The sequence below is a fragment of the Sorangium sp. So ce381 genome, from assembly GCF_051473845.1.
Lineage (GTDB): Bacteria > Myxococcota_A > Polyangia > Polyangiales > Polyangiaceae > Sorangium > Sorangium atrum.
Window position 1 is genome coordinate 1,037,386 of sequence record NZ_CP150336.1, and the last position, 230,686, is coordinate 1,268,071.

A 230,686-nucleotide genomic window follows, 5' to 3' on the forward strand; every position below is an offset into this window, starting at 1 on the left:
CGCGCGGGCTGGGCGTCGAGGCGCGCATCGGCGTGCTCAAGGCGCTCGCGGACGCGTCGCGGCTCCAGGTGGTGAACGCCCTGATCGAGCGGCCGCACTGCGCCGAGGAGCTGGCCGAGCGGCTTGGGCGCGCGCCGTCCACGGTCTCCTTCCACCTCCGGAAGCTCGACGAGGCCGGGCTGGTGACGAAGCGCAAGACCCAGTATTACCTGGTCTATGCGCTGCGCGACGATCTGCTCCGCCTCACGCTGAAGGAGCTCGTCTCGCTGCCCTCCGCCGCCGACGGCGCTGCGCGGCGGCGCGCGGAGCGGGCCCGGAGCCAGGTGATGCGCGCCTTCTTCCGCGGGGGCGTGCTGGTCCAGATGCCGAAGCAATGGCGCAAGCGGCGCATCGTGCTCGAGCAGTTCCTTGGCAAGTTCCAGGCGGGCCGGCGCTACCGCGAGCAGGAGGTGAACGAGATCATCAAGACCCTGTATCCCGACCACTGCACGATCCGGCGCATGCTCGTCGACGAGGGATACATGGCGCGCGACGGACAGCACTACGAGCTGATCGCGGCAGAGGCCAGGACACCCGAGGCGAAGGACACGACACCCGAGACGGAGAGCAGGACGCCCGGATCAGGGGCGGAGCACGCAGGAGCGAGCACGATGGAAACGCGCAAGGAGATGAAGCGGAAGTATCTCGAGACCCCGAAGCAGGCGGGCATCTTCCAGGTCAAGAACACGGTGAACGGCAAGGTGCTGCTCGGCAGCAGCACGAACCTCCATGGGCCGCTCAACAAGCACCGTTTCATGCTGTCCATAGGCGGGCACCAGAACCAGGCTCTCCAGCGGGACTGGCAGCAGCACGGCGCCGACGCCTTCACGTTCGAGGTGCTCGAGGTCGTGCAGCAGAAGGACGAGCCCGGGTTCTCCGTGGCCGACGAGCTGACGCTCCTCGAGCAGATCTGGCTGGAGAGGCTCTCGCCCCTCGCGCCGCGCGGCTACAACATGGATACGCGGCTGCGCGAGTGAGACGGAGTCGCCGCGCCCCTTCTCGGGCGATCACGCTCTGCCGTACAGCGCCGCCGCGTTCGCCCGTTTCCTGGCCGCCGGGGCGGCTCAAGGCCGGCGGCGCCTGCGCCGCGAGCGGCGTGTCCCGGTGGCAAAAGCGGTGGATTTCATCCACCATGGCGCTGCATGCGGCCAGCCGGCATACGGACGAAATCTTCAGATGTCGTCGAGCCCTCGTCCGATGGCAGCGTCCTGGACGCGAGCGCCGGGGACTGCCTCGACGGGGGCGGCGAGATGAGCGCCCTGATGCGCTCGATCGACTGGGCGAAGAAGACGAAGCTCGGCCCCATCGCCGCGTGGCCGATAGGCCTGAAGACCGTGGTCGGCCTCGTGCTCTGCAATCGGTTCCCGATGCTCATGTTGCTCGGGCCGGAGATGCTGCAGATCTACAACAATGCCTATCTGCCTATCCTGGGCATGAAGCACCCTGCGTCGATGGGCGCTCCGGCGTCCGAGGTGTGGGCCGAGATCTGGGACGTCGTCGGCCCGATGACGCAGAGCGTGCTCGACGGGGGGCCCGCGACGTGGAGCGAGCACCTCATGCTCCCGGTGATCCGGCGGGGCTTCGTCGAAGAGGCGTACTTCACGTTCTCCTTCAGCCCGATACCCGGCGTTACCGAGCGGGTCGCCGGCGTCCTCGTCACGGTGAAGGAGACCACGGAGCAAGTCCTCGACGCGCGCCAGCTCCGGATGCTGCGCGATCTCGCGACGCGCTCCGCCCACGCGAAGTCGGCGGAGGAGGCGTGCCGCACAGCCGTGGAGATCTTCGCGGCGAACGACGCCGATCTGCCGTTCTCGCTGCTCTACCTCCTGGACGGCGACACGGGCGACGCGCGCCTCGCCGGCGCGAGCGGGCTCGACGACTACGAGGGCGCGGTGAAGCCGGCGCGCGTCCCCCTCCACGAGCGAGGCGGCGAGGCCTCGACCTGGCCGCTGGCGGAGGCCGCGCGGGTCGGCGAGATCCTCGTGGGCGATCTCGCGGCCCGCTTCGGCGCCTTGCCGGGCGGCCGCTGGGGCAGCGCGCCGGAGCAGGCGATCGTCCTGCCCCTCTCGCGGCCGGGCCAACCCCGTCCGTATGGCTTCCTCGTCGGCGGCGTGAGCCCGCGCCGCCTGCTCGACGAGCCGTATCGCGGGCTGTTCCGGCTGATCACCGATCAGGTGGTGACCGCCATCGCGAACGCGCGCGCTTACGAGGAGGAGCGCAGGCGCGCCGAGGAGCTCGCCGCGATCGATCGCGCGAAGACGCTGTTCTTCAGCAACGTCAGCCACGAGTTCCGGACGCCGCTGACGCTGATGCTCGGCCCCATGGAGGACGCGCTCGCGGCGCCCGGGCGCGCGCTGTCCGGCGAGCACCTGGCGCTCGCCCACCGGAACGCGCTGCGCCTGCTCAAGCTGGTCAACGCGCTGCTCGACTTCTCGCGCCTCGAGATGGGCCGCGCGCAGGCGTCCTACGAGCCGACGGACCTCGCCGGCCTCACCGTCGATCTCGCGAGCGCGTTCCGCTCCGCGATCGAGCGAGCGGGGCTCGCGTTCAAGGTGGACTGCCCGAAGCTCCCGGAGCCCGCCTTCGTCGACAGGGACATGTGGGAGAAGATCGTGCTGAACCTGCTGTCCAACGCCGTGAAATTCACGTTCGACGGCGAGATCTTCCTGTCGCTCTGCGCGCGGGGGGACCACGTCGAGCTCGCGGTGCGCGACACGGGCACCGGCATACCCGGGCACGAGCTGCCGCACCTCTTCGATCGCTTCCACCGCGTCCAGGGGGTGCGCGCGCGCACGCACGAGGGCTCCGGGATCGGGCTCGCGCTGGTGCACGAGCTGGTGCGCCTGCACGGCGGCAGCGTCCGGGCGGAGAGCCGCCCGGGCGAGGGGACCGCGTTCACGATCGCGATCCCGCGCGGGTCCGCGCACCTGCCGGCGGAGCGCATCCGCGCGGAGCAGACGCTCGCGTCGACGGCGACCGGCGCCGCCCCCTACGTCGAGGAGGCGCTGCGGTGGCAGCTCGCCGGGGCGCCCGCCCCGGCCGATCACGTCGAGCCCGACCACGCCGCGGCCCCCTTCGACCCGAGCGCGCGCATCCTCCTCGCCGACGACAACGCCGATATGCGCATGTACGTGCGGCGCATCCTCGATGAGCGGTGGACCGTCGAGGCCGTGTGCGACGGCGCCGCCGCGCTCGAGAGCGCCCGGCGGTCGCCGCCGGATCTCGTCATCGCCGACGTGATGATGCCGGTCCTCGACGGCTTCGGCCTGCTCCGGGCGCTGCGCGCCGATCCGGCGACGCGGGGCGTGTCGGTCATCATGCTCTCGGCGCGCGCGGGCGAGGAGTGCCGCGTCGAGGGGCTCGCGGCCGGCGCCGACGATTACCTCGTGAAGCCGTTCTCGGCGCGCGAGCTCGTCGCTCGCGTCGCGACCCACCTCCAGCTCGCGGCGCACCGGCGGGCCGTGGAGTGGGAGCGCGGGAGGATGTACGCGCTGTTCGAGCACGCCCCCGTCGGGATCGCCGTCTACCGTGGCCCCGAGCTCGTCGTCGAGATGGCGAACCCGCACTTCGTGGCCATGGTGGGCCATCGTGACGTGATCGGACGCAAGTTGCAGCAAGCCTTCCCGGAGATCGTCGGCTCGTCGCTCCTCGACGTCTTCCGCCGGGTCTACGCGACGGCCGAGCCGTTCGTCACCTACGACTGCCGGTTCGACCTCGATCGCGGGCGCGGCGTGCTGGAAGAGTCGTACTGGAGCTTCAACCTGCACCCGATGCGTGACGCTGGCGCCGCCGTCACCCGGATCCTGGTCGTCGCGCTCGACGTCACCGAGTCCGTGCGGACGCGAAAGAAGCTCGAGGCGGCGGCGCGGGAGCGCGAGGAGCTGCTGCGCCGCGCGGAGGACGCGCGGCGGGACGCGGAGCGGGCGAACCGCGCGAAGGACGAGTTCCTGGCGATGCTCGGCCACGAGCTGCGCAACCCGCTCGCCCCGATCGTTACGGCGCTCCACCTGATGCGCCTCCGCGCCGGAGGGCACGCCGAGCGCGAGCGGCTCGTCATCGAGCGCCAGATCAAGCACCTGACGGCGCTCGTCGACGACCTGCTCGACGTCTCCCGCATCACGCGGGGCAAGGTCGAGCTGAAGAAGCAGCGGATCGAGCTCGCGGAGGTCGTGGCCAAGGCGGTCGAGCTGGCGAGCCCGCTGCTCGAGCAGCGCCGGCACCACCTCACCGTCACGGTCCCCTCGAGCGGCCTCGCCGTGGACGGCGACGTCACGAGGCTCGCCCAGGTGGTCTCGAACCTGCTCACGAACGCCGCGAAATACACCGAGAGCGGCGGCGAGATCGCGGTCCGGGCCGAGCGCGCGGGGGGCGAGGTCGTCCTGTCCGTGCGCGACAATGGCATCGGCATCGCCCCCGAGATGCTGGCGAGCATCTTCGAGCGCTTCGTGCAGGAGCGCCAGGCGCTCGACCGATCCCAGGGCGGCCTGGGCCTTGGCCTGGCCATCGTCCACAACCTGATCGCGATGCACGGCGGCCGCGTGTGCGCGCACAGCGAGGGCCGCGGGCGCGGAAGCGAGTTCACCCTCCGGCTGCCGGCCGCGGCGGCCGTGCGCTCGTTCGAGGCCGCACCGGCGCGCCCGCCGGCCGGCATGCAGGGGACCCCGGCTCCCGCCGACCGGCGTCGCATCCTGCTGGTGGACGACAACCTCGATGCGGTCGAGCTCCTGGCCGAGTCGCTGGGCGCGATGGGGCACACGACGCGCGTCGCCGCCGACGGCCCGTCCGCGCTCCGGATCGCGGAAGAGTTCGTGCCCGACGTCGCGCTGCTCGACATCGGGCTGCCGGTGATGGACGGCTACGAGCTCGCGCGCCGCCTCCGCGAGCAGCCGGCGGGTGAGCGCGTTCGCCTGATCGCGATCACCGGTTACGGCCAGGAGGCGGATCTCCGGCGCTCGAAGGGGGCGGGGTTCGAGACGCACCTCGTCAAGCCCATCCAGATCGATCGATTGACGTCGCTCATCGAGGAGCCTCCGGCCCCCAGGGCCGAGTGATCCACGTCAGAGATCCTCGACGACGACACGGCGTGACCGCGCCCGGAGCGCCCTGGCGGCGCGCGCCGCGGCGAGACCGGGGCAGCTTCTGACGGGAGAAGGAACCATGGATACGCGACGCATGCGAAGTGCGAGGATGGGTGTTCTGGTCGTGGGATTCGCCGCGACCGCGGGATGCACGCTGGTCTCGGGGGTAGGAACGCTCGAGTTCGACGGTGAGGCCGCCGGAGGCGCTGGCGGAAGCGGTGACGCCGGTGGCGGCGGCGCCGGAGCGGGAGGCGGCGAGGCGGGCGGCGCCGGCGGTGCCGGAGGCGAAGCGGGAGGCGGCGAGGCGGGCGGCGCCGGCGGCGGCGCGGGCGGCGGCGCGACGGGCGGCGACGTAATGATCCAACAATGCGTGCCCGGCGAGGGGGTCGCCGTGGGCGCCCGCGTCTGGGGTGACGCGTGGCTCAACGGGTTCGTCCTTCATTGCGCCGACTTTCAGAGCGACGGCCACACGGGGGACGGATACGATGCCGGCTCCGTGACCGGCAGCATGACGGGCTCGCACGTCTCCAAATTCTGCGACTACCCCAGGAATGTCGTGGCGTTCAGGTATACGTACGACGCGGAGCACGTGTACCAGGTCCAGTTTGGTTGTTCGACGCCCGAGGTATGGAAATCGTCGACGCCCAGCGTCGAACAATGGCTCGATCCCATCGGCGGGACGACGGCTGGTCCGCAAGAGTACGGAGCGCAATGTGAGGAGGGTTCCGCCTACAGCTACTTCACGCTCAACGTCAGCGAAGATGGTCAATCCATACGAAGCTTCGAAGGGCCTCGCTACTGCTTGGGAATGCCCTGATCCCTCGCAAGGCCGTCTCCGGAGGCGCCGCTCCTCGGCGAGGTGATCTCCTCTACAAGGCGGCAGCGACCGGGACCCCAGCGCCGCGGGAGGCGAGCGTCAGGCCTCCGGGCGAGGTCGAGCGCCGAGATGGCCTGGTCCGTTATAAGAGAAATTTCGTCCGTTATAATGGACATCGACGCTGCCCCGTGGTACTGGGCATCCAACGGACGGTATAGCGATGCACTATCGACAGCTGGGTGACAGCGAGCTCCGTGTCTCGGAGCTCTGCCTTGGGACGATGACGTTCGGCGAGCAGAACACGCTCGAGGACGCCAGAGCGCAGCTCGACTACGCGTTCGACGCGGGCATCAACTTCGTCGACGCGGCCGAGATGTACCCCGTGCCGACCCGCGCCGAGACGCAGGGGCGCACGGAGAGCTACGTGGGCGAGTGGCTGAGCCAGCGGCCGCGCGACAAGGTGATCGTCGCGACGAAGATCGCGGGGCCGGGCCGCCCGATCCCGTGGGTCCGCGGCGGCTCCCTCGCGATCAACCGCGCCAACGTCCGGCGCGCGGTCGAGGACAGCCTGCGGCGCCTCAGGACCGATTACATCGATCTCTACCAGATCCACTGGCCCGATCGGTACGTGCCGCAGTTCGGCGCGAGCGCCTACGATCCGGCGAACGAGCGGTCGAGCACGCCGATCGCCGAGCAGCTCGCGGCGTTCGCGGAGGTGATCCGCGACGGCAAGGTCCGGTATTTCGGGCTCAGCAACGAGACCGCCTGGGGGGTGGCGCAGTGGAGCCGCGTCGCGGCGCAGCTCGGGCTCCCCAGGCCGGTGTCGATCCAGAACGCCTACAGCCTCGTCAACCGCACGTTCGACTCCGCGCTCGCGGAGGCCTCGCGCCGCGAGGACGTGCCGCTGCTCGCCTATAGCCCGCTCGCGTTCGGCCTGCTCACGGGCAAGCACCTGGGCGGGCCGCCGCCGGGCTCGCGCTTCGCCCGGTTCGAGTCCTTCGGCCAGCGCTACAGGAAGCCCAACGTGGACGAGGCGGTGCAGGCCTACGTCAAGCTCGCGCGCGCCCACGGCCTGAGCCCGGCGTCGCTCGCGCTCGCCTTCGTGCGCAGCCGCTGGTTCGTGGCGAGCACCATCCTCGGGGCGACCACGCTCGAGCAGCTCGAGGAGAACGTGAAGAGCGCAGGCGTGGTGCTCGACGCGGCGGTGCTCGGCGAGATCGACCAGATCCACGCCCGGTACCCGAACCCGGCGCCCTGATCTCGCCGGCCCCGGCGGCCCCGCTCGCCCGGGGCGGCCCGGTCCGACCCCTCTGTTCGCGGGAGCGCAGCGCTCCCGGCCGAGCGATGCTGCGGCGCCGGCGGGCAGCCGCCGCGCCGGCACGGAGGGGGATCAGATGATGACCAAGCTACCCAGGCGGAGCCTGCTCGCAGGCCTGCTGGCGATGGGCGCCGCGGGCTGCGCGAGCTCGGGGGGGATGACGAGCGCGAGCGCCCGCCGGAAGGCGCCGGCCGATCCGTGGCAGGGCGTCCGGGGCGAGTTCAACCTGTCGCCGGCGTGGATCCACATGACGGGCTTCCTGCTGGCCTCGCACCCGCGGCCCGTCCGCGAGGCGATCGAGAGGCTGCGGAGGGAGCTCGACGAGAACCCGGTGGACGCGCTCCACGCGCACGAAGACCTGGCGCCGGTGCGGGCGGCGGCCGCGGCGTACATGGGCGTCGGGGCCGAGGAGATCGCGCTCACGGACAGCACGACGATGGGGCTCGCGTCGATGTACCTCGGCCTGCCGCTCGAGGCCGGCGACGAGGTGCTCACGACGGAGCACGATCACTACTCCACGCACGAGTCGCTCCGGCTCGCCGCGGAGAGGACCGGCGCGGTGGTGCGGAAGATCGCGCTCTATGCGAGGGGCAGCGCGGCGACGGCGACGGAGATGGCGGGGGCGATCGAAGCGGCGCTCACCCCGGCCACGCGGGTCGTGGCGATCACGTGGGTCCACTCGAGCTCGGGCGTGAAGACGCCGGTGCGCGCCATCGCCGAGGTCGTCGCCAGGGCGAACCAGGGCCGGGCCCCGGGGGAGCGCGTCGTCTGCTGTGTGGACGGCGTGCACGGCTTCGGGGTCGAGGACGTGACGATGGCCGATCTCGGCTGCGACTTCTTCGCCGCGGGCTGTCACAAATGGATGTTCGGGCCGCGGGGCACCGGCGTGCTCTGGGGCAGGCGGGAGCACTGGCCGATGCTGCGCCCGAGCATCCCGTCCTTCGGAAAGGCAGCATACGAAGCCTGGCTCCGGCAGCAGCCGCCGCCGCCCACGACCGCGGACATGATGTCTCCCGGAGGGTTCCACTCCTTCGAGCACCGGTGGGCGCTGCCCGCGGCGTTCGCGTTCCACCGTGGCATCGGCAAGGCCAGGGTCGCGGCCCGGATCCACGCCTTGAACCGGCAGTGCAAGGAAGGGCTCAAGGGGATGGGCCACGTCACCCTGCACACGCCGCTCGACGACGCCGTCTCCGCGGGGATCGTGTGCTTCGAGGTGGCGGGGATGACGCCGGAGGCCGTCGTGGCGAGGCTCCGCGAGAGGAAGATCATCGCGTCGACGTCGCCGTACGCGACCTCGTATGTCCGCGTCGCGCCGAGCCTGCTCAACTCCGAGGCGGACGTCGAGGCGGTGCTGCGCGCGATCCGCGCGCTGGCGTGAGGGGCGCGGTCCGGCGAGCCCTCGCCGGACCTCGGGCGGGCGGGAGGAGGGCGCCTATCGGGCGGCCTCCTCGATTCGCGCGATGTCGATCTTCTTCATCTGCATCATCGCCTGCATGACCCGCCCCGCCTTGGCCGGGTCCGGGTGCTGGATCAGCCGGATCAAGGCGGACGGGACGATCTGCCAGGACACGCCGAACCTGTCCCTGAGCCACCCGCACTGGCTCTCGGCGCCGCCGTCGGCCGTGAGCTTGCTCCAGAGCTCGTCGACCTCCTCCTGCGTCTCGCAGGTGACGACGAGCGAGAACGTCTCGTTGAACTTCTGGTTGGCGCCGTTCAGGGCCATGAGCCGCTGGCCGTTCAGCTCGAACTCGGCCATCACGAGCGAGCCCTTGGGCCCCGGACCCGCGTCTCCCGAGCGGAGCTCCGAGAGGATCCGTGAGCCCTTGAAGATGGACAGGTAGTACTTCACGGCCTCCTCGGCGTTGTTGCTGAACCAGAGGCACGTCTTGATCTTCTGCGTGGTGGTCATGATCGGGGCTCCTGGCCGGGGTCGGGCCCGGCGGTGAGGTGAGGACGGCGTGGTCATCGCGACCGCGCTCTGCCTGGATGTCGGAGCACGGTGCGCCGGCTCGACATGGAGCCGACGATTTTTTTCCGGCCCACCGGGGCGGCCGGGCTCCAGGGTCGCCGGGGCGGCCGGCGGGGGCGGGGCGGCAGGCCGCCGTGCGGCCGCCGTGGTGCGCCGGCGGCCGCTGCGGGGCGGCGACGGGCGAGGATGAGCTCGCGGGCGGGGTGGAACGTCGCGGCGATCCGTGAGAGAGCACGCGCATGAGACACATCCTCGATGGGTCGATGGGGGTCATCCTGGCCGCGGGGCTCTGCGGCGCCGGGTGCAGGGCGTCCGCGCATGAGCCTTCCGGCACGAACGCGCCGCCCGGCACGAACGCGCCGCCCGGCACGAACGTGCTTCCCGGCACGAACGCATCTCCCGGTACGAACATCCCTCCGACGGAAGAGCCCGCCACGCCGCCGGCAGCCGCCCCGATGGGCGAGCGGATCGTCGTGGGCAGCGATCCGTGCAAGAGCGACGCAGACTGTGTGCCCGTGTGCGCGTGCCACGCGGCCGCGTGCATCGCGAAGGCCACCGCGCCGACGTGTGATCGAGGCCTGATGTGCACGCAGGAGTGCCGGCCCGGAACGATGGATTGCGGCGGAGGCTGCCTCTGCCAGGGCGGCAGGTGCGCGGCCCGCCTGATCAATGTGCCCCCGCCCTGAGCCCCTTTGTTAACGTGGTCGTGGTCGTTAACGTGGTCGTAGACGTTAACGTGGTCGTAGACGTTAACGTGGTCGTGGTCGTGGTCGTCAACGACAAGCCGTGAACGACCACGACCACGACCACGACCACGACCACGACCACGTTAACGATAACGTAAACGTAAACGTAAACGTAAACGTAAACGTTATCGTTCGCGCTGGTGACCGGGCGCCCAGCTCAGTCCTCAGTATTTGTAAACATCGGCGAAGATCGAGCGACGCATGATCTCGTTCGTCGTCGTCTCGCGCACCCACGCGGCGATCCCGGTCCCGTTCGGACCGAAGCCCACCGTCGGCTCCCAGTGTTCCGCGGCGTTGTCGTCCTCCAGCGGGTGGGCCTCCGTCCACCCCTGCGCGGGCGACAGCTCGCTGGCAAAGATCGACCGGAGTGCGGCGGCTTTCTGGGTCCACACGGCGAGCCCTCGCCCGGCCCCATCCACGGCGATCTCGGGGCCGCTCACGCTATCTTCGTCGGCCGAGAGCTTGTCGGCTGGCTGGAACGTCGTCCCCGAGAAGCGCCGTGCCCAGATCGCGCAGCCGGCACCGCACTGACGGAACACCACGCCCCCGTCACCCTCCGCGTTCATCGTGACGGAGTACTCACTCGCCCTCTGGCCCGCGGTGTCCACGCCGGTCGCTCCGGCCCACACGCCCCCTGAATAGGAATTGGCGATCACGTGCGACACCGAGGAGGTCGAGTCGCGCTGGAGGAAGACGACCATCGCGTTCCCGTTGCCGTCCATCACGACGCGTGGGCTCAGGTGGTCGAGCGTGTCGTCAGCCTCCAGCGGCTTCGGGCCTTCCGCACTGCCCTTGTGCGTCGTCAGATCGTAGCTGACCACATTGCCCAGCACGTTGAGACGCCCACCGTCCGACTGGTACCACGCGGCCACCGCGCGCAGCGTCGTGCCCACGGTCGAGACGCCGACAGCCGTGCCGTTGCAGCTGGTCGTGCTCCCCGACACCTTCACCGGTGCTTGCCAGCCCTGCCCGTCCTCGTAAATGGCCAGGTACCCCTCACGCGCCGAGGTGTCGACGGTGTTCACGTCGATCCCCACGGCGATATGGCCGGCGGGGGTCATCGCGACCGTCGTCGAATGTTTCGAGACCCCCGAGGTGCCCTCGGCGATCGTCTCGACCGTGCCCCACCCGGCGGGCCATCCGAGCGATGCCGTGAACCGCTTGCCGAACACGGCGCCGCCCACCGAGGCCGAATACCAGACGACAACCCCGTTGCCATCGGCGTCGATGGCAACCCTGGCGTTCACGCCTCTCGTGGCCGCGTCGTTGACCTGCCGCAGCGGGTCCCAGCTGTCGCTCTTCTTGACATAGCGACGCGCCCAGACGGTGTCCTGATCATAAAACACGACCAGCGCGTCGCCGTTGGCCGAGACCGCGACCTGCGGAAGGAAATTCGAGATCTGGTTGGCGAGATCGTCATGACCGACGCGCTCGAACGTATCCCAGTGGGGCGGGGGGGCTTCGCCCCCGGTCCCGTCACCGCCCACCCCGTCGCCGCCTGTCGCGCCGCCGCCTGCTCCGTCCCCGCCGGTCCCATCACCGCCTGTCGCGCTGCCGACGCTGTCCGGACGACCGCCGCCTCCGCCGCTGCCCACGTCGCTGGAGCTCGACGACGACTCGAATGTTCGCACCTTCTGTCCGCAGGCCGCGACGAAGAGGAGCCCCAGAATGAAACCCAGCTTGGGCCTGGCGCACGAGCGCCCGCCGTGTCCGCATTTTTCGCGCATCATGCGCGAGGATGAGATCCGAACGCCTCGGAGATGTCAATCCCCGACCGCGCGACATGTCCCGGCCTGTCGGGGCACATTCGACCTCTCCGCCGCAGCGGCAGGACAGGGTAGCAGCGCGCCCACGAGCTCACCTGCGTTGCCGCACGCTCCTCACGCGCTCGATCCTCGATCGTCGATGTCCCTGGCGACATCGAGGGACACGGGGCCTCGGAACACCGTGACTTGCCGGAGCTGCACCGGCCGAACGGCACGCGAGGCGGCGCAGGGCGGTCAGCGCGTCAGAAGTCTCCCTCCTTCACGTAAGGGTAGCTCCACAGCGTCACCTGCAGCAGGCAGGATTTGACCCACGCCGCGTGCATCCTCTCGACCTCCTCGGCGGAGTGGCCCTTCCTGGCGAGGAACGGCTTCAGGGTGAACGTCACAGGGAAGATGAGCGCGAAGAGGTTGCGAAACGGCACCAGGTCGGTCGACGGCGCCCCGTCCGTCTTGTTCTTCTTGATGCGGTGATGGCGGAGGCCGATCTCGTGCTGGTAGTCGAGCCACCTCTGGTCGTACTCAGCGCGTGCCGTGTCGAGGATCCACTGGCCGAAGCGCCTGCGGACCCCGCCGAGGTAGTCGCCGAGCGGCTTGCCGTCGGCCTTGCCGGTGAAGGACGCGAGGAGGTGCGGGTTCGCGCCGACGAAGCCGTACCAGACGTCGAGGATCTGCTCGACCTGATCCTTCACGATGTCGTGCGAGAGGCGCAGGTACTTCACGTCCTCTTCGCCGAAGAGGGCGCTCTTCTTCATGTCCTCGAAGTCGGCTGGCAGAACCGGGGACTTCGCGACGGCGCTTGTTCCATACGTATATCCATGGACGGTCATGATCGTTCACTCCTTCTGCGGGCAATACCCCGCGCTCACCCCGAGCGACGCGCTCCGGGCGTTGAAACGGTCGTCGCGACGGCGACTGGCCGGTAACAGGCCTCGAAGAGGCTATCGTATGTAGAGCGGCGCTCTGGAGCACCGCTCACGTTGATCAGCCGAGAAATGAACCGCCAAGGCACCAAGGCGCCAAGAGATCGAGAAAATCACAATGATCTTGGCGTCTTCTGGCGTCTTGGCGGCTTTTTCTCCTGATCCGGAGCAACCTCCCGCAGCGGTGCCAGCCGCCTGCCCGGCGGCTGAGCCCGCATCCCGCGAGCAGGAGCACCGCTCTACTCGGGCTGGCTGAAGCGCCTCCACGCGTCTTCGCGCTGCGCCTCTTCAGCCTGCTCGTGTTCGCCGCAATCGATCCTCAGGTGTCGGCCCGCCATCGGCGCGTCGACGAAAGCACAGTGGTGGGGCAGCGCCCCTTCATGCGCGTTCGGCCGGAAGTACTTGCAGGTGACGCACATGCGGCTCACCGGGATATGCCCGCTGAGCTGCAAGGAACGGATGATCTTCACGACCCCAGCCAGGAAGGCCTCTTGCTCCAGCGTCGAGAGCGCGCCCACCGCGGACACGATGACGTCGGGCAGCGTCGTCACCTTCTGCGCGAGCGCGCGCCCCTGCGGCGTGAGCTCGATCAGGCTCGCCCGCGGGTGGCGCGGGTCCGGGCGCTTGACGACAGCTCCCTTGTCCACGAGCGCTCGGACCGATTCGCTGATGGTCGCCAGGGTGACGCCCAGGCGCTGCGAGAGCTCGCTCCCGCTGAGCGGCCCCTCCAGCGAGAGGGTCGCGAGGATCTGCCCCTGCGTCGGCGACAGGCCCTCGTGGTTCGCCTGCTCCCACGCCTGCAGCTTCATGGCGAGCCCCAGCTTCCGAAGCCCTACCGCGATGCGCCGATCGATCGGCTCGGAGTTCTCCTCGAAGAAGAGCGGGAGCGAGCGACCCATGACCCTCATTTAACTTAGGAGTCCTAAGTTGTCAAGGGAGGCCCGCGGTGATCCGCGCCGGGTCGCCGAGGACCGGGCGAACGCTCGTCCAGCACGAGGTCGAAGGCCACGCCCCCCGAACTGGACCCATCGCCTCGCACGGCCGCGCGACTTCCCCCTGTGGACCCGATCGACCGCTGGAAGCGAGCATGGAGGAGCGCGCGCTCCTGCTGCAGCCTGCCGGGGTCATCCAGCGTGGTCGTCGGAGATCGGAGGCGGCGCGCGGCACGCCGCCCGACGTGCGCTCATCCAACGAGCTCATGGCAGGACCGGAGCCAGCGAAGCCGTTCAGGGGAGCCATCCGGACCTCGGTGTCGACATCGACGGACGGGCTGGTCGCAGGACAGGAGTTCTCCCTCTTCGTCACGGTGCAGAACCCGTTCGAGGCGCCGCTCTCGCTGTGCCGCGTGAGCACGAGCCTGCCCGCCGAGCTCATCGATGTCGACCGGCAGTGGACAGAGCAGCGGATCGCGAGGCTCGAGGACCGACTCGCCGTGATCGAGGGCGCCGCGCGGGCGCTCGCGCCGGGCGGCGACTCCCTCGGCTCGCGGCTGCGCCGCGCCGTCCGGCGGCTGCTGCGGCGCCGCCCGCACGGGCGCGGCGAGGCGCCGAGAGCGCCAGCGATCGCGCGCGATCTCCGCGGAGCAGGCGGCGAGGCCGCGCTCGCTGCGCTCCACCCGTCGCTCCGGCACAGCGCGGGCCTCCGGGGCCGGGGACCCACGGCGGGCGCGTCGAACGAGGACGGCGAGGAGGGGAGCACCGCGCCCGAGGGGCTCCTCGGCGACGACGCAGGCGCGCTCCGGGGCGCCATCCTGTCGTCGGGGGCCCCGGATCCTCCCACGGTGCTCCAGGCCGGGAACTCGACGGCGCGGAGCTTCACCGTGCGATCGCTGCGCACGCTGTGGTTTCGCACCGCGTCGTACCGGCTGCTCATCGAGGTCGAGTACGAGATCGACGGCGCGAGCAACGTCGACACCATCGAGCACGTCCTCAAGGTGAGCTCGTCGCTGGCGAGCATGATCTGCGGCGCCGTGCTCGGGGGCGTCGGGGGCTGGTTCGCCGCGCGGGGCGGCGCCGCGCCGCTCGACGTGGAGGCCGGCTTGAGCCTCGCCGTGTCGCTCGTCCTGGTCGTGATGGCGGTCGTCCTGCTCGCGCGCAAGAGGGACGTGCAGCCCATCGTCGCGATCGAGGATTTCTGGGGCGGTGTCGCCGTCGGGTTCTTGATCGCCTATTCAGGACCGAGGCTCTTCGCAGGGCTCTTCGGGCTGCCCGCGCCGGCGCAGCCCGCGTCGAGCGCCCTCATCTGACAGCGATGCTGCCGAGCTCGCGCGACGCCGGGAGAGTCGGGAGAAGGGAAGCGCAGGCTTTACATCCCGCCCTGCGCCGTTAAGCACACATGGAGAGGAGGGGCCGTGTCCACTCTGCGTGCCAGGGCGACCGCCGAGCTCCAGTGTCACGATGTCGTTGGAATAGACGAATCGAAACAGCCTGTCCCCGAAGAGCTCTTCGGCCCTGGCAGCGAAGCCCGCGTCGCCGATCATCGGCTGCCCGAACGTGTAGACCCCGCGGGGCCGCTGCCGGATCTCCCCGTACTTGCTGTCCGTGAACAGGCGCGCGGCGATGTGGGCCGCCATCGCTGCGCCCAGGCTGTGACCGGTGATGAAGAGCGCCTCCAGCTTGCCCTGGGCCGGGCGCATGCCCGGCAGCAGGCGTCGACGCGACGCTGGGGCGCGGGGATACCTCGGTGCCCGGGAGGACATCACGGATGTGCTCCCCGCGGAGTGCCGCGCCGAGGTGCTTGTCGATGATCGCAGAATTTGAACCGCCAAGGCGCCAAGGATGCCAAGATAGAGTTCTGTTCTTGGCGTCCTTGGCGCCTTGGCGGTTCATTTCACGCTCGAACAACGTGATCGGTGTTCTAGTAGGATCGAAAGCGCACCACCGCGGCTGTTCGCGCGAGCCACTCCATGGGATCTCTCGCGTGGTAGGGGTGCTCCGACGGCTCGATGTCGTCGAGGAACTTGCGGTAGATGGTCGCCTGGCGGGCCGCGGCGACGGGCGCGAGCAGCTCGGCGGCGCGCTCGGGGTCGGAGCCCGGAATCGCGGCGCGCCACGCGCGGCTCCAGGAGCTCCGGATCGGCTCGACGGCGCCGGGCGGGGCCCCGTCGAGGAACGCTGGCTGATCGAGCAGCGGATGCCCGACGCCGCTGTCGCCCCAGTCCAGCAGGACGGCCGACGTCGCGTCGCCTCGGGCGTTGCCGACGTGGAAGTCGCCGTGAACCAGCGTGTCGGGAAGCCCGGCCTCGGCGAGGCGAGCGAATCGCTCGGGCAGGCCATCGACGAAGCTGTCGAGGGTCGCCCGATCGCCGGCGGACAGCTCGGGCGTCCGACCCACCACGTCCGCGACGAGCCGGATCAGGGCCGGCCCACGCCAGTCCGGCAGCCCCAGCGAAAGGAGCTCGTCGACCTTCCGGCTCGCGTCGCGCTGCAGCCCGACAAGCAGCGAGACCAACCTCTCCCGGACGGGCAGCTCGGCCTCGTAGAGATCCTCGCCAGGGATCTCCAGCATCAGGATCCGCCGGCCGTCGTGGCCGAGGAGGGCCGGCACGGGTCCGCCCGAGAGACGCGCGATCACGGCCCCCTCGTGCCCGAGGAAGGGAGGGACGTGCTTCAGCCAGACCGTCTGGCCGCCAGCACGGAGGCGCCACAGGCTCGACAGGTTCCACGACCGCACCTGCTCGGCGGGCGCCGTCCGCGCGAGGCCCCGATCCCGCAGGACGGCGTCCGCCCACGCGAGGTCGTCTGCAGGCCCGCCCGGCCGCGCCCACGGCTGCCGGAGCGGGTGGTCGTCGAGCGCCCCGCGCCAGGGCTCGACGCCGGGCGGCGGCGCGTCGATCTCCGCCTCCGCGAGGTAGGTGACCGCCCCGCCGTGGGGGGCCGGGAGCTCGGCGGCGAGCATCCGGAGGACCGTCACCTGGAGGCCGAAGCGCTCGCGGGCACCCTGGACGACCGCTTGCGCGTCCTGCCACCACGGCGTCGCGACCGGATAGGGCGGCAGCGCGCCAAGGAGCTCACCCCTCGCCGTGAGGAGGACGAGCCGAACGACGCGCGGGGGGTGGGGAAGCATCGAGCGATGATAGCGAACCCCCGGCGTCGCTCGCGCGCGAGCGCTCGGCCCCGCAGCGAACGGCCGGCGTCGCTCGCGCGCGAGCGCAGCGCTCGGCCCCGCGGCTTCAGAGCCGCTCCGCCGCGACGGCGGCCCTGACGGCGCGCTCCAGCGCCTCGCCGTCCTCGGGCGAGAGGGCGCGCATCGCGCCGGGGAACGCCGCCTCCAGGTCCACGAGCACGTCGAGGGCCGCCTCCTCGTCGACGGCGGCCCGATCGTGGCGCCCCACCTTCGACGCAGCGGACGAGAGGCGCGGGCCGTTCACGAGCCGCTCCCCCCAGCGGATCAGCGTGGCGAGGTCGACCGGGCGCTCCGGGTCCCACGGCGCGCTCTCGTCGAAGCGGTCCTCGCGCATCTCGGCGATCTTGCGCTTCAAGGCCATGTAGGCCCCGGCCGGCATGCGGACGTCGGGCTTGGCCACCAGCCCCTCCGCGAGGTTCTCCGGGCCGAGCGGCGGCAGCCCCAGGGCGGACGCGACGCGCGACGGGAAGCGCTCGGGCACGGCGGCGATCTCCGCCTTGCGCCCCCGGGCGAGCAGCGGGGGCATCGTGAGCCCCGCCGCGGCGGCGACCGGGGCCACCTCGCTCCAGGCCAGGAAGGCGTCCTCGCCGGCATCGACCGCGCGCAGCTCGAAGGGCGCCCACCGCAGGTCGGGCGCGTACCAGACCCCGGTCTGCACGGGGTTCACGCCGCCCGAGGGCACGTCCGGATGCGGGTAGCCGCCGCCGAAGAGCTCGCCGTAGAGGACGAGCCGCGCCGCGCCGACCGCGGCGTACGCCGCGCGGGCAGCGTCCCGGAGCGACGCGCGGAGCAGCTGCCACCCGAAGAAGGGGTCCTCGTCCCGGAGCCACTCCTTGCGCTTGCCGAAATGGACGCCGCCCGCGTCCACGCCGATCACGAGCTGCGCGCCGTGGATCTTCTCGAGCGCGACCCACGTCGGGGCCTCGCTCGCGCCGAGGCACGGCATCTTCGGGAAGGGGAGGAACTCCATTTCCGGCGACGATAGCGCCGACGGCGCGGCTTCCAGCGGCGATAGCGCCGACGGCGCAGCCGCTCCTCGGACGCCGGGGTACCGGTCAAACTTTGACGGGGAGACGGGGAGGCAGGGAGAAAAAACCTAGTAAATCTCCCCGCCTCCCCGTCTCCCTGTGATCTTTCTCGGGCAAAATTGACCACCACCGACGCCGGGATGGTGCGTCGCGTCGTCCACCGCGGAGGAGCACGCCAATCCCCGCTCCGCCCGTGCTGCGATCCGCTGGCGCGGCCAGCGCGCGAGGCGCTTGACTTCCGGGAAAGCGTAGGAGTTCCTTAGCCGTCAGGGGGTCACCATGTCCGCTGAACCCAGCCGGGCGCCGCCTGCGCCTCGCTTTCGCCTCCTGCTGATCGAGGACAGCGCCATCGCGGCCTCGGTCGTGCAAAGCCACCTCGACGCCGTGCCGTGGCAGCGCGCCGAGCTCGCGCACGCGGAGACGCTCGCCGCCGGGCTCGCGCGCGTGAACGAGGGGTGGGATGTCGTCCTCCTCGACCTGTCCTTGCCCGATGGGGAAGGCATCGAGGTGGTCGAGCGGGTGCGGGCGGTGGACCCCCATGTGCCCATCGTGGTGCTGACGGGCCACGACGACGTCCGCCTCGCGGAGCGCGCGCTCGGCGCCTCGGTGCAGGATTACCTCGTGAAGCGGGGCCTCGACGCGGATTCATTGTGGCGAGCCATCCGCTATGCGGTCAGCCGCCAGCAGCTCCTGACGCAGCTCGCGCGGGCGATGGCGGAGGCCCGGGAGAACGAGGCCAACCTGCACCAGCTCATCGCCCGGAGCGCCGATGGGGTGATCGTGCTCGATCCCTCCGGGACGGTGCTCTTCGCGAACCCCGCTGCAGAGTCGCTGCTGGGCGACGGGCGCCCCGTCGCCGGGCGGGGCTGTCCGGCGGCGCTCTGCGCCGGCGAGACGAGCCTGGAGATCGGAGGGCAGCAGGTCGTCATCGACGTTCGCTGGGTCGACGTGGACTGGCAGGGGCGCCCCTCGCGCATGGCGCTGCTGCGCGACGTGACCGGGCGGCGCCGGGCCGAGGAGCTGCGGTCACGGCTCGAGCGCAGCGAGCGGCTCGCCGCGGTCGGCCAGCTGGCGGCGGGCGTGGCCCACGAGATCAACAATCCTCTCGCGTACGTGGTGGCCAACCTCGAGCTGCTCGCCCGCGAGGTGCGGCGGCTGGCCGACAAGGGCGTCGCCGCCGAGCACCTCGCCCAGCCGCTCGCGGACGCCCGCCACGGCGCGGCGCGCGTGATGGACATCGTCGGGGATCTCAGGGTGTTCGCGCGCGCGGAGGCGAACGAGGCGATCGGGCCGACCGACGTCAACGCGGTGATCGAGAGCGCGCTCAACATCGTGCATTCCCAGATGAAGCACCGCGCGCGGGTCGTGCGCGAGCTCGCCTCGGTGGCTCCCGTGAGCGGCGCGGAGGGGCGCCTGACGCAGGTGTTCGTCAACCTGCTCATCAACGCGGCGCAGTCGATCGAGGAGGGGCGCGTCGCCGACAACGTCGTCGAGGTGCGGACCCGCGATCAGGGCCGGGAGGTCGTCGCGGAGATCGTGGACTCCGGCTGCGGCGTGCCCGAAGAGCACATGCACAGGCTGTTCGAGCCGTTCTTCACCACGAAGCGCGCGGGGGAGGGGACGGGGCTCGGACTCGCGATCTGCCGCAGCATCGTCGAGTCGTGCGGCGGCACGATCGGCGTCAGCAGCAAGGCCGGCGTGGGCACCTGCGTCCGCGTCCGGCTGCCCGCCTGGGCGAGCGCCGAGCGCACCCCTCGTCGCGCGCCGCCTGCGCCCGCGCGGGATGACGAGCCGACGCGGCGCGCCCGGATCCTGATCGTGGACGACGAGCCCCTCCTCCTGCGCGCGCTGCGCGGGCTCCTCGAGGCGTCGCACGAGGTCGTCTGCGTGCGCTCGGGCCGAGAGGCCCAGAGGACGCTCCGGCTGGACTCGGCCTTCGATGTCGTGCTCTGCGACATCGTGATGCAGGAGGGCACGGGGATAGAGCTCCACGAGTGGATCGAGGCGGAGCTGCCGGCGCTCGTCGACCGGGTGCTGTTCATGACCGGAGGGGGCACGAGCGAGGTGAGCAGGCGGTTCCTCTCGGCCCGCGCGGGGCGTGTGCTGCCGAAGCCGATCAACCCGGCGGAGCTGCTCCGGCGGATCGAGGCGCTGCTGCAGGCGAGAGCGGCAGAGCCCGAGAGGATGTAGCGGCGAGCCCGGGGGCGGGAAGGTGGGAATCGGGGCCGGCCGGGAAGGGGGGAGTCGGACCCCGCCCCCCGGCGCGCCGTCGGCCGCGCGCCGCGCGGCGCGGGCTCATATCCCGCCGCAGGCCTCGTACTCCGCCTTGCACGCGTCCGCGCCCGCCTGCTGCACGCACGCCCTGCAGTCCGCCGCGATGCCCCGGCCGGCGCACTCCGTCTCGCACTCCTCGGCGCACACGCCCGTCGCGCAGACGCAGGCGATGAGCGCGTCCGTCTCGGCATCTTGCAGGGGATCCGTGTTCGGATCGCAGCCTTGCACGCACGCGCAGCAGATGCCGTCGCCAGGGCAGCAGCCGTCGCTGCGCCCGAGGGGACAGCGGCAGGCGCCGCCGCCTTGCTCCATGCACGGCCCGTAGCCGCTGCCGTCGGCGAGGCACGTGGCGACGCCCGGCGCGCTGACGGCGTGACAGGTGCAGGACATGGTCTCGCCAGGAACGCAGGTCGCGCCCGTGGCCGAGCTGGAGGTCGTCGAGCTTTCGCTGGTCGAGCTGGAGGCCGTCGAGCTTTCGCTGGTCGAGCTGGCGGTCGACCCGCCGCTCCCGGTCGGGTCGGGGTCGGTCGTCGTGGAGCCGCATCCGGTCGCGAGCGCAGCCGTGAACAAGCAGAGGAAAAGGATGTTCCGCATCGGCGCCCCCTATAGCGCGCCGCCCTCGCGGCCGTCGAGGGCCATCACGGCGCGCTCCCGTCCCGCGCCCTCCCCGGCACCGAGCCGCTCGCCGCGGCATCCCCTCATGGAGTCTGGTTCGTCAATGCCCTTTACATTACTTCACGAGCGCGTCATGACGCGGAGCGCCCGGCGGGCGTGTCCTCAGCGCTGGAGTCCGTGGATCCCGGCGAACGGGCGCGTGCTCGGGCGCCCGGGTGGTCGCGGGCGGCCCCGCGTGAGAGAGCGTGCTTGCCTGACGAGCAGGATGCCCTATGTTCGCGCCTGCTCGCGTCCCCGCCGGGGGGTGCGTCGGCGCCGCGCCGCGTGCGCCGTGCGGGGAACGCGCTGCCTGAACCGTGCGATAGCAAGGAGATGAGAAGATGACGATCTCGATGTATCAAGCCTCGGTCCCGGTGCTCGTCAGGATGCTCGGCAACCTCTCGGCGATCCTCACCAAGGCCGCCGCGTATGCCGAGGCGAAGAAGATCGAGCCTCGCGTCCTGCTCGACGCGCGCCTCGCCCCGGACATGCTCTCGCTCACGCGCCAGGTGCAGATCGCCACCGACTCGGCCAAGGGCTGTGGAGCGCGGCTGGCGGCCGTGGACCTGCCGAAGTACGAGGACAACGAGGCCAGCTTCGATGAGCTACAGGCCCGCATCGCCAAGACCGTCGCGTTCCTGAAAAGCCTCCGGCCCGAGCAGATCGACGGCTCCGAGGACCGCGATGTCTCCATCCCGGCGCGCGACCAGACGCTGCAGTTCAAGGGCCTAGTTTACCTGCTGAATTTCGTGCTGCCCAACTTCTATTTCCACGTGACGACCGCCTACGCGATCTTGCGCCACAACGGGCTCGACATCGGCAAGATGGACTTCCTGGGCGCCCGCTAATCCGAGCGGCAGTCACCCGAGCGGCGGGCACCCGCTGCGGATACGGGCCCACCTCGACGTTTTCGGTGCTCAGCGCACTGAAGTGCGCTTCCGCGCCGAAAACGCCGATCTGGGCCCGTCTCCTGTGCGGGTGACCGCCGCTCTTCGTCGCTTCGGGGGCGGATTCAGAAGAGACGGGGATTTCTTTTCTTGCGGGCATGCCCTGACGCCGTGGCTGTCAGGGGGCTGACTACCGCGCGCGCCTTCGATCGTGTTGATGCGCTGGAAGCGGGCCGAGCCGCGTCGTGTCGACGAGGAGCGAGACGACGAGCGAGAAGAAGCGGCGGCGCGTCTCGAAGCTCGGGCTCAGGTCGGGGAGCAGGGCGCCTATCCGCCCCGCGCCGGCGTCGTGGAGGACGCGCTTGGCCATGTCGAGCGGCTCGATGTGGGCGGGGTAGAGGTCGTCCCCGGAGAGCTTTCTGATGAGGCCCACGTACTCGCCCACGAGCGGCGCGACGTCCGCCCGCGCGAGGGCGAGCGCGTCCACCGGGAGGGAGCTCGCCGTGAAGACGAAGTGGAGGTCCCTGTCGTCGCAACCGGCGACGAGGGTGCAGGGCTCGCGCGAGGGCCAGGGCGGCTCGCCGGAGACGATATCGGCCGTGATCGTGCGCCACTCCTGCCTGCGGAGCGGCGACGCGCTCGACCAGAGGCGCTCTTCGATTCGGATGGCATGGACGGGCATAGGGGCTGAGCTCATTGTAGCGCTCACGCGTCACGATTGTAACGGCTCACGGTCGGCGACCGAGAAGTCGACAAAACTCCATAATCTACGCATTGTCCACATTTGGCCCGGTGCGCGATCGCCGTCGAGACCCTCGAACGCCCTGGATAGAATTCCGTAGCAATCTCTGCTTCGTCATCCCCAACCACCGACGCGCGGCCGCTTGCTTCAACAGCTTCTTGGGCGGCGACGTCACGCCAGGACGCGCTTTGTGCACAGGTCGAGCGCTTCGGGGAACGACGACAAGGTCTGTTCGAGAGAATGACTCCGGGCGATGCACTCAAACGTCTCGTCGTGGAAGGCACCAGCCGCCCCGTATCGACGCCGCCCGAAGCGGTCACCGCCGAGCCTGATGGGTCGAACGACTGATTCCCATCTCTCGCTTCCCCGTCTCCCCGTGTCCCCGTCTCCCTGTGAATCTTTCCTTCGTTCTCTCCGCCCGACGAGTCAACGACTGGTCAAGCGAGGCCGCCGGACCCCATCTGTCGATTCAGGCGCTCTGGGCGACCTCATGCACAGAAGGTCTCACGGAACGGCCCTGCGCCGCGAGGCCGGCGTGTCGTCCAGCGCCGCAGGGCAGGTTCATCCAACGCCGGCGGCCTTTCCGGGGTGCCGTGGGCGCGGTGGGGCCGCGGTGGACCGCGCCCACGCGGTGGTGGTAGGAGGAGATATGGCGACGAGGCGTGCAGCATGGATGTGCGCGGCGTGGATGCTCACAGCCGGTGGATGCACCACGCTCGTGGGGCTGGACGATAGCTACCACCTGGGAGGAGCGGGCGGCGAGGCCGGCGCGGGCGCTGGCGGCGAGGCCGGTACGGGCGGCGAGGCCGGCGCGGGCGGGGGCGAGGTCGTCGTCCCCACGGACGTCGAGCTGATCGACGACATGGAAGACGGCGACAGCGCCATCGATGAGGCCGGTGGAAGGGTCGGCTACTGGTACAGCTTCAATGATGGGACGGGCACGCAGACTCCCCCGGTCTACTCGGAAGAGAATCCCGTCGGGTTCATCCCGGAGACGCTCGCGGAGCCGCGCGGCGAGAGCACGAGGGCGATGCACACGTTCGGATCCGGCTTCACCGAGTGGGGCGCCGGGTTCGGCTTCGCGCTGAACGGCCCCGACGGGGGCCGGCTCGCCTACGACGCGTCGGCGTACAGCGGTATCGTGTTCTGGGCCAAGCGCGGCGACGCGGGCGCGGCGACGACGATGAAGGTCAACATCACGGACAAGACCTCGGACCCCGCGGGCGGGATCTGCGATGAATCGGGAGAGGACGTGGCCAATCCGTGCTTCGACGACTTGTCAACCACCACGCACCTCGGCGCGGAGTGGGCCCCGGTCGTTATCCCCTTCGAGGAGTTCGCGCGCGGTGGTGAAGGCGCCGAGCCCATCGACCTCACAGGGCTCTTCGCGATCGAGTTTGGGTTCACGCAAGGGGAGGATTTCGACGTCTATATCGACGACGTCGGCTTCTACCCATGATCGCGTGATGTGGGCCTCTCGGCGGCGTGCCCCTGCGATCGCGGGCGCTCAGCGAAATGCGTCGAGGTGATCCCGGACCCATGCCGCGAAGGGCCGCGGCGGGCGGCCGAGGACCGCGGCGACGTCGTCCGTCGGCGCCGACGCGCGCCCGTCGCGCAGGAACGTGAGGCCCTGGACGACCGCCGCGACGAACGCTTCCGGGGCGCCGGCCGCCCGCATCTTCGCCGTCGCATGCTCGACGGTGACGTCCTCGGCGGCGATCGGGCGCCCGAGCGCCTCGGCGAGGATCGCGATCTGCTCGTGCGCGTCGAGGCCGGCGGGCCCGGTGAGCGTATACGCCCGCCCGTCGTGATCGTTCGACGTGAGCGCCCGGGCGGCGACGGCCGCGACGTCGCGCGGGTCGACGATCGCGTGCTTCCCTGTGCCGGTCGAGATCTCGATCGGGGCGCCGGCGCGCACGCTGGGGGTCCACGCGAGCGCGTTCGAGTGGAATCCCGCCGGCCGGAGCAGCGTGAAGCGGCGCCCCGTCGCGATCACCGCTTCTTCTCCGGCCCGATGCCAGCTGGACGCGATGAGGTCCTCTTGCTCGGCGCCGTAAGCCGAGAGCTTGACGATCTGCTCGACCCGCGAGCGCATCACCGCCGCGGCCATCGCGCGGTCGTGATCGGCCACCGTCGGCCCCGGCGCCGTGAGCAAGAAGACGCGGTCGGCGCCGTCGAGCGAGCGCGCGAGCGACGGCGCATCCGTGAAATCTCCGCAGGCCACCTCGACGTCGCTCCCCCAGAGCGCACGCGCGCGGGCGGGATCGCGGGTGAGCACCCGCACGTCGGCCCGGGCGGCGAGCAGCTGTGGGATCAGCGCGCGACCGATGGTGCCTGTCGCACCGGCAACAAGGATCATGAACACCTCCGTTTCGAGAGCGAAGCCTGGTGTCCCGGCGAGGCCGCCTCTTGGAGATTCCGGCACGAAGGTCGAGCGCTTCGGCGCGCGACGGCCGAGGCGCCCGAGGCCGGGCGCGCTACACTGCTGCCGTGCTTGCGCCGTTGCTCCCGCCCTCCCGCTCGGAGCGCCGCGACCTCTCGCCGCGCGCGCCGCTCCGTTCCTGGGTCTCCGACGTCCACGTGATGAGCGCCGTCCCCTCGCCGCCTGCGGGGTGGACGCGGCTGCCGAGCGGGACCACGTCGCTCGTCGCGTGCTGGACCGGCGGCGAGCCGGTCGTGGCCGCCGTGGGGCCGCTCCAGCGCGCCACGTTCAAGCCCTCGGGCGCGGTGCCTCTCTATGCGCGCCTCTCGTTCCACCCCGGGGGGCGCGCGGCCCGCCCTCGGCGTCGCCGCCCACGAGCTCGTCGATCGCGTCGTCCCGCTCGACGACCTCTGGGGCGCACGCGCGCGCGAGCTCCGCCAAGCGCTCGCGCGCGCCGGCGGGGACCCGGCCGCGGCGGTGCGCCTGCTCGAGGACGCCCTCTGCCGCGCGGTCGACGCGAGCGCCGACGCCCCGGCGCGCCGGGCGCTCCTGCGCCGCGCCGTCGATGCCCTCGACGCCTCCGCGCAGGCACCCGACCCGGAGGCCTCCATCCCCGCGCTCGCGCGGCGCCTCCGCGTCGCCGAGCGTACGCTGCGCGCGCTCTTCCACGAGGAGATCGGCATCTCCCCGAAGCGCTACGCCCGCATCGCGCGCATCCGTCGCGCCGCCGAGCGCCTCGCCACGACGAGCCTCGCGCGGCTCGCCCTCGAGACCGGCTTCTACGACCAGGCCCACCTCACGGCCGAGTTCCGGTCGCTGCTCGGGGTGACGCCGCGGGCCTACCTCGCGGGCGCGCGTACGTCCGCGAGGCCCGGGTGCGGCGGCGCGACGGCGCGCGGGTGACCTCCGCGCCGGCAGGCGCGCTTCTTTTCCGCAAGCGCGGCGCATCCCGGGGCCGCGCGCCCTCCGGGATCATTCGAGGAGGTTGTCCCGCACCGGCATCCCCTTGCGGTGCTCTTCCTTGTCCACGTGCGGTGCGCGGGGCTTCACGCCGGCGTCAGGCTTGCCGCTCGGGACCATCGCCCCGCCGGCGCCGGCGTCCGCGGGGGCGCCGGCGTCGCGGACCAGGATGGCCTGGCCAGCCTCCCCGTCCGCTGGCGCCGCGGCATCCAACTCCTCGCCGGCGTCGGAGGCGCCCTCGCTCACGGAGCCGCTGGTCTGGGCGGGCGCGCTCTGGCCGCTGCTCCCTCCGGCCGCCCCCCGCCGGTCAGGGCCCGTCCGCGCGTCGGGGCCGCTCGGCGACGCGCCCGGGTCGCTCGCGCCGCCCTTGCAGGCAAGGAACGCCCCTGCGGCCATGGCGATCGCGATCGACGCGCCCGCCTTGAGCCGCCTCTTCAGCCGCCGCAGCCCCACCTTCTTCGGATCAGCGAACATCCGGCGCCTCCGCGCTCTCCGCCCCGTGCCGCGGGCGGCGTCTCAGCTGGATGGTCCTCGTGTCCCCGCAGGCAGCCTGCGCTGGCAGCGCAACGACGGGCAACGCTTCGGGGGCCGGGGCGGGATACCGGTTCTCATCGGCGCCGCGGTACACCCCGAAGATCGATAACGCGCTGTTGACGAGCTCGGCGAGCTCGAGCCGGCGCGGCATCACGTCCGTCATGTGGCAGACGAGGTACCAGGCGCGGAACATCGCATAGAAGAAGTCGTTGGGCGGGAGCTTGATGAGCCGCCTCACGAGCGGCAGCAGCGCAGGAATGGCGGCCGTGACAGCGAACACCTTGTGCAGGTTCTCGATCTGCCGCTTCTCCTCGTCGGACGAGAAGCGAAGCACCGACTCGGTGTAATAGCTGTCGTCGATGAGGTCGAAGTCCCCGCTGAAATGGCCGTGCTCGACCGCGTATGCAGCGATGCCCGTCCCCGGATAGGGCGTGCACAGCGTGGCGGCGGCGTAGTCCACGTCGAGCTCGATGTTGAGCTCCAGCGTCGCCAGATCGTCCTCGAGCGTCCCGCCCGGGATGCCGAGGATGTTGTCGGCGAAGACCACGATCCCCGCGCGCTTGAGGAGGCGGATCCCGTGGACGAGCCGGTCCATCCGGATCTGGCGCCGCAGGACGCCGTTCGCGAGCTCGGGGTTCGCGGTCTCTATGCCGACGTTGACGGTGTAGCAGCCGGACCAGGCGAGGAGATCCACCATCTCCTCGGTCATCATGTCGGCGCGCAGGTGGCAGTAATAAGGCAGCTTCACCTCGCGACGGTAGAGCTCTCCGAACTGCCTCAACCACTCGGCGTCGTACACGAAGATGCTCTCGCGAAAGCCGACGAACTGGAGCGGACCTTGCTTCATTACGTGGACGAGCTCGGCCACGACGTTCTCGGGGCTCCGGACCCGCACCTTCTTCCAGCTCGGGCCGTAGTGCTCGACCAGCGACGGGTTGAAGCAATAGCTGCAGGGGAAGGGGCACCCCCGGTTCGTGGTGAACGATTTGAGGGGGCGCCGCCGCAGGCTGTCGTCGTACTCGTACAGCAGATGCCGCGGAGGGAAGGGGATCGCGTCGAGGTCACGGCGCAGCCCGCGCGCTGGATTCCTGTAGATCTTCCCCTCCGACTTGACCCAGAGGTCCAGGATACCGCGGTGATCGTCGCCTCGCGCCAGCGCGTCGCACAGCTCGACGGCTGCGTCCTCGCCCTCGCCCTGGCAGACCACGTCGAGCCCCGGCGTCTGGATGACCTCCGGGTAATACGTCGCGTGCGGCCCGCCCATCAGCGACACCGCCTTCGGGTAATGCTGCTTGATGTGGTGATTGAGCCCGAGATAGTAGCGATGGAGCCCGGTCGTCGCCCCGAAGGCGATGACGTCCGGCCCGTACCGCCGCACCTCGGCGAGGACGTCGTTGCCGCGCGTGCCGATGAACTTGCACTCGTGGCCCGCTTGCTCCAGGCAGCCCGCCACGTACAGGGCGCCGAGCGGCTCGGCCCCCTCTATCTCCTTGACGATGAAGAGAACCTTGACCCCCATCGGCCGCACCTCCGCGAGCGTCTGTCGAATCGAACCGCGCCTGGCGCGGCGATGGTGCCACGACCTCACGACGGAAGGAAGGCGCCTTCTCCTCCAGCGCGATCCCGACGTCTCCACGTCCAGGTGGTGGTCAACTTTGCCCGAGGAAAATCACAGGGAGACGGCGAGGCATGGAGATTTGCTAAGTTTGTTTTTCTCCCTGCCTCCCCGCCTCCCTGTCCAAATTTGATCAGTACCCACGTCCAGGCGTCGAAGTCGTTGGTAGTCGAAGTGTTTGCTGTCAGCAGTGATATTCGGTGAGGTGCCACGCACCGCTACCGTCTGGATTCAAAAGCGCGACGACAGTAGATCAAATGGGTGGGTTGGTGGGTCGTTTGGGCACAAAAATGTCTGTGATCGACTTCTGCCGTGATCCAGGCGGGACAGGTTCTGGTACATCATGTCGAATCGACGCTGTTGAGTCGCAGCGTCGGAAACCCGTGCAGGTGCCGATCCATGTGGTCGGCGCTCGCACTAACTCGTGCCTTTCGTCGGGCGCGGCGTGGAGAACACGGTGAACCCCGAGCAACACACGCATCGCTGGCATCTCGAGCTTTTCGGCTCACAACTCAGGTACGCTGCGCCGCTCTTGCTCGCGCTCGTCGCGGCTTGCAACGGCAACATTGGTGGGGTCGGCCAGTCCACGGGGGCTGGCACAGACCCCGGCGGGGACGAGCCTGGGATCGTCCAGCCCCCGGAAGACGTGCTGGATTCGGCGTTCTGCCAGACGCCGCAGCCCGGTACGGCGCCGCTCCGCCGTCTCAGCAACTACGAGTACGCCAACACGCTGAAGGATCTCTTCTCCGGCGTCCAGGGGGTGGCCTCCACCGTCGACAAGGTGGTCGCCACGTTCCCGAACGAGTCCGAGTCGCTCGGCTTCCGCAACAACGCGAGCTTCTTGACCGTCGGTTCGCTCGTCGCGCAGAAGTTCCTCGACGCGGCGGAGCAGGTGGCCGCTGTCGCGGCCCGCGCTTCGGGCCTTGTCTCCTGCGATCCGGAGGAGCTCGGTGAGATCGAGTGCGCGCGCGAGTTCATCCGCACCTTCGGCGCCAAGGCGTACCGTCGGCCGCTCACGGAGGCCGAGGTCCAGAGTTACGAGGAGCGCTTCACCGCAGGATCGGACGGGTACACCTTCGACGACGGTATCGAGTGGGTCGTCTTCAGCATGCTGCAGTCGCCGAACGTGCTCTATCGCGTCGAGCTCGGCCAGGCGAGCACGGGTGACGTCACCGAGCCCACGCCGTACGAGATGGCCTCGCGTCTCTCGTACCTCGTCTGGCAGTCGCAGCCGGACGAGGAGCTCACGCGGGCGGCGGAGGCGGACGAGCTCGGCACGCCGGAGCAGCTCGAAGGCCAGGTGCGGCGCATGCTGGCCGATCCCAAGGCCGAGCGCTTGCTCGAGTACTTCGACCAGTGGCTCGACACCGACATCCTGAGCAGCATGAACCGCGATCCGGCGGTGTATCCGGACCTCTCGCGCGACCTGCCCGCCTTGCTGCGAGCGGAGACGCGCGCGTTCGTGAAGGACCTGCTCGCGAGCCCGAGCGGCTCGCTCGGCGACCTCTACGCCGGCGACTACAGCTTCGTGAACGCCGCGCTCGCGCAGCACTACGGCGTGAGCGGGGTGAGCGGCGACGATTTCGTCAGGGTCGACATGCCTGGCCGCTCGGGCGTGCTGACCCAGGGCATGATGCTCACGCGCGACAAGGCGACCCGCACCTCGATCGTCCGCCGCGGCCTCAAGGTGCGCACCGATCTCCTGTGCCAGATCGTGCCCGCGCCGCCCAACAACGTGAAGCTCGATCTCGAGGGCCTGGGAGAGGGGCTCTCGCAGCGCGAGCGCCTCGAGCTCCACCGCACCGAGCCGAGCTGCGCTGGGTGCCACTCGCTGATGGATCCCATCGGCGTGGTGTTCGAGTCGTTCGACGCCGTGGGCCGTCCCCGCACAACGGACGAGGCCGGCAGGCCGATCGACACCTCGAGCGACATCACGAGCACGCGCGACATCAACGGCCCTGTGGCGAGCGCCGCCGAGCTGGGCCAGCGCCTCGCGCAGAGCGAGGAGGCGCGCGCCTGCTACGTGCTGCAAAACTTCCGCTTCTTTTACGGCCGCGACAAGACCGACGCCGATCGCTGCTCGATGGCGTCGCTCTCGCTCGCGTTCAAGGACAGCGGCTACAGCCTGTCCGAGCTCGTGGTCGCGCTCACGCAGACCGACGCCTTCCGCTACCGCCCCGTCATCGTCCCGGAGAAACAATGAAACCTCTGAGCCGCCGTACCTTCCTGCGTGGCGCATCCGGAGTTGCGCTCGCGCTCCCGTTCCTCGATGCGATGCGTTCGAGCCGCGCGCGAGCGCAGACGCCGCCGTCCCCGCGCCGTATCATGTTCGTGTTCCAGGCGAACGGCGACGAGACGGACAGGCGCTTCGACGCCGGCGGTGAGACGAGCTTCCAGCTCGGCGAGTTCCTCGCCCCGCTCGATCCGTACCGCGAGGATCTCCTCTTTCTCAACAACCTGCACAAGCACTTCTACGATCTGCCGGAGTCCGAGCGGGCCGACAACCACCAGCAGGGCGGCAGCTCGCTCGCTCCGTGGAAGTCCGGCACCGGGTCGTTCCCCATCGGCGGCACCGAGAGCACGATCGGTTACGTGGAGGGGCCGAGCGCCGACTATGTGATCGGCGGTCGCGTGCTGGAGGCCAACGAGGGCGTCGCTCACCGGCACCTCGTGTACCGCGTCGGAGACAAGTGGAACGACATCTGGAACACGCACTCCCACGCGGGGCCCGCGGGTGAGCAGAACCCGATCCCGCCGGAGACGGACCCGTACGAGGCCTACGCCCGGATCTTCGCCTCCATGCCCGGTGGCGGGGGCGCGCAGCAAGAGGTGCTGAGGCGCCTGGCGAAGAAGCAGTCGGCCATCGATCTGGTGCGCGAAGAGGGGAACTCCCTCCTCACGAGGGTCGGCGCCGAGGACCGCGCCAAGATCCAGCAGCACCTCGACGCGATGCGCGACGTCGAGCGCGCGCTCCAGGCCGGCAACGGCGCGGCCGCGTGCGTGAACACCCCGCTCGGCGAGCGGCTCGACCCCTACGCCGACGAGAACCACGCGATCATGGGCGAGCTGTTCTTCAAGATCAGCGCCCTCGCGTTCGCCTGCGATCTGACGCGCGTGGTGCATTTCAACTGGAGCGGCAACACCAGCAACCGCGTCTACTCGAACCTGGGCCTCAGCGACGGGCACCACGACATCTCGCACAACAGCGACGACGACTCGTTCGCCAAGGTGCGCAAGATCCAGAGGCACCTCTGGGAGCAGAACACGAAGCTCTACGAGATCTTGAAGAACACGAGCGACGGCGACGGCACGCTCTGGGATCATACGCTCGTCGTGCACTGGAACGAGCTCGGGCAGGGCAACAGCCACACCATCGAGGACAGCCTGGTCGTGTTCGCAGGCAAGGCGCACGACTACTTCCGGCGCGGGCGGCTGGTGGATTTCCGCAGCGATCGCTCCTTCGCCGACATGCTCGTGAGCTGCTTCCACTACATGGGCTTCGAAGACATCAAGAGCTTCGGCGAGGGCGCGTTGAACATCGGGGGCGCCCTGCCGCTCACCTGAGCAGGCGCCGCTCCCGCCGGCGGCGCGGAACGCAGCGCATGCGGCGCCCCGCCTGCGGGCGCGCTCCGTAGGCTTTTCCAGGTGAGCGCTCCTCCCGCGGGTGCTTCACTGGGCGGCATGTCGATCATCCAGCCTTGTTTCGATCGGTCGGTCGTCGTCCGTGGCGCCGACGCCGAGATCGTCGGCTCTCCCGCCGCGCGGATCCAGCTCCTCGCGGACAGCAGCGCGACGGGCGGAGCCCTCTCCACCGTGCGCGTGACGCTCGCGAAGGACGCGGACGGCGCGCGGCCCCATCGCCATGATGGCTCGGCCGAGATGTTCTACGTGCTCGACGGCGCGGTGCAGGTCCTCTCGGGCAGCGACGTCGTGACGGCCGAGAAGGGCGATCTCCTCGTGGTCCCTCCGCGTGTCGCCCACGCGTTCGCCGCCGCGCGCGGCAAGGGCGCAGAGCTCCTGGTCGTCATCACCCCCGGGGTCGAGCGCTTCGACTATTTCCGCAAGCTGACGCGCATCGCCCGCGGCGAGGAGCCGCCCGAGACCTTGCGCGACGTGCAGGAGCTCTACGATACGTACTTCCTGAGCAGCCCCGAATGGGAGGCGGCGCGCCGGTGAACGCGCTTCACGTCGCCGCCAGCGCATCGACCTACGCCGCGACCGGCCCCCGCGCGCCCAGCGCCTGACCCCCGAATCACGTCGTTCGGCTTAACACGACTTAACGGTGGGCGGCCTCCGCCCGCGCTATTCAGGGCCGCGGGGGAAAACATCGCTCTCAGGAGAATCCTTATGATCGAGAAGAGCACTCTGTCCATGCATGCCTATTCTCGCCGTCCGTCACGCGCTGCCCTGCCGCGACTCGGCGCGGCGCTGTTGCTCCTCGGAGCCCTCGGCGCCGCCGCCTGCACCGCCGGTGCAGGCGTGGACGACGAGGAGAGCCTCGGGGTGGCGAGCCAGCGCGGAACTTACGATCTGACGAGCAGCTACACGGGCACCGTCGGTGACACCCGTGGCTGGCTCATCGAGTGGCAGGTCCCCGAGCTCCTGAACGAGTCCACGGCCTGGACCGCGGTGGGCCAGTGGTACTACAATCTGGAGTCCGGCATCTACCACAGCCCGGACGGGTGGTTCGTCTACTACTTCGGAGATGACAACGGTGTCACGGGGAATCATTCGAGCTGCAACACCCAGTGGGGCTCGGGTGGCACCTGCGGCGGCTCGCTCGGCGACCTGCAGCCCGGGCAGCAGGTCGTCTTCAAGTACGAGTGGTGCACGCCCGAGCGGGTCGCGAGCGTGACCGGCGCCCAGCTCTGCCTCTATGTCGACATGAAGGACGGCGCCGGCTGGCAGTTCCTCGCCCAGGACGCGCGCAGCACCGTCGAGATGTATGCGCACGACATCGAGCATTTCGCCGACGTGGGCCCGCAGTACCCCGAGCCGCAGGTCTCCTGCGAGGCGCCCATCAAGATGCTTCGCCAGCAGGTGAAGACGACGTCGGGCGCCTGGCAGAACATGTCGGGCGCGAGCACCTGGTCGTTCCACGACGCGGCTCCCTACGTCTACCAGAACAAGAACCTCAGCGCGTCGCCGTCGACCTGGGAGGCCTGCACGTCGACCGTGCCCACGAACAACTGCAGCGGCGTGCCCGCGTGGGCGTCGGCGCAGGTGTATACGCCCTCCACGCAGGTCACCAACGGCGGCCACCTCTGGTCGGCGACCCAGCAGATCTGGTGGTCGCACCCGGATTGCCCGCCCAGCAACCCGACGTTCTGGTGCCCGGCCGAGTGGGCCGACCTCGGGCCGTGTAACTGATCATAAAACCCACTCCCCACGAGGCGCGCTGGAGGCAACCCCTCCTTTCGGCGTAGGATGCGCAGGGCACATGCGCATCCTCCTCGTGGGGCTCTTGCTCCTCGTGCTGGCGACCGGGCTCGCCATCCTCCACCGCCGGCGGAAGCGGCGCTCACGCGCGCGCCCGCGCGGCGATAGCACCGTGGTCATGTACACGGCGAGCTTCGAAGCCATCCGGCGCGGGCAGCGGGTCTTGCTCCCGGAGCACGTCGTGCTCGCTGCGCTCTGCGATCGCCGGGTGGCAACGCTGGTCGCATCGGTCGGCGCGAGCGCCGCGTCCCTGCGGCGCGAGCTGACTCGACACCTCGCGGGGCCGCGCGAGGCACCCACGGACCTCGCCACGCTCGAGCTATCGCCGGCCGCGAATGCCATCGCGGATCGCGCCTGGTCGAGGTCGGTGTCGTGGCGGGGCCCGTCGCCGATCGATCTGGTGGTCGCGGCGCAGGCGGCGGGGGAGCGCTGCTTCGCCGCCGCGCTGCTCACGAGGGCGTGTCCCGACCTCGACCAGGCGAGCCGGAAGCCGCCCCGCGCCCCGGAGCGCAGCAACCATGCAGGGGAGCTGGTCGAGATCGTGTTCTGGAACGACGACGTGACCAGGATGGAAGCCGTGGAGCGCTTGCTCGTCGACTGCTTCGGAATGGACGAGGTCGAGGCGACGCATTTCATGCTGACCGTGCACCTCGCGGGCTCCGCCGCAGCGGGCCCGTATCCGCCGGACGTCGCCGCCGGGCTCCTGGCGCGCGCGACGCAGGTCGCGCGCGAGCGCGGCATGCCGATCCGGATCACGCTCGGCCCGGCGGCCGAGGAGATGGGCTTCACCTGGGCGACCGAGCCCGCCCGGGCGGAAGAGGCGCGCGGCGGCGAGCTGCGCGCGCCGCGATCCTCCTGAGACGACGGCTGGCGCTGCCAGAGCCCGATCCAGCACGGCGGCCCCGCGGTGAGCTCGATGAGCTCGTCGTTCAGCCGGCAGCTCGGGGCGGCGGATGGCGTTGTCGGCCGGGGGGCGGCGGGCGCCGGGTTGCCTGCGTCAGGGCGTCAGGGCGAAGCAGTAGATGCCGCCGTAGCCGCCGCCGCCGCCGACGGTGTTCGAGCCCTGCTGGGGGCCTCCTATGTCCACGATGGTGACCCCCGGCGCGCACCCCGGTGCATTGTGAGACGTTATCCAGTGGGACCCGCTCCCGCCCCCGCCCGGGCCGCCGCCGCCGCCCCGCGGCCACGAGTGTCCAAGCTGCGGTCCCCCCTCGGCCCTGTCTCCCGTCTTGGCCGTCCAGTCCTTGCACGTCGCCGTGGCGCCCTGGAGCTGCCCCTGGGCGTTGGAGCCCGTCAGGGTGTCGTGGTTGTCGACCGCGGGTTGGCCCGGATCGGGCTGGTGGTTGGGGACGCCGTCCTCGTTCGGCAGATCGTTCATGATCGCCGCGTCGGCCCCGCTGGGACGCGTGTTGAGCAGCTCCTCCTTCTCGTTCGCGACCAGCCGGCCGAGCCGGTCGTACCAGGGCCCCTCGCCGATCCGGTCGATCGCGTTGACCTGCTTCCCGTCCTCGCCTGCCGCGGCGCTCAGGAACGCGCGCCACGTCTTGCTCCCTGCGCCCGGGAGGCTCTTCTCGGCGATCGTCGCGCAGATCTTGTCCGCGCCGCGGAGGCCGGCGCCCGGCCCCGTCTCCCCGAAGCGGAGGTCGCCCCCGAAGCCGTCCTGGGAGCCCGACAGCTCCCGCATGGCGGCGAGGCTGGTCACGAAGAAGCTGAACTTCTCGGTCGTCCCGCCGCTCGAGGTGGATGAGGTGGTATCGCCGCTCGAGGTGGACGAGGTGGTATCGCCGCTCGAGGTGGATGAGGTGGTGTCGCCGCTCGAGGTGGACGAGGTGGTGCTGCCGCCGGAGGTGGATGAGGTGGTGCCGCCGCCGGAGGTGGTCGAGGTGGTGCCGCCGCCGGAGGTGGATGCGGTGGTGCCGCCGCCGGAGGTGGTCGAGCCGTCGCTCGAGGTGTTCGCATCCGAGTCTGACCCGGAGCAGCCGACCACGTGCGAGAAGAGCGCGAGGGTCAGAGGCAGCAGCAAGTGGAGATAAGTGCGTGTCATGGTCTGCGTTTCCTTTCTCGTGTTAAGCAGGAGGGCAGCCGCGCCGCGGGGCGGCGAGGCTCACTGGCATGGGAGGGCGCGCGGCAGGTCCTGTCCTCGGGGCGCTGCGCGCCGTCGTCGCAGGAGGTGGGCGCCGTGGAGCCTACCGCCTGCGCCCCGGAGCCCGACGTACTGTTGCTGCCAGCCGCACCCCCGAGGTCGAGCAGGCGAGGGACTGGGGGCCACGACCCAGCCAAGGGCGCCGGTGCCCCATCCGCCTGGCGAGTGGAATTTCTCAATTCAGCAAACTTTTTGCAACACCCAGATGGCTATGTGGCGACGCCGCAGGATCGAGGCTCAATCTTTTTTCGCGGGCTCTTGGATGGGATGTTCCGCCCAGAAGGTCGCGCTCTGTTGTGCGTGACACCTTCTCCGCCACGAGCTCGCTCGCCGTCGGTCGGGCGGCATGGAGCTCCGAGCGGACCGCGCGCGGCGCGTGCTCCCGCCCTCCAGAGCCGCTTTCCGTCACGCAACGCGGTCGTCCCGATTCGCGCCATCTGGTAAATTTGGAGTCAAGATCGATTCTTGGCTCCCTTTTGGCTTTACGGAGGTTCCATGTCTTTGGGTTCCCGCGCACTCCCGCCCACGCTTGCCGCCCTCGGTGTCGCCGCCCTCGTCTCGCTGCCCGGCCAGGCGCGCGCCGACGATCCCTTTGCCATGTCGGTTGGGATCTCCGTGTCGGTCTCCTTCGGCCAGAAGCTCGCCTTCGGTCTTGGCGGCGACCTCCGCGCGACGTTCCTCATGGAGGGCAGCATGGCCGGAGTGTTCGATTCGGGTCGCATGGGATTCGGTCCGTTCGTGCAGGCGACATGGCTCGACTTCTCTGCCGGCCGCTTCGCGATCGGCAGCCATGGCGGCGGCGATACCTCGGGCAACTCCGACCAGGCCGTCGCCTGCAGCATCGACGGTGAGCTCGGCTGGACGTACCGCACCCGCATCAGCGACGAGTTCCCGGCGCAGCACGGGCTCCACGTCGGCGCGATGGCCAGCCTGTTCGAACCGGTAGTCGTCGATTTTTCGGCGCGCGCGGTCATTCCGCTGTCGGGCGAGCTGTTCGTCCCCGAGGGGATGTTTGGCATGGGTGTCCGCGCCAATCGGCCCTTCGGAGAGCGGTCCCATGCCATCGACGGCCGGCCGCTGCGCACGGCCGACGGGGTGGTGCTCCCGCCGGTGCTCGGGCTGGGCCCTGCCGCGTCACGCCCGGCGCGGCTCGATCGCGCGACCCGGGCGGCGCTCGCGGGGGCATGGCTGGACAGCGCGCGGGCCGAGTGCGGATCCATCCCGGCGTTCGTCGCCCTCGCGCGGGACCTCATGGCGGTGGGCGCGCCCGCGTCGCTCGTGTCGCGGGCGCTCGCCGCGCTCGGCGATGAGGTCCGCCACACGGCGCGGTGCAGCGAGATCGCGAGCGCGCTCGCCGGGTGGCGCCTCAGGCCAGCGCTTCTCCCGCCTCCGGCGGCGCGCGACGCGGACCGCCAGGCGGCGCTCGTGCGGATGGCGCTCGAGGCGTGGCACGACGGCTGTCTTGGCGAGGGCACGGCGGCGGCCCGGGCGCGCCGGTCGCTCGCGGGGGCGAAGGACGCGGGCGTGCGCGCGGCGCTCGGCGAGATCGCGCGCGACGAGGCGCTGCACGCCGAGCTCGGGTGGCGCGTGCTCGCCTACTGCCTGGCCGAGGGCGGGCGCGAGGTGCGCGAGGCGCTCGGCGACGTGATGACGGGGCCGGCGCCGGCGCCGCCGGCGGATGACGCCGAGGTCGAGGGCGAGCGGCAGGAGGTGCAGGCCTTCGGCCGGCTCCAGCGCGCGGAGGCCGACGCCGCCTGGGACGAGACGTGGGCGGCGGCGCGGCGCGACGGGGAACGGATGCTCGTCGCCGCGTGAGCGGCCGCGGCGGGCGCGCCCGGCGGCGAGGGTGCCTGAGGGAGAACCGCATCGGGTGGAATTTTCTACTTGCGCTGCTTGTGCACGCTTTCGTCTACTGGGACGATGCGCACGTGGACTCATCTCTCTTCAGTGCTGGTGATAACGATCCTCGCGGCCGTGCCGGGATGTGGAGATGACGGAGAGTCGTTCGAGGGCGTGGTCCTCGGCCTGACCGATCGGTACGTCACCGAGGGCGGCGAGATCACCGTGAGCCGAGATATGTCGGAGTACGAGTCCGTCGAGGCCCAGGTGATCGCCGCGGATGGCGCGGTGCAGACCTTCCAGGGCGCGCTGTCGGCCGACGGCTCGCGCTGGGAGATCCCGGCGGTGCCCCAGGGCGAGTACTGGATCGTGACGACCACCGCGCCGGACGAGCGCGCGACGAACGCGCCGAAGAGCCGCGCGATGCTGCAGGCGACGGCGCGCACCGTCGATTTCGGTCGCGCGTACTCCGGGCGGCCCGACAACGGCAACGCGACGCAGGACACCGAGGCTGCGCTCACCGCGGACGGGCTCAAGGCCTGGCACCAGTTCAGCCGCGACGCGGAGGGCGCGGTGGTCCAGCCGCTCCAGGACAGGATCGAGCTCTACAGCTTCAATGTCGACGCGATGGCCTCGCTGGTCCCGGAGGAGGGGACGAAAGGCGCGCCCGCCGACGGGGACACGGCCTGCTCGGGCTGGGCGTTCAACTGGCGGCAGAAGGTCTTTCCGGCGTCGCACGACGGCGGGCGGCCGCTGGTCGATGGTTCCAAGGGCGATGTCCTGCACGTCACCCAGCTCGTCGCGCATCAGGCGGGCTCGCCACCCGATCAGGCGGACCCGCACGATCCCTGGTCCTCGTTCACGTACGAGGTGGCGGAAGCGTCGTTCTCGACGGGGGAGGTGAACATGCAAGACGGGCAGGCGATCGCCTTCGGCGGCTCGCTCGCGCCGCTCGATCTGTCGACCTTCGCGGCCGACCTCCGGATATCGCGGTTCATCGCGCAGGTGACGGCGAACGCGCCGGCCGTCCTCTCGAGCACGGTCACCTCGATGGTGATGTACCAGGAGCCCGGCACCGGCGTGCCCCTCTATGGAAGCACACCCACGTTGCTCCAGGTGCAGGTCACGAGCGGCCAGGAGCCGGTCGACCCAACCTGCTTCTCGACGGACGACACGTGCGAAGCTGAGCTTTGCCCGGATGGGTGCAATGCTGCCTTGACGACGTTCCACCCCGGCGACCACGCGGCGACGTACCAGTATGGCAACCCGTACGCCGGGAGAGGCATGGACCTGCTCGACGTGCGGGTGACGTTCCGCACGCGTGTGATGCATCCCGTCGATGAGGTCCAGGAGAGCCTGCGCGGCTTCGTTGCGGTCGTCACGAGCGCCGATGACGCGAACGGCGCGGCGGTGGAGCCGCTGCTCGGCTTGCCGCGGGACCCGCGGATCGACGGCGTGAGCCTGCCGGTGGACACGGTGACCGAGGGCGCCGGCGCGACACCGACCATCACCTTCGAGCCGCCGGATCTGGGCGAGCCGGACGGGTACCGCGTCGTCGTCTTCCTTTATGATGACGTCAAGGACGCGGACGGTGCGGTGCTGAGCCAGCGCACCAGCGTGCTCAGCGTCGACACCACGGCGACCACGGTCAAGGTGCCGGAGGGCGTGCTCGAGAGCGGGCGGTACTACAGCGTGCAGATCACCGCGTACCTGGGCGAGCACACGCGACAGGCGCCCTTCAAGTACCGAGGGGCGACGCTGGCCCAGGCACAGACGTACACGGGCATGTTCACGCCCTGAGGGCGGGAGCTCGCTGGCGCGCACCAGGCCCGGGCACCGGCGGTCGTGCCCGGGTTGGGGCCACACCGTCCCGACGCCCTGCGGGCTGGCGCAGCGGCCAGCCATCCCCTGCGGGCACGGCCACGTCGGGAAGGGCGCAGGTCGTCCCGTGGGGGCGAAACTTGCATCCCGCATGGCCTCGATGGATCGGAATCGACGTCACGCGAACGCGAGCGAGCTGAACAACCTGGTCCGGCGCAACATAGATACCCTGCTCGCCGTACGAGAGAAGATGGAACGTGGAAAAAACCACCAAGAGATGGTGGCAGACACGATCACCCGCTTCGCGGGGAGCATGCCTTTCGTCTATATCCACGCTCTCCTGTTCGGGGGCTGGATCCTGTTGAACCTGGGCATCGTCCCCGGGATCAAGCCCTTCGACCCATTCCCGTTCGTGATGCTGGCGATGATCGCGTCGGTCGAGGCGATCTTCCTGTCGACCTTCGTGCTCATCAGCCAGAATCGGATGCAGGCGCTCGCGGACAAACGGGCTGATCTGGACCTCCAGATCAACCTCCTCGCCGAGCACGAGGTCACGCGCTTGATCGGCCTCGTGGACGACATCGCTCGTCATCTCGGTGTCACCAGCGGAGAGGACGCAAACCTGGACGAATTGAAGAAGGATGTCCGACCCGAAGAGGTCATCGAGGAGATCGAGCGGGCGGCGCGCGACAGGCCCGGCACCTGAGGCCGCGTGAGCGCGCGAGGCCAGCTGCGGCACCTGGGGCTCGGCGCAGCTCAGCGCTTGCCCTTGCCGCCGCCTGCCTTTGCCGCGCCGCCGCTGCTCCCATGCGCGTTCGCCTTGCCGCCGCCGCCATGGTCCTTGTCGTGGATCATGACCTTGGTGCCGCCGCCATGGTCCTTGTCGTGGATCATGACCTTGGTGCCGGCGCCGCCATGATCGTTGTCATGGATCATGACCTTGGTGCCGGCGCCGCCATGGTCCTTGTCGTGGATCATGACTTTGACCTTGTCGCCGCCGCCATGGTCCTTGTCGTGGACCATGATCTTGACCTTGTCACCGCCGCGATCATGGTCGTGCACCTTCACATCCACGTCGGCATGCGCGCCGGCGTGCACGTCGACGCCAGGCCCATCGACGAAGGTCTTCACGAGGATGTTGACCCGCGGCGCCCGCGCGGCCGTCGCGATCACGCGCACGCCCGGCCGGTAGCCCCAGAGCGCCACGCGCGTCGTGCCGCGGAATCCGAGCGCGACCGTCAGTCGGAACGGGTTCACCACCGCCCCGAGCTTGCCCACGAAGTAGAATCCAGCAGAAGCCGGCGCGAGGACCAGCACCTCGGGTCGCTCGGCCACGAGACCCAGCTTGAGCGTTCGCCCCTCGATGGCGACCGGCTTGAGGTGAGCATCGAGCACATAGACGCGCACCTCTCCCGTGGCCTCGTTCGCGACCATCTCGAGCCGGTCGTCGCCGACCACCTGGACGGAGCCGCCGTGGGGGCCCACCGTGACCTCGGACACCTTGCTCTCCGCGCTCACCCTGGCGCTCGCCACGAGCTCGGCCGTGCCGCCCGCGGGCACGTGCAGCACGCCGCTCCACGGTTTGCCCGAGACGGTGAGCGTATAACTGATCTCCGTCAGGTCCGCCTCGAGCTTCGGCCCCGCCGCGACCAGGAGGCCCGTCCTCGCGTCGATCGCGAGCGGGATCGTCCGCGGCTCCCCGGACGGCAGCTTCCAGACGAGCGTGCCGCCCACGTCCTCCTTGATGCGCACACCGGAGCTGGCGGTGATCGCCGCTTTCACCTGGCCGTCGCCGTCGATGCGCCAGGCGACATTCCCCTCGTCGTGCTCCTCGACCAGCGCCGCGGCGCCGAGCTCCTCGCTCAGGGCCATCTCCGCGTTGGCCGTCGCCGTGGCCTCGCCGCAGGCGGGCAGGTGCGCGAGCGTGAGAGCCACCAGCGCGATACGAGCCATACGGATCATCGGTTCCTCCGTTGCCATCCTGTGCCTCGCCGGTCAGCGCCGGCTCGGTCGTGGCATCCTCTCGACTTCCTGGACAGCAGTGCGTCCTCCGGGGCGCCGCGGCTCATCAATCTCGTGGTGGGGACGTGTGGGATACGTGCGCGCCGTCCGTCGCGCGATGGCGACGGCCTGCCGCGATGGCCGCTGAGCGGGGAGGTGAGGAGGAGGGGTATGGTGCAGTGCCTCCACAGCAAGGACGGCAGGGTGGTGGCCTCCGCGGGCTGACGTGCTCAACCAGCCTGTCGGAAGAGGGCAATGCACCTGATTGCCGATCGCTCTTCCGCGCCAGGGAAGCTCTTGGCCCCCTGGTGCCGGACGAGGTCGCGCATGCTACCGTCCGTTCCGATCATGGAGGGGTCGATCCTTCGGCACATCGTTGCGAGCGATGGGACGCGCATCGCGTGGCACACGCACCAGCGCCCAGGCGACGAGGTGCAGCTGCGAGATCGAGCGCCCGTCGTCCTCACGAACGGCCTCAGCACGACGGAGAACTTCTGGAAGCACCTCGTCAGCGCGCTCGCAACGACGACCCACCTGGTCCACTGGAGCTACCGGGGTCACGGGCAGAGCGAGACGGCGCGCTCGGGCGACTACTCCATTCCCACCCACGCAGACGACCTTCTCCGGGTGACGGAGGCGGTCCGTGCACGTAGCACGTTCGCCGGCGCGCCGGTGCACATCGCCTTTTCCATGGGCGTCACGGTGCTGCTCGAGCTCTATCGCCGCCGTCCTGATCTCGTGCGCGCGATGGTGCTCATCGCCGGCGGCGCCGATCACCCCTACGCGTCGAGCGCCGCCTTCCGGATCCCCGGCGCGCGCGCGGCCCTCCGTCTGGCGCTGCGGACGGCGGCCCCCATCGTTCCTCGCATGGCGCCGGTCGTGCGCCGCGTCACGGCGTCCAGCGCCCTCTTCCCCCTGGGCCAGGCCGCAGGCGTCTTCGGGCCCGAGGCGCCTCAGGACGAGCTGGAGCATTTCCTCCGCGCCGTCGGGACCATGGACCTTCGCGCTTACTGGGAGTCTCTGCGGTCGTTGATGGCGGCAAGCGCGTCGGACGTACTCCCCCAGGTGCGGGTGCCGGTCCTGGTGATCGCGCCCGAGCGCGACGTGATGGCCCTGCGGGCCGATCTCGACGCGCTTCGCCGCCTCATCCAGGGTGCCGAGTGGATGATCGTGCCCCGCACAGGCCACGCGATGCTCCTCGAGGCAGGGGGCGTGGTGTCGGCCCGCATACAGGAGTTCTTGCTCGGCCTGCAGTAGCCAGGAGCCCGTGGGTCGAGCTCCCGCCACCTGCGCAGCCGCGTCGCCTGCCGCCGCCCCCTCATCGCGCGGTATCGCAGCTGGGTGAAGCGAGGCGTCCGGACGAGGGCGGGCGACTACACCGATCCGAGGTCGCTGCGAGAGGCGTTCGCCGGCGGAGACGAGCTGCCGGTGGTGTCCGGGATCGTGAAATAAAACGTGCTGCCCTCGCCGAGCCTGCTCTCCATCCAGATACTGCCGCCGTGAGCCTCAACGATGCTCCTGCAGATGTAGAGGCCAAGGCCCAGGCCTCTCCTGTCCTTCCTCCAGAGCGGGCTGCCTAGCCATCGGTCCGCGCGACGTCGGACTCCAGCCGGGCGACCTGACGCTTGTCGGGCATCCGGAGGATGCCCATCCAGGCGAACACACGGATGACCTGATAGGCCGGATCGATCTCGAACCACCGCACCGCGAAGTTGGGGCTCATCGAGTACTTGTGGTGGTTGTTCTGGAAGAGCTCGCCGAGCGTCACGAAGTCGAGGGCGAGCGTGTTGCGCGAGTCGTCGTCGCTGTTGAAGTTGCGGTAGCCGTAGCGGTGGCCGCACCAGTTCACGATCGCCCCGTGCAGCGGGCCCATGGTCCAGTGCAGCGGGAGGAACAGGAACTGCCACCAGTGCGAGGCGAAGGCCATGTAGAAGACCGTGTAACCCGTGCCCCACGCGATGCGGCTGATCCACGAGTTGCCGATGCGGTCGAGCGTGCGCCACTCGGGGTAGCCACCGAGGAAGCGCGGCTCCACGTCGGCGGTGCCGTCGCAGATGGCATCGTAGAGCTTCTTGGTCCGCCACATCATCGAGGCGGGCTCGGCAAAGTACCGCGGCGAGTGGGGATCCTTCGGCGTGTCGCTGTACGCGTGGTGCGTGCGGTGCAGGATCGCGTAGGCCCAGGGGACGAGGTACGAGGAGCCCTGCGTGAGGTACGTGAGAAGGTGAAATACTCGCTCCGAGCGCTTCGACATCGTGAACATACGATGCGACGCGTACCGGTGGAGGAAGAAGGTCTGGAAGAAGACCGCGAGCGTGGAGTGGGCGATGAGGACAACAACTAACTCCATGCGCGGTTTGTACAACGAAGCGCGCCTGGCGGGAAGCCAGCTCACGATCATAATCGAGCCCATCGGATACGATCCGCCGGCCTCGTTTCATATGTCCTCACAGCGCCCCGTGCCGTCCGTGACGACGAGCTGCGACCATCCATCCTACGGAGAGAGTTTCCGCGCGGTATCGTGCTGGATCCTGCCCGCACAGGGCGCAGCGCGGGGCGGCTCCGCGAGGGGCCTGCGCTCGGGGGCTGCACGTCCCCGCGCCTGTCCGGACGATTCGGGTAGGAATGGCGACGGGCGATGGTTTGGCCATCGTCGCTGACATACTGGCACGCGGCGGTCAGGGTTATCGGCAGATTGATCGAGCGTCCGTTGGAGACGTTGGTGCGTTCGAGGGCGATGTGCTCCTCGTGGCCTTGGGTCGATCGAAGCGGGCTCAGGGGTCTGCCGCAACCGGCCTGCGCGTGCGGCTCGGTCGCCGACGAGAGAACTCGGGTGTACGAAGGAATCGACACCTCGACGGCCACCAGGACGCTCCCCCCGCCCCACCAACCTGGCATGGATTCCCGATTTTGTCTTGACGTCGAGGATCGCCAACCGTATGTTGGTCTGACCAACGGACAACATGACCAGCGCCCCCCGCTTCCGGACGGTGTCCCGTTCGGCGATCTACGTCGACGTCGCCGACCAGATCCGCGACGCAATCCTCAATCGCTCGCTTTCGTCAGGCGAGCGCCTCCCGCCCGAGCGCGAGCTCGCTCAGCAGTTCGGGGTCAGCCGCGCGACGATCCGCGAGGCGCTCCGCCACCTCCAGGCGCAGGGGCTGCTCGCGTCGCGCGGTCGGACCTCGCCGATGCAGGCCGCGAGCCCTGACGCGGCGGTCGACCGCTTCTGCGAGGCGCTCACCCACGTTGTCCAGCTCCGGAATGTGTCGCTCCCGGACCTCATCGAGCTGCGCGTCGCGATCGAGACCGCCGCGATGACCCGCTCGGCGGCCGCGCCGGTCGCCGCTCACCTCGACGAGGCGCGCGCCGCGCTCGAGGAGATGGATCGGGAGCAGATCTCCCCCACCGAGTTCCACGACGTCGATATCGCATTCCACGTCGCGCTGGTCGCGGCCTCTGGCAACCAGGCGCTCGCCCTCGTGATGGTCGCGGTCAAGGACAGCATCCGGATCCACCTCGAAGAGGCGCTGCAGGCGCGCTCGTTCGCGGCGATCCGCCCGCGGGTCGTCGAGGAGCACCGGGCGCTCCTCGGCGCGATCGAGCGCGGTAACGCGAAGTCCGCCGCGACGCTCCTCAGGGCGCACCTCTCGGAGTTCTACGGCACATGAACCCGCTCGACGAACTTGCCCTCATCCTGGGCGACGGCCTGGTGACGGATCGTGACATCATGGAGGGCTATCGCCGCGATCAGGCCCTCTGGGCGCCCGGCGGCTGGCCCGTCGCGGTGGCGCGGCCGGCCTCGACCGCCCAGGTGCAGGCGCTGGCGCAGTGGGCGACCCGGCACCGCACCGCGCTGGTGCCGCGCGGCGCCGGGACCGGGGTGGCCGGCGGCGCGACCGCCAGCGACGGCTGCGTGGTGCTGAGCTTCGAGCGCATGAACCGGATCCTCGCGATCGACGAGGCCTCGATGCTCGCAGTCGTCCAGCCGGGGGTGCTCAACGGCGAGCTCAAGGCCGCCGCGCACGAACGGGGGCTGTGGTATCCGCCGGACCCGTCGAGCTACGCCGTCTCGAGCCTCGGCGGCAACGTGGCCACCAATGCGGGCGGCCTGTGCTGCGTGAAATACGGTGTCACGTCCGATTACGTGCTCGCCCTCGAGGCGGTCCTCGCCGACGGGACGGTGCTCCGCACCGGCGGCCGGAGCCGCAAGGACGTCGCCGGCTACGATCTGACACGGCTCCTGGTCGGCTCCGAGGGCACCCTCGCGCTGATCACCGAGATCACGCTGCGCTTGCGGCGGCGGCCCCCGCCGGCGACCACGCTCGTCGCGACGTTCACCTCGCTCGAGGCCTCGGGCCGGGCGGTCGCGGCGATCGTCCGGTCGGTCGATGCGTCGATGCTCGAGATCATGGACAGCGCGACCCTCCGCGCCGTCGAGCGCTTCCGCCCTCTCGGCCTCGACACCGAGGCTGCCGCGATGCTGATCGCGCAGAGCGACGCGCCCGGGTCCGCCGAGCTCTCCGGCATGCAGGCGGCCTGCGAGGCCGCCGGCGGGACGGTGATCGCCACCACCGAGGACGAGAGCGAGGGGCAGATGATGCTCACCGCGCGCCGCCTCGCGCTCACGGCGCTCGAGAAGCTCGGCACGGTGCTCGTCGACGACGTCGCCGTGCCGCTGCCGCAGCTGCCGGAGATGTTCCGTCGGATCGAGGCGATCGCCGCCGCGACGCAGACCACCATCGCGACGGTGGCGCATGCGGGCGACGGCAACCTTCACCCTCTCGTCGTGTTCGATGGAAACGACGCCGCGGCCGAGGCGCGCGCTGTCGCGGCCTTCAACGAGGTGATGGCGCAGGCGCTCGACCTAGGCGGCACGATCACCGGCGAGCACGGCGTCGGCACGCTCAAGCGCGGCCTCCTCACCCGCCAGCTCGGCGCGGCGTCGCTGGCGCTGCACCGCCGCATCAAACACGCCTTCGACCCGGGCGGCATCCTCAACCCCGGAAAGGTGATCGACAGCTGACGTGGCGTGATGTCCGCGCTGCGCGGCGCCGCCTCGCGCGGCGCCGCCGCGATCAGAGCCCGGTGTAGATCGTCGCGAAGGAGGCCGCCTCGCCGCGGAGCAGCAGGCTGAGCCGCGGGTTCGGCACCTTGAAGGTGTGAATCTTGGCGTTCCGCACGTCGAGCACCGCGAAGGCGCCGCCTGGCGTGCTCTCCGCGAGCCCGTTCATCAGCAGGTTCAGCACGACCGAGACGCGCTTGGACGACAGCGGCTCGCCGCGGAAATACATCTTGATGACATGGGGCGTCCCATCGATGACGAGCCCGAGCTCCGGATTGACGTTGATCTCGAGATCACCCAGGCGGTACGTCGACGCCGGCGGCTCGAACCACGTCATCTTCGCCGAGGCGAGGAACTTGCGATATCCATTCACGACCGACGGGTAGATGCGGCGGCGCCGCTCGTCGTGCTGCGCGGCGAGGAAGCCGTCGAGCACGCTGGTGGGCTTTCCGCTCCTGTGCATGTCAACGATCGCCTCTCGCACCTGCCTGTAAAAGTCCGTGTAGAGCTCGTCCTTCCGTTCCTTGAACTCCCTGACGCCGGTCAGCTTGGGCGTCCCGGCCTTGAGAACGAAGTCGACAAAGTACGTGAGCGAGATCTTTTCCATGAAGTCTCCTGCAAAACGAAGCATTCGGGCGCGCCATCGACACGCGTCGTACGAGAGACACGCCGTCGCGCCGCGTCCTTGGTGTCTACCATGGATAGTCATCTTCGACCCGTCGGGAAAGGGATCGGTCGGACGGACATTGTCCCAACCTGTCGATGGCGGACGGATGCGCCGCGGGTCGAAAAAGTATCGTGATTACGTGTATTTGCGTTGGCGGTCGGGCGCGCTTCATCCGGCGCCGCGGGGCTCCTCCCGGCCGAGCGAGTGGCCATGACGAGAGGTGGCGCGCGCGGCAGAGGTAATCGACAGAATCCAGCTGTTGTCCAGGGGATCTCCTGTGGAGAACCCCTGTGGAGAACTGGAGAGGAGGGGGCGTGATCGAGGTGTGGACCCGGTCGGACATGGTCTGTCATAACCACGTGCTCCTTGGCGCTTGACGCTGCCCGCGGGCGGAGGATGGGGCCGGAACGCCCCCGGAGCGCCTGGACTTCCCGCCCCCTCACGATGTGTTTGGCTCTGCGCTGAGCCTGTGTTTCGAGGTCGACTCAGCGCGCGCCTGGTCGCGCCGTCGCGACGGAAGGATTCCTGCTCCGCTCTCCCTCGCCTCCGGCATTCCGCTTGCGTGCGGCGGTCGGCCGGCCAGACTACGCCGCCGTGCTCGCCATCGAAGCGTCCTCCGTGAGGAAGGTCTACCGCGGCTTCTTCCGTCGGAGCGGCGGGCAGACGGCGCTCGCAGGCCTCGACCTCGCCATCCAGCGCGGCGCCGCGTTCGGGCTCATCGGCCTCAACGGCGCGGGCAAGACGACGTTCATCAAGACGCTGCTCGGCGTGGTGCGCCCGACGAGCGGCGCCGTGCGCGTGCTCGGCGGCGAGCCGGAGGACCCGGGCGTGCGCGCCAGGATCGGGTACCTGCCGGAGCGGCTCTTCTTGCCCAGCGCGTTCACGCCGCGGCAGTTCCTCGCGAGCGTGGCCCGCATGAAGGGCCTCTCGCCGGGCGAGGGCGCGCTGCGCGCGCTGGCCGAGAGGGTAGGGCTCGGGGCCGACTCGGACCGCAAGATCGGCGGGTTCTCGAAGGGGATGCGGCAGCGCCTCGGGCTCGCCGCGGCCTTGCTCGGGCAGCCGGAGCTCCTCGTGCTCGACGAGCCGACCGACGGCGTCGATCCGCTCGGCCGCGCCGAGATCCGCAGGATCCTGGGCGAAGAGCGCGCGCGGGGGGCGACCTTGTTCCTGAACTCGCACCTCCTGTCGGAGACCGAGCGCATCTGCGACCGCATCGGCATCCTCGCGGGCGGGCGGCTCGTGCGCGAGGGCGCGCTCGTCGAGCTGTGCGGCAGCGAGACGGCGTACCGCGTGCGGTTCGCGGACGGCGTCGACGCGGCGAGGGTCGCCGCGCTCGGGTTCCGTCAGGTCGACGGGGAGGGCGGGTGGCGCCTGGAGGCCGAGAGCCCCGCGGCGCTCAACGAGGCGCTCGATCAGGCGCGGCGCGCCGGCGCCCTGCTCGTCGAGCTGTCGCGGGACCTGCGCGACCTGGAGGACGTGCTGGCGGAGGCGCTGGGCGCGGGCGGCGCTCGCGGAGGTGCGGCGTGAGGGCGGCGCTGAGCGTCGCCGGCGACCTCCTGCGCGAGGCCTCGTCGCGGAGGTGGTTCCTCGCCCTCGGGATCGGCGTCACGCTCGCGCTCGTGGTGATCGGGAGCGCGCTGCAGCTCGAGGTGGTGGACGGCGCGCTCGCGGCGACGCGGCTCTTCGGCAAGGAGGTCGGCCGCGGCGAGATCCGCTCGGTCGACGTCGCGCTCCGCTACGTGGGCCGCGCGCTGTCGTATGTGCTGTTTTACGGGGGGCTCGCGTTCGGGATCGTCTCCTGCGCCGATTTCGGCCCGAGCCTGCTGGCGCCGGGGCGCATCGAGCACCTGCTGTCGCTGCCCGTGCGGCGGTTCGAGCTCCTCCTCGGCACGTTCCTCGGCGTGCTCGCGCTCTCGCTCGTCAGCACGCTGTACGGCGCCGTCGGGATCACGGTCATCTTCGGGCTGAGGGCGGGCGTGTGGCTGGCGAGCCCGATCGTGGCCGCGTTCCTCGCGAGCGCGACGTTCGCCGGCATCTACGGGGCGATGCTCACGACCGCGGTGATGGTGCGGAGCGCCGCGCTGTCCGCGGCGGTGGGGATCGCGCTGTTCTTCCTCGGCATCATCGCGGGGTACCGCGAGCAGCTCGACTCGTTCTTCGAGCCCGGCCTGGCCCGCGGGGCCTTCCGCGCGGCGACGCTCGCGCTGCCGCGGGTGTCGGCGCTCGCCGACGCGTCGGCGGATATCGCGGTGGCGACGGCGATCAAGGGGGATGTGCTCGCCAGCCAGGTGGCAGGGCTGCTCATCTTCGGCCTGGCCGCCCTCGCGGTGGGCATCCATGTGTTCGAAGAGAAGGATTTCTAAGGTGAAGCGGCGATGCTCGACGAGGCGGTGAGCGATCGGAATCGGCAGCTCCGCGGCGCCTGGGCGGGGGTGACGACGCGATGAGGCCGATGAAGAAGCGGGGCGTGTGGCTCGCGGCGGCGATGGTCCTGCTCGCGCTCGCCGCGTGGCTGATGTCGCGCGGGGACAAGGAGAAGCCCACGGTCCGGCCCCGGAAGATCGAGTTTCCGCGCTACCCGAAGCCGGCAGAGGTGGAGCGCGCCAGCCGTCGCCGCACGCTGCCGCCGCTGTCTGCACCGCCGCCCGGCGTCGAAGCGCCGCAATGGAAGCGCGACCCGGTGCTCGCCGCCCTGCCCGCCGATCCGAAGCGCTCGGCCATGGTGTTCGAGATCGAGGCGCTCAAAGAGTCGCCGATCATGCAGATCTGGCTCGATTGCATGCTGTCGCGCGGCGACGAGCGCGCCGGCGTCGCGCGCTTGAAGGACCGATACGGGATCGATGTGCTGGAAGACGTGGAGCGCGTCGCCACGTCGAGCACGGGGCTCATGGTGCTCCAGGGGTCGTTCGAGGGCGCAAAGTTCGAGCGCGAGCGATGGACCACGCGGACGTACGGGGAGAAAGGCATCCTCTACGAGGAGAAGGATACGGGCAGGGTCGTCGCGACGTGGGGGCCTGACGTCCTGCTCGTGGACCCGCGCGCCGAAGCCGGCCTCGTCGAGGATGCGATCGATCGGCTCGAATCGACCGATCCCACGCAGGGATCCATCCTCCAGGAACACCAGGCCTACAGCGACGTTTATGGAGTCCTCTCGCCCGACGATCTCTCGAGGATGCTGCCGTCGGACCAGGACAATCTCGCCGAGCGGATCCGAGAGACCGTAGAGCGGGTGGAGATCCACGTCGACGCTTCGGAGGATGTCGCCGTCGTCGCCGAGGTCGCCGGCCCCGCTGGCCAGGAGATGGAGGACCTGTCGAAGCTGTTCGGCGCCGCGCTCTCCATGGGGCGGCTCAACGCGAAGCGCGAAGACAACGACGAGCTCGCCGAGCTGCTCGACCACGCGAAGGTGGAGACGCAGACGCGGCGCCCTCCCTGGGCGAGCAAGCCGGAGGAGCAGCGCTTCTCGGTCGACGTGGCGCTGCCCGTCGAGCTGCTGAAGAACCTCGGCCCGTGTCGTCGAGACCGGCGCGATCCGGACCGCGACGGCGAGGCCGAGCCAGCGCCGCCGCGGTGACGCGCGCAACGCCTCGCGAGCCGCACATCCCTCAGCGACACCCTATCAAGGCGGGGATGGCCGTGGCGATGCGGTATCAGAGCGGCTGATACAGCTGGATCAGGTTTCCGCAGGTGTCCGAGAACACCGCGATCATGACCGGGCCCATCGGCGTGGGCTCCTGGGTGAACGCGACCTGGCGCTCCTTGAGGCGAGCGAACTCGGCCTTGAGGTCCGACACCTCGAACGCGGTGAGCGGGATGTTCTGCGCGAACATCGCTTGTTGAAATGTCTTCGCCGCCGGGTTGGCGTTCGGCTCCAGGACGAGCTCCAGGTCGTCGGGGCCCTCCGGCGAGACAACGGTGATCCACCGGTACTCCCCGACCGGGAAATCGCTCTTCTTCTTGAAGCCGAGCACCTCCGTGTAGAACTTGAGCGCGCGTGTCTGGTCCTCGACCATGATGCTGTTGAGCTTGATCCTCATCGATCGCCTCGCTGAGCTGACGGTTCGGGCCGACTCTGCCAGGGCCGCCCGGCTCACGCTTCTCGAAAACTGCGAAACGCGCCCGGCGGCAGCCGGCCCATCAGGGTGAGACAGCCGGGGACGAGCTCCCACGGGAGCCTCCCCGGCACCTGCACCATCGCGCGCACGCGGCGCCGGTACGCCGACGGCGGCACGCCGATCCGCTGCGCGAACAGCGCGCTGAAGCTGCCGAGGCTGGAGAACCCGACCTCCATGCACACGTCGGTCACCGAGTGATGTCCTGCCGCCAGGAGCTGCTTGGCCAGATCAAGGCGCCGCCGGATGCGGTACTGGTGCGGGGTCACGCCGAACACCGCCTCGAACTGCCGGATGAAGTGGTAGGGTGAGATCGCCACCTCCCGCGCCACGTCCTCGATCGACAGCCTCGACTCGCGCACCTCGGAGAGCAGGTCCCGCGCCCGGCAGAGGTTTCTGAGCGCGTCATGTCCGAGCAGCATCGCCGGCGACCAGGATAGAGCGTGGCGGCGGCTGGCTCAAGCGACCTCACCGGGGGGCCGCACCAGGGGCCGCTCCGCGCGACGGGCCGCTCAGACGAGCAGTTCGGGGTCGGGAAAGGCGAGGAACCAGGCCGACCGGGCCGCGCGCGCCACAGAGCGAGTGTACCGCCGTGGCCGAAATCGCAGGTTCATTGTCTTTTGGGACAGACGCGCCGTCTGGTACCCACTGGCGGGGCGCCGGCGGCGCGGCCGCGGGCCGCCCGCGGGCTCGGGCGCTGCGCCGCCGTGACGGCGCTTCGTGACGTCCCGAGCCAGCCCCAAGCAAACCCGGGAGGAGCCAATGAATGCGATCGAGCTTCCCGAGATTCCGGACAGCACCCTTTGCGCGGAGGCGACCGAGCACGCCAGGGCCGTCAGCGCCCCGTTCCTCTTCAACCATGTGGCGCGCACGTACGTCTTCGGCGACGCGCTGGGGCGGCTCCGGGGGCTGTCGTACGACCGCGAGCTGCTCTATCTGGCGTGTGTGTTCCACGATCTGGGCCTCACCGACTCGGCCCCCGTCGAGACGCGCTTCGAGGTCGAGGGGGCCGACGCGGCCAGGGCTTTCCTGGCCGCGCGCGGGGTCGGCGCGCGCGAGCAGGAGGTCGTCTGGGACGCGATCGCCCTGCACACCACCATGGTGACACCCCAGCGCAAGCGCCCCGAGATCGCCCTCTGCCAGATGGGCGCGGCCATCGACGTCGGCTACGCGCCCCGGGCGCTCCTGCCCGATCGGCTCGTCGAGGAGGCGCTCGGGCGCTATCCGAGGCTCGGCTTCAAGGAGGCGATGACCTCCGCGCTCTGCGGGCTGCTCCGCCGAAGCGAGGCGGCGGCCACCTCGCCCGTCGTGGCCGACGTCGGCGAGCGCAGGCTCGACCGGTTTCGACCCATCCACTTCTGCGACGTCATCGCGGGCGCGGCGTTCGACGAGTAGCGCTATCAGGAGCTCGAAGAGCTTCAGAGCGCGAACAGAAAATCGACGAAGGAGCGGGTCGCGCCGTCGAGGCCGAAGTACTTCTTGCCGGCGGCGGGCTCGATCACGAAGTATTCGTCCTTGGCGTGGGCTCCAGAGCCGTGGCCGAGGCCGACGTGGCCGGCGGGGAGCTCGAGCGGCTTTCCAGTGAAGAGGTAGCCGGGCCAGGAGCCGGCGAGGCGCGGCCAGATCACCGGGTCGAGGCCCGCGGCCTTGTAAACGGCGAGCTCGGTCTGGATGGGCCGCGCCTCGAGCGCGGTGTCCGTCGGGTCGTAGCTGCCGATGTTCTTGATAACGATGTCCTTGTAGCCCCGCCTGTCGAGGTGCTTGCGCAGCTTGGCGAGCACGTCCTTGGCGGTCATGTCGGGCACCAGCCGGATATCCATCTTGGCGAAGGCGCGGTGCGGCAGGATGGTCTTGGAGCCCTCGCCGATGTAGCCCGCGTAGAGGCCGTCGATGTTCACCGACGGGCGCGAGACGTAGCGCTCGAGCATGGCGCGCTCGTCGAGGTCGTTCACCCACCTGTCCACCCCGAAGACCCTCTTCCAGTCGGCCTCGTCCCAGCGCGCCGCCAGGTCGTCGAGCAGCTTCTTCTGCTGGCTCGAGACCGGGCGCACGGCGTCGGTAAGCCCGTCGATCATCGGCTCGTTGCCGTCCGCCGAGACAAGCGTGCCGAGCGCCTGCACCAGCCGCCAGGCCGGGCTGTCGACGACCACCTTCATGCTGGAGTGGATCTCCCCGTCGCGCGGGCCGCGCCCCCACGCCTTGCCGCTCGCCTCCAGCTCGACGTAGACGATGCCCTTCGCGCCCAGGACGACGTTGACCGTGCCCGACAGTGATTGGTCCGCCGCCGGCATCATCACGCCCTGGCATTTCTCGAGCGCCCTCATCACTTCATCGTTCCACACCACCTGCGAGAAATGCGGCGAGCCGAGCTCCTCTTCCCCCTCGGCGACCACCACCAGGTTGACCGGCAGCTTCGAGCCGGCGGCGCGCACTGCGTGCAGCGCGGCCAGGAACGCCCCCTGCGGCCCCTTCTGGTTGACCGCGCCGCGCCCCACGATGACCTTGCCGACGCCCGCCTTGTCGACCAGCTTGGCGGCGAAGGGCGGTGAGGACCACTCCTTCTCCTCCACCGGCTGTACGTCGTACATGAAGTAGAAGCCCATGGTCTGCTTCGCGCCGGCGTCGAGCGTCGCGAAGATGCCCGGGTGTCCGTCGGTCTTCATCTTCTTGACCGTTCCGAAGCCGGCGTCGCGCAGGAGATCCATCGTCAGATCGCAGCACTCGGTGATGCCGACGTTCTGCGCCGAGATCGACGGCTGCTGGATCCAGCGCTGGATGCGCTCGATCGACTGCCTCCGCTGCTCGGTGATCTTGTCATATACCGGCGAGAGGTCGGCGGTCTTGCCGCTCGCGCCCCTGGCGAGGCGGGGAAACGAGGCGAGCAGTCCGGAGGCCGCGGCGCCGGCGATGAAGGTGCGGCGATCGATGTCCAGCATGGCGCGCAGCTTAATGCGCGCCGGCCGGGAGCGGTCCTCCCCCTGCCTTCGTGGACACCCCGACGTCACCGGGAGGCATCGATCAAACGGAGAAAGAGGAGGGGGTTCACGCCTGGGTGCAAGGCCGAGGCGGTACGGCAGGCGAGGGCAGGCGCGCAGAGCATCGTCGATGGCTTCGCCTAGGGAGCGGAGAATCCAGCGGAATTGATGCTCTCTCGCTCGGGTCGGCTGATGGCCATCGCGCCGGCGAACGGGCCTCTGCCACGGGCGTGATGCTCGGCTCATCGCCGACCCGAGCGCGCCGGGGTGTTCGGGCGCGTCGAGGGGGCCCTCGGCAGGGCTTGGTGGCTGCGCCGCGCCGTCTTTGATGCATCCTGCTGCGCGCCCCTGCGGCCGCGTCCGCTGGGCGATGGGCAGACGCAGCCTCCGGCGGAGAGGCAGGGCGCCGGATGGGCGATGGCCATCGGGCGCGTGAGCGAGCCGTCGTCCTGCTGGAGCGAAAAGCGGCCTACAGCAATCCTCTACATGGAGCGCCAACACACACACAGTGGCTCTTGGGAGGGCGCCGTGTCGTCCATCGTCATGTCATGGCCGTCGGCTCAGGACAGTGACATAGAAATGCTGGTTCAGGCGCCGCAGCCCGGGTGAGTATGTTGTTGACATAGTGTCGCTTTTCAGGAGGAGAGCGGGCGCATAGGGAGCCCTCTGTCGCCTCATGTGAGCGATCTGAACTGCCCTTGACATTTCTGGGTCGCTTTGATTTTTTTTTGCTTCCATCTCGAGCCGATACAATCTTCCGGCCATAAGCGCAGAGCGCGGGGGAAATTATGAGTCACTCATCGTTCACGCTCATTCGCGTGATCTGCTGCCTTCTCGTTGCGATCACAGCCGGCTGCTTGGACGGCAAAGCGCCGCTCGACGACGCTCCCCAACCAGCTGCCATTCCGGATGTATCCTTTCAAGGGCCATGCGACGGGCCAGCCCTAGCTCACGTGCGGGTCGATCGCTCGAAGAAGGCGCCAGATGTCGGCGCGGTTATGTTTGCGGCAGCGGGTGATATTTGCCTTCGTGTCTCGACCGGCGGGGAGAAGGGCCACGCGTCGGCCGCGGCATGGATCACCTTGGATACGTCGCTGCGTGTCGCTTCGCCCGACGCCTTCAACGGCAGGCCCGCGGCCTTCAACGTGCTCGTCCGTGGATTGTACGACGGAGAGCACCGCCTGGAGGTTCGAGTCGCGTCGAAGCCTGGAACGTTCGTCGACGTCGAGATAGTCGACCTGGTCGACCCGGCCGATCTCGAGACGGGCGGCGACCCGGTGACAGGCACGGTCGGTCCCACCGGAGGCGTTGTATCCTCGAGCGGCGGTCCAGGGCTCATTTCTATTCCCCGTGACGCGCTCTCGGCACCGACGGCCATCACGATCGCGAAGTTAAGCGACGCTGTGGCCGCCCGCCCTCTCCCCGACGGTCTGGTCCTCGTCGGTGGCGTGGAGCTCCTGCCGGAGGGCACGGTCTTCGATGCCCCTGCCCTCGTCCTCGTCCCGCTCACGCGGCGCTTGACGCCGGGGCGACCCCTGACAGCCCTTTATTATGACCCGGCGCAGGGAGCGTGGGTGCGCTCCCTCATGTCCTCGGGGGAGTACGCCAGCGCCATGGTAACGTCGGATGGGGCCCACGCCGCGTTCCTCGTGGACCACTTTTCGTCTCATGCGGTCGCCCTTCCCGAGCTGCCGGAGCTCGATCTCGTCCAGATCGGCACCGTTCGAAGCGCAATTCACGTGTGCCCCATCAACTTCGATTTCGGCGTGTGGGACGGCCCTCCGGTCAACAATATCTTCGGCACCGCCTATAGCGACCCGATCTTCCGGCACGGCGTCTTCACGGACGTGTTCGAGCAGGTCCTGCTCCGGCCGACGGTGGGCGACGGCGGGGCGCATTACGCCATCGCGGCTCAGATCCTCGCGTCCGCGCGCAACGAGCTCGCGTCCAACGCCGATCTCCTCTATTCGCAGGCTCTGCTCAGCAAGCACGTCAATCGGGGACTGCGGGGGCTGTGGGGCTGGTACGCCGACCAGCCGGCCTCCTTCAAGCATACGACCTTCGCGAACGTTCAGGCGCGGTTCAGCAAGCTATCCGCAGCGTTTCAACTCGTCGCCGTCGGCGCGCAACTCGACGAGGGCGCCGCTCAGGTGGAGCTGCTCTGGATCCTCTCGCAGGCCGCCGACCTGACGCGCATCGAGGTGATGAAATCCTACCTCGATTCGATAGGGCTGAGCGCCGATCCGTCCGTAATGGCCGGATTCGAAGTGGCGGCAGACCGCGTTGAGGCTCGTCACGACGCGCAGATGAACGAGTTCGTGGTCGCGGTGGCGAAGGCGGCTGAGCACGGGGTCGTGACCGTCGACACGCTCCTGGAGGCTGGATTGACGATCGGCCTGCCCGCCGTGATCGTCGATTCTCTCGTGAAAGCGAAGCTCATCACGCAGGCGGCGGGCACCAAGCTGGCAGCAGCTGCAGGGCTCGCCCTCGATCTGGCCCTCGGGAATGGGGATGCGCACCGGCGATCGAGCACCATATGCGCGCTGTCGACGCTCTACGCCTACGGCCTCGAGCGGGCAGACGTGAAGGTCGACGGCGTGGAGCTGGCCGAGCTCAAGTATATTGCCTTCGCGGAGCTCGCGCGCGCGGCGTCGTCGTTCGTCGAAGGAGAAGAACTCGGCTTCACCAACTGGCTCGTTTACCTGGCCGTGGATCCTTTTGTCGGCGGCCAACGGGACGCGACGATCACCTTCTGGAGAGATGCGGCGAGCACCGCTGAAGCAGGGCTGCGAGCGCTGGCGAGCATGAAATATAACCTCGACACCGAGCCGATGCAGACGACCGTCGACGACGAGCTCCCGTCGGTGTCGTTCGCGTGCACGTCCGACGCGTCGATTACAAAGCAATCATGCGGCACCGAGCTCGTGGGGTGCTACGCCGGGCCTCAGGGCAGCTGGTTCTGGACCTATAGCGTCAGCGTTCCTGACTGCACGGCGACGTTCACCATCTCGGCCCCGTCGAGCGGCGAGCAGCCCGTGTACGCCGAATACTTCGCCTTCTGTGACCAGTCGCGCGCGGTGCGCTACGGCGTGGAAGACGACTTCAAGTCGTCGGAGGTGGTCATCGACCAGTGGGCGTCCACGCTGACGTCGCGCACGTCGCTTTTGGGGACGTTCCATTTCACGTCGGGCCAGTCGTACAAGGTGCATGTGTCTGACCATGACCCTCTTGGCTATCAGCCGACTCCGGCGGCATGCCAGGCGGCCGGCGGCGCCCACCACATCAACGTGAACATCGATCGCGTGACGTTCACCGCGCAGGCCAAGCCGGCGGCCGCCGTGCAGGCGTCGGACCGCGAGGCGATCCGGGAGGATGGCATGAGCATCCTTGCCTGGCCGTTCGAATCAAAATCGTGGAGGCGCGTCGAGGGGAGCCCCTATCATGGGTGCTCCGATGCGACCGCGGACGACTGGAACACGACGCTCGGCGGCTGCGACACGGAGATCACGATGGGGCCTATGCGCTTGCGCTCTGCGATCAGTGGGATCATTCGATTCGCGGGCAAGAGTGCGAACGATCCTGGGAGGGGGTATCAGCTCATCATCGAGAGCTCCAGAATACCCGGATTTTTTGTGGGCTACGCTCATCTGGCCCCGTTCGATGCCACGGGGATGGTCGGCCAGACCGTGGCTGCGTCCGGCGAGCTTCCGGTGGTGGTGGGCGACACCGGGACAGATTGTGCGCACCTTCATTTGAGTGCGTGGCGCCGTGTCCTCGATCCGGCGGCGCGCGCGCGGGTCCTCGATGGTCGTAGCCCCGACGGATATACATGCAGTGTTTCAAAATACGCCGCACCGTTCGAGCTGAACCAAGAATGGTGAGCGAACCCTCTGCGCGCTAAACCCGGCGTTAAATGTGCGACGAGCTCCGCGCGGCAATCTCGTTGGACGACGAGGTGCTAGCCTCTGACCTCTTCGTCCCCGTCTCCTGGAGGCGGAGGGCGCTCGCCCGCGGCGACCTGGAGCTCGCGGACGATCGAGAGGAGCGCTGGACAGCAGAAGCGCTCGACCACGGAGCCGTCGGGCGCGAGCTCGAAGCTCGGCGGCTCGCCGTGCACCGGGCAGGCCACGTCGGCGTACCTCGACTCGAGATCTTTCAGGACGCTCTCGTCGACCTCGCGGACCTCGCCGTTCGCAGCCGCCCCTTCGTTCCCGTAAGTTGACATGCGGCGCACGGTAGCACGAAGGGCGCCGCGCCTCGCGCGCTGCCCGGGCGCCTGGGCGACCTCTGCCATCGACCCAGGGACGTCGGCGCCTCGCGGCCTCAACGATCGCGGAGCCGTGACCAGACCGGCTGCCCGAAATCGAGAGGACAAAATAGCAGCGCCGCCGGGCGCCTCGGGGGATTAGGCGGAGGCCGCCGGCGGAGCTGGTCCAGGACTAAGCATTCTCCGTACCAGGTGCCCCCTTCGGAAAATCCCCTACTTATGTCTCGGGCGCCGATCCGGCGGGTTTCGGTTCTGCGAGGATCCGGCTTGCACGGTTGCAGGATTGCGACGGCGTTCGCCCTCTTCCGTGACCGCCCCGTCGCCGGCTAGCGTCGGCGACATGAACCGCCTGCGCACGACCCCCGCCGTCACCCTGGCGCTGCCGCTGCTCGCGGCGTGCAGCGCCCCCGCGTCGAGGCCGCTGGACAAGCCGGCCGCGTCCCCGGCCGCCGCGACCTCGCTGCACGCCGCGCCGGAAGCGCCCCCAGGGCCGGGGCGGCTTCGTTATCCGGCGGCCGCGAAGCGGCCCGTGGCGAGCGAGTACCATGGCACCCGGGTCGTCGACGACTACCAGTGGCTGGAGGACGCGAGCTCCCCCGAGGTGGAGCGCTGGGTCGCCGAGCAGAACCAGCTCTCGCGCGCCTACCTCGACGCCGTGCCGGCGCGCGGCGCCATCCGGGCGCGCGTGCAGGAGATCCTGTCGGCGACCTCCGCGAACCACTACGCGCTCGACGAGGCCGGCGGGCAGATCTTCGCGCTCAAGAACCAGCCGCCGAAGCAGCAGCCTTTCCTCGTCGTCCTGAGCTCCGTGAACGACCCCGCCTCCGCGCGGACCCTCGTCGATCCAGAGGTCATCGACCCGAAAGGGCACACGACCATCGACTGGTTCGTCCCTTCGCGCGACGGCAAGAAGGTGGCTGTCTCCCTGTCCGAAGGCGGCACCGAGAGCGGCACCGTGCGCGTCTACGACGTGGCGACAGGCAAGGAGACGGGCGACACCGTCCCTTACGCGAACAGCGGCACCGCGGGCGGCAGCCTGGCGTGGACCGGCGACGGGAAGGGGTTCTACTACACCAGGCACCCTCGGCCCGGGGAGCGCCCGCGAGAGGACATGGGCTTCTTTCAGCAGATCTACTTCCACAAGCTCGGTACGCCGGACAAGGACGACAAGTACGCGCTCGGCAAGGAATTCCCCCGCATCGCCGAGGTGGAGCTCACGACGAGCGAGAGCGGCAAGCTCGTGCTCGCCAGCGTGCAGAACGGGGATGGAGGCGAGTACTGGCACTATCTCCTCGACGCTTCGGGCAAGTGGACGCGCTTTGCCGACCTGCCCGACAAGGTCATCCGGGTCGTGTTCGGCGCCGACGACCGGCTCTACCTCCTGTCGCGCAAGGACGCGCCGCGCGGCAAGGTGCTGCGCCTCTCGCCGGGCAAGCTGGACCTCGCCAGGGCGGAGCTCGTCGTGCCCGAGAGCGAGGCGGTGATCCAGGACTTCTTGCCCACGACAGCGCGGCTCTACGTCCGCGATCTGCTCGGCGGCCCGTCGCAGGTCCGCGTCTTCGATCTGAAGGGCAAGGCGCTCGGGGCGGTGCCGATCCCGCAGGTCTCCTCGGTGCGGCAGCTCGTGCGTACGCAAGGCGACGACATGCTCTTTCGCGGCGTGAGCTACACCGAGCCGGCGGCCTGGTTCGCGTACTCGGCCAGGGACGGCAAGGTGACGAAGACGCCGCTCGCGATGACGGCCCCTGTCTCCTATGCCGACGTGGACGTCGCCCGGGAGGCGTGCGCATCGAAGGATGGGACCAAGGTTCCCATCAACATCCTGCGCCGGAAGGGCACACCCCTCGACGGGACCGCGCCGGCGCTCCTCACGGGATACGGCGGCTACGGGACGAGCATGGCTCCCGGGTTCAACCCGCTCTGGCGGCTGTGGTTCGACCAGGGGGGCGTGGTCGCGATCGCCAACCTGCGCGGCGGCGGCGAGTTCGGGGAGGCGTGGCACCGCGGCGGCAACCTCACGAGGAAGCAGAACGTCTTCGACGACTTCGCGGCGTGCGCGCAGCACCTCGTCGACGAGCGGATCACGAGCCCACAGCGCCTCGCCATCCTCGGCGGCTCGAACGGCGGTCTGCTGATGGGAGCGCAGCTCACGCAGCACCCGGAGAGGGTCAAGGCGGTGGTGTCGCACGTCGGGATCTACGACATGCTCCGGGTGGAGCTCACGCCGAACGGGGCGTTCAATGTGACCGAGTTCGGCACGGTGAAGGATCCCGAGCAGTTCAAGGCGCTCCACGCCTACTCGCCGTATCACCACGTCGAGGCGGGCACCGCGTATCCGGCGATCCTGTTCCTGACCGGCGCGAACGACCCGCGGGTGGATCCATGGCATTCGCGGAAGATGGCGGCGCGGCTGCAGGCGGCCTCGTCGGGCTCGGCGCCCATCCTGCTCCGGGCGAGCGGCTCGACGGGCCACGGGGCCGGGACGCCGCTCTCGGAAGAGATCGAGCAGCAAGCCGACGTGTTCGCGTTCCTCTTCAAGGAGCTCGGCCTCGGCGCCCCGCCCGCCAAGGGGGACGCGGCGCCGCGGTGATGGAACGGCCGCGGTCCGGGTGCTGCGCGCTCGGTCCACCAGGCTGACAGATCCCCTCACGCTGTTGGCATTTGGGCGGGAAAATGAACAGGGAGGCGGGGAGACAGGGAGAGCTGTGGAATTTGGCTCCCCTTCTCCCCGCCTCCCTGTTTGATTTTCTCGGAGAATTCGAGGGAATTCTTCAGTCTACCAGGTGGTGAAGTAAGCCCACGCCTCATTGCCGGCGGAGGCCTGGAAGCAGTATCCACCGTTCCGCTTCGCGGGCAGGGTGACGTTGCCGCCGTTGCACGTCACGGCCGTGCCGTTGACCGCGAAGGTGCGGCCGCCCGCGAAGTTGCCGCAGTTGGCGCCGCTCAGGCTCGCCGTGGTCTCGAAGCAGCGCGCGCCGGTGCCGAGGTTGCCCGAGCTGTAGCTCGCGCTCGAGTACACGGTGGGCCCCGTGCACAGGCTGCTGCACGGCGCCGTCCCGGTGCTGGGCTGGCAGACGCCGGCCACGCAGCTCAGGCTTGTGCAGTCCGCGCCGGTGACGCACGCCTTGCCGTTCGCGCAGTCGGCCGTGCACGTGCCGCCGCAGTCGACGTCCGTCTCGGTGCCGTTCTTGACGCCGTCGGTGCAGGTCGGCGCGGTGCCGCCGTTGATCACGCTCACGCCGAGGCCCTGGAGCCACGTCGTCACCGGGTAGCGCGCCGCGGTGTCGAGCCGCGTGTGCCAGTTGGTCTGCGAGGGGGCCGGGCCGCTCCAGCCGGACGGGAACGTGTAATAGGCGTTGACGCCGACGACCACGAGGTCGGTCGCGCTCTGGCGATAGAGCGGGCCGCCCGAGTCGCCGGGGCACAGGCTGGCATAGCTGGTGCTGCTGGCATAACCCGGCGTGAGCACGTACGCCGCCGCGACGTCGTTGATCGTGGGGCCGGAGACGTACGAGCCAGGGTGATCCAGGATCGAGGCAGGCGCCGCGTTGAGGTTCTGGAGCTTGAACAGGCCGCCGCCCCCGCCGCTGGGGTCCTCGCAGCCATAGCCGGTCGCCACGACGGGATCGCCCACCGCGACCGGCGCTCCGTCCACCACGGCCGCCGGGATCGTCGGCGAAAGCTCGTTGACGACGACCACCGCGAGGTCGGGCGCGTTCCCCGGGTTGAGGACGTTGACCCCGCAATCGGTCGCACCCCCCGCCAGCGCGGCGGCGCAGACCTCGAGCCACTTCGGGTGGATGTATGTCTGCTGGATCGTCAGGTTGACGTACGGCGAGATCGGGGGCGTGTTGTCGGCGCTGACCGAGTAGGAGCCGCCCGGCCCGTAGCCCGCAGCCACGGTGGCAGCGTATTCGTCATCCACGCAGTGAGCCGCGGTGAGGAAGTGACGCGGTCCGACCTTCGCCGCGGTGCAGCCCGGGCCGAGGACCGTCGACGGATACTGCGATTCGAGCGCCGGCTGCCCGCCGATCAGCGCGTCGTCCGCCGCGCCGATCTCCTCGGAGGTCTCGTCGTAGCCCTCCACGCTGCAGGCGACCAAGCACAATGAGAGCAAAGCATATACAGGTGCGCGCACTGGTTGCTTCTCCTGTCGCCCCGAGTGTCTCGACGCCCCGCGCCCCCGCGTCGTATCGGTGCGACGGAGAGTGTTTATGGCGACGGTTGGCGCGCTTCCAACTCGAATGCATCATGGACCTCATGCAAGGCGTGCATGCCGTCGCCAGATCGCCACGACCGCGTCGCAGGAGCCAGGGGCCGGAGGCCAGCCGAAGGAGCGCCGCCCGCGCCCCCGCGGGCCACGGCGCCCCGGCGCCTCCATGGCCGCGATCCCGGGTCGGGCGGGGCGCGCCGCCCGCTCACGGCGGCGAATTCTGAATCGATTAAGTCTGCTGCTCGCGCGCCGGCCTTGCGCTGCACGGGACGCGGCGCGGCCTGAACCTCACCTACCCGCCGTTCTCCATCTGGTTGACGGCGCGGTGGCCGGACGAGCGCTCACCGCCTGCGGGAGGGAGCCTCTCCAGGGGGCAGCGCCGCCGGCCGATGCGCCGCTCCCCGTTCGCCTCGCTCGGGCGCGCGCGCCGCGACCGCCGCGCTCCGCTGCGCCGCCCCGCGGCGCGCGGCGAGGGCCCGGGTCAGCCCCTCGGCCAGCGTCGCCGCGGTGTCGAGGCCGCCGAGGTCGACGCCGAGCTCGACAAGCGTCTGCGCCAGCGCGGGCGAGACGCCCACCAGGGTGCAGGACGCGCCGAGGAGCCGCGCTGCGGACGCCGCCCCGACGAGCTGCGCGGCGGCCCGGGCGTCGAGCGCCGGCACGCCGGTGATGTCGAGCAGCACCTGCGCCGCCTGCTGCGCGGCGATCGCCTCGAGCAGGCGCTCGAGGAGCGCGCTGGCCCGCGCGTCGTCGATCATGCCCACGATGGGGAGGCAGAGCACGCCGTCCGCGACGCGGATCACCGGGACGCTCATCGCCTGGATCGCGTCCCGCTGCGCCGCGATCACCCGCACCGTCTCTTCGAGCTCCCGGTTACGCGCCTCCAGCGACGCCTGGAGCGCCCGCTGCTCCTCGATCAGGGCCTCGTATTTGTGCTGGATATCGGCCGCCTCCGGGACGGCGAACTGGAACAGCACGCCCTCGAAGCCGTCCCGTGCGTCGGGCACCGGCACGCCGAAGGAGCAGACCCACACCGCTCCGCCCGCCTTGCCCGTGAGGTCATCGACGAGGTCCGTGTCGTAGCTGATCGGCGGGATCGCGACCTCCTCGCCGCGAAAGAACCGCTCGACGTGCGGCATGATGCCGTTCTCGACGAGCTGCGGGTCCTCCAGCATGTTGTAGTTCATTTGCAAGAAAGCCTCGGCTGGGGCCCGCCAGAGCGCTTCCCAGCCGGGATTGACGGCGTGGGTCCTGCCGACGGGATGGTGGATCGACACGCTGAAGCAGCGCGCCGCCATCAGCGCGCGCCATCTGCGCGCGTCCGCCCGCAGCGATTCCATTTCCTGTTCCATCGCCTCCAGGCGGCGAGCCAGCTGAGCGTTACCGTCGTCCCCCTCGTATCCCATATGCCCGAGTGTTCCCCGAGCGGCACCGCGCTGTCCAGCGCCGCATCGGGCGAGCGGGCGAGCGCTGCGCAGCCGGCGGCGGCGAGGGCGGGTTCCTGTTGCTCGATCGCCGCCTCGTCCAGGGGCTCACCGCGAGCGCGGTGAAGATCGGACCGGTCGCGGCGGAACCGTGCTGTCGTCGGAAGATGAAGGAGGACCGACAGGTACGTGAGCGTGCGCCCCGCGGCGCCTGGCCTGCTGATCAGCCCTTCTCCGGCGAGGGGACGGCTGGCGAGGGCGCCATCGGTCTTTGCCAGCTTCGAGGAGGCACATGAAGGCGATCGTGGACACGGAATACGGCCCACCGGACGTTCTTCAGCTCGGAGAGGTCGATATTCCTCCCGTCTTCATCTAGAGATCTCCGGGCAGACGACACCGTCTCCCCGGACGGTTCACCTCGTGGAGAACGAACGATGACGACCCCCCGAGAGATCCTCGACTTCTACAGGCGCCCTGCGGCGATGACGTCCGGCGGCGCGCACGCGCCCAGGTTCGACGAGCTGCCGGGCGACGTGGCCTCGCTCGTGCGCGTCGTACAGGGCCTCTTGCTGCACCTGCACTGGGCGCAGGCCTATGGCGTGGAGCTCTCGGACGAGCGCCGCGGCGAGTCCCACCTCCGCCCGACGGACCGGATGCTGGATCGCCTCCTCGCCCACGACGATCGGCCGCTCTCCGCCGCCCGGCCGCTCGACACGCGCCTCGTCGGCACCTGCCGTGACTTCACGGTGCTCCTGGTCGCCCTGCTGCGCGCCAAGGGGATCCCTGCCCGCGCCCGCTGCGGCTTCGGCGGCTATTTCCACGCCGTCGACCTCGTGGACCACTGGGTCTGCGAGCACTGGAACGCCGCCGAGGCGCGCTGGGTCCTCGTCGACGCGCAGATCGACGACGTTCAACGGGCGGCGCTGAAGCCCGACTTCGATGTGCTCGACGTGCCGCGCCACCGCTTCGTGATCGCGGGCGACGCCTGGGCGCAGTGCCGCGCCGGGGAGGCCGATCCGTCGAAGTTCGCGATGTTCGACATGCGCGGCCTCTGGTTCATCAGCGGCAACGTCCTGCGCGATTTCGCAGCGCTCAACAACATGGAGATGCTGCCGTGGGACGACTGGGGTGCGATGATCGGAATCGGACCCGACGAGCCGCTGCGGGACGACCAGCTCGCGCTGTTCGACCGGCTCGCGGCGATCACCCGCTCGCCCGACGCGCGCTTCGCCGAGCTGCGCCAGCTCTACGAGGGCGACGAGCGCCTGCGGGTGCCGGCGGTCGTCTTCAATGCCGTCCTCAACCGTCAGGACACGCTCTAGAGCGGCGGTCACCCGCTTCGGATACGGGCTCACCTCGACGTTTTCGGTGCTCAGCGCACCGGAGTGCGCTTGCGCGCCGAAAACGCCGATCTGGGCCCGTCTCCTGTGCGGGAGACCGCCGCTCTGCTCGGCATGGTGCAGGGGGGCAGGGGGGCGGAAACCGCTACGGGCGCGCCGCGCTCGGGCTACCCGTGGCGGCTCGGAAAATCTCCCACGGCGGCCTCGCGCGCCCTGACAGCGCTCCGGAAGGCGGCGTAGCTCCAGCTCAGATCGCTCACGCTGCACTCATACCCGTTGTCGCGATCGAACTGCTCGCTCAGCTGGAGGCGATCGGAGTGGTAGATCACCGCCTCGAGCATCCTGTCGCCCGCGTCGATCAGCTTCGCCGCGATGTCCGGATCGGCGGGATCGCTCACGCCCACCTGCGCGAAGAACTTCTGCGTCGTGGCGTTCACGATCACGGCGCCCGGGGAGCTCTTGAGCTTCGCCGCGAGCATGAAGTAGAGCTCCGCGAAGTTGCACGTCGTGAGCGCCCACGGGTGACCGGCGTCCGGACCAGCATCCGACTGGTTGCCATCGTACGTATCCTCCGGGTACCGCCCGATCATCGGCCCCCTGCTCCGAGGCAGCGCCCGATCGGCGTCGTTGATGCGGTACCGCCGGTCGCCCTGGACGAACGCCTCGCGCACAAGCGCAGCCGTCGAGAGCAGCACCGGATCCGCGCAGCTCGTGGATCCGTAGACGACCGACATGACGACATCCACGTTGAGCGTCGCTCCCCTGCCATCGACGGGTTTGCCGTTCGGCCCGGTGATGGACGCGTAGTACTGCTGCCCGTCGTAGGTGCCCTGGTGCGTCGCCATCTGGCTGCCCAGCCACTCTGCCGCCGCCCACATGTCGTTGGTGTACGGAGAGAGCCCGAGCTCGTCGGCGCGGCCGATCAGCGAGAGGAACGCCTTCCGCTGCACGGAGCGGGCATAGAAGCTGAACCCGGCCGTCTCCTCCCACAGGTTGTGCGTCTGCTCCTTGTAGGCCGAGAGGAGGTACCGGGTGTCCTTCTCGATGATGGACCTGGCCGTGGCGAGCGCCTGCAGCGAGAGCCGATCCTCGATGGCGAGGAGGGACAGGATGCGGTGCGCCGGGCCATCCGTCTGCGAGGTCCAGTCGCGCACGGTGCCGTCGATGTGGAAGCACGCCAGCGCGAACCTGCTCGCTCGCTCGGCGTTCTCCTGGCACAGCGCCGAGAACATCGTGTAATCCTCGCAGATGTTCCGGGCCATGAAGACCGGGTTGTCGAGCGCCTCCGGAATGCAGATGGCCGCGTCCCGGATCCAGTGGTGCACATAGTCCTGGTCGGTCTGACCCCTGTCGTCCGGCAGGGACGGGGACGCGAGCACGCACCCCTTGACGGACTGCATCGCGCCCTTGCTGAAGACCCAGGTCCCCGTCGCGAAGTTCCGCAGGAGGAGCACCTGCATGTACTTGCTGATCGCGTCGAACGATACGGACGAGACGTCGACGCTCGTGCTCAGGTAGTTGAATGAGCTGGCCATGAAACCCCCTCTCTCGTGGTTTGTTCGTTTATAGCGGGGCGCCGATCCGCGCGCTAGGCGTACGGCGGTCGCGCACCGCGTCACTCGGCCATGGGAGCGTCACGGCGTTGTCGTCTGGTCTCCTCTGCGCGTCGCGCTCCGCGAAGAGGCCCCGGCCGTCCGTCGCGCGGTGCGCGTTCGCCGGGCCGCCGCGGGCGACGCCGATCCCCGGATGTTCGCCGTTGCGAACAATCCGCACCGCCGTGCACAGTGGGCGCATGGTCGACCCGCTCTTCGACGATCTGCCCGCCCTGCTGTGCTTCGCGCGCGTCGTGGAGCGCCGGTCGTTCACCGCGGCCGCGGCGGAGCTCGGGGTGTCGAAGTCGATGGTGAGCACCCGGGTCGCGCGCCTGGAGGAGCGCCTCGGCGAGCGCCTGCTCGTGCGCACCACGCGCAAGCTCACCGTCACGGACGCCGGCATGAACCTCTATTCGCGCTGCGCGCGCGTGCTCGAGGAGGCCGCCGCCGCGGTGCGGGGCGCGTCCGACGCCGACCGGGGCCGCATCCGGCTCAACGCGCCGGTCAGCTTCGCGCAGATGTACCTGGCGGAGCCGCTCGCGCGGTTCCTCCGGGCGAGCCCGGGCGCGCACGTCGAGCTCATGCTGAACGACCGGCTCGTCGACCTGGTGGAGGAGCGCGTCGATTTGGCCATCCGGATCACGAAGCTCAAGGACTCGAGCCTCGTCGCGCGCCAGCTCGCCACGACGGCGCTGCACGTGGTCGGCGCGCCGGGCTACCTCGAGCGGCGGGGGCGGCCCGAGCAGCCGGGGGATCTCCTGCGCCACGACTGCCTGCGCTACCTCCACCTGCGCGTCGAGGACGAGTGGCGCTTCTACGGGGCCGGCGGGCGCATCTCCGTCCCCGTCTCGGGCCCGCTGACGGCGAGCAACGGGACGGCGCTCCGCGAGGCGGCCGTGTCCGGGATCGGCCTCGCGGTGCTGCCGCGCTTCATGGTCGACGAGGACCTCGCGGCCGGGCGCCTTGTCACGCTGCTCGACGCGTTCGCGCCCCGGCCCATGGGCATCTACGCGGTGCACGCGGCCGGCCGGCGCCCGCCCGCGCGGGTGCGGCGGCTCGTCGAGCACCTGGCGGCCGCGTTCCGCGGGATCTCGTGGGCGTAGCGGCAGATCGTTCTCCCCCGAGAACAATTCGTTCCCGGGCGCGCTCTACCGTGGCGCGGCGCCAGGGCTTACTCCTCGGGTCATGGAGGCATCACCCATGAACCGTGTCGACACGATCCTCTCCGTTCCCCGCTCGGCCGAGCTGGCCGCGCTGACGTTGCGCCTCGGGCTGGGCGCCGTGTTCCTGGCGCACGCGCTCGCCAAGCCGCTCGTGTACACGCTGCCGGGCACCGTCGCGTTCTTCGCGGCGAGCGGCTTTCCGGGCTGGACGGCGTATCCGGTGTTTCTCGCCGAGCTGCTCGGCGGCGCGGCGCTCCTCGCCGGGCTCAGGACGCGCCTGGTCTCGCTCTTGCTCCTGCCGGTGATGATCGGCGCGCTGCTCGTACACCTGCCGAACGGCTGGATGTTCGCCGGCCAGGGGGGCGGCTGGGAGTACGTCGCCTTCCTGATGATCGCGCTCGGCGCGCAGGCCCTGCTCGGCGACGGCGCGTTCGCCGCGAGCCGGCTGCAGCGCAGCTAGCGCCTCGCCGCGCACGGTCGAGGAGGGCCGCGCGATCTGCGCGGCCGCTCGCGCCGCGTCACGGCAAGTTGGCGTCCATCCAGGCGAGTCGGGCCCGCAGGAAGTCGCGCATGCCCTGCAGCTGCCCCTCCCACGTCGGCGCGGTGGGGCCGCCGAGGAATCCCTCGCTCGACTCGATGACGTCCGACACCGGCCACTTGGCGAAGTCGCGGACGACGGCCTGCGAGAGCGGCGCGCTCAGCCTGTTCATGCGCTGCTCGATCGCGGCCTCGGACAGGTGCGTCTGGCGAAGCGCCGTGTAGCGCGCCTTCACCTGCGCCATGAAGCTCGGATCCGCGGTGAGCTTCTGATACCAGTTGTTGACGTTTCTCGTGCCGCTGAAGCGCCAGCCGGTGTCGTCCCCCGATTGCGGCGTCGCGCTCTGGGCGCCCACGCCGCCGAGCGCGAAGTTGTAATCCCACAGCGGGCCGGCCTTGAGCTTCTGATCGCGATCCTTGAAGTAATAGGCGCTCCGCACGTAAGCGTCCACGTTGAGCGTCAGCTCGCTGATGATCAGGTAGTCGATGAACGACGGCACGTCGATGTACGACGAGTAATCGCCGATCGGCGTCTGATGGACGCTGTCGTGGAACTGCTGGATGTACTGCGTCAGCCAGGTCTTCTGCTCGTCGTTCAGGGGATCGGGATCCACGACCTCGAGATCGATCCAGCACGTGCCGCCCTCGTCGGGGCGGGGGCCGCCGAACCCGCCGAACGACGGGAGCGGATCCGAGCCGGTGCAGGCGAGCTTCGGCTCCTCGGCGGCCGCCTGGTCGAACTTGAAGATGTAGCCGCCGCTGATGTCCGGCAGTCCCCGGTCCGTCTCCTTGAGCTCCTTGAGATCGGTGCGGACCTTGTTGTTCTTGATGGTCTCCGAGACCCAGTAGATGCCCTGGTAATCCGCCTCGCCGATGGCGCGCGCGTCGTAGTTCAGATAGACCTCGGCGAACTCGACGCGCGGCGCCTGGAGGCCCATGTCGCGGCCCAGGGTGAACGTGAACGGATTACGGATCAACGTGCGGTCGTAGTAGGGCGGGATCAGCGCCCAGTCCGAGTCGGCGGGCATGCCCAGCACGGGGTAGTCGAGGTCCTTGTCGTCGTTGTCCCACAGCTCGAGCTTGTACGGCGTTTGCGGGAAGTTCTGCGACGATTGACCGCGCACGTGATACCCGCCGCGCATCGCCGTCGTGGGCAGCGAGGCGATCGACGCCACGCCGTCGATCGGCTCCCAGATCATCACCGCCGCGTCGAAGTAGACCTCCTTGTCGGTCGGCTTGCCCATGCCGTAACCGTCCACGATCACGATGGGAATATCGGACGTCGCGTCGATGGTGCGCGCGATGTAGAGGCCGGTGCTCACCGCGCCGGTCGCGGCGCCTCCCACGAACGCCTGAGCGCGGACCTGCGTCGTGGCGGTGAGGGTCACGGGCTCGCCCGTGTACAACGTGGAGGACGCTGTCGGCAGCAGCCCGTCCAGCGTGTAGCGGATCTCGGCCCCCTCGATCGCCGTGGACATGCCCACCTGGATCTGATCCCTGAATGTCTGGCTGGGCGTGGAGAACGACACATCCCCGATCAGGGACGGGGGCGGCGCCGCGTGGCCGTCGCCGTTGCCGTCGCCAGCCGGTGCCTGGCCGCAAGCGACGCTCAGAGAGAGCAGGGCGAGCGAGATGGAACGGTGAAACCGGGCAAAGCGCCCTCGTTTGACCATGGTATGATTTTCCACTTCGACCTCATTCAGAGTTCAAGGATCCTCCATTCTACTGACACACAGGGCTGCCGCGCTATCCGTTTCGGGCGCGCGCACCGTTTGCACCGCTGCGCCGTGATTGCGCCTGGGCCGGCGCGGGGCAGCGCCGGAGAGCCCGGTCTCGTCCCGTTCTGGCCTCTCCGGATCCGGGGCGAGCCGGCGGCACGAACGTTGATTGACCTCGTGGCCGCCGAGGACGCGCCCTGCGCGGCTGCGCTGCCGCCACGCGCGCTCACCGGCCGGAGCCTGCGCTGCGCGCGTGGGCCCACAACCCTCGAGGTCCATCATGACCATGTTCTGCAACCAGTGCGAGCAAGCATCCCACGGGACCGGGTGCACCACGGCGGGCGTCTGCGGCAAGGACGAGGACGTGCAGTCGCTCCAGGAGCTCTTGATCTACGGCGTGAAGGGCGTCGCTGCCTACGCGCACCACGCGCGAAAGCTCGGCATGCGCGACGAGCGGGTGAACGGCTTCCTCGAGGAGGCGCTCTTCTCCACGCTGACCAACGTGAGCTTCGACCCCGAGGCGCTCCTCGAGCTCTGCATGGAGTGCGGCCAGGTGAACCTCCTGGTGATGAGGCTGCTCGACGAGGGCCACCGCCTGCGCTTCGGCGAGCCGCAGCCGGCGATGGTCCGGGAAGGCACCGTGGCGGGGCCGGGGATCCTGGTCTCGGGGCACGATCTCGCGGACCTCGCCGAGCTGCTCCGGCAGTGCGAGGGGACGGGCGTGAGGGTGTACACCCACGGCGAGATGCTGCCGGCGCACGCGTATCCGGAGCTCGCGCGCCACCCGAACCTCGTCGGCCACTACGGCTCCGCGTGGCAGCACCAGAAGATCGAGTTCCAGGCGTTCTCGGGGCCGATCCTGATGACCTCGAACTGCGTGCTCATCCCGAAGGAGGCTTACCGCGATCGCCTGTTCACCTCCGGCGTCACCGCGGTGCCCGGCGGCCGGCGCGTGCGCGGCGGCGACTTCTCCGAGGTCATCCGGGCGGCCCTCGCGAGCCCGCCGCTGCCCGACCGCTTCGTCCGCGAGACCGAGGTAGGCTACCACCACGAGGCGATCCTCGCGCACGCGGGCGCCATCGTGGAGGCGGTGAAGGCCGGGAAGATCAGCCGGTTCTTCCTGATCGGCGGCTGCGACGGCCCCGAGGCGGCGCGCAGCTACTTCACGGACTACGCCGCGCAGACGCCTCGGGACTCGTTCATTCTGACGCTCGGTTGCGGCAAGTACCGTATTCGCAACCAGGACCACGGCACCCACCTCGGGCTGCCGCGGCTGCTCGACATGGGGCAGTGCAACGACGCCTACGGCGCCCTCCGCGTGGCCGGCGCGCTCGCCCAGGCGCTCGGCTGCGGGGTGAACGAGCTGCCCCTCACGCTGGTGATCTCGTGGCTCGAGCAGAAGGCGGTGGCGGTGCTCCTCACCCTGCTCAGCCTGGGCGTGAAGGGCATCGTGCTCGGGCCGCGCCTGCCGGCGTTCCTCTCGCCGAACGTGCTGCGGGTCCTGCAGCAGCGCTACGATCTCCGGCTGACCGGCAGGGCGCCGTCGAGGGACCTGCTGCAGCTCCACCGGGCGCCCGCGAGCGCCTGAGCGCGGGCGCCCGCCGTCTGCTGGCTCAGTGCGATGTCGTGTACTTGAACTCGAGGATCGCCCCCGGGTTGTCCAGGACCGTCGTGACGCCGCCGGTCGGTCCGCTCGTGTTCCCCGTGGTGTCCGTGATGATGTAGAAGGTCTTGCGATCCGGGCTCATCGCGAGATCGCGGTACCGGTTCGTGGTCTGGAAGAGGACGGTGGGCTCGCCCTCCACGGACTTCCCGTTCGGGCTCAGCTTCACCTGGTACACAGCGCCCTTCTTGAGGGAGGTCATCAGGAGAGAGTGCCCCCACCCGCGGATGCCGTGCCCGGCAGGGTAGTAGTGGAGCGAGGAGGGCGCGATCGTCGGCCAGCAGATGTACTGGCTGAACCCGCACGCCCAGTCGAAGAAGACGTAGTCGTTGGGGACGGTGTAGAAGGTGAGGAGCGGCTCCTTGAAGTCCGGATGGCTGAAGGCGCTCTCCAGCTGCCGCGGCACGGACGGGGGAGGAGCGAAGTCGCTCCAGGAGAGCTCGTTGCACGGCGTCGGGCTCGAGGCCGACCAGTTGTCGTACGTGTACGCCTGGTCGTCCTTGTAGCCGGCGACGTACGGCCAGCCATAGTTCTTGCCCGCCTGGATGAGGTTCAGCTCGTCGTCGCTCTTCGGCCCGTGCTCGTTCGCGTAGAGCTTGTCGCCCCGGCCGAACGTGAGGCCCTGCGCGTTGCGATGGCCGTACGAGTAGATATGGCTGCGGACCCCGTCGATCTTCGGGTTGTCCTTCGGGATCGAGCCATCGACGTTCAAGCGCAGGATCTTGCCGACGTATTTCGACCAGTCGTGCGCCGCGACCTCGGCCGCCGTGGGCAGCTCCTGCGCGCGGTTCGGGTTGCACATCCTGGCGAACTGATTGTTCCCCTGATCCCCGATGGTGTAATAGAGCTTCCCATCGGGGCCGAACAGGAGACGCGCGGAGTTGTGATCGTCGCTCCCCGGCAGGCCCGTGATGACGTCGACAGGGCTCCCGAGGGTCTCGGTCGCCCGGTTGTACGTGTAGCGGCGGATCTTCGTCCTGCGGTCCACCGCCGGATCGGCCGCGACGTTGTAGGTGAAGGACACGTACACGTAGTCCTTCCCTCTGTGCTTGAGCAGATCCGGGTGCAGCGCCAGGGCCAGTAGCCCGTCCTGACCTCCCGACTGGAACGCCTCCGGGATGGTGATCGCGGTCTTCTGAAGGCCGTCCTCCGGCCTCACGCGCACGACCCGCTTCGCGGTGCGCTCGGTCAGCCACAGGTAGCCATCCGGCCCCCAGACGATCCGCATCGGAAACGAGAGATCCCGTACGATCTCGCGCGAGGTGAAGGTCGGCTCCTCGCCGGAGCACGCCTCGTCGTCATCGCCGAGATCCTCGGTAACACCGGCCTCGTCGGCCTCCTCGGTGACGATGGCCTGAGCATGGGATTCGAGCTTCTCGTCCAGGGGACCCGCCTGGCCACACCCGGTGAGGCTCCACGAAGCCGTGGCAAGCAAACCAACTTGAGCCAGAACGACAGTCAGGTTGCGTGAGATAATGGGCGACATAGGACCACCTCCCTGTCTTGTTCAAAAGACTCTTAAGTAACCGTGCTGACCAGATCCCACCGCTCCATGGCGTGGCGGACGCGATGGGAAAATCTCGGCATGCAACCGGGGATTGCATGACATCCGGTCGGACCCTCCCCGATTAGAGTAAGGTCTTTACTATAGCAAATCTGGAGGTCGTCTGCACTGACAACGTTGATTTACGACACTGGTGGACGACATTGTGCGCGGACGAGCCACTGTGTCGTTCCTGGCGCAGATAGGACTGCTCCGGTCGGCTCGAAGCCCCAGCGCGAAGCGCGACCTGCGTTGCGGCGAGCCTCGGGGCGATCCTCCGCTGACAGCGCGTGACGCCGCGGAGGTGCTCTTGCGAGGCGAAGACGGGGACTGGTCGAATCGGGACAGGGAGGCGGGGAGGCAGGGAGGAAAAACTCAGTAAATCTCCCCGCCTCCCCGTCTCCCTGTGATCGTTCTCGGGCAAAGTCGACCACCTCCCGGAGACGAGCCTCCGGGGCGCCGAGGAGCGAGCCTTTCTCGCTCTCGTGGCGTCGCCTGCGCCTCGGCGGCTTTCGTGTCTGGGTCGCTGTGCCAGGGCGGCCGAACGCCGCAACGTGGTCGAGCTGGCGATGCCGCGTGCCGTGCAACGCTCGAAGGAGCGCTGGATCTCGGTGGGGTTACTTCGCCGGCGTCTGCTCTGCGGTCACGCTGAGCTTCTCGATCGAGCGCGGGGTCCCGAAGCCAGGACCGCCGAGCGCGGTCTCGATCTTCATATACTCACCCTGATGCCCGGAGGAGCGCGCGGCGTCGAGGAGGACGTCATTGCGGTAGAGCGTCACGAGCAGCCCCGCCACGACCGACAGCGCGAGCGTCAGGCGCTGCGCCCGGCCCGTCTCGCGCGCGCGAGGCGCCGCGTAGGGCGACTCGTTGAACAACTCCGGCTCCCGCGCCTCCGGCATCCACGGCGGCGCGGTGGGCCGAGACGCCGCGAGCATCGCCGCGGGCGGCGCCTGCACCTCGGTCCGCGTCACGAGGTGAGGCGAGCTGTCGTCGAGCGCTCCGAGCGGCATCGTGTCGCCCAGCGACATCGGGGCGCCGAGCGGCATCGTGGAGGACATGTTCGACGCCACCGGCGTCGGATGGTCGGAGTCCATGTTCCGCCGCGCAGGGGCGCGCGGGGGCGGGGGAGGCGGGCCCCGACGCGCCGTGCTCGGCGGAGGACCCTGGACCTGCGCCGGCTCGGGCGGCGTGGGCTCGATTCCCGCCACGACGCCGAGCGGCTGCCAGGCGGCCATCCCAGGGCGCCATATCTTCGTCGTCTCGTCGATCACATCGAGACGGAACAGGTCGTCGAGCTTGTCCAACGTCAGCACCTTGATGTCGTCAGGCGCGATCGCGACATGCCAGAGACTCTCGCGATCATCGGTTGCCGGAACGGGCGGCGCCGGGCGCCTGGCCGGAAGGGGCGGCGGTTTCATACAAAGTCCTCCCTTGCGCCCACGAGGATGCCACGGCGCGCGCGCACCGTACACACCGACATGAGCCTCCGCGTGCTTTCGAGACGGTGCGGATTTTTGCAATGAGTGAGGTGTGAGCTGTAACGCTGTGATCCGTGGCGCTGGCGGGATCCTCGCCATGCCGGTATTCTCGCCGGCGATGGCGGCGGAGCATGGAGGCAGTCATGAACATCGCGGATGAGGCGATCGGGGCCGGCAACAGCGCTGGATCGTCCAGCTTCCGACGCTGGATGCGCGTGATGCCGGCGCTCCTCCTCGTCGCGGCCGCGGCGTTCGTGGCGGCATATTACGTCCCGCTCCACCGCGCTCACGTGCTCTTGCTGGAGGAGCAGCGGAAGTCGAACCAGAGGGGCAAAGAGCTCGAACAGACGCTGAGCCAGGTGCGCGGGGAGCTCCAGGCGAAGACGGCGCAGATCGAGAAGAGCGAGGCGGAGCGGCAGCAGACCGAGGCCGCGAAGAAATCGGGCATCGATCGGGTCGAGCAGCTCAAGGCGGAGCTCGCGGGGAAGCTCGACAAGCACGTCAAGAAAGGGGTCGCGGCGGTCGCGGTCGCGGAGGGACAGGCGTTCGTCGCGCTCTCGGAGAGCGCGGTGTTCCTCCCCAACACGGTCGACGTGAGCCCGCAGGGGCAAGCGCTCCTGTGCCAGGTGTCGGGGGCGCTGTCCGCGAGCGGCGGCGGCCAGGCGCCGCTGCGCGTCGGCGCGGTCAGCGGTCCTCCGGCCTCGGTCCCTGCGCCCCTGCAGGCCGCCTATCCGACGCCGTGGGAGCTCTCGGCGGTCCGGGCGGCGACCGTCACGCAGACCCTCCAGGACAAGTGCTCGGTGGCAGGGGCCCGGCTGTCGGCGGTCGGGCACGCCGAGCACGACCCCGCGGCCGCCGCGCTCGGGGAGACGAAGCTGCCTCCGGGGCGCGTCGAGATCTCCGTCGCGCTGCCGGGGGCCTCCCCCGCGGCGAAGTGACGGCCGCGGGGGCGCTCGACGCGCGCGTCGTCACGCGCCCCCCAGGCTGGCCGCGATGATCCGGCGCAGCTCCTCCTCGACGAACCGCTGCTTCGACAGCACCGCCCGCACGCCGAGCCCGCGCAGCGCGGCCTCGCTCTGCTCCTGCGCCGCCGTCGTCAGCACCACGACCGGCACCCGGGCGAGCCCGGGCGAGCGCCTGAGCTCCGCCACCAGCTCCAGGCCGCTCATGTAGGGCATCTCCAGGTCGGTCAGCACCACGTCGGGCGGCGCCGCCCGCGCCCGCGCGAGCCCCTCCCGCCCGTCGCTCGCCTCCTCGACGCGCAAGCCGAGCGACCGCAGGATGCCGCAGAGCAGCTCCCGCGCGACGGGCGCGTCCTCCACGACCAGCGCGAGCGGCTCCCGCTTCTGCTCGGCGGCGGCGGCGAAGGGCGCCTCCCGCGGCGCCTGCCGGGCGCACGCGAACAGCCGCTCCACGTCGAGGAGCAGCATCGCCTCGCCGTCCGCGGTCGGCGCCACCGCGCGCACGAGCGGCGAGGTGACGGGCATCTCCTCGGAGCGCACGAGCGCGACCAGCCGGGGGTTCTCGTAGCCGCCGACGCTCACCGCGAAGAGGCCCGCGGCGTGGTGCAGCACGAGCGCCGCGTCCCCGGGCTCGGGCTGGCCTCCGTCGCCGAGCACCGCCCCGAGCGCGTACAGCGGCGCGAGCTCGGCGCCGGCGCCGCTGGTCAGGCGCACGCGCGGCCCGTCGGGGGTGTGCAGGAGCTCCTCGTCCTCCAGCAGCACGACCGAGTGCACGGCGTGCGTCGGCACCGCGCACCGGAAGCGCCCGCTGGAGATGGGGACGACCTCCTCGCCGTGCAGGTTCTTCGGCACCACGAGCAGGATCGTCGTGCCGAGCCCGGGCTTCGAGTCGACCCGTACCTGCCCGCCCAGCGCGCCGATCTCGCGCGCAACGATGTCGAGCCCGACGCCCCGGCCCGAGATCGCGCCGACGCTGCGGCTCGTCGTGAGGCCGTGCGCGAACAGGTACGGGATGAGCTCGGCGTCGTCGAGGGACCAGGCGCCCGGGACCGAGGGCGCGAGCACCTCGCGCAGGCGGGCGAAGTCGACCCCGCCGCCGTCGTCCTTCACCTCGATCCGCACGGCGGCGTCGGTCTGGATGACGGTCACCGCCACCGTCCCGCGCGCGGGCTTGCCGCGGCGCGCCCGGACGTCCGCCGGCTCGATCCCGTGGTCGATGGCGTTGCGCACGAGGTGCAGCAGCGCCGGCTCGAGGCGGCGCTCCACGGCCGCGTCGAGCAGCCCCGTCCCCTCGACCCGCGCCTCGACGTCCTTGCCCAGCATGCGCGCGGCGCTCCGGGCGGCGAGCGACACCTGGTTCAGCAGGCGCTCGGTGCGCACGACCGACGCCCTCCGGACCACCTCGTCGAGCTCGCCGAGCGCGCGCCCCGCCGCGAACTCGTTGCTGGACCAGTCCGCCCGGACGGCGCCCAGGAGGCGCTCGATCTCCGCGCCATAGCCGAGCGTCTTTGCGATGCGCTCCGCAAAGCGGTCCGGCGCGCCCCGGGGGTCGATCTCGACGAGCAGCGCGCGGAGCATGCGCTGGGACTCGCGGAGCCGCCGCTGGATGACCTCCCGCTCGCCGTGGAGCCGCTGGAGCTCCTGCAAGAGCGCCCCGACGGCCTCGACGTCGAGGGCCGCGCGGGCGGTCGGCTGGGCGGGGTCGGGCGGCGCGTCGGGCGGGTCCAGCCGCGGCGGCAGGACGCTCTCGTGCACGGAATCCGACGGCGGCACGAGCGGCGGCACGAGCGGCGGCGCGAGCTCGCCGGCGGGCGGGCCGCTGCCGCCGAGCTCCGCGCGCGCCGCGCGGAGGGTCTCCTTCACGATCGCGAGCTCGGGCGCGGCGTCGTCGCGGGGGCTCGCCGACAGGAGCCCCAGCCCCTCCAGCGCGCCGAGGAGGCTGTCGCCGGTGAGCTGCGTGGGGCGCGCGCCGCCCCGCACCGCGTCGATGACGTCCTCCGCCAGCTCGGCCAGGTCGCCGCACGCGGCGAGCTCCAGCATGTGCGCCTCGCCCTTCAGCGTGTGCAGGAGCCGGCGCAGCACCTGCAGGTTGCCGCTCTGGCCCTGCTCGTAGCCGAGCCACAGGTCGGTCGCCTGGGCCACGCGGTCCGGCATGGTCCGGTGGAACGCGGCGACGAGATCAGCCCGGCTCCTCATCCGCGTCCGCCTCCGCGCTTTCGGGCTTGCCGGCCCTCGCCCCCAGCGGCTTGACCCGGAAGGCCTTCGCCGTCGTCTTGAGCACGTGCGACAGCTGGAGCAGCGACTCGGCCGAGCGCGTCGCGGCCACGCTGCTCGTCAGCGCGTCGTTCACCGCCCCGACGATGTCGACGATCGCCGTCTTGACCCGCGCCGTCCCCTCGCGCTGGTGGTCCACCGCGTCCGAGATCTGCGCGGCGGCCGCGGCCGTGTCGCGGGCCAGCTTGATCCCGTCCTCGGTCGCGAGCACGGAGGCGTGGGAGGCCGCGTGCATGTTCGCCACGAGCTTCCGGATGTCGCGCACCGAGTCCATGACGTGCTCGGACAGGCGGCGCATCTCGGCGGCCACGAGCGAGAACCCGCGCCCCACCTCGCCGGCCTTCGTGCCCTCGAGCGCGGCGTTGAGCGCGAGCAGGTCCGACTTGTCGGCGATGCTCTGGATCAAGGACAGGATCTCGCCGATGCGGTCCGAGTGGGAGCTGACGAGGCGCGTCTGCTCCGCGGTGTGCTGGACGCTGACGAGGCTCCGCTGCGCCATCTCGTGCACGGTCGCCGCGTCCTTCGCGATGTGATCCGCGCTGGCGGTCAGGGCCTCGACGGTCCGCCGGATCTCCTCGAGCGCCGCGTTCTGCTGGCTCGCGCTCGTCTCCTGCTCGCGCACCGACGAGAACATGCCGGCGGCGGCCGACGCGACCTCCGCCGAGGTGTTGCCGATCCGCGAGGCGAGCTCCTGGAGGCTCGTCACCATGGAGCGGAACGCGGCGAAGAGCTCCCCGTCGCCGGTGATCTTGCACGTGAAGTCGCCGCCGGCGACCCGCGCGGCCGTCTCCTGGAGCTCGCGCAGCTGGGTGTTCATCCGCTCGAACGCGCTGGCCATGTCCCCGAGCTCGTCGTCGGAGATCCTGAGGGACAGCCGGGCCGAGACGTCGCCGCGGGCGATCCGGTCCGCCGCCTCCTTGATGTGCGCCATCGAGCGCGTCATGCGCGCCGAGATGACCCAGGCGAGGCCCAGGCCGAGCAGCGCGATCCCCGCCGATTGCAGGGCGATGGTCTTGCGCGCGTCGGCGCGGCGCTCGGCGATCCGGTCGCTGCGCAGCCCGACGGCCAGCGTCCCGAGCTGGCGATCGCCGTTCCGCGACCGGATCGGGGCCTCGCTGACGACGACGCCGGCGTCGCCCCGGCCCCGCGCGCCCTCGGGCGCCTGCGCCGCGCCGATCGCGGCGATGCGCTGCCCCCTCGCGTCGTAGACGGACACCCAGCTCACCAGGGGATCGGTCATCGCGGTGCGCAGGGTGTCCGGGAAGGTCTCCGGCGGCTGCTCGAGGTCCATGGCCACGCCGATGGGCTCCTTCAGCATGGTGGCGAGGATCCCGGCGCGCTCGCGCAGCTCGGCCTCGCTCGCCCGCGCGGCGTGCTCGGGGATCAGCCACAGATCCAGAGCCGACAGCACGATGGCCACCGACGCGACGAGGGCGGCGATCTTCCAGCGGATAGAGCGAAAGTTGAGCATGGCGGGTGAGGGACGGCGATGGCGGACGCGGAACGAGAAGCGCTGGCTGAGAGATGGGAGATCGCGAGTCGTGAGCCGTGAGCGGTGAATTTGCGAGCGGCGATGCGCGGTGTCCGGTGGCGGACGTCGCGAGGGCCTCAGTCGACGATGCGGGCGAGCCGGAGGAGCTGCGGGTCGAAGCGGAGGCCGACGGCGTTGGCGTGCTTCACGTTCAGCAGGAGCTCGGGCTTGGCGCCCGAGAGCCCCACGGCGACGGCGCAGCCGCGCCTCGTGTCGTCGCCGTCGCCGCACACGACGATGCGGACGACGGCCCCCTCGCGCGACGGGATGTCCGGGATGGCCGCGGCGAGCCCGCGCGCCACATAGACCACCTCGGCGCCGGCGGCGCGCAGCGCCTCCTGCAGCTGGGCCCTCCCGCTGTACGTCACGCGCAGGACCGACGCCTGCCGCTTGGCCACGGTCGTCTTCGCGGCCAGCCTGGAGAGCACGGCCGCCATCGCGCTCGCGTCCTCGGCGCTCGCGCCCGACTCCGCCCCGACGACCGCGAGCACGGCCGTGCCCGCGCGGCTCGCGAACCCGCTCTCGTAGCCGATCGATCGCAGGAGGATGGCGCCCCGCAGCTCGTAGGGGACGGAGGCGGCAGAGCGGCTCTCGGTGCTCACGGTCGTGAGGAGCGCCGCGGTCATCAGCATTCGAATCGACGAGATCGGAGATACCATGTTCCGCTGGCGAGCTTCGTAGGAGCGCGGACGGATCCTCGATGGGCGTGGCATCAGGCGACCGCGGACCCCACGTCAACGTTCCTTGGCGGCGAGCCGCTTGACCAGGGCCGGCAGACGATCGAGGTGCCGCTTCGAGAGGACCGCGTCCGCCTGGACCTCCAGCTGCAGCTGTTCGAGCTCCCGCTCGGAGTGTCCGGACATCAGGATGACGCTGAGCTGACCGAGCCGCTGGTTCTTCCGGAACAGGGTGAGCAGCCGGTCCCCACGGATGGTGGGCATGAAGACGTCGAGGACGACGACGCGCACCTGGTGCCGCACGATGGCCTGCGTCGCCCCAATGGGGGAGGGGAGCGCGAGCACCTGAAAACCGGCAGAGCGCAGCACGCGAGACACCTCTTCTCGGGCGATCTCGCTGTCGTCGATCACGAGCACAGGCGCGTTGGCCGGCGCGTTGGTCGGCGTGCTCGCCGGAGCGCTCGCCGGCGACCGCGACAGCGGGGCCCCGCTCGCCGGGGACGCCTCGACGGCCGAATCGAGCGGCGGTCTGGGTTTGGACGCAGGCGATCGGGAGCTCGGAACGCTCATGGGTTCGACCAGATGGCCTGAGCTTCGCGCGTCGCCGCCGAGGGCCGAGGCGCAGCGTCGGAAGCGTCGACCAGGCGGGCTGCGTCGAGGAAGATCACTGCTCCCTCGCTGGTGTCGACGACGGCGTTCGGCGCAGGCTCCCCGAACACCTTGACCGCGGCGACACACCGCGTCTTGCCGGCGGGCAATCCCAGGTAGCCGCGCGCAGCGCGGCAGACGACGATACGGAGCGGGGTAGCCGCCGGCGCCGCGACGGCGGGCGACAGGATCACGATGATCCTCCCCCGGTCCTGGAGGATGCCCATCACCCGCGGGTCGGTGCGCGGCAGCGGCAAGGGGGCGCGCCATGCGATCACCTCTTCGACCTGCTGCGCCCTGAGCGCGAAGGTCACCTCGCCCATGTCGAAGAGCAGGAAATCGACAACGGCCCTCTCGCGCAGGCCCTTGTCCGGGGCGTCGTCGCGCAGATCGTGAGCCTGGCTGATTGCTTCGGACAAGGTGTCCTCGATTTACCACAAGGGCAGACGCCGGGGTGGTGCATTCGTATCGGGCTGCGGGGTGTCAGGAGATTTCTGATGTCGGTTCTGCTGTCGCTGTCATGTGTGCGCCTGCGTCTGCCTTTCTGCGCATGTCCCGGCGGTGTCAGTAAGACGCCTCGACCGAGGCGCCCACATAGGGGCGACCGGTGGTGATGATCAGCCGGTGCGAGGCGTAGGACGGCGGAGGGACCTTGTTGAAGGTGAGGTTCTTGCCGAACACGGAGACCCAGACGCGATCGATCGGCGAGAAGGACACGGAGGCATCGAGGTTGAACGCCGATCGCGCCGCCAGCCGATCTCTGGGCGGCAGCTCATCCGTGTCGCGGGCGGGCGCGTCCCTGGAGCCGTGGCTGTCCATGCCAGTCCGGAAGGTCGCGGCGAGCCCGGCGGTGAACCGGCTGGCGCTGTAGCTCAGGTGGCCTTTGACGAGGTGGATGGGGTAGTTGGCCCAGGTCTCGCCGTCCCAGTTGGTCAGGATGTTGAGGTCGCTCTCGGCGCCGAACGGCTTCGACACGCTGTACCAGAGGTCCCCCGCGAACCCGCCGCCGAGGTCGCCGATCGCGCCGATCTCGCCGCCGAGGGCGTCGACGTCGGCGGTGCTGTTCGCGAAGCTGCCCCACCAGCCGCCCGCGGCCGGGTGCCTTGGGTTGTGGGCCACGTGGTCCTCGAAGTCCTCGGGCCGCACCCGATCCCACGACACCCAGCCAAGGGTATTCCTGTAGCGCTCATAGAAGACCGCGACGTCGAGGGCGAGGCGCTCGTCGAGCAGGCCCACGACATAGTCGAGCTCCACGAGGTGGGAGGACTCCGGAACGAGCGAGGGCAGCGGCGCGATGGGCTCGTCCTCGAAGGCGGCGTTGAATCGCTCGATCCAGTTGAAGTAAGCGGCGTCCGGGAAGCGGAAGCCCTTCTGGTAGGACAGCTTGACGTTCTGCGTGTCGCTGATCGCGTAGGCGGCCGCGACGCGGTAGGAGGGGCTGTTCACCGGCTCGGGCTCGCGCGAGAGGCCCCCGCGGAGGTTCAGCTCTCCAAACTCGGTGTGATCGAAGCGCAGGCCCGCGGAGACGGTGAGATCGTGGAAGGTGGCCGTGCTCTCGCCGAAGGCGGCGAGCTCGGTCCACGAGAAGCTCTCCGGGGACTCGAAGGCGGTCCCGTAGAGCCGTCCCCAGCGGGATCTCTGGCCGTTGAAGCGCTTGTGGCTCGCCGACGCGCCGATCGCGAGCTGGCTGTTCGGCAGCGCCGTCGTCTTGTAGACCGCCTTGATGTCCCGGTGCTCCTCGCCGAGGCCCCCGACCGGCAGGAGCCCTGCGCCCGGGACCGGATTGGACGCCTTCGCCATCTCGTCTGCGACCCAGTCGGCCGGGACGATGGCCGTCTCGAAGGCCGAGAAGGTCGGGACCAGCTCGACCTTGTGCTGCCTGGACAGGTGGACGTGGATCTCCGGGGTGACGGCGAACGTCCTCTGCCGCACATGGCCGGTGTTGCTGTCGGCCCACTGGCTCGCGAGCTGCTCGCGGGTCATGGCCCTGTTCGGGGCGTTGCCCATCATCGACGTCTGCGCGTAGTCGAGCCGCAGATCGACGCTGACGGGGCTGCGCTCGGAGCCGTAGCGGAGGCGGCCGAAGCCCTTGTAGCTCGGCTCGCCGAGGGCGTCGACGCGCGTGTGGTGCAGGAAGGGAGACGCCGTGACGCCCGCGTAGCTCTGGCCGTACAGCTCCGCCGTGTTCGGCCGGGGCGCCTGGGGCAGCTCTCCTTCGTTGTCGGCGTGGCCGAAGTAGAGGAAGAAATCGGCGTTGTGCTTCTCGCTGAGCAGGCCGCCGTAGCTGGCCTCCAGGGTGCGCGTGTCGCCGGAGGCATACGACGCCTTGCCCCAGAGCCCGGGGCGGGTGATCCCCGTCGGCCTGAGGACGTTGACGAAGCCGCTGATCGCGCCGGAGCCGTGGACGATGGCGCCGGGGCCGAGGATCACCTCGACCCGCTCGATGTCTCCGGTGAGGGGCACGGCCAGCGTGCTCCCGATGGCGCCGAAGTGGGCGCGCATGTTCGTGTTCACGCCGTCGACCATGACGAGCGTCTTGGCGTTGTTGTCGATGAGCACGCCGCGCACGCCGATGAGGCGCGAGGTGCGCTCGTGCTCGCCGATCAGGACGCCGGGCTGGTGGGCTTGCAAGAGGTCGTCGAGGGAGCGCACGGCATAGAGCTTCAGCGTGCGCGCGTCATAGAGGCGCGCCTGACCGGTCGACGTCTTGCTCTCGGTCTCGAAGAAGCCAGTCGACGAGACCTTCACGTTGAGCAGCTCCTCGAGATCGAGCGAGAGGAACTGCCCCTGACCGCCGTCATCACCGCTCGCCAGCGCCTCGCTCCCCGGGCTCTGCGCCCAGGCGGAGCCCGCCGCCCCGAGAGGGCAGAGCAGCGAGCAGAGGAGCAAAGCCGACTTGCGCATGGATTTCCCCACGTTCGAGCGCCGGGCAGGGCGCACACGATCGGGGCGAGCCGGCGTGCCGATGGCCCGAGGTCGTGGAGCACGCCTGGTCCGCCGGCCATGGCTGTGCGCGACGGCGCCGACGGGCGCGCGCTGCCCGGTCTCCCCCACGAATCTGCAACGGATCTGTTCGCTGACTTGCTGTATTGCGCGAACATCCCGATGTTACACGAATGCCCGGATGCGTCAATGACTGTCCTGAACGCTCGACATGGAGGGCCGCGAGCCGCGAGCCCGACGGAGCGCTCTCGAGAGCGCATCTTGGGAGCGGGAGTTGCTCCCGGGCGTGACTCGATGGGAGCTCGATGTGAGAAGATGTGGTGTTCCCCGGGGGCCAGCCGCGGGTGGTGGTCGACTTTGCCCGAGAAAGATCACAGGGAGACGGGGAGGCAGGGAGATTTACTGAGTATTTTCTCCCTGCCTCCCCGCCTCCCTGTCCAAATTCGACCCGTACCCGACCGCGCCGGGGCCGGCGTCAGCGCCCGGCGATCCAGTAATGGAAGGCGTGGAATCCAGCGCCGTGGCGCAGGGTGATCGCGATCGGGGTCGGCGTCGCGAGGCGCGCGGCGGGGAGGGGCAGCGCCCGCTCCACCCACGGTCCACGCGGCACGTCGACGGAGCCGATCTCCTCGCCCGCCACGGAGACGGCGAGCTCGGCGCCTTCGTCCGAGGCCACGCGGAGCACGAGGCGCGCCTCGGCGGGGGGCGCCGCGAGGTGGGCGACGAAGCGGTCGGCTGTGCGGTGCTGCCGGCCGGCGTCCGCGAGCTCGGGGCGCGTGAGGTCGAGCTCCCCCGGCGCGCTGCTCTCGGGCGCGGCGAGCGCGATCGCCATGTTGCGCTGGTCCGCGAGCGGATCGAGCGCGTAGGCGTGCGCCGCCTCGGACTCGAGGTCCGAGACGTCGAGCTCGTCGAGGATCCGCTCGCCGGGCACGGATCGCACCGGCAGCGCCCCTGAGCCGAGGAGGTCCCAGCGCGCCTCGTAGGCGATCATCGTGGTGCCGCCGAGGATGGCCTGGTCCTCGACGGTGGCGTCGACAAGCTCGCGGCCCAGCACCGGCGCGCACGCCATCCAGTGCGGGTAGACGATGAAGTGGGTCGGCCGGCGCTCCGGGGGCAGCTTCTCGTAGTGCTCGAACCTGGAGCCGGCGCCGGCCACCCAGTAGCGCGCCTCGCCCTCGGTGGTCAGGCCCACGACGTCGAAGGTCCTGCGGCCGCTGAAGTAGGCGAGCGCGCCCGTGTCGTTGACGCCGATCCTGGCGTCCTCCGGCAGGTGCTGCGCGGCCCAGCGGCCGAGCCAGACCTGCTGCCGATCGATGGCGCGGGCGGAGTTGGCGAGGTCGCCGATGGCCCACGGCAGCCGCGCGGCCAGGGCGCCGGCGAACGCGCCGGCGAGGAGGGGCGTCACGTAGTGGAGCGAGGGCCGGAGCCGCTGGGCGGCGTCGCCGAGCTCGCGCGTGAGGCAGGCGGCCATGACGATCCACGCCGGCGCGAAGGGCCAGACGTACCGCACGCGGTTCCAGAGGAAGCTGAGGTACGTGCAGGGCAGCAGCGCCCCGAGCGCGAGGGCGCCCACGATCGCGGCGTGCGCGGGGCGGCCCCTCCGGTGCGCTGCCACGGCGAGCGCGACGGCGCCGAGGGCGATGACGGCGGCGGAGCCCTCGGGGAGGAAGACGGCCGTCCACTGGCCTCCGTCGATCACGTCGGTCACGAGCAGCCGGACGTTGTCGAGGAGCGCGGCCCCGAGCGTCGGCCCGTCGTAGTTGGGGTTGCCGATCAGCCACTTGACGGAGGTCGTCGAGGAGGTCGGGTGGCCCGCGAGCAGCAGGTTCAAGGCCGGGACGACGAGCGGACCGAGGAGCGGCGCGAGGGCGAGCAGGCGCCCGGCGGAGCGCGCGGAGTGCCAGAGAGCGCCGCCGCGGGAGGGCGACGGAGCGGGGAGGGGCGGCGCCGGGAGCGGTGCCGGAGGCGCGGAGCGTGACGCCCAGAGGGCGAGCGCGACCGCGGCGAGCAGGGAGGCGAGGGCGCCCTCCGGGCGAAGCAGAGGCGCGACGAAGCCGCAGAGCGCGAGGGAGCGGGCGATCGAGGCGGTGGGCGGCTGCGCGGGCGCGCTGGGCGGCTGCGCGGGCGCGCTGGGCGGCTGCGCGGAGGTGGTGGGCGGCTGCGCGGGCGCGCTGAGCGGCTGCGCCGGGGCGGCGCTGTCCGTGGCGGGATCCGGCGGAGCTGGCTCGCAGAGCGCCGCCGCAAGGCGCGCGGTGCGGGTGAGGATCCAGGCGAAGGCGACCGTCTCCATCCCGCTCCAGGCGAACCACGCGAACGCGGCGAACCCGGCGCACATCGCGCCCGCGCCGGCGGCGGCCGCGGGGCCGGCGAGGGGGCGCGCGAGGCGCGCGGTCTCGACGGCGAGCGCGGCGTGGAACACGAGCCCGAGCGCCCAGACCGCATAGACGAGCGAGAGATCGCGCAGGCCGAGCGCGTGGAAGGGGGCGAGCAGCACGGGCCAGAGCAGGCTGGTGGCGCCGCTCGAGTAGCCGTCGCCCGCGACGAAGCTGAAGAAGCCGCCCTCGGCGAGCCGCCGGGCGTATTGCATGTGGATGAACGCGTCGTCGAGCGGCAGGGCCGGGCCCCCGGCCTGCGCAAGGATCGCCCTGACGCAGAGCGCGCCGAGTGTGCCGCTCGCGGCGAGGGCGGGCGCATAGGGGAGGGCGCGCGCGCCGAGGGCGCGCAGCCGGGAGGGGGCCGGAGGAGCCGCCATGGGGCCCGACGCATACCACCGTGCCGCCCGGGGACAGCGATTTCCCGCGCCCGGTGGCCGGCGGATTTCCCGCGCGGGGGCGGCCGGCATTTGGTAGAGCGCCGGGGCTCCATGGTCTTCCAGCCGCGCCCGAACCACCCCTACGCCGACGCGCCTCGCTTCCCTGACGGCGACGACGTCTCCATCGACGCCTTGATCCCGGGCGCCGGCCCCGTCGAGATCGAGATCGGCCCTGGCCGCGGCGGCTTCCTGTTCGAGCGCGCGGCGGCGAGCCCCGAGGCGCGGCTGCTCGGGCTGGAGATCCGCCTGAAGTGGGCGGCGATCGTCGACGGGCGCCTGAGGAAGGGCGGCCTCGGCGGACGCGTGCGGGCGCTCAACGCCGACGCGCGCGAGGCGCTCGCGCGGCTCCGGCCCGACGCGTCGATCGCGCGGTTTTTCCTGCACTTCCCGGATCCGTGGTGGAAGAAGCGCCACGCGAAGCGCCTCGTGATGGGCCCGGCGCTGCTCGACAGCCTCGCGCGCCTGCTCGTGGACGGCGGCGAGCTCTTCGTGCAGACCGACGTCGAGGAGCGCGGCGCGCTCTACGCCGAGCAGATCGGCGCGCACCCCGCGTTCGAGCCGGCGGGCGACGCGCCCGGCTCTCCGCACCTCGCCGAGAACCCCTACGGCGCGCGGAGCCCCCGCGAGCACCACGCGATCGCCGACGGGCTGCCGGTGAGCCGGCTGCTCTACCGGAGGCGGCCGCGGGCGGCCGTCGGCGCGCGATTGGAACCAAGCCGCGACGATGGCTGAGCCCGCTGGGCGCGGTGGATGAGGCGCGCGAGGCGGAAGGCGACAACGCTGCACGTCACGCCCTCGAACATCGAGTGCATCGCGGCCGCCGTCGCGATCCTCGCCCGGACATTCATCATGGCGCGCCTGCGGCGGGGCGATCTGTAGTCGGGTGATCAGAAGCTCCTGCGAAGCGCGCTGAGCTGGCCATTGCCGGTCGCGGCAGGGGGCCGAGCCTGCGCGCCGAGCAGAGCCCATCGTCGCATGTGCGCCGCCGACCCTCGTCGTGGGCCGACACCGCCGTGGCGACGCAACAGTGGGAGTTGCGCGCCTCGTTGTCGAGGACGCGGCCGGTCGGCCGTTATCGAGGCTCAGGTGTGTCCTGCTGAAATGCGGGCCATCTTTCATGGGGACGCGAGGGGCGAGCGAACGAGTCGCCCTGGGCTCTCCGTGGCTCCCCGTACAGAGGCTGAGGCTCTCGGGACTCGAGATGAAGAAAGCTGAGCCGCGCGCGCCGTCTGCAGCGACAGCGGTCCATGGGAGTCGTCGAAGCTGCCCAGAGCAAGCCTCGATGTTGGCACGACTCCACTTACCTCTTACACCTGGAGGACGGCATGCATCGTGCGCGCGTGAATATGTGGATCCTGGGTTGGCTGGCGGGCGTGGGCGTCTGTTTGGTACCGATGGTCGGATGTAGCAGCAACGAGAGCACCCAGGAGGAGACGAGCGCCACGTCAGGCTCCACCACCACGAGCACGGCCAGCGCTACCGGCGGAGACGCGGGGAGCGGTGGAGACGTGCAGGGGGGCACGGGCGGGCTCGGGGGAGCCGGAGGGCAAGGCGGGAGCGGTGACGGCGGCGCGGGTGGCACCGGCGGCGCGGGCGGGCTCGGGGGAGCCGGAGGGCAAGGCGGGAGCGGTGACGGGGGCGCGGGTGGCACCGGCGGCGCAGGCGGGCTCGGGGGCGCCGGAGGACAAGGCGGGAGCGGTGACGGCGGCGCGGGGGGGCAGGGTGGGGCCAGCGAACCTCCGTGTCCCCCGACCCAGACGTTCTGTGATCCCGCGTGCGTCGATACGCAGACGGACAGCATGAACTGTGGGGCTTGCGGCACCACGTGCAAAGCGGGCTCGACCTGCCATGCCGGCGCCTGCACATGCCCGCTGGCGGGGCAGACCTACTGCGATCCGCTCTGCGTCAACACGAAGCTCGATCAGTTCAACTGCGGCGCGTGCGGCAACACATGCGGCGGCGGCTCCTTCTGCACCGCCGGCGAGTGCACGTGCAATGCGGGGCTGGCGTACTGCGGTAGCCGATGCGTGAATCTCAGCAACGATGAGAGCAACTGCGGAGGATGCGGTACGGTCTGCAACGATGGACAGAGCTGCATCACGGGTATCTGCCGCTAGGGGAGTGGAGGACACGGAAGAGGGGGCTGCTCCGGCGCACGCTCACCACTCGGAGGTGTGATGAGCCTCGATGAGCCGCGTACCGTTGGCTGCGCCGTCCGCGACCTCCCCGCGGCCTGGAAGATCGTATAGCCGTTCCAGCTCCGGTCCGGGTCATAGCGGGTGACCACGGCATAGGCGTTAACCAAGCTTCCCGCTGCGTTCTCCTACATCCGAACGTTTACGTGGTCGTGGTCGTGGTCGTGGTCGTGGTCGTGGTCGTGGTCGTCAACGGTAGGCCGTGAACGACCACGACCACGACCACGTAAACGTTCACGTAAACGTTCACGTAAACGTTCACGTAAACGTTCACGCCGGGCGTCGCCGCGCAACGCTGCTGCGCAGCGAGCAGCCGACCAGCACCGGCGCTGGCCTGGGCGCACCGGGGACGTCGAGAGCGTCCTCCGGCCGCCGAGATCCGTGCGGAGGCGTGCGCCTCTCCAGGAAGGCGCGCGTCGCTCGCGGCGGCGGTGGCGTGGAGCGCGGGCGCTCCGTCCGCGAGGCGCGAGGCGCGAGGCCGAGTCGCGTCCGCCGGTGGGCTCGGGGGACCGGCCGGGCCATACTCCTCCTCGAGAAGCGGGCAGCATGGATTTCGACGTCGACTTTGCCATCGTGGGTTCCGGCTTCGGCGGCAGCGTCTCCGCGCTGCGCCTCACCGAGAAGGGCTACAGCGTCACCGTGCTCGAGTGCGGCAAGCGCTGGCGCAAGGAGGATTTCCCGAAGACCAACTGGAATGTACGGAAGTTCCTCTGGGCGCCCAGGCTGCTCTGTCACGGCATCCAGCGGCTGACGCTGCTCAGGGACACGCTCATCCTCTCGGGCGCGGGCGTGGGCGGCGGCTCGCTGGTCTACGCCAACACCTTGCTGGTGCCCCCGCCCGAGGCCTTCACCAGCCCCGGCTGGCCGGCCGGCACGAGCTGGCGCGACGAGCTGATGCCCTTCTACGAGCTCGCGAAGCGCATGCTCGGCGTGACAGCGAACCCGAAGCTGTGGCCGGCCGACCGGCAGCTCCGGCAGATCGCCGACGAGATGGGCCGGGGGGACACGTTCCACGTCGCCAGCGTGGGCGTCCTCTTCGCGAAGGAGGGCGAGCAGGAAGGGCAGCGCGTGCCGGACCCGTTCTTCGGCGGCGAGGGTCCCGACCGCGCCACGTGCGTCCACTGCGGCGGCTGCATGGTGGGCTGCCGCTTCGGCGCCAAGAACACGCTCGATCTCAACTACCTTTATCTGGCCGAGAAGAAGGGCTGTACCATCCAGCCCGAGACGATGGTCACCGCCATCGACGCGCTCCCGGGCGGCGGCTACGAGCTCACCCTGGAGCGCTCCACCGCGCTGCTCAGGAAGCGCCGCCGCACGCTCCGGGCGCGCGCGGTCGTGCTCAGCGCCGGCGTGCTGGGCACGGTGAAGCTCCTGCTGAAGGCGAGGGCCGAGGGCCGGTTACCCCATCTCTCTCCGCAGCTCGGCCATTACGTGCGCACCAACAGCGAGGTCATCCTCGGGGTGACGGCCAGCGACGATCGGATCGACTACTCCCGTGGCATCGCGATCACGAGCGGCATCTACCCCGACGCGCGCACGCACATCGAGCCGGTGCGATACCCGGCCGGCTCCGACGTGATGGGCGCGCTGGGCACGGTGCTCACCGACGACGCGCCGGGCCTGCCGCGCTGGCTGCGCTGGCTGGGGCGGCGGCTGCTCCACCCCATCGACCTGATCTCCGGGCTCCTGCCGTTCAAATTCGCCAGGCGCTCCACGATCCTCCTCGTGATGCAGACGCTGGACAATTACATGCAGCTCGTCTGGAAACGCGGCGGTATGACCACCCGCAGGCCGCCCGACCAGCCGAAGCCGCCGGCGTACATCCCCGTCGCCAACGAGGTCGGCAAGCGGCTCGCCGTGCTGATGGACGGCACCCCGCGCAACGCCATCAACGAAGCGGTGCTCAACGTGCCGACCACGGCGCATATCCTCGGCGGCTGCGCCATCGCCGAGAGCCCCGAGCACGGGGTGATCGACCAGCGCAACCAGGTGTTCGGCCACGAGGGCCTCTATGTGGTCGACGGCTCGATGGTGCCCTCGAACCTGGGCGTGAACCCGTCGCTCACCATCACCGCGATGGCCGAACGGGCGATGAGCAAGCTGCCCGCGAGGCGCGACAACCCCGCCTTCTCCGGGGCCGCGCGCTGAAGGAGCATCGTACGCCTCTCACGGCAGCTCCGCGAGCGGGCCCTTCCTGTACGCCGTGTCGTTTCCGAAGTGCTCGTCTTCGTGGCCGAAGGCGCGCAGGATCGATGTGTAGACGTTGTGCATCGAGGCGTCGGTCTCGTACTCGGACTGGGTGGGATCCGCGCTCGCGCGCTTGTTGTAGTTGACGTGGCGGCCGCCCGGCCACCTGCCGCCTGCCTTGCCGGCGAGCAGGACGGGGATATCGCGCGGCGAGTGCCCGCCGCCGCACCCGAACTCGCTCGTGAAGAGCACGACGCTGTTGTCGAGCATCGTGCCGTCGCCCTCGGGGGTGCTCTTCAGCCCGTCCAGCAGGCGTGCGAAGAGCTCCATACGCCAGTTGCGGTTCGCGAGGATGGTCGCGCGCCAGTCCTCGAGCCTGTCGGGCTCCGCGCCGCTCGGGCCGACGTCGAGGCCGGCGTGGCCGAGGCTGTGGCCGAGGTCGGTGCTGTAGGGCTGGGGCAGCCAGCTCGTCAGGACGTCGGCGACCTGGAAGGTGGCCACGTGCGTGAGGCCGCACCGGAACGCATGCAGGAGGACGTCGACCAGCAGGGGAGCGGCCTCCTTGATCCCCCCTCCCGTGTAGGATCCGTATCCCTGGTACACGGGCGCCCCGCCGACGTCCGGCTTCGTGCAGGCCGCCAGGTTGGCGATGCCCTCGAGCTTCTTCTCCAGGCTCCGGATGTGCTCGGCGTGCGCGTCGAGCAGGTGCCTGTCGGCCGCGCTCACGCGCCCCTTCAGGGCCGAGAGGTGCTCGCTCACACCGTCGAGCACGCTCTTCCGGTGCGCGCGGAGCCGGAGCTGTTCGGGCGTCGGACCCGCCCCGGTCTCCGTGACATCCTGGAAGAGCCGGTCGAAGGCGCTCGTCGGGTCCTTCTCGCTGGACACCTGCTCGCCCGCCGCGTTGTACAGCGGCTCTCCGTAGTTGTGTCCGTCGACCATGAGATCGATCGACGAGAACGGCGCCGGGCTCTCGCCGGCGAGCCGCTGCGCGATCACCTGATCGATCGATGGGCCGAGCGCCCTGGCGTCGTCGCCTCCCGAGGTCGTATCGGCGCAGGTGAGCACGGTCGCGTTGGAGCAGCCGTGGTGACCGCCGTAGTCTCCCTGGAGCATCCCGGCGGCGTCGTCGACGCCGCGGAGCAGGGTGAGGTCGCCCTTGTGGGCCTCGAGCGGCGCCATCTCCTCGCCGAGAGCCTCGAGCGCCGACCCCTCGTCGCCGGGGGCCCAGAGGTCGAGCATGCTCCAGGCGCCCGGCTTCCAGGGATCCCCCTTCTCCCCGGAGGCGTGGCGGGACGTGATCGTGCCGCCGTGGCTGAAGAACACGATGAACCGCCTGGCCCTGCCGTTCGCGGCCCAGACGTCCCCATGGGTCGCCTCGAGGAACGGCAGGGCGACGCACAGACCGGTCGCGGTGCGGAGGAAATTCCTTCGGCTGAAAGCGGCGCGGCGCATGGGTTCACTCCTCCTTCTGGCGCAGGTGCAAGAAGGCATTGCTGGTCGTGAGGGAGAGGATGAGATCACGCATGCTGCCGCCGCTCTCGGGCGTCGGCGTGGCTGCCTCGATCGACGCGAGATCCTGGTCGATCGGGACGCGCCGGAGCGCCGTCTGGAAGAAGCGCTTCGTGAGGCAAGCGCGCGCCGCGGAGCTCGCCGCGAGGGCCGCCGACATCCCGACGCCGCTGTCGACCTCCACTTCATCTTCGTCCGGAGCGAGCGCAGGGAGGCTGCCGCGTGCGTCGATGTCGAGCTTGTAGGGGGCCTGTGCGTCCCCGCCCGCCTCCTGCGACTGCCATCGTCCGAGCGCGTCGTAATGTTCGAACGCGAAGCCGATCGGGTTGATGATCCTGTGGCAGCTCGCGCAGGTGCCGCTCGACGTCTTGGCCTCGACGTCCTGCCGGATCGTCCTGTGCACCACCTCGCCGTTCTCCTCGACGGCTCCGCCCTTGACCGGCACGTCGCTCGCGTTGGGGGGCGGCGGGCCGAGGGGGTGACAGAGCACCTGCTCCAGGATGTACGCGCCGCGGCGGATCGGCGATTTGACCTCGATGCTGCCGAACACGCTCAGGAAGCCCGCCCGCGTGAAGATCCCCGCGCGCTGATCGCGGGGGAGGGAGACCCACGAGAACGTGCGCTCGTCGGCGGGGCCCTCCACCCCGTAGAGCGCGGCGAGGGGCCCGTTCACATAGGCGTCCGTCGTCGTGAGCAACGACTCGAACCTGCCGTCCCCCTCGAAGAGCGCGCGCTCCGCGAGGGCCTCGAGCTCGGTGCGCATGGCAGCGCGCAGCCCGGGTGAATCCTCGGGATAGAACTCGGGGCTCTTCGGCGCGCTCTCGAGCGAGGCGTGCTTGTTCGTGCCGTCGAGCTCCAGCCAATCGGCGAAGAAGCGCCTCGCCGTGGCGCGGGCGCGGTCGTTCGAGAGGAGCCGCTCCGCCTGGGCGCGCACGCCCTCCGCCGTGTCGAGCGCGCCGGACTCCGCGGCGTCGAGCAGCGCGTCGTCCGGCGTCGTGTTCCAGAGGAAATACGACAGGCGCGACGCCCGCTCCCAGCCCGTGAGCGTACGGACGCCGGAGGCGAGCGGCTCGCTCCCGTCCCCGTCGCGGCCGAGCTCGACGAAGTAATAGACGTTGGGCGACTGGATCATGGTCTCGAGCACGACGAGGAGGGCGTCCTCGAACGACTGCTCCTCCCGCGCCCGGGCGTACTGGCCCTTGAGCATCGCGACCTCGGCCTCGTCGAGCGTGCGCCGGAAGGCGCGGCGCCCGAACGTCCGCACGAAGCTGTCCACACACGCCTCGTCGTCCGCGCCGCTCGTGTCGCACGGGAACACCGGTGTCCCCCACGACGCGCGCCGCGCGACGATCGCCTCCGCCGCGGCGTTGAGCTTGTCCACGGCGAGGAGCGAGGCGACCTCTCCCGCGTCCGGGTCGAGGTCGAGCTCGAGCCCCGGATCGCCGAACAGGTCGCGCATCGAGCTCGTGAACTGCTCCGGTGTCATCCGGCGCATCCCCGCTGGAGCGACGTCGACCAGCCCGCTCGCGCTCGGCGACCCGCCGCGGTCGCCTCCGAGGTCGCCGACGCAGCCCGAGAGCAGGTGGGACGCCGCGAGGACAACCGCGCCAGCGAGCGCCGTCGCGCGCCGCCCTGGCGCGGCGAATCTATCGAGAACGTCGAGGGGTCTCACGCGGTTGGGCTTCATTCGCTTCATGGCTTCAGTCCTCGCGCGGTCGCTGAACACAGCGGGCTGGATCGCAGGGGCGTCGACTCGATTCTCCTGGGAATTATCAAGCCGCGCTGTGCTGCGTGTTCGCTGTCCGTCGGGGATCGGCATCGAGCGATCGCCGAACCGGGGCTTCTATCCATCGTGGATAATCAATTATCTCATCGGTGGGATCCAGCTCATAGGCCGCATGGAGCTCATGCACCCTGTGCATATCCTACGTCATCGTCTCGAATGGCGCGAAAGCGACATCGGGCGCGAGTCTGGATTACATCCTGCTACATCGGGGGCGGAAGATGCGACAACAGCAATGTCCGGTCGCATGACAAAGTGCATCGGCGTGTCATCTTGCCGCACTGAGGCGAGAAGGCCTCGCGAACTGTAAAATTACAATGGAGCTTCTATGGCCCATATCGTGGAGAATTCTGTGAGAGTTCGAGCTTGCGTGACCGGATTGCTCCTCGCCGCCGGTTGCACCGGCGAGCTTGGCGGAACGACGTATGCCGACGGCGGTCCGGCGCCGCTCCCTCCGCCCGTCGTAAACATTCCGCCGATTCACGTCGATTGCAGCCACGTCGGAAGCGGCAAGGATTACCAGGTCGGCCCTGGCAAGGCGTTCGAGGCGATCGGCGACGTCCCGCTTGAATCGCTCGTCGCCGGCGACACGGTGCGCATCTTCTGGCGTGCCGAGGGGTACCACGAGAAGATCATGCTCGGGGGCCAGGGGACGGCCGAGCAGCCGATCCGGCTCTGTGGTGTTCCGGGGCCGAACGGCGAGCTGCCGGTGATCGACGGTGAGGACGCGACCACCCGGCCCGAGCTCGATTTCCCCTTCGACGGCCACCAGGTGCGGGGGGTCGTGATCGTGGGTCACAAGCACGACGACCCGTACGAGCTCGAGCCCACCCACATCACGATCGAGGGGCTCGAGATCAAGAACGCATCGCCCCCCCACGGGTTCACCGACAAGTCGGGGTCTCGGGCGACCTACGCGGATTTCGCGGCCGGCGTCTTCGTGGAGCGCGGCGATCACGTGACCATCCGCGCCTGCGAGGTGCACGACAACGCCAATGGCCTCTTCATCGGCACGGCCGGCGGGGATATCCTGACGACGAACGTGCTCATCGAGTCGAACTACATCCACGACAACGGCCTCGATGATTACAACGAGCACAACGTCTACAACGAGGCCTCGAACGTCATCTACCAGTTCAACCGCTTCGGCCCCACGCGCGGCGGCCACGGCAACAACATCAAGGAGCGCTCGGCCGGCGTGGTGATCCGGTACAACTGGATCGAGGACGGCGCCCACCTGATCGACCTCGTGGACGCGCAGGAGGCGACCGACTCGGTCGCGTTGCCGTCGTTCCACGAGACGTTCATTTACGGCAACGTGCTCCTGCGCAACGGCTACGGCCCGTCCATGATCCACTATGGCGGGGACAGCGGGGAGACCGAGTACTACAGGAAGGGCACGCTCCACTTCTTCGCCAACACCGTCTTCGTCAACAACGACGACTACGAGGACTACGATCGCTCTTCGATGTTCGAGGCCTCGACCAACGACGAGCGGATCGACGCCCGCAACAACGTGTTCGCCAGCAGCCTGGAGCCGACCGAGCTCCGCGCGGTGACCTTCCTCGGGGACCGCGACGGTGTGGCCGCCGGGGCACTCACCCTGTCCGGGAACTGGGTGACGAACGGATGGCTGCCGTTCGATCCCGTCCGCGAGGTGGTGAAGGTGGTCGGGCGGGTGGACGGCCTGGACGACTCGCTCTTCGGCGTCGATCCGGCGTTCGCTTCGGAGGCAGACCACGACTTCATGCCGGCCGCGAGCGCGCCGCTCATCGGCGCCGGCGCGTCGCTCGACGGCCTCCCGCCGGTCGAGCACCAGTACACGCCGCACCAGCAGGCCAGGGCGCGCAACGACGGCGCGAGCCTCACGATCGGCGCGTTCGGGCGGTAGCCCGCGCCGCGCAGTCCCGCGCGGCGAGGCTCACCCCGCAGCCCGCGGGGGTCGACTCCCACAACCAGGTCGGCTCGCCCGTGAGGGCTCACGCCTTGCAGAGGGCGGCGCATGCGCTGGATCGGATGCGCCTTGCCCCGCGCGAGGCGCAAAGGATGCGTGTCCTCGGCACGCTTTGCCGGAGAGGTTGCGGTCACCCTGTCGCTCGTGGGCCTGCTCGCGGGGTGCGGCGCGGAAGAGCCGCCGCCGGACCTCCGGCAGCCGGCGGGCTGGGACGACGCGCTGCGGCTGCCGGATGCCGAGGAGCACGACCCCGCGCCGGACGTTGTCGAGGTGCACCTCGAGGCCAAGGTGGCCGAGATCGAGGTGGTCCCAGGCCTCACGACCGAGGTCTGGACCTACAACGGGATGCTCCCCGGTCCGACGATCCGCGCGAAGAAGGGCGATCGCGTGGTGGTGAAGTTCGAGAACCACCTGCCCGAGGCGACGACGGTCCACTGGCATGGTCTGCGCGTGCCGGCGGCCATGGATGGGACGCAGCACGTGCAGGAGCCGATCGAGCCGGGCGAGGGCTTCGAGTACTCCTTCACCGTGCCGGACGCGGGCACGTTCTGGTACCACCCGCACCTTCGCTCGAGCGCCCAGGTCGGCGCGGGCCTCTACGGCGCGTTCGTCGTCGAGGAGGCCGCGGAGGAGGCGCCGCTCGGCGACGAGCTGCTGCTCGTGATGAGCGACATTGGCATCGAGGAAGACGGCTCGCTCACCGCCGCCGACGAGAGCGGATGGTTCGGCGATTACTTCGGGCGCGAGGGATCGAGGGTCCTGGTCAACGGGAAGATCTTGCCGACGGTCGCCGCCCGGGAGGGCGTTCCGCAGCGCTGGCGGGTGGTCAACGCCGCGCGCAGCCGCTATTTTCGCTTCGCGGTGCCGGGCCAGCCGCTCGTGAGCATCGGCGGAGACGGGGGCCTCGCGGAGAGCCCGCTACCGGTGGACGAGGTGACGCTCGCCCCGGGGGAGCGCGCTGAGCTCTACCTGCTGCCCGTCGAGGGCCAGTCGGTGGTGATCCCGCTCCTGGACGCGAATCGATTCCACCTGCCGAGCGAGAACGATCCCAAGGACCTCATGCGCCTCGAGCTGGCCGACGAGCCTCCGGGGCGCGGCGCGCCGCCGCTTCCCGAGCGACTGGCAGAGATCGCCTCGATCGACACGACGGGCGCGCAGCGGCAGGCGGTGGAGTTCATGGAGCAGGGCGACGCCGACGGAGCGGTGCTCGGGATCAACGGCCAGACAGGCGGCTCTCTCATGTTCTCTGCGAAGACGAACACGGTCGAGACCTGGACGCTGACGAACACCACCAACTACGATCACCCGTTCCACCTGCACGGGTTCTTCTTTCAGGTGCTCGACATCGACGGCGCCGGGCCGCCCGTGCGCGCATGGCGCGATACCGTCAGCCTGGTGCCTGGAGAGACCGTGCGGATCGCGATTCCGTTCGACGACCGCGCCGGTATGTGGATGTTCCACTGTCACATCCTCGACCACGCGGATCTGGGGATGATGGCGATGCTCCACCTGATGCCGTGAACGGTCCCTCCGATGAGGTGCGAGGGCCGCAGGGCGTCAGACCCACGCCTGCGTCGAGGGATCCCAGCGCTTCCAGGTGCCTTTGTCGTCCATGTAGAGCTCGCTCTCCCCGGGGAGGGCGCGGAAGCGCGTGCTGCTGATCTTCAGATCGTCGATCCTCCCCGAGTAGTCGGTCTGCGCTTCGGCGCCCTTGATGCTCCGCATGTCGGCGACGAGCTCTTGCCCGCTCGCCTCGACCACCACATAGCCGTGGGCGTTGCTGTTGGCGTGGGCGAGGTGCGGGTTGATCTTCGTCTCGGGCGACGTGAGCAGCGAGTCGATGCTGAGGGCGAGCGCCGCGGCGCCCGGGAGCCCGCGCAGCGTCGGATCGCTCGCGACCTGGCTCGTCAGGATCTCGCGGAAGGACGCCGAGGAGACGGAACCGCCCACGAGCTCGACGATCTTCTTCGTGGGATCGCCGCTCGGGCCGGGCGTTCCAGCGTAGAAGGCGTGGACGTCGCCGGTGATCGCCACGACGCCCCCCAGCCCGACGAGCCTCTCGAGCAGCTCGTCCCGCTTGTTGCGGAAGCCGTCCCAGGCGTCGGTGGTCAGATAGAAGCTGCGCTTGAACTGGGCGGGGAGGGAGTAGGGGCTGAGATCGACGGCGAGCTGGACGAGGCAGAACTCGTTGCCCCAGACCTTCCAGGTCGCCTTCGAGCCTTCCATGGTGTCGAGGAACCAGGCCTCCTGCTGGGCGCCCATCATGTCCTCGCTCGCGCCCTGCGTCTCCTTGTAGCGGATGGCAGCGTAGATATCGAAGGTGTCCTTGGCGGTGAAGTAGCGCGTACCGATCATGCCGTACGCGTTGATCTTCCCGAAATCCACGTAGGCGATGCCCCGCTCCAGGCCCGCTTCCGCGGGGTCGATGAGCGGGATCTGCATGTCCGCCGGCAGGCCCTCGTTGGCGGCGGCGACGATCTCGTTGATGAAGGCGACGCTGATCTTCCCCGTCACCTCGGCGGGATCGTAGCCCACGGTCTCCGCGGCCCCGATGAGGACCGGCGCATAGATGCCGTCGCCGTAGGTCTCCACGTCCACGTAGGGCAGGGCGGCCGCGGGCACCTCCCCGAGCTCGGCCACGAGCTTCGGCTGATCGAGCGCGACCCTGCCGGGGAAAGCGTCCTCGGGGATGAGGTGATCCGGCCGGTAGCTGCGCAGATCGGTCATCACCAGGTGGACGTGCCGGCCGAACACGAAGTCGCGGTAGATGTGGAATTCGTCCGGGAGCGAGGCGCCCGGGTCGAGCTCCACATCGTCGCCGTAATCGACGGGCTGGTACTCGAACCAGGCCTGGTTCGCGGCCTTGCGGCGGTCCGCGTCGGTCTCGTCCTGCCGGCCGTCGAAATACGTGGCCGTGGCGCCGAAGCAGTCGTTCGAGAACTCGTGATCGTCCCATGTGGCGATCATCGGGAAGCTCTCGTGGACCTTCTGGAGGTTCGCGTCGGAGCGGTACGTCCTGTAGAGCTCGCGGTAGTTATCGAGCGATCTCGCCGCGTGGTAGGCGCCGTCGCCGTCACCGAGGGAGATGCTGCCGGCCACGTCGGTGAAGACGACGCGGCGCCCGCTCGTGCTCTGGAAGCTGGGATCGCCGTCCGTCTCGTAGATGTAATCGCCGAGGTGGACGAAGAAATCGAGCTCCTCCTGGGCGAGCGCCAGGTAGGGGTTGTAGTACCGCCCCACGTAATCCTGGCAAGACACGTAGGCGAAGCGGACCTTGACGTCGGCCTCCTCGGCCGGGGCGGTCTTGGTGCGCCCCACGCGAGACGCATAGCTCGTCTCGCCCTTCACGTAGATGAATCGGTAGTAGTAGACCGTGCCCGCCGCGAGGCCGCGGACCTTCACCTTCACGCAGTGATCGTGCCTCGCGAGCGCCTTCACCTTCGCCTGTCCGGCGTCGAGCGCCACCCGCTGCGCGAACCCGGCGTCGGTCGCGACCTCGACCTCGAGATCGAGATCCTCTGCGCCGTCCTGCACGCGGGTCCAGAGGACGACGCTGCCGGGGCGCGGATCGCCGGAGGCGACCGACTGGGGGAAGAACTCGGAGCCGTCTGCCAGCTCGCGCTCGTTATCGAGCTCGACCGGGTTGATCGTCTCGGGGTCGCCGCCGCAAGCCGGGACGACCAGCGCGCCGGCGGTGACGAGCGTGGCTCGAAGGAAATCTCTGCGCTTCAGCATCGGGCGACCAGGGAATCCTGGAACTTTCGCCGATGTCAATCTCCTCGTGGACCCAGCCGCTTCGCGCGCTGGCGGCCACGCCCGTAAAGCGCAAAGCGCGGCGTCCGGTGAGTGAGGTAAGTGGGCGTGCTTACGCATTGCCGAGCATGGCCGAGCATGGCCAAGCGTTGACGGGCGTGGTCAAACGTGGCCAAACGTGACTAAGCGTGGTAGATAAGCTGTCGGGTGCTCGTGAGTCCTGTCCTGGGACCGCATTGGTCTTCAAGGGATAGATGAGCTAAGTTGAGCGTTTATCATGCGGCAGCGGGGCAGGACACCGGAGGGCGGGTCCGACATGAGGTCGGGGCACAGCGTCCCTGACCGTCCTGGCGCCGAGCGTCGCGACTCGATCCCCCCGCCTCCATTCGGGCAGCCTTCCGGGCCCGGGCGTTCCGGCCCGTCCAGCGAGCGGTCGCCTGCTTCGAGGTCTGCTTCCTCGCGCAAGGTGCGGACCATCGACGTCCTCGTTCAGGGCGCGACCGTGGAGCTCTTCCACTTTTACGGCGTCGCCATAGCGCCTGCGGACCTCGGGGAGCGCCGCGACGAGGCGCTCGTCCACAGCGATCCTGCGAGCACGGTCGAGTTCTCTGCGCCCGGCTTCTCCGGCCTGCTGGCCTTGTCGGCGCACCCCGGCGTGTTTCGCGGGATGACGGGGCTGCCGCCCACGCTCGATAGCGTCGACGACTGGATGCGCGAGGTCGTCAATCAGCTCATGGGAAAGGTGAAGAGCCGCCTCGCGCGGTTCCAGATAGCGCTTCACGCAGAGCTGCCGCAGCTGCGCCGCGCGACCGACGTGGCGCGCCGGTACCGGGGCAGCAAACAGCAGTTCTGCTATGCCTTCCGGACGTTGAAGGGCGAGGTGGTCGTCACGCTGGGCGGCGACTTCGACGAGAGCTCGCTGGTGTTCTCGAACTCGTCGCCGCTCCCGCTCGATGGCAAGGTGATCCTGTTCTGAGCCCTCTTGCGCGGCACAGCGCTGCCGCGGCGCCGCTGCCGGTGGCGGCAGGGGGCGGCAGGCGCTCCGGTCGCGGCGGGCGCCGGGGCGACGCCGGCGCCAGGGCTCTGCGCATGCGCGAGAGATGCCGTGACGAGCACTGCTCCGATGGACGCGCTCGACGCGCGCGCAAGGCGCCGTGCCGGCGCTCGCGGCAGTGAACTCCGACCCATCATCATTGATTTCTCCCCGTCCGCGGAGCCTTCGTTGCGGTTCCAGCCGACGTCGCACGCGCTCTTGCGGACTTGCGAACTTCACGCGTAGCATACACAGCGACGAGGACGGGCGGGGAACTCGACGCGCTCCATCACGCTCGCACCACAGTTGGGTGAGACATCACAACAGGAAAGAACGTGAATCAGGAGAGCACACATGGTGTGCGGGCGAACGTCGATGATGACTCCACGTGTGCACGCGTCGGTCGTCGTTCGCGTCGTTCGCGTCGTTCGCGTCGTTCGCGTCGTTCGCGTCGTTCGCGTCGTTCGCGTCGTTCGCGTCGCGCGCGTCACGCGCGGGGCTCAGCTCGCCCGGTGCTCGTGCTGAGCGCGCCGCGCGCGGGGACAGGCGTTCGCGCGAGATCCCTCGTCACGAAGCACACGAGATGCGCGCGGGCGCCGCGCCGCGCGGGCCACGCCGGAGGGACGGGGGCATGCCGACATTGCGTAGCGCTTCGATTCGACTGAAGCTGTGGTCGCTCGCCGGCGTCCCCGTCGCGGGGGCCCTGCTGCTGGCGGCGATGATCGTCGGCGACGCGCGGCAGCAGGCGGCGAGGGCGGCGGGGATAGGCTCCATCGAGGACCTCGCGCAGCTCTCCTCGATCATGGCGAAGCCGCTGCACGCCCTCCAGAAGGAGCGGGCGTGGACCGCGCTGGTCGAGGGGCTGGAGGCCCGGCCTCCGGAGACGACCGACGTCGAGGTCGAGCGGCGCGCCACGCCGCCGCTCAATCGCGCGGCGGAGCTCCTGCGCGCCGGCGGCCATCTCCGGGACGCGCGGGCGGCGACCGACGAGAGCCTCGCCGACCTCGACGCGTTCCTGGCCGCGCGCGACCTCTCCGGGCTGCCGCGCCGGCTCGCCCGCGATCTCGCGGAGGCGCGCGCCAAGGTCGGCGAGCTCGGCGCGTTCCGGAGCGAGGCCGACGCGAAGACGGTGTCGCTCGACGGCGTGCTGAGGGTCTTCGGCGGCATCGACGTGAGCCTCATCCGGGCCAACGCCGGCCTCTCCGAGCTGAGCGACGAAGGCGAGCTCCTGCGCAGGATCCAGTCGATCGTCGCCGTCCACGAGTTCGCCGAGCGCGCCAGCCGCCAGCACGCGCTGCTCGCGCACGCCTTCGCGTCCACGCAGTTCGAGCCGGGCGCCTTCAAGACGCTCGTGACGCTGATGACGGAGGAGCAGCTCTATCACGAGGAGTTCATCGCCAACGCGTCGGAGCCGGCGCGGGCGCTCTACGACGCCGCCCGCTCCGACCCGCGCGTGCGGCGCGCCGACGAGCTGCGCGCCGCGGCGATCACGTCGACGGACGATGCGCTGGCGATCGATCACGACGTGTGGTTCGAGGCGCAGCAGGGGCGCGTCGACGGGCTCGCCGCGATCGAGGAGGAGGCGATCTCCGGGATGAGGCGCGCGGCGGCGGCCAGGGTCGCAGACACGCGGCGGACGGTGCGCGACGGCATCGCGGTCTCGGCGTTCGTGCTCCTCGTGTCGGTCGCGCTGGCGCTGGTGCTCGTGCGGGGCATCTCCCGATCGCTCGAGGTCCTCGGCGAGGCCGCGGCCCACGTCCGGCGGACGCGCGACTACACGACGCGCGCCCGCAAGACCGCCGACGACGAGTTCGGGGCGCTCACGGACGCCTTCAACGAGATGCTGGCGGGCATCCAGGCGCGCGACGAGGTGCTCGAGGGGCACCGGCAGAACCTCGAGGCCACTGTCGCGGAGCGGACCTCGGAGCTCGAGAAGCGCAACCGGGAGATGCGCCTCGTCCTCGACAACGTCGATCAGGCCCTCGTGACGATCCACCGGGACGGCACGATGGAGCCCGTGCACTCCGCCGCCTTCGAGCGCCTCTTCGGCGTACCGGCGGGCGATGAGCACTTCGCCGATCGCATCGCCGGCCACGATCCGCGGGCCCGCGCGTTCCTCAGGATGGGGTGGGAGGCCGCCTGCGACGACTTCCTCCCGCTCGAGGTCGTCCTCGACCAGCTCCCGAAGACCCTGCACCGCGAGGGCCGCTACCTCGCGCTCGGCTTCAAGCCGATCCTGTCGGGAGAGGGCCAGTTCAGCGGGGCGCTGATGGTGATCACGGACGTCACGTCCACGATCGCCTCCGTGCGCGAGGCCGAGCAGCAGCACGAGTATATCCAGGTGTTCGAGCGGGCCGTGAAGGACCGGCTCGGCCTCGTCGGCTTCGTCAACGACACGACCAAGCTCGTCGACGCGGTGAGCGCGCGGTCCAGCGGCGAGGTGGACGAGGTGATGCGCCTCGTGCACACGATCAAGGGGAACGCCGGGCTCTGGGACGTGACGAGCGTGGCGAGGGTGGCGCACGAGATCGAGAGCTTCGTCGTCGAGGAGCGCGCGCTGCCGTCCGACGAGCAGATCGACGCGCTGAGGGACGTGTGGCTCGCGTTCGTGGGGCGCGTGAGCGTCCTGCTCGCGTCGACGGCGCAGTCCTCGCGCGCCGACGTCGGCCACGAAGAGGTCGATGCCTTGCTCGCCATGGTGCGCCAGCGCCGCGATCCGGCCGAGATCGAGCGGGCCATCGCGGCCTTCCGCGACGAGCGGACCGAGGTGCGGTTCAGCCGGATGAAGGACCAGGCCGAGACGCTGGCCCGGAAGCTCGGCAAGCCGAAGCCCGACGTGCGCATCGACGCCGGGGGCGTCCGGCTGCCCGCGTCGCGGTTCGCCGGGATGTGGCAGGCGCTGGGCCACGTCGTGCGCAACGTGATGGACCACGGGATCGAGCGGCCGGAGGCGCGCGAGGCGGCGGGCAAGCCGTCGAGGGGCAAGCTCACGCTCAGCTCGCGGATGACGGCGGACGAGATCGTCATCGAGATCGGCGACGACGGCGCGGGCATCGACTGGGAGCGCGTGCGCGAGAAGGCCGTGGCCGTCGGGCTGCCCGGCGCGACGCGGCGCGATCTCGAGGCCGCGCTGTTCTCGCCCGGCTTCAGCACGGCCGAGCAGGTCACCGACGTCTCCGGCCGCGGCGTCGGTCTCGGCGTCGCGCTCCACGAGTGCCGGCGGCTCGCCGGCCGGGTCGAGCTCGACACCGAGCGAGGCCGGGGGACGACCTTCCGCTTCCGGTTCCCCCGGGAGCCGAGCGACGCCGCGGGGGTGTCGCTCACGACTGCCTCGCTGCCGCCTCCGAGCGGGCGGGCCTCGCTGGTACCTCCCCCTTCGCGGGGCGGATCGAGCCCGGGCATGGCGTCGGGGAGCGCGTGACACGGTGAGCACATCGACAATGCAGAGCGAGAGATCGAGGAGAGGGGAATGAACTCGGAGAGCTGGGACCGCATCCATGAGGAGCTCGCTTCGTCGTGCGTGCACCTGTTTCGCGACAACGGCGTCGAGCTCCTGCGGCTGGACGACGCGGCGTCGGAGGCGACGCCGGGCAACGCGGTGGTCTCCTTCATCGGCTTCACGGGCGACCACCTTCGCGGGAGCCTGACGCTCGTCGCCCCCGTGGCGCTCATCATGCGCAGCCACCCGCTGAAAGAGCAGCGCGAGATCGACGAAGACATGGTGTGCGACTGGGCGAGCGAGCTCTCGAACCAGCTCCTCGGGCGGGTGAAGAACCGCCTGCGCCACCTCGGGCTGGTCATCGTGCTCTCGACGCCGAGCGCCGCGATCGGCGAGCACCTGCGCGCCAGGGAGGAGCAGAGCGAGGGCTTCCGGCGGCTCCTGTTCGCCGCGGGGCCCGACCGGCTCGTCGTGCTCTTCGACGCGCTGGCCCCTGACACCGCGCTGGAGCTCGAGGAAGTGAACATGCCCGATCCGCAGCCCGAGGGCGAAGTGCTGCTGTTCTGAGCCGGATGGCCGTACACACAAGAGGAGACACGTCACATGGCCAAGAAGATTCTTCTCGTCGAGGATTCGAGTACGGTCCGCCAGCAGGTCGGCATTCTCCTGTCGGGGGCGGGCTATGGCACGCTGGAAGCGGACAACGGCCGAGATGCGGTCGCCACGGTCGCCGCCCACAAGGATGACCTGGCGATGATCATCGCGGACGTGAACATGCCGGTGATGAACGGCATCGATATGATCCAGAGCCTGCGGGACAAGGGGCTCGCGCCGGGCGTTCCGATCCTGATGCTGACCACCGAGGGGCAGCCGGAGCTCATCGAGAAGGCCCGGAAGGCGGGCGCGAAGGGCTGGATCATCAAGCCGTTCAAGCCGGATCTGTTGCTCGCGGCGGTGAAGAAGCTTGCCGGCGAGCCCTGAAGCTGCGGCCGCGCGCGGCGGCCATCCCCGCGAGATCGGCCCGATCGAGGGGCGCTCCCCGGTACATCCGAAAATCGGCGATTGCTGCCGGGGTTGGGCGGATCTGCCCTGCGGCGCTGGACAGCGCTCGGTGCTTGCGGCGTAGCGCCGATCCGTGTGACTCTCTGTGCGGAAAGTCACCAAGGGCGCCCGAATGGGCAGACCTGGTCCACCGGCTTCGGTTGACCTGTCGACTACTCGTTAGCCGGGCGAAGCACCATGGGATTGTTTGATGTGGTCATCGCCCGAGCGGACTGCCCCGGCTGCGGGCATTCCCAAGAGTGGCGCATCCAGTACAAGTACGGCCGTTGCAGGCAGCACGAGTACAGGCTCGGTGACGCGCTCTGCTGGTTCGATCCGCCCGGGCGTCCGGCGCCGCTCGAAGATGACGGCGAAAATGTCGGCGGACTCGTTGCCGTCCCCGGGTTCGTCGAGACCGGCTGTTCGAGGTGCGGCCAGGGAGAGGGCGCCGTTCTCCGCTTCGAGAACAATGTCGCTTCCAGCGTAGAGATCAGGTCCTCGGTGGGAGGCGACGAGTACGCGCAGCTCGAGCGCCCGTCTGGATGGATGCGCTTCTGGTCACGCCGCGTGGCAGGCAGCAGGAACGAGGATCGCCTCGATCTGAGCTGCCGCGGCGATCGATGGACCGTGGCCGTCGCTGACGGCGCCGGCGGGCTCGCGGGCGGTGCGGCCGCGGCGAGCACGGCGGCGGGCGCGATGGTGGCGCTCGGCGCGGAGAGAGAGCTCGATCCGGACTCCTGGTGCGAGCGCATCCGCCGACTCGACGGTGAGCTGGAAGCGGAGCCGAGGTGCGGCGAGACGACCCTCGTCGTCGTCCAGGTGAGCCAAGGCGAACTCTGGGGGGCCAGCGTCGGGGACTCGGGCGCGCTCGTCGTCGAGCTGGACGGGCTGGTCGACCTGACTTCAGGGCAGATTCGGAAGCCGCTGGTCGGCAGCGGTGCGTGCAGCCCCGTCGGCATCCCCCGACGGCCGCTCACGGGGCGCCTCCTGGTCGCAACCGACGGCCTCCTGAAGTACGCGTCGTGGGCGACCCTCGGCGCTCTCGCTCGCACAGGCGATGTGCAGACGGCGGTCGAGGCACTGATCCAGGCGGTGACTCTTCCATCGGGCAACCGGCCCGACGACGTCGCGGTGGTGCTCGGCGAGTGCGTCGGCTAACCTGCCGCTGCTGCCGACGCCGCTTCGCGGCGCGGCAGAGTGGCAACTCGTTAGGGGGACCTGGAGTGGCAACCGACGGAACGAACCATCGCGATGCGCTGCGCCGGGCCGACGAACTCGCGAAAAGAAACGAGTTTCGTGGCGCTGCTGCCGCATAGCTCGAGGTCGCTCGCCAGTTTTTCGCCGAGGGCCAGCATCTCAAGGCGGCCGCCATCGCGAAGACCGTAGTTGCGCTTGCCGGCAGCCGACCCGACGAGCTCCGGTCCGAACACATGTCGTCCCTTGAGCTGTGGCGAGATGCCGTCGGGGTTCTTGGCCTGCGTGACGAGGCCGCGCGTGCGACCGTGGAGCTCGAACGTCTTCAGCAACACAGGTGACTGGTCGACGTGTGGACGCCCCCTAACGAGCCGCTGAACCTGACACCGGGGCCGGTCCGAGGTTGTTTCGACTGACGTGCCTTTGGCACATCAGTCTGCCAGAGTCTATCCTTCGCGGTGAGCTTGCGGTATCGTTGGACCTCGGTGCAGGTTAGCGCCGGTGTTGGGCGGAGAGGAAGAAGGAAAGATTCACAGGGAGGCGGGGAGGCGGGGAGGCGAGAGATGGGGATCAGTCGTTCGAACCATCAGGCTCGGCGGCGACTGCTTCGGGCGGCATCGATGCGGGGCGGCTGGTGGTGCCGGGGTGGTCGTCTTCAGTTCGACATCGGGAGAACCGGACAGCCTGCGCTCCGCGGCGTACCAGTCGTCGGATCCCACGGCGGAGCACCGGCGTGTTGAAGTTGACGAGCAACCCGACGTCCAGGTCCATCAGCTTCAGGTATGTGAGCACCTGAGCTTCATGGACTGGCAGCAGGTGATCGACAGCCTTGAGCTCCAGTATGAGCTTTCCCTCGACGACAACGTCGAGTCGATAGCCACAGTCGAGCGTGGCTCCCTTGTAGGTCACTGGAAGTGGCCTTTGCCTGGCGAAGCTCAAGCCCATGAGCGACAGCTCATGACACAAGCATTGTTCGTAGGCAGACTCCAGGAGCCCGGGACCGAGGTGACGGTGCACATCGATGCACGCTCCAATGACTCGCTCGGACAGATTCCACAATTTCCTCGTTTCCCTGTCTCCCTGTACCAAGTCCATGCTCATGCCTATATGTCGACGCGGGGCCAGCTCTGGTTGCGCGAGATTGACATCGCCGGGAACCGCCCTGCAAACGACCGACCTGAAAGCAGTCGACCCCAAGCGAGCAGGCTCGAAGGATGTTCCCCACCTCTTGCCTCTCCACCTTGGTCTCTCTCTTTCTCTTCTTTCCTCCCCGTCTCCCCGTCTCCCTGTATACTCTCTCTTCCGCTGTCTCCCGCCCAACAAACCGCTGGTGCCGGCGGCGCTTCTCGCGGTGGCACACCGGCAAGACGTTCGGCCTCTCGAGCAGGAATGGGTCGATGCCTTACTACAGCGTGATTCTCGAAGGGAAGGGTATAAAGGTCCAAGGGGCAGACGGGGAACCACCGATCATTGGCTTCTTCGCGACGCGCGCGGTTCGAGCCCGCTCAGTGAAGCAAGCAGAAGAAATCGCCAAGGCGATGGTCCTCGCGGACTGGACCACTGGGGAGTATGCACTCTTGAATCAGGGTGGGGCACCGGTGCTGAAGGTGGAGGGCATCGACGCCTTAAGTTGGTGGAGATTTCTGCGGTTCAAGAACACGGGGCACGCTTTCTTTAAAACAGTCGACGAGGACGATGCCGAATAAGCCGAACGGGAGCTTGACACGAGCGAGCGTATCTTGTTGCCTGTCCGTCTCGGAGAGCCCATGAAAAAAACGTGGAAGGATGCAGTCACCTTCATCACAGGTGGCGGCTCGGGGATCGGTCGAGCGCTCAGCCTGGAGCTCGCGCGGCGCGGCGCGCGCGTGACGGTGACGGACGTGAACGGCGACGCCGCCGCGAAGGTGGCGGTCGAGGCTGGAAACGGCGCTTCGTCGCGCGCGCTCGACGTGCGCGACGAAGCGGGGATGCGCGAGGCCATCGAGGACACCGCTGCCCGTGGCGGGCGCCTCGATTTGCTCATCAACAATGCGGGGATCGGCGTCGCCGGCGAGGCGCACGAGATCCCGCTCGCGCACTGGAACCGTGTCCTCGACATCAACGTGCGCGGCGTGCTGCACGGCATCGTAGCGGGCTACCCGATCATGGTGCGCCAGAAGAGCGGCCATATCCTCAACGTGGCATCGCTCGCCGGCCTGGGCCCAGCACCGCTCTTCACGCCGTACGCGATGACCAAGCACGCCGTCGTCGGCCTCAGCACGAGCCTGCGAATCGAGGCGGCGGCCTACGGCGTCCACGTCAACGTGCTCTGCCCGGCCGCGGTCGAGACCCCGATCCTGGACTCCGAGAACCCCCTCGATTTGCCGGCGGTCCCGTGGGTTCCGAACGCACGACGCCTGCTCGAGGCCCTTGCCGGCCCGCCTTACCCGGCCGACGCGCTCGCGCGCGAGGCCCTCGATGCGGCGGCCGACGACGAGCCCGTCATCGTGCTGCCCTCGCGCGCACGCTTCCTCTGGCGCCTCGGCAGGATGTTCCCGGCGCTCGTCGAGAAGGGCGGCCGCGGCGAGATCGCCAAAGAGCGAGCGACGCGACGGTGAGCGTTCGAGCGTGGGGAGGTGGTGCTCCACTCCTCGGCGCAGACACTGAGCTCGCCATTCGAAAGGCTCCTTCAGAACTTCAGCATGTTTGAAACGCTCCGCGGCCCGTGCGCCGCGCACTGGGACTCCGACTCGAACCAGGCCTCGGCGACGGACCGCCCGAAGGGCGTCGAGGACGAGGCGCTCACGGGGCAGAACCGCGCGCACGTGCTGAGCTTCATCGACGCCGTGCTCATCGGAGGGGCGCACGCGCGAGCGTCGGAGTTCCTAGGCGCGAGCTACGTCGAGCACCGCGACACCGACGCGAGCGGCCCCGCCGCGCTCGTCGAGTACGTGAAGGACGAGGGCATCAGTTACGTCAAGGTGCACCACCTCATCGCCGATGGGAACTTCGTCTTCACCCTGTCGGAAGGGAAGCGCAACAACGCCGCCTATGGCTTCTACGATCTGTTCCGCGTCGAGGATGGCGACATCGTCGAGCACTGGGACTCACGGCGCTCCGTGCCCAGCTCGACCATGAGCGGGCTCCCGATCTTCTAGAAAACCGATCACGTTGAAACCCGGATAAATTTCACAGGGAGGCGGGGAGGCGGGGAGGAAGAAGAAATGAATTTCTCCCTCTTGCCGTCTCTCGCTCTCCGCCTCCCCGCCTCCCCGCCTCCCTGTGAAATTTCTGCTTTTTCTCGTGGTTTCAACCCGTTTGTCGCCGCAGCGCCGCGTCTCACCGCGGTCTCGAAGCTTGACGAGCCTCTCGCTCGGCGCGGCGCCACCTCCTCTCGTTGCCTGTCGGCGACGCGCCAGTCGGGGCGGAAGCAGCGGCCTTCAGTGCGCGCGGGGCAGGAACGCCCCGTGGAAGGTCTGGGGCGAGGCGTGGCGCAGGTGGACCCGCGCCGCTGGCCCCTCGTCCATGTGCGCAGCGTCCCAGACGTGGATGGCGCTCTTCCCGGCCTTCGCGTCGGTGACCACGGCGAGCACGTGGCCGTCGCCCTCGGGGGCGCCGGGCGCGCGCGGCACGAAGACCGGCTCGGACGGGCGCTCGTGCTGCGCGATGCGCGCCAGGGTGATCGCGCCCGTGTCGACGTCGACGCGCGCGATGCCGTTTCCATTCGGGTCGTCGGCCCGCCCCTTCGTGGCGAGGAAGACGACGCCGTGCCGCTCCCCCTCGACCCGCGGGTCCGCGCGCGGGAATTCGCCGACGACGCCGCCAAGGTCCTCCACGAGCAGCTGCTCGCGGCTCGCGCGCACGCGGTGGCGCACGAGGACGCCGGCGTCGACGGAGGCGAGCTCGGGGCGATCCGGGTCCTTGCCGATCGCGCCGAGCGTGGCGAGCGTCCGGTAGCGGACGAGGTCGACGACGAGGTCCTCGCCGTCGTCGTAGGCGTTCGCGAAATGCCACTGGAAGAACGCGTCGACGCCGAAGCGGCGCACGCGGGAGACGTCGTCGATGTCGACGACGATCACCTCCGTGCCCCGGCCGGGCTCGAAGCGCACCCAGGACTCGAACCCTCCCCACTGGAGCATCGCGCGCCCCACCCGGATCATCGCGGGCGAGACGAAGAACACGAGGTGCCGGCGGGTGGCGCAGAAGTCGTGGAGCATCACCGGCGCCGAGAGCGGCACCGCGCCGAGCGAGCGCGCGCGCCCATCGTCGTCGACAGCGTAGAGGTCGAGCTGGGTCCTGCGCCCGTAGCGGACGCCGAAGTTGTAGCTCGTCTTCCTGGCGGCAACCCGGTGCGGGTGGGCCGAGAAGGTGGGGCCCAGCACGCCGCCGAGATCGCTCTCGCCGAGCGTGTCGAGCGTCGCCGGATCGAGCTCCGTCGGCCTGCCGGACTCCACGAGCGCGTACAGCCGGCCGCCGGCGATGAAGGGGCTTGTGTTCGCGACGTTCTTGCCCCTGCGCTTGCCCTGCAGCGCGTGGAGCACGCGCTTCGGCCAGGACAGGGTCGAGCCGTAGAGGCGCCGCCCGGCCGCGAGCTCCTCCACCAGGCCGCGGCTGCGCACGAGGCGGTGCGCGCCCTCCGCCCGGCCGCCCGACAGCCGCACCGCGAGCACCCCTCCGTCGGCCTCGAAGGAGTGCGGCACGCGGACGCCGAAGAGGGTCGCGCGGGCCGGGCCCACCCGAAAGAGCGTGCCCTCGAGGCCTTCGGGCAGCGTCCCCTCGACCGCGAGCGGCGTGAAGCCGTACTCGGCCTCGAGGTCGAGCGGGTGATCGAAGCCGCGCGCTCCGCGAGCGGCGTCCGTGGAGGCGCCCCCCGCGCCGGCGAAGGCGGCGTCGAGGGCGGCGTCGAGGTCGGGGGCGGACACGGCGATGGACATGGGACCTCCGGGCGGCCGATGTGATCGACGATCACATCGGGTGCTGGTGATGTCATCATCGATTACGTGGGCTGGCGTCGAAGCGGCCGGCCCACCGGCGCCGGCGCTCGTCAGTGCAGCCTGTCCTTGGCCTCGGCGAGCTCCTCGTTGATCCGGTCCACGAACGCGTCGAGGGTCATCGGGCCCTTGCTCGCGGCGGCGGCGGCCTCGATGGCCTGCGATGCGAGCGAGGTGAGGCGCTCGACGTAGGCGAGCTGGCCCTCGAGCTTCTCGTAGTCCCCATCGACGAAGTACCCGCTGTCGTCCTTGACGTCGAGCTCGGGCGCATAGCGCTGCTTCACGTACCGCAGGATGGCGCACACGGCGACGTGCACCTTGGGGCCGGCGAACTGCGTCTTCGTCCAGTTGTAGCGGCTCCCCTCCTTGAAGAACTCGACCCCCGGCGCCTCTGGCAGGCTGGGGACGCTGACGCTGACGCGCGGCCCTCCGCCGCGCCCCGACTTGTCCTGCGCTGCGCGGGTGAGGTTGCGCGTGATGGCCGCGGACTCCGCAAGCGCCTGACGCATCATGTCCGCCATCTTCGGGTCGCTGAGCAGCGCGTGGTACGTGTGGTTGATGAAGGTGCCTTCACCGTCGAAGTGGAAGTGGAGAGGCTCGCATTCGCGGTGGGGATAGAGCGTGATCCCCTCGAGGCCCGAGCAGGTCACGCGCCGGTCTTCGATGAGCTCTTTCATGGTCTTGCTGGGCCAGCCGGCGGCCGCGGCCTTGGCGGCGAGATCCGCGACGAGCTCTGGAACGACGGTCGGGTCGCGGAGCTTGCCCGAGTACGCGATGGAGATGCCCATGGTGCCTCCTGAACGATCTCCCCTTACTCCAGCGCGGTCGTCGAGGCCAGCGCGCGCCGGGGAGGGAGCCTCGGCCGCGGCGACGATGACAGTGAAAGAGCCGCCGGAGCTCCCTCGCTCCGGCGACTCCAGACCGCCTGGCACCGCCTGAGCCCGGACGCCTGACCGCGAGGCCCGGGGCTCGACGCAGCTTTCACGTCTAGAGCGGATGTCCGCGCCCCCGTCCTCGCCGGGCTACTGGCAGGCTGTCGCGCCGAAGCAGACCGCCGGATCCGCCGCGAAGCGACGGAAGTTGTCCGCCTCCGGGTGGCCCGGGAACGGAACATAGTAGTAGACGGCCTTGTCGTCGAAGCCGCTGCCGTCGTAGTAGGTCTGCCACGTCAGCGCGTAAGCGACGCCGGCGCTCTTGGCGAGATCGAGGAGGTGGGTATTGTACCAGTCCTCGGTGAGCGCGCCGTGCCCCGCGTCCGGAAACAGGCTCGTCACCTCGGCGGAAGAGAGCGTGACGGCGCCCGCCGAGCCGAGGCCGTAGTTGGCCAGGAACTCCGTCCGCAGGCTCTGATCGAACAGGGCGTCGTGCCACTTGCTCACGTGGTCTGCCGGGTAGAGCGCGAGCGACGCGCCCGCCGCGAGCTTGCTGACCCGGTGGAGGAGGTGCAGCCGGTAGGTGCCCGTCTCGGTGAGCGCGTGAGGCTTGCCCTTGGCCGCGCCGATCGCCGCGACGGCGCTCGCCATCGCCTTCATGTCCTCGAGATCTGCCGAGGACGCCGCGCGCTCGTACGGGTAATAGAGATCGATGCCGAGGATATCGATGAGGTCGTCGCCAGGGTACGCCTCGAGGTAGTACTCCTCCAGCAGGGCGGACGGCGGCTGGGCGTCGTTCTCGAGCGCCGCGATCGCCTCCTGGGGCGGGCTCTCGTAGGCCGCGCCCAGCTCGGTGAGCTCCTCGATGAGGCGGGCCCGGAGCATGTCGCGAGAGAGGCTCTCCGGATCCCTGACCTTCGCCTCGGCGGGCGTCACCGAGCTGTCACTCAGCTTTCGCACCTTGTCCGTCGAGTACGCGAAGATCACGTTCTCCATCCCCGGCTCGCTCCGGACGGCCTCGGCGAACGTGCGGTACGCGGCGCTGTAGGCGGCGGGGCCGGTGACGGCTCGATCGTCGTCGAGAAGGGCCTGGCAGTTCCAGTAGGGCTGACCCCACCAGAACCATCCGCCTGTGTGCTCGTGGAACGGACGGAGGACGATCGGCTTGCCGTCGAGCCCGTGCTCGCGGAAGAACTGGGCCACGTACTTCGCGTGGGCAACGAGCCAGTCGCGCGCCGAGATCCCGGCGTGGGTGCCCTGCTCGATCGGCACGTCGTTGGCGATCTTGCAGATGCACTTCAGGTTCTCGGGGATGTCCGCGCTGGAGCCGAGGGATCGCGAATAGTACGTCTCGGCGTAGAACGGGGTGCCTCCGCCCTGGGCGTGGATCGGGACGCTCTGGCCGTCGACCGTGATGGTCGCGAGCGGCGTCTCGATGGCGTCCGCGAAGTCCGAGGTGCTGACGTCGTAGTTGCACGGGGGCGTGTGCCAGTCGAAGGCCACCATCCCGCCCGGCTGCGCCAGCATGTACGCCGCGGCGTTGGCGGTGACGTCGCGGCGATTCCAGGGGACCGGATCGAAGACCATCGCGTCGAGGGAGATGCCGAGCAGCCCGGGGTTCTCTCCCACGGTGGCGCCGGCGTCCGACGACCAGCCCCGCTCGCCGCGGCTCGCGGCGCCCGCCATGCTCGAGAACCAGTCGTTGGTCGACACGAGCTGCTTGGTGCCCGGATCGTAGAGCCCCCACGTGATGGCGTTCTCGTAACCGAACCGGAACTTGCCGGCTCGAGCCGACGTCCAGAGGTCCTCGAGGAGGTCGCCCCTCGGCGTGTCCGGAAACTCCGGTGTGTCGTCCGGCGTGCCTGTCGAGGCGCTCGACGACGCGCCTCCGGACGCGCTGGACGACCCGCCTCCCGAGGCGCTCGACGACGTGCCTCCGGACGTGCTTGACGACCCGCCCCCGGAGCCTTCCGGCGGCGTGTCGTCGCTCGACGACCCGCAAGCGGCCGTCAAGCACAGGAGGAATGCGGCATGGAAGCGTGGGCTGAGCTGGATGAGATTCATGGGTTCTTCCCTGCGAACGGTGGCAGCGACGGGCGAAATAGAGCGTGTTAATCGGTTCAGTGTCAACGGCCACGTGCCGGGCGCGCCGCCGCCGCCGGTTTCGCGCCGGTTTCGCCGCGCGCGCCTCTGGCGTGACGCCGCGGCGCGTTGCCGCTGGCGCCTGTCGATGTGCTGCGGGCGCGTGGCCTGCAGGCCCGGCGTGGTACTGATCAAATGTGAACAGGGAGACGGGGAGGCGGGGAGAAAAAGCCTGGTAAATCTCCCCGCCTCCCCGTCTCCCTGTGATCTTTCTCGGGCAAAATCGACCGCCACCCCGGTGTGATATTAACCGGTTCATTTGTCCATGGATCATGGTCATGGAGCGCGCTTGAGCGCGAGGCCTCGGCGAGGACGCCGAGAAATCGGGGAGACAGGACGGCAGAGCGTCACGGCGACGCAGCCACCTCTCTCCTGGCGGGTGGCGGTCTCCATGCGATTGCCCCGGCGCGGCTTCCCGACGTGGAGGTAGAACTTTCTGCTCGCCATGTCCCCATCTACGTTCTTCTACCGAGACGATGCGCGCGTTCAGTCGCCTGCACGACGATCTCCGCCGTCTCGTGGATGTCATCGATACGGAGGACGGTGGTGTACGACTTGGACGATCGGGTGGTGTGGTGATGATGTCATGGTGGTTGTCCTGATCGGCGCGCCCGGCCGCTCGAGGCGATCGGCGCACATGCCAGCTCGCGAACAACGTGGTAGTCTGCTCGACTATGGACAACGCGCAGAGCGACGATATAGAGGAGGGCGACTGGGGACGACTTCACGTCACGCGCGCCTGCTGTGGTGCAGGCGTTTGCAGGAACTTCGCTCCAGAGCTCCTGGGCGAGGTCGCGCCCGCGCACTGGGAGGCCATGGACGGCGACGTCCGGCGCCGCGGCCCCGCCGTGCTCGCGGGCACCTATGATGAAGGGGCCTTCACCGGCATCCTGCGCCAGCCCCGGTGCCGGGCCGATCTCGAGGCGGCGCGCTCGGCTGTCGCCGCCTGCCCGGTCAACGCCTTGCGCCTGCGATCGTCGCCGTCCCGCGCGCGCGCCGGGCTGGGAGCCCTCGGCGCCCCGTTCCGCGCCTGGCCGCGCCGCATCGAAGAGGACGTCTGGGCGCTCGGCCATCCCGCGCGCGAAAACGCGGGCGCGACGGCCTACTTCATCGAGCGCCCCGGCGGCGGCGTGCTCGTCGACCTGCCGAGCCCGAGCGAGGCGGTCTTCCGTTTCCTCGAAGCGCACGGCGGCGTGCGGTGGATCTTCCTCACCCACCATGACCACACCGCGCACCACGCCGAGTTCGCGGCCCGCTTCCCCGGGTGTCGCCGCGTGCTCGGCGCCGCGGACGTGAGCCCGCGCGGCGACCGGCGCAATCCGGCCACGTCCGATGTGGAGATCAAGCTAAGGGACCGCCTCGAGCCCATGACCCTCGACGGCTCGCCGCTCGCCGACGGCGACCTCGCCGGCGCCGAGCTCGCCGTGCTCTCCCAGCCCGGCCACACCGCAGGCTCGATGTGCCTGCTGTACAGGGGCCGCTTCCTGTTCACCGGCGACCACCTCGCCTACTCGCGCCGCGTCGGCCAGATCGTGGCGTTCCGGCTCCAGTGCTGGAACGACTGGGAGCGACAGATCCGCTCCGTGCGCCGCCTGGTCGCGCTGGCGGGCGCCGGCCAGCTCCGCTTCGCGTGGCTCCTGCCTGGCCATGGCGAATGGCACCGACTCGAAGGCGACGGCGGCGCTCCCGCGACGGCCGCCGAGCTCCGGCGCGCGCTCGCCTGGATGGAGCGGCAGGCGCCTGGGCACGTCCCTTTCTTCCGCTTCATCCCCTGGTTGCAGAGCCGCTCGTATCCCGGCACCCGCCTCGCGCGCGCGGTGCGCGCGATCGGCGGAGAGGGCCCCGGGAGCGAGGCCTGGGTGCTGCCGCGCGCCGCCCGCCCGTACCTGCCCGATTACCGGCCAGAGAAGGCCGCCGCCGCGTGGCTGCGGGTCTCCCTGGTCGCGGCGACGGCGCTCGGCGCCGCGACGGCCGCCGCCCGGCTCGCCGCGCGCGCGGCGGGGGCGGTCGCGAAGAGGCGGGCGTGAAGCGGCCTTGAGGGCGGCCGGCGCTCCGGTCTTCGCAGGGGCGGGGCGGGGCCCGAGGCGCCGCCGCGCCGGTCTGCTCGCTCAGCCGGCCGCGCTGCCTCGGTCGTCCTGTCGCAGCAGATACGCTGTCTCGGGGTTCTCCCGGCGCCAGATCACGTTGTCCATGAAATAGTGGTGGATGTTCACGAACACGAAGACGGCTGCGAAGTACGGTGTCGGGCCCAGGTCGGACATCGCTTCGCCGTCGCTCGAGCTCAGCACCAGCGCGCTGTCGAGGAGCGCCGGCGCGCCGCGGAACACGACCCACCCGAGGCCGATGGCGGTCGCCGCCAGGATCCCGAGGCGCAGGCCGGTCGGCCGCCCGAACAGCGGCGGGCCCTCGGCGGCGCGCGCCTCGTTCCCCTTCAGGAGCCAGACGAAATACAGATATTGAACCGAGTGGAGCGCCGGGATCACGTAGACCATGAGCCGGTCGAGGCTCGAGTAGACCGTCCAGAGCCAGACCGTGATGAGGAAACCGGCCAGCGGCGCGAGCGGCGGCAGGCGCCGCTCCGTTCGCCACCTGCGCGCGATGACCCAGAGCAGCGCGAGCGCGCTGAGCCCGAAGGCGAGCCCGGTGACGGGCTCGAGCGCAGGCGGGTGCGCGAGCGATGTGTAGACAACGCCTTTCTCCTCGACCTCCCTGCCTGGATCCGCCGGGCTCGCCCACGCGTAGGCCCAGGCCGCGAAGCAGTGCACGAGGATCACCTTGCGCTCCAGGGGGTCGAACCGGAACCCACGCCGCGCCGAGAGCACCGTCAGGACGCCGAAGCCCTGCTTCACGTAGTGCCAGCCCACCAGGAGGAACATGAGCTGGATCATGAAGCCCATCGCCCGCGCCGAGCCGGTCGAGAGCGCCCCGATCGCCCACGCGAGCAGCGCGAGCGGGACCAGGAGACCGGCGACGATGTAGCGGGCTCGCTGCGCCGGGGCGAACGCGCCGCCGAACGCGCGGCGCCTCGCGTCCTTGTAGAACAACAGGTACGTCACCGCGAAGTGAGGATCGTTGATCAGGGACGCGGCGTGGAACGTCAGGAAGCCGATCGCGAGCTCCGCCGCGTCGAGCCCGACGGCCCTGCGGGCGAGCCACGCGAGCGGAAAGAGCAAGAGCGTCGCGCCCCCGACGAGCAGGAACTCGATGAGATGGGCGCGAAGCGCGGCTCCGCGCGGCGTCGCGACCGGGACTGGCAGCGTCGCTCCCGCGCTGGTCATGCGCCGAAGCTACCACACAGGGGCGCCCGTCCGGCGCGCGCGCCGCGGGCTCGGCCGCCGGCGGCGCTGCCAAAATCCGTTGCCGTCGCGCCGCAGGCTCCGAGCAGATCTCTGGCCGCCCCGGGCATCCAAGCCGCCATGCCCACCCCCTACCGCGACGGCGTGGAGATCCGAGGCTCGCCACGATCAGATCGCCGAGAGGCGCTCGGCCGTCAAGGAGAGGGTGGGGGAGCTCGAGGGCCTGAAGCAGAGCGAGCTCCGCCTCGAGGGCGAGCTTGATGCGATGCGATGTAGGCTCGAGGGGGCCGCGGGGCGCCGTGGCCTCCCTTTTCGTCATCAATAAATGACGAGATTTCTCGTCACAAATAAATGACAGATCGCTCGTCGCAAATAAATGAAAGATTCGATGTCGCGCTGCCGCCGGCCGCAGCGCGAGCGTTCGGCGCGAAGCGGGCGCCGCTCCTCGTCCAGGTCCAGCTGTGCTATTCCGCGATCATGCGGAGTCGATCATGAGCCTGGACGACCTGCTCGAAGACGTCCACGAGGACCCGCTCATCACCGGCGCGGTCCAGCGTGCGCTCGTCGCCTATGCCGTGATTCTCCCCGCCGATGTCCTCCGTGACGTCGAGATGCTCGCCACGAGGACGCTGTTCGTGCACCCGCTCGGGATCTCGTTCGTCGCCCGGCTCAGCCCCGGCGTCCGCGCCGAGGTGGACATGGACGACGATCTCGCCGAGCAGGCGCGGCAGGGGTTCGCGGTCGGCGAGATCATGATCTCGATGATGCGCGTGCTCCGCAGGCGGACGCGCGAGCGAGGCGAGCATCGCTTCTTGATGCCCGAGACGCCGATGCTCATGCTGCAAGCGTTCCTGGGCTACTTCAACCCGGACCCGGCCCTCTGGACGATGCGCGATGACGCCGTGCACGGCTCGCTGGACCGCCTCTGCGAGGCCATCGTCGGCCTGTTCTTCACGGGCCTCGTCGTCGATGTGCTGGAGAGCCCATCGTCGCTCGACGACTGGGGGGAGACCGGCCGCGCGCTCTCCGCGGTGCTGCCGGCCATGACCGCGGCGCTCCGTGGCGCCAGGGCCCGGCTGTCCAGGCGCGACCGGCACGCGCTGGAGACCTACGACGCCTGCGGCTGGGATCCTGCGCGGCTCGAGCGCCGGCTGGGTGGCGGCCCGGAGCCCGCCCGTCCGGCGTTCTTCGCCCTGGGCGCGGCGCTCGCCGCAGAGCTCCGCGCCTCGCCGGCGAGCTGACGCCGCGGGGCCGGCGTGGTCGTGCGTGGTCGTGAGGGCGCGCTCCCTCGCCTCACTCCGCCCCTTCCGCTTGCAGCGCGGGCAGCCACATGCGCACCGTCGTGCCCTCGCCCAGCGCGCTCTCGATACGGATGCTGCCGTGGTGCTCCTCGATGAACCGGTGCGTCAGCGACAGCCCGAGCCCGGTCCCTTGCCCGGGCGGCTTCGTCGTGAAGAACGGCTCGAAGATGCGGCTCAGGTCCTCGGCGCGGATGCCGCAGCCGTGGTCGTGCACGTCGATCTCGACGCCGTGGACGTCGCCGCGCGGGAGCGGGCGAGCCTCGACCACCACGGCGCTGCCGTGCGGGCTGGCGTCGAGCGCATTGCCTATCACGTTGAGCAAGGCCGACTCGAGCTGCGATGCGTTGACGAGCACCTCGGGCAGCGCCGATGTGGTGCTGTCCGCCTCGAGGTGGACCCTGCGCTCGCGCGCCCGCGGCGCGGACAGGTCGACCGCGCGGCGGAGCGCTGCGCGCACGTCGCACGGCTCCCGGCCGATCGGCTTGCCGCGCGCGTACTCGAGCAGCGCCGTCACGAGATCCGAGCACCGGTTCGCCTGCCGCTCGATGGTGCCGAGCGCCTTCAGGAGCGAGGCCTCGTCGGGCAGGCCGTGCCCCTTCCGGTGCCGCCTGAGCAGCAGCTGGGCGTTCATCAGGATGGCCGACACCGGGTTGTTCATCTCGTGAGACAGCCCCGCCACCAGCGTCCCTATCGCCGCCATCTTGCCCGCCTGGAGGAGCTCCTGCTGCGTCTCCGAGAGCCGCTCCAGCGCCGCCGCGAGCTCGCGGTTCTTCGCTGCGAGCTCCAGATAGGCGCGGTGCAGCCGCTCCGCGGCGCGGACTCGCGCCCTGAGCTCCAGGGGGTCGAACGGCTTGCTCATGTACTCGTCGGCGCCGACGTCGAGCCCACCCACGGCCTCGGCGCCGCTCGCCCTGGCCGTCAAGAGGAGGATCGGGATGGCCCGGAGCGCGGGATCCCCCTTGATCCGCCTGACCAGCTCGAATCCGTCCATCTCCGGCATCATCACGTCCGAGACGATGACATCGGGCCTCTTCGTCGCGATCGACTCGAGCGCTTCCCGGCCGTTCGTCGCCAGGACGATCTCGTGTCCGGCCGACAGGATGTCTGCCAGGTAAGATCTCATGTCGGGGTTGTCTTCCACCACGAGCACGCGCGGCCCCTCCGCGCCGCCGTCGCCGCGGGGCGCGCCTGCGGCGGGCGGCGGAGGCATCTCGAAGCCGCGGAGGTTGATCGACGACGGGGGGGGCTCGGAGGTGCCCGCGCCGTTGACCGACCTCGGCGGCTCCGGCGCGACGGGCGCCCGCCGCGCTGCCAGGAAATCCGCGGCGCGCGGGAGCCGCACGAAGAAGCGAGAGCCGATCCCGGGCTCGCTCTCCACGCCGACCGTGCCGCCCATGAGCTCCGTGAGCTCCTTGGCCAGCGACAGCCCGATCCCCGTCCCCTCGTGCTTTCGCGTCGCCGAGGCGTCGATCTGCTGAAACCGTTGAAAGAGCAGGTGTCTCCTGTCCTCCGGGATGCCAGGACCGGTGTCCTCGACCGAGAGCTCGAACTGGCCATCGAGCGCCCGCAGGTCGACGGCGACGCGCCCGCCAGGCGGGGTAAACTTCAGCGCGTTGCCCAGCAGGTTGAGCGCGATCTTCTCGAGCTTGCGCCGGTCGGCGGGGACCCTCCGCAGCTCGGGATCCAGGTGAATCGATAGATCGAGCCCACCGCGCGCCGCCGCCGGGCGAGCCTCCTCCACCATGTCCGACACCAGCTCTCCGACGTCGACGGCCTCCCAGTCGATCTGCATCTTGCCGGCCTCGATCTTCTGGTGATCGAGGACATCGTCGACAAGCCGGCGGAGCCGCCGCCCGCTGCGCTGGACGAGCTCGAGGTCGGCCCGCACCCGCGGCGAGAGCGGTTCGTCCCGGTTGGACAGGAGCGACTCGAGCGGTCCCAGGATGAGGGAGAGCGGCGTCCGGAGCTCGTGGCTCATCACCGTGAGGAACTCTCCCTTGGCGCAGGCCGCGGCGTCCGCCGCCTCCTTGGCCTTCTGGAGCTCGATCTCCATGCGTTTGCGCTCGGTGATGTCCGCGTAGATCCCGAGGATCCCCGTCACATCGCCGCGCTCGTCGCGGATGGGCACCTTGCTGGTGAGCAGGAACCGCTGCTCGCCGTCCGGGCGGAGCAGCGGCTCCTCGACGTCGAGCATCGGGGTGCCGCCCTCCATGACCTCCCGGTCGATGCGCACGAAGCACTCCGCGTTCTTGCTGCCCCACACGTCGAAATCGGTCTTGCCGACGAGGTTCTCCAGCACCTTCGTGTTGGTGTCGTTGAGGAAGTTCTGATTTCCCCCGAGAAACCGTCCATGACGGTCTTTCCAGAAGATGGCGTGGGGGACGTTGGCGATGACGTACTTGAGCACCGCCTGCTGCTGATCGACGGGCTGCGGCGTCCATTCCTGGGCGGCGGTGCCAGTCGGGGCCTCGTCCGGCGGCGCCACACGGGGCGTCCTCGCGCGTGCTTCGCGCGTCCGACGGGCCGCGAGGAGCCTGCTGATCTTGGCGGAGAGGCGGTAGAGACGTCTCATCGTCGTATCGTCACAGGAGCATAAGGCGAGCGCGGGCGACATCAAACCTGCTGGGCACGGGAACGCCGCAGCCGAGCACGCACGGCCGTGGAAAATGACACCCGAGCAGGCTGGCGCGTCGGATCCGCCGCTCACCTCGCCGCCGGGCGCTGTGGTAGCGCCTGGTGTCGGTCCCGTCGAGCCCTCCCGGCGGCGCCGGCCTGGGCACGTCGCCGCCCTCGTCCCACCCGCCCTGAGCCGGCGCCCGCGCGCGGCGGCGACGGGTCCTCTCCGTGAACCTCGATGGGGTCTCTCTGACGCTCCGGACGGGCCTTCGTCTCCTCGAGCGCGTGGGGGATCGATGCGGAGGGGTGAGCGCCGCGCTGCGGCGCGTGTGACAGACACGAAACAAAGGCGCGGTGCGTCACGAGGGCGCGTCAGGCCCGCTGGAGCCGAGGGAAAGCGCTTCCATCGCCATGGTGAACGGGTCCGGCGCGCCGTTGCGCCGTGACCGAACCATTACCGCAGGCCGCTCACGACGGGTGTTATAGAGGCCGTCCTTGTCATTAGGAGGCAGCTCAGCATGATTGAGGATCCGCAGGTCATCCGCAGCGCCGGCCTCCAGCCGATCGGCATCTGGCGCAGCGGGCCCTGGCTCCCCGCGTTCACATCGACAGACTTGCGGGAGGCCGTCTCCTGCGTGCGAGAGCCGGTGCACGTGGTGCGTGAGACGCCGGATGGGCGCGTCGGCGTGTCCCGGGGCGGCGCTGTCCTACGCGAGGATCAGGTCAATGGGGTCCCCACGTTCCCGCTCCTCGGCACGCTGCCCGCCCTGTACCCGGAGTGGCTCGGAGACCGCTCCTTCGTCGAGGTCCACGGCCTGCGCTTCCCCTACGTGGCCGGCGCGATGGCGAACGGCATCCACACCACGCGGCTCACGATCGCGATGGCCAGGGCAGGCATGATGGGGTTCTTCGGCGCCGCAGGCCTCGGGCTGCACCGGATCGAGCAGGCGATCGACGAGATCTCCGCGGCGCTCGGCGCGGACGGCCCCACCTGGGGCTGCAACCTCATCCACGCTCCGAACCAGCCCAGGCTGGAGAGCGACACGGTGGAGCTCTACCTGAAGAGGGGAGTCCGGCGGGCCGAGGCGGCCGCCTACATGGGCCTGAACCCGATGGTCGTGCGGTTCGCCTACAGCGGCGTCAAGCGCTTGCCCGACGGCCGCGTCGACCGGAAGAACCACCTGTTCGCGAAGATCTCGCGCCCGGAGGTCGCCGCGCGCTTCCTGTCGCCCGCGCCGGCCGAGATCCTCGATACCTGCGTTCGCAACGGGTGGCTCACCCGCGACGAGGCGGAGCTCGCGCGGAGCCTGCCGGTCGCCGAGGACATCACCGTGGAAGCGGACTCCGGCGGTCACACCGACAACCAGCCCCTCGTCGCGCTGTTCCCGGTGATCCTCGGCGTCCGCGACGAGCTCGCGGCGAAGTACGGGTATCACCGGCCGATCCGCGTCGGCGCCGCCGGCGGCCTCTCCACGCCGGAGTCGGTCGCCGCCGCGTTCGCGCTCGGGGCGGCGTACGTGCTCACGGGCTCGGTCAACCAGTCGTGCATCGAGTCGGGCCTGTCCGACGAGGGCAAGAAGATGCTGGCCCAGGCCGATCTCCCGGACGTGGTGATGACGCCGGCCGCCGACATGTTCGAGCTCGGCGTGCAGGTCCAGGTGCTCAAGCGCGGCACGATGTTCGGTGTCCGCGCGCAGCGGCTCTACGACCTCTACGTCGCCCACGACTCCATCGACTCGCTGCCCACGGACGTGCGCGCGCGCATCGAGAGGGAGCTGTTCCAGATGTCGTGCGACGAGGTGTGGGCGGGCTGCGAGCGGTTCTTCACGGAGCGCGACCCCGCGGAGCTCGAGCGCGCGGCGCGCGACCCGAAGCACAAGATGGCGCTGATCTTCCGCTGGTATCTCGGCATGTCCAGCAAGTGGGCGATCGCCGGGGACCCGAAGCGCCGCGCCGATTACCAGATCTGGTGCGGCCCGGCCATGGGCGCGTTCAACCGCTGGGTCAAGGGGTCGTTCCTCGAGGACCCGGCGCGCCGCACGGCGGTCCAGGTCGCGCGCAACCTGCTCGAGGGCGCGGCCGTCGTCACGCGCGCGCAGCAGCTCCGGACGTACGGCGTCCCCGTGCCGAGCGCCGCATTCCACTTCACTCCTCGCCCGCTCGCCTGAGCGCCTGATCATCTGCCGAGGTCCTCATGCACCCTTCGTCTTCGCGTATCCCGTCCATCGCCGTCGTCGGCGTGAGCGCCATCTTCCCCGGCTCGCTCGACGCGCACGGCTTCTGGCGTGACATCCTGTCCGGGACAGACCTCATCACGGATGTCCCGAGCACCCACTGGCTGGTCGAGGACTACTATGATCCCGACCCGTCCGCCCCGGACAAGACGTATGCGAAGCGCGGCGCCTTTCTCAAGGACGTGCCGTTCGATCCGCTCGAGTGGGGCGTCCCGCCCTCGATCGTGCCGGCGACGGACACGACGCAGCTGCTCGCGCTGATCGTGGCGAAGCGGGTCCTGGAGGACGCGGCGCAGGGGCAGTTCGAGGCGATGAACCGCGAGCGGATGAGCGTGATCCTCGGCGTCACCTCCGCGCAGGAGCTGCTCGCGTCGATGGTGAGCCGGATCCAGCGGCCGGTGTGGGCGAAGGCGCTCCGGGACCTCGGGTATCCGGAGGACGAGGTGAAGCGCGCCTGCGACAAGATCGCAGGCAATTACGTGCCGTGGCAGGAGTCGAGCTTTCCGGGCCTGCTCGGGAACGTGGTGGCCGGGCGCATCGCGAACCGGCTCGACCTCGGCGGGACGAACTGCGTGACCGACGCGGCGTGCGCGTCGTCGCTGTCGGCGATGTCGATGGCGATCAACGAGCTGGCGCTCGGGCAGTCCGATCTCGTGATCGCGGGCGGCTGCGACACGATGAACGACGCGTTCATGTACATGTGCTTCAGCAAGACGCCCGCGCTGTCCAAGTCGGGCGACTGCCGGCCGTTCTCCGACAAGGCCGACGGCACGCTGCTCGGCGAGGGCATCGCGATGGTGGCGCTCAAGCGGCTCGACGACGCCGAGCGCGACGGGGACCGGGTCTACGCGGTGATCCGCGGGATCGGCTCGTCGTCGGACGGGCGGAGCAAGAGCGTGTACGCGCCGGTGCCGGAAGGGCAGGCGAAGGCGATCCGCCGGACGTACGCCGCCGCGGGGTACGGCCCCGAGACCGTGGAGCTGATGGAGGCGCACGGCACCGGGACGAAGGCCGGCGACGCGGCCGAGTTCGAGGGCCTGCGCGCGATGTTCGACGCGTCGGGGCGCGCCGACCGCCAGTGGTGCGCGCTCGGCAGCGTGAAGTCGCAGATCGGCCACACGAAGGCGGCGGCCGGCGCGGCCGGCCTGTTCAAGGCGATCATGGCGCTGCACCACAAGGTGCTCCCGCCGACCATCAAGGTCGACAAGCCGAACCCCAAGCTCGACATAGAAAAGACCGCTTTCTATCTCAACACCCAGGCGCGGCCGTGGATCCGGCCGGGGGACCACCCGCGGCGGGCGTCGGTGAGCTCGTTCGGCTTCGGCGGCTCGAACTTCCACGTGGCGCTGGAGGAGTACACGGGCCCGGCGCCGAAGGCGTGGCGGGTGCGGGCCTTGCCGGCGGAGCTGTTCCTCCTGTCGGCGGACACGCCGGCGGCGCTCGCGGATCGCGCGCGGGCGCTGGCGAAGGAGGCGGAGGTGCCCGAGATCCTGCGCTTCCTGGCGCGGGAGTCGGTGCTCTCGTTCGACGCGTCGAGGCCGGCGCGGCTCGGGCTGTGCGCGACGGACGAGGCGGATCTCAGGAAGAAGCTCGAGCAGGTCGCGGCGCACCTCATGGCGAGGCCGGAGCAGGCGCTCTCGGCGCCGCTCGTGCACTGCGCGAGCGGAGAGGCGCCGGGGCGGGTGGCGTTCCTGTTCCCGGGGCAGGGGAGCCAGTACGTCGGGATGGGCGCGGACGCGCTCATGACGTTCGACCCGGCCCGCGCGGCCTGGGACGCGGCGGCGGGCGTCGCGATCGCGGACGCGCCGCTGCACGAGGTGGTGTTCCCGCGGCCGGTGTTCTCGGACGAGGACCGGGCGGCGCAGGAGGCGCGGCTCCGCGAGACGCGGTGGGCGCAGCCGGCGATCGGCGCAACGAGCCTCTCGCACCTCGCGCTGCTCGCGGCGCTCGGGGTGCGGGCCGAGGCGTTCGCGGGCCACAGCTTCGGGGAGATCACGGCGCTGCACGCGGCCGGGGCGCTCTCCGCGGCGGACCTCCTGCGCGTGGCGCGGCGTCGCGGCGAGCTGATGGGCGCCGCGTCGTCGGAGCGGGGCGCGATGATCGCGGTCCCGCGGGGGATCGACGAGGTGCGGGCGCTCGGCCTCGCCGGCGTGGTGATCGCGAACCACAACGGCCCGAAGCAGGTGGTGCTGTCGGGGTCGGTCGCGGCGATCGAGGCCGCGGAGGAGCGGCTGAAGGGCGTCGGGATCCAGGCGCGGCGCCTCGACGTGGCCGCGGCGTTCCACTCGCCGCTCGTGGCGGAGGCGAGCGCGCCGCTCCGCGAGTTCCTGGCGGGCATCGCGGTCGAGGCGCCGGCGGCGCCCGTGTACAGCAACGCGGAGATCGAGCCGTACGCGGGCGACGGCGACGGCGACGCGGCGCGCGACCGGCTGGCGCGGCAGCTCGCGGAGCCGGTGCGGTTCGTGGAGGAGATCGAGCGGATGTACGCGGACGGCGTGCGCACGTTCGTCGAGGTCGGGCCGGGCTCGGTGCTGACGAACCTGGTCGGCGACATCCTGAGCGGTCGGCCGCACCGGGCGGTGGCGCTCGACCGCAAGGGCAAGCACGGCGTGACGAGCCTGCTCGAGGCGGTGGCGCGGCTCGCCGTGGCCGGGGTGCCGCTGGACACGCGGGTCCTCTGGGAAGGCTTCGCGGCGCCGAGCGATCCGCGGGCGCAGCCGAAGCCGAAGCTGGCGCTGCAGATCAACGGGAGCAACTACGGCAAGCCGTATCCGCCGCAGGGGGGCGCGAAGGCGCTGCCGGCGGCGAGCCCGCCGCGGGCGGCGCAGAAGCCGGCGCCGGAGGCGGTGCAGCCGGTGGCGAGCGCGTCGCGGCCGGTGGCGAGCGCGCCGCAGGCGGCAGTGAGCGCGTCGCGGCCGGCAGTGAGCGCGTCGCAGGCGGCAGTGAGCGCGTCGGCGCCGGTAGTGAGCGCGTCGCAGGCGGCAGTGAGCGCGTCGGCGCCGGTAGTGAGCGCGTCGCAGGCGGCAGTGCGCGCGTCGCAGCCGGCAGTGAGCGCGTCGCAGGCGGCAGTGCGCGCGTCGCAGCCGGCGGTGAGCGCGTCCGCGCCTGCGCTGGCGAGCGCGTCGGCGCCTGTGGTGAGCGCGCCGCGGCCGGTGGTGAGCGCGTCGCGGCCGGTGGTGAGCGCGTCGCAGCCGGCGGTGAGCGCGTCCGCGCCTGCGCTGGCGGGCGCGTCGGCGCCTGTGGTGAGCGCGTCGCGACCGGCAGTGAGCTCGTCGACGCCCGTGGTGAGCGCGTCGCGGCCCGCGGCGAGCGCGTCGTGGCTGGCCGCGTATCAGGAGGCGCAGCGCGCGACGGCGGAAGCCCACAGCGTGTACCAGCGCACGATGGCCGAGAGCCACATCGCCTTCCTTCAGGCCGCCGAGGCGTCCTTCGCAGGGCTTGCCGCGCTGGCGACCGGCGCTCCGTACCCCGTCGCTCCAACGACGGTGTCCGAGGTACGGCCTTCTCCGGTTCTCCTCGCTCCGGTGCATGTGGGGCCTGTCTCGGAGGCGTCCGTACGGCTTTCGGCGGCGCCGACCGCGCGCTCCGGCGAGGGCAGGAGCAACGTGGCCCTGGACGGCCCGAACGGCGCGGGCGGCGAGCTCTACACGGCTGTCGCGCTGCCGGCGCAGGCGGCGCCTGCCGTGGCAGCGAAGGTGGCCGTTGCAGCGCCCGCCGCGACAGCAAAAGCGGCCACCGCGGCGCCAGCTGCGCCTGTGAAGGCGGCAGCCGCTGCGCCCGCGGTGGCAGTGTCCACGGCCGTCACCGCGCCTGCCGCCGCCGTGGCGACGCAGGCGGCGGTCGCCGCTGCGCCGCGCGTCGATATCGAGCGCTTGGTCCTCGACGTGGTCGCGGACAAGACGGGGTACCCCGTCTCCATGCTCGGGCTGCAGATGGAGCTGGAGAGCGATCTCGGCATCGACAGCATCAAGCGGGTGGAGATCCTGTCCTCGGTCCGTGACCGGACGCCGGGGCTGTCGGAGGTCGACGCCTCGGCGCTGGCGCAGCTGCGCACGCTGGGACAGGTCGTCGACCACCTCCGCGCCTCGCTGCCGGCCGCCGGGCCGGCCGCGAGCGCCAGTCCGGCTGTCGTCGCGCCCGCCGCAAAGGCGTCTGCAGTCGTGGCGCCTGCCGCCGCTTCCGGCGCGGCGCCAGGCGCGGCCGAGGTGGAGCGGGTGGTGATGGCGGTCGTCGCAGAGACGACGGGCTACCCGGCGGAGATGCTCGGGCTGCAGATGGAGCTGGAGAGCGATCTCGGTATCGACAGCATCAAGCGGGTGGAGATCCTGTCGGCGGTCCGCGACCGGACGCCGGGGCTGTCGGAGGTCGACGCGTCGGCGCTGGCGCAGCTGCGCACGCTGGGGCAGGTCGTCGATCACCTCCGCGCCTCGCTGCCTGCGGCCAGCGCCAGCCCGGCAGCCGCCGCGCCCGCCGTCGCCACCGCGCCTGCCACCGCTTCCGCCGCGCCTTCCGCCGCGTCCGGCGCAGCGCCTGGTGCGGCCGAGGTGGAGCGGGTGGTGATGGCGGTCGTCGCGGAGACGACGGGCTACCCGGCGGAGATGCTCGGGCTGCAGATGGAGCTGGAGAGCGATCTCGGCATCGACAGCATCAAGCGTGTGGAGATCCTGTCGGCGGTCCGCGACCGGACGCCGGGGCTGTCGGAGGTCGATGCGTCGGCGCTGGCGCAGCTGCGCACGCTGGGGCAGGTCGTCGACCACCTCCGCGCTTCGCTGCCTGCCGCCAGCGCCAGTCCGGCTGTCGCCGCGCCCGCCGCGAAGGCGTCTGCCGTCGCGGCGCCTGCCGCCGCTTCCGGCGCGGCGCCCGGCGCGGCCGAGGTGGAGCGGGTGGTGATGGCGGTCGTCGCGGAGACGACGGGCTACCCGGCGGAGATGCTCGGGCTGCAGATGGAGCTGGAGAGCGACCTCGGCATCGACAGCATCAAGCGGGTGGAGATCCTGTCGGCGGTCCGCGATCGGACGCCCGGGCTCGCGGAGGTCGACGCCTCGGCGCTGGCGCAGCTGCGCACGCTGGGGCAGGTCGTCGACCACCTCCGCGCCTCGCTGCCTGCTGCCAGCGCCAGCCCGGCGGTCGTCGCGCCCGCCGTCGCCACGGTGCCTGCCGTCGCAGCGCCCGCCGTTGCTTCCGCATCGGCGCCCGCGGCGGCCGAGGTGGAGCGAGTCGTGATGGCGGTCGTCGCGGAGACGACGGGCTACCCGGCGGAGATGCTCGGGCTGCAGATGGAGCTGGAGAGCGATCTCGGCATCGACAGCATCAAGCGGGTGGAGATCCTGTCCGCGGTCCGCGACCGGACGCCCGGGCTCGCGGAGGTCGACGCCTCGGCGCTGGCGCAGCTGCGCACGCTGGGGCAGGTCGTCGACCACCTCCGCGCGAGCCTCGGTTCCGCCGCTGTCACCGCCGGCGCTGCCCCGGCGGAGCCCGCCGAGGAGCCGGCCTCCTCACCCCTCGGCCGGTGGACGCTCGTCGAGGAGCCGGCGCCCGCCGCCGGCCTCGCGATGCCGGGCCTCTTCGACGCAGGCACCATCGTGGTCACCGGCCACGACGCGATCGGCCCCGCGCTCGTCGCGGCCCTCGCGGCGCGCGGCATCGCCGCCGAGTACGCCCCCGCCGTGCCCCGCGGCGCGCGCGGCGCCGTGTTCCTCGGCGGCCTGCGCGAGCTGGCCACGGCCGACGAGGCGCTCGCCGTCCACCGCGAGGCGTTCCTCGCCGCCCAGGCGATCGCGGCGAAGCCGGCCCTGTTCGTCACGGTCCAGGACACCGGCGGCGACTTCGGCATCGCGGGCTCGGACCGCGCCTGGGTCGGCGGGCTGCCGGGCCTCGTGAAGACCGCGGCGCTGGAGTGGGCCGAGGCGTCCTGCCGCGCGATCGACCTCGAGCGCGGCGGTCGCCCCGCCGGCGAGCTCGCGGAGGCCATCGCCTCGGAGCTCCTGTCCGGCGGCGTCGAGCTCGAGATCGGCCTGCGCGCGGACGGCCGGCGCACCGCGCCGCGAAGCGTCCGGCAGGACGCGCAGCCCGGTCCGCTCCCCCTCGGGCCGTCCGACGTGGTCGTGGCGAGCGGCGGCGCCCGCGGCGTCACCGCGGCGACGCTGATCGCGCTCGCCAGGGCAAGCCGCGCGCGGTTCGCGCTGCTCGGCCGCACCGCGATCGAGGACGAGCCGGCCGCCTGCCGCGGCGCCGACGGCGAGGCCGCGCTCAAGGCGGCGCTCGTCAAGGCGGCGACCTCCGCAGGCCAGCGGGTGACGCCGGCGGAGATCGGCAGGAGCGTCGCGAAGATCCTCGCGAACCGCGAGGTCCGCGCGACGCTCGACGCGATCCGCGCCGCCGGCGGCGAGGCCCTCTACGTCCCGGCCGACGTGAACGACGCGCGGGCGGTGGCCGCGGCGCTCGACGGCGTGCGCCGCGCCCTCGGCCCCGTCACGGCGATCGTCCACGGCGCGGGCGTGCTCGCCGACAAGCTCGTCGCCGAGAAGACGGTCGAGCAGTTCGAGCGCGTGTTCAGCACGAAGGTCGACGGCCTCCGGGCCCTGCTCGGCGCGACCGCGGGCGACCCGCTCAAGGCGATCGTCCTCTTCAGCTCGATCGCCGCGCGCGGCGGCAACAAGGGGCAGTGCGACTACGCCATGGCGAACGAGGTCCTGAACAAGGTCGCGGCCGCCGAGGCAGCCCGCCGCCCCGGCTGCCGCGTGAAGTCGCTCGGCTGGGGCCCCTGGCAAGGCGGCATGGTGAACGCGGCGCTCGAGGCCCACTTCGCGCAGCTCGGCGTGCCGCTCATCCCGCTCGCCGCGGGCGCGAAGATGCTCCTCGACGAGCTGTGCGACGCATCCGGCGATCGCGGGCAAGGCGGCGCCCCGCCCGGCGCGGTCGAGCTCGTGCTCGGCGCAGAGCCGAAGGCGCTCGCGGCCCAGGGCCATGGAGGCCGGGTCGCGCTGGCCGTCCGCGCGGACCGCGCGACGCACCCCTACCTCGGCGATCACGCCATCAACGGCGTCCCCGTGGTGCCGGTGGTCATCGCGCTCGAGTGGTTCGCCCGCGCGGCGCGCGCGTGCCGGCCGGATCTCGTCGTGACCGAGCTCCGCGACGTGCGGGTCCTGCGCGGGATCAAGCTCGCCGCGTACGAGTCCGGCGGCGAGGTGTTCCGCGTCGACTGCCGCGAGGTGAGCAACGGCCACGGCGCGGTGCTCGCGGCGGAGCTGCGCGGGCCGCAGGGGGCGCTGCACTACGCGGCGACCATCCAGATGCAGCAGCCCGAGGGGCGCGTGGCCCCGAAGGGCCCGGCCGCGCCGGAGCTCGGCCCGTGGCCCGCCGGCGGCGAGCTGTACGACGGCCGCACGCTCTTCCACGGCCGCGACTTCCAGGTGATCCGGCGGCTCGACGGCGTGAGCCGCGACGGGATCGCGGGGACGGTCGTTGGCCTCCGCGAGGCCGGCTGGGTGGCCCAGCCGTGGAAGACCGATCCGGCGGCGCTCGACGGAGGGCTGCAGCTCGCGACGCTGTGGACGCAGCACGTCCTCGGCGGCGCGGCGCTCCCGATGTCCGTGGGCGCGCTGCACACCTTCGCCGAAGGGCCGTCCGACGGCCCGCTGCGCGCGGTGGTGCGCGGGCAGATCGTGGCCCGCGATCGCACGAAGGCCGACATCGCGTTCGTCGACGACCGCGGCTCGCTCGTCGCGGAGCTGCGCGACGTGCAGTACGTCCTGCGCCCCGACACGGCGCGCGGGCAGGCGTGATCGAGGCCAGCGTGTTCGAGCCCATCGCGATCGTCGGCCGCGGGTGCGTCCTCCCGGGCGCGCTCCACCCCGCGGCCCTCTGGGACAACGTGCTCGCCGGCAGGGACCTCCTGTCCGCCGCCCCCGACGGCCGCTGGCGCCTCTCGCGCGAGCGCGCGCTCGCGGGGCCTTCCGCACGCGACGCGCGCGACGTGCGCGACGCGAAGGACCGCGCGTGGAGCGACCGCGGCGGCTACGTCGCCGGGTTCGACGAGCACTTCCGCCGCGTGCTCGCCAGGGACCCGTTCCCGCGGCCGGCCGGGCCGCCCGAGTCCCTGCTCGCGCTCGACCCGCTCTTCCAGTGGGTGCTCCACGCGGGCCGCGAGGCGCTGCGCGAGGCGGGGCACGAGGGCCGGTCCGACCGCGCGGGCGCGGTGTTCGGGAACCTCTCGTTCCCTTCGTCGGCGATGTCGGCGTGGGTCGAGTCGACGTGGCTCGGCGATCTCGCCGGCGTCCCGCGGCCCGATCCGCGCAACCGGTTCATGTCGGGGCTGCCCGCCCACCTGCTGGCGGACGTGCTCGGCCTCGGGGCCGGGGCGTTCGCGCTCGACGCCGCGTGCGCGTCGTCGCTGTACGCGATCGCGCTCGCCTGCGAGCGGCTGCAGGACCGCGAGACCGACCGGATGCTCGCAGGCGCGGTGTGCCGCTCGGACGACCTCTTCATGCACATCGGGTTCTGCGCGCTGTCGGCCATGAGCCGCACCGGGCAGAGCCGCCCGTTCTCGTCGGAGGCCGACGGCCTGGTCCCGGCGGAGGGCGCGGCGTTCGTGGTCCTGGAGCGCCTGTCGGACGCGGAGGCGGCCGGCAGGCCGATCCTCGGCGTGATCCGCGGGGTCGGCCTGTCGAACGACGGCCGCGGCCGCGGCCTCCTCGCGCCCGCCGTCGAGGGCCAGCTGCGCGCGATGCGGGCCGCGTATGCGATGGCCGGCCTCGATCCTCGCGAGGTGTCGCTGCTCGAGTGCCACGCGACGGGCACGCCCCTCGGCGACGCGACCGAGATCGCGACCCTCAAGGAGGTGTTCGGCTCCCGCGAGGTCCCGCTCGGCTCGCTCAAGTCGAACCTCGGTCACCTCGTCACGACGGCCGGCGCGGCCGGGCTCCTCAAGCTGCTCGGCGCCATGGCGGCCGGCGTCCGCCCGCCGACGCTTCACGCCGATCCGCTGAGCGAGGCGGTGGCCTCGAGCCCCTTCCGGGTGCTGCAGCGCGCAGAGCCGTGGGAGGGGCGTCGGCTCGCGGGCCTGTCGGCGTTCGGGTTCGGCGGGAACAACGCGCACCTCCTCGTGGAGGCGTACGAGCCGTCCTCGCCGGGGAGCCGAGCGGCCCACGCCGCGCCGCAGGCCGCTGCAGCGGCCTCGCGCCCCGTCGATGCCGCGCGCCCCGCGCCGGCAGGCCACCTGGCCGTGGTGGCCATGGGCCTGTGCGTCGGCGAGCTCAGCGGCGTCCGGGCCTTCGCCGAGCCGCTCCTCTCGGGCCGCGGCGCGGATCCTCGCCGCGCGGCCGTCGCGCTGCCCGCGGATCGGCTCCGGTTCCCGCCGCGGGATCTGCAGCAGGCGCTCGCCCAGCAGACGCTGCTGCTCGAGGCGGCGATCGAGGCCACCGAGGGGCTCGCGTTGCCGCGCGATCGCACCGCCGTGCTCATCGGCATGGGCGCCGACACCGAGGTGTGCAGGTACATGACGCGCTGGCGGCTCGCCGAGACGGCGCCGTCGCGGCTCGGTCCGTCGGTCGACGTCGGCGCGCTCCAGGACGCGATCATCCCTGCGCTGCAGGCGGCGGGCGTCGTCGGGAACATGCCGAACATCCCGGCGAACCGGCTGAACAGCCAGCTCGACGTCGGTGGACCGTCGTTCACGATCGCCGCCGAGGAGCTGTCCGGCCCCTGGGCGCTGCGCGTCGCGTCTCGCGCCCTGCGCGCCGGCGCGGTGGACGCGGCGATCGTCGGCGCGGTGGATCTCTCGTGCGAGCCCGCCCACGCGGCCGCGCTCGAGGCGCTCGGCGTCCGCCTGCCCCCCGGCGACGCCGCCGTGGTGCTCGTGCTCGAGCGCCTCGACGACGCCGTCCGGGAGCGGCACCCGGTCCTGGCGGTGGTCGTGGACGAGCCGGGCGATCCTGGCCTCGTGCTGTCGTCCACGGATCTCGCGCCGCGGTTCGGCCACGCGCACGCCGCGTCGGGCCTGCTGCACGTGGCCGCCGCGGTGCTCGCGTGCCGTCACGGCCGCAAGCCCGACGGGGCGCCGTGGTCCGACGAGATCCGGGTCGCCGAGGTCCGCTGCGCGGGCCTCGGCGGCGGCTCGCTGTCGGTCCGCATCGGGGCCGGCGGCCCTGCTGCGCCGCTCCCGCCGCCGCGATCGGCGGAGGGGCCGATGCTCACGCTCCCCGCCCACCCGCCGGCGATCGTCGTGCCCGGCGCGGCCTCCTGTTCATCCCCCGGAGACTCCATGGAACCTGCGCCGCCTCTGCCGTCCGCTCTCGACGACCTGCCGCCGCTGTACCCCGGGCCCACGGGGTTCTCTGCCGCCGACGCGGATCGGGCGCCGTCCTGGGACGAGCCGCCGGCGGTCGAGCCGGCGGTCGTCGCGGCCGTCGCCGCGAGCATCGCAGAGGAGCCGCCGCCGGTCGGACCGGCGGTCGTCGCGGCCGCTGCCGTGGATATCCCCGGCGACGTGATCGCCGGCGCCGCGGCGTTCACCGTGCAGCTTGCGCAGATCCACAAGGAGTGGGCGGAGCAGCAGGCCCAGGTCCACCGTCGGTTCCTTCAGATGCGGCAGCGCGCGCTGGACTCGCTCGTGCAGGCGTCGTCGGGCGCGGCCGCGGTGGTGGTCGAGGCCCCCTTGGCGCAGGCGCCCCACGCCGCGCCGGTCCGTACCGAGGCCCCGCGTCCGGTCGAGTCGCCGCGCCCCGCCGCTGCGCCGCCGCCCGCTCGCGCCGCTGCGCCGCAGCCCGCTCGCGCCGAGGCGCCGCGCTCGTTCGAGCCGCCGCGCCCCTCCACCGCGCCGTCGCGCTCGTTCGAGCCGCGCGTCGTCGAGCCGCCGCGCCCCGCCGCCGCGCCGCCGCCTGCGCCGCGCCCCGCCTCGCCGCTGCCTGCGTCGCGTCCCGCCGCCCAGCCGGAGCTCCCCGCGGCGTCTTCCCTCGCGCCCCGCGGCCCCCGGTTCAGCCGCGAGCAGCTCGAGCACCTCGCCTCGGGCCGGATCTCCGACGTGTTCGGCCCGCTCTTCGCCCGGCAGGACGCCTATCGACGCCAGGTGCGCATGCCCATGCCGCCGCTCCTGCTGGCCGATCGGGTCACCGGGATCGACGCCGAGCCCGGCTCGATGAAGCTCGGCACGATGTGGACCGAGACCGACGTGCGGTGGGACTCCTGGTACCTGCACGACGGCGCGATGCCGGCCGGCGTCATGATCGAGAGCGGCCAGGCCGACCTGCTGCTCATCAGCTGGCTCGGCGCGGACTTCGAGAACAAGGGCGAGCGCGTCTACCGCCTGCTCGGCTGCGAGCTCACCTTCTACGGCGGCCTGCCGCGCCCGGGCGACACGCTCGTCTACGACATCCACGTCGACGGGCACGCGAAGCACGGCGACGTCCGCCTGTTCTTCTTCCACTACGACTGCCGGATCGGCGGCGAGCTGCGCCTGAAGACGCGCAAGGGCCAGGCAGGCTTCTTCACCGACGAGGAGCTCGCGAGCTCCGGCGGCGTCCTCTGGGACGCGGAAACCGCCGAGCACGCGAAGACCGCCCGCCTCGATCCGCCCCGGATCGCGTGCCAGAAGTCCGCGTTCGACAGGGCCGACCTCCTCGCGTTCGCGGCCGGCGACGGCGCGGCGGCGTTCGGCCCCGCCTTCGATCGTTTGAGCACCCACGTCAGGACGCCGCGGATCAGCGCGCCGCCCATGCTGTTCTTCGATCGCGTCGACGTGTTCGACCCGGCGGGCGGCCCGTGGAAGCGCGGCTATCTCCGGGCCACGCTGCCGATCACGAAGGACGGCTGGTACTTCGAGGGCCACTTCAAGGACGACCCCTGCATGCCGGGGACGCTCATGTTCGAGGGCTGCCTGCAGGCGCTCGCGTTCTACATGGCGGCCATGGGCTTCACGGTGGACGCGGACGGCTTCCGCTTCGAGCCCGTGCCGGAGATCCCCTACCTGCTCCGCTGCCGCGGCCAGGTGGTCCCGACGAGCCGGGTGCTCACCTACGAGGTGTTCGTCGAGGAGGTCCACGACGGCCCGTGCCCGACGGTGTTCGCCGACTTCCTGTGCACGGTCGACGGCCTCAAGGCGTTCCACGCCCGCCGCGTGGGCCTGCGCCTCAGCCCCGACTGGCCGCTGACGAGCGCCCCCGAGCTGCTCGACGGCCACGTCGAGCCGGTGCCGGTCGCGCGCGTCCCCTGGTCCGAGACGGGCGCGCCTCCGCCGGACGGCGCCTCTGCAGACGCCGGCGGCTTCCCGCTCGATTACCGGAGCCTGCTCTCGTGCGCCTGGGGCAGGCCGTCGGACGCGTTCGGGCCGCTCTACCGCAGGTTCGACGGGGGACAGCACGTCGCCCGGCTCCCGGGGCCGCCGTACCACTTCATGAGCCGGGTCCTGTCGGTCTCGCGCCCCATGGCGGCGATGAAGGCCGGCGCCGAGGTCGAGGTCGAGTACGACGTCCCGGAGGACGCGTGGTACTTCGACGAGAACGCGAGCCTCACGATGCCGTTCGCGGTGGTGCTCGAGGCCGCGCTCCAGACGTGCGGCTGGCTCGCGAGCTACGCCGGCTGCGCGCTCTCGACCGACGGTGCGCTGTACTTCCGCAACCTCGACGGCAAGGGCACGTTGCACGCCGAGGTCCTGCCGGCGCCGGCGCCGGCAGTGAGCGCGCTGCGCACCAGGTCGCGGCTCACGAACATGTCCCGGTCGGGCGGCATGATCATCCTCTCGTTCCGGGTCGAGTGCAGCCTCGGCGGTGCGCGGGTGTACGAGCTCGACACGGTGTTCGGCTTCTTCCCGAAGGCGGCGCTCGCGACGCAGATCGGGATCCCGCCGAGGCCCGAGGAGGTCGCCGCGCTCGATGAGCCGTCCGATTTCGAGGTCGATCTCCGCGAGCGCCCCGCGCGGTACTGCGGCGGCAAGCTCGGGCTCGCGCGGCCGTCGCTGCTGATGATCGACCGGATCGACGGCCTGTGGCAGGCCGGCGGCCGGAAGGGGCTCGGCCGGCTCCGCGCGCGGCGGGACGTCCACGCGTCGGAGTGGTTCTTCAAGGCCCATTTCCTGGGCGATCCCGTGCAGCCAGGCTCGCTCGGCATCGAGGCGATGCTGCAGACGATCCAGTTCTGGATGCTGCACCAGGACCTCCACGCGGGCCTGCGCGATCCGCGGTTCGAGCCCGTGATGACGGGGCACGAGCACTCCTGGCGGTACCGGGGCCAGGTGCTGCCGGCCAGCCGGCGGGTGACGGTCGACACCGACATCCTCGAGGTCGGCCGCGACGACCGCGGGCCCTACGTCATCGCCGAGTCCTACCTCTGGGTGGACGGCCTGCGCATCTACGGCGCGACGCTCGGCGTGCGGATCGTCGACGGCGCCTCGCCCCGCGCGCGTCGCGACGTCGGCTTCGACCCGCGCGCGAGCGCGCGCCGCCTCGCGTCGCTCCCCGGCGCCGTGGGCGAGAGCCCGCGCCTGCGCCCGCAGGAGCAGCCCGCGGCGAAGGCCGCGCCGGTGGCGCTCGACGACGCCGAGGAGGTGCTGGACCCGGACGGGTGGGTGGCGGACCACCGCCCCACGTGGACGGTCCCGGCGCTCCCCGGGATGAGCATGGTCGACCGGCTGGCCGGCGCCGCGTTGCGGGCGCGCCCGGGGAGCGTGGTCGTGGCCGTGGAGGACGTGGTGGTGCAGCGCTGGCTGCCCGTGCCGGGGCCGGTGCGCGTCAAGGCCGAGGCGACCGGCTCGGGCGACGTCCTCGATGTCCGGCTGCTCGCGTGGCGCGAGGCATCGAACCCGGCGCTCTCGCGGTTCGAGCCCGTGTGCACCGGCCGCGTTCGGGTGGCCCGTGAATACCCGCCCGCCCCGGCGCCGGAGCCGGCGCTCGACGCGCCCGAGGCGGACGATCCGTACGCGGCGGGGACGCTGTTCCACGGCCCTGCGTTCCAGTACCTGACCGCGCTCAGGCTCGGCGCGCGCGGCTCGTCGGCGGTGCTGGACCCCCGGAGGGGCTCGGTGCCCCCCGGGACGCTGCACCAGGGCATGCTCGACGCGCTGACCCACACCATCCCGCACGACCGGCTGTCGCTGTGGGATCCAGGGTGCCCGCCCGCCCAGATCGCGTTCCCGTCGCGCATCCCGTCGCTCCGCGTGTACGGGCCGGCGCCCGGGTCGCCGGTGCGCGTGGAGGTGCGTTACGAGGGCCGTGACGATCGCTTCGTCTCGTTCCGGGTGCAGGCCATCGCGCAGGACGGGGCCGAGGTCGGGGCCGAGGCGGGAGAGCGCGTCTGGCTGGAGCTCCGGCTTGTCGAGGTGCTGCTCCCGCAGGGGCCGATCGGCGGCGCGCCGCCCGGGATCCGCCGGGCGTTCCTGCGCGATCGCGCGCCGGTCGACCTCGCCGTCTCGCGCGTCGACGCGGCGTCGGGCGAGGCGCGCTGCAGCCCCGCCGACGTGCGCACGATGGACTGGATGCCCGGCACCGTTGCGCAGCTCTACGCCGCGTCGGGCGACCTCGTCGAGGCGGCGGCGGTGAAGGATCACGTCGCGCGGCGCGCGGGCGTGCACCCGTCGACCGTGTCCCTCGCCGGCGTCTCGTCGGCGCAGCCGCTGACGCGCTGGCCGTTCACCGTGGCGCGCGAGGGCTCGGAGGTCGTGGTCCGCGACGCAGGCCCGCCCGTGATCGACATCGCGCCGGTCCGCCGCTACTGGGGCGCGGCCATGGGCATCGGCCGGTGGCCGGCGGAGGACCTCTACTTCGGGCTCATCGAGCGGTTCATCCGCCGGGTGCACGTCGTCGAGCCCGCGGCGTTCAGCGCCGTGAAGGGCCGGAGCCTGCTCTACCTCGGCAACCACCAGGTCGGCGTGGAGTCGCTGCTGTTCGGCATCGCCGTGTCCGGCCTGACGGAGGTCTCGACGGTCACGCTGGCCAAGGCCGAGCACCGGACGACGTGGCTCGGCACGATGCTCGCGCACTGCTTCGCGTATCCGGGCGCGCGCGATCCGAAGGTGATCACGTACTTCGATCGCGAGGACAAGGCGTCGCTCGGGACCATCATCGCCGAGCTCGGGGCCGAGATGCAGGGGGCCGGCAAGGGCGTGATGGTGCACGTCGAGGGCACGCGGTCGCTCGAGTGCCGCACGCCGGTGCGCAAGATGAGCGGCTCGTTCATCGACATGGCGCTCGCGGTGGGCGTCCCGGTGGTGCCTGTGCGCTTCTCCGGCGCGCTGCCGCCGGAGCCGCTCGAGCGGCGGCTCGAGTTCCCGCTCGGCATGGGCGTGCAGGACATCTGGATCGGCCGCCCGCTGCTGCCCGAGGAGCTCGCGGGGATGACCTACAAGGATCGCAAGGACCTCGTGATCAGCAGCATCAACGGGCTCGGCCCGAGCAACGCGGTCGAGCAGCCGTTCCCCGGGGATCCTGCGTTCGCGGCGTCGGTGGACGCCTGGGTGGAGGAGGCTGGCGTCGCGCACGAGGACGCGACGGTCTTCCGGGTGCTGCAGGCGTGCGCCGACCCGACGCCGGAGACCGCAGCGATCCTGGAGGCCGCGCGCACGGGGCGGCTCGTCGCGCCCGACGCGCGGCGGGCGGACTGGCTGCGGAAGCTCGCCGCGCGGCTCATCGGGAGGCGGCTCGGGGGGTGAGCAGCGCCGTCTCTGCCCGCTCCCACACCCGCATTTCGTCGAACACCGCTCTGCGCTCGGGAGCGCGAGATCTCTCGCGTTCCTGTCCCTGGGATCGGGTCAGCCCGACCAACCCTGTGAGCGTGCCACGGCGCGGATCGCTCCTGCGAGCTCCGCTTCGAAGAGCTGGAACGCTGGCAGCCTTCGCAGCGCCTCCAGGCTGACTTCTTCGCCGAACAAGCGGTAGAGGCGCTCGGGCCTTCGTCTCATTCCACCATCTTTCAAGACGCGCCCCAGCGTCATCTTGGGATCGGCCTCGCGCTCTGGCTCGGCGGGGAGGGCTGGCTGCGCTCCGCTGCCGAGCAAGGTCCGGAACACCTCACCGTCGACCAGCATCCACGCCTCGGTCTCGCGCACTGGAACGCACGGGACCGCCACGACGTTCGGGTACGCGCGCCGGGCCGCCTCGATGCCGGGGTCAATCGAGCTCCGCCGCGCCGATGCCGGATCGCCGGCGCCGTCCGCGTGGATCACGAACAGCGTGCACTCCGCCCAGCGGTCGGTGATGGCAGCTGCGATCCGCTCGGCACGTTCGCCTTGCGCCGGGGGCGGCGCGTCGATCCCGAGGCTCGCTTCGACCTCGTTCGTCCCTGGGAACAGCGGCGCCGCGAGCGCTGGCAGCAAGCGATCCAGGAGCGGCAAGAGAAAGTCGTAGTCGCTCGGGCCTTCCGCATAGAGTCCTGCGCGGAGATAGAGCCGCCTTCCGGTCATTCGGCGGCCTCGCTGGTCGCGGACTGGAGGAGCGCGTCGACCTCGCGCAGCGACACGACGTGCGCGCCGTCGCCTGGTGCCTTCAGCTCACCCACCGCACGTGCGCGGGTCGCGAGCCGCCCGTCGCGTCGCACGAGATCCAGGAAGCGCAGATGCTCGGGTCTGTCCCGGAACGCGGCGAGGACGACAGGCGAGTGGCTGGTGAGGAGGAGCTGCGTCGCGGGTTGAGCTGAGTCAGGAGAGGCTTCGTCTCCTGGAGTAGTTATCTCACGTAGCAGCGAGAGCAGCGTGCGCAGGCGGCCTGGGTAAATGCCGTTCTCAGGCTCCTCTACACCAACGATGGATGGACGAGGCTCGACGCGGAGCGCTGTGAGCAACGCTAGGCCGCGCAGCGTGCCATCAGAGGCGAGGCGAGCCGGGAGGCGCTCGCCGCCGGAGAGTTTGAACTCGATGCGCAGGTTGTCGTCGTCGGGCACGACATTGAAGCCGGCGAGCCCCGGGATGAGTGAGACCAGATCCGCGCGGATCTCTCCGAGCGTCGGTGCCGGCAGATCGGCAAGGATGGTGGGGAGGTTCGATGCGTCGGGAGCGAGCGCGAACGAGTCGGTGCGCTCGCTCGAGTCGCGCAGGCGCGCGGGGTCGAGCTGGATGAGGCTGAAACGGGAGAGCTCGTCGGTGATGATGTTGATGACCGCCCTCCACCCCCTCTCCGAGCTTGTGTTCCGGAAATCGGCGTATTCCTTGAGGAGGGCAGCGCGCTCAGCGGTCAATTCCTTCGGGAAGTCGAGGTTGATATGGTAGGTTCCAGATCCTGTCTTGAGCGCCTCGAGCGCGGCGTGTGTTCGAGGACAGCGATAGTTCAGTCCCGCCCAGCTCTCGTATTCGGGCGCGATGAGCACGCGCCGCTCGCGTCCGTCTTCGTCCTCGTGGCGCAGGATGATCTCTCGTCGAGGCGGTCCGTCCTTGTCGGCGAGCGCGCGAAGGCATTCTCCGGAGACCACGAGCTCCTCGACGCCTGAGGGACGCGCTCGGCGCTCGATGACGAGCTCGTACCGATAACGGACCGGCAGCGGTGGCCCACCGTCTTGAAGCGGCGCTGGCGTGCTTCGTAGCGACACCTCGATCGCGAACCGGATCGTCCTCCCCGCCTCTCCCCCCGAGCGGCTGAACTGATCGACGACCCGTCCCCGTCCGAGCTTGAACGCCTCCTCGATCGACATGGATGCGAGCCGCCCCAGCAGCCCGATCGCCTCCAGCAGGTTCGACTTTCCCGCCCCGTTCGGCCCGACGAACACCGTCAGCGGCTCCAGATCGACCGCGAAATCTCGCAGTGATTTGAAGCCGTCGATCTCGAACCGCGTGATCATGCCTCGACCCTACCATGTCCGCGCTGCCGCGCGGCTTGCCGGCCTTCCCCGATACGCGGTCGCGCAGCCTGGACGCTTGTTGGCGCGCCGCTGCAGCGAGCGCGCCGGCGCTCGTCACGTGCGCAGCGCGGCGGCCCGTTCGTCCCCGCGCCGCGCGCTCTCGACGCCCCTCACCACCTGATCGCCGCCGGCTCCGCGACCCAGTTCAGGCTCCCTCCGTTGTAGTCCGGCTCCGGCCGGGTCAGCGCGTACGTCAGCACCACGCCTCCCGTCACCACCGCCGCCGCGCCCGTCCAGAACCACCACCGCGTCCACAGCGACGGCCGCACATGGATCAGCTTGGCCGTCAGATCCGCTCGCTGCCCCGCGTGCAGATCGAGCGTCGCCGCGTACGTCTCGAACCCGTCCCGCACCACCTCGATCCTGTACTTCCCCGGCGGTCGCTCGATGTCGATGGGCGCGAGCCCGGCCTCGCGGCCGTCCACACGCACGAGCGCCTGCGCCGGCTCCGCGCGCACGGCCACGCGCGCGGGCAGGATGTCGAGGTGCAGATCGAGCGTCGCCTTCTCCCCCGGCCGGTAGGTCTTCTGGACGAACGCATCCTGGCGCCCTGGCCGCGCCGCGCGGAAGAGGTGGACCCCGGGATCGAGCTCCACGGTGAAGCTCTTCTCCGCCGGCGCCGCCGCGCGCTCGGCGGACCCGGGGAGCGTCACGAAGACCCGGGTCCCATCGTCGATGGCCAGCCGGAGCGCGCGCCCGTCCACGGTCAGCGGGGTGCCCGGGGGATCCAGCGTGACCGCCACCCGGACCACGAGCTGATCCAGCTCGGCGACGAACGCCCTGGCGTCGTCGATCTGCGCGGGCGCCAGGCCCTCGGTGCCCGCGAGCACGCGGCGGAAGGTGCGGCGCGCAGCGACGTAGCGGCCCAGGGCGCGCTCGCAGAAGCCGATGTTGTACTGGACGATGGGCGCGTCCCGCGCCGCCGCCGCCTCCTCGAAGGCGGCGAGCGCCTCGCCCCACTGCGCGTCCTTCGAGCGCTGCACGCCGAGCAGGAACGCCGCCCTGCCGCGCGTGGTGCGCTCATCGACCGCCGGTGCCTCTGCCGGAGCCGCCGCTGGGGCCGGCGCCTCGGCGCGCGCGCGCCCGGCCGTTGAGAGATCGAGCGCCGCCACGACCAAGCCACCGAGCATCCATCGCGTCCGCATCGTACCCCTCGTCCCTGGCCGTCTCTCCTCAGTCCGTCCCGGCGCAAGCGATCTCGCAGTGGGCGAGCGCGCAATCGAGCCCGGCCTTGTGGGTCGCCACCGCGTCCGGGAACATGGCGTCACACTCCAGGAGACAGGCCTGGTCCGCGACGTCGCACGGGACCTGGCAGTTGTCCAGCAACGCACACTCGATCTCGTGCTGGCAAGCCGCCATCTCATCGGCGCAGTGCAGGTTCTGGCACTTGACGCAGGGGTCCAGCGGCTCGTTGCCGCAAGCGTCGTCGTCGAAGCAGAAGTACTGCATACACGCCATCCGGTGGCTGTAGGCGGCGTAACCTGCGGTGTGAGCCTCGTAACACGCGCTCTCGCACGGCGAGAAGGCCGCCTCCTCCGGGGCCTCGGCGCACGCCTTGACGCACGTGACAAGGTCCTGGCAATCCTGGTCGTCTTTGCACGCCTGGTAAGTCTCGCAGCAGCGCTCGTCCTCGCACCGATAGCAGGTGTTCGGATCCGTCGACGGCGAGCACGTCTGGTTGAAATCCGGGTCTGTCGGGGCGGGGATCTGACCGCAACCGGCGCACGCCGCGCCCGGGCCGGAGAGGCGGCAGTCGATGAAGGCCTGCTTCGCGCTCTGGCCAAGAGAGCCGGTGACGGGCGGGCACGCCTGCTCGCACGCGATGTCCGCGTCCCCGCCGGGGCCCAGCGGACAAGCGTCGAGGCAGTCGAGGTAAGCGGCGCAGCCCGGGTCGGCCGCGCAGGCGTTCACCTGGGACAAGCACGCTGTCTGCTCCACGCACGTGCCGCACGCGCTCGCGCCGTACGTGGCCTCACCGCCGCCACCACCGCTGCCGCCGCCGGCGCCCGATCCCGTGCTCGCCGCCGCTCCCGGAGCTTCGGATGGGGAATCGCCGTCGCACGCGGGCGAGAGCGCCGCCGCGATGGCCACGGAGAGCGCGGCGAGCACTGGCCGGGTGAACCACGACATACAATCTCCTCGCGAGCGGCAGAGCGATGTTCGGGTAATTCGGTTGACTGGCGTGATTGGCGTGATTCGGGTGAAGCAGCGAAAGAACCCTCTTGGCCTCGCCGCTCCTCGATGATAGCGAGGAGACTACTCCTGGGTCCTGTCGGGCGGCAACGAGAAACGAGAAACGAGAAAGGCGAAAGGCGAAAGGCCGCAGGTGGTCGAACCGACACGCGCGCTCTCGATCCTCTCCGTGCTCGCTGCGGCTGGGCTATCCGCCTCCTGCGGCGAACGAGAGCGCCGGCAGCTCCTCGTCGTCGTGGACACCGACGCGCCGGTCGCCGCGCAGCTCCTGGCGGACCCCTCCATCTCTCCGGAGGCGGTCATCGATACGGTGCGTATCGACGGGTTCGACGAAGCGTGGCGCCCCGGCTGCATCGATGACGTCGACTGCACGGCGAACTTCGTCCTGCCGGACCCTTCGTCCTGGCCGTTCTCCTTCGGGGTGGCCGCGCCGGAGGAGGGGAGCGCCGTGCTCCGCCTGCGCATCCGGGCGTTCCGCGGCGCCGTTGCGACGCGGGGTAAGGACTCCATCGAGGGGAGGGTGTTCTCGACCATCGATCCTCCGCCAGAGGCCGCCATCGACCGGCTGATCGAGATGGCGCTCCCCGCGTCCGGCGTGGAGACGGTGCAACTCGTACTCTCGGCGGACTGCATGGGCGTGCCCGCGTCGCTGCGCAAGCCGCCGCACACGTGCATCGACGCCTCCAGGCGCACGGCGGCCCCGTCGGATGGCGTCCTCGTCGGATCGGAGGCAGAGATGGTCGCGACGCGCGCCGGCACGTGGTCGCGCGCGCGGGAGATCCCCTGCGGCGCCGCGCCCGAGGGCGCCGATGCCATCTGCATCCCCGGCGGATTCAGCGTCCTCGGCCAGGCCGAGCTCGCCGGCGTCGACGAGCAGAGCTACGTCTCGGTCGTGCCGCCGCGGCCGGTGCATGTGGGCCCGTTCTTCATGGACAGGACGGAGTTCACGGTCGGTCGCTTCCGTGCGCTGCTGAACGAGGGGCTCCTCCACGCGGAAGGCGATGACCTCGCCGGGCCTGATCCGAGCAGGGCGGGGCTCGCAGACTGCCGCTGGCTGGGCGCCGCCGACGGCGCGAACGATGGGTATCCCCTCAACTGCATCTCGTGGCGCCTCGCCCGGGAGGCGTGCAGAGCGAGCGGCGGTGATCTGCCGACGGAGGCGCAGTGGGAGCACGCCGCGCGGGGTCGAGGGCAGGGGCGGATCTATCCCTGGGGTGACGCGTCCCCCGCGTGCTGCACGGCGAGCGCCGGGCGGGGGACGCTGTGCCCTGGCGATCCGGGGCCGGAGGAGGTCGGCTCGCATCGGCCCTCGGCGGCGTGCGGTGGTCTGGGCGACAGCTCCAGGGATGGCGTCCTGGATCTCGGCGGGAGCCTGAGCGAGCTGTGCGCCGACAAGCTGGTTCCGTACGGAGAGGGCTGCTGGAGCGCGCCCGGGATCTTCGTCGAGCCCCGCTGCGACGATGAAGGCATCAACGCCCATGCCGCCCGCGGCGGAGACTGGGCCAGCGGCCCAGCGAACACCCGGCCCGCGTTCCGGAGAGGTGATGTCCTGGACTCGCTGCACGGCTTCCGGTGCGTCTACGCAGGAGGTGCGCCGTGACGGCTCGTTGCCTGCCGGCGGCGCTCGCGGCCGCCGGGCTTCTGCTCCCGGCGCTCCCGGCGTGCGAGCCCGAGCCTCGCCAGTGGCTCGTCAGCGTCTCCACGGACGCCCCGGCGCCCCGCTTCGGCGATCACCTGCTGCTCGAGGTGATGGGCGAGGGCGCGATCTGCACCGGATGCATGCGGCTCATCGGGGTCGATGGTCCGGACAGCCTGCCCGTCAGCTTCGGCGTGGTCCCGCGGGAGGAAGGCGCCGCCGTGCGGGTCCGCGCGCGGCTCTACCGGGCCGAGCAGGCGGGCCCCGACGGCCTCCCCCGCGGTCCTGCGCTGATCGACGCCGTGGCCAGGCTCCCGCCGCTCGACGGCGAGACGCGCGTCGCCCTCGATCTGTCCATGCGCTGCTTCGGCGTCCCGAGCCTCCCCGAGCAGCGCGCGACCTGCGATCCGGAGGCGGGCGCGCTCGCGCCGGAGCCGGTGCTCCCGCTGCTGTCCGACGTCGAGGCCCGGCCAGGGCCCGGCTCCTGGCCGAGCGCGGCGCCGGTACCCTGCCAGGGGCCGGCGCCCGCGGGGATGGTGTGTGTGCCCGGAGGGGTCTTCCTTCTCGGGACGCCGCGGCCCGGTTACACCGTCGATCTCGACGAGCTGAGCCAGCCCGAGCGCCTCGTGCAGCTCGGCGCGTTCGCCATCGACGCGGACGAGGTGACGGTGGGCACCGTCCGGGAGCTCGTGGCGACAGGGCAGATCCGGTCAGAGCCCGTTGCCAGGGACCTCGGCGCGCCGGGGTCGGACCTGGGCGCTTGCACGTACCTCGGCGCGTCCGACGGCGCGAACGACGCGCTGCCCGTCAATTGCGTCACCCACGCGCTGGCGGAGGAGGCCTGTTCCGCGCGGGGATTGCGGCTCCCCACAGAGGCTGAATGGGAGGTTGCGGCCGGCAACCTCGACGACGAGACCGCCTATCCCTGGGGCAACGGCGGGGATCTCTGCGCGATGGCGCTCCTCGGCAGGGGCCGGCGCAGCGGGGAGGTCGACAACGACGTGTTCGAGAACTCCGGCTGTCGCCCGCTCGACGCGCCGGTGCCCTGGGGGCCTGTCGCCGGAGGAGCCCCGAGCGACGTGACCGCCCTCGGCATCCGGAACCTCGCCGGGAGCATGTCCGAGTGGGTGGCCGACACCTTCGCTCCCTACGCCGCGCCTTGCTGGCAGTCGGGCGGGCCGCTCCTCGTCGATCCGGTGTGTCGCGAGCCCGCGCCCGGCGCGGCGCCGAGCTTCTCTTATCGCGGGAGCTCCTGGTCGGGTTACAAGCTGGGGGCCCGGGCCACGGCGCGCAGCCATGAGAGGGCGTCGGCGTTCAATCCGGCCACCGGCTTCCGCTGCGCGCAGTCGATGTGACCGCGCTGCCGCGGATCGGGGCCGGCCGGCGATCGCGGTACGCTGCGTCCGGCCGGGAACCACGGTACGCTGCCGCTCGTGTCGGACGATCTCCAGGGCTCCCTCCCGGCCGGCAAGATCATCGCCGGGCGCTTCCGGATCGAGCGCCTCATCGGCCGCGGCGGGATGGGCGAGGTCTACGCGGCCAGGAACGTCGGCACCGGGCGCGACGTCGCGCTCAAGATGATCCGCGGCGTCGTCGACGCCGCGCAGACCCGGCGCTTCCTCCGCGAGGCCAAGGCGGCGACCGCGATCCAGCACCCGAACGTGATCGAGGTGCTCGACGTCTTCGAGGAGGAGGACCACACGCCCGTGATGGTCATGGAGCTGCTCCGCGGCGAGCCGCTCTCCGGGCTGCGCAAGCGCAGGGGCGCGCTGCAGCTGTACGAGGCGGCGCGCCTGCTCGCGCCGGTCGCCTCCGCGCTCCGCGCCGCGCACGAGAAGGGGATCGTGCACCGCGACCTCAAGCCGGACAACATCTTCCTCTCCGAGCCGCAGGCCGGCGGGTGCGTGCCCAAGGTGCTCGACTTCGGGATCGCCAAGGTGCTCGACCCGACCTCCATCAGCTCGGAGACGCAGGGAGGCAACACGAGCACCGGCTCGATCCTCGGGACGCCTCACTACATGTCGTTCGAGCAGGCGATGAGCGAGAAGGACATCGATCATCGCGCGGACATCTGGGCGATGGGCGTCATCCTCTTCGAGGCGCTCACCGGCCGGAGGCCGCTCGAGTTCGAGAACCTCGGCGAGATGTACACGGCGTTCCTGCAGCGCGAGGTGCCGTCGATCCGATCGGCCGTGCCCGACCTGCCCGCGGACGTCGCCGGGGTGCTCGACCGCTGCCTGCAGAAGCGGCGCGAGGATCGGCTCGACGATCTGGGGCCGCTCGTCGAGGTCCTCGGCCGCTACGCCGATCCCACGTCGGCGGGCGCGCTCGCTGGAGGCAAGGTCGTCGGCGCGCTCGCGCCGCTCGCCGCGTCTCCGAGCTCGGGAGCCGTCGCGGCGCCCCCGCCCCTCGCGGCCCCCGACGGGCGCGCGAGATCGCCGTCGAGGGCCGTCGCGGTCGCGGCGCTCCTCGTGGTGGCCTTCGTGGCCGCGTTCGCTGCGCTCCGCGGCCCGACGGCGGACGGGCCCGCCGCTCCGGTCCCCGCCTCGGCGGAAGCGGCGGTGCAGCCGCCGCCCGCGGCGGTCGCGGCGCCTCCAGCATCCATGTCGAGCTCGCCCACCCCGCCCCTTCCCGCTCGGGATGACCTTGCCGTTGCAGGCGTCGCGCCCTCCGCGGCGCCGTCGTCCAGGCGGCCCTCACCGAGAGCGCTCTCTGGCACGCTGAAGGCGCCGGCGACATCCGCGACACCGCCGCCGCCGTCGGCGCCGACGACGCAAGCGAGGGGGATCGTCGACCAACTCCCGTACTGACGGCGAGCGCGCAGCGCGTTACCCTGCTGCCGGCCATGGAAGGTCAACGTATCGCCGGGAAGTACCGCCTTGCCCGGCTCCTCGGCAGGGGCGGGATGGGCTCGGTGTGGCTGGCAGAGCACCTGTCGCTGCGCACGCCGGTGGCCATCAAGCTCATCGACGTCGAGGCCGCGAAGAACGCGACCGCCCGGGCCCGCTTCGATCGTGAGGCGCAGATCGCGGCGCGGATCCGCAGCGCCCATGTGGTCAAGGTGCTCGACCATGGGCTCACCGACGATGGCTTGCCGTACATCGCGATGGAGTGCCTGGCAGGCGAGAGCCTGCGCGATCGCCTCTCCGCGCGCCGGCGCCTGACGCCGGCGGAGACGGCGAAGATCGTCTCTCATATCTGCCGCGCCCTCTCGCGCGCCCACGAGGTCGGGCTCGTCCATCGCGACATCAAGCCGGAGAACATCTTCATCGCGCGCGAGGATGATGGGGAGATCGTCAAGATCCTCGACTTCGGCGTGGCGAAGGTGACAGACGCGCTCGCTATCACCGGGATGGATCCCACGCGCACGGGGGCGCTCCTCGGGACGCCCTACTACATGAGCCCGGAGCAGGCGAAAGGCCTGAAGAGCGTCGATTACCGGTCCGATCTCTGGTCCCTGGGAGTCGTGGTCTACGAGTGTCTCACGGGGACACGTCCCTTCACCGCCCCGGCGCTCGGGCCGCTCATCGCCAAGATCCTGGGGACGCCCCCGCCCGCGCTGTCCGCGGCGGCGCCGGGCGCTGCCATCCCGGTGGAGGTCGAGGCCTGGATGCGGAAGGCGCTCGCCGTCGAGCCGGACGCGCGCTTCGCCTCGGCCCGGGAGCTCTCCGAGGCGTTCATGGTGGCGTCGGGCGTCGCCGACTCGATGGATCGCGGCTCCTCCGCGGGCCTGCCGGACGGCAAGCCGCCCTCGGCCGTGCGCCCCCCTGCCGGGGTGTGGGAGACGGCCGACACGGTGGCCTTGCCCTCGGGCGACGGGCGGGCGCCGGTCGCCGCTGCGCCGCAGCCCCCGGTCGCCGCCACGCCGCAGCCCCCGGTCGCCCCCCTGTCGTCGGCGACGGGGCCGGGCGCGGTCGCGGCCGCGCGCCCTGTCGCGCCCGCGCGCGGCCTCGTCTGGGCGGTCGTCTTGCTGGCGATCGCGCTGCTCGCGGTGAGCGGCGTGCTCGCCGCGACGCTCCTGCGCTGACGGCGATCCGCTGGATGCGGAGCGGCGTGCGACGGCGCGGCGCGCGTCAGCGGCCAGCGTGGCGCGTGGTGTGGGGTGCGCTGCCTTCGTGCTTGATCGCCCGGCGACGCGGGAGATACCCTGCGCGCATGCGCCGCCTCGTCCCGTGCGTCCTCCTTCTCTCGTCCTTCGCCCTTGCGTCGGGTTGCGCGACCTACACGCAGGATCTCGATCGCGCCCGCAGCCACTACGAGGCAAACCGGTTCGAGCAGGCGCTGGCGCTGTTCCGGGTGCTCGAGAACGATCAGGACTCGTTCTCGGTCCCGGAGCGGGCGCAGTACGCCTACCTCCGGGGCATGACGGACTACCGGCTGGCGGAACTCGCGCCGCAGGGCACCGGCGTCGCCGATCCGCGCAAGGGCTACCGCGACAACGCGCGCCACTGGCTCGGGCTCGCCGCGGCGACCGAGAAGCTGGCCCCCGGCGGCATCACCAGCGAGCAGAAGAACCGCCTGACCGAGACGCTCGCGGACCTCAACCGCGACGTGTACGGCGGCGCCGAGGCGCTGCCGGAGGGGGGCGCCGCGCCGCCGTCCGACGCTCCCGCGTCGCCCGAGGAGCCGCCGTCCGAGCCGTCGGCGCCCACGCTCTGACCGCAGCGCGCTGACGCCCTCGCACGTCGCGCCTCGCCCGCATCGAATTGGGCGCGAGCATCGCGCGGCGTGCGCGTCCCCGCCGGTGCGTCCGCCGTGGCGATCGGGCGTGCGCGCATCCCTGCAAGCACGCGCAGAGCCATGCGGCGTGCACAGCGTGCGAGCGGCCCATTGCGTGGGCGCGCTGGATGTCTGGAATGGAACGGAAAGGGGCGGGGGTGCGCCGTATGTGGCGCAGGATCGAGGGTCGGCTAGGGGTCGCTCGCTACGACAACCGCCGGCGCAGGGATTCGATCTCGTCCTTCGCGGCGAGCTTGTGCTTCTTGAGCTGGGCAGCTTCCATTCTCTCCCCCGGTGTCAGGAACGCCCGTCGACCCAGCTGCCTGAGGCGTGAGTCGAGCTCGCGATGACGCGCTTCCACCATGCTCAGCCGCTGCTCCGGGCCGACTGCAGTCACCGCGCGAGGAGAGATGATCTGATGCTTCATGTGCCCACCTCCAAGGCCCCACAACGGGGCCGTGATGCCTTCGAGGGCCCACAACAGAAGCCCTCGTCCTGATCGTCGCTGGAGAGGAGACCGCCGCCGACCATGCTACACGCCGAGACAGCGGCCTGATGAACGAATGCGAGATTACCGCAACATGGCGGATCCATGCAGGCTTTTTGTCGGGCGAGGCCATTCTGCAATTTCACAGAGCGGCCGTTGTAGCCAGGGATTGCCCTAAGGCGTACAGCAATCCACCGGTGTCCCGGACGGCCGGGCCGGACTCTCCGTCCATGCACGTTGCGGAACAACCTCGAGCGCGGGGCTATTCTTCCCCGGCAATGTCGAGTTCCTGCGCCACCTCGGTCACCCTCCTGGCCCTTGCGGTCGTCCTGGGCGGATGCACTTCGCAGGCCACCGTGCCGGCGCGGGCGCGATCGCCGCAGCCGGCCTCGGCGCGCGCGCCGGTCGAGCTCGCGCCGGTCGTCGTGTCGCCTTACTCGGACGCCGAGCTCGCGGCGGAGTTCGAGCGGGCGCGCGCGCTGCTCCTGGCCGACAAGGCGCGTGAGGCGGCGCCCCTGTTCGAGCGGCTCGCCCGCCTCGCGCCGGGCGGCGAGGTCGCGCCGCCGAGCCTTTTCAACGCCGGCCTCGCGCACGAGGCGCTCGGCGACCGCGCGCTCGCGGCCGAGCGCTACCGCGAGGTCGCGCAGCGCTTCCCGGACCACGCGGTCGCGCGCGGCGCGCGCTTCCGGCTCTCGCGCGCGGCGGCCGCCCTCGAGCGGTGGCCCGAGCTCGTCGAGGTGTCGCGCCGCTTGCTCCGCCTCGGCGATCTGAGCGTGCTGGAGGCGATCGAGGCGCGCGGCGCGCTCGCGCTCGGCCTTGTCGAGCAGGATCTCGTGGATGAGGCGGCGCGCCAGGTCGCGCTCGCGCGCGATCTCATCGAGGAGCACCGGCTGGGCGAGTCCGGCAAGCCGCCGATCGAGCTCGCGCAGGTGAGCTTCGCGCTCGGCGAGGTGCGGCGGCGCCGGAGCGAGGCGATCACCTTCGCGCCGGTGCCGGCGAGCTTCGCCGAGGCGCTCGAGCGCCGCTGCCAGGGCCTGCTCGACGCGCAGAGCGCCTACACCGAGGCCATGCGCAGCCTCGACGCCCACTGGTCGGCGATGGCGGGTTACCGCATCGGGCAGCTCTACAAGGAGCTCCACCGCGACGTGATGCAGGTCCCGCCGCCGCGGAGCGCCGACACCCCGAGGGAGAGGCAGCTGTTCGAGGGGGCGATGCGCCTGCGCTACCGCGTGCTCCTGGAGAAGGGGCAGAAGATGCTCGCCGGCACCGTGCGCCTCGGCGACCGCACGGGGGAGTCGTCGGCGTGGGTCGTCCGCGCCCGCGACGCGCAGCGCGAGATAGAGCTCGCGCTCGCCGACGAGCAGGCGGCGCTCGCGAGGCTCCCGTTCACCGAGGCCGAGCTCCTCGCGGCGCTCGACGCCCTGAAGACGCCGGCGCCGAAGCGGCCGTGAGCCCCGCCCGGGCGGCGGGGAAGGGGCCCGCCCGGCTCAGTTCAGCGTCGGCGCGCACCCGAAGAGCACGTCGAGCTCCGCGCGCACCTCGTGCTGCACCGTCGTGCAGGACGCGGGGCAGAGGATGATCTTCTTCGGGAGCGCCTCGTCGTCGTAATACCACCCCGGCCCCGCGCCGCAGTCCCCTGCGTCGTCCGCCTTCGGGACCTCCAGCGGGCTCGCGCCCTCGGGCGCGAACCTGACAGCGACCCGGCTCGTGTCGAGGACCGCGCCCGCGGGCGGCGCGGGGATGAGGAGCTCGCACGGGAGCGCCGACGCGCGGATCTCGGCCATCTTCGCCGAGAACGCCGTGATGTCCGCCGTGACGTCGAACGCGCGGGTCGTCCCGCCGGCGTCGGCGATCTGGTCCAGGTTGGTGAGCGTCGAGCCCTGCACCGCGATGACGTAGGTCTGGACGCCGTTGTAGCGGAGGGCCCTCTGCGCCATCTCCGCGGTGCTCGCGACGGTGTTTCCGGAGCAGCCCGAGGGATCGCCGTCGGTCGCGAGCACGACGATCACCTTGTGAGAAGGGTTCGCGTCCTTGTAGGCGGTCGCGTTCGTGAGCACCCCCTGGAGCGCCGGCCGCATGGGCGTCCCGCCGCCCGGCGAGGTGCTCTGGATGGAGGCGGTGAGCTCCTGCGTGTTCAGCGGCAGCTCGCCGATGGCGACCGCGAGCTCGTCATAGCTCGTGTGGTTGCAGTCGCTCTGCCCGTTGCTGCTCAGCGGGAAGTAGGTCAGTCCCACGTTCATCCCGGCCGAGGCGGCGTCGGTGACGAACGCCGAGAGCGCGTTCGTGACGCCGACCCATTTCGAGCCGAGCATGCTGCCGGATCGGTCGAGCAGGATGAGCATATCGAGCGGCAGGAGCGTGGCCTCCGCGCTCGCCTGGGCGCAGGAGGATCCCTCCCCGAGGCCGCCCTCGCTGGCGCCGCCGAGCCCTCCCCCCTCGCCGAGCGACGTGTCTCCGCTCGCGCTGCTCACGCCGAACGAGCCGCCGTCGCCGCCGCTCGCGGCGTCATCCGGCCGGGGGATGCTCGCGGGCTTCTCGTCCTCGGTGGCCGCGCAGCCGCCCGACTGAGCCGCGATCCCGGCGGCGACGAGGATAGGGGCAAACACGAAATGACGTCGGAAGGACATCTCTGCGCTCCTCTGGAAATGGGTGCGACGTGGGTCGGGGCCGCGGGGCTCCACGCGCGAAGTGGTCTGTCTATCGAGGGATGGCCGAGCTCCGAGACGATCTCGTCAGTGTATGCGTATCTCGAACGAGGCGCGATAGGGGCTCTCCGGTTTGTAAGCCTGGCTCGTGTCGCGCTGTCGTTGCTCTCTTGTCTTTCGCTGCTTGTCACGGCTCTCGTCGCTTGTCGCAGCTCTCGTCGCTCTCGTCGCTCTCGCAGGGTCTCGCGCGCTCGTCGGCGCGGCGGGGCTCGGTGTCTTCGCTCGTCGCTGATCGCGCCGACCGTTCCGGGTGCTCGCGCGCGGGAACATCATGTTTCCTTGCGCAGCCGCGAAGGACGCGTAATTCCCACGAGGTGCGTCACGCTTGCTGGAAAGAGGCGAACATGACTAGGTGGATTCCATGGGTACTTTCCGCTGTCGCCCTGACGGATCTCGGCTGTTCGACTGCGACATCCGCGGGCAGCTCGGGCCCGGCGGGGGCCGGCGGCGCCGCTGGGGCGGCTGTCTCGAGCGGAGGGGGCGGCGCAGGCGGGGACGGCGCGCCGTGCCGGATCGACTGCTCGCTCGTTCCGACCTCGCAATGCGTCGTGGCCGTGTGCAACGAGGCGACGCGCGATTGCGAGCTCGTCCCCAGCGCGGGCGGGGAGCCCTGTGACGACAGGGACGCTTGCACGGTCGGCGAGGTGTGCGAGGAGGGTGTCTGTCAGGGCGGTGCCCAGGAGGACTGCGGCCTCGCGCCGGACGCCTGTCACGTGGTCACGTGCGTCGACGCGGGCGGCGCTCCTCGCTGCGGCGTGGAGCCGAGGGCGAACGGGGCCCCGTGCGCGACGGAAGACCGCTGTCTCCTCGACGCGGCGTGCCTGGACGGCGCCTGCGTCGGGACCCCGCGGGACTGCTTCTTCTTCCACGTGCCGGACTCCTGTCATGTTGGTGCGTGCGACCCTGCCTCCGGTGCGTGCGAGGCGGTTCCGGGGAACGAGGGGGCGCCGTGCGCGGACTCCGGCGATCTCTGCATGGTCGGCAAGACCTGCCAGAGCGGCCGCTGCGAGGGGGGCGTCCCGAAGGACTGCAGCGCGCTGAGCGTCGGGTGCAACGATGGCGCCTGCGATCCGGGCTCTGGCAATTGCTATGCTGAGCCGATCGGACCGGGCGGCGCCTGCCTCTCTGGGACCGACGAGTGCAATCGTGGCGTCTGTGACGAGAGCGGCGCCTGTATTTCCATCCCCACCCCCGGAGAGTCGTGCCCCTCGCAGGCGATCGGTTGCACGCGCGGCGTCTGCAGCGAGTCCGGGGTGTGCACGGCGCGCCCGGTCGCCGATGGCGGGCTCTGCGTTGACAGCGACTCGTGCACCGTGGGGGAGTCCTGCCTGGCTGGCGTCTGTCAGGGCGGCGCCGCCGCGGCGGCGCCGGTGGTCTATTTCCGGGATACGTTCGAGAGCGACGCGGCCGGGTGGGAGCTCGGTCCGACCTGGCAGATCGGCGCGGCGAAGGCGTCAACCGGCCAGACTTACGGGCACGCCGATCCAGCGCTCGACCACACGGCGACGTCGGACAACGGGGTGGCCGGCGTGGTCATCGGAGGGAACGCGCCCGTCGGCGTCCACCCGTACTTCTACCTGACGAGCCCGGTCGTCAACGCCGATGTCGCGGGCGGCGTGTACCTGACGTTCTGGCGTCTCCTGAACAGCGATGAGACGCCCCACATGACGAACCGTGTCGAGGTCTACGACGGCGTCCGCTGGAAGGTGCTCTTCGAGTCGGGGGCGTACCCCGGCGTCCGCGACTCGGCCTGGACGAAGATCGTCTATGACCTGACGCCCTACAAGAACGCCAGCCTGCGGGTCCGCTTCGGCTACGAGATCGGGCGGGAGTCCTTCGTCGACATCGTGTCGAGCTGGAACATCGACGATGTGGAGATCGCGAACGCTGCTTGCCCGTAGAGCGCGCGACGCGGGCGCGGGGAGCCACAGGGACCTTGCGCCCTCGGTGGCGCGACTCCGATGTTCGGCCGGGGCCTTTGGCTCACCGCTCCACGTCGGCCGCGAGCGCCGCCGTGATCGCCCGGGAGACCTCGTCGACCGGGCCATCCCCGTCGATATGGATGATGCGGTCCCCCGGGACGAGCTCCTCCGCCCGGCGATACGCCTCCGCGAGCCGCGCCTGCAGCTCTGTCTTCTCGAACAGCTCCTCCGCCCCCCCGCGGCCGCGGCGGCGCTTCTCGGCGATCTCGGGGGTCACGTCGATCACCACCGTGACGTCGGGCCTCAGGGCGTGGCGGTTGAGCTCACGGATCCATTCGATGATTCCCTCGGAGCGCCCCCCGTCCTCGCTCGCCGTCGTGGACTGGTAGGCCAGGCTCGACAGGTCGTAGCGATCCGAGATCACGACGTACCCGTCGCGGAGGAGGGGCTCGATCTCGGCGCCGAGGTGATCGAGGCGATCGGCCGAGAAGAGGAGCGCCATGATCTCCGCCTGGTGGGCGCCGGGGAGCGAGATCCGGTGGGTCAGGACCTGCCGGAGCAGCGCGCCCACCGGCCCGGCGCTCGGCTCTCGGGTGACGTGGACCAGGCGCCGCGCCGCCCTGAGGTGCGCCGCGTAGCGCTCGGCCTGCGTGCTCGTGCCGGCGCCGTCGATGCCCTCGAGCACCACGAAGACGCCACGGCCCGCCTCGCCCGCCGGGCGCGACGCGGGGCTCTCTTGCTCGCCTCTCGTCTTCGGCATCTAGACCGCCTCCTCGCTCCCCTCCGCGACGGGCGGCGCGTCCTCCCCGAGCACGACGTTGTCGATGAGCCGCGTCGTCCCGACGCGGACGGCGACCGCCAGCAGCGCCCGATCGCCGATCGCCGCCGCGTCGCTCCAGATCGCCAGGGACTCCGGATCGGCGAGGTCCACGTAATCGATGCTCGTCGCGACGGCCGCGAGGCGCGCGCGCGCGGGCTCGAGGAGCGCCGCGGCGCGCCGCTCGCCGCGGGCGAACGCGCGGCACGCGCCGGCGAGGGCGAGCGGGATGGCGCGCGCCGCGCTCCGCTGCTCGGGCGAGAGGTAGGCGTTCCGGGACGACATGGCGAGGCCGTCCGGCTCGCGCACCGTCGTCGCCCCGACGACCTCGACGGGCAGGAACAGGTCGGCGACGAGCCGCCGGATGACCTGGAGCTGCTGGTAGTCCTTCCGGCCGAAGACGGCGACGCACGGGCCGGCGAGCGACAGCAGCTTCGTCACCACGGTGGCGACGCCCTCGAAGTGCACGGGCCGATGGACGCCGCAGAGCGGGCCCGCGGTCGCGCCGACGCGTACGCGCGTCTCCTCTCCGGGCGGGTACATCGCGGTGACGTCCGGCGCGAACACGCCGTCGGCGCCGGCCTCCGCGCAGGCGGCGAGGTCTCGCTCGAGCGTCCGCGGGTAGCGCGCCAGGTCTTCGCCCGCGCCGAACTGGGTCGGGTTGACGAAGACGGTCACGGCCACGAAGTCCGTCCTCCGCCGCGCCTCCGCGATCAAGGCGAGGTGGCCTGCATGGAGCGCGCCCATCGTCGGGACGAGGCCGACGCGGCGCCCTGCCGCACGAGCCCGCTCGCACGCCACCCTGAGGTCGCCAGGATGTCGCCAAAACTCCATAATGGAATCCTATCAGACGTACGGCAAAATCGGAGCTTCGATCATGGTCGACCCGCCGTCCAGCCCAGACAACGCCATCGCTCCCGACTCCGAAGACGCCATCGATTCAGCTCCGGCCGCCGGGCCTGGATCGCGCCCGGGCGGCCCCTCCAGCACTCGGTCCGGGGGGAGCTCCGTCCCGTCCAGCGGCCCGGTGTCGATATCGGCCGCCCCCGGGGTGATCGCGATCGAGGGGGATCCGACGCACTACCTGAACCGCGAGCTCTCGTGGCTCGAGTTCAACGCGCGGGTGCTGGCGGAGGCCAGGTCGCACGAGGTGCCGCTGTTCGAGCGCCTCAAGTTCCTGAGCATCTTCTTCTCCAACCTCGACGAGTTCTTCATGGTGCGCGTCGCCGGCCTCCAGGCGCAGACGCAGCGCACGATCGCGGAGGTCCCGCCGGACGGGCTCACGCCCCACGAGCAGCTCGTGGCGATCAGCGCGCGCGTCCACGCGCTCGTCGATGACGCCTACCAGCTGTGGCACTCGGATCTGATCCCGGCGCTCCAGCGCGCCGGCATCGTGATCGTCCGGCCCGACGAGCTCGGCGCGACGGAGCTCAGCGCGCTCGACGATCGGTTCCGCACGGACATCTTCCCGATCCTCACGCCGATCGCGATCGACCCGGGGCACCCGTTCCCGCACCTGCGCAACAAGATGATCAACCTCGGGATCATGTTCTCCCGGGAGCATGAAGCGCAGGAGCCCGGCTTCGCGGTCATCCAGGTGCCGCCTGGGCTGAGCCGGCTGATGCGGGTGCGCGTGGAGGGCGCGGCGCGCGCGTTCGTCCTGCTCGAGGACGTGATCGCCCGGCACGTGAAGGATTTCTTCCCCTCGGGCAGGCTGCGCGGCACGTACCCCTTCCGCGTCACCCGGAACTGGGACCTCGAGATCGACGAGGAGGAGGGCGAGGACCTGCTGGAGACGATCCAGGCCGAGCTCCGCCGGCGCGATCGCGGCAACGCCGTGCGCCTGGAGATCGGCTTCGGCGAGGGCGCCGGCACCTCGGTCCAGCGGCTCTGCCGCGCGCTCAAGGTCGACGCGTCGCACGCCGTCTACCGGGTGCCGGGGCCGCTCCACATCGCCGACCTCATGGGCATCGTCGCGGACGACGAGCGCCGCGAGTACCGGGACGAGCCGTTCGCGCCGCAGGTCCCGCCGCTGTTCCGGGACGTCGAGGACATCTTCGCCGTCATCCGGGAGCAGGACGTGCTCCTGCACCACCCCTACGAGTCGTTCGATCCGGTCGCCGAGTTCGTCTCCCGCGCCGCCGACGACCCGAACGTGCTCGCGATCAAGCAGACGCTCTACCGGACCGGCGGCGACTCGCCGATCCTGAAGGCGCTCGCGCGCGCGGCCGAGAGCGGCAAGCAGGTGACGGCCATCGTCGAGCTGAAGGCGCGGTTCGACGAGGCGAGCAACATCCAGTGGGCGAGGACGCTCGAGCAGAGCGGCGTGCAGGTGATCTACGGCCTGCTCGGGCTGAAGACGCACGCGAAGGCGCTGCTCGTGGTGCGGCGCGAGAAGGACAAGCTGCGCCGCTACGTGCACCTGTCGACGGGCAACTACAACCCGCAGACCGCGCGGCTCTACACCGACATCGGCCTGTTCACGGCGAACCGGGAGATCGGCGAGGACATGACGTCGCTCTTCAACCTGCTGACCGGATACAGCGCGCCGCCCAAGTGGAACCGCCTCCTCGTGGCGCCGCTCGGCCTGCACCAGGCGGTGCTGGGCCTCATCGCGCGCGAGGAGGCCCACGCGCGGGCCGGGCGCAAGGCGGAGATCGTGGCGCAGATGAACGCGCTCGTGGACGTCGACGTCATCGACGCGCTCTACTCGGCGTCGCAGGCCGGGGTCGACATCAAGCTCGCCGTGCGCGGCATCTGCTGCCTCCGGCCGGGGATCCCGGGCCTGTCGGAGCGGATCCAGGTGCGCGCGATCATCGATCGTTTCCTCGAGCACAAGCGCCTGTTCCGGTTCGCGAACGGCGGCAGCGAGGAGATCTACATGTCGAGCGCCGACTGGATGCCGCGCAACTTCCATCGCCGCGTCGAGCTGATGATCCCGATCGTCGAGCCCGCCACCCGCGCGCGCGTGGAGGACATGCTGAACACCGTGATGTCCGACACGGCGAAGACCTGGGAGCTCGCGAGCGACGGCAGCTACCACAAGCTCCAGCAGCCCGCCGGCGCCCCCCTGCTTCGGTCGCAGCACCGCTTCATCGAGCTCGCGCGCGAGCGGGTGAAGCTCAGCGATCCGCTGGCGCGCGGCGGCGGGCGCTTCCACATCCTCCGCATGCCCGCGGGCGCGGACGACGGCGAGCCTCGCCACCGCAAGGGCGCCAAGAAGAAGAAGGGCCTGCTCTGATCGACGGCGCGCAGGAGAGGGGTCCCCGCGGCCTCGCGCGCGGGGAGGAGGATCGGGCCACGGGAGCCCTTCAGAACTGCGTCTGCAACGCGGCGGAGCCGGGGCCGAGCGAGAGCGTGGTCTCGACAGAGGCCTTGGGCGCCGCGTCGCCGGCTGGCACCTTCTTCCCGCCGATGACCCAGAGCGGGATGCCCACGGCGATCATGAGGCCGCCCGCCACGGAGACGAGCGCGCCGGCGAGCTGACGGCGCCCATCGGTGCGCGTCTCGCAGATGCCCGTGAAGCCGCCGAAATCGCAGTAGATCTCGTATCGGTTGCTCGCCGACGCGAGCAGGCCGGTCCCGGTGAAGAACGCGATCGTGCCGCCGGCGGTGAGCGCGATGCCGCCCAGCATCAGGCCCGGGCTCTTCCGGCGCAGGGGAACCGGGGGCGGAGCAGGCGGGATCTCCGACGGGCTCACGGGGTAGCCCGGCGGGAGCGGAGCGTAAGCGCCGCCGTGAGGGTAAGCGCCGCCGTACGGAGCGTAGCCGCCCGGGGGACCCGGGGGCGGATAGCCCGGCGAGGCGCCTGGCGGAGCCGGAGGGGCTTCCTGCGGCGGCGCCGGGTAGGGGACTGCAGGGTACGGCGGCGCGGAGGCACCTGGCGGCGCGGAGGCAGCCGGCGGAGCGGGTTGCGGCGCCGCAGCGCCCGGCGGTGCAGCAGGCGCGCTGCCGGGCTGTTGCGTCGCAGCAGCCGGGGGCGGCGCGGCTGGCGGCGAGGCGGCCGGCGGCGCAGCGGCGGCGCCGGGCTGCTGCCGCGCGACGCCCGGCGCCACGGGCGACCCTGCAGGAGGCTGTCGTTGCGGCGCTGGTTGCGCGCCCGCCGTCGCCGCGGTGAGGAGGCCGGACAGCGCGACGCCGAGCGGCAGGGCGAGCGCCCGCGCGCGGGTGCGCGGCGAGCGGCCCGGCGTTCGGACGGCGTCGGGCGAAGCATTCAAGCGAAGCATCTCGGGCGTCCTTTCATCACGGCGGTTGCAATCACTCGTGTGGAAGCTCGGCAGGCTTCTGCGCCGGCTCTGGCGGAGGCGCCCCCGCTGTCGTCGGCGCCTCCGCTGTCGGCGTCGCCCCCGCTGAAGGTGTCGCCACGGGCGGCGCGGCGGCCGGCTTCGGTGCGCTGGTGCGCTTCTTCGGCGGGGCGGCTGCGGCTGCTCCGGTGGCTGCTCCTTTCGGAGAGGCGCTGGCAGCGGTTCCCTCTGACGAGGCGCCGGCTTCAGCACGTTGCGGGGCTGCAGCGCGCGCCGTCTCCGCTGCGGCCGGTTCGGCCGTGACGATCGTCGGCGGCGACGAGTCGACGGGAGGTGGAGCCGGCAGATCGGCCGTATCCGTCGGCGTGTCAGGGGACGCGGTGGACGGCTCCGCCGTGTGTGTCTTTGCCGGAGCGGCTCTCGCGGGTTCCGGCGCGGCGCGCTCCGGGGCGCGGGGGGACTGCGCGGCGAACACGATCACTGCGGCGAGCGCCACGAGGCCCAGGAAGACCAGGAGCACGCGATCTCGCTTTGGCTTCGTCTGTGCGCTTCCGCCGCGCGCTCGCGCGGGCTGCGCCTCGACGCCGCCTCTCCGATGGGATCGATCGCCGGCGTCGCGCGTCCGCGCGGGCTCCGAGGCGTCGCGCGTCCGCGCGGGCTCCGAGGCGTCGCGCGCCCGCGCGGGCTCCGCGCTGCTCGGAGCAGCGGCGCCGCGCGCCCGCGCGCCGCGCGGGTCGTCGCCGCCTCGGCTCGCCGTCGGATCGACGCGCGCCCCCGCGGGACCTCGTGCCGTCGCGCTGTCGCCCTGATCGCTTCGCGACGAGGGCCCCGCGCTCCCCGGATCCACGCCGGACGCCGTCCTCGACGCAGCGCTGCTCTGCGGCGCCTTGCGCCGGCTTTCTTTACGCTGGGCGCGTGAAAGCTTCTTCGTCACGCAGCGACCGTACCGAACAGCAGGCGGGCCGCCAAGGGGCCCGCGGGGCGCGTCGGCGTCCGACTCGTGCGGCGCGCGCAGGCTCCCGCGCATCCGGGAGCCGCCGGCGCACGCCGAGCGTCCCGTCGAACGAGACGTGCGCGGACGGCCCCCGCAGCGCGCCGCGACCCACGAGCTCGTCGCGCGGGGCCAGCACGCGCAGAGCACGGCCCCCGCCGGCGCAGCGGGATCGACGCGACCCATGCGACCGCCACGAACGATGCAGCGCCTCGGCGAGCGCAACGGATGGGACCGACGCAACCTCTGTGAACGATGCGACCCACGCGGCGAACGCGTCGACGCAACCTACGGGAACCCACGGGAAGCGACGCGAATCGACGCGAACGAACGGCTCGCTGGCGTATCCAACACGAACGGGTATCGTCCCGCTTGACATGGGTCGCCTCCTGGGTATCCTGCGCGTCCCCATCCCTCAGGGGGAAATCCGCGTCACTATGCCGACCATCAGCCAGCTCATCCGCCAAGGCCGCGAGGCCGCTCGTTACAAGACGGCCTCTCCTGCGCTCAAGTCCTGCCCGCAGCGGCGAGGCGTGTGCGTACGTGTTTACACCACGACGCCGAAGAAGCCCAACTCGGCGCTCCGCAAGGTCTGCCGCGTCAGGCTGAGCAACCAGATGGAAGTGACGAGCTACATCCCGGGCGAAGGCCACAACCTGCAGGAGCACTCGGTCGTCCTCATCCGCGGCGGCCGTGTTAAGGACCTGCCGGGCGTGCGTTACCACGTCGTCCGCGGCACGCTCGACGCGTCCGGCGCTGCCGGGCCGAGCTCAACCAACAAAGCGACCCGCAACCGCAAGCGCTCGAAGTACGGCGTGAAGCGCCCGAAGGCCTGACAGAGGAACGAAGATGCCCCGTCGTCGCGAAGTCCCGAAGCGGAAGATCATTCCGGACCCGAAGTACAAGGACAAGCTCGTCGCCAAGTTCACGAACTCCCTGATGCAGTCGGGCAAGAAGGCGACTGCCGAGGGGATCCTCTACGGCGCGTTCGACATCGTGCGCGACCGGTTCAAGGAGGAGCCGATCGACGTCTTCCGCAAGGCGCTCGACAACGTGAAGCCGAAGCTCGAGGTGAAGAGCCGGCGCGTCGGCGGCGCGACCTACCAGGTCCCCGTCGAGGTCCGCCCCGAGCGCCGCGTCGCCCTCGCGATGCGGTGGCTCGTGACCTACTCGCGCGGCCGCGGCGAGAAGACGATGCGCGAGCGGCTCGCCGCCGAGCTCGTCGACGCGGCGCAGAACCGCGGCAACGCGGTCAAGAAGCGCGACGACACGCACAAGATGGCGGAGGCCAACAAGGCGTTCGCCCACTACCGCTGGTAGGTCAGCGAGGCCAGCGCGGATCCCGGATCTGCGCTGGTTCGTCATTTCAGGTCCCATCCCCAGGCGAGGAGACGCGTAGAGCGAGATGGCACAGCTGACATAAGGATCGGGTTACAGAGCCGGTCCTCTCGAGGGAGCGCGACAGCGCCGCCCTCGCGGGACCTAGAAAAGCTGCTGCTGTACCCCGACACCCTCTCCAGGTTTCAAGTGCCCGCCACAACGGAGGCGGGCCGGGCTGGAGAGGGTGTTTTGCATCCTGAGTCCGGAACCCTCACCCCACGCATCACACGACGGAGAAGGAAAAGTGGCACGCGAGTACAGCCTGGAACGGACGCGCAACATCGGGATCATGGCCCACATCGATGCGGGCAAGACCACGGTCACCGAGCGCATCCTTTATTACTCGGGTGTCAACTACAAGATCGGCGAGGTCCACGAGGGCGCAGCCACGATGGACTGGATGGTCCAGGAGCAGGAGCGCGGCATCACCATCACGTCCGCCGCGACGAACTGCTTCTGGGCGCCGGAGCAGGGCCCCGAGAAGGGCGTCTCTCACCGGATCAACATCATCGACACGCCCGGTCACGTCGACTTCACCATCGAGGTCGAGCGGAGCCTCCGCGTGCTCGACGGCGCGGTGGCGGTGTTCGACGGCGGCAACGGCGTCGAGCCGCAGAGCGAGACGGTGTGGCGGCAGGCGGACAAGTACGGCGTCCCGCGCATCGCGTTCATCAACAAGATGGACAAGATCGGCGCCGACTTCGACATGTGCGTCGACTCCATCCGCGAGCGCCTCGGCGCGAACCCGGTGGCGATCCACTACCCGCTCGGCGCGGAGGACTCGTTCCGCGGCGTGATCGACCTCGTGACCCTCCGGGCCGCCGTGTTCGACGAGGAGACGAAGGGCCAGCGCTACGACTGGCAGGAGATCCCGGGCGACCTGCTGCCGCGGTGCAAGGAGCTCCGCGAGAAGCTCATCGAGGCGTGCGCCGACGCGAGCGACAAGGTGATGGAGAAGTTCATCGCCGGCGAGGTCGACCAGATCACCGAGCAGGAGATCCACGCGGCCATCCGCGCGGGCACCCTCGGCTTCAAGATCGTCCCGGTCCTGTGCGGCTCGGCGTTCAAGAACAAGGGGGTCCAGCTCCTGCTCGACAGCGTCGTGAACTACCTACCGTCGCCGGTCGACATCCCGGCCGTCGAGGGGACGCTGCCCGACAAGAAGGACAAGGTCGTCTCGCGCAAGGCGAGCGACGAGGAGCCGTTCGCGGCGCTGGCGTTCAAGGTCATGAACGACCAGTTCGGCAACCTCACCTTCTTCCGTGTCTACTCCGGCACGACGAAGAGCGGCGTCAGCGTGCTCAACTCGACGCGCGGCAAGCGGGAGCGCTTCGGGCGCATCCTCCGCATGCACGCGAACAAGCGCGAGGAGATCGACGTCTGCTACGCGGGCAACATCTACGCTGCCGTGGGGCTCCGCGACACCCGCACCGGGGACACTCTCTGCGAGGAGAAGAACCCGATCGTGCTGGAGCGGATGGAGTTCCCCGACCCCGTGATCTCGATCGCCATCGAGCCGAAGACCAAGGCCGATCTCGACAAGCTCGGGCTCAGCCTGCAGAAGCTCGCCTACGAGGATCCCTCGTTCCGCACCTTCACGAACGAGGACACGGGTCAGACGATCATCGCCGGGATGGGCGAGCTCCACCTCGAGATCATCGTCGACCGCCTGAAGCGCGAGTTCAAGGTCGACGCCAACGTCGGCAAGCCCGAGGTCGCCTACAAGGAGACCATCTCGAAGAAGGCGACCGACGTGGAGGGGCGCTTCGTCCGGCAGTCGGGCGGACACGGCCAGTTCGGTCACGTGAGGATCGACATCGAGCCGGCCGAGCGCGGCGCGGGCTTCGTGTTCGAGAACGACATCGTCGGCGGCATCATCCCGAAGGAGTTCATCCCCTCGATCGAGAAGGGCATCCGGGACGCGATGGGCCGCGGCGTGCTCGCGGGCTACCCCGTCGTCGACATCAAGGTGCGGCTCCACTTCGGCAGCTACCACGAGGTCGACTCCTCCGGGCCCGCGTTCGAGGTCGCCGCGTCCATGGCCTTCCAGGACGGCGCCAAGAGGGCGGGGCTCGTGCTCCTCGAGCCGATGATGGCCGTCGAGGTCGTGTCGCCCGAGAACTACCTCGGGGACGTCATCGGAGACCTCAACTCGCGGCGTGGCCGCATCCTCGATATGGGGCAACGCGCGAACACCCGGGTGATCCGCGCGGAGGTCCCGCTCGCAACCATGTTCGGTTACGCGACCGACGTCCGTTCCAAGACGCAAGGCCGCGCGACCCATTCGATGCAGTTCTCTCATTACGCACCGGTTCCAGCAGCGATCCAGGAAGAGATCGTCGCCAAGCAGCGAGGTTAAAAAGACGCCATGGCCAAGGAGAAATTCACTCGTACGAAGCCGCACGTGAACGTGGGCACCATCGGTCACATCGACCACGGCAAGACCACGCTCACGGCGGCGCTCGTCAAGGTGCAGTCGAAGCGCAACCTGGCGAAGGCGATCTCGTACGCCGACATCGCGAAGGGCGGGACGGTCCGTGACGAGACCAAGACGGTGACCATCGCGGCGGCGCACGTCGAGTACGAGTCGGCGAACCGCCACTACGCGCACGTCGACTGCCCCGGGCACGCCGACTACATCAAGAACATGATCACCGGCGCGGCGCAGATGGACGGGGCGATCCTCGTCGTGTCGTCGCTCGACAGCGTGATGCCGCAGACGCGCGAGCACGTGCTGCTCGCCCGGCAGGTCGGCCTGAACCACATCGTCGTGTTCCTCAACAAGTGCGACGCGGTGGACGACCCGGAGATGCTCGACCTGGTCGAGATGGAGGTCCGCGAGCTGCTGTCGAAGTACAAGTTCGACGGCGACAACGCGCCGGTGGTCCGTGGCGCGTCGCTGCCCGCGCTGCAGGGCGACCCGAAGTGGGAGGAGACGATCCAGCAGCTGCTCAGCGCGCTGGACAGCTACATCCCCGAGCCGGTGCGCGACATCGACAAGCCGTTCCTGATGGCGATCGAGGACGTGTTCTCGATCAAGGGCCGCGGCACGGTGGCCACGGGCCGCATCGAGCGCGGCATCATCAAGGTCGGCGACGAGGTGCAGATCATCGGCTTCAAGGACACGAAGAAGTCGGTCGTGACCGGCGTCGAGATGTTCCGCAAGCTGCTCGATCAGGGGCAGGCGGGCGACAACGTCGGGTGTCTGCTCCGCGGCGTGGAGAAGGAAGAGATCGAGCGCGGCCAGGTGCTGGCGAAGCCCGGGTCGATCACGCCGCACACGAAGTTCACCGGTGAGGTGTACGTCCTCAAGAAGGAGGAGGGCGGGCGCCACACGCCGTTCTTCACCAACTACCGGCCGCAGTTCTACATCCGGACGACGGACGTGACCGGCACGGTGAACCTCCCCGAGGGGGTGAAGATGGTGATGCCGGGCGACAACATCACGATGACGATCGAGCTCATCGCGCCGGTCGCGCTGGAGGAGCAGATGCGCTTCGCCATCCGCGAGGGCGGCAAGACGGTGGGCGCCGGCGTCGTCACCAAGATCCTCGCGTAGGAAGAGCACCATGGCTGATACAACCAAGATCCGGATTCGCCTCAAGGCCTTCGACCACCAGCTGCTCGACAAGTCGACGAGCGATATCGTCGAGACGGCGAAGCGGACCGGAGCGCACGTCGCGGGGCCCATCCCGCTGCCCACCGAGATCCGCCGCTACACGGTTCTTCGGGGGCCCCACGTCGACAAGAAGTCGCGCGAGCAGTTCGAGATCCGGACGCACAAGCGGCTTCTCGACATCATCGAGCCGACTCAGCAGACCCTCGACGCGCTGATGAAGCTCGACCTTTCGGCCGGCGTCGACGTCGAGATCAAGAGCTAGGAGTCCAGGTACCATGAAGGTTACCGTTTACAACCTCAAGCGGGAGCAGGTCGGCGAACTCGACCTCTCGGACGAGGTCTTCGGGACCGAGGTGAAAGAGCACCTCTTCTACGAGGTCGTGAAGGCGCAGCTCGCGTCCCGCCGCTCGGGCACCAAGGCCACGAAGGAGCGGAGCGCGGTCGCCGGCTCCACGAAGAAGCTCTATCGCCAGAAGGGCACCGGCCGCGCTCGCCAGGGCTCGATCCGCGCGCCGCACCACGCGGGCGGCGGCATGGCGCACGCCCTGGAGCCGAAGGACTGGTCGTACCGTCCGCCGCGCAAGGTGCGGATCGGCGCCCTGAAGAGCGCTCTCTCGCTCTTCGCGAAGGAGGGGCGGCTCATCGTGCTCGACAGCCTGGAGGTCTCCGAGATCAAGACCAAGGCGATCGCTGCCACGCTGACGACGCTGCAGGCGGACCGGAAGTCGCTGGTCGTCGACACGGCCGGCAACGACAAGCTGGTGAAGAGCCTCCGCAACCTGGAGAACCACCAGTACCTGCCGCCGGAAGGGGTCAACGTCTACGACCTCCTCAGGCACGACCACCTCATCGTCTCGAGGGACGCCGCCAAGGCGCTCGAGGCGCGTTGCCTTCGCTAGTCAGGGGAGTCCGACATGCAGCCCGAGCAGATCATCCGCCGGCCAATCATCCTCACGGAGAAGTCGAGCCGGCTCCGCGACCAAGGCAACAAGGTCATCTTTGAGGTCCGCCGCGAGGCGAACAAGATCCAGATCAAGGACGCCATCCAGACGCTCTTCAAGGTGGGCGTCGTGGACGTCAACACGCTGATCATGCGCGGCAAGGACAAGCGCATGGGGCGCGGCTACGCGAAGCTGCGCAATTGGAAGAAGGCGATCGTCACCCTCAAGGAGGGTGACGAGATCCAGTTCTTCGACGAGAAGGCGGAATAGCGATGGGAATCAGATCCTTCAAGCCGACCTCGCCGGCGCGGCGTTACTACTCGGTCAGCGACTTCAAGGAGATCACGAAGGTCGAGCCCGAGCGGTCGCTGCTGGAGCAGCAGACGTCCACCGGCGGCCGGAACAACAACGGCCGGATCACGTCGCGGTTCCGCGGCGGTGGTCACAAGCAGCGCTACCGGATCATCGATTTCCGGCGCGACAAGATCGGCGTCCCGGCGAAGGTCGCCGCCATCGAGTACGACCCGAACCGGACGGCGCGCATCGCGCTCCTTCACTACGTGGACGGCGAGAAGCGCTACATCCTGGCGCCCGACGGACTCGCGGTCGGGGCGACGCTGCTCGCGAGCCGGAACGCGGACATCAAGCCTGGCAACAGCCTGACGCTCCGCTACATCCCGCCCGGCACCTCGATCCACAACGTCGAGGTCAAGAAGGGCAAGGGCGGTCAGCTCGTGCGCTCGGCCGGCGTGGCCGCGCAGCTCATGGCGAAGGACGGCGACTATGCGCAGGTCCGCCTCCCGAGCGGTGAGATCCGCAAGGTGCACCTCGATTGCCGCGCCACGATCGGGCAGGTGTCGAACTCCGAGCACGCGAACATCAGCCTCGGCAAGGCGGGGCGCTCGCGCTGGCTCGGGCGCCGGCCGCACAACCGCGGTGTCACGATGAACCCCGTCGATCACCCGATGGGCGGCGGTGAGGGCCGGACGAGCGGCGGGCGCCACCCGTGCTCGCCGTGGGGTCAGCTCTCCAAGGGCCTCAAGACGCGGAACAACAAGCGCACCGACGGCATGATCGTCCGGCGGCGCGGGACCAAGGGTTAGTCATGCCGAGGAGCATCAAGAAAGGGCCCTTCATTGACGGTCACCTGCTGGAGAAGATCCAGGCGGCCCAGGCGACCAATGCCAAGAAGGTGATCAAGACGTGGTCGCGCCGCTCGACGATCCTGCCCGAGTCGGTCGGCCTGACCTTCGCCGTGCACAACGGGAGGAAGTTCGTTCCCGTGTTCGTGACGGAGAACATGGTCGGCCACAAGCTGGGTGAGTTCGCCCCGACGCGCACGTTCCACGGCCACTCCGGGGACAAGAAGGCCAAGGTCGCCAAGGGCGGCCCGGGCGGTCGCTGATCGCTCCGCGTCAACCGCGAGCGCATCGACATGAAGCGGGCAGGGTCGCAGCAGCGGCCCTGCCCGTTTCTTTTGCGCAGCTACGGTCTGACGGGCGTCCGCGTCGCCGTGCGGGTGAGCCCCGCGCGTTAGAATTGGCCGCGTAGACCGGTGAAACCGGGGCCGACGAGCAGCTGCGTCGAGGCCGTGGCGCTCTGCGAGCCGCCGGCGCCGCCTCCGGTGAAGCTCAGGATGAGCAGCGTCGTGCCCGTGACGAGCCCGAGCGCGCCGACCACGACGCCGATGTTCGCGACCGTCTTCTGGGTCTTGCCGGCGTCGACGTCGTCCTGGCGATCGGCGGGGCAGGGGCCCCTGCAGGTCTCGGTGAGATCGCTGTAGGTGCTGTTCGCCATCAGGCCGGCGACGGTGAACATCGCGAGCCCCGCCACACCCACGCCGCCAGCGGCGTAGGCGTAAGGCCGCAGGTACGCACGCGGCGAGGGCGCTTCCGAGAAGGGCGGGCTCGGGCCCTCGTCGAGGAGCGCCGGAGAGCCGGAGACGGCCTCGGTCGGGCCGCTCGGCTCGGCGTCGAGCGCGACGGTCTTCGCTTCCCCCGCGGAGAGATCGAGGGTCTGCGGCGTCGAGGTGAGCTTCGTGCGCAGGACGATCTCGGTCTTGCCGGGCTTGACCGGGAACGGCTTGCCCCACCGCTCGCGCGGGACGTCCTTGCCGGCCACCGCGAGCGAGGTCGCCGCGTCCGGGTGCGCGACAGTGACCGTGACGAGGGCGATCTTGCGCGCGATCTCGTCGCGCTCGAGCTGCGCCGTCTGCTCCGTCTGGGCATAGCGCGGCTCGTCCTTCGCCCGGGACGCGGCCTCCGCCGCGACCTGATCGAACTCGAGGTACGCCTCGATGTGATCGCCCAGATCCGCGAGGCAGCGCGCGATGTAGAGGCGGGAGTTCGGGCTCGGCACGGTGGCGTACGAGGCCCGGAACTGCTCGAGCGCCAGCGCGTAGCGCTTGCTCTCGTAGAGGGCAGCGCCCTTCTTGAAGTGGTTCTGCGCCTTCTCCACCGCGTCCGGCGCGGGCGTCGCCGCGGCGCCGTCCGCGGCGGCCGCGGGCCCGGGGAGCGCGCACAAGCACACGCAAGATGCCGCACCGAAGAGCAGCGCACGGAGCCAGGGTCGAGATCGCACGGTGTTCAGATACCCGATGGGTTGTACTTCTTCTTGGGGCTGGGTTTGCCGGTCGTCGCTGGCTTGGGCGCAGGCTTCGCCGGCGTGGACGTCGTCCGGGGGCGCGTGGTCGACGGTGGGCGCGACGCCTGCGGCGCGGCGATGGGCTGCGCCGCCGCGGCCGCGGGCGCCTTGGCCGTCGGGGAAGGCGTCGGCTCCGCCGCGGGAGGCGTCGGCGAGGGCGCCGGTGCCGCCTCGGGAGGCGTCGCCGACGCCTCGGGAGCGGGCGGCGACGCCGGCTGCGCCGTCTGAGGAGGCTCCACCGGCGAAGCGGGCGGAGCCGGGACGGCCTCTGCGGCGGCCGCGGTGGCGGTGGTGGCGGCCGACGTGGCCGCGGGCAACGCATCGACGCGCGCCTTGCCGACCTCCGGACGCGAGCGCTCGTCGCCGCCGCGCACGACCAGCGCGACGGCCCCGAGCGCCACGCAGAACATCGCCGCGCCAGCCACGATCAGCTGGAGCCGCTTGCGTCGCTGCCCGGTCTCGAACGATCGGTCGACCGCCGTGACCTCGCCGACGTCGTTGGCGAGGCTCCGCGAGCCGCGCCTCGCGAGGCGTTCGCTGAGCGCCGCGGCCCGGGACGCGGGAGGATCCGCCGCCGCGAGCACCTTCGTGGCGGGCACGCCGGCCGCCGGGAGGATCCGCTTGGCGGACGGGCCGAGCGGCTTGCCCTCCCGGGCGGCGGGCCGCGGGCTCACCGGCTCGGCCGGCTCTCCGTCGGGCTGCAGCGCGGGCGCGATGATGAGCCGCGGCGGCGCCTCGGCGGGCTGCGCCGGCACGGCGATCTCTTCGAACGAGATCGGCTCCAGGCTGACCGGCGGCTCCTCCTCCGCGATCGGTGATGCCGCCCCTCTGCTGGACGCCGGGCCGGCGCCGGCGGGCGCCGCTGCCGCAGGGGGAGACGCCGCGGCGGCGGCGGGACCGCCCTCGTGCGAGCCCACGCCGACGTCGGCCGGCGCCGCGTGGCCCTCCAGAGAGGCCGCGGGCCGGCGCTCCGAGTTCACCGCGGCGCCTGCGTCGACGGCCGCGATCGCGTCGCGGAGCTCCTGCGCGCGCTTCGACTGGATCTCGCCGATCGCCTGCCGCACGAAGGCCGCCACGTCCTCGTCGGTCGTGGGCTCGCCGAGCGTCGACGCGACCTGATCGATGGCCCGCTGCATCTCCGCGCACGTCGAGAAGCGGCTCTCGGGATCCTTCTCGAGCGCCTTGAGGATGATCCTGTCGAGCTCGGGGTGGATCGCGCCGTTCAGCTCCCGCGGGGGGAGCGGGTTCTTGATGGTGATGTTCTCGATGGTCGCGAGGTCGGTCTCGGCGCGGAAGGGGTGCAGCCCCGTCGTGAGCACGTACAGCAGCGCGCCGAGCGAGAAGATGTCGCTCCGGCGATCGATGGGGAGCCCCCCGAGCTGCTCCGGCGAGAGGTACGGCGTCTTCCCCTTGACGATGCCGCCGGCGCGCGTGACGTGCAGGCGCCCCTTCGACTTCGCCACGCCGAAGTCGACGATCTTCACGAACCCGGCGGTCGAGATGAGCACGTTCGCCGGCGAGATGTCCCGGTGGACGAGGTCGAGCAGCACGCCGCTGTCGTCGCGGAGCTCGTGCGCGTTGTGGAGCCCCGCGCAGATCTGCGAGGCGATGCGGAGCACGATCCGCTGCGGGATGCCGCCGAGCCGCTTCGCGGCCTTCTGAAGCGTGCCGGCCGTCTCGCCGTCGACCCACTCCATCACGATGTAGAGGACGTCGTCCTCCTCGCCGAGGTCGAGGATCTCGACCACGTTGGGGTGCCTGATCCGCGCCGCGACCCGCGCCTCGTCGAGGAACATCGACTCGAAGTCGGGGTCGTCGGAGACGTCGGGCAGCATCGTCTTGATGGCGACGATCTTCCTGAAGCCGCGGGTGCCCTGCAGGCGCGCGGCCCAGACGGCCGCCATGCCGCCCTTGGCGACCGGCATGAGGATCTCGTAGCGGCCGAGGGTGCTCCCCGGGCCCAGCTGGTCCACGGCCGACGCCACGCGACCCCACAGCTTCGTCTGGCCCTGGACTCCGGTCGGCGTGGGGATCGTCCTGGTGGCGGTCGATGCCGGACCGTTGCCGCGCGCGCTCTCCTGCGTCGCAGGCGCGCCGCCCGGAAGCGCGGCCGCCACGGGCGGGGGCGGCGGGGTCTTCGCGGGGACAGGGATCGCAGGCGCGGTGGCCGACGCGGGCGCAGCGGGGGGCAGCGGCTGAGAAGGCTCGGGCGACGCAGCCGGCGCGGGCGCCGCCGGCGGGAGCGGCGCCGACGGTGTCACCGGCGCGCGGCTCGTGGTCTTCACCGGCGGCGGCGGGGGCGTGGCGGCCGCGCGTGGCGCCGGCGTCACGGCGGGCACCACGGGCGTGCGGCGCGTGGCAGCGGCCGGCGGCCCCGGCGGCGGCACAGGTACACGAGGCGTCGGAGGGCTCGGCGCGAGCGCTGGCCCGACAGCCGCGGGCGCTGCAGCGGCGACCTTGCCGTGCGCCTCGGGCTGCGCCGGCGACGCCGCGCGAGCCGGCGGCGGCGGGCGTGGCGGTCTCGGGGACGGCCCTCCCGGGGCCGGCGTCGGCGGCTTCGGGACCGTCCCCTCGGCCGGCGTCGGCGTCGCCCGCGCCGCCGCGAGGGCGTCGCCCGGTTCGCCCGGGCGCGGCGCGGCCGGCCGCGCGGGCGGCTGCTCCTTCGCCGTGGCCGCCCCCGTCGCAGCGGCGCGCTCGGGGCTCGCACCGGAGGCGGCGCGGTCCTCCGTGCCCTGGCCCGACAGCTCGATCCGCGGAAGGGTCGCTGCGGGACGCCGCGGCCCGGGCAGGTCGCGGGCCGGGACGTCGTCCACCGAGCCCCACTCGGTGTCGATGCTGGCGTGCGCCGCATCGGTGCCCGCAGGCCCGGCGCCGTTCGACGCGCCTGCGCCGGCCGCCGGCTTGGCCGCCAGGCCGTTCTTCGGCGCCGCGGCGTCCTTCGCCGCCGTCGGGCGAACCTGGCTCGCGGCGAGCGCGCCCGCCGCGGCCACCGGCGGCGCGCCCGGCGTCGCCGTGCGCGCGCGCGGCGTCGGCGCGGTGATCGCCTGGCGCGGGCCGTCGCCGCGGGGGGAGAGCGCGCCGTCGGCCGCGGGGATCGCCACGCCCACCAGCGTCATGCCCCGCGCGCGCGGCGGCGGCCGCGACCCGTCCGCGCCGGCGGGGCTCGCCATGGCCGCCGCGATCATCGTCCTGCGCGGCTCGATCGTCTTGCCGGCCAGCCTGCTCACCGCCGCCGCCACGTCGTCATCCCCGGCGATCCGCCCCGCTCCCGCGGCCTCCAGCGCCGCGAGCATCGCCGAGGCGCTCTCGAAGCGGCGCGCCGGATCGCGCTCCAGCGCCGTCTGGACGACGTCGACGACCTCGGCCGGGACGGCGCCCCCGGCGAGCCCCGCGAGCGGCGGGATCGGCGCCGACTGCACCTTCTGGATGACAGCGGCCTCCAGCTTCGACGAGAACAGCCGCTGCCGCGCGAGCAGCTCCCAGAGGATCACGCCGACCGAGAAGAGATCGGCGCGCGGATCGAGCGGGGCCTCCGCGTGCGCTGCCATCGCCTTGACCCGCTCGGGCGCGGCATAGGCGAGCCGATCGGGGTTCCTCGTCCCCATGGGGGCGAGCCCGGCGATGGCCCGCGCGACGCCGAGCCCGCCGACCCGGGTGACGCCGTCGATGCCGACGGAGACGTGGGTCGGGTTCAGCTCGCCGTGGACGAGCGGCGCCGGCTGGGCCGCGTGCGCGGACGCGAGCGCGCGCAGCGCGTCGATCGCGATCCGGAGGGACACCGGCGGCGGCAGCCCCTCGGCGCCGGCCGCCGACACCAGCGCGCCCAGCGGCTCGCCCTCCACGTACTCCGAGACGATGAAGACCTCGCCGTCGGCGGTGCGGGCGTCGAGCACCGAGAGCACGTTGGGGAAGCGGACCTGCTGCGCCATCCCGGCCTCGCGGAGGATGCTGTCGGCGGTCTCGGCCTTCTTCGTGAGGTGCCGGTAGATGCGCAGGATCGTGACCGGCGGCGCGCTCTTCGCCTCGCCGTCGTCGGAGGACGCCCGCGCGAGCCACGTGGAGCCGATGCCGCCACCGGAGAGCTCTCTCAGCAGCTCATAGTTGCCGAGTCGCGAAGCAGAGCCCGCACCGGGCGGCCTGTCGAGCGCCATGGGTCTCGCATGCTATCAGGACGTCAGAAGCTGGATCCAGCGTTCACGGCCGACGACTCGGCGAGTTTGGGCGTGTCCGGAGCGCCCTGTCAGGCGCGCCTCGCATGGGATCCAAGCGGGCGCTGGACGCTCGGGCCAGCGCCGCGCGTGCGGCAAAGCGCCACGGCTCGCGAGATCTCGCCGGCGTGTGGCGCTCCACGCGCGGCCGGACACACGCCCGCGACGAGCCGCAGGACCGCGTGGAGAGGACGCTCCTCGAAGGGCGCGCCACCGCAGCGCGATCACGTCCGGAGCGAGGGGCGCGGGCCCCGCCGCTCACACACAGGTGCCGGGGTGTGGGGAGCTCGGTGCGGGCCGTCCAGGCCCGGCGAGCTCAGGGGCGCGACACGCTGGACACGCGGAGCGCGACGGGGTGAACGGTCAGCGTCACGAACCTGGTTCGGCGCTCGTGGCTCGAGAAGGCGCTCGCGGCCACGGGGATCCCGTGCAGGAGCGCGACGGCGACGTGGGGGCCCGGATCGACCCGGATCGCCCGCGACGGCTGCGCCACCTCGCCGTCGAGCAGCAAGGTCACGCCGTCGGTCGCGCCGGCGAGGTTCAGCACGATCCTCGGCATCCGTCCCTCGAGGTCCTCGAGGCGCGCGTCGATCTCGGCGAGCACCGCCGGCGACGCCTTCCGCGCGTCCGCGTCCGCGCCGAGGATCGCGCGCGCGTTGTGGTACGTCCGCTCGGCCGTGCGCAGCCGGCCGAGCCGCTCGTGGCAGAGGCCGATGTGGTACGTCACGTTCGCCGTCGGCCGCCGGCGGGCGATCGCCTCGAACCTGTCGAGCGCGTCGGCCCAGCGCCCCGCGATCTCGAGCGACAGCCCCTGCGCGAACTGGAGCCTCAGCGCGCGCGTCGCGCTGTCGTCCTGCGCGTGCAGCCAGGATGGCGAGAGCAGCGCCCAGCAAACGAGCCCGAGCGCAGCGGCGCGCCGCCAGCGGCGTCGGCGAAGAGCGGTGATCGGTGCGGCGCTGGTCATCAGAACCCGGGGCTCGTGATGCGGCGTCGAGATGGCCCGCGCGGCGCTTGCCAGCGCGGGGGCTTGTCCTCGGAGGCCGATCCGAGCTCGTCGCTGCCCGGGTCCTTCGAGGCGCGCTCGGGCGAGCCCGGCGCGCGGTCGTGGCTCGCCGCGTTCCGCGGCGGCGCGTCGCTGCGCGTCGCCTCGGGCGCGCCGGCGCCGCGCCGCCAGGCGGCGCCGCTGTCGGCGAAGGCCGTGGCCAGCACGGGGCGGAGGCTCTCGCGCGCCGCGCTCTCGGGCCCCGCGTCCGCCTGCTCCCGCAGCGCGGCCGAGCAGAGCGTCGCCGCGAGCGCCGCCGCGCCCGCGAGCCGGATCGCCAGGATCGTCCTTGCGCGGCGCGCCGCGTCCTGCGGGGCGGCGGCGCCCTGCGTGCGCCCGATCGTCGTCGCCTCCCGCCATCCAGGCGCCCGCGGCGCCCGGGTCCAGAGCCGCTCGAGCGCGCGAACGGCGAGCCTCGGGGGCGCGGCGAGCGCGCCGCGGGCTCGCGTCATCTCCCCGGGCCGCGAGCCAGAGGCCGGCGGCGAGAGGACCACGATCGGCGCGGGCGCGCTCGCGCCGAGATCGTCGAGCGCGGCCTGGAGATCCGCGCGCAGCGAGGCCGCGTCCGGGTAGCGCCGCGCCGGGTCCTTCTCGAGGCATCGGCCGGCGATCTTCCGGAGGCGCGGCGGGATCGAGGCCGGCAGCGGCGCGGGCTCGGTCTCGAGGATGCGCCTGAGGACCGCGTGGTGGTTGCCTCCCGTGAACGGCTGCGCGCCGCTGAGCGCCTCGTAGAGCATGACGCCCACGGCCCATAGATCGGCGCGCGCGTCGATGGTGCGCTTGCCGAGCGCCTGCTCCGGGCTCATGTACGAGGGCGTCCCGAGCAGCTGTCCGTCGATGGTGATGGTATCGCCCGCGCCCGTGAGCTGGCTGATGCCGAAGTCGACGATCTTCGGCACGATCCCCTCGCCGGGGACCGTCGCCATCATGATGTTCTCCGGCTTGATGTCGCGGTGGACGACGCCCTCGGCGTGGGCGGCCGAGAGCCCGCAGCACACCTCGATGAGGACGGGCACCACCTCCTCGGGCGGCAGCGGCCGGTTCGGCTGGAGGCGGTCAGCGAACGGCGAGCCCCGCAGGAGCTCGAGGGCCAGGAACAGGTAACCCTCGTCCTGGAGCTCCCCGGCGTCGACGACGCCGACGATGTTCCGGTGCTGGAACTTGCCGATGATCTTCGCCTCCCGGATGAACCGCCCGACGACCTGCTCGTCCCGGAGCGCCGGGGACAGCTTGAGCGCCACGTCCCGGCCGATGAGCTCGTGGCGCGCCCACCACACGCTCGACATCCCACCCGCGCCGATCTGCCGGATCAGCCGGAAGCGACCTCCTGCAACGTCCCCGGCATGAAGCATGTGCCCCCTTCGCCCATCGCGCGTGAGAAGCCTTCACGCCGATCGAGCGACGAGACCGAAAAGCACGAGCAAGGCCACCGGGCCGGCCGCCCGCCGTCGGCGTCGAACGGACCCCGGAGGCGGGGCCGCTCGTCAGGGGCGATAGCGCTCCAGGATGTCGTTCGAGAGCTTCACGCCGAGCTGCTGGTAGCCGCGGAAGGTCAGGTGGACGCCGTCGCGCGACGCGCGCGGCGGGCGCTCGCGGTACCAGGCCTCGATCGAGCCCCTTCCGCCCATCGCCTCGTACGTGTCCCAGAACGCGCAGCCGCCCTCCCGCGCGGCGTCGCGCAGGACGTCTCGGACGACGGGCGTGCGCTCCGGCGCGTCCCTCCGGTCCGTCGGCGCGAGCACAAGGCAGTCGACGTCGGGCTCCACCCTGCGGGCGCGGGCGAGCAGCTCGGCGAGCTGCTTCGCGTAGAGGGACGGATCCGCGGTGACGTCGCCCGCTTCGTTCGTGCCGTACTCGATCACGACGAGCTCCGGCGAGCGCCGCGCGAGCTCGGCGGCCCAGCCGAGCTCGCTCCACCGGAGCGGCGTCGCCAGGCGGGCGCCGTTGATGCCGAGCGTGTCGAGCACCACCCCGGCCCCGGCCTCCGGATCGCGCTCGACGACCAGCCCGCAGAGCTCGGCCCCGCCCGACGGCGCGACGCCGAGCTTCACAGCGCCCACGCTCGCCAGCCGCGCGTGCTGCAGCGCGCCGGGGGCCTCGCCCGCGGCCGCGCGGAGCACCTCGCTCGGGCCGCCCTCGATCGTCACCGCGACCTCGTCGCCCGGCGCGCTCGGGCGGAAGCACACGTCCCAGAGCAGCCGCGCGGGAGGCCCCGCCGAGGTGAGCGCGATCTCCGCGCGCACCGGGGCCGTCTGCGCGCCGAAGAGGATGCCGCCGAGCCCGAAGACGCCGTCGTCGGCCGGCGTGGAGCCGCCCGGAGACTTCGGGCGGGTCCGCCACTTGCCGTCGGCCGTGAGCCGCGCGCCGTCGTGGCGGTAGGCGGCATAGCCGAGGTGCACGAAGCCGAGCCCGCCGTCGCCGAAGCGCCGCTGCAGCGCGGTGCGGACCGCGCCGCTCCAGAAGTCCGCTGCGGCGTGCGAGTCGCCGAGCCAGGCGATGCGCACGTGATCCCGGCGGCGACCCTGCTCGAGCGCGCGGAGCGCCGCGAAGAAGTGGGCGTAAACCCCGTCCTCGGGGCGCAGCAGATCCAGCTCCGGCGGGCGCGCCGGCGCGGCCTCCGCGGGGCGCGGCGCAGCTGTCTCCGGGGCGGGGGCCTCTGTGAGGCGCGGCGGGGGCGCTGGCGCGGGCGGCGCGGATCCCACCTCGGGCGCGGGCGGCGCGACGTGCTCGCGCGTCGCGCTGCAGCCGAGCGCAGCGGTCGCGAGCAGCGCCGCGAGCATCGCCGCGAGGGCGCGCCGCGACGCCCCGGTGAAGGGCCGCGCCGGCGCGCGCCGCTGCGGGGCACGGCGGGTCGCCGCGCGGCGCTCCGGGATCTCCGCGTGGGCTGCGGAGCGGGCTGCGCCGCTCACGACAGCGGATCCTCGACGTCGAGCTCGGCGTCCGCGCTGACCTCGATCTCCTGGCGCTCGCGCCGCTCGCGGACGCGCTCCTGGACGGCGCCGACGAGCACGTCGACGTACGACTCGAAGGGCGGGCACGCGATCCCCGCGGCCGTGAGCACGAGATCCGCGTTCCGGGCGTCGTAGCGCACGGGGGTCATCAGCTGCTCGACGAACGCGCGCGGGCTGCGGACGAAGCGCTCGATCCCGGGCGTACGGAGCAGCGCCTTGGCGAGGTTCGACGGGATGTGACCGCGCGCGGCGCGGCGGCCGCTCGCCCGCGCGATGAGATCGAAGACCCGCCGCGCCGACAGCGGGTGCGGGTCGGCGATGTGGAGCGTGCGACCCAGCGCGAGGCGGTTCAGGCCGATCGCGTGGGACGCGCGGACGACGTGATCGATCGGGACGATGTTGAGCGGCACGTCGCCGCGGCCGGGCATCGGGATCGCCATGTCGGCCGGCGCCGCCATGATGAGCAGCACCAGGAGGTACAGGCCGTCGAGCCGGTCGATCTCCCCGGTCGTCGCGTCGCCCACCACCGTGGTCGGCCGGACGACCGCCGCCGGCACGTGGCGCATCGCCCGCCGCACGAGCACCTCCGCGCGCATCCGCGTCTCCTCGACGGGGTTGCGGAACGCCTGGCCGGCCTCGAGATCGTCCTCGTACACCGTCCCCGTCCGGTCCCCTGCGACGAACGCGGTCGATTGATGGACGAGGCACTGGAGCGAGGTGCAGGCGCGGGCGAGCTCGATCACCTCGGCCGTCCCGACGACGTTCACGGCGTGGGCGGTGCTCTGGTCGGCCCCGGCATGGCCCACGTGCGCGAGGTGATGGATCCGGTCGACCTCGCGGGCCAGCTGCCGGAACTCGGCGCCCGACAGCCCGAGATCCATCGCCGCGACGTCCCCTTCGAGCAGCACGAGGCGCTCGCGGTCCGCCGCCGGCAGCGCGTCGCGCTCCGCGCTGGCCTGCGCCGAAGACTTCGCGAGCACGACGGCGACCACGAGCGTGCGCGGCTCCGACGCGAGGATGTGCTGCAGCATCTTCCGCGCGATGAACTTGGGGAAGCCGGTGATGAGCACCACGCTGTCGTAGCCGGGGCGAGGCATCGGCTGGAGCTTACCGCAGCGGTGCGCCTGCTCCGCAGCTTTCCGCTGACGCCGCCTCGCACCAGCGCAGGGGTGATGCGGGCAGCTGCCACGCTGCGCTCCGCTGTCCGGCCGGGGCGTGCACCCGCGGTTGCAGCCAAGGGCTTCCCCTGTCCGCCACCGCGGCTCGACGGTTGCTCGGCCGGTCGACGCGATGTGCCCGGGAGCCGCCTCCTCGCGCACGAGCAGCTCGGCGGCGAGGATCTCACGCGCGTCGCCCGGCGCGCGCGCTGCGATTTTGCAGGTTCGTGGTCGACCGCGGCGAGAAGGCGCTACCGTTCGGGTCGTGATCGTGCGATCGACCTCTGCCGTGCGCCGCGGCGCTGCAGCGCTGCTGGCCATCGCCCTCGGCCTGGGCGCGGGCGCCCTGGGCTGCAAATCGCCTGGCGCGCCGTCCGACGCCGGCGCCTCGGCGATGAGCCCCGTGCCCGCGCCGGCGGGGCTCATCGCCGAGGCGTTCCTCCCGACGCCGGACGCCACGTGGGCCAAGGCGCGCGCCCTCGTCGGCGGCTCGGCGGCGCTCCTCCCGAGCAGCGCCGGCGCCCTTGCGGCGTCGCTGTTCGGCCTGCCCATCACCGTCGCGTCCGAGATCGACGGCGCGGTGCCGGTGCTCGGCGCGGCCGTGGAGGCCGCGGACGGGGCGCGCCCGCGGGCCGCGCTCGGCATCCACGTGAAGGACGGGGGGCGCTTCATCGACCAGCTCACGCGAGGCGAGGGGGCCCGCTTCCGCGCGAAGCCCGACGCGGCGACCGCCATCGCGCTGCTCGAGCCGCTCCAGGGGGCGAGCCCGGTGGCCCTCGGCGTCCTCGGCAACTACCTGCTCGTCGCGGAGACGCCGGGGGACCTGATCTCCCTGGGCCCCTACGTCGCGCGGACGATGCCGCAAGCGCAGGTGCCGAAGGAGGACCTCGCGGTCGAGCTCCCGAGGGCCGCGCTCGAGGGCCCGGTGCTCAAGGCGGCGCGGAGCGCCTGGGACAAGGCGCGCGGCCCCGACGGCGCGCCGCGCGCCACCGCGGTGCCGCTCGGCCCGATGATCGAGAGCGCGCTCGCGATGCTCGGCGATCTCGAGCGGGCGCGCCTCACGCTGGTGCTGGACGAGGACGCGCACCTGCGCGTCTCCGGAACGCCGAAGGCAGGGGGCGGCCCGGCGTCGAAGGCGTCGGCCGATCTCGCCGTCGGCGACGTGAAGCCGCTGCTCGATCTGCCCGCCGACTCGCTCGTCGGGATCCTGGTCCGCGATCGGGCCGCGACGCGCGCCGAGAGCGTGCCCAGGCTCGTCGACGCCCTCGCAGGGCTCGTCGAGGGCGACCTCCCGGCGGCGGAGCGGGAGCGGCTCGGCGCCGCGATCCGCGCGGCGTCGGACGCGCGCGGCGACTGGTTCGCCGGCGGGCTCCGCTTCGACGGCGCGGGTCCCACGGCGTTCGTGCGCGCCGCCGTGGGCGACCGGGCCAAGCTCGAGGCCTCCATCCAGGATCTCCTCGGGACCGCGGAGCTCCCGCCGTTCAAGGCCGCGCTGCAGCGCGAGGGGCTCCGGGTCTCCGCGGGCAAGGCGGCGCTTCCGCTGCTCGACGGCGACGTGCGGCGGGTGCGGTTCGAGCGGACCGCCGGGGCGAGCGCGCCCGCCGGCGCGGGAGGGGCGCAGGCGCGCAAGGGGCCGCAGGGCGCGGGGCCGCAGGGCGGAAAGGGCGCGCCCGCCGCGCAGGGAGCGTCGCTTCCGCCGTCGTCGATCGAGCTGCTCTACCTGGTCCGCGACGATGGCCTCTTCGCGGCCGTCGGCAACGATCCGGGCGCGGGGCTCCGCGGCGTGGTCGCCGCGCTCCAGGGAGAGCGCCTCGGCGAGGTCCCGTCCATGAAGAAGGCGCTGGCGCCGCTCGGCTCGGACATCGCGTTCGCGCTGGTGGTCGAGCCGCTGCGGCTCGTCGCGAGCCGCCTTGGCCAGCCGGGCGCGGGCGACTCCGCGCCCGTGGTGATCGCCGCCGGCGCCGCGCCCGAGAGCGCCGGCTCACCCGCCGCGTTCTGGGCGCGCGCCGACATCGCTGCCGCGGCGCTCCGGGAGCTCGCCCGGCTCGGAGGCGCCTTTTGACGAGCGCGGCACGCGCGCGAGCGCTCATCATCGGCGGGCTCCAGGCGTTCCTGCTCGCGCTCCCTGCGGGGTGCACGACGAAGGGAGGCGCGGACTGGGTCCACGACGGCTCGAGCGAGCCGCAGATCGCGCGCGGAGGCGGCGGGTGGCTCCACGAGCCCTCCCCGGACGACGGCGATCGCGACCGGGGCGCCAGCGCCACTGTCGACGGCGCGCCGGGCGAGGCGCCCGACGCGGCGCAGGCCGATCTGGGCGGCGCCGCGGGCGAGGACGATCCCGCGATCCTCGTGCGCGAGCACGGCCGGCCCCCGCGCGCGACGCCGGCGTCACGGGCCGCGCTGGCGCCGGCACCACAGGCGGCACCGGGGCTCGCACCCGGGATGTTCCGGAACACCTACTACGACTTCCCGAGCGAGGGCGGAGGGCCGAAGGATGCGGTCCTCTACGACGCCGCCTGCGCGCCGCTCGCGAGCGTCCCGCGCGCGTTCCACGACCAGGTCTGCGTCCAGGGCAGCGGCCGGCTCGCTTCGGGTGACACGGTGAGCTTCGCGCGGCGCGGCTGCGCATGCGCCGATGTCTGCCCGCGCACCGGCCAGCAGGTCTGCTTCGAGCGGCTCGATCCGCGGCGGTTCCCGTATGGCCGCGGCGCGACCGGGCGCCCGATCACGCCGCTGCGCACGGTCGCGGTCGACTCGAGCGTCATTCCGCTCGGCACGTCCCTCTTCGTGCCCGAGCTCGTCGGGCTGCCGCTCCCGGGCGGGGGCCGACACGACGGCTGCTTCGTCGCCGAGGATCGCGGCATCAAGGTCGTCGGACGGCAGATCGACGTCTTCACGGGCGATCCTGCGGTCACCGCGCGCCTCAACGCGATCTTTGCCTCCAACCGCGGCGTGCGTGTGGTGTTCGAGGACGCCCGGTGCCGCGCGCTCGGGCGCCCTGCCGGGCCGTCCTAGCTCCGCGTACCAGCGGTCCCGCCGGGGATCTTCTGCTCCCGATCAAACCGCGCCGTGCGCGGCTTCGCTACGCCGCTGTCTCAGCGCAGCCGCAGCGCCGCCAGCGCCACGCCGCACAAGACCCCCAGCACGAAGAGCACCGCGCCGATCAGCGCCAGGCGCGAGCTGCGCCGCTCGGTCTCGCCCTTGTCCGGCACCGCGCTCACCCATGCCTCGTCGTCCGCCTCCTGCGTGGTGGCTCGCTCCTCGGCGGCCCACTGCTCCACCTGGCTCGCCAGCCGCACGAGCAGCGCCTCCATCCGGGGATCCTCGACCCCGTAGATCTCCATGACCCGGCGGGCACGCTTCTCCGCATGCCGCTGCTTCTCCGCCTCAGGCGTCGTCGCGCACCACACCGGATCCATCCACGGATCGAGCGAGGCTGCCGGGTCCGCCAGCAGCCGGGCGCGGACATACTTCGGTGTGTTCATGGGCGGTCATCCTCCACACGGCGTCTGCGCCGCAAATCCCAGCAGAGCCCAGCACTTCCCGGCGCCGGCGCTCTCCGACGGATCGCCGGGCGCGGCGCTGCCGCCGTCGCCGGCCGTGCCCGGAGTGAACTGTACCGCCGGCGCGTCGCTCGGGGCGGCCGCATGGGCGATGCCTACAGCGTGGCCGCCTCGACTGCCAGCGCCGGGGCCTCCGTCTCTACCTCGACCGCCTCGACCACCATCGCAGCCAGGAATTGAGCCCCGTCCCCGCACGTCGTCACGCCGGGGTCGCCGCCTCGCGCGAAGCCCCCGATCGACCCCCACCCGGATCGTCACGCTCTCCGCGAACGTGCCGCTCGCGCATGCAAGCACCCGCTTGCCGTTCGCGTTGGCGATCGCCTCCCGGAGCGACGCGTAGGGCCCCGCCCTGGTGCCGTATCGGCCGGCGGCCAGCCCTCGTAATCCCGGCCGGCTCGCCGCCCGTGCGGCGCTCCCTCGCATCCCTGGCCGGCTTTCCGGCGGGCGGAACGAGCTACCGTACCAGCGTCGCCCTGCACCCGCCCGGCGCCAGGAAACGGTAAGGTGCACTGCCTGCCCGCCGAAATCCGGAACCTCGTGCGGGCGGGGAGGTGATACGATTTCCCGCCTTCCGGTGGCCGAATGACCTCACGTGGCGTCATCCCCGAGTCCGTCATCCCTCCGCCCTCGGAAGTCACGGACGCGCCGGACGAGAAGCAGCGGGCGCGCGCCCGCCTCGGGATGACCGTCAAGAACAAGTGGCGGATCGACTCGCTCCTCGGCGTGGGCGGCATGGCCTCCGTGTACGCCGCCACGCACCACCGGAACGGCTCGCGCGCCGCGCTGAAGATCCTGCACGCCGAGTTCGCGCGCGACGTCGGCATCCGCGAGCGATTCCTGCGCGAGGGCTACGTCGCCAACAAGATCGACCACCCCGGCCGGGTCGCGATCCTCGACGACGACATCACCGAGCAGGACGAGCCGTTCCTCGTGATGGAGCTGCTCGACGGGGAGACCGTCCAGCAGCTCTGGAAGCGCAAGAACCGGAAGCTCCCCGTCGCCGAGGCGCTCTGGATCGCGGGGGAGGTGCTCCTCACGCTCGAGAGCTTCCACGCGGAGGGCATCGTCCACCGCGACCTGAAGCCCGCGAACATCTTCATCACGAAGGACAACGTGGTGAAGCTGCTCGACTTCGGCGTGGCGAGGATGCGCGGCGCGCCCGGCGACAAGACGAAGGCGGGCACGGCGCTCGGCACCCCGTCGTTCATGGCGCCCGAGCAGGCGATGGGCCTCACCGAGGGGGTCGACGGGCGGGCGGATCTCTTCTCGATCGGGGCGACCCTGTACGCCGTGCTCAGCGGGCAGCGCCTCCACCAGGGGCGCTCGGACAACGAGGCGTTCATCCTCGCCGCGACGACGCCGGCGCCGTCGCTCGCGCGGATCGCGCCCGAGCTGCCCGCCTCGGTCATCGGCCTCGTCGACAAGGCGCTCGCCTGGGACAAGCGCAACCGCTTCGAGTCGGCCGCGCAGATGCGGCAGGAGGTGCTGCGCGTCCTCGAGGAGATCGGCGCGTCCGCACCCCGCCGCTCCTCGCCGACGAGCACGAGGCGCCCCCCGCCGGACGACTCGCCAACGGCCGTCGGGATGCGGGCGGCGGAGGAGCCCGCGCCCCAGGACGAGCCGGGCGAGGCGGAGCCGGACGACCCCGCGGTCACGCGGCTGACCGAGGTGTTCCGCCGCATGGAGCGGCTGCTCCCGGCGGTGCGTCACTACGGCTTTCGCCACCCGGATGCGGACAACAAGCTCCGCGCGACCTTCCAGGCGATCGTGGAGGCGCTGCGCGCGGACGGGACCCTCGTCCACTGGACGCTGACGCCGTACGCCTTCGAGCATCGCCGGCGGACGGTGTGGGAGCCGCAGCACCCGCTCGACCTCGTCCCGTACAACCTCTTCGCGGCCGGCGTGCGGCGCGTCCAGCTGCTCCCCGGCATCACGGAGGACGAGCTGCGCGCCCTCTGCGAGGTGCTGCTGCTCGATCCGCTGCGCGACCTCGCCCCCGAGGACGACGTCGCGGCCGCCCTGTGGGAGCGCCGCCTCGAGCACGTGCGCTACGACGTGGTGAGCGTCTTCGTCGAGGGGGACGCGGCCGATCGCGAGCAGTTCTGGCACGAGGCCGACGACCTCGAGGGCATGGCCCGGCGCGCCGCCGAGGAGAAGGCGAACCGCGCCGAGGCGGCCGCGATGGTCATCGACACCGACGCCGCCGCGCTGCGGGCCGCGCGCCGCGCCGCGAGCGCGCTCGCGCTCGACCCGGTCGCGCAGCGCGCGCTCGGCACGCAGCTCGTCATGAGCCCGGACCGCTGGAGCGAGCGCTTCGTCGAGGTCGTGGCCGACGCCTTCCTGAACGCCAGGCGGTACAAGGACGTCGAGCTCGTGACGGAGCCGATGGCCGCCTCGGCGCGCGATCTCATCCTGGCGCGCCGCTTCGAGGTGCTCTTCGGGATGCACGACGCGATCGAGAAGGCCCTCGACGCGCTCGCGCCCAAGCAGCAGGGGGGCGCGCTCGCGACGGAGCTCGCCCGGGGGATGTTCCCGCCCGACACGATGCGGCTGCTCCTCCGCGAGGCGACGCGCGTCGTCACGACGGCCGCCCCCGGCGGCGCGGCGCAGCCCGCCCCCGTGGACCTCGATCTGGTCGCGCAGCGGCTCGCGCCCATCCTGCACAAGCTCGGCAGCGAGACCCTGCCCGTCGCGATGGAGGTCGTGGGGCACACCGGCCACGAGGCGCTGCGCCGCGCGCTGCTCGGCCACGTCGAGCGGACGCTGCCCGGGCACGAGGAGGGGGTCGTGGACGCGCTCATGACGCTGGATCTCGACGTGGCCCGCCCGATCCTCAAGATGTTCGCCGCGTCGCGGACGCAGGGCGCCCTGGGCGCGCTGAAGCGGCTCTCCGGGTGCGCGAACGCGGCGCTCCGCTGCGAGGCGATCGCGCACCTCGCGACGAGCCCCGAGCAGATCCGGGACGAGCTGCTCTCGCTCGCCGAGTCGGCGCCGCCCGACGTGCGCGTCGCGGCGCTCCGCACGCTGGCGCACCACCAGGTCCGCGCGGCCGGCCCGCTGCTCGTCCGCCGCGTGCAGGACAGCTCGTTCCACCAGCTCACGCTCGACGAGCGGCGCGAGTTCCTCGGCGCGCTCTACACGCTCAACCCGGCGCGCGGCGAGTCGGTCGCCGTCGAGCTGCTCCAGCGGCACGGCCTCCTCGCGGACGACGCGGCGGAGCAGACACGCTGCCTCTCGGCGGAGCTGCTCGGCCGCGAGGCGCGCTCGCAGGAGGCGCTCGACGCGGCGCTCGCCGCCACGAAGCGGCGGCCCTGGAACAGCCAGGCGCTGCGCGACGCCGCGGGCGCCGCCGCCGAGGCCATCGCCGCGCGCCTCGGCAAGCGGATCTCGACCGCCGGGGAGGTCCCGTGATGGCGCCCCAGGTCGACGTCATCAGCCAGAACGTGTCGGAGAACATCCGCCGCGAGCAGGCGCGCGATCTCGCCGCCAGCGTGGTGCAGGCCCTCTTCCGGCTGGTGAAGCTCTCGACGCTGCACGCGATCGACAACCAGGCCATGGTGCGGCAGGTCGAGGAGACGGTCTCGCTGGTCCAGGACTTCGGCCAGCGCTCCGGCCACAACGTCTCGATCCTGTTCACCCGCGGCTCGGTGTTCGTCTCCGGGCAGCTCCTCAAGGCGAACCGCGCCGTCTACGAGGGCGCGCTCGAGCTCGGCGAGGTCCTGAGCCGCTGCGGCTACTCCGAGATCGGCGTCGCCAAGGACGTCCGCGCGAGCGATCTCTACGCGCTGGCCTCCGCGCTCGCCGAGGCCCTCCGCAGCAGCAAGCCGGCGCTCGCGGACCGCCCGGCGCCGCGCGTCCGCCTGCGCGCCGTGGACGAGGCCGTGCTTCGCCGCGAGGTGGCGATCGATCGCGAGGGCGACGAGACCTCCGCGATCGTGCGCACCTACGCGACGGCGATCGTGATGATCCGCCGGTTCTACGACGACCTGCGGCACGGCCGGTACACCCTGCGGCAGGGCGTCAAGCGCATCACCCAGCGCCTCGTCGACCTGTCTTCGAACGAGACGCCGGCCTTCCTGGGCGTCACCGCGCTGCGCAACCAGAACCACGACGACGCCGGGCGCGCCGTGAACACCGCGATCCTGAGCCTCGCGATGGCGCGGCAGATCACGAGCGACGTCGTCCTGCTCCAGCGGCTCTCGATGGCGGCGCTGCTCTTCGACATCGCCCGGCCGCGCCTCACGGGCGCCGCGACGAGCGGCTCCGGCGGGCTCGTCCCGCAGCTGAGCGAGCAGCAGGAGGCGGACGTCCCGGCGGGCACGGCGGTCGTGCTGACCGCGCTCGGCCTCGTGAACGAGCCCAGCGTGATGCGCACCGTCGTGGCCTACGAGGCGCACTGGGTGCGCCGCCAGCCGGCGCTCGGCCCTGTCTACCGCGGCCTCCGCCAGCCGACGCTCCAGGCGCGGATCCTCGCGACCGCCCGCGCCTTCAACGACCTCCTGACGGCGGCCCCGGGCCAGGCGCCGCTCTCCGCCGACGAGGCCATCGCCAAGCTCGAGCAGGAGGCGGCCGATCCGGCGGACCGCACGGTGCTGCGGCTGCTCGTGGGCGCGCTCGGCATCTTTCCGACCGGCACGCTCGTGGAGCTCTCGACCGGGGAGGTCGCGCTCGTCGTGCAGACGCCGGCGCACCCGGCTCGGTACTCGCAGCCGCGCGTCCGGCTGGTCCTCGACGCCTCCGGCGGCCCCATCCCGCGCGCGCTCGAGGTCGATCTCGCCGAGCGGCCTCGCCAGGGCGAGCCGCCGCGGCACATCCGCCGGATCGTCGCGACGAGCGACGACCCCGCCGCCGCGTCGATGCGCGCCCACGCGGCGATCCAGGAGGCGCCGCAGGTGTCGCTCCGCACGCCGGCGCTCGCGGCGGAGTCGCCGCCGATCCGCTCCGCGCCGGCGTCGCCGCTCGGCAACCTGCGCATGCCGCCGCAGCAGCAGATCACGCGGCCCTCGTCGCCCACGCTGCCGATGACCAACGCGCCGGCGAGCCGGAGGACGCAGCCGCGGGCCAGCGACGCCGCCCGCGGGCCGGCCTCGCCGCCCGAGGCCACGTTCGGGGGGCTGCCCGGCGACGGCGCGGACGCCAGGATGCTCGCGGATCTGCCGCCTGCGCCGTCGGGCAGGCTCTCTCCGACCTTGCGGCCAGGGCGCACGACGGCGCGCTGGCCCGATCCACCGCATCTGGAGCCCGCCTCGGTGGCGGACCCGTACTCGCCCGCCCCGGGCGCTCATGGAGAGGAGTCGTGGTCGGTGCAGACAGACAGCGATCCGGACGAGGTCCCCGAGGAGAGCGCGCGGCCGCCTTCGGTGCGAACCCGCGGCTGGGGAGATCCGCCGCAGCGGCGCGAGCGCAACCCGGTGTCTGATCTGCCGCCATCGGCGATGGCCGGTCCGATCGCCGTGCTTTCATTGCCGGGCGACCCGCCGACCGCGGAGGGCACGCTCGCGCGCACGCCGCTCGTCCACCTCCTCGTGTACATGCTCGACCGGCGCCTCACCGGCACGACGTGCTTCATCAACCCCGAGGGCGTCCGCCACGGCATCTTCTTCAGCGACGGCGTGCCGGCCAAGATCTGGACCGGGACGATCATCGCCCCGCTCGATCGGGTGATCCTCGATCTCGGCCTCCTGGACGAGGCGACGCTCCGGGAGACGCTCCGGGACATCACCAAGCGACGGGTGCTGCATGGCCGGCTGCTCGTCTCCCGGGGCCTGCTCGACAGGGAGACGGTGTTCGGCGTGCTGCGCGAGCAGCTCGTGCGCAAGCTGGTCGCGCTCTACGATCTCCCGCCCGAGACGCGTTACGCCTACTACGACGCCCAGAACCTGCTGTCGTCCTACGGCGGTCCGGATCTCATCGGGTGCGAGCCCCTCGCGGTGATCATGGCGGGCGTCCGGCTCCACGCCGACGATCCGCTGATCGACACGACCCTGGACCGGATCCAGAACCGGCAGCTCGGGCTCCACGCCGAGGCCGAGATGAAGCGGTTCCAGCTCCACCGCGACGAGGCGGCCATCGTGGATCTCCTGCGGATGCGGCGCATGACGCTGGCCGAGCTGCTCGCCTCGGGGGTCGCGCAGGAGCGCGTGGTGCGCCTGATGATCTATGCGCTCGCGATCACGCGGCACCTCGATCTCGGCGCGCCGGGCCGGCGCCCTGTCGGGGTCGGCGGCCCCGCCGGGCCCGGCCGGGAGCGGGCCGCCGGCGCGCCAGCGGCCGACGCGGCGCCAGCGCCCCAGCGCGACCCGTCCGGCGCGGCGGCGCGCTCGCCGCGGCCCGCCGCGGGCTCGACGATGCCTGGTCCACGCCCGGCGCGCGGCGAGGCCGACGGCCGCGCACCGCTGCGGCAGCCCGACGACGTCGCGGCGCCATCCAGCAGGCGCGCCGGGGCCCCGGTCGCTCCGCGCCGCTCCACGGCGCCGCCCCCGGCCGCGGCGCCGGAGGCGGCGTCCTGGAGCGGCGCGCCGACCCCGAGCCCGGCGGCGCCCTTCGACCCGCGCACGTCCGGCGGTGATCCGGGCGGCGGTTACCGCGGCGTGGACCCCAAGGCGCTGAGGCCGCCTCCTGCGCCGACCTTCACCGGTGCCCGCGTTCAGCCGCCGCCCCAGCAGGCGCCCACCGTCAAGATGGCGGCGGTCGGCCCGGAGGTCAGGGCCGCGCGCGGGGCAGGGCGCGCCGAGGCGCCGTCGCCCGTGCCGCCGGCGCGCGGCGCGGAGCCGGCCAAGCCGCAGGGACCGGCGGCGCTCGCGCCCGATCTCCCGCCGCTGCCGCGCGCCGCGCCGAACCCCGAGCTCGCCGCGCGCCGCGCGGAGATCGAGGCGCGCGCCGCGTCGATCGACGGCGAGAGCTTCTTCGAGATGCTCGGCGTCGCGGAGGACGTCCCTCCGGAGCGCGTCCAGAGCGCCTATTTCGCGCTCGCCAAGCGGTGGCACCCCGACCGGACGCCGGCGGAGCTCCAGGACGTCAAGCCGCTCGTCGCGCGCGTGTTCGCCCGCATCAGCGAGGCCTACCAGACGCTGAGCGATCCGAAGCGGCGCGCCGAGTACCAGAGCGCGCCGAAGGAGGCCCCGCCCCCCGCCGAGGACGAGCAGAAGATCGCCCGCGCCGTCGACGCCGCGCTCGAGTTCCAGAAGGCCGAGATCCTGCTCAAGAAGAACGACCTCGCGGGCGCCGAGGCCCGCGCGCGGCGCGCGCTCAACGCCGACCCGGAGCAGCCCGAGTACATGACGTTGCTCGTATGGATCCAGGCGCAGCGGCGCGGCGACCCGCCTGTGCTCGCGGAGGGGGCCACGAGCCCGCACTACGACGACCTGATCCAGACGCTGGATGCCGTCCTGGAGAGGGAGCCTCGCTACGAGCGGGCGCTCTTCTACCGCGGCATGCTCCTCAAGCGCTCGGGGAGGATCGACAAGGCGATCGGCGATTTCCGCCTGGCGGCGGAGCTCAACCCGAAGAACCTCGACGCCATCCGCGAGGTCCGCCTGCAGGAGATGCGGAGCCGCACGACGAGCGATCCGACGCCCGCGGGCGGCCTCCTCGGCAAGTTCTGGAAGCGCTGACGCGCGTCAGCGCGCTGCCGCGGGCACAGCGCCGAGCGACCGCAGCGCGCGGCAGACCGTCTCGTCGCGGCAGGGCCCTATCCGCCCGGCGTGCGCCGGCCAGGGCACGTCGCGCACGCGGTGCAGATCGCGCACGTCGGGGCCTCGCCACGGGCCGAGCGCCCGATCCACGCGCGCCTCGCGCTCGCTCGTCGCCGGCAGCGAGAGCTGCACCTGCGGCACGATGCCCACCTTCTGCACCGGCGCGCCGTCGGGGAGCGCGTAGAGGAGCGTCGTGAGCCGCAGCACGCCGACGTGGGCGTCGTCGTCGAGGTACTCCTGAGCGCACCCCTTGCCGTACGTCCGATCGCCGATGATCACGCCGCGCCGGTAGCTGCCGATCGCGCCGGCGATCATCTCCGCCGCGCTCGCGGAGTCGCCGTCGACGAGCACCGCGAGCGGCCCGCTCCACCCGCGCTCCTCCGGGACGTCGGGCGAGCGCTCCACCTCGACGCCGCCGTCGCGGCGCCGCATCGGGAACAGCGGTACACCCGGCAGGAACAGCGCCAGCGCGGCGATCGCGCCGTCGGTCGAGCCGCCGCCGTTGGCGCGCACGTCCAGCATCACGCCCCGCGTGTCGCCCTGCGCGCGCGCGCGGAGGAGCGCCGCCGCGACCCGATCCCCGAGGTCGTCGGGCACGTCGGGGATGGCGATCACCGCGACCTTGCCGTCCCCGTAGCGCACCAGATCGAGCGGCAGCTCGGAGGGCGCCGCCTCGGGCGGCTGGGGTCCGACCGGGTGCGGCGCCACGGTCAGCTCGAGCGGCGCCGCGGCCCCGCGCCGCAGCAGCGCCACGCGGGCGGTCGTGCCGGGGTGCACGTCGGACAGCACGGCGAGCTGCTCGGCCTGCTCGACGCTCATGCCGGAGATCGGCAGATCCTGGATCCGGATCACCACGTCTCCGTCCTCGAGCGGCGCGAGCGCGCCGCGGTCGATGCGCACCCCGATCGCGGTGCGCGTCATCTCCTGCCAGAGCCGGGCCGGCGGGTGCGCCTCGAGGTCGAGATCGTAGATGGAGACCTCCTCCTCGAGCGGCGCCCAGGCGCCGTGCGCGTCCAGCTGGGGCACGTAGGCGCGGACCGCGGCGGCGATCACCGTGCGCGCCCAGCCGTCCTCGCTCATCGAGGGCGCCGCGCGCTCGCGCACGGCGTCGGCGTACCGGGCGAGCGGCTCCCCGAGGTGCGCGCGCAGCCCGCCGACCTCCCGGCCGAGCTTGCGCGCGAGGTCCCGGGCGCTGCGCGTCACCTCGCCGTCCTCGAACGGCGCCGACGAGACCAGCTCCCACGCCGCGGCGTGGGTCGCGGGCGGGCTGGCCAGGCCGCGCCGGTAGCCCTCGTCGAAGAGCCTATCGAGCTCGCGCGACCACCGGGCGAGCTCCTGGCCGACGCGCAGCGCCGCCGCGCACGGCCCGCTGCCCACGGGCGCCTGCAGCTCGTCGAGGAGCGCGGCGGCCTCCCGCCGCAGCGAGGCGCCCACGGGCGCGTCGGGGGCGACCGACCACAGCCCGTGCGGATCCAGCCAGTCGGAGGTCGCTTCGGCAAACTTTGCGGGATCGACGCGGAGCGGCGGAGCGGCCAGCGTGGTGCGGGCCTGGGCGACGATGGCGCGGGCCTGCTCGCAGTCGAGCGACGTCGGCGCTCCGCTCGGCACCGCCATGCCGCGGTCGAGGGCGTTCGGGTCACATCCGACGCCGTCGATCTCCTCGTCGTCCGGCGCGACGGTGTGGAGCAAGGGCTGCGCGAGCCCGCGCCGCGCCCTCGCGAGGGGGATCTCCGCCTCGCGCGAGAGCAAGGCGAGCGTCGCCAGGCTTGCGGCGATGCACGCGACGGAGCCCGCGACGCGCGTCCTCACTGCTCCCCGGATATCACGATGCGGCGCGCGGGGGCAGGGGCGACCGCGGCGGCGTGCGCGCGGAGAGCGAGCGCGCGCGCCGCGCGGGCGCCGCCGTCGGCCGCGCGGGCGCCGCCGTCGCCCGCGGCCTGGGGACACTGCGCGCACCTCGTCCGCCTCGTTCGCCGCTCGTGCGCCGTGGATCTGGGCTCAGCGCTGCGCATCCGTGCTCCTCCGCTTTCCCGCAAAGCTTTCGCTTCCGTCGGTGGATCCGAACACGTTGCGCATTCCAGCGCAAAAAAAGGCGATTTCCTAGGGTTTATCCCGGCATCACGCCTGCATCTGCCCCGGTGCCGCCCGCCGGCTCGCAGGGGCTCGCAAGCCCTCCTTGATCGGCGCGCGCGGTGGAGAGCGGAGAGATCATGAGCGCCACCTGGGATCGTGCGGCATTCTCGGCTTATCGTACAGAGCTCGCGAACTACGCCACCCTGAGCCCGGACGCCGAGCGGGAGCTCGCGCTCCGCTGGCGAGCTGGTGACCGGGACGCTGGCCGGCGCCTCATCGAGGCGTGCCTGCCCTTCGTGATGACGATCGCTCTCGAGTACCGCCGCTGGGGGCTGCCGATGGAGGACATCGTGCAGGAGGGGAACATCGGCCTCCTGAAGGCCGCGGAGCGCTTCGATCCGGACCGCGGCTGCCGCCTGGCGACCTACGCGGCCTACTGGATCCGGGCGGAGATCCGCGAGCACGTGGCGCGGGGGTACCGGATCGTGCGCCTCGGGTCGTCGAAGAGCGAGCGGCGCGCGCTGCGCATCTACCGCAAGACGCACGAGAAGGACCCGGCGGTGCTCGCGGAGCTGAGCGGCCTGTCGGAGGAGCGGGCGGCCGAGCTGCTGCCGCTGCTCATGGCGCGCGACGTCAGCCTGGAGCGCTCTCCGACCGAGGACGGCGTCGCTCCGGTGGAGCGGCTCGCGTCGAGCGGGCACACGCCGGAGGAGGAGGCCTGCGCCGCCGACGAGCGCGCGCAGCTCTCGCGCGCGCTGCTCCAGGTCGTGAACGAGCTGTCGCCGCGCGAGCGCTCCATCATGAACCAGCGCTGGCTGACGGACAGCCCCGTGACGCTCGAGCAGCTCGGCGCCGACTTCGGCGTCAGCAAGGAGCGCGTGCGGCAGATCGAGGAGCGCGCGAAGAAGCGGATGCGCGCGCGCATCGAAGAGATCACCCGCGAGCCGATGGCCAAGAGCGCGTAAGGCGCGGAGCTCTCCCGCTTCGGATACGGGCCCACCTCGACGTTTTCGGTGCTCAGCGCACTGGAGTGCGCCTCCGCGCCGAAAACGCCGATCTGGGCCCGTCTCCTGTGCGGGAGAGCCCCGCGCCGGCGCTGCGGTGCGGGCGCGTGCGGTGCGGGAGAGCGCTGCGGCGGCGCTGCGGTGCGGGAGAGCGCTGCGGCGGTGCTGCTGACGGCGCGCGGTCGCCCGGCGTCGGTGGCGACGGGCGGCGATTGGGGCGCGCCTCAAGCCTGGCGAGGCGTCACGCTAGATCTCGATGACCGTGCCTTCGCGCGCGGCGATGGTGTTCGGGAAGAGCTCGCGGGCGCGCATCTCCTTCTCGCGCACCATCGCGTCGGTCTGGTTCGGGTCGTGGTGGTGCAGGACGAGCTGCTTGGCGCCCGCCGCCTTCGCGAGCTCGCAGCCCGCGACGAACGTGGCGTGACCCCAGCCCGTCTTCGGGCCGCCGCCCACCTCGCCCGCGTACTCCTCGGGCGTGTACATCGCGTCGAAGATCAGCACGTCGGCGCCCATCGCGAGCTTCTTCAGCTTCGGATCCACGATCGCGTAGTGCTCGGAGTCGGTGATGTACACGACGACCTTGCCCTCGTGCTCGACGCGGTACGCGTAGACGCCGTTCGGGTGGTTGCCGCGCGCGTTGGTCACGCGAACGTCGTCGTTCGGGCCGATCGTGACCACCTCGCCCTCGTAGAGGTCGCGGAAGGTCATCGCCGCGCCCATCTCCGTGAGGTGCACCGGGAAGCTCGGGTAGTCCATCTGCCCGGCCAGCGTCTCCTCGAGCGTCCGGGAGACGTTGAGGCCACCGTAGAGATGGATCTTGTTCCCGCGCACGAACGCCGGCGTGAAGAACGGGAAGCCCTGGATGTGATCCCAGTGCACATGACTGAAGAACATCCAGGCTTCGAAGGGCATCTCCTTGACCAGCTCCTGGCCGAGGAGACGGAGCCCCGTCCCGCCATCGAGGATGACCAGCGTTTCACCGGCACGGATCTCATAGCAGCTCGTGTTGCCGCCTACTTCGACCGTGCCTGCACCGGGCGTGGGGATGCTTCCGCGAACCCCCCACATCTTGATCCGCATCCTGCCTCGCTCGCTGAACCCCGCCCGTTTCAAGGTAGAGCTATTAGATTCCGAGCGCGGGCAGCGTCAAGCCGCCTGGTGCACCGGGAGCAAGGAAGGTCGCAGACGTGGAGACCTGGCCGGGGGAGCAGGGCCGAGGCGCCAATGTAGTCAGAGGATAGGTCGCGGGCCCGGCGGCAGGCCGCGCCCGCCTCTTAAGGGCCGGAGCGCGCGGCGGCTGGGCGGAGGCGCGGGCGGCGGGGAAGAGGCGGTGGCGGCGGGGCAGAGGCGGTGGCGGCGGGGCAGAGGCGGGGCGGTGGCGGCGGGGCAGAGGCGGTGGCGGCGGGGCGGGGGGCGCAGGTGGCGGCCCCAGGTCGGCCCGAGGGCGGCGCAGGCATGGCAGCGGCACGGCCCGCGGACGGCGGCGGGAGGGCAGGACGATCGAGCGCAGCGGGCACGCGAAGGCCGCGGCCGATGGGCTATGGTCGGTCGCATGCCGCTCCACGCGGACGCCATCGTCGTCCTCGGCTGCAGGGTGTTTCCGTCGGGACGCCCAGCGGCCCCCGGCGCGCGCCGCGCGGCGCGCGCCGCAGAGGCCTACCGCGACGGCGTCGCGCCGTGGGTGATCGCCAGCGGCGGGCGCCGCTGGGGCGCGCAGATCGAGGCGCGCGTGCTCTCCGCCGAGCTGCGGCGCGCCGGCGTCCCGGCGCACGCGATCCTGCAGGATCTCTGGTCGCTGACGACGCACGAGAACGCGATCTTCAGCGCGGCCCTCCTGCGCCGCGTGGGCGCGCGGCGCGCGGCGATCGTCACCTGCTCCTGGCACATGGCCAGGGCTCTCCAGAACTTCCACGACGTCGGGATCGACGCTTGCGGGCTGCCGGCGTCGCGCGTGGGCGAGCCGGTGGTTGCGCGCGCGTGGCAGCGCGGTCACGAGGTGATCTCGATGTGGCTCGACGCGCGCGCGATGCGCCGCAGGCGGATCCTCAGCGAGAGCGCCGCCTGGCTGCTCGACACCGCTCGTCAGGGTGAACCGTGATCATGCCGAGAAGGCGCTCCTCTCCTCCCCTCGTCCTCGCGCTGCTCCTCTCGCTCTCCGCCTGCACCGGGGAGCCGGCCCCGGGCGCCGCGCCCGACGCGGGGAGCTCCGCGGCGGCGCCGGCCGCCAGCGCCGGGGCGGCGGAGCGGCTCGACGCCCTCCTCGCGGCCGAGCAGCGCCGCGCCGCCCTGGAGGTGAGCCCCGCGGACCAGCAGAGCCGCGACGTCGGCGTGCGGCGCGCCGCCGCGCGGGCCCTCGCGCGCATCGGCGGAGAAGCGGCGTGGCCTGGGCTCGCGCGGGCCCTCGCCGACGAGGACGACGAGGTCGTCGCGTGGGCCGCCTACGGCCTCGGGTTCTCGTGCAAGGAGCGCGAGGCCGAGACGGTCTCGGCGCTCGTCGCGCGCGCCCTCGCCCGCGACGCCCGCCCGAGCCCCGCGGGCGCGGCGAGCGCCGCTGCGCCCGCGGCGGCGTCGAGCGGCGGCGCGCCCGCAGCGGCGTCGAGCGGCGGCGCGCCCGCAGCGGCGCCGCCGCTCGACGCGGGCGGCGCGCTCGCCCGCGCCGTCGGGCGGTGCGGCGCGGAGGCGTCGGAGCCGACGCTGGTCGCGTGGCTCGACGGCCCGCGCGAGCGCGCGATCCACGCGGCGTACGCGCTCGGTGATCTCGCCGCGATCAAGCTCAAGCTGCGCGAGGAGACGCTCGTCGCGCTGCTCAACCTCGCCTCGGGGAGCGCGGCGAGCCCGCCGGTCCCCGAGGCGCTCTACCCGATCGGGCGGCTCGAGCACGTCCCGCTCACGGTCATCCCCCGCATCCGCGACGTCGCGACCGCGCGGCTCGCGGAGGCCTCCGACGCGCGGCTCTTCGCGGTGCGCGCGCTCGGCCGGGCAGGGGAGGCGGCCGCCTCCGAGCTCGCGCGCGTGCTCTCCGCGAAGGGCGTGTTCACCGCGAGCGAGCGCGCCGAGGCCGCGCGCGCCCTCAAGCGGCTCGGCCCGCCGGGCCAGCGCGCCCTCGCCGACGCGGTCGCCGCGCTCGCCCCGAGCGCGGACCCGATCGCGCTCACGGGCCTCGTGAGCGAGGACTTCGGCGTGCTGCTCACCGCGCTCGACGCGCTCGGATCTGCGGGCGCCGCGCGCAAGGCGCTCCGCGATCTCGCCGCCCTGCCGCCGCCGCCGAGCGCGCCCGCGGCGATCCTCCGCCGCGTCGCGTGGCTCCGCTGCGGCGCCGCCAGGCTCCTCGCGGGCGGGGACTACCGCGAGCCGCTGCTCCTCGGCTGTGACGTCACGGCGCCGGCGGAGCCGGGGAGCAAGCCGGACGCAGGCGCGCCGGTGCGCGGCTCGATCGGCGCCCGGGCGGTCGTCGAGGTGATCGGCCGCGACGCCATCACGGGCGCGCGGCTCGCCGCGTTCCGCGCGTACGCCGCGTCGGGCGAGCTGCGCGCGCGGGAGGCCGCGATCGAGCTCATCGCCGCGCATGAAGAGATCGCCGGCGCGCCCGACCTGCTCGCGAAGGCGCTCGCCGCGGAGGAGCCGGGCCTCGTCGCCGCCGCGGCGGAGGTCATCGCGCGGCAGCCGCAGCGCGCGTCGGAGGCGCCGGGGCAGGGGAAGCGGAAGCGCAGGAAGCGGAGCGACGAGAAGGACGCTCCCGCTGCGGTGACGTCGCCGGCGATCGAGGGCGCGCTGCTCTCGATCCTCGACCGCCCGGGCGCGCGCGACGATCCGGAGCTGATCGGCGCGGTCGTCGACGCGGTCGGGGCGCTGGCGCTCAAGCCGGCGGAGGCTCGCCTGGAGCAGCTCTGCCGATCGAGCCACCCAACGACGCGGGCGCGCGCCGGGACGGCGCTCGGCGTGCTCAGGGGCCGCAAGATCGCGTGCGACGCCGGTCTGCCGGGGGATGCAGGCGCGGCGGGGCGGCCGGCCGTCGCGCCGCCGGTCGGGGAGGTGCCTGCCGAGGCCTCCGCGCTCGTGCGCGCGCCCGCGGCGCTGATCTTCGACACGGACGCCGGCGAGCTCACGATGACGCTCGACCCCGCGCTCGCGCCGGTCGCGGTGACCCGCTTCGTCGACCTCGCGCGCTCCGGCTATTACGACGGCAAGATCGTCCATCGCGTGGTGCCGGGCTTCGTCACGCAGTTCGGCGCGCCGTTCGGCGACGGCGCCGGAGGTCCGCCCGGCAGGCCGGCGCTGCGCTGCGAGACGTCGCCGGTGGCGTTCGAGCCGCTCCGGGTCGGCGTCGCGCTCGCCGGCCGCGACACCGGATCGAGCCAGCTCTTCGTGATGCACGCGCGCGCGCCGCACCTCGACGGCCAGTACGCGGCCGTCGGCGTCGCCGCCGGGCCGTGGGCTGCGCTCGCGGATGGGGACGTCATCCGGAGCGTGAAGGTGTGGGACTGATCGCGGTCGGCGCGCTGCGCGCGCGTCCTGCGACGACCTCGGGCGCGCGGCGCCTGTGTGGCGTGCGCGCGCGGCGCCTGTGTGGCGTGCGCGCGCGGCACCTGTGTGGCGTGCGCGCGGCGCGCGGCGCACGGCGCCTGTGTGGCGTGCGCGCGGCGCACGACGCGCCTCACGCGGCGCGCTTCAAGGAGTGTGCGACATGCGCCACGCATCGCTGCTGTGCGGAGCGTGACGCGCGTGCGCGTGCAAACGTGAACGGCCGTGTCGCGGCGACGCCCATCCATGTCGGTTGACAACCGCCCCCGACCGGCGCTCTACAGTTTAGCGTGGTCATTGCCTCCTTTCTGGCCGTCGCGGTGCTCGTGTACACCTACTTCGGGTACCCGATCGTTATCGGCATCCTGGCGCGCCTCTGGCCTGCGCAGCGGAAGGAGGATCCCGACTACGTCCCCACGGTGACGGCGTGCATTCCCGTCTTCAATGCGTCGTCGTATCTCCCAGCGAAGGTCGAGAGCCTCCTCGCGCTCGACTATCCGAAGGACAAGCTGGAGGTCCTGCTCTTCTCGGACGGCTCCACGGACGACACAGTGCTCGTGGCGCGACAGCTGGCCGAGCGCGATCCTCGGGTGAAGGTGATCGTCAGCGAGGCGCGCCGTGGCAAGCCGATCGGCGTGAACAAGATGCTCGAGGTCGCGACGGGCGAGGTGCTGTTGATGACGGACATCCGCCAGCCGCTCGTGCCCGGGGCGCTGCGCGCGCTCGTGCGGCTCCTGGCCGATCCGAACGCGGGCTGCGTCTCTGGCAACCTGGTGCTGAAGGGGTCGGCGGGGTCGGGGGCTTACTGGCGTTACGAGAACTGGATTCGCCTCCAGGAGGGTCGGTTCAGGAGCATGGTGGGCGTGACCGGTCCCATCTATGCGATCCGCCGCGCCGACATGAGCCAGCTCCCGGAGGGCGTCATCCTCGACGACATGTGGGTGCCGATGCGGCTCCGCCTCGAGGGGCGTTCGATCCTGTTTGCTCCCGACGCGATCGCGTACGACGACGCGTTCGGCGACGAGCGCGAGTTCGGCCGCAAGGTGCGCACGCTGGCCGGCAATTATCAGCTCTTTTCGCTGCTCCCGGCGCTCCTCGTCCCGTTCAGGAACCCGTCCTGGTTCGAGATCTTCTCGCACAAGCTGCTCCGCCTCGTGTGCCCCTGGGCGCTCGCCGCGCTGCTGATCACGTCGACGGTCGCGTGGATGGGCGCCGAGATGAGCGGCGACGCCTCGTGGGCGCTCTACGCGGCGCGCGCGCTGTTCGGCGGACAGGTGGCCTTCTACCTGCTCGCCGCGCTCGGGGGCGCAGCGGGCAAGCTCGGCGCGCTCGCGCGGACGTTCGTGGTCCTGAACGCGGCGGCGGTGGTCGGCCTCTGGCGATACCTCCGCGGCTCGCAGAAGGTCACCTGGTAGCGCGGGGGCGCGCCGGGGTTACGGCTCCAGCAGGCCCACGAGCTCGTGAACGGCGCGATGCGACCGCCTGAGGGAGAGCGACTCCGGGAGAAGCTGCTCTAGCCCGTCGGGCGGCCGCGACTGGAACCTGACCGGCGCGGGGAGGACGTCCAGCCCTGCGCGCTCGAACATGCGGATGGCGCGCGGCATGTGGAGCGCGCTGGTCACGACCACGACGGCGTCGGCCGACAGGCCGCGGGCGATCCGCGTGGAGTGGAGGGCGTTCTCTCGGGTATCGCGCGACTCGGTCTCCAGGATGATCTTCTTCCTGGGAACGCCGAGCTCCACGAGCAGATCGGCCATGGCGCTGGCGAGCTCGGTGGGGGCGCTCCTGAGGTCCTTCCCCGAGACGATGATGTGGCCGAAGCCGTACTCGCGGTAGACGCGCACGGCGGCGAGGCCGCGCTCGAGGCCCTCCGCCGACTGCCGCTCCATGGGCGGCTCGCCGAACTCGTCGGCGTCGATGCCGGCGGTGAGGATGACGAGGACCCGCCGCTCGGGCGAGCTTCCGGCGAGATCCGCGTGCAGGTCCCTCGGCACCGTGCTGATCCGGCGCGCGAGCGTGCTGGAGAGCCAGGGCGTGGAGAGGAGCCACAGCGCGAGCCAAGCGCTCCACGCGAGCGCCCGCCCGATCTTCGCCCCGCGTGTTCGGAAGCTCCAGTCGCTGCCGGAGAGCGCCAGGCCGACGCCCGCGGCGACGAGGAGCACGAGGAGGGGATCGACGAGGCGGGAGATGGGCAAGGCGATGCTCGCCGTGAGGCGCCGGGTACGCTCGATCTATGCAGGCGCCGGGGAGGTGATGCGAGCGAAAAAGGGGCCGTCTCCAGGTGAACGGCGGGACGGAATCGATCGGGGATCGTCCGCCCCGAGGCGATGCGTGCTCGCGGCGGCTCGGGGTGGAGCGAGGTTCAATGCCGCCGGTGTGTGCGCCGGCGCCTGGCTGCGGCGGCGAGGGCGAGCCCCGCGAGGCCCGCGGGGAGCCACCCGTTCGGGGCGTTGCCGGGCATCCTGCAGCCGCAGCCGCCGTCGTCGCCGGAGCGGCCCACGTTGCCGCCGGTCGAGCTGTCGCCGCCGGTGCCGTTGCCGCTGCTGTCGCTTCCGCCGGCGCCGTTGCCGCTGCTGGCGTTGACGGGCGGCTCTCCCAGATCGAGCGGCGCTTCCGCGTCATCGGCCGCGACGAGGATGGGCGGCGCCTCGCCGGTCTCCTCGTAGATGGCCAGGAGATCGTCCCCCGTCTCGTCCGTGCTGTTCGCGGACTGCAGGAACTCGATGTACTCCTTCGTCATCGACTGGTAGTACACGCGCGCCGAGAGCGTCTGCCTGCCGAAGGCGTCGGCCGGGACGGTGAGGGTGAAGCGCGCCTCGTCGTAGTTGCGGTATCCGCCGTTCCCATCGGCGAAGTCGACCTCCTGGGTCGGCTGGGTGGTCCGCGACGGGACGAAGCCCTTCGGCGGGATGCGCGTGTCGGAGATGATCATGTCGTGGAGCGCGAGGTGCTCCTCCTTCTCGCCCACGCCCGCATCGCTGTTCCATCGCCCGTGCACGGCGCGGTACTCGTGGGTGGCCGGCTCGTGCTGGATCTCGCCGGTGTCGGCGTCGTAGCCGCCGAGCAGCGGCCGTTCGACGCCGTCCTCGTCGACGAGGAACACGGCGATCCAGGCGCGCCGGCTCTCCGCATAGCCCGTCGGGAACTTGTGGCCGGTGAGGTTCTCGACCCGAACGGTGACGGCGATCTCCTCTCCGGGCGCTGCCTCCTGCGGGGCCTCGACGAGCGTGACCGAGGCGGCCGAGGCGAGGCTCTTGAGCGTGCTGTCGAGCGCGAGCTGGAAGGAGTCGGCGTAGTCCGCAGCGCGCGCCGGGTCGGCCGCCATGACGGCCTGGATGCCCCAGTGGTTGCCGCCGACGAGGATGTGCGTGCGCGGATCGGTTCGAGTCGGCCCGCGATCGCCGACAGGCACCTCGCCGGTCCTCCTCTGCATATGACAATCGACGCAGCTTTGAGGGCTCGATCCGCCATTGCGGAAGTCGCTGGAAGCCCACTCCTCGTAGGTCGTGTCGAGCGGAAACTCGACGTTGGTATCGCTTCCGTCCGCGTCCTTCAGCTTGATCTCTGGATTGGTGACCTGATGGCATTGGCCACAAAACGCGGATTCGGCGAGCTCGGGCGTCCTTTCTCCAGTGTGAGATTCAGAGACGACGTCCTCATAGGGGCCAGACACCATGGGCGTGGCTGTGAATCCGGCAACCGCGGGCGTCACGTCGAACACGAGCTGAGCATTGCCGATGATGTACGCGTCGTCAGCGCCTGGCGTCGTCAGCGCGCGATGACAAGCGCTGCAGCTGACCCCCTGGCCGTCGATGATCTTGCCGTCGACCGACGCCTCGGGGTCGAATCCAGAGCCGTCCGGGGGCGTCGCCCTCCCGTTCAGGAACCCGATGGGGGAGTGGCATCGCAGGCAGAAGGTCCCGACCCCCGGCGCGTCCTGGTTGGCGATCGCAAGAGCGGCCTTGAAGACGGGGTCGCGCCATGCATTGGCCATCATGGTGCCTGCCCACGTGTCGGTGGGCATGTAATCCTGGTGCTCCTGGATCTCTGCTCGATGGCAGCCGGCGCAGCGCTCAGCGGTGCCCAGGTTGTTTGGCTGCGGCATCTCGTCGGGGCCCGTGCCCTGGAGGTCATCGATTCCAGCTGCTGCCTCGTGGCTCAGCAACCCGAGCGCGAGCGCCCAACCTACCGCCAGTCTCCGCGTCTTCTGCATGGCTCGAATCCAGATCTGGTAAGCTGCTCTTCGGAAAATAGGGACCAACGACGGACGGCCGCGCTGGTCCCTGCGGACCACGTGCCAATCTATTCCGGATCGATCCGGAAGATGCTGCCTCCATAGGAGACGATGTACAGCTCGCCGGCAGCGTCCTCGCCGAACGAAGCCAGGCCCTGGATGGTGCTCTCAGAGGCGAGGTCCTGGCTGAGCGAGCTCCTCGGCGTGGCGACGCCGTCCTTCCAGGTGAGCATCCAGACCCGGTCCGTTTCAAAGTCGCCGAACAGGTACTTCCCACGAAGCGCCGGGATCCTGCTCCCACGATAGACATAGCCGCCTGTCACTGAGCCATCGCCGCTGTCGTGGTCATATGCCACGACGGGCCGTGTGATCGTCGGCGAGTCGCAGCTGGTCGCCTCGTCGTCCTTGAGGCACGTACCCCCCTCGGTGACGCTCCATCCGTAGTTCTTGTTGCCCTGCCCGCGCGGCTCGATGTTGATCTCCTCGAAGAGGCGCCCACCGACATCACCGATGTAGAGATCGCCTCTGCAGCGGTCGAAGCTGAACCGCCACGGGTTGCGCAGTCCGTAGTCCCACACGTACGGGTCTCCGCCGCGGACATTCCCGGCCGGCGCCGTCGGGTGATTCTCGACGTCTACGCGAAGTATCTTGGCGTATTTCACCTCGATGTTTTGCCCGTTGTTGTTCGGGTCCGGGTCGGAGGTATCCCCGCCGCCGTCTCCCACGCCGATATAGAGCATCCCATCGGGGCCGAACGCTAGCATCCCGCCATTGTGGTTGCCTCGCAGCACCGGTATCGAGAAGAGCTCGGTCGCCTGCGGGTCAGCTCGATCCGGATTGCCCGCTGAACGCTTGTACTCCCGGAGGACCAGCGTTCGTGACCTTGTATTGTAGTAAACGAAGAACCTTCCGTTGCTCGCATACTGCGGGTGGAACGCGAGTCCGAGGAGCCCTCGCTCGTCCTCATCGTACTCACTCCCCTGGACGTCCGCGGTGATGTCGAGGAACGGAGCGCTCTGCAGCTCCCCTCCGTTGATGAGGCGGATGGTTCCGCCCTGCTGTACGACGTAGAGCCGGCTGGGATCTTCGGGCTCGCTCGTCACGAACAAGGGCTGATTCAGGCCGCGTGCTACCTCGGTGAGGCGGAGCGGCGGTACGGTCCCGCCCGGCTCGTCGCACTCGATCGTCCCGCTCCCTCCCACGCCGGTTCCGCTCGCTGGGCCGGCTCCCGCTCCGCTGGTCGGGTCGGCGCCCGAGCTGGTCGAATTGGCGCCCGAGCTGGTCGAGTTGGCGCCCGAGCTGGTCGAGTTGGTGCCCGAGCTGGTTCCGCTGCTCGTCGGAGTGCCCGCCGAGGTGCTGCCGCCGCCGGTGCCCGTCGTACCGGGACCGGAGCCTCCCCCGCCGCCGCCTCCTGCTCCCGAGTCGCTGCCGCCGCAGCCATTCAGCATGAAGCCGATCCCGACGACGGCGGCTGCGATGGGCATGAAAGACAAACGGAAACGCTTCTGGTCTATCATGCAGTAGGACACTATCCGAACAGCGCGCCCCTTGGTATAACTTTCCACCGCTCGGCGACGTCGGCATCTTGCGGAAGGCGCCCTGGATCGGCGGGGATGACTACAATGCAAGACTCTTCCCTACTGCTGGTTGAAATTCTGTCGCGCCGGATTCCGCCGGTGGCGCGTTCCTGGCTGGAGCGCGTCGAGAGGTTGACTGGGACCGGTGCGCGCCTTGGTGCACCGGTGAGCGAGGCGTCGACCTGGTTCGATCGCGACCGCTTCCTAGCGACGTTCACTGCGGCGGTACGGGTGCTCGGCAAGGAGCCGGTCGGGCTTCATGCCGAGGAGCGGGATGAGCTGGCTGCTGCCGGGATCGCCGGGGCGGTCGATGGGCGAGGGTTGGATGAGCTCGGCCGGGTAACGATGCTCGTGCAGGTTTCGAGGCGCCTTCCCGCACCGGAGCTCGAATTGCTGCTCCGGGTTTGCTACGAGCAGGGAGATGGACGGGAGCGGCAGGCGCTCTTGCGGGCACTGCCGTTCTTGGTCGAGGCGGAGCGCTTCGTTTCGCTGGCCGTCGAGGCGTGCCGCACGAACGAGCTGCCCGTCTTCGAGGCGATCGCCTGCGAGAATCCCTACCCAACGGCCCATTTTCCCGATCTCAATTTCAATCAGATGGTCCTCAAGGCCATGTTCATGGGCGTGGCGCTCGCGCGGATCGTCGGGCTCGACCGGCGGCGATCGAGCGAGCTCGCCAGGATGGCGGAGGACTTCGCGAGCGAACGGAGGGCGGCTGGCCGGAGCATCCCGGCCGACATCGGCCTGCTCTCCCTGGACCATGAGCGCGAGCGCGCGACGCGGATCCCCGAGTGAAGCGGCGCGATGCGGAGGGACCTTTGAAGCTATTCGATCCTCACATCCACATGACATCGCGGACGACGGACGACTACCAGGCGATGGCCGCGGCCGGTATCGTCGCCGTCCTCGAGCCGGCGTTCTGGCTCGGCCAACCGAGGACCCATGTCGGCACCTTCGAGGACTACTTCACGTCCCTGCTCGGCTGGGAGCGCTTCCGGGCCAGCCAGTTCGGCATCCGCCACCTCTGTACGTTGGGGCTCAACCCGAAGGAGGCCAACAACCCCCGCGTGGCGCAAGGCGTGATCGAGCTCCTGCCGCGCTATCTCGACAAGGAGGGCGTCGTCGCCGTCGGCGAGATCGGGTTCGACGACATGACGCCGGAGGAAGAGAAGTATTTTGCCCAGCAGGTCGAGCTCGCCCGAGAGCACGATCTTCCGATTCTGGTACACACGCCGCATCGCGACAAGAAGCGCGGTACGGAGCGGACGCTCGCGCTGGTGAAGGAGCTTCAGTTCCCCGAAGAGCGTGTGCTCGTCGATCACAACAACGAGGAGACGCTACCGCTCGTGCTCGCGACGGGCTGCTGGGCCGGTCACTCCATCTACCCGAATACCAAGATGGACGAGGACAGGATGGTCGCGCTGGTCAAGAACTACGGCGCCGAGCGGATGCTGATCAACAGCGCGGCGGACTGGGGCGTGAGCGATCCGCTCAAGGTCCCGAAGACAGCTGCGAGGATGCGTGAGAACGGGATCTCGGACGAGGCGATCGAGCGGATCGTCTGGAAGAACCCCCTGGCCTTCTTCGCCCAGAGCGGCCGGCTCGATCTCGCCGACTTCGGCGAGGCGCGTGCGGTGGATCAGCGCGCCCTGTTCGAGGGGAACTCGGTGCTGCGCGGTCAGGCCCCCGTCGTGAAAGGCTGATCGAGAGCGCGCATGCACCGCACCGTCGTCCTCAATGTCGTCGGGCTCACCGGCGAGCTCCTCGGCGACGCCACGCCGAACCTGAAGCGGCTCGCTCGGGAAGGGGCGATGCGCCCGCTCCAGACCGTGCTGCCAGCGGTCACGTGCACGGTCCAGTCGACCTTCACGACAGGGCTCCTCCCGAGCGGGCACGGCTGCGTCGCGAACGGCTGGTACTTCCGTGACATCGCCGAGGTGAACCTCTGGCGCCAGGCGAACCAGCTGGTGACAGGGGAGAAGATCTGGGAGGCCGCGCGTCGGCGCGATCCGACGTTCACATGTGCCAAGCTGTTCTGGTGGTACAATATGTACAGTTCGGCGGATTATGCGGTGACGCCGCGGCCGATCTACTGGGCGGACGGGCTCAAGCTGCCGGATATTTACACCGAGCCGGCGTCGTTGCGCGATGAGCTCGTCGTCCGGCTGGGTGAGTTCCCGCTCTTCAATTTCTGGGGGCCGAACGCGGACATCCGATCGACGGAGTGGATTGCACGGTGCGCGCGCCATGTGTACGACACGCGCCGACCAACGTTGACGCTGGTCTACCTCCCGCACCTCGACTACAACCTGCAGCGGCTAGGGCCCGATCATCCAGCGATCAAGGATGACCTTCGCGCGGTGGACGCCGTGTGCGGGGAGCTGATCGACCATGTGCGCAAGGACGGGGCACGGGTGATCGTCCTGTCCGAGTACGGCATCACGCGCGTGTCCGGCGTGGTGCACATCAACCGCGCGCTCCGAGAGCAGGACCTTCTTCGCGTCCGGAACGAGCGTGGTCTCGAGAAGCTCGACGCCGGCGCGTCCGAGGCGTTCGCCGTGGCGGATCATCAGATAGCGCATGTATATGTGCGTCGCCCGGAGCGTATTCAAGAGGTGAAGGCACTTCTTGAGAGGCTCCCCGGAGTTGAGGTCGTCCTCGACGCGGAAGGCAAGCGTTCCGCCGGGCTCGAACATGCGCGATCGGGGGAGCTCATCGCGATCTCACGAGCGGACCGGTGGTTTAGCTACTACTACTGGCTCGATGACGACAGTGCCCCAGAGTTTGCCAGGACTGTCGATATTCATCGCAAGCCTGGGTACGATCCTGTGGAGTTATTTGCTGATCCCAAGCTGCGCGCCTTGCCCGTCCGTATTGCTTGGAGGCTTCTCAAGAAGAAGCTTGGGTTTCGCTATCTCATGGACGTGATCCCGCTAGACGCCGCGCTGGTGAATGGGTCGCACGGTCGTTTGACCGATCGCTTGGAGCAGGGGCCGCTCATTCTGTCTACTTGTGACTCGATACTGCCAGACGAACGCGTGCACGCTGTCGACGTCAGCAAAATTGTGGTGGACCACATTTTTGGCTGACGCAGCTTGGACTGTTTGTGTGATGAGCCGTGCTCAGTTTGCTCGAGTACCGATGCTAAAATCCAAGCTTTGCTAGAAAGAGGGTTTCGTGGTCGCTCCTCAGTGTGCCTGAGTCGAACGTGATTGTTCGAGAGAACGATCCGGCGATGATAGTCTCGGCGCTCGGATCCGTCCTTGCCGCGATTCCGAATGACGGTCCGCCGCTCGGGTAGGATTCCTTCCAGAGCGTCTTTCCTGACGAGTCCAGCTTGAGCACCCAGGGGGACGGAAGCTCGGCGTGCTCCAGTATCTCGTTGTCCACTCTCAGCTCTCCGCTGAAATCGCCGGTGACAACGATATTGTTAAGCGCGTCTGTGCTGATGTCGGCTGTCGCGTTGTGGATGGTTCCTTCGAAGTCCCGACTCCATCGGTGCGCACCGGATGTATTGAATTGGGCGACGAAGACTGCTGTGTGTTCTGCGGATGCGCCGAGGGTCTTGCCGATTTCGAACTCGATGCTCTCGTCGTAATTGCCCGTGACAGAAATGTTGCCGAGGGCGTCGACGTCCAGAGCAGAGGGGTAACCATTGTGGAAGCCGCGCGTCCACGTCGGGTTACCGTCGCTGTCGAGCTTTGCCAGGAACATTCCCGCACCGTCAAGCTCCGGCGAATCGCCAAAGCTGATCGAGCTTTGGTGATTCCCCGTGATGACGATGTTGTTGCTGCGATCGATGGCGGTGTCTATGAGCATGTCGTCGCCGGAGCTGCCGAATCTCCGTGCCCATCCGCCCTGCTCGACGCTCGCGGAGCCTGTGCTCCCATCGAGCTTTGCGATGTACATGTCCAGCGTGTTCGCTGGAGCGGAGGTGAGGATCGCATCATCGAACTCGATGTTCCCACTGAACGTTCCTGAGAGGAGCGCGTCGCCGTGTTGCGTGCTGTTGATCTTGGGGCGAACGATCCTGACGAATTGGTCGAAGGTGCGTTCATTGACGGGGTTCGCCGGGAAGCCGCGGCTCCAGATGTGGGCCCCTTTGTTGTCGAATTTTGCTACAAAGAGGCCTGGCCCTACGTCGCTGCCGCCGAGGTTGATCGTGCCGCTGCTGACGCCAGTCAGGAAGATGTTGCCTGAGGCGTCTGTGCTGACGGACGTCGCTTCCTGGGCCGCAGCATCTCCGAATCTGTGACTCCAGAGGTGATTCCCGGATTTGTCAAATGCTGCGACGAATATGTCGGACTCGCCGGCGCTCGTGAGTGGTTCAGCGCCAAGGTGTACGGGCTCCGAGAAGCCGCCGGCTGCGATGATATTGCCCTCTCTGTCGATTGCTATTGAGTTGGCTATTGCATCGCTGCCGAACGTCTGTGCCCACAAGATGCAGTCGAATCCATCGCAATTTTCGTCGTCGTCAGACGCGCAGAGCTCTTGGGCTGGCAATCTTTCGTTCTTGCATGCGCTCCACGTGGTCCCATTCTCGTCGCATGTTCGTGTTCCGGATTTGCACAGTCCGAGGTCTGCGGTGCTTTGTGGGCCGCTGTAGCAATTTTCTGCCATGTTCGGCTTACACACGTTCGCGCTGTCATTCCCGCCTGTGTTCTGGTCTTCTGGCGCGGGAGAGTCCTCAAATTCGCCGAGCCCGAGGACGAGCGCGCATCCGGGGCCTGCGAGGATGAACGCAAGAAGGCATGCCTGAATGGTCCGCGCGCTGCGTAACATCATGACTCGCATCTCCAGTAACCCGAGCTGTTGTTGCCCTGTCTTCGATGAGGATATCGGCTGAATGCTGGCTCACCTGCCAGTCTTCACGTCCCCCTCACCACCCGCTGCATCGCCAGCGTCAGCGGGAATCCCATCATCGCCAGCGCCGCGGCGCCGCCGGCGCCCGGCGCTCCGGTCTTCGCGATGAGCACCGCGTCCAGCAGGGATATCCCTGCGATGAGCGTCACCACGGCGCGCGGGATGCGGTCCTTCCGCGTCCCCCGCAGCAACCTCACCGCGTGGATCACGCAGCCAGCGAGCGCCCCGTACGCGATCGTCCCCATCATCCCCGTGAGCGGCGCACCGAGCGTCGCCAGGAACGGGACCGCCATGAAGCCGAGCGCCCACAGGCTGCGCACCGCCAGCAGGTTCTCCTGCTTCGCGATCGCGGTCAGCCCGATCAGATAGAACAGCAGCGCCACGCCCCCGCCGATCACCGCGCTCCCGAGCTGCCCGCCCGCCGCGAGCGCGGCGCTCACATAGACCAGCATGCGGCATGCTCCCATCAACGCCGGGCTCAGCGGGTTCCCCTTGTGCCAGGCATCGTAAAGGACGATCGCCCCGGCGAGCAGCGCGCTCGCCAGGGCGGGCGCCATCCCTCGGTTCGCCACATAGGCATGGCCGCCCACGATCAGCACCCCCGCCCCGAGCAGGCCGTAGCCGACCGCGAACACCTCCCGAGCGCTCACCAGCCCGGATGGGATCGGCCGCTCGGGCCGCTCGCGCGCGTCGATCTCCCGGTCGAACGCGTCGTTGAGGAACATGCCGCCCACGTACATCAGCGACACCGCGAACCCCACCAGCACCACCTCGGACGCCCGCGGCCCAGACCCCGACAGGGCCATGCCACAGAGCACGTTCGTCCACACCGTGGGCAGGTTCGAGACGCGGCCGAGCCGCAGATACACCCGTGCGCGCGAGCTCATCGCCCTGCCCCCACTCCGCGGTCCGCTCGCCCACCGGAGCTCGCTCCGACTCCGGAGTCCGCTCGCCCACCAGAGCTCGCCCCGACTTCGCGGCCGCCCCCGACTCCACCGCCCCCGCCAACGCCCCGACCCTCGCCGACGCCGACGCTCCCGTTACCTACCATCCGCTCCTCCACCCAGCGGAGCTCCCTCGCCACCGCCTCGACGAGACCGCCGCGGCGCTGGTCCTCCGGCAGTACATCCCAGGTGTAGGTCTCTACCTCGAGGTGCTGCGTCGCAGGCGAGTCTCGCAGGTGCGACAGCAGCGTTGCCAGCTCCGGCTGCGTCGTCGCGAGCGTGCCCTCGAGCTCCCGGAAGATCGGCACATGGAAGTGGACGCGCCACTCCTCCGGCTGCGCTCCGGGCGGCGCCGCCTTCGCGCCCTCGAGCGACGCCAGCGCCTCGGGCAGATCCAGGTAGCGAACGAGCTCGCCCCCGCCTTCGCGCCGCTCGACCACCTGGTGCAGGTAGACGACGTCCTCCGCATACGCGCGCAGCCTCGCCATCGTCGCCGGCTCGCGCCCCGCCACGCGCGCGCGCAGCCCGGCGCTGAGCTGCACCTTGTGCACGCCGATCCCCGCCGCGCGGAGCGCCGCGAGCGACGCGGGGGCGTCCTCGAACTCCACCGCCATGTGGCACGCGTCGAAGCAGAGGCCGAGGTGGCTCCGGAGCGCCTCCTCGGCGTCCGGCAGGCTCATCCCGGCCAGCGCCGACAGCTCGCGGGCGCGCTCCGGCGCGAACACGTGATCGGTGAAGAAGCCGATCGCCTCGGGCGTCGTCTCGAGGAAGCAGCACGGCTCCGGCTCGAGGGCCAGCGCGATGTGTTTGCCCGTGCGGCGGCGGATCTCGACGAGGTGCGCCGCGTGCTCGACCAGCCGCCGCGCCATCGCCGCCGCGTCGCCCGGCGTGCGCACCCGCGGCCTGAACGCGCCGGGCACCGTGCTGACGCTGCCCATCAGGCCCTCGTTCGCCGGCAGCAGCTCGGCGAGGAGCGTCGCCAGGAGATTGCTGTACGCGAGCCGCTCCTCGGCGAGCCAGTCGGGCAGGTACACGCGCTCCTTCACCGCCGCGCCGTGGAACCGGCCGTAGGGGAAGCCGTTCAGCGTGAACACGTACAGGCCGTTCCGCTCGAGAAAATCGCGGAACGCTTCGAGCTCCGACGGCTCCGCGAGCTCCGCCGCCGCCCTCGCCGAGAGCCGCAGCCCCACCCCGCACCGGCGGCGCGCGCTCGGCCCGAGGCCCTCCGCCCCTCTGCCGCCTCCTCCCCGCAGCGCCCCTTCCTCCCCGCCGGCCGCGCGCGACCAGATCGCGAGCAGGTGCGTCTCGAGGCTCTGCTTCACCTCCGACCACGTCTCGCCCGCGTGGATGTTCGTGCAGTACGTGAGGTGCGGCGCGCCCGCGCACGCGAGCCTCATGATTGCGCCGCTCCCGTGGCGACGCCCGCCGCTCCGGTGGCCACGCCCGCCGCTCCCATGGCCACGCCCGCCGCTCCCATGGCCGTGCCCGCCGCTCCCATGGCCGTGCCCGCCGCTCCCGTGGCCGCGCCCGCCGCGCCGGTCGCCGCGAGCGCGCCCCGCCTCGCGGCGCGCTCGCGCAGCCGCGCGATCGCCGCGACGATCTGCCGCTCCTCCATCGCGTGCACCTCGCGGGCGCGCCCCACGTCCTCGAGCAACGTCACCGTGAGCTCCCCGCCGAGGTGCTCGCGGAACTCGTCCAGGCCATCCAGCACGCAGAGCCGCTCGCCCCGCTCGCCCCGCTCCCCCCTCTCGCACGTGCGCGTCAGCGCGAGCGCGTCGTCCCACAGCGTGAAGCCGAGCGCCTCGAGCGCCGCCACCACCGCGGCCGCCGTCGCCTGGCTGCACAGGCCGGCCAGCTCGGCGTACAGCGTGTCGATCGCGATCCCGATCGCGACCGCCTCTCCGTGGCGGAGCCTGTGCTTCGTGAGCGACTCCAGCTTGTGCGCAGCCCAGTGCCCGAAATCGAGGGGCCGCGCGCTCCCGAGCTCGAACGGGTCGCCCGCGCTCGCGATGTGCTGGAGGTGGATCTCCGCCGAGCGGCGCACGAGCTGCGCGAGCGGCGCGAGCGACCCCGACGCGAGCGCGGGCGCGTGCTCGGACAGCCACGAGAACAGCCTCGCGTCCCGGATCAGCGCGACCTTCACCGCCTCCGCCATCCCCGCCACCTTGTCGCGCAAGGGCAGCGTCTCCAGAAAGCGCGGATCGATGAGCACCGCGAACGGCGGGGCGAACGTGCCGAGCAGGTTCTTCTTCCCGAACGCGTTGACGCCGTTCTTCACGCCGACCCCGGAGTCGGCCTGGGCGAGCACCGTGGTCGGGATCCGCACGACCCGGACGCCTCGGTGCACCGTCGCCGCCGCGTAGCCGACCATGTCGAGCACCGCGCCGCCTCCGACGATCATCACGAACGACTGCCGATCCATCCCCAGCGCGTCGAGCCTCGCCTGCAGCGCGGCCGTCGCCGCGCCGTCGTTCTTCGCCGCCTCGCCGCCGGGGACCACGATCGGCTCGGCCGCGAGCGTGAGCAGGTCCGGGCGCGCGCCCATGTACCGCGCGATGTCGTCCGCCAGAGACGGCCACGCCGCCGCGACGCCGCCGTCGATCACCGGCAGCACGCGGTGGCGCCGGCGCGGCTCCTTCGCGGCGATGGCGGCCGCGAGGTCGGCGTTGCTCGGCGAGAAGACGCCCTCCGTGAAGTAGACGGGGTACTCGAAGGGGACCGCGATCCGTTGCAGATGAAGCAGCATCAAAGCCGACTTTCGAGAGACGTCATCGGCCCGTCAAGTTGGTTCCTCGCGAGGATCCCGCGTCTTGCCGCGGTACGAAAACTTCCCCTTGGCGGCGGACGGCCTTCCTGCAATGCTGGCGCCGCTCGGTGAATCGCGCCGCCGTACGGCCGAGTTCACCTCGTGGCCCCGTGATCGCCGCTTGATCGCAACCCCGTACCGCCTGACATCCTCCTCAATGCAGACGCCCATGGAAGGCACAACCCGTCCCTCGAAACGGTCCTTCATGCGAGGAGTGCTTCTGACGGCAGCGGCAGGGCTCGCCCTCGCCGCGTTCTCCGCCGGGTGCGCGCCCACGTACGTGTACAATCCGGCGAACTACGCGAAGGAGTACGACCCGCGTAAGCACGAATACACGATCGGGGTAGGGGACCAGATCCGGATCAACGTCTGGCGCATGGCCGACCTGTCGAGCGACGCGCTCGTCCGGGCCGATGGCGTCATTACGATGCCGCTCATCGGCGACGTCTACGTGGCCGGCAGGACCCCGACCCAGGTGCGCGAGGAGCTGAAGAAGCGGCTCGCCGAGTTCGTGAAGGACGAGACGGCCGTGATCACCGTCGCCGTGACCGGGATCAACAGCTACCGGTTCGTGGTCAGCGGCAACGTCGCGCGCGCCGGCATCTTCGCCTCCAACTACTTCGTCTCCGTCTCGGAGGCGCTCGCGCTCGCCGGCGGTCCAAACCAGTTCGCCTCGACGGATCAGATCCTGCTCATCCGCATGGATAGCCCGGGCAAATTCCGGCACATCCCCATCAACTACGACGAAATCGCCTCGCGCAAGCGGCCCGAGCAGGACCTCGTGCTCAAGGCCGGCGATACCGTCTTCGTCCCCTGATCGTGGCCGGCTCCTCCGCGCTTGCCCGCAAGGCCGTCCTCGGCGCGGTCTGGACGATCGCGACCGGGCTCGGCTCGCGTGTGCTCGGCCTGATAGGCACCCTCGTGCTCACCCGGTTCATCGCGCCGGATGTGTACGGCGAGGTCTCGGCGGCGTCCGTCGTCATCATGACGGCGCACTTCCTGTCGAGCCTCGGAACCGGCCAGTTCATCGCGTCGAGGCCCAACCTCGACCGCCAGATGGTCTTCAACGCGACCGTCTATTTCCACATCGCGGGCCTCGTCGCCATCGCCGCCGTGTACCTCCTCCGGGAGCCGATCGCTGTGCACCTCGTCGGCGCGCCCGGGATGCTCCAGTTCATGCCGGGGCTCATCCTCGCGATGTTCATCGATCGGATCTGGTACGTCCCCGATCGGCTGCTCATCCGCGAGATGCGCTTTCGCAGCGTCAGCCTCCGGAACGCCGCCGGCGAGCTCACCTACACCGCGGCGTCCGTCTCCCTCGCCGTGCTCGGCTGGGGGGGAAACGCCATCGTGGTCGCGACGCTCCTCCGCGCCGTCGTGCGCGTGGTCACCACGGTCCCGGCGGTGAAGCTCGCCGAGTGGCTGACGCCGAGCCCGCTGTCGCGCGAGAAGGCGCGCGAGCTGTTCGCCTTCGGCATCCCGCTCAACTTCGGGTCGCTGGCGAACTTCGGGGCCTCCAAGTGGGACAACCTCGTCATGATCCGCCTGTTCGGGGAGCAGGTCGGCGGGCTCTACAACCTCGCGTGGAACCTCGCCGACATCCCGGCCTCCCAGGTCGGCGAGCGCATCGGCGACGTGCTCGTCCCGTCGTTCGCGAAGCTCGAGCCGGAGCAGCGCAAGGCGGCGCTCGTCCGCGCGCTCACGCTGCTCGCGCTGCTCATCTTCCCGCTCGCCGTGGGCCTCGGCGCGGTCGCCCCGACGATCCTGAACGACACCTTCTTCAACGAGGCATGGGAGCCGGCCGGCCCGCTGCTCGCCGTGCTGTCCGCGCTCGGCGTCACGCGCCCGATCGGCTGGGTCTTGTCCTCGTACATGCAGGTCTACGGCCGGACGCGGACGATCATGGTCCTGGAGTGGCTCAAGGTGGCCGCGATCGTCGGCAGCATCGCGCTGCTCGGGACGATCGGCGGCGTCCTCTGGGCCTGCGCCGGCGTCGGCGTCGCGTTCGGGGTGCACGCCCTGGCGAGCCTCTGGGTGGTCAAGCGCGCCGATGGCGTCCCGTACATGCGGCTCCTGCGCCCGCTGGTCCGCCCGCTCCTCGCGTGCCTGCCCATGGTCGCCGCGGTGCTCGCCGTCCGCTACGGCATGCGGTCGCTCCACGGCCTGCCCCGCGGGTGCCGCCTTGGCGCCGAGGTGGTGGTCGGCGGGCTCGCCTTCGTCGCTTCCGCGCTCGTCATCGCGCGGCAGGCATCACGGGATTTCCTCCAGCTCGCCCGCGAGGCGGTCCGCCGCCGTCGTTAAGGCGTTTCCTGAATGTCACCGACCCGGAGTGACCAGCGAAGCGCGCGCAGCGAGCGTGACGAGAACAATACGCGTGACGAGCGTGACGAGCGCAACGCGCGTGAGCGAGCGCAACATGCGTAGCGAGCGTAGCGAGCGCAACGAGCTCAACAAGCGCACGGCGCGCAGCGCGACGAGGAGCACCTCTCCCCGCCCAATCGTTGAGGTCCCACGCGACACTCGAGCGAAATTTAGGGGCCTGTGGTAGCGTCGGGCCCCTCTCTTCGAAACTGGGTCGGGATCCGCGTGGCGGCTCCCCTCCACCACTGGAGATAAAAGGAAATGGCAGAGACGCATCCCGCTGCGGTCGAGAGCCTCCTGGCCAAGATCAACTCTCGCGAAGCCCAGGTGGGCATCATCGGCATGGGTTATGTCGGCCTGCCGCTGGCGCTCACGTTCATCGAGAAGGGCTTCCGCGTGCTGGGCTTCGACGTGGACCCCGAGAAGGTCACCGCGCTCAGCGAGGGGAAGAGCTACATCAAGCACCTCGATCCCGCGCGCGTCGCGGCTGCCGCCAAGACCGGCCTGTTCGAGGCGACGGCCGACTTCTCGAGGCTCAACGAGCCCGACGCCATCCTCATCTGCGTCCCCACCCCGCTGACGGCGCAGCGGGAGCCCGACATGAGCTACGTCGTCGGCTCGGCCCAGAAGATCAAGGAGCGGCTGCGGAAGGGCCAGCTCGTCGTGCTCGAGTCCACCACGTACCCGGGCACGACCGATGAGCTCGTCAAGGGCATCCTCGAGCAATCGGGCCTGCGCATGGGCGAGGATTTCTACCTCGCCTTCTCGCCCGAGCGCGAGGATCCGGGCAACCGCGATCACAGCACCGCGACCATCCCGAAGGTCGTCGGCGGCGTCGATCGCGCGTCGCTGGCCCTCTCGGTGGCGCTCTACTCGCAGGCGATCGCGCGCACCGTGTCCGTCTCCTCCGCGCGCGCGGCCGAGGCCGCGAAGCTGACCGAGAACATCTTCCGGGCCATCAACATCGCCCTCGTGAACGAGCTCAAGGTCGTCTACGACGCCATGGGCATCGACGTCTGGGAGGTGCTCGACGCCGCGTCGACCAAGCCGTTCGGCTTCATGCGGTTCAACCCCGGCCCGGGCTGGGGCGGCCACTGCATCCCGCTCGATCCGTTCTACCTCGCGTGGAAGGCGCGCGAGTACGGCGTGTCCACCAAGTTCATCGAGCTGGCCGGCGAGGTGAACGTCGAGATGCCGCACTACGTCGTCAACAAGCTCCAGCTCGCGCTGAACGAGCGCGGCAAGGCGCTGAAGGGCACGAAGGTCCTGCTCCTCGGCGTCGCCTACAAGAAGGACATCGACGACCCGCGCGAGAGCCCCGCGTTCGAGATCATCGAGCTCCTGCGCAGGCTCGGCGCCGTGCTGAGCTTCCACGACCCGCACGTGCCCAAGCTGCCGCGCATGCGCACCTGGCCGCATCTGCCGGAGCTCTCGTCCATCCCCCTCAACGAGGACACGCTCAAGAGCCACGACGCGGTCATGTTGGTCACCGACCACTCCGTGGTCGACTACGATCTGGTGCTGAACCACGCCGCCCTGATCGTCGACGCCCGCGGCGTCTACCGCGCGGCGAACCCCAAGGTCGTCAAGGCCTGACGGAGGGCGCCCCGAGCGGCGCGGGCGGGCTCGCACGCGGGCGCGGTGGTCCTGGTGACCAGGCATCCAGCGGCGGCGTCCTTGCCCGCCGCCGCTGGCCCCGTGGCGTGTCGCTCAATTCCCGCGCTGTGGGCGGCGCACCGCGGCGATGCCCGCGTGCTGCCCCCGCCACCGCGCGGGCGCGCCAAGGTCGAGGTCGAGCTCCTGGGTGACTCCTCGACATCCGCAGGGGCTCCGCGTGTCCTCGCGACATCGTAGCCGCGTCACCTGGTGTCCGCGTATCCTCGCAACCACGTATCCCTGTAACCCGTAACCCTGTAACCCGTAACCGGTAACCGGATGCGGCGCGGCTCTTGCCGAGTTCGCGAAATCGCGAGCATCCCCTTGATGTCAGGGCGCCGGTTCGGTACCCATCAAAGACGGTCCATGTCCACGCCGCCGCCCATGGTCGGGCCAGGTCGAACGATGTCGCCTGCAGATGACAGCCTGGGCCCTGCGCCATCGAGCTCGGATTGGAAGGGCCACCTGGAGATCCGGCTCGGCGATCTCCCGGGGACGCGCCGTCCGCTGACGGAGTCCCACATCGTCATCGGCAGGGCGCCGGGCGTGCAGCTCACGCTCGACCACTACACGGTCTCCCGGCGCCACGCGGAGCTCTTCTGCGATCCGTTCGGCCGGTGGTGGATCCGCGACCTCGGCAGCACCAACGGGACGCTCGTCAACGACGAGCGGATCAACGAGAAGGTGCTGAAGCCGGGCGATCGCATCGGGATCGGCGACTACATCCTCGAGTTCCAGCTCACGGCGCGGGCCCCTCGCGTGCCGATCGACCCGGGCGGCCTCCATTTCGAGGAGGACAAACCGACCGCGATCCGCAAGCTCGGCGAGCTCGACCCTCCGCGGATCGCGGCGAAGCACCTGTTCACCCTGATGGACCTGTCGCGGCGGCTCCTCAGCATCGAGGACGCGACGGATCGGTTCGACGCGCTCTGCCAGCTGATGGTCCGCGAGGACTTCCACGGCAGCATGGCGCTCGCGCTGCGGCTCCGGCAGAACGGCGCGCTGACGATCCTGTCCGGGCCGCACCGCCCGTTCCAGTCGCTCCGGCGCGAGGACTCCGTCGCCCCGCCGTACATCTCGCGCCGCGTGCTCGCGGCGGTGCAGGACACGCGCGAGCCGGTGCTCGCCGGCAACCTGGTGAGCGACAGCGCCACGGTCGAGCTCACGATGTCGCGCGACGTCATGGCCCTCTGGGTCGTGGCCTGTCCGCTGCGCGTCGAGGAGCAGATGATGAACCTGCTCTACGTGACCCTGCCGCCCGACTTCGGCAGCGTCGAGTGGCTCGGGCTCATCGCGCTCGCGGCGGAGGTCTATCAGCAGGCCGAGTCGGCCTGGGAGGCGCGGCGCCACGCGCAGGCGCACGCGGCGATCGAGCGCGAGCTCGAGATGGCGCACCAGATCCAGCGGACCTTCGTCCCGAAGCGGCTGGAGTTCAAGGCGCTGGACGTGGCGCTCGGCTTCGAGCCGTGCCGGTGGGTCGGGGGCGACTACGTGGACATCGTCCCGATGCCGGACGGCCGCCTCATGCTCGCCGTGGCAGACGTCTGCGGCAAGGGGCTCCAGGCCGCGCTGATCGGCTCGAGCGTCCACACGATGGTGCGCGCGACGGTCGACGCCGGCCGCGGGATCACGGGCATGATGGACCGGCTGAACGCCTACCTCTGCGAGTACCTGCCGGAGCACTCGTTCGTCACGATGGTGGCCGTCGCCCTCGACCCCGCGACGGGCCGCATGGAGTGCGTCAACGCAGGGCACCCGCCGGCGCTGGTGGCGACCGCGGAGGGCGGCCTGCGGCACCTCCAGGCGGCCGTCAACCCGGCGCTCGGGGTCGGCCCGGTGCCGATGGAGGCGCACCAGAGCGTGCTCGCGCCGGGCGAGGTGCTCGCGATGTACACCGACGGGCTCACCGAGCTGCGCAACTCGTCGAAGCAGATGCTCGGCCTGCACGCGCTCGGCACGGGCTTCGCCAAGCTCTGCGCGACGAGCGCTGGCCGCCCGGTCGCGTCGATCGCCGACAAGCTCACGCACATGCTCGAGGAGTTCCGCGGCGACCAGCTGCCCGAGGACGACCGGGCCTTCCTCCTCGCGCGGCGCACCTGAGCGCGCCGCTCTCGGCAGCCCGGCGGAGCCCCTGAGCGCGCCGAGGGCGGGGTTCCGGCCGCCCCTGGGGAGCGCGCCCCGTCGCGCTCAGCGAGCGGCGTCGCCCGCGCCGGCAGACCCCGGCGCCTCGCCCTCCAGCGGCTCGCTCGGCGTCGACTCCCGGCGCTGCGTGCCGGAAGGGCCTGCAGAGCCGAAGGGCTGGGTCATCGAGATGCGCGAGCCCGGCGCCATCCGCCGCGGGAACGCGCCCGACACGGACAGGAGGAGCGTGTTCCGGACGACGCGCGTGTCGGGGAGCTCCGCCGTCCTCGCCTCGGTGCGCTGGTTCGCGTGCTGGTACCGGAGCGCGAGCGCGAAGTCGGGGATGACGATGACAGGGCTGTAGAGCAGCCCGACGTCGGTGAGCACCGCGAGCGTCCTCGGCCCCGTGTCGAGATCACCCTCCGCGTTCGTCTCGAGAGGTCGCGCGAGCTGCGCGCTGGCCGAGCCCTCGACCGACAGGTGCCAGGCGGCGTGGACGGGCACCGCGGCGCGGAGCGTCAGCATGTGGGAGAGCTGGATCTGCTGCAGGAAGACGTTCGGCGTGGCCGCATAGGTGTACGCGAGCTCGGCCGCGTCGCCCCGCTCGTGCAAGTAGCGCAGCGCCGCGAGCCCGGTCGGGCGCGCGAGCGACCCGGCGCCGCCCGCCAGGTCCGTCGCGACGACCCCGCCGACGTCGACCTGGCTCGAGAAGCGACGCCCGAGGTCGTGCTGCCAGCTCGCCACGAGCGTGCTGAGGAGCTGATCGCGCGACGCGTACGTGTCCTCGGTCGCGGGATCGGTGTCGGTGACCGGAACGTTGTCGAAATGGGTGTAGCCGACCGAGAGCGCGAGGGCCGCGACGTCGTGACGGAAGCTCCGGTTCGCGTTCAGCGTGTTCGTCACGCTGTACGTGCGCTGCGGGCGATCCAGGAGCGGGTTGTAGACGGCGAACGCCGCCGCCTGCCCGAGCGACCAGACCGGCGAGGGCTGGAACGAGAACCCCTCGTTGAACGACCCCTGCACGAAGTTCGTCGTCCCGCCCGCGGTGCCCTGGGTCGTCGTGGTCCCCGGCGTCTGCTCGAGCTGGAACGTGTTGAGCTGACCTTGCGACCCGGACGCCCCGAGCGTCAGCGACGTCCTCGGCGACGTGACGAAGCGGCCGGACCACACGGCCACGTTCGAGTACGAGCTCGCCTCCGCGTGCCGGAAGAAGAAGCTCGTCGAGAACGTGTAGGACAGCGTCTGCGCGGTCCGCGGCGTCGTGTAGGTGAAGATCAGGCCGGGGCTCGCGGTCCCGAAGCCGTCGGCGTCGGGACCGGGCCCGGCCGGGGGCTCGGCTGCCGAGGTCACGTTGTCGGTGACGCCGATCGACCCGGTGAAGACGCCGTGGAGGGTTGCGTCCTGCGCCCGGGCGTCGTGGTGGGTGAGGATCGCGCAGCCGAAGGCCGCGACCGCAATACCTCGTCCGGAGCGCATGAGGGCTGCAAGGTAACAATGGAGCCGGCGCTCGGCTACGCCTCCCCGACCTTTCGGTGCGAGGAGGCGGGCGCCGCGCGCCGGCCGTTCAGGCGTCGAGCAGGACGACACCGAGGATGGGCGCCGGTCGGAGCTGCTCGATGGCCTGGCGGATCGCCTTGCGGGTCGACTTCTTGACAAGCGAGGTCAGGACCACGCCGTCCACCGAGTCGCCGATGACGTTCAGGTCCATGCTGCCGAGCACCGGCGGCGTGTCGATGATGATGTACGAGTACCCCGCGCGCTTGAGGCTCTCGATCGCGGTCGAGAACGCCACCCCGTCGAAGATCGGCGGCCGCTCCGTGCGCGGATCGACGGCCAGGATGTGGACCGGCGTCTGGAGGGCGAGCCTCGCGTCGGGCGACCTGCCGCCGATCGGCGCGGCGTTCCTGTCCGACGACGACTCGCCGCCCTCGTCGCCGGGCGTCACGGCGGGCGCTGCCTGATCGACGACGACCCAGGGCGCGAACCGGTCGTTGACATGGCGCTGGAGCTGCTCCGTGAAGCAGCTCGGGGGCTCGAACCGCAGCGCCTTCGCGATGCCGGGCTTGCGGATGTTCGCCTCGACGAGGAGGATCTTCCCGCGGACGGTCTCGCGGAGCGCGAGCGCGAGGTTGATGGCGCAGGACGTCTTGCCCTCGCCGGGCCCCGCGCTCGTCACGGCGATGGTGATCCCCGAGCCCGTCGGCAGCTTGCGCCGGAGCGTCCGGTACGCGTCGGCCTGGGGCGAGTAGGGCGCGCGGAGCATCACGATGTTCGGATCCACGGCGTCCGGCATCGGCACGGGGCGCACGGTGATCTCGCCCTGGCCGCGCAGCGACTCCTCCGGGAGCAGCCCGGCGTTCTCCGGTGTGGTGGGCAGGGAGCGCAGCTGCTCGATGTGCAGCGACGGCGGCTCCTCGAACGTCGGATCCAGCGACTGCAGCTTCGCGTCCACGGCCTGGTGCGCCGGGGTCGACACCACGCGGTTGAAGATCAGGGAGGGCGGCGAGCTGAACGTGCTGGTGAGCGAGCGCTCGATCGACCTCTCGGGCGGCCTCTCGGGCGGCGGCTGCTGCTGCGGCGGCTGCTGATGCGGCTGCGGCACCTCGCGCACGGTCACCTCGCGCGTCGCGGGCGGCACCACGCGATCGAAGACGAGCGAAGGAGGCGAGGTGAACGCCCCGCTGAACGATCGCTCGAGCGGCGGCGCTCCCCCGGGGGGCGCCGCCGCGTCACGGACCCCCACGTCGCGCGCCGGCGGGGCGATGACCCGGTCGATGGGCACCGGCAGCGCCGGCGAGCTGCCCGGCCTCCCGCCGCTCGACACGAGCCCGGGGCTGCTCAGCGTCGCGCTCAGATCGACGACGCGCGCGATCGCCGGGGATGAGCCTTGCCGGTCGGGGCCGGGCGGCAGCGCCGGCGCGGGCATGCCGAGCACCGTCGCGGTACCCGGATGCGCGCGGTGCTCGCCGTGGTCCGCCGCAGGACCCCCGAGGAAGAGCGCCGTCGCCGGCGATGGCCCCCTGAGCGGCTGCGGCGCGCCGGGGTGAGCGCCCGGCGCCTGCGCGGCGCCGAGGCGCAGCCCCATCGCCTGCGGGTGCTGCGGCGAAGGGGGGAGATCTTGCCGGATGGTCGGCGAGTCGAACGCGGCGCTCGGGTCGTCCTGGCTGGAGCTCGGGCGCTCCGCCGCGACCACGTCCTCCGCGTCGTTCGCGAGGCGCAGGACGCGGGCGATCATCTCCTCGCGCACGTCCGGATCCGGCGCGATCGAGCGCCAGTTGCCGACCACGTTGCGGAGCCGGCGCGCCTCGATGACGAGGGCGCGGACCCGCGCGGTCTGCTCCGCGCGACTCAGGAAGTCGCAGACCTGATCGAGCGCCCGCTCGAGGGAAGCGACCGGCGGCGGCTTTCCCGGCTCAGCTCCGCCTGCCTCAGCCACGGCGCCCTCGGGGCGCGCGCGCGGCGGGCGGTACGACGACGAGCACCGGAGCGAGCGCCATTCGATCGATATCTTCCATGTCGTAAACCCGATCGTCGAACACGATGCCACGCGCCGCGGCGGCCGCGATGCCGGCCGCAACGGACAAGAACAGCCCGCCGATGGCGATGATCAGCCGCGACGGGCTCGACGGCGCGCTCGGCCGGTACGCCGGGTCGAGCACCTCGATCTGCGCCGAGTAGCCGCCCTGCTCCGAGCTCGCCGCGATCTCGGCGCGGAACGACTTGCCCTCGAGGTCGGAGAGGCGCTGCTGCGCGCGCGCCTTCTCGCGGGTGAGCCGCGACCAGTCGGTCTCGGTGTTGATGATCTGCTTCGCCGCCTCGCTCGCGTCGGCCGCGTTGCCCTTCTTCGCGCCCCTGCGCACCGCGATCTCGCGCTCGAGAGCCGCGAGCTGGGACTTGATCTTCGCCTTCTCGGCCTCGTCGGTCGCGGGGACCTCCACCACCGGCTCCGGCGGCAGGACGAGCGCCTGCTCGGCGCGCCGCAGCGCCGCCTCGGCGTTGGTCACGCGGGCCGCCGCCGCCCGGACGTCGGGGTGCTGCTCGGTGAAGCGGGACTGCTTGTCGGCCAGGTCCCGCCGCGCGGTGGCGAGCTCCTGCTCGGCCTGATCCCGCTGCCGTGTGAGCGCGGGGGAGGGCACCCCGGCGGCGCTCACCGCGGGCTGCTCCGGCTTGCCGGTGAGCCGGCTGCGCAGGCGGGGCACCTGCCGCTCGAGCGCCTCGAGGGTCGGGTCGGTCCCGGTGGCGCGCCGCTCCCGCTCGCGGATGGCGGCGCCGCCCTGCGAGCCGCCGGGGGTGGACTGCTCGGTGGCGAACTCGGGGTGCTCTGCCAGGAACGCCGCGAGCTCGGTCTCGGCCTTCTCGACGTCCTGCTCGGCGCGCTTCAGCTCGGCGTCGAGGAACTCGTTCGTCAGCTTCGCCTGCGACCTGCGCATGCGCGTCGTCTCCTCGACGAGGATGTCCGCGAGCCGCTGCGTCACCTCCTGCGCCTGCTCGCGCGTCTCCCCTTCGGCCGAGATCGCGAAGGTGTCCTGCGAGCGGGCCTTGAAGGTGATCTTGGCGCGGAGCCGATCGACAGCGTCGACCATGCCCCGCTTCTCGAGGACGTCGGGGAAGAGGTTGAACTCGGTCACGACCTTCTCGAGGTTGGAGCGCGCGAGCAGCGTCTCCTTGAGGCGCGCGGAGAGGGTGCGGAGCGGGTCGGGCCCGTCCGGCCCGAGGTACGTCGCCTTGACGCCCTCGCGGTAGAAGATCACGGTCTCGGAGCGGTACGCGGGCTTCCTCGACTGCACGACGAGCACCGTGAACCCGAGCCCCGCGATCGCCACCAGCACCGCCACGTACCAGTGCGCCAGCGTCCGGTTGATCATCGCGCTGACGCTGGGCGGCTGCGGACCTGCAGGCCGCGCCGATGCGTCGGCGGGAATCGCCCCGAGCGCCTCCTGGGGCGGGGTAGGCCCGGAGGGCTGCTGGTTCATCTTCTTGTCCATGGTCCCCGCTCCTCGAAGGTTGCCTTGCTCCGCCCGGCCCGGAGGACGCGCACCCCGGTCTGGCAGGCTGGTTGCCTATGGTAGACGTGCGACGCCCGAGCGCCAGCTTGTTGCACTTGGCTGTGCCCGCCGCGTGCCCGCCGCGCGCAACCCTACGCCTAACACGCCTCCGGTACGCGCAGCACGCGCAGCAAGCGCAACCAGCGCCGCGGCGACGGGGGAGCGCCGTCCGGGCGACTCCAGCCGCTCGGCAACGTCCGCGCGACACCTGCCGCGCGGCGCTGCCACCGCGGCCGTCGTCGACGGGTGGGCCGGGGGGCCGGGGTGGCGGCGCGCGCGCCGCCACCGAGCGTCACGTGGGGAACACCCGATCGAGGCGCAGCAGGCGGAAGATCGCGCGCGGCTGATCCCTCAGCCCGACGATGCGCACCTGGCCGCCGTTGGCTCGTACCCGCTTGAACAGCGAGACGATGACGCCGACGCCCGAGCTGTCGATCAGCCGGAGGGACGAGAGCTCGAGCGTGATGTTCTGCCGGTTCTCGGCCACCAGCTCGTCCACCAATGTCCTGAACTCCGGTGCGGTCACTGCGTCGAGGGTCCCCTCGAACTGCACGACCGTCTCACTGCCGTTATCGGTCCGCGTATAGCTCATTGGATTTTGATTCCCCCTGCGGCGCGGGTCGCGCCCGAACGGGAGACGCTCCGCATTCGAAAACTGCTTGTCCGATGCCCTGTCGCCCCGGCGAAATCGGCGTCGGAATGCTCTTGTTCGCTGCTGCCTTCACCCCCGTCGCCGGCAATACACGAGCTGCCCTCTCTCCGCTTCACCAGACGCAGGACATTCGGGCTGCCGGGACAGTAGTCGACCTCATCCATGAACGATTTGATGATGAAGAGGCCCATCCCGGACTCGGGGAGGTCGTCGATGGGAGGGTTGTCGATGGCCGCGGGATCGAAGCTGCATCCCGTGTCCATCAAGCGGATGATAATGCCGTCCGCGTCGGACTCGATCTCGATGTCGACGTCGCCCGGCGGGCCAGCGCGGTATCCGTGAATCGCGATGTTGTTGAACGCCTCGCCGAACGCCGAGACGGTCTGGTCCTCGAAATCCTCCTGGGTGAGGCCGGGCGACCCGCCCTCGACCCTCCCAGGCGCGGCCATCTTGCATGCGGCCGCCACCACGCGGAGGGCGAGGTGGCGATAGGTCAACGAACCTGGTACGCGGAGTCGGATCACGCCCAAACCTCCATCCGAGCTTGTACCCTACCACGTTCTCGACTATGGGAGCCACAAGGTAAACAGTGACACCTGGCGTTCGTGTAGCGAAACGTGCGATCGACATCGCGGGCTCGCTCGTGGGTCTCACGCTGACCCTCCCGCTCTACCCTCTCATCGGCGCGGCTATCTACCTCGAGTCGCCCGGGCCGATCTTCTACATGCAGCGCCGTGCCGGGATGCTCATCGGCACGGAAGTGCGGGACGGCGTGGCCTACCCGCGGTTCGTCGAATTCCACATGCGCAAGTTTCGTTCCATGCGCGTGGATGCCGAGAAATTGACGGGGGCCGTGCTCGCCCAGCAGGACGACCCGCGCATCACCCGGGTCGGCCGCTTCCTGCGCAAGACGCGCCTCGACGAGATCCCGCAGTTCTGGAGCGTGCTCATGGGGGACATGAGCATCGTGGGGCCGCGCCCCGAGCGCCCCGAGCTGCTCGTCAACCTCGCGCTCGCCATTCCGTTCTTCGAGGAGCGGATGCGCGACATCAAGCCGGGCATCACGGGGCTCGCGCAGGTGTCGCTCGGGTATACCGGGCGCGCCCCGGCGGAGAGCGAGGTCGCCGCGTTCGAGGCGACGCTGACGAACCCGTTCGGCCTCGAGGAGGCGGAGGGCGCCGAGGCCGACGACATGCGGATGAAGCTGCTCTTCGACCTCGCTTACGCCGCGTCGCTCGAGAAGCTCTCGACGTTCCTGCAGATGGAGCTCTCGATCATCGTGAAGACGCCGCTCGTGATGGTCCTCGGCCTGGGGCGCTGAGCCCAGGCGCTCCGCGCTTCAGCGCCAGACCTCCTGCGCCGTCTGCCCTCGCATCCCAGACGGCCGGCGCGGCGCGCAGCCTCGCGCCCCAGACGCTGGCACCTGCCTCGCGCCCTGGGCGCTTCAGCGCGGCGCCCTCCCTCTCCCCCGACGCCGGCGCGCTCGAGCGCCAAGCGGTCGTCCGCGCGCATCCCGCGGGGAGGCGCAACAGCCTCAGTAGCCCTTTGACTTCGTGTACAGGGTCAGCGCGATCACCAGGCCGACGTTGGCCAGGATGAGCCGGTAGACGTCGCGCTTCTCGAACTTGATCGAGAACGAGGGATCGACGCTCTTGACGGCGCAATAGAACGAGCCCGCGAGGCCGAAGTAGATCCAGAGCACGTAGTGGTAGGTGAACGAGAGGAAGAAGATCCCCACCATCATCCCGCAGAACCCGGCGAGCATCCCCATGGCCCAGGCCCGGATCATCGCGAACTGCGCGCCGTGCTCGTAGCGGCTCAGCGCGACCAGCGAGATCTTGAGCGTGAGGTAGATCATCGCCGTCCACGCGAACATCCCGATGGGGCCGAGCTCCGCGAGCGCGAGCAGGTACGCGTTGTGCGCCGTGAGCCAGTGGTGCTCCGTGAACTGGCGGAAGCCCGCGCCCATCAGCGGGAACATGCGGTAAATCTTGAGGCCCTCGGACAGGATCTCCGTGCGCTCGCCCGCCGACTCGTCCGCCTCTTCGCCGCCGCGGCCGCCGAGCATCATGAGCGGCGCCGCGCAGATCGCGCCGAAGATCGCGCCGCGGACGCCGTATTTCTTGACGAAGTAGACGCCCAGCACCGTCGCGAAGACGAGCTGGCCGCCCCGGGACTGCGTGAGGATGATCGCGGTCGCGATCACGAGGAGCGACCCGAAGACCAGGAGCGCGCGCAGGAAGGAGCGCTTCTGCTCGAACATCGCGAAGCTGAACGGCAGCACGATGCCCGACGTGAGCGCGAGCTCGTTCGGATCCTGGAGCACGCCGCGCCAGCGCACGCGGCCGTTGATCGTCGACGTCTTGAAGAGGCCGACGCGCTCGCACAGGTACTCGACCTCGGGATCGGCCCCCGGCCCCTCGCGGCAGTCCACGCGGAGCTCGCAGGACCGGCCGTCAGGGATACCCGACTCGCCGCGCGAGCCTCCGATGGTCTGGGATACCGCCAGGCACTGAGATGGGGAGAACCCCTGGTGCACGGCGACGCCCGCCACGAAGAGGCCCATGACGAGCACCGTGGAGGCGAGCTTCTGGAAGCCCTTGAAGCCGTCGGTGCTGTGCCCGATCAGGAAGAAGAGCACGAACGTCACGCTGATCGAGACGAAGCCCTCCGAGAACTCGGCGGGGTTCCGGAAGCCGAGCGTGAACACGCACCAGAAGTAGACGACGATGGCCCACCGGAGCTGCGGGGTCGCCTTCAGCCTGACCTTGCCCATGGCGAGGTCGAGGCCCATGCCCATGAAGGCGAGGCCGAGCCAGAGGTACAGGAACGGCAGGTTCTCGAAGCGCTCGTCCCATTCCTGGGGCCTGCCGTAGATGAAGATGATGAGAAGGATGACCCCGGGGAGCGCGAGCATGTCGAGGGTCCTCGGCGGAGACGCCGTTCGGGTGGTGGGGGACGTTCCGGAGGATCGCGGCTCGCGTCAAGCGACTTGCGCTCGCTCCCTCCGGCGCGGTTGCAGGGCCCTCGACGCTAGGTGCTGAGGCCCACGCGGCGCACGGCCTGGTTCAGGAACGGGACGAACTCGTCCGCCGCCCTCGCGTTGCCCGCGCTCGAGGGGTGGTTGTCGGTGTTGCCCTCCGAGCCGTGGAGGGAGAAGTTGGACTCGCCCTTGTTCGTGAGCACGTCGTAGTAGTCGAAGACGACGACGTTCTTCTCCGGATAGCCGCTGAGCCAGCCGTCGGGCGACTTGACCCAGTTGTTGAACGAACGGGCGAGATCCGCCTGGCGCTGCGCGATCTCGGCGTCGGAGGGCTTCCCGAGGAGCCGCTTGGCGGTCCACTTCCAGGCGGGCTCCTTCGAGCGTTTGAGGACGTTGGCGGGGGCGGTGATGTAGACGAACAGCGTGTCCTTCCGCTTCGCGAGGTCGGGCAGGATCGACGCCAGCGTGGCCTTCGCGTTCCAGACGGTGAGCTCCGGGCCGGCCGGGTTGCCGGGGGCGGAGCCCTCGCCGACGAAGCGGTTGTTGGGATAACAGGACTTGAAGACGACGATCCGGTTCACCACGCCGTCCGGGTGCATCTGGTCGTTCAGCGCGACCCGGAGCACCTTGTCCATCTTGTCGCGGAACTTGGGCGCCCAGTCGAAGAGGTCGGTGTTCTCGCCGATCTCGCTGCCGTAGGAGGCCTCGTGGACGCGGTAACCCTGCTCCGTGAGCTTCTTCTTGAGCCCACCTCCGTTCGGGTGCGCCTCGTAGACGCACGACGCCTTCTCCTTCTCGGCGCCCGGCTCCGTGAGGAGCTGGCCGCCGCACGAGTGATGGATGAACAGGAGATCCAGCGGGGTATCGGGCCGGGTGCTCGCGAAGCCCGACAGATCGAGCGAGCCTGCCTTCGCGATGGGGCCGGTCGCGGCCGGCGCCGTGCCCTCGATGGGGATGAACAGGGCGCCCAGCGCGACGAGGAATGCGCCGGCAGAGACGAGTCGCTTCTTGCTCATGGCATCTCCGTACAGGACGTGGGCAAGGAGGATGGATTATTGCAGCGCGCCGCGCCGAGGACAAGCGGGCGCCGATGGCGCCATCGTCACGTTTGCCGTTTGCCGTTTGTCGCTTGCGACACGGCGCTCAGAAGGAGAGGACACCGCCCTCGTCGGCCTTGGCGGCCGAGCCGGCGCGGATCGTGATCTCGTCTCCGTCGGCCGCGGGCTTCCTGATCACGTCGTAGGATGCGCCGGGGGAGAGCCCCGTGACGACGTGCTTCGCCACGCCCGGGAGCGAGGTGAACTGCACCTCGGACACTGCGCCCAGCTCGACCGGGAACAGGACCAGCGTGCCCTTCACCGCCGCGCCCACGAACGGCGTCCCGCGCTTCGTGCGCACGAGCGCCACCGGATCCGCCGTCGCGTTGCCGGCCGCTCCCTGGAGCACGTGCAGGAAGCGCGCGTCCTTCGGCATCGGGGCCGGCGGCTCGACCCGCAGGGTCCCGAGCATCGGCTCGTTCTCGGCCGGCTTGGTGTCCCAGGTGCCCGTCGGCTTGTACGGCTCGGCCACGACGACGGCGCTCTCCGGCAGGACCGTGGTCACGAAGAGCTTCTGCCCCTTCGCGGTCGTGGCCGTCGCGAGCTTCCCCGCGACCTGCGCCGCGCTCGGCGTTTGCACGAAGAAGCGCTTGAAGCGCCCGTCCTTGCCCGTCGCGGCGCGGTCGTAGAGGACGAGGTGGTCCGGCTTGAGCCACACGAGCGCGCGGCTGACGTGCGTGACGTCGCGGATGTTCTCGTACTCGGAGTTGTAGAGCGGGGTCGCGTCGCCGAGGACGTAGACGTAGTCCTGCGCGAAGCTCTTCGCGAGCACCCTGGGATCCCCCGTGTGCACGAGCGGCCACTGGGACCCGCGCCGCCAGAGCTCGCCGCGGTTCGGGTCGTCGTGGCGGCGGTTCTTGTCGTTCTCGACCGCGAGGGTGTTGTGCTGCTCGGAGTTCCCCATGAAGGCGCCGTACCCGACGCGCTCCTTCGTGAGCCACTCGCCGCCGCGGTAGAAGCCGAAGCTGAGGCCGTCGCCGTGCTGGTGGTCGATCTGCTCCCAGCCGAGCTGGAACTGGAGCCACGTGGCCTCGGGCCCCCAGCTCGTCCTCGCGAAGACCTGGCCGAGGCCGGGGCCGTAGTGCGTGAGCGGGATGGAGGGGCGCGGGTCGGTCGGGGTGACCGCCGGGTCGAGCAGGAGGAAGTACAGGATCGAGTGGCGCTTGTGGGTCTGGCCGAGCTGCGAGCGGGCGCGCCGCGCGAGGGCCGCGGCGCCGCCAGGGCCGGCGTGGATGGCCATCCAGCGGAGCGCGTTCAGGCGCTCGGCGTTGCCGCTGTTCTCGGCGTGGAGGCCGAGCGCCGCGAACGGGTCGATGTGATCCGTGTACTCGTAGCGCTCCCCGTCGCCCGTCCACGCGGCCTCGTGGGTCGGCCCGAGCCGGCCCGCCGGCGTGCCGGGGCTCAGGCTGTGGAGGTGGGCCGGGATGAACTCGTGCCAGAACGGGTTGCCGTCGAGGTGCACCTGCGGGCCCCACTTCGCCGGATCGGCCTCGCCGGCCGTCTGGATGGCGAGCAGCGTCTCGCTCACGTAGGCCAGCGTCGCGGGGCCGTACTGGAAGCCCTCCGGCGGCGCGCCGCCGCGCGCGTCGTTCCGCAGGACGCTGTCGGTCATGTAGAGCCACGCCCCGGTGACGTTGGCGAAGTAGTCCCTGAGCCGCGGGTAGGTGCCGCTCGGCTTCGGATCCGGCGGATCGTCGGCCTCGTCGAACGCGAGCGACAGGAGCGTCAGGTTGCGCATGTGCGACGTGAAGTAGTTGTTCACGGCGTAC

At 71.0% G+C, this 230,686-nt stretch carries 165 protein-coding genes and 2 pseudogenes (2 of these 167 running past the window's edge); 87 read left to right on the plus strand and 80 right to left on the minus strand.

Annotated elements, in window-relative coordinates; all coding sequences use genetic code 11:
* The 5 genes from WMF29_RS03850 to WMF29_RS03870 form a co-directional block, all read left to right on the plus strand.
* On the plus strand, nucleotides 1–1,016 hold the 3' portion of the coding sequence (locus WMF29_RS03850; protein WP_437327535.1) for a metalloregulator ArsR/SmtB family transcription factor. The gene continues 25 nt to the left of window position 1, outside the view; the window shows 1,016 of its 1,041 coding nt (coding positions 26–1,041); its start codon lies off the left edge, out of view; its stop codon occupies nucleotides 1,014–1,016.
* Between the two features lie 165 nt (nucleotides 1,017–1,181).
* Nucleotides 1,182–5,090, plus strand: coding sequence for an ATP-binding protein (locus WMF29_RS03855; protein WP_437327536.1), 3,909 nt, complete (start codon nucleotides 1,182–1,184; stop codon nucleotides 5,088–5,090).
* 121 nt (nucleotides 5,091–5,211) lie between these two features.
* Nucleotides 5,212–5,934 (plus strand): hypothetical protein, encoded by a 723-nt coding sequence (locus tag WMF29_RS03860; RefSeq protein WP_437327537.1) that lies wholly within the window; start codon nucleotides 5,212–5,214, stop codon nucleotides 5,932–5,934.
* Between the two features lie 220 nt (nucleotides 5,935–6,154).
* Entirely contained in the window at nucleotides 6,155–7,192 is a 1,038-nt protein-coding gene (locus WMF29_RS03865; RefSeq protein WP_272097826.1) for an aldo/keto reductase, read from the plus strand.
* A gap of 136 nt (nucleotides 7,193–7,328) precedes the next feature.
* A complete protein-coding gene (locus tag WMF29_RS03870) occupies nucleotides 7,329–8,630 on the plus strand; it encodes an aminotransferase class V-fold PLP-dependent enzyme (protein WP_437327538.1) in 1,302 nt (433 codons plus the stop codon).
* Between the two features lie 54 nt (nucleotides 8,631–8,684).
* On the opposite strand, the gene WMF29_RS03875 is transcribed toward WMF29_RS03870, so the two are convergent.
* Nucleotides 8,685–9,161 carry a VOC family protein gene (locus tag WMF29_RS03875; protein ID WP_437327539.1) on the minus strand — a complete coding sequence of 159 codons (477 nt, stop codon included), beginning with the start codon at nucleotides 9,159–9,161 and terminating at the stop codon, nucleotides 8,685–8,687.
* Nucleotides 9,162–9,460: 299 nt separating this feature from the next.
* On the opposite strand from WMF29_RS03875, the gene WMF29_RS03880 reads away from it, so the two are divergent.
* Nucleotides 9,461–9,907: a hypothetical protein gene (locus tag WMF29_RS03880; protein ID WP_437327540.1), complete on the plus strand. Its 447-nt coding sequence runs from the start codon at nucleotides 9,461–9,463 to the stop codon at nucleotides 9,905–9,907.
* 224 nt (nucleotides 9,908–10,131) lie between these two features.
* Here the strand turns inward: WMF29_RS03880 and WMF29_RS03885 are convergent, their stop codons facing one another.
* The 3 genes from WMF29_RS03885 to WMF29_RS03895 all read right to left on the minus strand — a co-directional run bounded on the left by WMF29_RS03885 (nucleotide 10,132) and on the right by WMF29_RS03895 (nucleotide 13,552).
* On the minus strand, nucleotides 10,132–11,598 hold the full coding sequence (locus WMF29_RS03885; RefSeq protein ID WP_437327541.1) for a hypothetical protein: 1,467 nt from the start codon (nucleotides 11,596–11,598) through the stop codon (nucleotides 10,132–10,134).
* A 377-nt stretch (nucleotides 11,599–11,975) separates the two neighbouring features.
* The gene (locus WMF29_RS03890) at nucleotides 11,976–12,560 is read right to left on the minus strand and encodes a protoglobin domain-containing protein (protein ID WP_437327542.1); all 585 of its coding nucleotides are present in this window, start codon (nucleotides 12,558–12,560) and stop codon (nucleotides 11,976–11,978) included.
* A 332-nt stretch (nucleotides 12,561–12,892) separates the two neighbouring features.
* Nucleotides 12,893–13,552, minus strand: a complete 660-nt coding sequence (locus WMF29_RS03895; protein WP_437327543.1) for a MarR family winged helix-turn-helix transcriptional regulator — start codon at nucleotides 13,550–13,552, stop codon at nucleotides 12,893–12,895.
* Nucleotides 13,553–13,740: 188 nt separating this feature from the next.
* On the opposite strand from WMF29_RS03895, the gene WMF29_RS03900 reads away from it, so the two are divergent.
* The gene (locus WMF29_RS03900; protein ID WP_437327544.1) at nucleotides 13,741–14,898 is read left to right on the plus strand and encodes a hypothetical protein; all 1,158 of its coding nucleotides are present in this window, start codon (nucleotides 13,741–13,743) and stop codon (nucleotides 14,896–14,898) included.
* Here WMF29_RS03900 and WMF29_RS03905 read toward each other — a convergent pair.
* The 3 genes from WMF29_RS03905 to WMF29_RS03915 form a co-directional block, all read right to left on the minus strand.
* A complete protein-coding gene (locus WMF29_RS03905) occupies nucleotides 14,824–15,351 on the minus strand; it encodes a lipase family protein (RefSeq protein ID WP_437327545.1) in 528 nt (175 codons plus the stop codon). The genes WMF29_RS03900 and WMF29_RS03905 overlap by 75 nt on opposite strands.
* 158 nt (nucleotides 15,352–15,509) lie before the next feature.
* Nucleotides 15,510–16,718, minus strand: coding sequence for an aminoglycoside phosphotransferase family protein (locus WMF29_RS03910; RefSeq protein ID WP_437327546.1), 1,209 nt, complete (start codon nucleotides 16,716–16,718; stop codon nucleotides 15,510–15,512).
* A gap of 106 nt (nucleotides 16,719–16,824) precedes the next feature.
* Nucleotides 16,825–17,748: an RNA ligase family protein gene (locus WMF29_RS03915; protein ID WP_437327547.1), complete on the minus strand. Its 924-nt coding sequence runs from the start codon at nucleotides 17,746–17,748 to the stop codon at nucleotides 16,825–16,827.
* A gap of 337 nt (nucleotides 17,749–18,085) precedes the next feature.
* On the opposite strand from WMF29_RS03915, the gene WMF29_RS03920 reads away from it, so the two are divergent.
* Nucleotides 18,086–19,996 carry a response regulator gene (locus tag WMF29_RS03920; protein ID WP_437327548.1) on the plus strand — a complete coding sequence of 637 codons (1,911 nt, stop codon included), beginning with the start codon at nucleotides 18,086–18,088 and terminating at the stop codon, nucleotides 19,994–19,996.
* Between the two features lie 105 nt (nucleotides 19,997–20,101).
* On the opposite strand, the gene WMF29_RS03925 is transcribed toward WMF29_RS03920, so the two are convergent.
* Nucleotides 20,102–20,674, minus strand: coding sequence for a hypothetical protein (locus WMF29_RS03925; protein ID WP_437327549.1), 573 nt, complete (start codon nucleotides 20,672–20,674; stop codon nucleotides 20,102–20,104).
* A gap of 401 nt (nucleotides 20,675–21,075) precedes the next feature.
* Here WMF29_RS03925 and WMF29_RS03930 point away from each other — a divergent pair, with 401 nt between their 5' ends.
* Nucleotides 21,076–21,582, plus strand: coding sequence for a DUF1993 domain-containing protein (locus WMF29_RS03930; RefSeq protein WP_272097846.1), 507 nt, complete (start codon nucleotides 21,076–21,078; stop codon nucleotides 21,580–21,582).
* 229 nt (nucleotides 21,583–21,811) lie between these two features.
* Here the strand turns inward: WMF29_RS03930 and WMF29_RS03935 are convergent, their stop codons facing one another.
* Nucleotides 21,812–22,303, minus strand: a complete 492-nt coding sequence (locus tag WMF29_RS03935) for a UPF0262 family protein (protein WP_437327550.1) — start codon at nucleotides 22,301–22,303, stop codon at nucleotides 21,812–21,814.
* Nucleotides 22,304–23,012: 709 nt separating this feature from the next.
* On the opposite strand from WMF29_RS03935, the gene WMF29_RS03940 reads away from it, so the two are divergent.
* Nucleotides 23,013–23,822: a hypothetical protein gene (locus tag WMF29_RS03940; RefSeq protein ID WP_437327551.1), complete on the plus strand. Its 810-nt coding sequence runs from the start codon at nucleotides 23,013–23,015 to the stop codon at nucleotides 23,820–23,822.
* Nucleotides 23,823–23,870: 48 nt separating this feature from the next.
* Here WMF29_RS03940 and WMF29_RS03945 read toward each other — a convergent pair whose 3' ends face one another.
* Together WMF29_RS03945 and WMF29_RS03950 are read right to left on the minus strand one after the other, a co-directional pair.
* Entirely contained in the window at nucleotides 23,871–24,722 is an 852-nt protein-coding gene (locus WMF29_RS03945; RefSeq protein ID WP_437327552.1) for an NAD(P)H-binding protein, read from the minus strand.
* Between the two features lie 118 nt (nucleotides 24,723–24,840).
* Nucleotides 24,841–25,071, minus strand: a complete 231-nt coding sequence (locus WMF29_RS03950; protein ID WP_437327553.1) for a hypothetical protein — start codon at nucleotides 25,069–25,071, stop codon at nucleotides 24,841–24,843.
* A 29-nt stretch (nucleotides 25,072–25,100) separates the two neighbouring features.
* On the opposite strand from WMF29_RS03950, the gene WMF29_RS03955 reads away from it, so the two are divergent.
* Nucleotides 25,101–25,688 (plus strand): helix-turn-helix domain-containing protein, encoded by a 588-nt coding sequence (locus tag WMF29_RS03955; protein ID WP_437327554.1) that lies wholly within the window; start codon nucleotides 25,101–25,103, stop codon nucleotides 25,686–25,688.
* Nucleotides 25,689–25,757: 69 nt separating this feature from the next.
* Here the strand turns inward: WMF29_RS03955 and WMF29_RS03960 are convergent, their stop codons facing one another.
* Both WMF29_RS03960 and WMF29_RS03965 read right to left on the minus strand, forming a co-directional pair.
* Nucleotides 25,758–26,219, minus strand: a complete 462-nt coding sequence (locus tag WMF29_RS03960; protein ID WP_437327555.1) for a hypothetical protein — start codon at nucleotides 26,217–26,219, stop codon at nucleotides 25,758–25,760.
* Nucleotides 26,209–27,798, minus strand: coding sequence for a B12-binding domain-containing radical SAM protein (locus WMF29_RS03965; RefSeq protein WP_437327556.1), 1,590 nt, complete (start codon nucleotides 27,796–27,798; stop codon nucleotides 26,209–26,211). The genes WMF29_RS03960 and WMF29_RS03965 overlap by 11 nt, the downstream gene beginning before the upstream one ends.
* Nucleotides 27,799–28,351: 553 nt before the next feature.
* On the opposite strand from WMF29_RS03965, the gene WMF29_RS03970 reads away from it, so the two are divergent.
* From WMF29_RS03970 to WMF29_RS03990, 5 genes are all read left to right on the plus strand, one after another.
* Nucleotides 28,352–30,097, plus strand: coding sequence for a DUF1592 domain-containing protein (locus tag WMF29_RS03970; RefSeq protein ID WP_437327557.1), 1,746 nt, complete (start codon nucleotides 28,352–28,354; stop codon nucleotides 30,095–30,097).
* A gap of 71 nt (nucleotides 30,098–30,168) precedes the next feature.
* A complete protein-coding gene (locus tag WMF29_RS03975) occupies nucleotides 30,169–31,458 on the plus strand; it encodes a DUF1552 domain-containing protein (protein WP_437327558.1) in 1,290 nt (429 codons plus the stop codon).
* Nucleotides 31,459–31,575: 117 nt separating this feature from the next.
* Nucleotides 31,576–32,070 (plus strand): cupin domain-containing protein, encoded by a 495-nt coding sequence (locus tag WMF29_RS03980; RefSeq protein ID WP_276597168.1) that lies wholly within the window; start codon nucleotides 31,576–31,578, stop codon nucleotides 32,068–32,070.
* 195 nt (nucleotides 32,071–32,265) lie between these two features.
* Nucleotides 32,266–33,264 (plus strand): hypothetical protein, encoded by a 999-nt coding sequence (locus WMF29_RS03985; protein WP_437327559.1) that lies wholly within the window; start codon nucleotides 32,266–32,268, stop codon nucleotides 33,262–33,264.
* Nucleotides 33,265–33,334: 70 nt separating this feature from the next.
* Entirely contained in the window at nucleotides 33,335–34,192 is an 858-nt protein-coding gene (locus WMF29_RS03990; protein ID WP_437327560.1) for an ATP-dependent Clp protease adaptor ClpS, read from the plus strand.
* Nucleotides 34,193–34,330: 138 nt separating this feature from the next.
* On the opposite strand, the gene WMF29_RS03995 is transcribed toward WMF29_RS03990, so the two are convergent.
* Nucleotides 34,331–35,035 carry a hypothetical protein gene (locus WMF29_RS03995; RefSeq protein ID WP_437327561.1) on the minus strand — a complete coding sequence of 235 codons (705 nt, stop codon included), beginning with the start codon at nucleotides 35,033–35,035 and terminating at the stop codon, nucleotides 34,331–34,333.
* On the opposite strand from WMF29_RS03995, the gene WMF29_RS04000 reads away from it, so the two are divergent.
* From WMF29_RS04000 to WMF29_RS04015, 4 genes are all read left to right on the plus strand, one after another.
* Nucleotides 35,016–35,366: a hypothetical protein gene (locus WMF29_RS04000; RefSeq protein ID WP_437327562.1), complete on the plus strand. Its 351-nt coding sequence runs from the start codon at nucleotides 35,016–35,018 to the stop codon at nucleotides 35,364–35,366. The genes WMF29_RS03995 and WMF29_RS04000 overlap by 20 nt on opposite strands.
* Nucleotides 35,367–36,073: 707 nt before the next feature.
* The gene (locus WMF29_RS04005) at nucleotides 36,074–37,291 is read left to right on the plus strand and encodes a hypothetical protein (RefSeq protein WP_437327563.1); all 1,218 of its coding nucleotides are present in this window, start codon (nucleotides 36,074–36,076) and stop codon (nucleotides 37,289–37,291) included.
* 132 nt (nucleotides 37,292–37,423) lie between these two features.
* Entirely contained in the window at nucleotides 37,424–39,115 is a 1,692-nt protein-coding gene (locus WMF29_RS04010) for a hypothetical protein (protein ID WP_437327564.1), read from the plus strand.
* Nucleotides 39,116–39,287: 172 nt separating this feature from the next.
* Nucleotides 39,288–39,842 (plus strand): DUF1003 domain-containing protein, encoded by a 555-nt coding sequence (locus tag WMF29_RS04015; RefSeq protein WP_437327565.1) that lies wholly within the window; start codon nucleotides 39,288–39,290, stop codon nucleotides 39,840–39,842.
* 50 nt (nucleotides 39,843–39,892) lie between these two features.
* On the opposite strand, the gene WMF29_RS04020 is transcribed toward WMF29_RS04015, so the two are convergent.
* Complete coding sequence (locus WMF29_RS04020; protein ID WP_437327566.1) at nucleotides 39,893–41,098, minus strand: hypothetical protein; 1,206 nt, start codon at nucleotides 41,096–41,098, stop codon at nucleotides 39,893–39,895.
* Between the two features lie 366 nt (nucleotides 41,099–41,464).
* Here WMF29_RS04020 and WMF29_RS04025 point away from each other — a divergent pair, with 366 nt between their 5' ends.
* Nucleotides 41,465–42,394: an alpha/beta fold hydrolase gene (locus tag WMF29_RS04025; protein WP_437327567.1), complete on the plus strand. Its 930-nt coding sequence runs from the start codon at nucleotides 41,465–41,467 to the stop codon at nucleotides 42,392–42,394.
* Between the two features lie 233 nt (nucleotides 42,395–42,627).
* Here the strand turns inward: WMF29_RS04025 and WMF29_RS04030 are convergent.
* A pseudogene (locus WMF29_RS04030) lies at nucleotides 42,628–42,792 on the minus strand (hypothetical protein); the annotation flags it as partial.
* Entirely contained in the window at nucleotides 42,714–43,487 is a 774-nt protein-coding gene (locus tag WMF29_RS04035; protein ID WP_437327568.1) for an acyl-CoA desaturase, read from the minus strand. The pseudogene WMF29_RS04030 and the gene WMF29_RS04035, both read right to left, overlap by 79 nt.
* A gap of 613 nt (nucleotides 43,488–44,100) precedes the next feature.
* Between WMF29_RS04035 and WMF29_RS04040 the strand changes: the two genes are divergently transcribed.
* The gene (locus tag WMF29_RS04040; RefSeq protein WP_437327569.1) at nucleotides 44,101–44,808 is read left to right on the plus strand and encodes a FadR/GntR family transcriptional regulator; all 708 of its coding nucleotides are present in this window, start codon (nucleotides 44,101–44,103) and stop codon (nucleotides 44,806–44,808) included.
* Nucleotides 44,805–46,163 carry an FAD-binding oxidoreductase gene (locus WMF29_RS04045; RefSeq protein WP_437327570.1) on the plus strand — a complete coding sequence of 453 codons (1,359 nt, stop codon included), beginning with the start codon at nucleotides 44,805–44,807 and terminating at the stop codon, nucleotides 46,161–46,163. The genes WMF29_RS04040 and WMF29_RS04045 overlap by 4 nt, the downstream gene beginning before the upstream one ends.
* Before the next feature lie 52 nt (nucleotides 46,164–46,215).
* Here WMF29_RS04045 and WMF29_RS04050 read toward each other — a convergent pair whose 3' ends face one another.
* The gene (locus WMF29_RS04050) at nucleotides 46,216–46,809 is read right to left on the minus strand and encodes a hypothetical protein (protein ID WP_044963911.1); all 594 of its coding nucleotides are present in this window, start codon (nucleotides 46,807–46,809) and stop codon (nucleotides 46,216–46,218) included.
* Between the two features lie 654 nt (nucleotides 46,810–47,463).
* Between WMF29_RS04050 and WMF29_RS04055 the strand changes: the two genes are divergently transcribed.
* The 3 genes from WMF29_RS04055 to WMF29_RS04065 all read left to right on the plus strand — a co-directional run bounded on the left by WMF29_RS04055 (nucleotide 47,464) and on the right by WMF29_RS04065 (nucleotide 50,443).
* Nucleotides 47,464–48,396, plus strand: coding sequence for an ABC transporter ATP-binding protein (locus WMF29_RS04055; RefSeq protein ID WP_437327571.1), 933 nt, complete (start codon nucleotides 47,464–47,466; stop codon nucleotides 48,394–48,396).
* Nucleotides 48,393–49,232, plus strand: a complete 840-nt coding sequence (locus tag WMF29_RS04060; RefSeq protein ID WP_437327572.1) for a hypothetical protein — start codon at nucleotides 48,393–48,395, stop codon at nucleotides 49,230–49,232. The genes WMF29_RS04055 and WMF29_RS04060 overlap by 4 nt, the downstream gene beginning before the upstream one ends.
* A gap of 80 nt (nucleotides 49,233–49,312) precedes the next feature.
* Complete coding sequence (locus tag WMF29_RS04065) at nucleotides 49,313–50,443, plus strand: hypothetical protein (RefSeq protein WP_437327573.1); 1,131 nt, start codon at nucleotides 49,313–49,315, stop codon at nucleotides 50,441–50,443.
* Between the two features lie 76 nt (nucleotides 50,444–50,519).
* Here WMF29_RS04065 and WMF29_RS04070 read toward each other — a convergent pair whose 3' ends face one another.
* Entirely contained in the window at nucleotides 50,520–50,906 is a 387-nt protein-coding gene (locus WMF29_RS04070; protein ID WP_437327574.1) for a VOC family protein, read from the minus strand.
* A gap of 53 nt (nucleotides 50,907–50,959) precedes the next feature.
* Complete coding sequence (locus WMF29_RS04075) at nucleotides 50,960–51,403, minus strand: helix-turn-helix transcriptional regulator (protein ID WP_012233393.1); 444 nt, start codon at nucleotides 51,401–51,403, stop codon at nucleotides 50,960–50,962.
* Between the two features lie 340 nt (nucleotides 51,404–51,743).
* Here WMF29_RS04075 and WMF29_RS04080 point away from each other — a divergent pair, with 340 nt between their 5' ends.
* Nucleotides 51,744–52,376, plus strand: coding sequence for an HD domain-containing protein (locus WMF29_RS04080; RefSeq protein WP_437327575.1), 633 nt, complete (start codon nucleotides 51,744–51,746; stop codon nucleotides 52,374–52,376).
* Nucleotides 52,377–52,399: 23 nt separating this feature from the next.
* Here the strand turns inward: WMF29_RS04080 and WMF29_RS04085 are convergent, their stop codons facing one another.
* Nucleotides 52,400–53,917, minus strand: coding sequence for a M20/M25/M40 family metallo-hydrolase (locus WMF29_RS04085; protein WP_437327576.1), 1,518 nt, complete (start codon nucleotides 53,915–53,917; stop codon nucleotides 52,400–52,402).
* 992 nt (nucleotides 53,918–54,909) lie between these two features.
* Here WMF29_RS04085 and WMF29_RS04090 point away from each other — a divergent pair.
* A complete protein-coding gene (locus WMF29_RS04090) occupies nucleotides 54,910–57,837 on the plus strand; it encodes a hypothetical protein (RefSeq protein WP_437327577.1) in 2,928 nt (975 codons plus the stop codon).
* Between the two features lie 77 nt (nucleotides 57,838–57,914).
* On the opposite strand, the gene WMF29_RS04095 is transcribed toward WMF29_RS04090, so the two are convergent.
* Nucleotides 57,915–58,181 carry a hypothetical protein gene (locus WMF29_RS04095; RefSeq protein WP_437327578.1) on the minus strand — a complete coding sequence of 89 codons (267 nt, stop codon included), beginning with the start codon at nucleotides 58,179–58,181 and terminating at the stop codon, nucleotides 57,915–57,917.
* Between the two features lie 382 nt (nucleotides 58,182–58,563).
* On the opposite strand from WMF29_RS04095, the gene WMF29_RS04100 reads away from it, so the two are divergent.
* A complete protein-coding gene (locus WMF29_RS04100; protein WP_437327579.1) occupies nucleotides 58,564–60,813 on the plus strand; it encodes a prolyl oligopeptidase family serine peptidase in 2,250 nt (749 codons plus the stop codon).
* A gap of 186 nt (nucleotides 60,814–60,999) precedes the next feature.
* On the opposite strand, the gene WMF29_RS04105 is transcribed toward WMF29_RS04100, so the two are convergent.
* Together WMF29_RS04105 and WMF29_RS04110 are read right to left on the minus strand one after the other, a co-directional pair.
* Nucleotides 61,000–62,331 carry a trypsin-like serine protease gene (locus WMF29_RS04105; RefSeq protein WP_437327580.1) on the minus strand — a complete coding sequence of 444 codons (1,332 nt, stop codon included), beginning with the start codon at nucleotides 62,329–62,331 and terminating at the stop codon, nucleotides 61,000–61,002.
* Nucleotides 62,332–62,777: 446 nt separating this feature from the next.
* Nucleotides 62,778–63,773 carry an STAS domain-containing protein gene (locus WMF29_RS04110; protein ID WP_437327581.1) on the minus strand — a complete coding sequence of 332 codons (996 nt, stop codon included), beginning with the start codon at nucleotides 63,771–63,773 and terminating at the stop codon, nucleotides 62,778–62,780.
* Nucleotides 63,774–64,291: 518 nt separating this feature from the next.
* Between WMF29_RS04110 and WMF29_RS04115 the strand changes: the two genes are divergently transcribed.
* Nucleotides 64,292–65,179: a transglutaminase-like domain-containing protein gene (locus WMF29_RS04115; RefSeq protein WP_437327582.1), complete on the plus strand. Its 888-nt coding sequence runs from the start codon at nucleotides 64,292–64,294 to the stop codon at nucleotides 65,177–65,179.
* 185 nt (nucleotides 65,180–65,364) lie between these two features.
* Here WMF29_RS04115 and WMF29_RS04120 read toward each other — a convergent pair whose 3' ends face one another.
* Complete coding sequence (locus WMF29_RS04120; RefSeq protein WP_437327583.1) at nucleotides 65,365–66,732, minus strand: glycoside hydrolase family 15 protein; 1,368 nt, start codon at nucleotides 66,730–66,732, stop codon at nucleotides 65,365–65,367.
* A gap of 242 nt (nucleotides 66,733–66,974) precedes the next feature.
* Here WMF29_RS04120 and WMF29_RS04125 point away from each other — a divergent pair, with 242 nt between their 5' ends.
* A complete protein-coding gene (locus tag WMF29_RS04125) occupies nucleotides 66,975–67,892 on the plus strand; it encodes a LysR family transcriptional regulator (protein ID WP_437327584.1) in 918 nt (305 codons plus the stop codon).
* Nucleotides 67,893–67,989: 97 nt separating this feature from the next.
* A complete protein-coding gene (locus WMF29_RS04130) occupies nucleotides 67,990–68,412 on the plus strand; it encodes a DoxX family protein (protein ID WP_437327585.1) in 423 nt (140 codons plus the stop codon).
* A 58-nt stretch (nucleotides 68,413–68,470) separates the two neighbouring features.
* Here WMF29_RS04130 and WMF29_RS04135 read toward each other — a convergent pair whose 3' ends face one another.
* Complete coding sequence (locus WMF29_RS04135; protein WP_437327586.1) at nucleotides 68,471–70,162, minus strand: CotH kinase family protein; 1,692 nt, start codon at nucleotides 70,160–70,162, stop codon at nucleotides 68,471–68,473.
* Nucleotides 70,163–70,493: 331 nt separating this feature from the next.
* Here WMF29_RS04135 and hcp point away from each other — a divergent pair, with 331 nt between their 5' ends.
* Nucleotides 70,494–71,795: a hydroxylamine reductase gene (hcp, locus tag WMF29_RS04140; protein WP_437331077.1), complete on the plus strand. Its 1,302-nt coding sequence runs from the start codon at nucleotides 70,494–70,496 to the stop codon at nucleotides 71,793–71,795.
* Nucleotides 71,796–71,820: 25 nt separating this feature from the next.
* Here hcp and WMF29_RS04145 read toward each other — a convergent pair whose 3' ends face one another.
* Together WMF29_RS04145 and WMF29_RS04150 are read right to left on the minus strand one after the other, a co-directional pair.
* Nucleotides 71,821–73,356 carry a glucose/sorbosone family PQQ-dependent dehydrogenase gene (locus WMF29_RS04145; RefSeq protein WP_437327587.1) on the minus strand — a complete coding sequence of 512 codons (1,536 nt, stop codon included), beginning with the start codon at nucleotides 73,354–73,356 and terminating at the stop codon, nucleotides 71,821–71,823.
* 674 nt (nucleotides 73,357–74,030) lie between these two features.
* A complete protein-coding gene (locus WMF29_RS04150) occupies nucleotides 74,031–74,717 on the minus strand; it encodes a hypothetical protein (RefSeq protein ID WP_437327588.1) in 687 nt (228 codons plus the stop codon).
* Between the two features lie 317 nt (nucleotides 74,718–75,034).
* On the opposite strand from WMF29_RS04150, the gene WMF29_RS04155 reads away from it, so the two are divergent.
* On the plus strand, nucleotides 75,035–75,829 hold the full coding sequence (locus WMF29_RS04155; RefSeq protein ID WP_437327589.1) for a hypothetical protein: 795 nt from the start codon (nucleotides 75,035–75,037) through the stop codon (nucleotides 75,827–75,829).
* Between the two features lie 30 nt (nucleotides 75,830–75,859).
* Here the strand turns inward: WMF29_RS04155 and WMF29_RS04160 are convergent, their stop codons facing one another.
* The 7 genes from WMF29_RS04160 to WMF29_RS04190 form a co-directional block, all read right to left on the minus strand.
* On the minus strand, nucleotides 75,860–78,049 hold the full coding sequence (locus WMF29_RS04160) for a response regulator (RefSeq protein ID WP_437327590.1): 2,190 nt from the start codon (nucleotides 78,047–78,049) through the stop codon (nucleotides 75,860–75,862).
* On the minus strand, nucleotides 78,033–79,598 hold the full coding sequence (locus WMF29_RS04165; protein ID WP_437327591.1) for a methyl-accepting chemotaxis protein: 1,566 nt from the start codon (nucleotides 79,596–79,598) through the stop codon (nucleotides 78,033–78,035). Before WMF29_RS04165 ends, WMF29_RS04160 begins: the two co-directional genes overlap by 17 nt.
* A 137-nt stretch (nucleotides 79,599–79,735) precedes the next feature.
* The gene (locus tag WMF29_RS04170) at nucleotides 79,736–80,317 is read right to left on the minus strand and encodes a YfiR family protein (protein ID WP_437327592.1); all 582 of its coding nucleotides are present in this window, start codon (nucleotides 80,315–80,317) and stop codon (nucleotides 79,736–79,738) included.
* Between the two features lie 75 nt (nucleotides 80,318–80,392).
* Nucleotides 80,393–80,905, minus strand: a complete 513-nt coding sequence (locus tag WMF29_RS04175; RefSeq protein ID WP_437327593.1) for a response regulator — start codon at nucleotides 80,903–80,905, stop codon at nucleotides 80,393–80,395.
* Nucleotides 80,902–81,402, minus strand: a complete 501-nt coding sequence (locus WMF29_RS04180) for a chemotaxis protein CheW (protein WP_437327594.1) — start codon at nucleotides 81,400–81,402, stop codon at nucleotides 80,902–80,904. Before WMF29_RS04180 ends, WMF29_RS04175 begins: the two co-directional genes overlap by 4 nt.
* 145 nt (nucleotides 81,403–81,547) lie before the next feature.
* Nucleotides 81,548–83,887 carry a TonB-dependent receptor gene (locus tag WMF29_RS04185; protein ID WP_437327595.1) on the minus strand — a complete coding sequence of 780 codons (2,340 nt, stop codon included), beginning with the start codon at nucleotides 83,885–83,887 and terminating at the stop codon, nucleotides 81,548–81,550.
* A gap of 514 nt (nucleotides 83,888–84,401) precedes the next feature.
* Complete coding sequence (locus WMF29_RS04190; RefSeq protein ID WP_437327596.1) at nucleotides 84,402–86,678, minus strand: hypothetical protein; 2,277 nt, start codon at nucleotides 86,676–86,678, stop codon at nucleotides 84,402–84,404.
* Nucleotides 86,679–86,789: 111 nt separating this feature from the next.
* Here WMF29_RS04190 and trmB point away from each other — a divergent pair, with 111 nt between their 5' ends.
* The 3 genes from trmB to WMF29_RS04205 all read left to right on the plus strand — a co-directional run bounded on the left by trmB (nucleotide 86,790) and on the right by WMF29_RS04205 (nucleotide 88,855).
* Nucleotides 86,790–87,470: a tRNA (guanine(46)-N(7))-methyltransferase TrmB gene (gene trmB / locus WMF29_RS04195; protein ID WP_437327597.1), complete on the plus strand. Its 681-nt coding sequence runs from the start codon at nucleotides 86,790–86,792 to the stop codon at nucleotides 87,468–87,470.
* A gap of 18 nt (nucleotides 87,471–87,488) precedes the next feature.
* A complete protein-coding gene (locus WMF29_RS04200) occupies nucleotides 87,489–87,617 on the plus strand; it encodes a hypothetical protein (RefSeq protein ID WP_437327598.1) in 129 nt (42 codons plus the stop codon).
* 515 nt (nucleotides 87,618–88,132) lie between these two features.
* Nucleotides 88,133–88,855, plus strand: coding sequence for an MXAN_6577-like cysteine-rich protein (locus WMF29_RS04205; protein WP_437327599.1), 723 nt, complete (start codon nucleotides 88,133–88,135; stop codon nucleotides 88,853–88,855).
* Nucleotides 88,856–89,075: 220 nt separating this feature from the next.
* Here WMF29_RS04205 and WMF29_RS04210 read toward each other — a convergent pair whose 3' ends face one another.
* Nucleotides 89,076–89,207, minus strand: coding sequence for a hypothetical protein (locus WMF29_RS04210; RefSeq protein ID WP_437327600.1), 132 nt, complete (start codon nucleotides 89,205–89,207; stop codon nucleotides 89,076–89,078).
* A gap of 272 nt (nucleotides 89,208–89,479) precedes the next feature.
* Here WMF29_RS04210 and WMF29_RS04215 point away from each other — a divergent pair, with 272 nt between their 5' ends.
* A complete protein-coding gene (locus WMF29_RS04215; RefSeq protein ID WP_437327601.1) occupies nucleotides 89,480–91,081 on the plus strand; it encodes a GMC oxidoreductase in 1,602 nt (533 codons plus the stop codon).
* 18 nt (nucleotides 91,082–91,099) lie between these two features.
* On the opposite strand, the gene WMF29_RS04220 is transcribed toward WMF29_RS04215, so the two are convergent.
* Together WMF29_RS04220 and WMF29_RS04225 are read right to left on the minus strand one after the other, a co-directional pair.
* The gene (locus WMF29_RS04220; protein WP_437327602.1) at nucleotides 91,100–92,572 is read right to left on the minus strand and encodes a DUF1552 domain-containing protein; all 1,473 of its coding nucleotides are present in this window, start codon (nucleotides 92,570–92,572) and stop codon (nucleotides 91,100–91,102) included.
* Nucleotides 92,573–92,576: 4 nt separating this feature from the next.
* Nucleotides 92,577–94,325 (minus strand): DUF1592 domain-containing protein, encoded by a 1,749-nt coding sequence (locus WMF29_RS04225; protein WP_437327603.1) that lies wholly within the window; start codon nucleotides 94,323–94,325, stop codon nucleotides 92,577–92,579.
* A 457-nt stretch (nucleotides 94,326–94,782) separates the two neighbouring features.
* Between WMF29_RS04225 and WMF29_RS04230 the strand changes: the two genes are divergently transcribed.
* A complete protein-coding gene (locus tag WMF29_RS04230; protein WP_437327604.1) occupies nucleotides 94,783–96,303 on the plus strand; it encodes a right-handed parallel beta-helix repeat-containing protein in 1,521 nt (506 codons plus the stop codon).
* Nucleotides 96,304–96,462: 159 nt separating this feature from the next.
* The gene (locus WMF29_RS04235) at nucleotides 96,463–97,887 is read left to right on the plus strand and encodes a multicopper oxidase family protein (protein ID WP_437327605.1); all 1,425 of its coding nucleotides are present in this window, start codon (nucleotides 96,463–96,465) and stop codon (nucleotides 97,885–97,887) included.
* A gap of 36 nt (nucleotides 97,888–97,923) precedes the next feature.
* Here WMF29_RS04235 and WMF29_RS04240 read toward each other — a convergent pair whose 3' ends face one another.
* On the minus strand, nucleotides 97,924–100,101 hold the full coding sequence (locus tag WMF29_RS04240; protein ID WP_437327606.1) for an alkaline phosphatase D family protein: 2,178 nt from the start codon (nucleotides 100,099–100,101) through the stop codon (nucleotides 97,924–97,926).
* Nucleotides 100,102–100,585: 484 nt separating this feature from the next.
* Here WMF29_RS04240 and WMF29_RS04245 point away from each other — a divergent pair, with 484 nt between their 5' ends.
* The 5 genes from WMF29_RS04245 (at nucleotide 100,586) to WMF29_RS04265 (ending at nucleotide 106,790) form a co-directional block, all read left to right on the plus strand.
* Nucleotides 100,586–101,095 (plus strand): chemotaxis protein CheX, encoded by a 510-nt coding sequence (locus WMF29_RS04245; RefSeq protein WP_437327607.1) that lies wholly within the window; start codon nucleotides 100,586–100,588, stop codon nucleotides 101,093–101,095.
* Nucleotides 101,096–101,783: 688 nt separating this feature from the next.
* The gene (locus WMF29_RS04250) at nucleotides 101,784–104,573 is read left to right on the plus strand and encodes a nitrate- and nitrite sensing domain-containing protein (RefSeq protein ID WP_437327608.1); all 2,790 of its coding nucleotides are present in this window, start codon (nucleotides 101,784–101,786) and stop codon (nucleotides 104,571–104,573) included.
* 48 nt (nucleotides 104,574–104,621) lie between these two features.
* A complete protein-coding gene (locus tag WMF29_RS04255) occupies nucleotides 104,622–105,158 on the plus strand; it encodes a chemotaxis protein CheX (RefSeq protein ID WP_437327609.1) in 537 nt (178 codons plus the stop codon).
* Between the two features lie 36 nt (nucleotides 105,159–105,194).
* Nucleotides 105,195–105,572: a response regulator gene (locus WMF29_RS04260; protein ID WP_437327610.1), complete on the plus strand. Its 378-nt coding sequence runs from the start codon at nucleotides 105,195–105,197 to the stop codon at nucleotides 105,570–105,572.
* A gap of 258 nt (nucleotides 105,573–105,830) precedes the next feature.
* Nucleotides 105,831–106,790, plus strand: a complete 960-nt coding sequence (locus WMF29_RS04265) for a protein phosphatase 2C domain-containing protein (protein ID WP_437327611.1) — start codon at nucleotides 105,831–105,833, stop codon at nucleotides 106,788–106,790.
* A 50-nt stretch (nucleotides 106,791–106,840) separates the two neighbouring features.
* On the opposite strand, the gene WMF29_RS04270 is transcribed toward WMF29_RS04265, so the two are convergent.
* Complete coding sequence (locus tag WMF29_RS04270; RefSeq protein WP_437327612.1) at nucleotides 106,841–107,161, minus strand: hypothetical protein; 321 nt, start codon at nucleotides 107,159–107,161, stop codon at nucleotides 106,841–106,843.
* 361 nt (nucleotides 107,162–107,522) lie between these two features.
* Nucleotides 107,523–107,921: pseudogene (locus WMF29_RS04275) on the minus strand (GxxExxY protein); the annotation flags it as partial.
* A 302-nt stretch (nucleotides 107,922–108,223) separates the two neighbouring features.
* Between WMF29_RS04275 and WMF29_RS04280 the strand changes: the two are divergent.
* The 3 genes from WMF29_RS04280 to WMF29_RS04290 all read left to right on the plus strand — a co-directional run bounded on the left by WMF29_RS04280 (nucleotide 108,224) and on the right by WMF29_RS04290 (nucleotide 109,963).
* Entirely contained in the window at nucleotides 108,224–108,532 is a 309-nt protein-coding gene (locus tag WMF29_RS04280) for a hypothetical protein (RefSeq protein WP_437327613.1), read from the plus strand.
* A gap of 60 nt (nucleotides 108,533–108,592) precedes the next feature.
* Entirely contained in the window at nucleotides 108,593–109,423 is an 831-nt protein-coding gene (locus WMF29_RS04285; protein WP_437327614.1) for an SDR family NAD(P)-dependent oxidoreductase, read from the plus strand.
* A gap of 84 nt (nucleotides 109,424–109,507) precedes the next feature.
* Nucleotides 109,508–109,963, plus strand: a complete 456-nt coding sequence (locus tag WMF29_RS04290; protein ID WP_437327615.1) for a nuclear transport factor 2 family protein — start codon at nucleotides 109,508–109,510, stop codon at nucleotides 109,961–109,963.
* A 282-nt stretch (nucleotides 109,964–110,245) separates the two neighbouring features.
* On the opposite strand, the gene WMF29_RS04295 is transcribed toward WMF29_RS04290, so the two are convergent.
* The 3 genes from WMF29_RS04295 to WMF29_RS04305 form a co-directional block, all read right to left on the minus strand.
* The gene (locus WMF29_RS04295; RefSeq protein WP_437327616.1) at nucleotides 110,246–111,739 is read right to left on the minus strand and encodes a carotenoid oxygenase family protein; all 1,494 of its coding nucleotides are present in this window, start codon (nucleotides 111,737–111,739) and stop codon (nucleotides 110,246–110,248) included.
* Between the two features lie 110 nt (nucleotides 111,740–111,849).
* A complete protein-coding gene (locus WMF29_RS04300) occupies nucleotides 111,850–112,584 on the minus strand; it encodes a hypothetical protein (protein WP_437327617.1) in 735 nt (244 codons plus the stop codon).
* A gap of 234 nt (nucleotides 112,585–112,818) precedes the next feature.
* The gene (locus tag WMF29_RS04305) at nucleotides 112,819–114,732 is read right to left on the minus strand and encodes a glycosyl hydrolase (protein WP_437327618.1); all 1,914 of its coding nucleotides are present in this window, start codon (nucleotides 114,730–114,732) and stop codon (nucleotides 112,819–112,821) included.
* A 752-nt stretch (nucleotides 114,733–115,484) separates the two neighbouring features.
* Here WMF29_RS04305 and WMF29_RS04310 point away from each other — a divergent pair.
* Nucleotides 115,485–116,837 carry an MBL fold metallo-hydrolase gene (locus tag WMF29_RS04310; RefSeq protein WP_437327619.1) on the plus strand — a complete coding sequence of 451 codons (1,353 nt, stop codon included), beginning with the start codon at nucleotides 115,485–115,487 and terminating at the stop codon, nucleotides 116,835–116,837.
* 81 nt (nucleotides 116,838–116,918) lie between these two features.
* Here the strand turns inward: WMF29_RS04310 and WMF29_RS04315 are convergent, their stop codons facing one another.
* Nucleotides 116,919–118,088, minus strand: coding sequence for a hypothetical protein (locus WMF29_RS04315; RefSeq protein WP_437327620.1), 1,170 nt, complete (start codon nucleotides 118,086–118,088; stop codon nucleotides 116,919–116,921).
* Between the two features lie 509 nt (nucleotides 118,089–118,597).
* Between WMF29_RS04315 and WMF29_RS04320 the strand changes: the two genes are divergently transcribed.
* Nucleotides 118,598–119,347, plus strand: a complete 750-nt coding sequence (locus tag WMF29_RS04320; protein ID WP_437327621.1) for a hypothetical protein — start codon at nucleotides 118,598–118,600, stop codon at nucleotides 119,345–119,347.
* 52 nt (nucleotides 119,348–119,399) lie between these two features.
* Here WMF29_RS04320 and WMF29_RS04325 read toward each other — a convergent pair whose 3' ends face one another.
* Complete coding sequence (locus WMF29_RS04325) at nucleotides 119,400–121,979, minus strand: ATP-binding protein (protein WP_437327622.1); 2,580 nt, start codon at nucleotides 121,977–121,979, stop codon at nucleotides 119,400–119,402.
* 562 nt (nucleotides 121,980–122,541) lie between these two features.
* Between WMF29_RS04325 and WMF29_RS04330 the strand changes: the two genes are divergently transcribed.
* Genes WMF29_RS04330 through WMF29_RS04340 form a run of 3 tightly spaced genes read left to right on the plus strand, consistent with a single transcriptional unit; the run spans nucleotide 122,542 to nucleotide 139,894 of the window.
* Nucleotides 122,542–124,191: a PfaD family polyunsaturated fatty acid/polyketide biosynthesis protein gene (locus tag WMF29_RS04330; RefSeq protein WP_437327623.1), complete on the plus strand. Its 1,650-nt coding sequence runs from the start codon at nucleotides 122,542–122,544 to the stop codon at nucleotides 124,189–124,191.
* A gap of 26 nt (nucleotides 124,192–124,217) precedes the next feature.
* Nucleotides 124,218–132,041 (plus strand): SDR family NAD(P)-dependent oxidoreductase, encoded by a 7,824-nt coding sequence (locus tag WMF29_RS04335; protein WP_437327624.1) that lies wholly within the window; start codon nucleotides 124,218–124,220, stop codon nucleotides 132,039–132,041.
* 11 nt (nucleotides 132,042–132,052) lie between these two features.
* Nucleotides 132,053–139,894, plus strand: coding sequence for a beta-ketoacyl synthase N-terminal-like domain-containing protein (locus tag WMF29_RS04340; RefSeq protein ID WP_437327625.1), 7,842 nt, complete (start codon nucleotides 132,053–132,055; stop codon nucleotides 139,892–139,894).
* A 99-nt stretch (nucleotides 139,895–139,993) separates the two neighbouring features.
* On the opposite strand, the gene WMF29_RS04345 is transcribed toward WMF29_RS04340, so the two are convergent.
* From WMF29_RS04345 to WMF29_RS04360, 4 genes are all read right to left on the minus strand, one after another.
* Nucleotides 139,994–140,644 (minus strand): hypothetical protein, encoded by a 651-nt coding sequence (locus WMF29_RS04345; RefSeq protein WP_437327626.1) that lies wholly within the window; start codon nucleotides 140,642–140,644, stop codon nucleotides 139,994–139,996.
* Nucleotides 140,641–142,011 carry an AAA family ATPase gene (locus tag WMF29_RS04350; RefSeq protein WP_437327627.1) on the minus strand — a complete coding sequence of 457 codons (1,371 nt, stop codon included), beginning with the start codon at nucleotides 142,009–142,011 and terminating at the stop codon, nucleotides 140,641–140,643. The genes WMF29_RS04345 and WMF29_RS04350 overlap by 4 nt, the downstream gene beginning before the upstream one ends.
* 170 nt (nucleotides 142,012–142,181) lie before the next feature.
* Complete coding sequence (locus WMF29_RS04355; protein ID WP_437327628.1) at nucleotides 142,182–143,216, minus strand: PEGA domain-containing protein; 1,035 nt, start codon at nucleotides 143,214–143,216, stop codon at nucleotides 142,182–142,184.
* Between the two features lie 28 nt (nucleotides 143,217–143,244).
* The gene (locus tag WMF29_RS04360; protein WP_437327629.1) at nucleotides 143,245–144,201 is read right to left on the minus strand and encodes a hypothetical protein; all 957 of its coding nucleotides are present in this window, start codon (nucleotides 144,199–144,201) and stop codon (nucleotides 143,245–143,247) included.
* Nucleotides 144,202–144,397: 196 nt separating this feature from the next.
* Between WMF29_RS04360 and WMF29_RS04365 the strand changes: the two genes are divergently transcribed.
* The 5 genes from WMF29_RS04365 to WMF29_RS04385 all read left to right on the plus strand — a co-directional run bounded on the left by WMF29_RS04365 (nucleotide 144,398) and on the right by WMF29_RS04385 (nucleotide 150,559).
* Nucleotides 144,398–145,864, plus strand: coding sequence for a formylglycine-generating enzyme family protein (locus WMF29_RS04365; RefSeq protein WP_437327630.1), 1,467 nt, complete (start codon nucleotides 144,398–144,400; stop codon nucleotides 145,862–145,864).
* The gene (locus WMF29_RS04370) at nucleotides 145,861–147,255 is read left to right on the plus strand and encodes a formylglycine-generating enzyme family protein (RefSeq protein WP_437327631.1); all 1,395 of its coding nucleotides are present in this window, start codon (nucleotides 145,861–145,863) and stop codon (nucleotides 147,253–147,255) included. The genes WMF29_RS04365 and WMF29_RS04370 overlap by 4 nt, the downstream gene beginning before the upstream one ends.
* Nucleotides 147,256–147,333: 78 nt before the next feature.
* Entirely contained in the window at nucleotides 147,334–148,710 is a 1,377-nt protein-coding gene (locus WMF29_RS04375; RefSeq protein WP_437327632.1) for a serine/threonine-protein kinase, read from the plus strand.
* 35 nt (nucleotides 148,711–148,745) lie between these two features.
* On the plus strand, nucleotides 148,746–149,927 hold the full coding sequence (locus WMF29_RS04380; RefSeq protein WP_437327633.1) for a serine/threonine-protein kinase: 1,182 nt from the start codon (nucleotides 148,746–148,748) through the stop codon (nucleotides 149,925–149,927).
* Nucleotides 149,928–150,055: 128 nt separating this feature from the next.
* Nucleotides 150,056–150,559, plus strand: a complete 504-nt coding sequence (locus tag WMF29_RS04385) for a hypothetical protein (RefSeq protein WP_437327634.1) — start codon at nucleotides 150,056–150,058, stop codon at nucleotides 150,557–150,559.
* 265 nt (nucleotides 150,560–150,824) lie between these two features.
* On the opposite strand, the gene WMF29_RS04390 is transcribed toward WMF29_RS04385, so the two are convergent.
* Complete coding sequence (locus WMF29_RS04390; RefSeq protein ID WP_272100080.1) at nucleotides 150,825–151,046, minus strand: YdcH family protein; 222 nt, start codon at nucleotides 151,044–151,046, stop codon at nucleotides 150,825–150,827.
* A gap of 338 nt (nucleotides 151,047–151,384) precedes the next feature.
* Between WMF29_RS04390 and WMF29_RS04395 the strand changes: the two genes are divergently transcribed.
* Nucleotides 151,385–152,557, plus strand: a complete 1,173-nt coding sequence (locus tag WMF29_RS04395; RefSeq protein ID WP_437327635.1) for a tetratricopeptide repeat protein — start codon at nucleotides 151,385–151,387, stop codon at nucleotides 152,555–152,557.
* A 36-nt stretch (nucleotides 152,558–152,593) separates the two neighbouring features.
* On the opposite strand, the gene WMF29_RS04400 is transcribed toward WMF29_RS04395, so the two are convergent.
* Nucleotides 152,594–153,733, minus strand: a complete 1,140-nt coding sequence (locus WMF29_RS04400) for a vWA domain-containing protein (RefSeq protein ID WP_437327636.1) — start codon at nucleotides 153,731–153,733, stop codon at nucleotides 152,594–152,596.
* Nucleotides 153,734–154,155: 422 nt separating this feature from the next.
* Between WMF29_RS04400 and WMF29_RS04405 the strand changes: the two genes are divergently transcribed.
* Nucleotides 154,156–155,712 (plus strand): hypothetical protein, encoded by a 1,557-nt coding sequence (locus WMF29_RS04405; protein WP_437327637.1) that lies wholly within the window; start codon nucleotides 154,156–154,158, stop codon nucleotides 155,710–155,712.
* 82 nt (nucleotides 155,713–155,794) lie between these two features.
* Here the strand turns inward: WMF29_RS04405 and tmk are convergent, their stop codons facing one another.
* Both tmk and panC read right to left on the minus strand, forming a co-directional pair.
* Nucleotides 155,795–156,493 carry a dTMP kinase gene (gene tmk, locus WMF29_RS04410; RefSeq protein ID WP_437327638.1) on the minus strand — a complete coding sequence of 233 codons (699 nt, stop codon included), beginning with the start codon at nucleotides 156,491–156,493 and terminating at the stop codon, nucleotides 155,795–155,797.
* Entirely contained in the window at nucleotides 156,494–157,384 is an 891-nt protein-coding gene (panC, locus tag WMF29_RS04415; protein ID WP_437327639.1) for a pantoate--beta-alanine ligase, read from the minus strand.
* Between the two features lie 193 nt (nucleotides 157,385–157,577).
* On the opposite strand from panC, the gene ppk1 reads away from it, so the two are divergent.
* Nucleotides 157,578–159,791 (plus strand): polyphosphate kinase 1, encoded by a 2,214-nt coding sequence (gene ppk1 / locus WMF29_RS04420; RefSeq protein WP_437327640.1) that lies wholly within the window; start codon nucleotides 157,578–157,580, stop codon nucleotides 159,789–159,791.
* A 70-nt stretch (nucleotides 159,792–159,861) separates the two neighbouring features.
* Here the strand turns inward: ppk1 and WMF29_RS04425 are convergent, their stop codons facing one another.
* Complete coding sequence (locus tag WMF29_RS04425) at nucleotides 159,862–160,776, minus strand: hypothetical protein (protein ID WP_437327641.1); 915 nt, start codon at nucleotides 160,774–160,776, stop codon at nucleotides 159,862–159,864.
* 1,446 nt (nucleotides 160,777–162,222) lie between these two features.
* On the opposite strand from WMF29_RS04425, the gene rpsL reads away from it, so the two are divergent.
* The 9 genes from rpsL (at nucleotide 162,223) to rpsS (ending at nucleotide 169,130) form a co-directional block, all read left to right on the plus strand.
* On the plus strand, nucleotides 162,223–162,621 hold the full coding sequence (gene rpsL, locus WMF29_RS04430) for a 30S ribosomal protein S12 (RefSeq protein WP_012233473.1): 399 nt from the start codon (nucleotides 162,223–162,225) through the stop codon (nucleotides 162,619–162,621).
* Nucleotides 162,622–162,634: 13 nt separating this feature from the next.
* Nucleotides 162,635–163,105 carry a 30S ribosomal protein S7 gene (gene rpsG, locus WMF29_RS04435; RefSeq protein WP_012233474.1) on the plus strand — a complete coding sequence of 157 codons (471 nt, stop codon included), beginning with the start codon at nucleotides 162,635–162,637 and terminating at the stop codon, nucleotides 163,103–163,105.
* Nucleotides 163,106–163,409: 304 nt separating this feature from the next.
* Nucleotides 163,410–165,524 (plus strand): elongation factor G, encoded by a 2,115-nt coding sequence (gene fusA / locus WMF29_RS04440; RefSeq protein WP_437327642.1) that lies wholly within the window; start codon nucleotides 163,410–163,412, stop codon nucleotides 165,522–165,524.
* A 9-nt stretch (nucleotides 165,525–165,533) separates the two neighbouring features.
* Nucleotides 165,534–166,724, plus strand: coding sequence for an elongation factor Tu (gene tuf / locus WMF29_RS04445; RefSeq protein WP_437327643.1), 1,191 nt, complete (start codon nucleotides 165,534–165,536; stop codon nucleotides 166,722–166,724).
* Nucleotides 166,725–166,734: 10 nt separating this feature from the next.
* Nucleotides 166,735–167,046, plus strand: coding sequence for a 30S ribosomal protein S10 (gene rpsJ, locus WMF29_RS04450; RefSeq protein WP_012233476.1), 312 nt, complete (start codon nucleotides 166,735–166,737; stop codon nucleotides 167,044–167,046).
* Nucleotides 167,047–167,059: 13 nt separating this feature from the next.
* Nucleotides 167,060–167,683, plus strand: a complete 624-nt coding sequence (gene rplD, locus WMF29_RS04455; protein WP_012233477.1) for a 50S ribosomal protein L4 — start codon at nucleotides 167,060–167,062, stop codon at nucleotides 167,681–167,683.
* A gap of 15 nt (nucleotides 167,684–167,698) precedes the next feature.
* Entirely contained in the window at nucleotides 167,699–167,995 is a 297-nt protein-coding gene (locus WMF29_RS04460) for a 50S ribosomal protein L23 (protein ID WP_012233478.1), read from the plus strand.
* A gap of 2 nt (nucleotides 167,996–167,997) precedes the next feature.
* Nucleotides 167,998–168,828 carry a 50S ribosomal protein L2 gene (gene rplB, locus WMF29_RS04465; RefSeq protein ID WP_272100109.1) on the plus strand — a complete coding sequence of 277 codons (831 nt, stop codon included), beginning with the start codon at nucleotides 167,998–168,000 and terminating at the stop codon, nucleotides 168,826–168,828.
* Between the two features lie 2 nt (nucleotides 168,829–168,830).
* A complete protein-coding gene (rpsS, locus tag WMF29_RS04470) occupies nucleotides 168,831–169,130 on the plus strand; it encodes a 30S ribosomal protein S19 (RefSeq protein WP_012233480.1) in 300 nt (99 codons plus the stop codon).
* Between the two features lie 128 nt (nucleotides 169,131–169,258).
* Here the strand turns inward: rpsS and WMF29_RS04475 are convergent, their stop codons facing one another.
* The 6 genes from WMF29_RS04475 to WMF29_RS04500 form a co-directional block, all read right to left on the minus strand.
* On the minus strand, nucleotides 169,259–170,305 hold the full coding sequence (locus WMF29_RS04475) for a tetratricopeptide repeat protein (protein ID WP_437327644.1): 1,047 nt from the start codon (nucleotides 170,303–170,305) through the stop codon (nucleotides 169,259–169,261).
* 5 nt (nucleotides 170,306–170,310) lie between these two features.
* The gene (locus tag WMF29_RS04480) at nucleotides 170,311–174,519 is read right to left on the minus strand and encodes a protein kinase domain-containing protein (RefSeq protein ID WP_437327645.1); all 4,209 of its coding nucleotides are present in this window, start codon (nucleotides 174,517–174,519) and stop codon (nucleotides 170,311–170,313) included.
* A gap of 373 nt (nucleotides 174,520–174,892) precedes the next feature.
* Entirely contained in the window at nucleotides 174,893–175,540 is a 648-nt protein-coding gene (locus tag WMF29_RS04485) for a tetratricopeptide repeat protein (protein WP_437327646.1), read from the minus strand.
* Nucleotides 175,540–176,970: a protein kinase domain-containing protein gene (locus WMF29_RS04490; RefSeq protein WP_437327647.1), complete on the minus strand. Its 1,431-nt coding sequence runs from the start codon at nucleotides 176,968–176,970 to the stop codon at nucleotides 175,540–175,542. The genes WMF29_RS04485 and WMF29_RS04490 overlap by 1 nt, the downstream gene beginning before the upstream one ends.
* Nucleotides 176,971–177,102: 132 nt before the next feature.
* Nucleotides 177,103–178,527, minus strand: a complete 1,425-nt coding sequence (locus WMF29_RS04495) for a GDSL-type esterase/lipase family protein (RefSeq protein WP_437327648.1) — start codon at nucleotides 178,525–178,527, stop codon at nucleotides 177,103–177,105.
* Nucleotides 178,524–179,666, minus strand: coding sequence for an SDR family oxidoreductase (locus tag WMF29_RS04500; RefSeq protein WP_272100121.1), 1,143 nt, complete (start codon nucleotides 179,664–179,666; stop codon nucleotides 178,524–178,526). The genes WMF29_RS04495 and WMF29_RS04500 overlap by 4 nt, the downstream gene beginning before the upstream one ends.
* A gap of 331 nt (nucleotides 179,667–179,997) precedes the next feature.
* Between WMF29_RS04500 and WMF29_RS04505 the strand changes: the two genes are divergently transcribed.
* On the plus strand, nucleotides 179,998–181,788 hold the full coding sequence (locus WMF29_RS04505) for a hypothetical protein (RefSeq protein WP_437327649.1): 1,791 nt from the start codon (nucleotides 179,998–180,000) through the stop codon (nucleotides 181,786–181,788).
* Entirely contained in the window at nucleotides 181,785–182,741 is a 957-nt protein-coding gene (locus tag WMF29_RS04510) for a 3D domain-containing protein (RefSeq protein ID WP_437327650.1), read from the plus strand. Before WMF29_RS04505 ends, WMF29_RS04510 begins: the two co-directional genes overlap by 4 nt.
* Nucleotides 182,742–182,821: 80 nt before the next feature.
* On the opposite strand, the gene WMF29_RS04515 is transcribed toward WMF29_RS04510, so the two are convergent.
* Nucleotides 182,822–183,211 carry a hypothetical protein gene (locus tag WMF29_RS04515; protein ID WP_437327651.1) on the minus strand — a complete coding sequence of 130 codons (390 nt, stop codon included), beginning with the start codon at nucleotides 183,209–183,211 and terminating at the stop codon, nucleotides 182,822–182,824.
* Between the two features lie 660 nt (nucleotides 183,212–183,871).
* On the opposite strand from WMF29_RS04515, the gene WMF29_RS04520 reads away from it, so the two are divergent.
* Nucleotides 183,872–186,700, plus strand: a complete 2,829-nt coding sequence (locus tag WMF29_RS04520) for a protein kinase domain-containing protein (protein ID WP_437327652.1) — start codon at nucleotides 183,872–183,874, stop codon at nucleotides 186,698–186,700.
* The gene (locus WMF29_RS04525) at nucleotides 186,700–190,902 is read left to right on the plus strand and encodes a DnaJ domain-containing protein (protein WP_437327653.1); all 4,203 of its coding nucleotides are present in this window, start codon (nucleotides 186,700–186,702) and stop codon (nucleotides 190,900–190,902) included. Before WMF29_RS04520 ends, WMF29_RS04525 begins: the two co-directional genes overlap by 1 nt.
* Before the next feature lie 6 nt (nucleotides 190,903–190,908).
* Here the strand turns inward: WMF29_RS04525 and WMF29_RS04530 are convergent, their stop codons facing one another.
* Both WMF29_RS04530 and WMF29_RS04535 read right to left on the minus strand, forming a co-directional pair.
* Entirely contained in the window at nucleotides 190,909–192,792 is a 1,884-nt protein-coding gene (locus WMF29_RS04530; RefSeq protein ID WP_272100136.1) for a S41 family peptidase, read from the minus strand.
* The gene (locus WMF29_RS04535) at nucleotides 192,789–192,995 is read right to left on the minus strand and encodes a hypothetical protein (RefSeq protein ID WP_437327654.1); all 207 of its coding nucleotides are present in this window, start codon (nucleotides 192,993–192,995) and stop codon (nucleotides 192,789–192,791) included. Before WMF29_RS04535 ends, WMF29_RS04530 begins: the two co-directional genes overlap by 4 nt.
* Nucleotides 192,996–193,193: 198 nt before the next feature.
* Between WMF29_RS04535 and WMF29_RS04540 the strand changes: the two genes are divergently transcribed.
* Entirely contained in the window at nucleotides 193,194–194,021 is an 828-nt protein-coding gene (locus WMF29_RS04540; protein ID WP_437327655.1) for a sigma-70 family RNA polymerase sigma factor, read from the plus strand.
* 285 nt (nucleotides 194,022–194,306) lie between these two features.
* Here WMF29_RS04540 and WMF29_RS04545 read toward each other — a convergent pair whose 3' ends face one another.
* Complete coding sequence (locus tag WMF29_RS04545) at nucleotides 194,307–195,140, minus strand: MBL fold metallo-hydrolase (protein ID WP_020733205.1); 834 nt, start codon at nucleotides 195,138–195,140, stop codon at nucleotides 194,307–194,309.
* A gap of 472 nt (nucleotides 195,141–195,612) precedes the next feature.
* Between WMF29_RS04545 and WMF29_RS04550 the strand changes: the two genes are divergently transcribed.
* The 3 genes from WMF29_RS04550 (at nucleotide 195,613) to WMF29_RS04560 (ending at nucleotide 199,996) form a co-directional block, all read left to right on the plus strand.
* Nucleotides 195,613–196,158 (plus strand): YdcF family protein, encoded by a 546-nt coding sequence (locus WMF29_RS04550; protein ID WP_437327656.1) that lies wholly within the window; start codon nucleotides 195,613–195,615, stop codon nucleotides 196,156–196,158.
* A gap of 2 nt (nucleotides 196,159–196,160) precedes the next feature.
* On the plus strand, nucleotides 196,161–198,545 hold the full coding sequence (locus tag WMF29_RS04555) for a peptidylprolyl isomerase (protein WP_437331078.1): 2,385 nt from the start codon (nucleotides 196,161–196,163) through the stop codon (nucleotides 198,543–198,545).
* Nucleotides 198,546–198,871: 326 nt separating this feature from the next.
* Nucleotides 198,872–199,996, plus strand: a complete 1,125-nt coding sequence (locus tag WMF29_RS04560; RefSeq protein ID WP_437327657.1) for a glycosyltransferase family 2 protein — start codon at nucleotides 198,872–198,874, stop codon at nucleotides 199,994–199,996.
* Between the two features lie 18 nt (nucleotides 199,997–200,014).
* On the opposite strand, the gene WMF29_RS04565 is transcribed toward WMF29_RS04560, so the two are convergent.
* The 3 genes from WMF29_RS04565 to WMF29_RS04575 form a co-directional block, all read right to left on the minus strand.
* On the minus strand, nucleotides 200,015–200,776 hold the full coding sequence (locus tag WMF29_RS04565) for a YdcF family protein (RefSeq protein ID WP_437327658.1): 762 nt from the start codon (nucleotides 200,774–200,776) through the stop codon (nucleotides 200,015–200,017).
* Between the two features lie 167 nt (nucleotides 200,777–200,943).
* Entirely contained in the window at nucleotides 200,944–202,794 is a 1,851-nt protein-coding gene (locus WMF29_RS04570) for an MYXO-CTERM sorting domain-containing protein (RefSeq protein WP_437327659.1), read from the minus strand.
* 89 nt (nucleotides 202,795–202,883) lie between these two features.
* Nucleotides 202,884–203,918 carry a PQQ-dependent sugar dehydrogenase gene (locus WMF29_RS04575; protein WP_437327660.1) on the minus strand — a complete coding sequence of 345 codons (1,035 nt, stop codon included), beginning with the start codon at nucleotides 203,916–203,918 and terminating at the stop codon, nucleotides 202,884–202,886.
* A gap of 163 nt (nucleotides 203,919–204,081) precedes the next feature.
* Between WMF29_RS04575 and WMF29_RS04580 the strand changes: the two genes are divergently transcribed.
* The 4 genes from WMF29_RS04580 (at nucleotide 204,082) to WMF29_RS04595 (ending at nucleotide 207,478) form a co-directional block, all read left to right on the plus strand.
* On the plus strand, nucleotides 204,082–204,339 hold the full coding sequence (locus WMF29_RS04580; RefSeq protein WP_437327661.1) for a hypothetical protein: 258 nt from the start codon (nucleotides 204,082–204,084) through the stop codon (nucleotides 204,337–204,339).
* A 98-nt stretch (nucleotides 204,340–204,437) separates the two neighbouring features.
* On the plus strand, nucleotides 204,438–205,184 hold the full coding sequence (locus WMF29_RS04585) for an EboA domain-containing protein (protein ID WP_437327662.1): 747 nt from the start codon (nucleotides 204,438–204,440) through the stop codon (nucleotides 205,182–205,184).
* Between the two features lie 23 nt (nucleotides 205,185–205,207).
* Complete coding sequence (locus WMF29_RS04590) at nucleotides 205,208–206,092, plus strand: TatD family hydrolase (protein ID WP_437327663.1); 885 nt, start codon at nucleotides 205,208–205,210, stop codon at nucleotides 206,090–206,092.
* A gap of 12 nt (nucleotides 206,093–206,104) precedes the next feature.
* Nucleotides 206,105–207,478: an alkaline phosphatase family protein gene (locus tag WMF29_RS04595; RefSeq protein WP_437327664.1), complete on the plus strand. Its 1,374-nt coding sequence runs from the start codon at nucleotides 206,105–206,107 to the stop codon at nucleotides 207,476–207,478.
* 55 nt (nucleotides 207,479–207,533) lie between these two features.
* Here the strand turns inward: WMF29_RS04595 and WMF29_RS04600 are convergent, their stop codons facing one another.
* From WMF29_RS04600 to WMF29_RS04615, 4 genes are all read right to left on the minus strand, one after another.
* A complete protein-coding gene (locus tag WMF29_RS04600) occupies nucleotides 207,534–208,829 on the minus strand; it encodes a hypothetical protein (RefSeq protein WP_437327665.1) in 1,296 nt (431 codons plus the stop codon).
* A gap of 428 nt (nucleotides 208,830–209,257) precedes the next feature.
* A complete protein-coding gene (locus WMF29_RS04605; protein ID WP_437327666.1) occupies nucleotides 209,258–210,139 on the minus strand; it encodes a UbiA family prenyltransferase in 882 nt (293 codons plus the stop codon).
* On the minus strand, nucleotides 210,136–211,593 hold the full coding sequence (gene eboE / locus WMF29_RS04610; RefSeq protein ID WP_437327667.1) for a metabolite traffic protein EboE: 1,458 nt from the start codon (nucleotides 211,591–211,593) through the stop codon (nucleotides 210,136–210,138). The genes WMF29_RS04605 and eboE overlap by 4 nt, the downstream gene beginning before the upstream one ends.
* Nucleotides 211,590–212,945, minus strand: coding sequence for a 3-dehydroquinate synthase (locus WMF29_RS04615; RefSeq protein ID WP_437327668.1), 1,356 nt, complete (start codon nucleotides 212,943–212,945; stop codon nucleotides 211,590–211,592). Before WMF29_RS04615 ends, eboE begins: the two co-directional genes overlap by 4 nt.
* Nucleotides 212,946–213,207: 262 nt before the next feature.
* On the opposite strand from WMF29_RS04615, the gene WMF29_RS04620 reads away from it, so the two are divergent.
* The 4 genes from WMF29_RS04620 (at nucleotide 213,208) to WMF29_RS04635 (ending at nucleotide 219,119) form a co-directional block, all read left to right on the plus strand.
* Complete coding sequence (locus WMF29_RS04620) at nucleotides 213,208–213,819, plus strand: polysaccharide biosynthesis/export family protein (protein WP_437327669.1); 612 nt, start codon at nucleotides 213,208–213,210, stop codon at nucleotides 213,817–213,819.
* Nucleotides 213,820–213,821: 2 nt separating this feature from the next.
* On the plus strand, nucleotides 213,822–215,303 hold the full coding sequence (locus tag WMF29_RS04625) for an oligosaccharide flippase family protein (RefSeq protein WP_437327670.1): 1,482 nt from the start codon (nucleotides 213,822–213,824) through the stop codon (nucleotides 215,301–215,303).
* A gap of 321 nt (nucleotides 215,304–215,624) precedes the next feature.
* A complete protein-coding gene (locus WMF29_RS04630; protein ID WP_437327671.1) occupies nucleotides 215,625–216,959 on the plus strand; it encodes a nucleotide sugar dehydrogenase in 1,335 nt (444 codons plus the stop codon).
* A 465-nt stretch (nucleotides 216,960–217,424) separates the two neighbouring features.
* Nucleotides 217,425–219,119, plus strand: a complete 1,695-nt coding sequence (locus tag WMF29_RS04635; RefSeq protein WP_044963983.1) for a SpoIIE family protein phosphatase — start codon at nucleotides 217,425–217,427, stop codon at nucleotides 219,117–219,119.
* An 87-nt stretch (nucleotides 219,120–219,206) separates the two neighbouring features.
* Here WMF29_RS04635 and WMF29_RS04640 read toward each other — a convergent pair whose 3' ends face one another.
* The 5 genes from WMF29_RS04640 to WMF29_RS04660 form a co-directional block, all read right to left on the minus strand.
* A complete protein-coding gene (locus WMF29_RS04640; protein ID WP_437327672.1) occupies nucleotides 219,207–220,616 on the minus strand; it encodes a hypothetical protein in 1,410 nt (469 codons plus the stop codon).
* Nucleotides 220,617–220,704: 88 nt separating this feature from the next.
* The gene (locus WMF29_RS04645; RefSeq protein WP_437327673.1) at nucleotides 220,705–222,576 is read right to left on the minus strand and encodes a hypothetical protein; all 1,872 of its coding nucleotides are present in this window, start codon (nucleotides 222,574–222,576) and stop codon (nucleotides 220,705–220,707) included.
* Complete coding sequence (locus tag WMF29_RS04650) at nucleotides 222,569–224,125, minus strand: GumC family protein (RefSeq protein WP_437327674.1); 1,557 nt, start codon at nucleotides 224,123–224,125, stop codon at nucleotides 222,569–222,571. The genes WMF29_RS04645 and WMF29_RS04650 overlap by 8 nt, the downstream gene beginning before the upstream one ends.
* Before the next feature lie 352 nt (nucleotides 224,126–224,477).
* Entirely contained in the window at nucleotides 224,478–224,777 is a 300-nt protein-coding gene (locus tag WMF29_RS04655; protein ID WP_012233514.1) for an STAS domain-containing protein, read from the minus strand.
* Nucleotides 224,774–225,361 (minus strand): ATP-binding protein, encoded by a 588-nt coding sequence (locus tag WMF29_RS04660; protein ID WP_437327675.1) that lies wholly within the window; start codon nucleotides 225,359–225,361, stop codon nucleotides 224,774–224,776. Before WMF29_RS04660 ends, WMF29_RS04655 begins: the two co-directional genes overlap by 4 nt.
* Before the next feature lie 65 nt (nucleotides 225,362–225,426).
* On the opposite strand from WMF29_RS04660, the gene WMF29_RS04665 reads away from it, so the two are divergent.
* Complete coding sequence (locus WMF29_RS04665) at nucleotides 225,427–226,158, plus strand: sugar transferase (RefSeq protein ID WP_012233516.1); 732 nt, start codon at nucleotides 225,427–225,429, stop codon at nucleotides 226,156–226,158.
* 213 nt (nucleotides 226,159–226,371) lie between these two features.
* Here the strand turns inward: WMF29_RS04665 and WMF29_RS04670 are convergent, their stop codons facing one another.
* The 3 genes from WMF29_RS04670 to WMF29_RS04680 form a co-directional block, all read right to left on the minus strand.
* Nucleotides 226,372–227,754, minus strand: coding sequence for an O-antigen ligase family protein (locus tag WMF29_RS04670; RefSeq protein ID WP_437327676.1), 1,383 nt, complete (start codon nucleotides 227,752–227,754; stop codon nucleotides 226,372–226,374).
* A gap of 116 nt (nucleotides 227,755–227,870) precedes the next feature.
* The gene (locus WMF29_RS04675) at nucleotides 227,871–228,836 is read right to left on the minus strand and encodes a hypothetical protein (protein ID WP_437327677.1); all 966 of its coding nucleotides are present in this window, start codon (nucleotides 228,834–228,836) and stop codon (nucleotides 227,871–227,873) included.
* Between the two features lie 127 nt (nucleotides 228,837–228,963).
* On the minus strand, nucleotides 228,964–230,686 hold the 3' portion of the coding sequence (locus WMF29_RS04680) for a hypothetical protein (protein ID WP_437327678.1). 752 nt of this gene lie beyond the right edge of the window; only the last 1,723 of its 2,475 coding nucleotides appear in the window; its start codon lies beyond the right edge, outside the window; its stop codon occupies nucleotides 228,964–228,966.

Bases quoted from the DNA above. Each gene is read 5' to 3' on its own strand.
- WMF29_RS03855 (WP_437327536.1), top strand. From the start codon at position 1,182: ATGCGGCCAGCCGGCATACGGACGAAATCTTCAGATGTCGTCGAGCCC.
- WMF29_RS03860 (WP_437327537.1), top strand. From the start codon at position 5,212: ATGCGAAGTGCGAGGATGGGTGTTCTGGTCGTGGGATTCGCCGCGACC.
- WMF29_RS03865 (WP_272097826.1), top strand. From the start codon at position 6,155: ATGCACTATCGACAGCTGGGTGACAGCGAGCTCCGTGTCTCGGAGCTC.
- WMF29_RS03870 (WP_437327538.1), top strand. From the start codon at position 7,329: ATGATGACCAAGCTACCCAGGCGGAGCCTGCTCGCAGGCCTGCTGGCG.
- WMF29_RS03875 (WP_437327539.1), bottom strand. From the start codon at position 9,161: ATGACCACCACGCAGAAGATCAAGACGTGCCTCTGGTTCAGCAACAAC.
- WMF29_RS03880 (WP_437327540.1), top strand. From the start codon at position 9,461: ATGAGACACATCCTCGATGGGTCGATGGGGGTCATCCTGGCCGCGGGG.
- WMF29_RS03890 (WP_437327542.1), bottom strand. From the start codon at position 12,560: ATGACCGTCCATGGATATACGTATGGAACAAGCGCCGTCGCGAAGTCC.
- WMF29_RS03895 (WP_437327543.1), bottom strand. From the start codon at position 13,552: ATGGGTCGCTCGCTCCCGCTCTTCTTCGAGGAGAACTCCGAGCCGATC.
- WMF29_RS03900 (WP_437327544.1), top strand. From the start codon at position 13,741: ATGGAGGAGCGCGCGCTCCTGCTGCAGCCTGCCGGGGTCATCCAGCGT.
- WMF29_RS03905 (WP_437327545.1), bottom strand. From the start codon at position 15,351: ATGTCCTCCCGGGCACCGAGGTATCCCCGCGCCCCAGCGTCGCGTCGA.
- WMF29_RS03910 (WP_437327546.1), bottom strand. From the start codon at position 16,718: ATGCTTCCCCACCCCCCGCGCGTCGTTCGGCTCGTCCTCCTCACGGCG.
- WMF29_RS03915 (WP_437327547.1), bottom strand. From the start codon at position 17,748: ATGGAGTTCCTCCCCTTCCCGAAGATGCCGTGCCTCGGCGCGAGCGAG.
- WMF29_RS03920 (WP_437327548.1), top strand. From the start codon at position 18,086: ATGTCCGCTGAACCCAGCCGGGCGCCGCCTGCGCCTCGCTTTCGCCTC.
- WMF29_RS03925 (WP_437327549.1), bottom strand. From the start codon at position 20,674: ATGCGGAACATCCTTTTCCTCTGCTTGTTCACGGCTGCGCTCGCGACC.
- WMF29_RS03930 (WP_272097846.1), top strand. From the start codon at position 21,076: ATGACGATCTCGATGTATCAAGCCTCGGTCCCGGTGCTCGTCAGGATG.
- WMF29_RS03935 (WP_437327550.1), bottom strand. From the start codon at position 22,303: ATGCCCGTCCATGCCATCCGAATCGAAGAGCGCCTCTGGTCGAGCGCG.
- WMF29_RS03940 (WP_437327551.1), top strand. From the start codon at position 23,013: ATGGCGACGAGGCGTGCAGCATGGATGTGCGCGGCGTGGATGCTCACA.
- WMF29_RS03945 (WP_437327552.1), bottom strand. From the start codon at position 24,722: ATGATCCTTGTTGCCGGTGCGACAGGCACCATCGGTCGCGCGCTGATC.
- WMF29_RS03955 (WP_437327554.1), top strand. From the start codon at position 25,101: ATGCGCGCCTCTCGTTCCACCCCGGGGGGCGCGCGGCCCGCCCTCGGC.
- WMF29_RS03960 (WP_437327555.1), bottom strand. From the start codon at position 26,219: ATGTTCGCTGATCCGAAGAAGGTGGGGCTGCGGCGGCTGAAGAGGCGG.
- WMF29_RS03965 (WP_437327556.1), bottom strand. From the start codon at position 27,798: ATGGGGGTCAAGGTTCTCTTCATCGTCAAGGAGATAGAGGGGGCCGAG.
- WMF29_RS03975 (WP_437327558.1), top strand. From the start codon at position 30,169: ATGCGTTCGAGCCGCGCGCGAGCGCAGACGCCGCCGTCCCCGCGCCGT.
- WMF29_RS03980 (WP_276597168.1), top strand. From the start codon at position 31,576: ATGTCGATCATCCAGCCTTGTTTCGATCGGTCGGTCGTCGTCCGTGGC.
- WMF29_RS03985 (WP_437327559.1), top strand. From the start codon at position 32,266: ATGCATGCCTATTCTCGCCGTCCGTCACGCGCTGCCCTGCCGCGACTC.
- WMF29_RS03990 (WP_437327560.1), top strand. From the start codon at position 33,335: ATGCGCATCCTCCTCGTGGGGCTCTTGCTCCTCGTGCTGGCGACCGGG.
- WMF29_RS04000 (WP_437327562.1), top strand. From the start codon at position 35,016: ATGGCGGCGAGGCTGGTCACGAAGAAGCTGAACTTCTCGGTCGTCCCG.
- WMF29_RS04005 (WP_437327563.1), top strand. From the start codon at position 36,074: ATGTCGGTTGGGATCTCCGTGTCGGTCTCCTTCGGCCAGAAGCTCGCC.
- WMF29_RS04015 (WP_437327565.1), top strand. From the start codon at position 39,288: ATGGCCTCGATGGATCGGAATCGACGTCACGCGAACGCGAGCGAGCTG.
- WMF29_RS04020 (WP_437327566.1), bottom strand. From the start codon at position 41,098: ATGATCCGTATGGCTCGTATCGCGCTGGTGGCTCTCACGCTCGCGCAC.
- WMF29_RS04025 (WP_437327567.1), top strand. From the start codon at position 41,465: ATGCTACCGTCCGTTCCGATCATGGAGGGGTCGATCCTTCGGCACATC.
- WMF29_RS04035 (WP_437327568.1), bottom strand. From the start codon at position 43,487: ATGGAGTTAGTTGTTGTCCTCATCGCCCACTCCACGCTCGCGGTCTTC.
- WMF29_RS04040 (WP_437327569.1), top strand. From the start codon at position 44,101: ATGACCAGCGCCCCCCGCTTCCGGACGGTGTCCCGTTCGGCGATCTAC.
- WMF29_RS04045 (WP_437327570.1), top strand. From the start codon at position 44,805: ATGAACCCGCTCGACGAACTTGCCCTCATCCTGGGCGACGGCCTGGTG.
- WMF29_RS04050 (WP_044963911.1), bottom strand. From the start codon at position 46,809: ATGGAAAAGATCTCGCTCACGTACTTTGTCGACTTCGTTCTCAAGGCC.
- WMF29_RS04065 (WP_437327573.1), top strand. From the start codon at position 49,313: ATGAGGCCGATGAAGAAGCGGGGCGTGTGGCTCGCGGCGGCGATGGTC.
- WMF29_RS04070 (WP_437327574.1), bottom strand. From the start codon at position 50,906: ATGAGGATCAAGCTCAACAGCATCATGGTCGAGGACCAGACACGCGCG.
- WMF29_RS04075 (WP_012233393.1), bottom strand. From the start codon at position 51,403: ATGCTGCTCGGACATGACGCGCTCAGAAACCTCTGCCGGGCGCGGGAC.
- WMF29_RS04080 (WP_437327575.1), top strand. From the start codon at position 51,744: ATGAATGCGATCGAGCTTCCCGAGATTCCGGACAGCACCCTTTGCGCG.
- WMF29_RS04085 (WP_437327576.1), bottom strand. From the start codon at position 53,917: ATGCTGGACATCGATCGCCGCACCTTCATCGCCGGCGCCGCGGCCTCC.
- WMF29_RS04095 (WP_437327578.1), bottom strand. From the start codon at position 58,181: ATGTCAACTTACGGGAACGAAGGGGCGGCTGCGAACGGCGAGGTCCGC.
- WMF29_RS04100 (WP_437327579.1), top strand. From the start codon at position 58,564: ATGAACCGCCTGCGCACGACCCCCGCCGTCACCCTGGCGCTGCCGCTG.
- WMF29_RS04110 (WP_437327581.1), bottom strand. From the start codon at position 63,773: ATGGAATCGCTGCGGGCGGACGCGCGCAGATGGCGCGCGCTGATGGCG.
- WMF29_RS04115 (WP_437327582.1), top strand. From the start codon at position 64,292: ATGACGACCCCCCGAGAGATCCTCGACTTCTACAGGCGCCCTGCGGCG.
- WMF29_RS04120 (WP_437327583.1), bottom strand. From the start codon at position 66,732: ATGGCCAGCTCATTCAACTACCTGAGCACGAGCGTCGACGTCTCGTCC.
- WMF29_RS04130 (WP_437327585.1), top strand. From the start codon at position 67,990: ATGAACCGTGTCGACACGATCCTCTCCGTTCCCCGCTCGGCCGAGCTG.
- WMF29_RS04135 (WP_437327586.1), bottom strand. From the start codon at position 70,162: ATGGTCAAACGAGGGCGCTTTGCCCGGTTTCACCGTTCCATCTCGCTC.
- hcp (WP_437331077.1), top strand. From the start codon at position 70,494: ATGTTCTGCAACCAGTGCGAGCAAGCATCCCACGGGACCGGGTGCACC.
- WMF29_RS04145 (WP_437327587.1), bottom strand. From the start codon at position 73,356: ATGTCGCCCATTATCTCACGCAACCTGACTGTCGTTCTGGCTCAAGTT.
- WMF29_RS04155 (WP_437327589.1), top strand. From the start codon at position 75,035: ATGAACATCGCGGATGAGGCGATCGGGGCCGGCAACAGCGCTGGATCG.
- WMF29_RS04160 (WP_437327590.1), bottom strand. From the start codon at position 78,049: ATGAGGAGCCGGGCTGATCTCGTCGCCGCGTTCCACCGGACCATGCCG.
- WMF29_RS04165 (WP_437327591.1), bottom strand. From the start codon at position 79,598: ATGCTCAACTTTCGCTCTATCCGCTGGAAGATCGCCGCCCTCGTCGCG.
- WMF29_RS04170 (WP_437327592.1), bottom strand. From the start codon at position 80,317: ATGGTATCTCCGATCTCGTCGATTCGAATGCTGATGACCGCGGCGCTC.
- WMF29_RS04175 (WP_437327593.1), bottom strand. From the start codon at position 80,905: ATGAGCGTTCCGAGCTCCCGATCGCCTGCGTCCAAACCCAGACCGCCG.
- WMF29_RS04185 (WP_437327595.1), bottom strand. From the start codon at position 83,887: ATGCGCAAGTCGGCTTTGCTCCTCTGCTCGCTGCTCTGCCCTCTCGGG.
- WMF29_RS04190 (WP_437327596.1), bottom strand. From the start codon at position 86,678: ATGGCGGCTCCTCCGGCCCCCTCCCGGCTGCGCGCCCTCGGCGCGCGC.
- trmB (WP_437327597.1), top strand. From the start codon at position 86,790: ATGGTCTTCCAGCCGCGCCCGAACCACCCCTACGCCGACGCGCCTCGC.
- WMF29_RS04200 (WP_437327598.1), top strand. From the start codon at position 87,489: ATGAGGCGCGCGAGGCGGAAGGCGACAACGCTGCACGTCACGCCCTCG.
- WMF29_RS04205 (WP_437327599.1), top strand. From the start codon at position 88,133: ATGGTCGGATGTAGCAGCAACGAGAGCACCCAGGAGGAGACGAGCGCC.
- WMF29_RS04215 (WP_437327601.1), top strand. From the start codon at position 89,480: ATGGATTTCGACGTCGACTTTGCCATCGTGGGTTCCGGCTTCGGCGGC.
- WMF29_RS04220 (WP_437327602.1), bottom strand. From the start codon at position 92,572: ATGCGCCGCGCCGCTTTCAGCCGAAGGAATTTCCTCCGCACCGCGACC.
- WMF29_RS04225 (WP_437327603.1), bottom strand. From the start codon at position 94,325: ATGAAGCGAATGAAGCCCAACCGCGTGAGACCCCTCGACGTTCTCGAT.
- WMF29_RS04240 (WP_437327606.1), bottom strand. From the start codon at position 100,101: ATGCTGAAGCGCAGAGATTTCCTTCGAGCCACGCTCGTCACCGCCGGC.
- WMF29_RS04250 (WP_437327608.1), top strand. From the start codon at position 101,784: ATGCCGACATTGCGTAGCGCTTCGATTCGACTGAAGCTGTGGTCGCTC.
- WMF29_RS04255 (WP_437327609.1), top strand. From the start codon at position 104,622: ATGAACTCGGAGAGCTGGGACCGCATCCATGAGGAGCTCGCTTCGTCG.
- WMF29_RS04260 (WP_437327610.1), top strand. From the start codon at position 105,195: ATGGCCAAGAAGATTCTTCTCGTCGAGGATTCGAGTACGGTCCGCCAG.
- WMF29_RS04265 (WP_437327611.1), top strand. From the start codon at position 105,831: ATGGGATTGTTTGATGTGGTCATCGCCCGAGCGGACTGCCCCGGCTGC.
- WMF29_RS04280 (WP_437327613.1), top strand. From the start codon at position 108,224: ATGCCTTACTACAGCGTGATTCTCGAAGGGAAGGGTATAAAGGTCCAA.
- WMF29_RS04285 (WP_437327614.1), top strand. From the start codon at position 108,593: ATGAAAAAAACGTGGAAGGATGCAGTCACCTTCATCACAGGTGGCGGC.
- WMF29_RS04290 (WP_437327615.1), top strand. From the start codon at position 109,508: ATGTTTGAAACGCTCCGCGGCCCGTGCGCCGCGCACTGGGACTCCGAC.
- WMF29_RS04295 (WP_437327616.1), bottom strand. From the start codon at position 111,739: ATGTCCATCGCCGTGTCCGCCCCCGACCTCGACGCCGCCCTCGACGCC.
- WMF29_RS04300 (WP_437327617.1), bottom strand. From the start codon at position 112,584: ATGGGCATCTCCATCGCGTACTCGGGCAAGCTCCGCGACCCGACCGTC.
- WMF29_RS04305 (WP_437327618.1), bottom strand. From the start codon at position 114,732: ATGAATCTCATCCAGCTCAGCCCACGCTTCCATGCCGCATTCCTCCTG.
- WMF29_RS04310 (WP_437327619.1), top strand. From the start codon at position 115,485: ATGGACAACGCGCAGAGCGACGATATAGAGGAGGGCGACTGGGGACGA.
- WMF29_RS04315 (WP_437327620.1), bottom strand. From the start codon at position 118,088: ATGACCAGCGCGGGAGCGACGCTGCCAGTCCCGGTCGCGACGCCGCGC.
- WMF29_RS04320 (WP_437327621.1), top strand. From the start codon at position 118,598: ATGAGCCTGGACGACCTGCTCGAAGACGTCCACGAGGACCCGCTCATC.
- WMF29_RS04325 (WP_437327622.1), bottom strand. From the start codon at position 121,979: ATGAGACGTCTCTACCGCCTCTCCGCCAAGATCAGCAGGCTCCTCGCG.
- WMF29_RS04330 (WP_437327623.1), top strand. From the start codon at position 122,542: ATGATTGAGGATCCGCAGGTCATCCGCAGCGCCGGCCTCCAGCCGATC.
- WMF29_RS04335 (WP_437327624.1), top strand. From the start codon at position 124,218: ATGCACCCTTCGTCTTCGCGTATCCCGTCCATCGCCGTCGTCGGCGTG.
- WMF29_RS04345 (WP_437327626.1), bottom strand. From the start codon at position 140,644: ATGACCGGAAGGCGGCTCTATCTCCGCGCAGGACTCTATGCGGAAGGC.
- WMF29_RS04350 (WP_437327627.1), bottom strand. From the start codon at position 142,011: ATGATCACGCGGTTCGAGATCGACGGCTTCAAATCACTGCGAGATTTC.
- WMF29_RS04355 (WP_437327628.1), bottom strand. From the start codon at position 143,216: ATGCGGACGCGATGGATGCTCGGTGGCTTGGTCGTGGCGGCGCTCGAT.
- WMF29_RS04360 (WP_437327629.1), bottom strand. From the start codon at position 144,201: ATGTCGTGGTTCACCCGGCCAGTGCTCGCCGCGCTCTCCGTGGCCATC.
- WMF29_RS04380 (WP_437327633.1), top strand. From the start codon at position 148,746: ATGGAAGGTCAACGTATCGCCGGGAAGTACCGCCTTGCCCGGCTCCTC.
- WMF29_RS04385 (WP_437327634.1), top strand. From the start codon at position 150,056: ATGCGCCGCCTCGTCCCGTGCGTCCTCCTTCTCTCGTCCTTCGCCCTT.
- WMF29_RS04390 (WP_272100080.1), bottom strand. From the start codon at position 151,046: ATGAAGCATCAGATCATCTCTCCTCGCGCGGTGACTGCAGTCGGCCCG.
- WMF29_RS04395 (WP_437327635.1), top strand. From the start codon at position 151,385: ATGTCGAGTTCCTGCGCCACCTCGGTCACCCTCCTGGCCCTTGCGGTC.
- WMF29_RS04400 (WP_437327636.1), bottom strand. From the start codon at position 153,733: ATGTCCTTCCGACGTCATTTCGTGTTTGCCCCTATCCTCGTCGCCGCC.
- WMF29_RS04405 (WP_437327637.1), top strand. From the start codon at position 154,156: ATGACTAGGTGGATTCCATGGGTACTTTCCGCTGTCGCCCTGACGGAT.
- tmk (WP_437327638.1), bottom strand. From the start codon at position 156,493: ATGCCGAAGACGAGAGGCGAGCAAGAGAGCCCCGCGTCGCGCCCGGCG.
- panC (WP_437327639.1), bottom strand. From the start codon at position 157,384: ATGGAGTTTTGGCGACATCCTGGCGACCTCAGGGTGGCGTGCGAGCGG.
- WMF29_RS04425 (WP_437327641.1), bottom strand. From the start codon at position 160,776: ATGCTTCGCTTGAATGCTTCGCCCGACGCCGTCCGAACGCCGGGCCGC.
- rpsL (WP_012233473.1), top strand. From the start codon at position 162,223: ATGCCGACCATCAGCCAGCTCATCCGCCAAGGCCGCGAGGCCGCTCGT.
- rpsG (WP_012233474.1), top strand. From the start codon at position 162,635: ATGCCCCGTCGTCGCGAAGTCCCGAAGCGGAAGATCATTCCGGACCCG.
- tuf (WP_437327643.1), top strand. From the start codon at position 165,534: ATGGCCAAGGAGAAATTCACTCGTACGAAGCCGCACGTGAACGTGGGC.
- rpsJ (WP_012233476.1), top strand. From the start codon at position 166,735: ATGGCTGATACAACCAAGATCCGGATTCGCCTCAAGGCCTTCGACCAC.
- rplD (WP_012233477.1), top strand. From the start codon at position 167,060: ATGAAGGTTACCGTTTACAACCTCAAGCGGGAGCAGGTCGGCGAACTC.
- WMF29_RS04460 (WP_012233478.1), top strand. From the start codon at position 167,699: ATGCAGCCCGAGCAGATCATCCGCCGGCCAATCATCCTCACGGAGAAG.
- rplB (WP_272100109.1), top strand. From the start codon at position 167,998: ATGGGAATCAGATCCTTCAAGCCGACCTCGCCGGCGCGGCGTTACTAC.
- rpsS (WP_012233480.1), top strand. From the start codon at position 168,831: ATGCCGAGGAGCATCAAGAAAGGGCCCTTCATTGACGGTCACCTGCTG.
- WMF29_RS04480 (WP_437327645.1), bottom strand. From the start codon at position 174,519: ATGGCGCTCGACAGGCCGCCCGGTGCGGGCTCTGCTTCGCGACTCGGC.
- WMF29_RS04485 (WP_437327646.1), bottom strand. From the start codon at position 175,540: ATGACCAGCGCCGCACCGATCACCGCTCTTCGCCGACGCCGCTGGCGG.
- WMF29_RS04490 (WP_437327647.1), bottom strand. From the start codon at position 176,970: ATGCTTCATGCCGGGGACGTTGCAGGAGGTCGCTTCCGGCTGATCCGG.
- WMF29_RS04500 (WP_272100121.1), bottom strand. From the start codon at position 179,666: ATGCCTCGCCCCGGCTACGACAGCGTGGTGCTCATCACCGGCTTCCCC.
- WMF29_RS04515 (WP_437327651.1), bottom strand. From the start codon at position 183,211: ATGAACACACCGAAGTATGTCCGCGCCCGGCTGCTGGCGGACCCGGCA.
- WMF29_RS04520 (WP_437327652.1), top strand. From the start codon at position 183,872: ATGACCTCACGTGGCGTCATCCCCGAGTCCGTCATCCCTCCGCCCTCG.
- WMF29_RS04525 (WP_437327653.1), top strand. From the start codon at position 186,700: ATGGCGCCCCAGGTCGACGTCATCAGCCAGAACGTGTCGGAGAACATC.
- WMF29_RS04535 (WP_437327654.1), bottom strand. From the start codon at position 192,995: ATGCGCAGCGCTGAGCCCAGATCCACGGCGCACGAGCGGCGAACGAGG.
- WMF29_RS04540 (WP_437327655.1), top strand. From the start codon at position 193,194: ATGAGCGCCACCTGGGATCGTGCGGCATTCTCGGCTTATCGTACAGAG.
- WMF29_RS04545 (WP_020733205.1), bottom strand. From the start codon at position 195,140: ATGCGGATCAAGATGTGGGGGGTTCGCGGAAGCATCCCCACGCCCGGT.
- WMF29_RS04550 (WP_437327656.1), top strand. From the start codon at position 195,613: ATGCCGCTCCACGCGGACGCCATCGTCGTCCTCGGCTGCAGGGTGTTT.
- WMF29_RS04555 (WP_437331078.1), top strand. From the start codon at position 196,161: ATGCCGAGAAGGCGCTCCTCTCCTCCCCTCGTCCTCGCGCTGCTCCTC.
- WMF29_RS04570 (WP_437327659.1), bottom strand. From the start codon at position 202,794: ATGCAGAAGACGCGGAGACTGGCGGTAGGTTGGGCGCTCGCGCTCGGG.
- WMF29_RS04585 (WP_437327662.1), top strand. From the start codon at position 204,438: ATGCAAGACTCTTCCCTACTGCTGGTTGAAATTCTGTCGCGCCGGATT.
- WMF29_RS04595 (WP_437327664.1), top strand. From the start codon at position 206,105: ATGCACCGCACCGTCGTCCTCAATGTCGTCGGGCTCACCGGCGAGCTC.
- WMF29_RS04605 (WP_437327666.1), bottom strand. From the start codon at position 210,139: ATGAGCTCGCGCGCACGGGTGTATCTGCGGCTCGGCCGCGTCTCGAAC.
- eboE (WP_437327667.1), bottom strand. From the start codon at position 211,593: ATGAGGCTCGCGTGCGCGGGCGCGCCGCACCTCACGTACTGCACGAAC.
- WMF29_RS04620 (WP_437327669.1), top strand. From the start codon at position 213,208: ATGCGAGGAGTGCTTCTGACGGCAGCGGCAGGGCTCGCCCTCGCCGCG.
- WMF29_RS04630 (WP_437327671.1), top strand. From the start codon at position 215,625: ATGGCAGAGACGCATCCCGCTGCGGTCGAGAGCCTCCTGGCCAAGATC.
- WMF29_RS04635 (WP_044963983.1), top strand. From the start codon at position 217,425: ATGTCGCCTGCAGATGACAGCCTGGGCCCTGCGCCATCGAGCTCGGAT.
- WMF29_RS04640 (WP_437327672.1), bottom strand. From the start codon at position 220,616: ATGCGCTCCGGACGAGGTATTGCGGTCGCGGCCTTCGGCTGCGCGATC.
- WMF29_RS04650 (WP_437327674.1), bottom strand. From the start codon at position 224,125: ATGGACAAGAAGATGAACCAGCAGCCCTCCGGGCCTACCCCGCCCCAG.
- WMF29_RS04655 (WP_012233514.1), bottom strand. From the start codon at position 224,777: ATGAGCTATACGCGGACCGATAACGGCAGTGAGACGGTCGTGCAGTTC.
- WMF29_RS04670 (WP_437327676.1), bottom strand. From the start codon at position 227,754: ATGCTCGCGCTCCCCGGGGTCATCCTTCTCATCATCTTCATCTACGGC.
- WMF29_RS04675 (WP_437327677.1), bottom strand. From the start codon at position 228,836: ATGAGCAAGAAGCGACTCGTCTCTGCCGGCGCATTCCTCGTCGCGCTG.